144 protein-coding genes, 10 tRNA genes and 1 pseudogene are annotated in these 167,321 nt (G+C 58.4%); 41 read left to right on the top strand and 114 right to left on the bottom strand.

The features are described 5' to 3' along the window. Nucleotides 1-72 precede the first annotated feature (72 nt). On the bottom strand, nt 73-1,296 hold the full coding sequence (locus CUU80_RS05035) for a glycosyltransferase family 2 protein (protein WP_100496249.1): 1,224 nt from the start codon (nt 1,294-1,296) through the stop codon (nt 73-75). After that, the gene (locus CUU80_RS05040) at nt 1,296-2,843 is read right to left on the bottom strand and encodes an AI-2E family transporter (RefSeq protein WP_100496409.1); all 1,548 of its coding nucleotides are present in this window, start codon (nt 2,841-2,843) and stop codon (nt 1,296-1,298) included. The genes CUU80_RS05035 and CUU80_RS05040 overlap by 1 nt, the downstream gene beginning before the upstream one ends. 251 nt (nt 2,844-3,094) lie before the next feature. Here CUU80_RS05040 and CUU80_RS05045 point away from each other — a divergent pair, with 251 nt between their 5' ends. Further along, complete coding sequence (locus CUU80_RS05045) at nt 3,095-4,021, top strand: glycosyltransferase family 2 protein (RefSeq protein WP_100496410.1); 927 nt, start codon at nt 3,095-3,097, stop codon at nt 4,019-4,021. A gap of 202 nt (nt 4,022-4,223) precedes the next feature. On the opposite strand, the gene fucO is transcribed toward CUU80_RS05045, so the two are convergent. The 3 genes from fucO to CUU80_RS05060 all read right to left on the bottom strand — a co-directional run bounded on the left by fucO (nt 4,224) and on the right by CUU80_RS05060 (nt 6,029). Further along, complete coding sequence (gene fucO, locus CUU80_RS05050) at nt 4,224-5,375, bottom strand: lactaldehyde reductase (RefSeq protein ID WP_100496250.1); 1,152 nt, start codon at nt 5,373-5,375, stop codon at nt 4,224-4,226. Nucleotides 5,376-5,842: 467 nt separating this feature from the next. After that, nucleotides 5,843-5,918 (bottom strand) — tRNA-Phe (locus CUU80_RS05055). Between the two features lie 37 nt (nt 5,919-5,955). Beyond that, a tRNA-Asp gene (locus CUU80_RS05060) sits at nt 5,956-6,029 on the bottom strand. 334 nt (nt 6,030-6,363) lie between these two features. Between CUU80_RS05060 and CUU80_RS05065 the strand changes: the two genes are divergently transcribed. Together CUU80_RS05065 and CUU80_RS05070 are read left to right on the top strand one after the other, a co-directional pair. Next, a complete protein-coding gene (locus CUU80_RS05065) occupies nt 6,364-7,314 on the top strand; it encodes an AzlC family ABC transporter permease (RefSeq protein ID WP_243388647.1) in 951 nt (316 codons plus the stop codon). Beyond that, nucleotides 7,311-7,643 (top strand): branched-chain amino acid transporter permease, encoded by a 333-nt coding sequence (locus tag CUU80_RS05070; protein WP_100496251.1) that lies wholly within the window; start codon nt 7,311-7,313, stop codon nt 7,641-7,643. The genes CUU80_RS05065 and CUU80_RS05070 overlap by 4 nt, the downstream gene beginning before the upstream one ends. Before the next feature lie 104 nt (nt 7,644-7,747). On the opposite strand, the gene CUU80_RS05075 is transcribed toward CUU80_RS05070, so the two are convergent. The 3 genes from CUU80_RS05075 to CUU80_RS05085 all read right to left on the bottom strand — a co-directional run bounded on the left by CUU80_RS05075 (nt 7,748) and on the right by CUU80_RS05085 (nt 9,972). Then, nucleotides 7,748-8,272 carry a low molecular weight protein-tyrosine-phosphatase gene (locus tag CUU80_RS05075; RefSeq protein ID WP_100496252.1) on the bottom strand — a complete coding sequence of 175 codons (525 nt, stop codon included), beginning with the start codon at nt 8,270-8,272 and terminating at the stop codon, nt 7,748-7,750. A gap of 81 nt (nt 8,273-8,353) precedes the next feature. Beyond that, nucleotides 8,354-9,016, bottom strand: coding sequence for a dihydrofolate reductase (locus CUU80_RS05080; RefSeq protein WP_100496253.1), 663 nt, complete (start codon nt 9,014-9,016; stop codon nt 8,354-8,356). A gap of 155 nt (nt 9,017-9,171) precedes the next feature. Next, nucleotides 9,172-9,972, bottom strand: a complete 801-nt coding sequence (locus CUU80_RS05085; protein WP_207760089.1) for a thymidylate synthase — start codon at nt 9,970-9,972, stop codon at nt 9,172-9,174. 186 nt (nt 9,973-10,158) lie between these two features. On the opposite strand from CUU80_RS05085, the gene CUU80_RS05090 reads away from it, so the two are divergent. Next, the gene (locus CUU80_RS05090) at nt 10,159-10,572 is read left to right on the top strand and encodes an OsmC family protein (RefSeq protein WP_100496254.1); all 414 of its coding nucleotides are present in this window, start codon (nt 10,159-10,161) and stop codon (nt 10,570-10,572) included. A gap of 126 nt (nt 10,573-10,698) precedes the next feature. Here the strand turns inward: CUU80_RS05090 and CUU80_RS05095 are convergent, their stop codons facing one another. The 4 genes from CUU80_RS05095 to CUU80_RS05110 all read right to left on the bottom strand — a co-directional run bounded on the left by CUU80_RS05095 (nt 10,699) and on the right by CUU80_RS05110 (nt 14,747). Further along, entirely contained in the window at nt 10,699-11,736 is a 1,038-nt protein-coding gene (locus tag CUU80_RS05095; protein WP_100496255.1) for a universal stress protein, read from the bottom strand. A 155-nt stretch (nt 11,737-11,891) separates the two neighbouring features. Continuing rightward, nucleotides 11,892-12,623 (bottom strand): C40 family peptidase, encoded by a 732-nt coding sequence (locus CUU80_RS05100; protein ID WP_100496256.1) that lies wholly within the window; start codon nt 12,621-12,623, stop codon nt 11,892-11,894. Between the two features lie 199 nt (nt 12,624-12,822). Further along, a complete protein-coding gene (locus CUU80_RS05105; RefSeq protein ID WP_100496257.1) occupies nt 12,823-13,593 on the bottom strand; it encodes an NlpC/P60 family protein in 771 nt (256 codons plus the stop codon). 191 nt (nt 13,594-13,784) lie between these two features. Further along, nucleotides 13,785-14,747: a CHAP domain-containing protein gene (locus tag CUU80_RS05110; protein ID WP_100496258.1), complete on the bottom strand. Its 963-nt coding sequence runs from the start codon at nt 14,745-14,747 to the stop codon at nt 13,785-13,787. Between the two features lie 233 nt (nt 14,748-14,980). Here CUU80_RS05110 and serC point away from each other — a divergent pair, with 233 nt between their 5' ends. Further along, a complete protein-coding gene (serC, locus tag CUU80_RS05115; RefSeq protein WP_100496259.1) occupies nt 14,981-16,123 on the top strand; it encodes a phosphoserine transaminase in 1,143 nt (380 codons plus the stop codon). A gap of 134 nt (nt 16,124-16,257) precedes the next feature. Continuing rightward, the gene (locus CUU80_RS05120) at nt 16,258-16,512 is read left to right on the top strand and encodes a DUF2530 domain-containing protein (protein ID WP_100496260.1); all 255 of its coding nucleotides are present in this window, start codon (nt 16,258-16,260) and stop codon (nt 16,510-16,512) included. A gap of 77 nt (nt 16,513-16,589) precedes the next feature. On the opposite strand, the gene CUU80_RS05125 is transcribed toward CUU80_RS05120, so the two are convergent. After that, complete coding sequence (locus CUU80_RS05125; protein ID WP_100496413.1) at nt 16,590-17,783, bottom strand: sensor histidine kinase; 1,194 nt, start codon at nt 17,781-17,783, stop codon at nt 16,590-16,592. Between the two features lie 192 nt (nt 17,784-17,975). Here CUU80_RS05125 and phoU point away from each other — a divergent pair, with 192 nt between their 5' ends. Further along, entirely contained in the window at nt 17,976-18,650 is a 675-nt protein-coding gene (gene phoU, locus CUU80_RS05130; protein ID WP_100496261.1) for a phosphate signaling complex protein PhoU, read from the top strand. Between the two features lie 393 nt (nt 18,651-19,043). Here phoU and CUU80_RS05135 read toward each other — a convergent pair whose 3' ends face one another. From CUU80_RS05135 to lysS, 4 genes are all read right to left on the bottom strand, one after another. Then, nucleotides 19,044-19,784, bottom strand: a complete 741-nt coding sequence (locus CUU80_RS05135) for a phosphoglyceromutase (protein ID WP_100493512.1) — start codon at nt 19,782-19,784, stop codon at nt 19,044-19,046. A 195-nt stretch (nt 19,785-19,979) separates the two neighbouring features. Next, nucleotides 19,980-20,948, bottom strand: coding sequence for a 1,4-dihydroxy-2-naphthoate octaprenyltransferase (menA, locus tag CUU80_RS05140; RefSeq protein ID WP_100496414.1), 969 nt, complete (start codon nt 20,946-20,948; stop codon nt 19,980-19,982). A gap of 239 nt (nt 20,949-21,187) precedes the next feature. Beyond that, on the bottom strand, nt 21,188-22,411 hold the full coding sequence (locus CUU80_RS05145; protein WP_100496415.1) for an MFS transporter: 1,224 nt from the start codon (nt 22,409-22,411) through the stop codon (nt 21,188-21,190). Nucleotides 22,412-22,795: 384 nt separating this feature from the next. Beyond that, complete coding sequence (gene lysS, locus CUU80_RS05150) at nt 22,796-24,475, bottom strand: lysine--tRNA ligase (protein WP_100496262.1); 1,680 nt, start codon at nt 24,473-24,475, stop codon at nt 22,796-22,798. 259 nt (nt 24,476-24,734) lie between these two features. Between lysS and CUU80_RS05155 the strand changes: the two genes are divergently transcribed. The 4 genes from CUU80_RS05155 (at nt 24,735) to CUU80_RS05170 (ending at nt 29,419) form a co-directional block, all read left to right on the top strand. Next, a tRNA-Pro gene (locus CUU80_RS05155) sits at nt 24,735-24,808 on the top strand. 164 nt (nt 24,809-24,972) lie between these two features. Beyond that, on the top strand, nt 24,973-26,163 hold the full coding sequence (locus tag CUU80_RS05160) for an MFS transporter (RefSeq protein ID WP_100496263.1): 1,191 nt from the start codon (nt 24,973-24,975) through the stop codon (nt 26,161-26,163). Between the two features lie 219 nt (nt 26,164-26,382). Next, on the top strand, nt 26,383-28,545 hold the full coding sequence (locus CUU80_RS05165) for a DUF4037 domain-containing protein (RefSeq protein WP_100496264.1): 2,163 nt from the start codon (nt 26,383-26,385) through the stop codon (nt 28,543-28,545). Nucleotides 28,546-28,789: 244 nt separating this feature from the next. Beyond that, nucleotides 28,790-29,419 carry a DUF4125 family protein gene (locus CUU80_RS05170; RefSeq protein ID WP_100496265.1) on the top strand — a complete coding sequence of 210 codons (630 nt, stop codon included), beginning with the start codon at nt 28,790-28,792 and terminating at the stop codon, nt 29,417-29,419. Between the two features lie 72 nt (nt 29,420-29,491). On the opposite strand, the gene CUU80_RS05175 is transcribed toward CUU80_RS05170, so the two are convergent. The 3 genes from CUU80_RS05175 to CUU80_RS05185 form a co-directional block, all read right to left on the bottom strand. After that, on the bottom strand, nt 29,492-31,240 hold the full coding sequence (locus CUU80_RS05175) for an alpha/beta hydrolase family protein (RefSeq protein ID WP_100496266.1): 1,749 nt from the start codon (nt 31,238-31,240) through the stop codon (nt 29,492-29,494). A 100-nt stretch (nt 31,241-31,340) separates the two neighbouring features. Continuing rightward, on the bottom strand, nt 31,341-32,285 hold the full coding sequence (locus tag CUU80_RS05180) for a sodium/calcium exchanger protein (RefSeq protein ID WP_100496267.1): 945 nt from the start codon (nt 32,283-32,285) through the stop codon (nt 31,341-31,343). An 11-nt stretch (nt 32,286-32,296) separates the two neighbouring features. Continuing rightward, nucleotides 32,297-34,222 carry a PspC domain-containing protein gene (locus CUU80_RS05185; protein ID WP_165775835.1) on the bottom strand — a complete coding sequence of 642 codons (1,926 nt, stop codon included), beginning with the start codon at nt 34,220-34,222 and terminating at the stop codon, nt 32,297-32,299. A 350-nt stretch (nt 34,223-34,572) separates the two neighbouring features. Between CUU80_RS05185 and CUU80_RS05190 the strand changes: the two genes are divergently transcribed. Beyond that, a complete protein-coding gene (locus tag CUU80_RS05190; RefSeq protein ID WP_243388665.1) occupies nt 34,573-35,958 on the top strand; it encodes an ATP-binding protein in 1,386 nt (461 codons plus the stop codon). After that, nucleotides 35,955-36,653: a LuxR C-terminal-related transcriptional regulator gene (locus CUU80_RS05195; RefSeq protein ID WP_100496269.1), complete on the top strand. Its 699-nt coding sequence runs from the start codon at nt 35,955-35,957 to the stop codon at nt 36,651-36,653. The genes CUU80_RS05190 and CUU80_RS05195 overlap by 4 nt, the downstream gene beginning before the upstream one ends. A 166-nt stretch (nt 36,654-36,819) precedes the next feature. Here the strand turns inward: CUU80_RS05195 and galE are convergent, their stop codons facing one another. The 3 genes from galE to serS form a co-directional block, all read right to left on the bottom strand. Further along, nucleotides 36,820-37,845, bottom strand: a complete 1,026-nt coding sequence (galE, locus tag CUU80_RS05200; protein ID WP_100496270.1) for a UDP-glucose 4-epimerase GalE — start codon at nt 37,843-37,845, stop codon at nt 36,820-36,822. 225 nt (nt 37,846-38,070) lie between these two features. Further along, a tRNA-Ser gene (locus tag CUU80_RS05205) sits at nt 38,071-38,155 on the bottom strand. Between the two features lie 125 nt (nt 38,156-38,280). Next, the gene (gene serS, locus CUU80_RS05210) at nt 38,281-39,567 is read right to left on the bottom strand and encodes a serine--tRNA ligase (protein WP_100496271.1); all 1,287 of its coding nucleotides are present in this window, start codon (nt 39,565-39,567) and stop codon (nt 38,281-38,283) included. 150 nt (nt 39,568-39,717) lie between these two features. Here serS and CUU80_RS05215 point away from each other — a divergent pair, with 150 nt between their 5' ends. Beyond that, a complete protein-coding gene (locus CUU80_RS05215) occupies nt 39,718-40,893 on the top strand; it encodes a diacylglycerol/lipid kinase family protein (protein ID WP_165775836.1) in 1,176 nt (391 codons plus the stop codon). 24 nt (nt 40,894-40,917) lie between these two features. Here CUU80_RS05215 and CUU80_RS05220 read toward each other — a convergent pair whose 3' ends face one another. Further along, nucleotides 40,918-41,763, bottom strand: coding sequence for a PRD domain-containing protein (locus tag CUU80_RS05220; RefSeq protein WP_100496272.1), 846 nt, complete (start codon nt 41,761-41,763; stop codon nt 40,918-40,920). 79 nt (nt 41,764-41,842) lie between these two features. Beyond that, complete coding sequence (locus CUU80_RS05225; protein ID WP_100496418.1) at nt 41,843-43,954, bottom strand: glucose PTS transporter subunit IIA; 2,112 nt, start codon at nt 43,952-43,954, stop codon at nt 41,843-41,845. A gap of 552 nt (nt 43,955-44,506) precedes the next feature. Here CUU80_RS05225 and CUU80_RS05230 point away from each other — a divergent pair. Further along, the gene (locus CUU80_RS05230) at nt 44,507-46,000 is read left to right on the top strand and encodes a sugar porter family MFS transporter (protein WP_100496273.1); all 1,494 of its coding nucleotides are present in this window, start codon (nt 44,507-44,509) and stop codon (nt 45,998-46,000) included. Between the two features lie 272 nt (nt 46,001-46,272). Then, the gene (gene pgm, locus CUU80_RS05235) at nt 46,273-47,964 is read left to right on the top strand and encodes a phosphoglucomutase (alpha-D-glucose-1,6-bisphosphate-dependent) (RefSeq protein WP_100496274.1); all 1,692 of its coding nucleotides are present in this window, start codon (nt 46,273-46,275) and stop codon (nt 47,962-47,964) included. A 550-nt stretch (nt 47,965-48,514) separates the two neighbouring features. Here the strand turns inward: pgm and CUU80_RS05240 are convergent. Then, a pseudogene (locus CUU80_RS05240) lies at nt 48,515-49,587 on the bottom strand (putative endonuclease domain-containing protein). Nucleotides 49,588-50,145: 558 nt separating this feature from the next. Between CUU80_RS05240 and CUU80_RS05245 the strand changes: the two are divergent. Then, nucleotides 50,146-51,177, top strand: coding sequence for a ribonuclease H family protein (locus CUU80_RS05245; RefSeq protein WP_100496275.1), 1,032 nt, complete (start codon nt 50,146-50,148; stop codon nt 51,175-51,177). 132 nt (nt 51,178-51,309) lie between these two features. Continuing rightward, nucleotides 51,310-52,008, top strand: a complete 699-nt coding sequence (rpiA, locus tag CUU80_RS05250) for a ribose-5-phosphate isomerase RpiA (protein ID WP_100496276.1) — start codon at nt 51,310-51,312, stop codon at nt 52,006-52,008. A 173-nt stretch (nt 52,009-52,181) separates the two neighbouring features. On the opposite strand, the gene CUU80_RS05255 is transcribed toward rpiA, so the two are convergent. Both CUU80_RS05255 and CUU80_RS05260 read right to left on the bottom strand, forming a co-directional pair. Continuing rightward, nucleotides 52,182-52,271, bottom strand: coding sequence for a 30S ribosomal protein bS22 (locus CUU80_RS05255; protein WP_004268639.1), 90 nt, complete (start codon nt 52,269-52,271; stop codon nt 52,182-52,184). 152 nt (nt 52,272-52,423) lie between these two features. Further along, the gene (locus CUU80_RS05260; protein WP_165775837.1) at nt 52,424-53,062 is read right to left on the bottom strand and encodes a hypothetical protein; all 639 of its coding nucleotides are present in this window, start codon (nt 53,060-53,062) and stop codon (nt 52,424-52,426) included. Between the two features lie 239 nt (nt 53,063-53,301). Here CUU80_RS05260 and radA point away from each other — a divergent pair, with 239 nt between their 5' ends. The 7 genes from radA (at nt 53,302) to CUU80_RS05295 (ending at nt 61,151) form a co-directional block, all read left to right on the top strand. After that, nucleotides 53,302-54,738, top strand: coding sequence for a DNA repair protein RadA (radA, locus tag CUU80_RS05265; protein WP_100496277.1), 1,437 nt, complete (start codon nt 53,302-53,304; stop codon nt 54,736-54,738). Nucleotides 54,739-54,824: 86 nt separating this feature from the next. Continuing rightward, entirely contained in the window at nt 54,825-56,354 is a 1,530-nt protein-coding gene (locus tag CUU80_RS05270; RefSeq protein WP_100496278.1) for an adenosylhomocysteinase, read from the top strand. After that, complete coding sequence (locus CUU80_RS05275) at nt 56,351-57,736, top strand: amidohydrolase family protein (RefSeq protein ID WP_100496279.1); 1,386 nt, start codon at nt 56,351-56,353, stop codon at nt 57,734-57,736. Before CUU80_RS05270 ends, CUU80_RS05275 begins: the two co-directional genes overlap by 4 nt. Before the next feature lie 131 nt (nt 57,737-57,867). After that, on the top strand, nt 57,868-58,353 hold the full coding sequence (locus CUU80_RS05280) for a cupin domain-containing protein (protein WP_100496280.1): 486 nt from the start codon (nt 57,868-57,870) through the stop codon (nt 58,351-58,353). A gap of 137 nt (nt 58,354-58,490) precedes the next feature. After that, nucleotides 58,491-59,354, top strand: a complete 864-nt coding sequence (locus CUU80_RS05285; protein ID WP_100496281.1) for an ABC transporter substrate-binding protein — start codon at nt 58,491-58,493, stop codon at nt 59,352-59,354. Between the two features lie 142 nt (nt 59,355-59,496). Beyond that, nucleotides 59,497-60,357 (top strand): amino acid ABC transporter permease, encoded by an 861-nt coding sequence (locus CUU80_RS05290; protein WP_100496282.1) that lies wholly within the window; start codon nt 59,497-59,499, stop codon nt 60,355-60,357. 35 nt (nt 60,358-60,392) lie between these two features. Further along, on the top strand, nt 60,393-61,151 hold the full coding sequence (locus CUU80_RS05295) for an amino acid ABC transporter ATP-binding protein (RefSeq protein ID WP_243388667.1): 759 nt from the start codon (nt 60,393-60,395) through the stop codon (nt 61,149-61,151). 177 nt (nt 61,152-61,328) lie between these two features. On the opposite strand, the gene ribF is transcribed toward CUU80_RS05295, so the two are convergent. The 5 genes from ribF to nusA form a co-directional block, all read right to left on the bottom strand. Next, nucleotides 61,329-62,453 (bottom strand): bifunctional riboflavin kinase/FMN adenylyltransferase, encoded by a 1,125-nt coding sequence (gene ribF / locus CUU80_RS05300; RefSeq protein ID WP_100496284.1) that lies wholly within the window; start codon nt 62,451-62,453, stop codon nt 61,329-61,331. Nucleotides 62,454-62,582: 129 nt separating this feature from the next. Next, nucleotides 62,583-63,704, bottom strand: a complete 1,122-nt coding sequence (gene truB / locus CUU80_RS05305) for a tRNA pseudouridine(55) synthase TruB (protein WP_100496285.1) — start codon at nt 63,702-63,704, stop codon at nt 62,583-62,585. A 166-nt stretch (nt 63,705-63,870) separates the two neighbouring features. After that, nucleotides 63,871-64,380, bottom strand: a complete 510-nt coding sequence (gene rbfA, locus CUU80_RS05310; protein ID WP_100496286.1) for a 30S ribosome-binding factor RbfA — start codon at nt 64,378-64,380, stop codon at nt 63,871-63,873. A 194-nt stretch (nt 64,381-64,574) separates the two neighbouring features. Beyond that, the gene (gene infB, locus CUU80_RS05315; protein ID WP_100496287.1) at nt 64,575-67,460 is read right to left on the bottom strand and encodes a translation initiation factor IF-2; all 2,886 of its coding nucleotides are present in this window, start codon (nt 67,458-67,460) and stop codon (nt 64,575-64,577) included. Nucleotides 67,461-67,780: 320 nt separating this feature from the next. Further along, entirely contained in the window at nt 67,781-68,860 is a 1,080-nt protein-coding gene (gene nusA / locus CUU80_RS05320; protein WP_100496288.1) for a transcription termination factor NusA, read from the bottom strand. Nucleotides 68,861-69,066: 206 nt separating this feature from the next. Here nusA and CUU80_RS05325 point away from each other — a divergent pair, with 206 nt between their 5' ends. Next, nucleotides 69,067-69,795, top strand: a complete 729-nt coding sequence (locus CUU80_RS05325) for a hypothetical protein (RefSeq protein ID WP_100496420.1) — start codon at nt 69,067-69,069, stop codon at nt 69,793-69,795. Between the two features lie 72 nt (nt 69,796-69,867). On the opposite strand, the gene CUU80_RS05330 is transcribed toward CUU80_RS05325, so the two are convergent. Both CUU80_RS05330 and CUU80_RS05335 read right to left on the bottom strand, forming a co-directional pair. After that, nucleotides 69,868-69,955, bottom strand: a tRNA-Ser gene (locus CUU80_RS05330). A 128-nt stretch (nt 69,956-70,083) separates the two neighbouring features. Continuing rightward, entirely contained in the window at nt 70,084-71,040 is a 957-nt protein-coding gene (locus CUU80_RS05335) for an EamA family transporter (RefSeq protein WP_165775838.1), read from the bottom strand. 177 nt (nt 71,041-71,217) lie between these two features. Here CUU80_RS05335 and dinB point away from each other — a divergent pair, with 177 nt between their 5' ends. After that, the gene (dinB, locus tag CUU80_RS05340) at nt 71,218-72,519 is read left to right on the top strand and encodes a DNA polymerase IV (RefSeq protein WP_100496290.1); all 1,302 of its coding nucleotides are present in this window, start codon (nt 71,218-71,220) and stop codon (nt 72,517-72,519) included. Between the two features lie 54 nt (nt 72,520-72,573). Here dinB and CUU80_RS05345 read toward each other — a convergent pair. The 5 genes from CUU80_RS05345 to CUU80_RS05365 form a co-directional block, all read right to left on the bottom strand. After that, a tRNA-Glu gene (locus CUU80_RS05345) sits at nt 72,574-72,648 on the bottom strand. Nucleotides 72,649-72,792: 144 nt separating this feature from the next. Next, nucleotides 72,793-73,650, bottom strand: coding sequence for a tRNA (guanosine(46)-N7)-methyltransferase TrmB (gene trmB / locus CUU80_RS05350; RefSeq protein WP_100496291.1), 858 nt, complete (start codon nt 73,648-73,650; stop codon nt 72,793-72,795). A gap of 102 nt (nt 73,651-73,752) precedes the next feature. Continuing rightward, nucleotides 73,753-73,837 (bottom strand) — tRNA-Ser (locus CUU80_RS05355). A 116-nt stretch (nt 73,838-73,953) separates the two neighbouring features. Continuing rightward, nucleotides 73,954-74,754: a transglutaminase family protein gene (locus tag CUU80_RS05360; RefSeq protein WP_100496292.1), complete on the bottom strand. Its 801-nt coding sequence runs from the start codon at nt 74,752-74,754 to the stop codon at nt 73,954-73,956. 294 nt (nt 74,755-75,048) lie between these two features. Beyond that, on the bottom strand, nt 75,049-77,229 hold the full coding sequence (locus CUU80_RS05365; RefSeq protein ID WP_100496293.1) for a circularly permuted type 2 ATP-grasp protein: 2,181 nt from the start codon (nt 77,227-77,229) through the stop codon (nt 75,049-75,051). 273 nt (nt 77,230-77,502) lie between these two features. Here CUU80_RS05365 and CUU80_RS05370 point away from each other — a divergent pair, with 273 nt between their 5' ends. Further along, nucleotides 77,503-78,417 carry a tRNA pseudouridine synthase A gene (locus CUU80_RS05370; protein ID WP_100496421.1) on the top strand — a complete coding sequence of 305 codons (915 nt, stop codon included), beginning with the start codon at nt 77,503-77,505 and terminating at the stop codon, nt 78,415-78,417. Nucleotides 78,418-78,623: 206 nt separating this feature from the next. Here CUU80_RS05370 and rplQ read toward each other — a convergent pair whose 3' ends face one another. The 30 genes from rplQ to CUU80_RS05520 form a co-directional block, all read right to left on the bottom strand. Then, on the bottom strand, nt 78,624-79,118 hold the full coding sequence (rplQ, locus tag CUU80_RS05375) for a 50S ribosomal protein L17 (protein WP_100496294.1): 495 nt from the start codon (nt 79,116-79,118) through the stop codon (nt 78,624-78,626). A gap of 99 nt (nt 79,119-79,217) precedes the next feature. Continuing rightward, the gene (locus CUU80_RS05380) at nt 79,218-80,213 is read right to left on the bottom strand and encodes a DNA-directed RNA polymerase subunit alpha (RefSeq protein WP_100496295.1); all 996 of its coding nucleotides are present in this window, start codon (nt 80,211-80,213) and stop codon (nt 79,218-79,220) included. 80 nt (nt 80,214-80,293) lie between these two features. Next, nucleotides 80,294-80,692: a 30S ribosomal protein S11 gene (gene rpsK, locus CUU80_RS05385; RefSeq protein WP_003814580.1), complete on the bottom strand. Its 399-nt coding sequence runs from the start codon at nt 80,690-80,692 to the stop codon at nt 80,294-80,296. 87 nt (nt 80,693-80,779) lie between these two features. Beyond that, nucleotides 80,780-81,157, bottom strand: a complete 378-nt coding sequence (gene rpsM / locus CUU80_RS05390; RefSeq protein WP_100496296.1) for a 30S ribosomal protein S13 — start codon at nt 81,155-81,157, stop codon at nt 80,780-80,782. A 149-nt stretch (nt 81,158-81,306) separates the two neighbouring features. Further along, nucleotides 81,307-81,420, bottom strand: a complete 114-nt coding sequence (gene rpmJ / locus CUU80_RS05395; RefSeq protein WP_003842636.1) for a 50S ribosomal protein L36 — start codon at nt 81,418-81,420, stop codon at nt 81,307-81,309. 21 nt (nt 81,421-81,441) lie between these two features. Beyond that, nucleotides 81,442-81,660, bottom strand: coding sequence for a translation initiation factor IF-1 (infA, locus tag CUU80_RS05400; RefSeq protein ID WP_003808114.1), 219 nt, complete (start codon nt 81,658-81,660; stop codon nt 81,442-81,444). A gap of 152 nt (nt 81,661-81,812) precedes the next feature. Next, nucleotides 81,813-82,373, bottom strand: a complete 561-nt coding sequence (locus tag CUU80_RS05405) for an adenylate kinase (RefSeq protein WP_100496297.1) — start codon at nt 82,371-82,373, stop codon at nt 81,813-81,815. Nucleotides 82,374-82,505: 132 nt separating this feature from the next. Then, on the bottom strand, nt 82,506-83,843 hold the full coding sequence (secY, locus tag CUU80_RS05410; RefSeq protein WP_100496298.1) for a preprotein translocase subunit SecY: 1,338 nt from the start codon (nt 83,841-83,843) through the stop codon (nt 82,506-82,508). Nucleotides 83,844-84,033: 190 nt separating this feature from the next. Next, a complete protein-coding gene (rplO, locus tag CUU80_RS05415; RefSeq protein WP_100496299.1) occupies nt 84,034-84,486 on the bottom strand; it encodes a 50S ribosomal protein L15 in 453 nt (150 codons plus the stop codon). A 2-nt stretch (nt 84,487-84,488) separates the two neighbouring features. Then, nucleotides 84,489-84,674, bottom strand: a complete 186-nt coding sequence (rpmD, locus tag CUU80_RS05420; protein ID WP_100496300.1) for a 50S ribosomal protein L30 — start codon at nt 84,672-84,674, stop codon at nt 84,489-84,491. A gap of 5 nt (nt 84,675-84,679) precedes the next feature. Then, nucleotides 84,680-85,411 (bottom strand): 30S ribosomal protein S5, encoded by a 732-nt coding sequence (rpsE, locus tag CUU80_RS05425; RefSeq protein WP_100496301.1) that lies wholly within the window; start codon nt 85,409-85,411, stop codon nt 84,680-84,682. Further along, on the bottom strand, nt 85,408-85,779 hold the full coding sequence (gene rplR, locus CUU80_RS05430) for a 50S ribosomal protein L18 (protein WP_100496302.1): 372 nt from the start codon (nt 85,777-85,779) through the stop codon (nt 85,408-85,410). Before rplR ends, rpsE begins: the two co-directional genes overlap by 4 nt. Nucleotide 85,780: 1 nt before the next feature. Next, nucleotides 85,781-86,320 (bottom strand): 50S ribosomal protein L6, encoded by a 540-nt coding sequence (gene rplF / locus CUU80_RS05435; RefSeq protein ID WP_100496303.1) that lies wholly within the window; start codon nt 86,318-86,320, stop codon nt 85,781-85,783. 17 nt (nt 86,321-86,337) lie between these two features. Further along, nucleotides 86,338-86,736: a 30S ribosomal protein S8 gene (gene rpsH, locus CUU80_RS05440; RefSeq protein WP_100496304.1), complete on the bottom strand. Its 399-nt coding sequence runs from the start codon at nt 86,734-86,736 to the stop codon at nt 86,338-86,340. A gap of 92 nt (nt 86,737-86,828) precedes the next feature. Further along, the gene (locus CUU80_RS05445; protein WP_003814530.1) at nt 86,829-87,014 is read right to left on the bottom strand and encodes a type Z 30S ribosomal protein S14; all 186 of its coding nucleotides are present in this window, start codon (nt 87,012-87,014) and stop codon (nt 86,829-86,831) included. 1 nt (nt 87,015) lies between these two features. Further along, nucleotides 87,016-87,588, bottom strand: a complete 573-nt coding sequence (rplE, locus tag CUU80_RS05450; RefSeq protein WP_100496305.1) for a 50S ribosomal protein L5 — start codon at nt 87,586-87,588, stop codon at nt 87,016-87,018. Next, nucleotides 87,585-87,920 carry a 50S ribosomal protein L24 gene (gene rplX, locus CUU80_RS05455; protein ID WP_100496306.1) on the bottom strand — a complete coding sequence of 112 codons (336 nt, stop codon included), beginning with the start codon at nt 87,918-87,920 and terminating at the stop codon, nt 87,585-87,587. The genes rplE and rplX overlap by 4 nt, the downstream gene beginning before the upstream one ends. 1 nt (nt 87,921) lies before the next feature. Continuing rightward, nucleotides 87,922-88,290: a 50S ribosomal protein L14 gene (gene rplN, locus CUU80_RS05460; RefSeq protein ID WP_003829893.1), complete on the bottom strand. Its 369-nt coding sequence runs from the start codon at nt 88,288-88,290 to the stop codon at nt 87,922-87,924. A 112-nt stretch (nt 88,291-88,402) separates the two neighbouring features. Continuing rightward, nucleotides 88,403-88,663, bottom strand: a complete 261-nt coding sequence (rpsQ, locus tag CUU80_RS05465; RefSeq protein ID WP_007055338.1) for a 30S ribosomal protein S17 — start codon at nt 88,661-88,663, stop codon at nt 88,403-88,405. A 2-nt stretch (nt 88,664-88,665) separates the two neighbouring features. Then, nucleotides 88,666-88,917 carry a 50S ribosomal protein L29 gene (gene rpmC / locus CUU80_RS05470; protein WP_100496307.1) on the bottom strand — a complete coding sequence of 84 codons (252 nt, stop codon included), beginning with the start codon at nt 88,915-88,917 and terminating at the stop codon, nt 88,666-88,668. Then, nucleotides 88,917-89,336, bottom strand: a complete 420-nt coding sequence (gene rplP, locus CUU80_RS05475) for a 50S ribosomal protein L16 (RefSeq protein ID WP_100496308.1) — start codon at nt 89,334-89,336, stop codon at nt 88,917-88,919. The genes rpmC and rplP overlap by 1 nt, the downstream gene beginning before the upstream one ends. Before the next feature lie 6 nt (nt 89,337-89,342). After that, nucleotides 89,343-90,146, bottom strand: a complete 804-nt coding sequence (gene rpsC, locus CUU80_RS05480; RefSeq protein WP_100496309.1) for a 30S ribosomal protein S3 — start codon at nt 90,144-90,146, stop codon at nt 89,343-89,345. Nucleotides 90,147-90,148: 2 nt separating this feature from the next. Continuing rightward, nucleotides 90,149-90,508, bottom strand: coding sequence for a 50S ribosomal protein L22 (rplV, locus tag CUU80_RS05485; RefSeq protein ID WP_094666728.1), 360 nt, complete (start codon nt 90,506-90,508; stop codon nt 90,149-90,151). Between the two features lie 17 nt (nt 90,509-90,525). Further along, nucleotides 90,526-90,804 (bottom strand): 30S ribosomal protein S19, encoded by a 279-nt coding sequence (gene rpsS / locus CUU80_RS05490; protein ID WP_003814508.1) that lies wholly within the window; start codon nt 90,802-90,804, stop codon nt 90,526-90,528. 15 nt (nt 90,805-90,819) lie between these two features. Continuing rightward, nucleotides 90,820-91,650, bottom strand: a complete 831-nt coding sequence (gene rplB / locus CUU80_RS05495) for a 50S ribosomal protein L2 (protein ID WP_100496310.1) — start codon at nt 91,648-91,650, stop codon at nt 90,820-90,822. Between the two features lie 35 nt (nt 91,651-91,685). Continuing rightward, nucleotides 91,686-91,982 carry a 50S ribosomal protein L23 gene (rplW, locus tag CUU80_RS05500; RefSeq protein WP_100496311.1) on the bottom strand — a complete coding sequence of 99 codons (297 nt, stop codon included), beginning with the start codon at nt 91,980-91,982 and terminating at the stop codon, nt 91,686-91,688. A 5-nt stretch (nt 91,983-91,987) separates the two neighbouring features. Next, the gene (gene rplD, locus CUU80_RS05505; RefSeq protein WP_100496312.1) at nt 91,988-92,647 is read right to left on the bottom strand and encodes a 50S ribosomal protein L4; all 660 of its coding nucleotides are present in this window, start codon (nt 92,645-92,647) and stop codon (nt 91,988-91,990) included. A gap of 6 nt (nt 92,648-92,653) precedes the next feature. After that, complete coding sequence (rplC, locus tag CUU80_RS05510; protein WP_100496313.1) at nt 92,654-93,295, bottom strand: 50S ribosomal protein L3; 642 nt, start codon at nt 93,293-93,295, stop codon at nt 92,654-92,656. A gap of 16 nt (nt 93,296-93,311) precedes the next feature. Next, a complete protein-coding gene (gene rpsJ / locus CUU80_RS05515) occupies nt 93,312-93,620 on the bottom strand; it encodes a 30S ribosomal protein S10 (RefSeq protein WP_003808013.1) in 309 nt (102 codons plus the stop codon). A gap of 694 nt (nt 93,621-94,314) precedes the next feature. Beyond that, nucleotides 94,315-95,121, bottom strand: coding sequence for a hypothetical protein (locus tag CUU80_RS05520; protein ID WP_100496314.1), 807 nt, complete (start codon nt 95,119-95,121; stop codon nt 94,315-94,317). A gap of 428 nt (nt 95,122-95,549) precedes the next feature. On the opposite strand from CUU80_RS05520, the gene budA reads away from it, so the two are divergent. Beyond that, a complete protein-coding gene (gene budA / locus CUU80_RS05525) occupies nt 95,550-96,317 on the top strand; it encodes an acetolactate decarboxylase (RefSeq protein ID WP_100496422.1) in 768 nt (255 codons plus the stop codon). 66 nt (nt 96,318-96,383) lie between these two features. After that, on the top strand, nt 96,384-97,217 hold the full coding sequence (locus CUU80_RS05530) for a YwiC-like family protein (RefSeq protein ID WP_100496315.1): 834 nt from the start codon (nt 96,384-96,386) through the stop codon (nt 97,215-97,217). Between the two features lie 97 nt (nt 97,218-97,314). Here the strand turns inward: CUU80_RS05530 and adhE are convergent, their stop codons facing one another. Continuing rightward, nucleotides 97,315-100,044, bottom strand: coding sequence for a bifunctional acetaldehyde-CoA/alcohol dehydrogenase (adhE, locus tag CUU80_RS05535; protein WP_100496316.1), 2,730 nt, complete (start codon nt 100,042-100,044; stop codon nt 97,315-97,317). 457 nt (nt 100,045-100,501) lie between these two features. Between adhE and CUU80_RS05540 the strand changes: the two genes are divergently transcribed. Together CUU80_RS05540 and glgX are read left to right on the top strand one after the other, a co-directional pair. Then, on the top strand, nt 100,502-101,659 hold the full coding sequence (locus tag CUU80_RS05540; RefSeq protein WP_100496317.1) for an ROK family transcriptional regulator: 1,158 nt from the start codon (nt 100,502-100,504) through the stop codon (nt 101,657-101,659). Between the two features lie 89 nt (nt 101,660-101,748). Next, complete coding sequence (glgX, locus tag CUU80_RS05545) at nt 101,749-104,463, top strand: glycogen debranching protein GlgX (RefSeq protein ID WP_100496318.1); 2,715 nt, start codon at nt 101,749-101,751, stop codon at nt 104,461-104,463. A 183-nt stretch (nt 104,464-104,646) separates the two neighbouring features. On the opposite strand, the gene rpsI is transcribed toward glgX, so the two are convergent. The 15 genes from rpsI to CUU80_RS05620 all read right to left on the bottom strand — a co-directional run bounded on the left by rpsI (nt 104,647) and on the right by CUU80_RS05620 (nt 117,813). Beyond that, nucleotides 104,647-105,138, bottom strand: coding sequence for a 30S ribosomal protein S9 (rpsI, locus tag CUU80_RS05550; protein WP_100496319.1), 492 nt, complete (start codon nt 105,136-105,138; stop codon nt 104,647-104,649). Between the two features lie 22 nt (nt 105,139-105,160). Further along, entirely contained in the window at nt 105,161-105,610 is a 450-nt protein-coding gene (gene rplM / locus CUU80_RS05555) for a 50S ribosomal protein L13 (protein ID WP_100496320.1), read from the bottom strand. Between the two features lie 287 nt (nt 105,611-105,897). Then, nucleotides 105,898-108,063 (bottom strand): 4-alpha-glucanotransferase, encoded by a 2,166-nt coding sequence (gene malQ / locus CUU80_RS05560; protein ID WP_100496321.1) that lies wholly within the window; start codon nt 108,061-108,063, stop codon nt 105,898-105,900. 124 nt (nt 108,064-108,187) lie between these two features. Further along, nucleotides 108,188-108,868 (bottom strand): AbrB family transcriptional regulator, encoded by a 681-nt coding sequence (locus tag CUU80_RS05565; RefSeq protein WP_417852194.1) that lies wholly within the window; start codon nt 108,866-108,868, stop codon nt 108,188-108,190. A 65-nt stretch (nt 108,869-108,933) separates the two neighbouring features. Next, nucleotides 108,934-109,578, bottom strand: coding sequence for an IMPACT family protein (locus CUU80_RS05570; protein WP_100496323.1), 645 nt, complete (start codon nt 109,576-109,578; stop codon nt 108,934-108,936). Nucleotides 109,579-109,633: 55 nt separating this feature from the next. Next, nucleotides 109,634-110,644: a D-2-hydroxyacid dehydrogenase family protein gene (locus CUU80_RS05575; RefSeq protein ID WP_100496423.1), complete on the bottom strand. Its 1,011-nt coding sequence runs from the start codon at nt 110,642-110,644 to the stop codon at nt 109,634-109,636. 69 nt (nt 110,645-110,713) lie between these two features. After that, nucleotides 110,714-112,072, bottom strand: a complete 1,359-nt coding sequence (locus CUU80_RS05580) for a CapA family protein (protein ID WP_100496324.1) — start codon at nt 112,070-112,072, stop codon at nt 110,714-110,716. Between the two features lie 352 nt (nt 112,073-112,424). After that, nucleotides 112,425-113,600 (bottom strand): succinyldiaminopimelate transaminase, encoded by a 1,176-nt coding sequence (gene dapC, locus CUU80_RS05585; protein ID WP_100496325.1) that lies wholly within the window; start codon nt 113,598-113,600, stop codon nt 112,425-112,427. Nucleotides 113,601-113,703: 103 nt separating this feature from the next. Further along, nucleotides 113,704-114,024 carry a ferredoxin gene (fdxA, locus tag CUU80_RS05590; RefSeq protein ID WP_003807898.1) on the bottom strand — a complete coding sequence of 107 codons (321 nt, stop codon included), beginning with the start codon at nt 114,022-114,024 and terminating at the stop codon, nt 113,704-113,706. Between the two features lie 239 nt (nt 114,025-114,263). Further along, on the bottom strand, nt 114,264-115,790 hold the full coding sequence (locus CUU80_RS05595; protein ID WP_100496326.1) for an amino acid permease: 1,527 nt from the start codon (nt 115,788-115,790) through the stop codon (nt 114,264-114,266). 158 nt (nt 115,791-115,948) lie between these two features. Then, nucleotides 115,949-117,178 (bottom strand): UDP-N-acetylmuramate dehydrogenase, encoded by a 1,230-nt coding sequence (locus tag CUU80_RS05600; RefSeq protein WP_100496327.1) that lies wholly within the window; start codon nt 117,176-117,178, stop codon nt 115,949-115,951. A 172-nt stretch (nt 117,179-117,350) separates the two neighbouring features. After that, a complete protein-coding gene (rpmG, locus tag CUU80_RS05605; RefSeq protein ID WP_165775840.1) occupies nt 117,351-117,518 on the bottom strand; it encodes a 50S ribosomal protein L33 in 168 nt (55 codons plus the stop codon). A 62-nt stretch (nt 117,519-117,580) separates the two neighbouring features. Continuing rightward, nucleotides 117,581-117,654, bottom strand: a tRNA-Met gene (locus CUU80_RS05610). 4 nt (nt 117,655-117,658) lie between these two features. Next, nucleotides 117,659-117,730 (bottom strand) — tRNA-Thr (locus CUU80_RS05615). Between the two features lies 1 nt (nt 117,731). Next, a tRNA-Tyr gene (locus CUU80_RS05620) sits at nt 117,732-117,813 on the bottom strand. Between the two features lie 328 nt (nt 117,814-118,141). On the opposite strand from CUU80_RS05620, the gene CUU80_RS05625 reads away from it, so the two are divergent. Then, nucleotides 118,142-119,374 (top strand): trans-sulfuration enzyme family protein, encoded by a 1,233-nt coding sequence (locus CUU80_RS05625; protein WP_100496329.1) that lies wholly within the window; start codon nt 118,142-118,144, stop codon nt 119,372-119,374. Nucleotides 119,375-119,453: 79 nt separating this feature from the next. Here CUU80_RS05625 and CUU80_RS05630 read toward each other — a convergent pair whose 3' ends face one another. From CUU80_RS05630 to CUU80_RS05650, 5 genes are all read right to left on the bottom strand, one after another. Continuing rightward, the gene (locus CUU80_RS05630; RefSeq protein ID WP_100496330.1) at nt 119,454-123,827 is read right to left on the bottom strand and encodes a transglutaminaseTgpA domain-containing protein; all 4,374 of its coding nucleotides are present in this window, start codon (nt 123,825-123,827) and stop codon (nt 119,454-119,456) included. Nucleotides 123,828-123,829: 2 nt separating this feature from the next. Then, nucleotides 123,830-124,786, bottom strand: coding sequence for an AAA family ATPase (locus CUU80_RS05635; RefSeq protein WP_100496331.1), 957 nt, complete (start codon nt 124,784-124,786; stop codon nt 123,830-123,832). Nucleotides 124,787-124,951: 165 nt separating this feature from the next. Further along, a complete protein-coding gene (gene groES / locus CUU80_RS05640) occupies nt 124,952-125,245 on the bottom strand; it encodes a co-chaperone GroES (protein WP_100496332.1) in 294 nt (97 codons plus the stop codon). A 167-nt stretch (nt 125,246-125,412) separates the two neighbouring features. Then, nucleotides 125,413-126,807, bottom strand: a complete 1,395-nt coding sequence (locus CUU80_RS05645; protein WP_100496333.1) for a hypothetical protein — start codon at nt 126,805-126,807, stop codon at nt 125,413-125,415. Between the two features lie 82 nt (nt 126,808-126,889). Then, nucleotides 126,890-127,573: a GNAT family N-acetyltransferase gene (locus tag CUU80_RS05650; RefSeq protein ID WP_243388668.1), complete on the bottom strand. Its 684-nt coding sequence runs from the start codon at nt 127,571-127,573 to the stop codon at nt 126,890-126,892. Nucleotides 127,574-127,579: 6 nt separating this feature from the next. Between CUU80_RS05650 and CUU80_RS05655 the strand changes: the two genes are divergently transcribed. The 3 genes from CUU80_RS05655 to CUU80_RS05665 all read left to right on the top strand — a co-directional run bounded on the left by CUU80_RS05655 (nt 127,580) and on the right by CUU80_RS05665 (nt 129,445). Continuing rightward, nucleotides 127,580-128,320 (top strand): 5-formyltetrahydrofolate cyclo-ligase, encoded by a 741-nt coding sequence (locus tag CUU80_RS05655; protein ID WP_439329970.1) that lies wholly within the window; start codon nt 127,580-127,582, stop codon nt 128,318-128,320. A 121-nt stretch (nt 128,321-128,441) separates the two neighbouring features. Further along, the gene (locus CUU80_RS05660; RefSeq protein WP_100496336.1) at nt 128,442-128,627 is read left to right on the top strand and encodes an FmdB family zinc ribbon protein; all 186 of its coding nucleotides are present in this window, start codon (nt 128,442-128,444) and stop codon (nt 128,625-128,627) included. 152 nt (nt 128,628-128,779) lie between these two features. Further along, complete coding sequence (locus CUU80_RS05665; protein WP_243388650.1) at nt 128,780-129,445, top strand: SAF domain-containing protein; 666 nt, start codon at nt 128,780-128,782, stop codon at nt 129,443-129,445. A 29-nt stretch (nt 129,446-129,474) separates the two neighbouring features. Here CUU80_RS05665 and CUU80_RS05670 read toward each other — a convergent pair whose 3' ends face one another. The 6 genes from CUU80_RS05670 to CUU80_RS05700 all read right to left on the bottom strand — a co-directional run bounded on the left by CUU80_RS05670 (nt 129,475) and on the right by CUU80_RS05700 (nt 137,219). After that, nucleotides 129,475-129,675, bottom strand: a complete 201-nt coding sequence (locus tag CUU80_RS05670) for a hypothetical protein (RefSeq protein ID WP_100496338.1) — start codon at nt 129,673-129,675, stop codon at nt 129,475-129,477. 2 nt (nt 129,676-129,677) lie between these two features. Beyond that, a complete protein-coding gene (locus CUU80_RS05675; RefSeq protein ID WP_100496339.1) occupies nt 129,678-133,301 on the bottom strand; it encodes a PDDEXK-like endonuclease domain-containing protein in 3,624 nt (1,207 codons plus the stop codon). A gap of 8 nt (nt 133,302-133,309) precedes the next feature. Further along, on the bottom strand, nt 133,310-134,761 hold the full coding sequence (locus CUU80_RS05680; protein ID WP_165775841.1) for an FHA domain-containing protein: 1,452 nt from the start codon (nt 134,759-134,761) through the stop codon (nt 133,310-133,312). Between the two features lie 333 nt (nt 134,762-135,094). Beyond that, a complete protein-coding gene (gene rplL, locus CUU80_RS05685; protein ID WP_100496341.1) occupies nt 135,095-135,475 on the bottom strand; it encodes a 50S ribosomal protein L7/L12 in 381 nt (126 codons plus the stop codon). Between the two features lie 108 nt (nt 135,476-135,583). Beyond that, nucleotides 135,584-136,105, bottom strand: coding sequence for a 50S ribosomal protein L10 (gene rplJ / locus CUU80_RS05690; protein ID WP_100496342.1), 522 nt, complete (start codon nt 136,103-136,105; stop codon nt 135,584-135,586). Between the two features lie 397 nt (nt 136,106-136,502). Continuing rightward, nucleotides 136,503-137,219 (bottom strand): hypothetical protein, encoded by a 717-nt coding sequence (locus tag CUU80_RS05700; RefSeq protein ID WP_100496343.1) that lies wholly within the window; start codon nt 137,217-137,219, stop codon nt 136,503-136,505. Nucleotides 137,220-137,657: 438 nt separating this feature from the next. On the opposite strand from CUU80_RS05700, the gene CUU80_RS05705 reads away from it, so the two are divergent. Further along, nucleotides 137,658-139,052: an NCS2 family permease gene (locus tag CUU80_RS05705; protein WP_100496344.1), complete on the top strand. Its 1,395-nt coding sequence runs from the start codon at nt 137,658-137,660 to the stop codon at nt 139,050-139,052. Between the two features lie 596 nt (nt 139,053-139,648). Here CUU80_RS05705 and pstB read toward each other — a convergent pair. From pstB to CUU80_RS05775, 14 genes are all read right to left on the bottom strand, one after another. Beyond that, entirely contained in the window at nt 139,649-140,428 is a 780-nt protein-coding gene (gene pstB / locus CUU80_RS05710; protein WP_100496345.1) for a phosphate ABC transporter ATP-binding protein PstB, read from the bottom strand. Nucleotides 140,429-140,463: 35 nt separating this feature from the next. After that, a complete protein-coding gene (pstA, locus tag CUU80_RS05715; RefSeq protein WP_165775842.1) occupies nt 140,464-141,468 on the bottom strand; it encodes a phosphate ABC transporter permease PstA in 1,005 nt (334 codons plus the stop codon). Further along, on the bottom strand, nt 141,465-142,424 hold the full coding sequence (pstC, locus tag CUU80_RS05720; RefSeq protein WP_100496346.1) for a phosphate ABC transporter permease subunit PstC: 960 nt from the start codon (nt 142,422-142,424) through the stop codon (nt 141,465-141,467). Before pstC ends, pstA begins: the two co-directional genes overlap by 4 nt. 227 nt (nt 142,425-142,651) lie before the next feature. After that, the gene (gene pstS, locus CUU80_RS05725; RefSeq protein ID WP_100496347.1) at nt 142,652-143,782 is read right to left on the bottom strand and encodes a phosphate ABC transporter substrate-binding protein PstS; all 1,131 of its coding nucleotides are present in this window, start codon (nt 143,780-143,782) and stop codon (nt 142,652-142,654) included. A gap of 315 nt (nt 143,783-144,097) precedes the next feature. Beyond that, nucleotides 144,098-144,802: a response regulator transcription factor gene (locus CUU80_RS05730; protein ID WP_165775843.1), complete on the bottom strand. Its 705-nt coding sequence runs from the start codon at nt 144,800-144,802 to the stop codon at nt 144,098-144,100. A gap of 142 nt (nt 144,803-144,944) precedes the next feature. Then, entirely contained in the window at nt 144,945-146,315 is a 1,371-nt protein-coding gene (locus CUU80_RS05735) for a sensor histidine kinase (protein WP_100496349.1), read from the bottom strand. Between the two features lie 229 nt (nt 146,316-146,544). Further along, nucleotides 146,545-147,858 (bottom strand): MFS transporter, encoded by a 1,314-nt coding sequence (locus CUU80_RS05740; RefSeq protein WP_100496350.1) that lies wholly within the window; start codon nt 147,856-147,858, stop codon nt 146,545-146,547. A 232-nt stretch (nt 147,859-148,090) separates the two neighbouring features. Continuing rightward, complete coding sequence (mtnN, locus tag CUU80_RS05745) at nt 148,091-148,804, bottom strand: 5'-methylthioadenosine/S-adenosylhomocysteine nucleosidase (RefSeq protein ID WP_100496351.1); 714 nt, start codon at nt 148,802-148,804, stop codon at nt 148,091-148,093. Between the two features lie 71 nt (nt 148,805-148,875). Next, nucleotides 148,876-150,078: a 3-deoxy-7-phosphoheptulonate synthase gene (locus CUU80_RS05750; RefSeq protein WP_100496352.1), complete on the bottom strand. Its 1,203-nt coding sequence runs from the start codon at nt 150,076-150,078 to the stop codon at nt 148,876-148,878. A 131-nt stretch (nt 150,079-150,209) separates the two neighbouring features. After that, nucleotides 150,210-151,355 (bottom strand): 3-deoxy-7-phosphoheptulonate synthase, encoded by a 1,146-nt coding sequence (locus CUU80_RS05755; RefSeq protein ID WP_100496353.1) that lies wholly within the window; start codon nt 151,353-151,355, stop codon nt 150,210-150,212. A gap of 217 nt (nt 151,356-151,572) precedes the next feature. Continuing rightward, the gene (locus tag CUU80_RS05760) at nt 151,573-153,384 is read right to left on the bottom strand and encodes a DUF4012 domain-containing protein (RefSeq protein WP_243388651.1); all 1,812 of its coding nucleotides are present in this window, start codon (nt 153,382-153,384) and stop codon (nt 151,573-151,575) included. A gap of 149 nt (nt 153,385-153,533) precedes the next feature. Continuing rightward, complete coding sequence (locus CUU80_RS05765) at nt 153,534-155,048, bottom strand: hypothetical protein (protein ID WP_243388652.1); 1,515 nt, start codon at nt 155,046-155,048, stop codon at nt 153,534-153,536. Nucleotides 155,049-155,283: 235 nt separating this feature from the next. Next, nucleotides 155,284-155,889: an arsenate reductase/protein-tyrosine-phosphatase family protein gene (locus tag CUU80_RS05770; RefSeq protein ID WP_100496354.1), complete on the bottom strand. Its 606-nt coding sequence runs from the start codon at nt 155,887-155,889 to the stop codon at nt 155,284-155,286. A gap of 165 nt (nt 155,890-156,054) precedes the next feature. Further along, a complete protein-coding gene (locus tag CUU80_RS05775; RefSeq protein WP_100496355.1) occupies nt 156,055-157,665 on the bottom strand; it encodes a sugar transferase in 1,611 nt (536 codons plus the stop codon). A gap of 321 nt (nt 157,666-157,986) precedes the next feature. Between CUU80_RS05775 and CUU80_RS05780 the strand changes: the two genes are divergently transcribed. From CUU80_RS05780 to CUU80_RS05795, 4 genes are all read left to right on the top strand, one after another. Next, nucleotides 157,987-159,555 (top strand): MDR family MFS transporter, encoded by a 1,569-nt coding sequence (locus CUU80_RS05780; RefSeq protein ID WP_243388654.1) that lies wholly within the window; start codon nt 157,987-157,989, stop codon nt 159,553-159,555. Between the two features lie 135 nt (nt 159,556-159,690). Next, entirely contained in the window at nt 159,691-160,560 is an 870-nt protein-coding gene (locus CUU80_RS05785) for an aldo/keto reductase (protein ID WP_100496356.1), read from the top strand. Between the two features lie 44 nt (nt 160,561-160,604). Beyond that, nucleotides 160,605-161,354, top strand: coding sequence for an HNH endonuclease family protein (locus CUU80_RS05790; RefSeq protein ID WP_165775845.1), 750 nt, complete (start codon nt 160,605-160,607; stop codon nt 161,352-161,354). A gap of 169 nt (nt 161,355-161,523) precedes the next feature. Continuing rightward, complete coding sequence (locus tag CUU80_RS05795; protein WP_243388655.1) at nt 161,524-163,047, top strand: Nramp family divalent metal transporter; 1,524 nt, start codon at nt 161,524-161,526, stop codon at nt 163,045-163,047. 115 nt (nt 163,048-163,162) lie between these two features. Here the strand turns inward: CUU80_RS05795 and CUU80_RS05800 are convergent, their stop codons facing one another. The 3 genes from CUU80_RS05800 to CUU80_RS05810 all read right to left on the bottom strand — a co-directional run. Then, nucleotides 163,163-164,218, bottom strand: coding sequence for a LacI family DNA-binding transcriptional regulator (locus tag CUU80_RS05800; RefSeq protein WP_100496357.1), 1,056 nt, complete (start codon nt 164,216-164,218; stop codon nt 163,163-163,165). A gap of 284 nt (nt 164,219-164,502) precedes the next feature. After that, nucleotides 164,503-166,626, bottom strand: a complete 2,124-nt coding sequence (locus CUU80_RS05805; protein WP_100496358.1) for a beta-galactosidase — start codon at nt 166,624-166,626, stop codon at nt 164,503-164,505. A 234-nt stretch (nt 166,627-166,860) separates the two neighbouring features. Then, a partial coding sequence (locus CUU80_RS05810; protein ID WP_133119395.1) for a carbohydrate ABC transporter permease occupies nt 166,861-167,321 on the bottom strand: 461 nt, incomplete at its 5' end.

Consider the following 167,321-nt stretch of genomic DNA (forward strand, 5'->3'; position numbering starts at 1 on the left):
CCACCCTCGCTCGGCTACCGCCTCACTCAGGCTGAACCTACGGACAGTCCACTGGACTGTCCGCCTAACGGTTCAGCCCTTATGCGTAATGGGTTTCCATTGGGCTTTGGCGAAGATGGCTTGGAAGGAGATCGGCACGTAGCTGAGCATGTAGATCGGGAAGCTCAACACGTAGGCGAACAGTTCCTTATTGGTGGCACCGATCTGATCGCGTTCCACGATGATGGTCAGCGCAGCCAGAGCCATCAGACCCAGCACCGAAGTGACGATGCCACTGGACCATCCCGCCAACGACTGCACTTGACTTGCCCAGCTCACGAATCCGAACGCGGCGAACAACATGCCCAGCACCATGCGGATAATGCCCAGCACCGTGAACGGACACAGCATCAACGTGAAGTCAATGCAGGAGAAATCACGTTCACGAACCGCGCGCTTAAGCAACGCGGGACCGTAATAACGGAACACCTGCAGAAATCCCTTGCTCCAGCGCAATCTCTGACGCCAGCTCTGCGCGAACGTCACCGGCTGCTCGTCATACAGGATGGCGGTACCGCAATATCCCACGCGATCGCCATGCAGAATTGAATCCATCGTGAATTCGAGGTCTTCGGTAAGCAAATGGAATTTCCACCCCTTGTTACGCTTCATGACCTCGCGAGAGAACATGAATCCGGTGCCTCCCACGTGGCACGAGGAGCCGAGGATCATACGCGAGTTGGATAGGAACCTCGATTCACGAATGAACCACAGCGCCGAGCCGGAAGAAACCCAGTTGTCCGCCAGATTCACCGAATTGCGGTAGCTGGTCAGAATTCTGAACCCGGAGCAGAACGCCTTGTTCATCTCCTCGAAGTAATGCTTGTCCAGCTTGTTGTCCGCGTCGAATACAAAGTAGGCGTCATACCGGTCGGCCACACCGGTATCGAGCATATGCCCCAACAGATAGGTGAGCGCATACCCTTTACCGATCTGTTCGAGATTATGCCGTTCAAGCACATGGCATCCCCGCGCACGCACCACGTCAGCGGTATTGTCGGTGCAGTTATCGGCCACCAGCCAGATATCAATCAAATCGGCAGGATAAGTCTGGGCGTGAATCGAATCGATAAGATTGCCGATGACGTTCTCCTCGTTGCGGGCGGAGATCAACACGGCATAACGGTTCGTCATCGGCGCCTCGGGGAAACGCACCGGCTTGGCGAACAGGGACATCACGATGCACACGCCCTGATAGACGACGCCGGCACCGCCGACGATGACCAGCAGGATGTCAAGAACCGAGAGCAACGTCATCAGCGCCACCCCGCTCTCGGATTGTCGGACACCGAGGTAGGAGCGATGCGAGCGCTGGTTGCCGATGCGTCGTCATCATCATCGGCATCCCGCGTGTCCTGCACTCCCCTCAGCGCATTGATTCCCGTATTTCCGGCGCTTCCGGTACCGGAAGCATTGGCGGACAGCACATGCTGAGGAATCGCCACGGTTGCGGAATCATCAGCATCGGTCTCCCTGTGAGTTTCGGGAATGGCATACAACTGCTCCTGCAACAAGCGCAGCTCCTCATTCATCGGCACGCGGCTGGTCGTTCCCTTGGCCGCACGCGGCATATGCTCGCCGATAGGCTGCAGCACATGCTCGCCGAACGCTTCGGAAGCTTCCACAATCTTGGATTTCTTACCCGTAGGATCGTTCATCAGCGGCGAATCAACCAACTCATACCGTTTGGTGTACACACGGAAAATAGCCTGAATAGACGCCACCACCGGCAAGGCGAGGAACGCGCCCAAGGCACCGAACAGCGAGCCGAACGCCAACACCGCGAGGAATGCCACCGCAGCGTTGATATCCATGGTCCGCTGGGAAATCTTTGGCGAAAGAATCAGGTTCTCGATCTGCTGGTAGACGATGATGAACACCAACACGGCCACCGCATACATCCAGCCACGGCCACCCCAAGCGAACAGCACCGGCAACGCGCCGCCGATATAGGTACCCACCGTAGGAATGAACTGGGAGACAACGCCGCAGAACAACGCCAACGGCAGCCAGTAGGGCACTTGCAGCACTTCCAGGAAGATCGCGGTGCAAGCCGCGTTGATCAACGCCAAAATGGAGCGAGAGAACAGGAACGAGGATATCTGGCCTTGAGCCACGGTCCACACCAGCAGGAATCGGCGCTGCGTATTGGGCGCCAGCCACTGGCAGAAGGAACGCCGCAGTTTCGGACCGGCTGCGGAAATGTAGTACGTGGTCATTGCCACGGTCATCACGTTCAGCAGGAACGAGAACAGGCCTCCCACCGTGCTCATGGCGGTTCCGGCAAAATCCGTGACCCAAGAGGTTTGAATGTTATTGAAGATTTCCGTACCGAGGCTATTGATCTCGGGCAGCTGGAATGTGGCGTACTGATTGACGAGATCACGGATGTCGTCATACATGGCCGGCAATCCACGCACCATGGCGATCATCTGCTGGATGAACATGTTGCCGAACAACGTGAACAGCGCGCCGACGATCACTGCCAATCCCACCAAGGAGACCATCGAGGCAACGCCACGTTTCCAACCATGTTCAACCAGCTTGACCACCAACGGTTCGACGGCGAGCGCCAAGAACAGCGAGATGATGATGTCCAGCACCAGATAGGAGATGTCGCCCCATGAACGCCAGCAGAAGGTGAACGCCACAATGGCGATGGCCACATACAGCAGGGCGCGGCTGAACCATTCGGGAGGTCTGCGCGGGTCGCCTTTGGCTGGAAACAGGGTGCCGAAATCGATGCGGTTCTCATCCGATGTATCGTCTTGCCCGTAGCCGGCCGAGCCGCCTGTCATGCCCATGGCATTAATGGCTGCGGTTCCGCCGGACAGTCCCCCATGCATTCCTTCGGTATCTGCCGGTGCCGCAGTGTCCAAGGTGCCGAAATCCGTGGTAGTGGCAGTATTGAAATCAGCTGCTCCGGAGTCGATTGTTGTTCGCGCGCGTTCGCTCATGGCTCACCATTGTAGCGAGGCCGCTGAAGCTCATGCGGATTCGGCTATGCTCGCGGCATATATCCGCCGAGTACACCCGCATGCCTATTCTTATGGGTATGCTCACCGTTTCGATTATCATCCCGGCATGGAACGAGGCCGAACGTATTCGCGACTGTCTGCTGAACACCATTCGTCAGACTGTCATGCCACATGAGATTCTGGTGGTGGACAATCGTTCGACCGACAACACCTGCGCCATTGTCGAGCAATTCATTGTGGAACATCCCGAAGCTCCGGTGCGTCTGCTGCATCAGAACGAGGAACAAGGGCTGATTCCCACTCGCAATTATGGCTTGAACGCCGCAACCGGCGATATTCTGGGCCGTTTTGATGCCGACTGCATGATTCGCCCTGATTGGGTGGAAGTGGTTTCCGGCATCTTCACTGAGGATTCCGCAGCGATGGGTGCCACCGGACCGGTGATGTACTACGACATGCCTTCCCGTCACTTCGGTTTGAAGGGCGACAATTCCCTGCGCAAACGTATCTATAAGGCGGATGGCGGCCAGCCGCTGCTGTTCGGCTCGAATATGGCGCTGCGCGCCTCGGCATGGCGTCAGATTGCGAACGAGGTGTGCCGAGACAAAGCCGACGTGATGCATGAAGATATCGACATCTCGCTGCATCTGATGGGCAAAGGCTTGAAAACCGTGTATTCGCCCCGCATGATCGCCGCGATGAGCGCTCGACGCATGGATACTTCACTCAGCTCGTTCCTGAACTATATGCGTCGCTTCAAGAACACGTTCAACGCTCATCCGCAGCATAAGCGCAAGCATAAGCCGGAGATTCTGTTCACCGCCATGTATCCGGCCATGCACCTGTTCTATCCGGTGTGGCAGAAAGTGCTGAACTCAGCGGATATCAATCCTGCTGAAGCCGCTTGGATCAACGAACAGATGGAGTTGGCCGAGGCACAGGGCAAAAAACTGTATGACGAGACACCCACGGACGAGGAATACGACGAGAAGCACGAGAAATAAGCGTTCCTCTTCCCGCTTTTCATTCTCATCCCCATCTCTTCCCCTCCTCACATTGGTATCTACCATCGCGCGGTAGATCATCCATCATGTGGTCATACAAAATGGCTCTATTCCGCAGAAAGTACGGAATAGAGCCATTCTTATTTACTACACGGCGAGATGTTCACCACACCGTGAGAACAACTCGCTCAGAGAGATGAGATCACATCAGGCTCTCGTAGATGGCGAGAATGTCCTCCTCGGTGGCCTTACGCGGGTTGCCCGGGGTGCACACGTCGTTGAAGGCGTCGTGGGCCAGCGGAGCAAGGTCGGCTTCGGTGGCACCCACCTCGGAGATGGTGGTTGGGTTCTTCAGGTCCACGGTCAGCTTGTGGACGGCCTGCACGGCCTCCTCACGAACCTTCTCAAGGTCACCCGTGTAGGCGTCCTCAACACCGAAGGCATCGGCGATGTCACGGTACTTCTCACCGGTGAAGTCCTTGTTGTATTCCATAACCGGGGCCAGCAGGATACCGTTGGCAACGCCATGGGCCACGCCCAGACGGCCGCCCAGCGGGTGAGCCATACCGTGCACCAGGCCGAGGCCGACGTTGGAGTAGGCCATACCGGTGATGTAGGAGGCGTACGCCATCTGCTCGCCGGCCGGAATGTCACCGTCTGCAGACTTGGCCAGGTTCTTGGCAATCATGCGGATGGTCTGCATGGACAGGCAGTCAGACAGGCTCCACGCGCCCGGGGTGATGTAACCCTCGATGGCGTGGGTCAGGGCGTCCAGACCGGTGGCCACCTTCAGACCGCGCGGCATGGAGTCGGTCAGATCAGGATCGACGAAGGCGACGATCGGAATGTCATGCGGATCGACGGCCACGAACTTACGCTTGTTGGCGGTATCGGTAATCACATAGTTGATGGTGGTCTCGGATGCGGTACCTGCCGTGGTCGGCACGCCGAAGATCGGAACGGACGGGTTCTTGGTGTCTGCGACGCCCTCCAGGGAGAGCACGTCAGAGAACTCCGGGTTAGCGGTGATGATGCCGATGCCCTTGCAGGTATCCTGCGGAGAGCCGCCGCCCAGACCGATCAGGAAGTCGGCGCCGGAGGCAGCGAACTTCTCGACGCCGTCCTTGATGCACTCAACCGGCGGGTTCGGCTTGACGTTGGAGAAGACCTCGTATGGCAGACCGGCTTCGTCCAGCACCTTGGTGACCTTCTCAGCGGTGCCGGTTTCCAACAGCACCGGATCGGTGACGATGAAGGCCTTGGTGAAGCCGTGCTGCTTGGCGACAGCAGGAATTTCCTTGATAGCGCCACGGCCGAAGTATGCGGTCTGATTGAAAATCATGCGATAAACCATAGATGCTCTCCTTTTGAGCTCGTACCGTATCGGTATCCTTATGCCAACCGTTCATCCGTTGAACGGCCCAACGATTCACCAGTGTACCCCTGTTGTGAACGTTAACCTGAAAACACGCTGGAAGAATAACCTAAATTAAGTCATTCATTGAACTATGTCAGAGCAACCCGCGACTACGGAGGGAGGTCGTCACTGACATGTTATCGTCAAGTCACCACCCGCATAGGTCAACTACATACCAAGTCTCAAGGCATTGAATTGCCGACAAACATATCGGATGATGGGCTTACGCCAAGCCAGTGAAACACTGCGGTGACGCACCCGAATAAGATCCGCGTTTCTTTACTTAACCCCGCTTTGCTATTGAATGTGCAGAGTAAATGCAGAATCAGGCGTAAATGCAGACTAGTTCGCAGATATGCAAAAACCCCGCAGACCTTGGAATCATTGGTCTACGAGGTTTCTCATGGTGGCTCCGAACGGCGTCGATCCGTTGACCTAGCGATTTTCAGTCGCTCGCTCTACCAACTGAGCTACAGAGCCAGTGAACAGTAATCCCTTGCGAAATATACCATTCCAGCGACCCCGGCCGGACTTGAACCGGTGACCTCCGCCGTGACAGGGCGGCGCTCTAACCAACTGAGCTACGGGGCCGTGTGTTTCTCACTTGCGTGAGGCAACAGATGTATATATTACTCAATGCCATCGATTACGCAAATTACGGCGTGTCCATTGATTTTCCAACCTTTTCACCACCTTAGCTCTCCCCTAATCGAGACCATACCGCCATCATCATTTCATGAATCCCATCAATCCATATCGGTTATTGCCCTGGCATCCACGCTCTGCGATGTTGTGACTGCGCGGTACCGTATATCCGTTTGCGCCACGCTCGATACGTAGCCTTACCGGTGCCGGCCGATTCGGACATACATCGGAAAAGCATATCGAGCCGTGAACGGTAATGACGTACGGAAGGGAGATACGCATGGTGACGGGCCAGTCCCCAATCGACCAGTCAGGACGCACCCTGACCGGAAATCCGGTTCCCGATTCTCCAACCCACGCCGCTGACAGACGGATCGTTGCTGATACCTATGCCATCCCAAACGCGCCAAGTACCGCAGACGGCGGCCGCAGCACCGTACATCAATCGCATTCCGTCTGCTGGGCCGCGCTCAAGGCTGCTTTCCCCCTCACCATCCCCATCTGCCTTGGATTCCTGTTCCTCGGGGCCTCGTACGGCATTCTCATGGGAACCAAAGGATTCTCATTCATCTGGCCCATGTGCATGAGCGCCTTCATCTTCGCCGGCTCTATGGAATTCGTCACCGTGAATCTCCTGCTGTCCGCGTTCAATCCCGTCGCCGCGTTCCTGCTCGCTTTGATGGTCAATGCGCGTCATCTTTTTTACGGCCTGTCCATGCTGAAATCATTCAAAGGCCTTGGCTGGAAGCGTCCTTACCTGATTTTCGGCATGTGCGACGAAACCTTCGCCATCAATTCCACCGCCAAGATTCCCCAGGACATCGATCGAGGATGGTTCTATTGGTGGGTCACCGCGTGCAATCAAAGCTATTGGGTGGTCGGCGCTACAGTGGGCGGTCTGATCGGATCGCATCTGCCCTTCAACACGGATGGTTTGGAATTCGTGTTGACAGCGCTGTTTCTGGTCATTTTCCTCGATCAATGGCTCAGCAATGCTCATCGCGAGCATCTGGCGGCTATGATCGGCGTACTGTCTTCGCTGGCATGTCTGGTGATCTTTGGTGCAGATGATTTCATGATTCCGTCAATGGCCGTGATGCTGGTGGCGTTCATCGTACTTCGTCCTCATTTGGACATATTGAAGCCCAATACCGAAAGTGCAGCCAACGATGATGCCGTGAGCTCTTCTGACAACAACGAGATCAAGAATGAGAAGGAGACGAAGGCATGACCATGACGATATGGCAAGGCGTGATCACCATCGTGGCGGTGGTGATCGGCACCATGTTGACTCGTTTCCTTCCGTTCATCGTGTTTCCGGAATCCAAGCAGCCTCCACGCATCGTGGAATATCTCGGTGCCGTACTTCCCTATGCCATGACCGGTCTTCTAGTGGTCTATGCGCTGCGCAATACACCGATCACCACCGGATCGCATGGCGTGCCGGAGCTGGCCGCTTGTGCGGTACTCGTCGCACTGCACTGCTGGAAACGGAATATGCTCCTGTCGATTGCCGGCGGCACCATCGTCTATATGCTGCTGGTGCAACTGGTGTTCTGATCGGGGTTTGCACCTTCTGCACACACAAACAGATTCAAACCGAATACGACAAAGACCGGGCTTCTTGGAAACCCGGTCTTTGTCGTTGATATGCTATTCGCGTCTCAGTCCTGAAGCTGCTGTTCAACCCAGTCGACGATATATGGCGCGACTTCCTCGATCTGGTCGATAGCCACTTCGAACTCATGCTGGCCGCCGTACCATGGATCAACCAGATCGATCTGGCTCTCACGACCGGGCTTCGGCTTGGGCAGGTTCGGGTCGAAGCTACGATACATATGCACCTCGGCTCGCTTACCTGCAGGCAGCATGCGAAGCAACGCATGCATATGCGAGGCCGTCATCGGCAGGAACAGGTCGGTACGCTCGATTTCGTCACGCGAGATGCGGTGCGCGAAGTGATCGCGCGGGATCTCATCGCCATAGCCGCGTTCACGCAGCACACGCACGGCACGCGGGTCGATCGGATGGCTCCATTCTTCGTCGGAGACGCCACTGGACTCCACCTGCACACGGTTCTCCAGACCACGTTCGTTGAAGAAGTGGCGCAGGATGATCTCGCCCATAGGAGAACGGCAGATGTTGCCGGTGCAGACGGTCATTACGGTGTAGGGCTTGGTGGTACTCATATCGCCTTTCATCGATGTTGGCAGAACGTTGCTGTATCGGACGTTATGGAACGGACAACGGACGCTATGCGAGGTACCGCGTCACTTGGTCTTGGTCAGTAGCACGAATCGGTACGAATCGATGCCGCTCTTCGGATTGGCTGGTGTATGCCAAGCACCGACTTCGCTCTCCTGCCACAAACCGGATTCGACCAGTGCGTGCATATCCGGGGCATAGGTGTCGGCTTCAACGTTTGCGGCCAGCATCGTCACATACGCTTTGTCGGCGAAAGGCAGTGCTTCAGCGAACAGCTGGGCACCACCGATAATCCAGATCTCCGACCGGTCAAGGCCATCGTCCGGAATTGCTTCCTGACGAGCCAGATCAAGCGCGTCTTCAAGACTGGTCACCACTGTGGCTCCCGGAGCCCGATACATCGGATCATGCGAGACCACGATGTTGTCGCGGTTGGGCAGCGGACGGTACTTCATGTCCAGCGATTCCCACGTCTTGCGACCCATGATAACCGGATGCGAGACCGTGAGTTCCTTGAAATGCTTCATGTCTTCGGACAGATGCCAAGGCATACCGCCCTTAAGGCCGATGGCACCGGCGCGACCTTCCTTGTCGCGGGCTTCGGCCCAAATGAGATTCACCGAGAACGTCTTGGGGAAATCGTCACCCCAGTCCTCTTCGGTAACTTCAAGCCCGGCAGTCCCGGGCTCGGGTTCGTGATAGCCGCTACGGCTACTGTCATGCTCCATTTCGCTTACTCCTCCTGGATTTGCGGAACTGCACTTAGTGTAGTGGGTATGTCAGACGGCCGAGCCGTATAGCGGACAGTCCAGTGGACTGTCCGTAGGCGAGGTGAGGTCCCACACCACAAGTGGGACCGAAGGTTGCCGTTTGACGCGCAGCCTCAGACGGCAACAGGAGCCTTGATGGTGGGGTGATGCTGATACCCGACGATGGTGAAGTCATCGTATTGATAGTCGAACAGGGAATCGGCCTTACGGATGTCGATCGTCGGGTACGGATACGGGTCACGGGAAAGCTGTTCCAACACCTGATCGATGTGGTTGTCATAGACATGGCAGTCGCCGCCGGTCCATACGAACTCACCGGGCTGAAGACCGGCCTGCTGCGCCATCATCAACGTCAGCAGTGAATAGGAGGCGATATTGAACGGCACACCGAGGAACATGTCGCAGGAGCGCTGATACAGCTGGCAGCTTAACCGTCCGTCCGCCACATAGAACTGGAACAGAGCGTGGCATGGAGGCAGGGCCATCTGTTCCACCTCAGCCGGATTCCAAGCGGAAACGATCATGCGGCGTGAATCGGGGTGGTGTTTGATCAGATCCATCACATTGGCGATCTGGTCGATGGTGCGATTGGGATCTTCGGGGGTCGGCGCCGGCCACGAGCGCCACTGCACGCCGTACACCGGGCCAAGGTCACCGTTCTCATCTGCCCATTCATCCCAGATATGCACGTTATGTTCCTGTAGCCAGCGCACGTTGGACGAGCCTTTGAGGAACCAAAGCAGTTCGTAGGCCAATCCTTTGAAGAACACGGTTTTGGTGGTCAACAGCGGGAAGTATTCGGACAAGTCAAAGCGGATCTGCTGGCCGAACAGGGAAATGGTGCCGGTTCCGGTGCGATCGGACTTCAACGTGCCTTCGGTCAGGATTTTTCTGACCAAATCCTCGTAGGGCATCGGAATGGTCGTGTCCGGACGGGCCGGGATGCGAGTACGGATGTCAGCGAGTTGTTCTTCAGTCAAAGCCATGGGCACCATGGTGCGGCAGGGGCTCGACCGACGAACATACAGCTCCAAGCGGAACATGCTGGGGCATAATGGAGAAGTCAACACACGCCATGAGATGCCATAAGGAGGCACATTATGGGTAAGCGACTGTGGGTCGAGCGCAATAAGGACGGTTCGTGGGATGCGTTCAGCGATGACGGCGCTCATATCAAGTTCGGTAAGGATCGCGGTCAGTTTACGCCCGGCGATCTGATGAAGGTCGCTCTGGCAGGTTGTGCGGCGCTGTCCAGCCAATTCGCCATCGAGCACACTTTAGGCGAAGGAAAGGGCGCCAAGATCGTGGTGGATGGCTCCTACGATCCCGAAACCGACGCCTATACCGGCTTTGAGGAGCAGGTCGTGGTGGACGCCTCTGCCGCCGGTCTTTCGGATGAGGATGCGGAAAAGCTCAAGGAACGTGTTACGCGCCACATCGAGAAGGGCTGCACGGTGAAGCACACCTACGTGCAGGAGACCCCGGTCCGTATGAATGTGACTATCAAGCACTGATGTTGGACTCACGAGAAAAAGCTGCACTGACGGTTGCTCAGTGCAGCTTTTTCTCGAAATAAACCTGTTGCCCGAGATTTTTCCGCGCTGAGAAGAGGTCAGTGCGGGAAATTCTCGGGCATAGTCTTACTGGCGGTCGGGATCTATGGTCTTCTCGATCTCCTTGGCGACTTCCGGCTCGGCTTTATCCACCGGAATCTCCTCAACGCCGGCGATGTCCTCCAACGACTTGGTAGGCACTTCGGCCGGCGAGCTCGGCACGGTATCCAGACGGGATTCCGCAGCCTCAACATACTTGCGCGGCACCACATACACTGGGCCAACTGCATGCTGCAGCAGCCCCTGGCTGGTGGAGCCGAGCAGCAGGCCGGTGAAGCCGCCACGGCCACGAGAGCCGACGACTACGACATCATGATCGTAGCTGGCCTTAGTCAGTGCGTTCACAGCCGGACCAGACACGATACGCTTGTTGATCTTCAGGTTTGGATGCGATTCCTGCAATGGCTTGATGCGAACTTCCAGATCATCCTCATAGGACTTCATCACATCGTCTTCGCCATCCACGCCTTTCAGGTTCGGCACGGCGGAAAGCACGTCAAGTTCGGCATCCCAGCAGGCGGCAAAATCGGCGGCGATGTCCAGAGCCTTCAGACCCCACTTGGATTCGTCGGATCCGACGGCCACCTTGGTGATGGTGTTGTTCAAGTGCATCAGGTTACCATCATCATCGGTGTACGGCACCACCACGATCGGGCAGTATGCATAGGCAGGCAACGACGAGGACGTGGTGCCAAGCAACCGTTCGGCCAAACCGCCCTTACCACGGTTGCCGATGACGATCAGATTGTAATTGCGAGACAATTCGACGAACACCGATGCCGGATCACCGGTAACGATCAATGTGGCAGCTTCGACGCCCTGCTCATCAGCGATGGCCTTGGCCTTCGACAGAATCTCCTGGGCATCGGAATGCGCTGCGTTGTCATCCCCCATAGCGGTGTAGGTGGCATCGAACGAGACGGCTGCGTAGCTTGGCAGGGAATACGCGCAGACAATCTGCAGCGTGAGCCCGGCATGCTTCGCATAATTCGCGGCCCACCATGTTGCTTTATAACTGGCATGCGACCCGTCAACGCCGACGAGAATGGCCTTGTCGTTAATCATGACGACCTCCTTTGCAATTATCGCGGATACTTCCGCGCACGTTCCACAATACCCCGCGACACTCGGATATTTAGGTAGCACCAACGCGAAAATATGAAAAACGCGCCCCGAAGGACGCGTTTATCATATGCAAATCGTATATGCCGTTGGCTGAATTACATCACACGACGAATGGAATAGGCATTGCCTCCGAAGACGGACAGATCCGTGATCTGCGTGCCTTGATACGGGTTCAAGGCGTTGATGACCTGACCATTGCCAATGTAAATGGCGGCATGAATGCCGTTGGCGAGAATATCGCCCGGCTGAGCTTCGGCGATGCTGCCCACAGGGGTGCCGACAGTGGCCTGAGCACCAGAGGAGCGCGGCAACGAGATACCGAACTGAGCGAACACATACTGCACGAAGCCGGAGCAATCCCATCCGGAAGGAGTGTTGCCAGCAGCAACATACGGCGAGCCTTGGAACTGGGTGGCGTATTTGGCGAGCTCGGCACCGGAGCCGGTCATCTTGCCCAGATCGACCTGCGGAATGGCGGTACGCTGCTCGGAACGGCTGGCGGCTTCTTCAGCCGCGGTCTGAGCTGCGGCAGCCTCATCAGCTGCCTTCTGAGCCGCTTCCAGAGCAGCCTGCTTTTCGGCCGGGGACTCGGTCTGCGGCACATCAAGATTTTCGAGGCCACCCCAGTTGGAACCGTCATCAGTTGAGGTGGACGTGGATTCCGCGAGAAGATTCGTCTGGGAGGAACCGGCCTTCGGGAAGGAACGGGAAGACACCACCGTACCGCTCTGCGCAGAATCAGCGAAAGCGGCAGGAGCAACACATACACACATGGCACCGGCAGCCACTACAGCGGCCGATGTGGAAACGATCTGCTTAATATTCATCAAGACAGCACAGTAACACGGCAGGGGTATTTTCAGTGGCGAATGATCATCACAATGCCTGCGATGAGACCTATATCACAGCGAACATCGCGCGTACGAGAGCATAGAAACGACGACTGCACGAACGCGATATGCCTGTGCAACGGGGTGCAAATAACGCGAATAACCACGGATAATCAGGAAAACCGCGGATAACCGTTTACGGAATGCGGACCACGACGGTGATCTTTTCGGTCATCGCGGTAGCGAGGGCCACACTGTATCCGTTCCAACCGCCATGAACGGCCATTCCGTTGCCGACATACAGCGCCACATGATCATAATGGGCGCCACCGTTGTATCCACCGGTGTTCGCGTAGATAAGGATATCGCCCGGCTGAAGCGTACCGTCGGTGACCACCTGACCGCCGGGAACATTGACGTATTCCTCAGGCCAACCATGGAAATTGATGCCGCGGGCCGCAAGCGCCTGCGTAACCAGCGCGGTGCAATCCATGCTTTGACCGATCAGCGAATACGCGCGATCAATCGAAGCGGCGGCACCGGCGGTCACGGAGCCCGAGGCGTCGGCATAAGTGATGCTGGATCGAGAGGCACTACGGCTCGCAGCCTCAGAGCTTGCGGCCTCGGATTGAGCCTGCGTCTGAGCCTTGGCTTCCGCCTCAGCCTGGGCAGCCGCAGCCTCTTCAGCGGCCTTCTTGGCGGCAGCCGCCTCTTTCTCCGCCTGGGATTCGGTCTGAGGCACGTTCAGGTCTTCGAGGCCACCCCAGTCAGCATCGTCGTTCACATCCGTAGACACAGCTTCAGCGGTGAGATTCTTATACGCCTTGGTGTACGAGGGGAAAGACCTCGTCGAGGTGATGGTGCCCTCCTGCTCGGTCGAGGCAATGGCAGCAGGAGCAAACGCGAAGAAGCACATGGAGGCGGCAAGCACCGCAACACAGGAAGAAGCTACGGATTTGGTCTTCATAGAACTCACACCATACACGCCACACGTTAATTCGGCTTATGCGAAAGCTGCGAAACATGCTGGGGTCACTCGCATAAGACGGCGTGTCGTATTGCGGAACCGCAGAAAACCGTCCTCTAGCACACTGGCTTCAACGAGGTGGCATTGCAATGACGGTAATTAGCGCCAATCAGTGATCAGTGATATATCGATCAGAAATGCACGTACTGCAACTGACCGGCATCGGCAGCACTTAGGGTACGAGAAGAAATCACGCCGAGACCCTTCACATTGGATTCGGAAATCTCCACCGAACCGTCGGCATTGATTTTCTCCACTACGGCCACATGGCCATATGTCGCATCGGCATTCATCTGACCGGGAGTGAACACCACGGCATCACCAACGTGACGCGCCGTATTGTCCACCCAGTATCCCAGTGCAGCAGCAGAGGCAGCCCACTGACCACCATTACCGAAATTACCGCTGGTAGGTAGGCCCAACTCGGTTCGACGCAGATATGCATACCACGTGCACTGGCCCCAAGGATAGTTGTTGCCCGAGGTGCCAACCTCATGGTTGGCATTGAATCCGGCAGGCACGGCTGCACCATCCGCATCCAACAGTGCGGACACCACAGGATTGTTCGCCGTGTTACGGTTCATCAACTTGGCATCCAGAGAGGTATCGGAGTTGCTCAAGCCCCAGCCACCCTCGTTGGACTGACCAGTAGCGGCAGTAGTGGAAGAGGCTAGATCCTCTCGGGCCTCGGCGCGGGAAGCCGTGGACACATCGCTCACACGCTTGATCTGCGTGGTTGTAGTGGCCGGATCAGCCACAAAAGTATTGGTATTGTCATCGTTGTTACCGGCAAAGGCGACGACACCGGCTGCAGTGCCCACCAAAGCCGCCAGCGAGGCAGAAGCAAGAATATGGCTACGACGTTCGGCGGCGCGGGCAGCCTGACGAATGGAACGACGAGTCTGCGGGGCGATCTCGTTGATCTTCTCGGCGATGGCCGGATCAAGTCCCAACATAGCGGCATCGGCACCAGCGGACTGCGCTGCGCGCACGGCACGGATGGAATGGGAACCCTTGCCGGAGGAGAACAGCGCTTTCGCTAAGCTGAACTGCTGGCGCGAAACCTTGGTCGCTTTATGCGAAGCATGCTTCATAACTACTGATTACTCCTTGGATGGGCTCAGACAGCTCTCGGTATCTCATTTCCGGGAACCTCACATTACCGTCACAATGTTGTACTCTACAACGTACACACGTCAAGCACCACCCCGCCCATGAATCGCCCGGGCGTGTCAAACGATTTACGTCCTGCTCTATCCGACTCCGTTCGCCTAACAATCGAGCACATTCGAGCCGTATTCCGTCTCACAGACTACCCTTGGAGGCCATGACTACAACATTGCGCATTCCTGAATCCCTGAAGCCTGAGGACGGGCGCTTCGGCTCCGGCCCCAGCAAAATCCGTCCTGAACAGATCGCCGCAATTGACGCCGGTGCCACCACTCTGATGGGCACCTCGCATCGACAAGCTCCTATCAAACAGGTGGTGGGCTCGATTCGCGACGGTCTGCGAGAGTTCTTCCACCTGCCTGACGGCTATGAGGTGGCATTGGGCAACGGCGGTGCCAGCGCCTTCTGGGAGGTGGCTTGCGCCTCGTTGATCGCAAGACGAGCCGCCTTCGGCACCTACGGCTCTTTCAGCGCCAAATTTGCCGCATCCGCAGCAAACGCCCCCTTCCTGGAAACCCCGGTGATCTTCAAGGGCGAGCCGGGAACATTCCGTCTGCCTGAATTCACTGAGGATGTGGACACTTACTGCTGGGCTCATAACGAAACTTCCACCGGAGTCGCTGCGCCTATTCATCGCGTACCGGGCAGCCGCGAGGCAGGTGCCCTGACCGTGATCGACGGCACCAGTGCAGCCGGCGCATTGCCGATCGACATTGCTGAAACCGACGCCTACTACTTCTCCCCGCAGAAAGCTTTCGGATCCGACGGAGGTCTGTGGGTGGCGGTTCTCTCCCCTGCCGCCATCGAGCGCGCAGCCAGAGTGGAATCCAACGCGCATCTGGAAGGAGCCCGCCGCTGGGTGCCGCCTTTCCTGTCGCTGATCGAAGCGCTGAACAATTCCCGCAAGGATCAGACGCTCAACACCCCAGCTCTGGCCACGCTGATCATGATGGAGAACCAGATCCGTTGGCTCAATGGCAACGGCGGTCTCGCCTGGGCCAGCGCACGCTGCGCCAAGTCCGCATCCATCCTGTACTCGTGGGCAGAACGCAGCGAGTACGCCACGCCATTCGTCACTCAGGAAGATGCGCGATCCACCGCCGTCGTCACCATTGATCTGGACGAGCAGGTCCAGGCAAGCCAAGTGCTCGCCATACTGCGCGAGAACGGCATCGTGGACGCCGCCGGATACCGCAAGCTGGGTCGCAACCAGCTGAGAGTCGGCGTATTCCCATCCGTCGAGCCATCGGATGTCATCGCGTTCACCAAGTGCGTCGATTACGTGGTTGAGCACCTGTGATTCTGGGCTCGGCGTACGCCGAATCCCAACGAATTGCGATCATGCCCTTTGCCGGTGCCGAGTCATAGACAAACTGAGGTAAGTCTTAGGTCTCGGATCTGCAGAGGGCATACCTATTACTAGAGTGCGTAGATATGAAATTCGCGCCCATCATCGACCCAGCCGTCCGTAAGCCAGCGCCCAAGCCGGTGCGGGTGGATTTACGTAAGGTATTCGGCATCGGTACCGCGTTATGGGCAATGGCATTGGTGGCGGCGCTTATCGTAACGTTATTCGACGATCGTGCGGAATCCATGGTCATCATGTGTGCGTCCGGTGTGATCATCGGTCTGCTGATGTTGGTCTGGGAACATTTCGACCGGTGGGATTACCGGCGTCTGGGCCAGTAGAGCCGTAACGAAAACAAGCTCCAGCAGAGCCTCAGGCGAAGGCTCAGCAGTCTCAACATGCGCCGGCCCATCGGGCGTCAGCGGGCCACTGGCAGCATCAGGCTAAACGTGCTGCCTTGGCCGGGCACGCTCCACACAGTGACGTCGCCATGATGCGTCAGTGCCACATGCTTGACGATGGCGAGGCCCAACCCCACCCCGTCTCGCGTACGTTCGCTCTGTTCGGCTCCCCGATAGAATCGTTCGAAGATACGCCCCTGATCGCGTTTGTCAATGCCCACGCCTTGATCAACCACACGAATCACCACCTGCGTGCCGTCGGTGCTGCGCGACGCCGACACACTGACCACGCCTCCCTCTTTGGAATACCCGATGGCATTCTCGACGAGTTTGGTGAGTGCGCTGTCGATCTGGTCCTTGTCACCATTGATCACCAGATCGGCGTCTCCCTTGATGTTCAAGCGGACTCCATCTCGTTCCGCTTGCGGCTGCAAACGCTCAGCTACGGCCCTCACCTGGTCCATGACGTTCAACCGGTTCGCCGAAGACGGCGTAATCGGCTCCTGTGCACGAATCAACAGCAACAGGTCTGCAACCATATGGTTGAGCTTGTTACAGCTGGAACGCACCAGACGTGCGTCTTCGGTGACATGCTCACGATCGATTTCCTCAGATTCCAACGAATCGGCAAGCTTCGCCAATGCGGTAGTAGGTTCGAGCAGCTGTTCGGATACATTGGTAATAAAGGAATCGCGAATCTGCGCGAAACGAATCACCTCACTGACATCGGTGACCAGTACGACGACAAAACGTTCATTAATGCGTCCCACAGTGACCTTCAGCCAATTCGGCCGACGCACCGAACGCGTGTCCACATGATCGCCGCGGTCACGAGCATTGGCATAACGTTCCGGAGTCTCAGTGGTCAGGTCAAACTGGTGCCGTCCTCCTGCCCGCCGTGCCTCATGCACGGTAGTGAGCACCTGCTGCTGCACGATGGCATCATCTGACACCAGCCCCAATTGGTAAGCCTGAGGACTGCAGCGGACCACTTCATCGTTCGCGTCCACCACAATCGAAGTGCCCGGCAACAGCGATAGCAACGTAGTCGTTTCATCCGAAAGATCATCGGCGCTATCACTATCCGCCGCAGCACTGTGAATCCGAATCCGATGTGTGGCCAATCCTACAGCCATCACCACAATCAGCGCCACGAGCACCACCACGGCAACGACAAACGCAATCAACCAAGGCATCCGCATCACAGTCATAACGTCCATTCTTCCACATCGTGCATCGGCCATATAGCAAAACGGCACGCCGCGAACATGAATATCAGGTGAACAACCCAATGAACAATGAAACAACATGAGGTTGCGATTGGATGCGTGGAGATGCGCCGGGAGAACAGGAATAATACACTGGTATAGGTTGCAATACCGAAAGCATGAAAGGCTAGAGAAATGCGCGTTATTTTCAACGAGGAGATGAAGCAGGTAGCTGACGACCTCGACCACATGGCGCAGGATGTGCGTAAGGCGATCAACGGCGCCGGCGAAGCCCTGTTGAAGCAGGATGTCGAAGCCGCACAGACCGTTATCGACGGCGACATTGAAATCGACGCCCTGGAATCATCCATTATTGACCAGTGCGTCCACCTGCTGGCTAAGCAGACTCCGGTGGCCACCGACCTGCGCGTGGTGGTCTCTACCCTGCGTCTGGCTTCCACCTTCGAGCGTATGGGCGATTTGGCCCGTCATGTGGCTGAGGGTGCCCGTCGCACCTACCCGGCCTCTCCCCTGCCGGAATCCGCTCAGCCCGTGTTCGCCGAAATGATCGACTTCCTGAGCAACACGGCCGATCAGATGGTGGGTATGCTCGCCGATCGTGATGCCAAGACCGCCGAGCATGTGATTCTTGATGACGACAAGCTCGATGCACTGCATCATCAGACCTTCGAGCTGGCCCTCGCCGACGATATCACCCGTCAACAGACCGTGGATATCGTGCTGTTGGGCCGCTTCCTGGAGCGTCTCGGCGATCATGCCGTATCCGCCGCACGACGCGTGGTGTACATCGTCTCCGGCTTCGATCCGTCCAAGAAGCCGACGAGGGACGAAGGCACCGACATCGACTGATCGATAATTCAAGACCTATCCCCTAGGGGATGCACGAAAACGGCGTTCCGGTTACGACTGGGCGCCGTTTTTCTTTTTGCTTTCCGTACAGTGCCTGAGCACAACATTCATGATTCCGCGATTTTTTATTATTGTGCGCAAGCTTCATGAGCGCCCAGATGTATCAATAAGAACAAAATGGCTTATTTCCAACGATTCCAATCGCACTTCAATACACACGATATTCATTATTGAAGCTTTTCGCAGTTTTGTGCGCGCACAAACCCTTACTATTCCCTCAAAGAGGCAATTTGTGCGCAACATACGGCTCGCTGATACGCAGCTGCACACGAAAAAAGGGACTGCACATGATTTTGTGCAGTCCCTTGATGTCTTAAGCGCTAGCGCTTCAGATCACTTCTGACCCTGAGCGGCGACGGCGGCGGCACCGGCAGCAGCAGCTTCCGGATCCAGGTACTCGCCACGCGGCTTGATCGGCTTGAAGTTCTCGTCCAGCTCGTACAGCAGCGGGATAGCGGTCGGGATGTTGACCTTGGCGATCTCTTCCTCGGACAGGTTATCCAGCATCTTGACGATGGCGCGCAGGCTGTTGCCGTGAGCGGCGATCAGGACGGTCTTGCCAGCCTTCAGCTCCGGCTCAATCGCGGACTTGAAGTACGGCTCAACGCGCTTGACCACATCAGCCAGGCACTCAGCTTCCGGAACCGGGTCGCCCACGTAACGCGGATCGTGGTTCTGGGCGTACTCATCGTTCGGATCGATCTCGGGCGGCGGGGTGGCGTAGGAACGACGCCACAGCATGAACTTCTCATCGCCGTACTCTTCGCGGATCTCAGTCTTGTTCTTGCCCTGCAGAGCGCCGTAGTGACGCTCGTTGAGACGCCAGTTGCGCTCAACCGGAATCCACAGACGGTCTGCGGCATCCAGCGCAATGTTGGCGGTGTTGATGGCGCGACGCAGCAGGGAGGTGAACACGATATCCGGAAGGACGTTCTTCTCCTTGAGCAGCTCGCCACCGCGCTTGGCTTCGGCTTCACCCTGTTCGGTCAGCGGAACGTCGACCCAGCCGGTGAACTGGTTGGTTTTATTCCATGCGCTCTGTCCATGACGGAGCAGTACTAGTTTGTAAGACATACGGCCAGTCTACCGCCCGAATAGCCCAAACACGAGCATTCGTCTTGTCCACTGTGCACTTTTCGCGCGAATATTACGTAAACTCCCCCAAATACATGCCCCCTCCCGCACTTTTCGCGCGAATAATGCGTAGACCTCCCAAATACATGTCCGATCCCACACTTTTCGTGCGAATCGGATGCTGAGATTGGATATTCAAAGAACGGCGGCAACACCTACGGCTATGGCGAACAGCAGAGTCTGGCAACCGGCGGCGCCCAGCGCTGCGCGAAATTGGTGCCTGTATATGCTGAGCAACAGGCGAACGGATACCACTATGCCGGCGAACGGCAATATGCCGCCCCACGGCATCCATAGGGTCACGCAGACATACAGACCAAGCAGCCACGCAGCCACCAAGCAAGCGATGAACAGCATGACAGCACGGCGCTCCCCCAGCCGTACAGCCAGCGTGTATTTGCCATGCTGCTGATCCTCGGCTATGTCACGCAAATTGTTGACCATGAGCAGCATCGCGGCGTTCAGTCCGCAACAAACGGCTCCGCACACACCCAGCGCATCAACACTGCCGGTGAGCGCGTATTCGGTACCGAGCACTGCGGCGAGTCCGAAAAACAGGAACACGCCGACTTCACCGAAGCCGGCATATCCGTACGGGTGCTTGCCACCGGTATAGAACCATCCGGCGATCAGGCTCGCCGCGCCGACCGCGAACAGCCACCATCCTTGTGCGATAAGAATCGCTGCGACACCGGCGGCGCACGCGATTGCCGCAGCGATCACGGCGGCGGCCAATACATACTTGGCCGGAACACCGGATGCGACCAGACGTTGTGGTTTGTTGGCAATCGCCGACGCTTCATCCGTATCACGTCCCTCGTCAGTGCCGCGAATACCATCGGAATAATCATTGGCATAGTTGACGGCGATCTGCAGGAAGAGCGCGACGATCACACACAGAACGGCAACCGGCCAGAATCGATTTGTCAAGTCAGCCTGCAACGCTCGGCGCTCCAAGCATGCGGCCGGCACCGGATATATCTCGATACAGGTACCGAGCTGTTCGATACGCCGGACGGCCAGCGCCGCACCTACCAATACCGGCGCAATTGAGGCGGGCAAGGTTTTCGGGCGCAACCCGGTGAGCCATAAACGCAGATTCATGATTTCCACAGTAACCTTCACAGCGGCCCATCGTATGGACATCCATGGCATAACAACAACTCCCCGCAACGAACAACGAGGGTCGCCACGGGGAGCAGGTTCATAGGTTCATAGATTCATAGATTCATAGGTTCATAGATTGCAGGGGTGTATAGTCGGCGCTTTACCAGCACGACGCTGCCGAGAGTATTACTCCCGTGCAGCGCACAGATCATGCACCGTCAAATCCTCTCAGGCTCTCAGCGGGTAGAGCCGTAGGACTTGAAGAAGACGCTGAGCAACGCCACATAAGCCACACCGACGGTCATGACGAGAATGGCGCCAAGCTGCATGCCCATCGCATCGGAAGCCAGTCCCATCAGCGGCGGGAAGATCGCGCCACCGATCAGACCGATCATCATCAGGCCGGAAACCTCGTTCTGGCGCTCCGGCAAGTGCAGCAGACCGGTGGTGAGCATAATCGAGAACACGTTCGCGTTGCCCATGCCCACGAAAGCGAGGCCGGCATATGCCAGCCACACCGGCATGCCATCGAATCCGGCGAACAGGATAAAGCACACCGAGGAAAGCACCATAAGCGCGCCGCAACCGCGAAGAATCTGCTTACGAGTGAACCGCTGCAGCAGTACGGACCCGGACAGGCAGCTCAGGGTGCGGAATGCGAAATAGACGCTGGTGGCACCGCCAGCGACTTCAATGCCCATGGACGAATGCTCCATCAGGATCTTCGGCGCGGTGGCGTTGATGCCGACGTCTACGCCCACGTGGCACACGATGCCGAGGAAGCATAGCAGAATCACCGGGTTCTTGAGCAGCGCGAAGCAGCCGAGCACACTGGTCTTGCCGGAATCAGGAGCGTTCTCCTTGATATCGTCGAAGGCAAGCATGATGAACGCGAGAATCGCACATACCAGATAGATCGGGTACAACAGCCACCATTTGCCAAACGTGGTGGCGGCCCAACCGGCGATCAGCGGGGCGATGAACGAGGCGATGGCCTTGACGAACTGGCCGAAGGTGAGCATGCCGGCAAGTTTTTCGTCATGCGCCAGGTTGCCGACAAGCGGGTTGAGGGAGACCTGCATGAACGTATTGCCGATGCCCAACAGGCAGAACGAGGCGACGACGAAGACAAGCTGAACGGTTGCGGCCGGGATGAGATAGCCGACGATCGGCAGCAGACAGCCAAGCGCGGTGATCGCAATGGCAACGAGCACGGTCATACGGCGGCCGATACGGTTCATGAGCATGCCGGCCGGCACGGAGAGCACCAAGAACCAGAAGAAGGTCATGGTGGTGAAGATGTTGCTCACCGAGTCAGACAGCCCGAAGTCCGACTGCACGTAATTGGAAGCGGTGCCTACAAGGTCCACGAAGCCCATCACGAAGAAGGACATCATGACCGGCACGAGGACGGCGAAGGGGGCGCTGCCGAGTTTGTCGGCCTGAGCGTTCTGTGTCATCTCGTTCTGAGATGAGGCAGGCTTGAGGGTCATCGTTACTCCGATCTTGCTCTCTGGTTGCCAGGTACGCAAAAAAAGAACGACCTATCGACGAGTCGTTCTGCGGTCGGTAACGCCTCCGGAAAAACGGAGTAACGCCCTTTCTTTAACAAATCAATGATGGTAACGCCCTCTGTCGTCGCGACACGCGCGGCCACGAACCATGCCGACTGCCGCCGACTGCCTCGGCGCATGTTTCTTCAGAATAGATTTCACTTTTTAAGAGGATGCCAGAAGGACGTCAATACATGCAAAAAGGGCTCTACCATACGGCAGAACCCTTTGCGGACCTTGACTAAATCCGAAACCTCGCCAGAATCAGAAGGATCAGGAACAAAGCCCCATTCAGTTCAACGGCTTGACCAGCGGGAAGGTGATGGTCTCGCGGATCGTGGCACCGGTCAGCGCGATAAGCAGTCGATCAATGCCCATGCCCATGCCGCCGGCCGGTGGCATACCTACGCCGAGTGCCTCCAGGAAGTCCTCATCAATGTCGCAGGCCTCCTCGTCGCCCGCCAGCGCATCCTTGGCCTGAGCCACGAAGCGCTCACGCTGCACAACCGGATCGTTGAGCTCGGAGTAGCCGGTGGCCAGCTCGAAGCCGCGCACATAGAGATCCCACTTCTCCACCACGCCCGGCTTGTTGCGGTGGCCCTTGACCAAGGGGGAGGTTTCGACCGGGAAGTCGCGCACGAAGGTCGGCTCGTAGAGCTTGTCTTCATAGAAGTGCTCCCACAGGTGCTCGACGAGCTTGCCGTGGTTCTCCACATCGTCGCGTTCCACACCGAGCTTGTCGGCGATGGCGCCCAAGTGCTCCACAGAGGTGCCGGGATGCTCGGGGCCACCGTTCGGCACGATCTCCTCGCCAAGCGCCTCAGAGAGGGAGTCGTACATGCTGATCGTGCGCCATTCGCCACCGAAGTCGTATTCGGTGCCGTCCAGCAGCGTGACTTTATGAGAGCCGTACACGTCCATGGCGGTCTTCTGCACCAGCTCCTTGACCAGCTGGCCAATGGAATCGTAAGTGCCATACGCCTGATAGGCTTCGACCATCGTGAACTCGGGGGCATGCGTGGCGTCGACACCCTCGTTGCGGAAATCACGGTTGATCTCGAACACACGGTCGATGCCGCCGACCAGGCAACGCTTGAGGAACAGCTCGGGAGCGATACGCAGGTAGAGATCCAGATCGAAGGCGTTCATATGCGTGGTGAACGGACGGGCCGCCGCACCACCGTGCAGGGTCTGCAACATCGGAGTTTCGACCTCAAGGAAGCCGTGATCATCGAAAGTGCGACGCAGGGAAGCCACGGCCTTGGAACGGTTGCGCACCATGTTGCGGATCTTCTCGTCCGCAATCATACCGATGTACGGCTTGCGGGTACGAGTATCCTCGTTCAGGTCCTTATGCAGGGCCGGCAGCGGCTGCAATGCCTTGGACGCTATGGCCCACTCGGTAGCGAACACGGACAGCTCGCCGGTCTTGGAAGCGATCACACGACCCTTGAGATACAGATGGTCGCCAAGGTCCACCAGCTGCTTGAACTGCTTCAGGGAATCAGCGCCGATCTCCTTCTTGGAAATCATGCCCTGAATCTTGGTGCCGTCGCCAGCGGACAACTGCACGAAGCACAGGCCGCCAGCGTTGCGCAGGAACAGAACACGGCCGGCGATGCCGACCATATCTTCGGTTTCCTGACCGGCTTCGAGCTTGCCATCGTACTTGGCGCGCACCTCCTCGATGGTGCTGGTGACGTCCAAATGCACCGGGTAAGGGGCAATGCCGGCGTTCAGCATCATAGCGCGCTTGGCCACACGCATCTGCACCTGCTCGGGGTGCGCCAACGGACCGAATTCCTTATTGCTCGGGTCCACGGCCTCGTCCAGCGTGGCGCCAGCCTTGATCTTCTCGGTAATGGTGGCGTCCTGCTTGAGCAGCATTTCCGCACGCTCAACGGTGCTCATCTGCGGGACGGCCGGGGTTTCGTTCTCGGTATTCTCAGTATTTTCAACAACTTCAGCCATGGTTCTTCAGTGTACGCAAGACCGGCGAATTCTCTATGCAGCCAATACGACAAGCCAATATCGATACGCCGCACCCGCCGCACTGGACTTAATCGCCGAGCATAATCACCGATGCGCAACCGCCGCATAGTCACCCATTACAGAAAAAACCAATCGCAATACAGTGGGAATCAGCGTCACAATCGTTGCAATTTCAGGCGACACGCCGTAATTTGTACAATCAGACCCACATATCGTAAGCTGTACGACGTTGCCAAAACGGGCTGTAGCGCAGCTTGGTAGCGCGCTTCGTTCGGGACGAAGAGGCCGCGGGTTCAAATCCCGCCAGCCCGACAACCGAAAGGGACCTGCCGAAGAAATTCGGTAGGTCCCTTTCTCCATATTCCAACCGATGTTCCTAATACCCCGCTAAGAGCGGAGCACAAGAACCGGCAAAGGACAATCTTCCTCCGTCCACAGCCCACCCACCAGCCGAAGAGCAACCAGAAGAGAGAACCATGAAAAGAAGCTTGTTAGCGCTCGCTTCGGGCGCGTTCGTCCTCGGTGCCGCCGAGTTCGTAATGATGGGCATCCTTCCTCAGGCCGCGGCGGCGACCAACGTCGACATCCCCACCGCAGGCCACTATATTTCCGCATATGCCATCGGCGTGTGTATCGGCACGTTGATTCTGGTGTTTGGCCGCAAGGTGCCACCGAAAAATCTCATCGTGCTCTTTATGGCTATTGCATTGACGGGCAACCTGCTTTCCGCGGTTTCCGTCAACGGCCCCATGCTCATCGCCGCACGCTTTATCTCCGGGCTTCCGCATGGCGCCTTCTTCGGCACAGCCACGCTGATCGCCAAAACCCTTGCCGACAAAGGCAAGGAGGCGCAGTCCGTCGCGATGATGGTCACCGGGCAGACCGTAGCCAACATGCTCGGAGTGCCCGCCGGAACATTGATGGCAGAATTCCTCTCTTGGCGACTTGCGTTCGGCTTGCTGGCCGCATGGGCGGCAATGACGATTGTGCTGGCACTCGCTTGGATACCATATGTCGCTCCGATCAAGGACGCTGGCATCACCGGCCAGTTCCGGTTCCTTACGCGCCGTGGCCCTTGGGTGATTCTGGCCGCCGTGTTCACCGGCAACGCCGGCATATTCTGCTGGTGGAGCTACGTCTCCCCCTGGCTGCAGAAGTCCGGTAACTGGCCGTCCGGCCTGGTGCCGCTACTCATGATGCTTGCCGGCTTCGGCATGGTGGTCGGCGGACTGATCGGCGGGCATATCACCGATCGTTGGCGTCACGCCGGAACCGCTGCGCTTGGTCAGGCGATTTCCTGCTTCGGCCTGTTGATGGTGTTCCTGCTGCCCGGTAACCAGATGACGTCTGCGATGCTCACGTTCCTCATTGCATTCGGACTGTTCTTCGTCTCCGCTCCGCAACAGCTGCTGATGACCGAATCCGGACAGGGCGGCGGCGAACTTATCGCCGGTGCAGCGGTGCAGGTGGCGTTCAACTTCGGCAACGCGGTCGGCTCCATCGTGGGCGGTGCCATGCTTAATGCGTTCTCCATGCAGTACCGCTTCACCGGTCTGGGAGGTCTCCCGTTGGCCATTGTGGCCGTGGGACTGCTGGCATACTACTCGTGGCGTTGCGAGACGAACACCGACGCCATTCACCGCATGCACGAAGTCAAGGTGGATTGATTTCTACCGCTGACTACCGCTGACGGCATGCCCGCCCCCGCACCTTCCACATAGGGGAACTCGAAACATCAATGATGCTCCTCGCTTCCATAGCTCCCCTCAAACTCCGACAATCGCCTGCTGAGAGCAAACTCACAGGCGATTTGTTGTATGACGACGGCACCTTGCTCATAGACTTGCCCATAGACTGGTAGGAAAACGGGTTCAGGGAGGTACACCGTGGTTGACGAAGACGCACTGCTTCAACAATTCGCCGCACAATTCGAGCATGGCGCCGCGGATGTAGACGATACAGACGAAGACCAAGACACACCCGCCGATTTCGACGTCAACGACTTCCTTCAGGGACTGGACGACATCTTCAACCGTCACGCCGCCGCCCACGAGGCCGGCCCCTATCTGGAACAGGCGGCAGTAGACGCCGAAAACGCCGGCGACGAGGCCGGGTTGCTGACCGTACTCAACGAAACGATGGGATTCTACCGCTCGCAAGGGCGACACCAAGAGAACCAATGGATCGTGCAGCGCGCACTGGAACTGGCCGCCCGCATGGGACTGACCACCGGCACTTCCGAAGCGTGGGCCACCACACTGATCAATTGCGCTACAGCCATGCGCGCCGCCAAGCAATACGATCAGGCCGAAGACCTTTATCATCAGGCGCAGGATGTGTGCAGTCGCGCCTTCTCCCCCACCGATCGCAGACTCGCGGCGCTACACAACAATCTGTCGATGCTGTACAGCGAAACCGGACGTGCGGACCAAGCGGAGGCCGAACTACGCGAAGCCTTGCGTATCGTAGAGGAATCCAGCGTGAATCCGGAAGCGGACATCGATGTGGCCAGTTCACACACCAATCTGGCGTTGGCCCTGCTCTCCTCAGCCGGAGACGATCCCGTTAAGCTGAAAGACGCTCATCAGCATGCGGCCAAGGCACTGGACATCTACAAAACCGGACATCTGGAACATTCCGCGCACTATGCCTCAGCATTGGCTGGTTTCGCACAGGTATGCTTTGCTGAAAAACGGTACGCCGATGCGGTGGACGGGTATCGCCGGGCGTTGGCGGTTATCGAGGAATGCTACGGCAGAGACACCGATTATTGGCGCATTACCGAGGAGAACCTGCGCGAGGCCGAACGTCAGGCCGAGCAACACGTCAGCGATCTGCCTGTACCGCCCGCGCAGCAGCCTTCCGCGGATTCCGCAACTGCACCGTGCGACCACGAAAACGCTACGTCCGATCCGTCCGGCAATGCCCACAAGACTGCCGCCGGAGCCACACCTCACATAATCTGCCCGATATCCGGTCTGAAGCTGGCACGCGCCTTCTGGAAGCAGGTGGGCAAACCGATGATCGAGACGAAATATCCGCAGTATGCGAGCCGTATCGCCGCCGGTCTGGTGGGGCATGGTTCCGAATGCTATGGGTTTGACGACGCATACTCTCAGGATCATGATTTCGGCCCACGGTTCTGCCTGTGGCTTTCGGATGAGGATTATGCGGTGATCGGAGCACAACTGCAAGCCGATTACGAGTCGCTGCCTCGCAACTTCGTTGTGGATGAGCAGGGACAGATCACTTTTGTTTCAGCCGACGAGACGGACAGCAACGCCGACACACATGCCGGCGGCATGCCTTCTCCCACTACCCCGCGGGCGCAGGGAGCCAGACGACGTGATGGAGTGTTCCGCATCGGAGATTTCTTCACCGCCATTACCGGATATGCGGAGGCACCGGCTGCCGAGGCGACACATGAATGGCTGATGTTGGACGAGGCCACTCTGGCAACCGCCACCAACGGTGAGGTCTTTGCCGACCCAGTGGGATTGTTGTCCAAAACCCGTCAGGGATTCAAGAACATGCCCGAGGATGTGCGTCTGGCCTTGATTTCCAAGCGTCTCGGCATGATTGCACAAGCCGGACAATACAATCTGCCTCGATCGTTGCAGCGCACGGATGGCGCAGCGGCATGGTTGTCGATCAATGAGTTCGTGGAGGCCACGGCTTCGCTGGTGTTTCTGATCAATACCCCTATGGTGGCGGGATATATGCCGTATTACAAATGGCGGTTTGCGGCGTTGCGCAAGCTCTCCGGCTCGATATTCGCAAAGCTGCCCGATATTTGCTCCAAGTTGGAGGACGTGATGCGGCTCGCCTCGGCTGCCTGCTATGGCGGTGCCGGGTTCGGCGAGGGAGGCAAGGGCTCAGCACCGGCGGCGGCTCGCATCGAATCAATCGTGGAGCAGATCGCCGAGGACATCGTCAAGGAACTGCTGCGCGAACATCTGACCACGTCCGGCGAGACGTTCCTGGAATGGCAACGCCCGTATGTGGAGGAGCATATTCAGACCAGCAATCCGATATTGCACAGTCTATAACGAAAAGGATGTGTTTCTGCCTTGCAAGGGGTACTTCAGCTCATCTCAAAACCTTTATCTGTTTTACGAGGGGTATCACAACGGACATGCCTTACGTAAAACCGTTGAAATACCAACATGAATATATGGATTCATGCATGTCTGATACCCCTTGCACAGCAGATAGCATTTTGCAGTGGGATAAATGTACCCCTCGTAAAGCAGATAGCCGCAAGCTGATATTCAACGAGGAAAGGAATCAGCAATGAATACTCATGATAATGACGATGAGCTGCGCGAGACCATTGTGCGACATGAATGGGATCAATTTCAACGCACCAACAACGAGGGCGGAAGGGCTGCATGCCAAGGCAACTGGCCGGTGTTTCATCAGATGAGACTGGCCCAGTTCCTCACATGGGAGCGACCGTTGCTGGAATCGTATGCCGCCGACCTTGATGAGGCGGACCGCGTGGACCGCAATCTCGTCACCGAAAAATACGGTCGTATGATGGCTTCCACCGCACCGGCCGAGTATGCGGCGAATATCGAGCCGTATGTTCCCCGGCTGGATGCGGACCGCATAGCACGGCAGGAACAGATAATCGCCCAGCAAGTGTCATGGGCCGCTGATTTCCGTTCCCGATATCCCAAGTTGGGCGAGGCCATGCGCGTACTCACCACTGCGGAAGATACCGCGACCGTCACCTCGTTTGAAACCTATTTGCGCGGCGAACTGGGCACATACTCCCCTACCACATTCGGTCTGTATGAAACGATGATTCGCGAGCGCGCTGCCGCCGACCCCCAGCGCAATATTACGGAAGAGACGCTGCTCAACACGGTACGATTGGGAGGTTTTGACAGTTTGGATGAGGCCGAGGCCGCACAGTGACACGGTCGGTACAGTGACACGTGCAGTGCCGACTCAGTGCAGTGCCAGCCGAGCCGGCACTGCACTGAACGCCTAAAACTGGACCGGCAGTGTGAATAACCCCCAAAAAGCCATGGAGGTCAGCGACGTAAACGCGGCGATCGCCATGATGCCGCAGATGGCGTGGCGAGCGCCGGTGAGGCAACGGCGAGAGCGCCACCAGTATTCCAATTGCACGGCGTATGTGAGCACCAACAGTACAGTCAGCACCTGCAGTACCGCCCAGCAGACGCCGAACAGTCGCGGGAACGGCTGCATATATACCGATGCCAATCCCACGACAGTCAAGTAGCCATACACCAGCATCGTTGTTGTCGCAGATACGATGCCAAGCGACCAACATGGCCCGGCAATGCCCGGTGATGGTGTCGCGGAAGATAGTCCGGAAGCCGTATCCGATTGCGAGGTCGGAGCCTCGCTGACAGCTGCCGGACCACTCGGCCCGCTCGCAAACGGTCCTGCAACCGAATACATAAGGGGACGAACGTGCAAGGCTGCGCGCTTACCTTTGATGCGCACTCGCAAGCTGCGACGCCGTGACAAAGATGTCACTGCCACGCCAAGTCCCAGCACCATCGCGACAGCCAGCAGCACAGGACCAGCAGCCATAATGCCAACAAGTACACCAAGGGAGCCGATGATGCCGGAATCAGTGCGTTCAGGTGCCGCAAATCGCTGATGCGGTTGCACGCCGGCAATTTGCGGCGTAGTCCAAACTCCCGCCGCATTCCAAGATGCCGCATCCACGCTCGTATGGCTCACAGCGTCTTCCGCGTCCGCGCTGCCATTCCCACGTTCGGCCACTACACCGTTGATCCAGTTCTCCAACGCCTGCGTATACCCGTCTGCCAGCGGCAGGTTCGGCGTGAACAAGCCTTGTCCGGCACGCATTTGATGGTTGGCTGCATAATAGCGCACGGTGACATCACCATTACCCACCCGATGCGCGGCGGCCATGATGCGTTGCGCGCCTTGCTCAATAGGCATGGCCGTATCGTACGTACCGTAACTGACAAGCACCGGCATAGTCAGCGTTGACAGGTATCGGTCGGCATCGAAATCGGCATAGGCCAAGTCGAACGGCGCATAGTCGAGCGACATGAGCTTGGCCATATCTTTGATGACCGCTCGCGGTGCGCCCGCTTCTTTCGCGTATGCGCTGACGGCCATGGCCATCTGCTCGCGACCTTTGAATACGGGCGCAGAGGTCAACGCCGCAAAAGCTATGTCCTTGCGGGATGCGGCCAGAATCGTGGCGATCCAGGTACCTTCCGATTCGGCATATAGGCCGATGGCGTTCGGGTTCACACCGGCCGTGCCGCGCAGCACGTCCATCGCGCGGCTGTATTCGTTGGCGAATCGTGCATAATCGCGGTGCAGCACCGTGTAATCATCGTTACGCTTGGCGGGCACCAAAGTCACAATGCCAGCGGAAGCCATGGCGTTCGCGATATCGCCGAAATCCTCGGCCCCGCTGGTACCGGAACCGTGGATGAACAGGCAGGCGGGACGCAGCCCGGAAGCGTTCACCGGCTCACGCAACACGGCAGGCAGTTGTACTCCGCCGCCCATATTCACGGTGATATTGGTTTCGCGGGTCTGGTAACGCCCTTCATGCGGAATGCTGACGTTGGCGGGTTCAATGTCGGGATCGCTGGTGGCGACCGTGAGGTGATCGGTGTAAGGACGGATGTCCCAACGCGGCATCATCGCCCAGCCGAGTGTGGCGAACACCAGCAGCAGGGCCAGAGCAATCGCTATGATGCGCGCTATTCGTTTCATCCGCCCTCCCAGCTCAATAAGACTGATGTTGCGTCGGCATCAACAACCGACACGGTTGCAACATCAGTCCTCGTTCATGACCTCAACAGGTGTACTCGCATCACTGCCCAGCTGCATCCTTCCGCTGTTTTGCGGCTCCCATGATGGCCCAGACAATGGCCACGATCACCAGAATCACGCCGATGGCGCCACAAGCGACGGCCACTATCAGCTGTGGGTCCGCGGCGAACGTCGGAATCATCGTGTTCGGGAACACCAGGCCAAACACCAGCGCTGTCGCTCCGATGACAAGCCCCGATATGCCAAAGATGATCGTGAGCACACTTATTCCGCGCTTCGCTTCGGAGTTGACAGGAGTTCGCGGATACGTCTGCGAACGATTGTTGTTCGATGACGGCTGCGCAGGTGCGCCAGATGCTGACGGAGACATGGGATTGGCTTGTTTCACCTGCTCCATATGAGGTGCGGCAGATTCGGACTTGCCTTGATTGTTGTGTCCAGTCTCGTGATTCGGCTCGGCGGACGCTTCGCCGTACATCGGTATATCGTTCGCCGGAGCGATCGTCTCGTCGTGATATGGCAGCTCGCCGACGGGCAGGTTCTTGGGATCGGGCTCGTCTCCTGTGTGTGCTGGCATCGACTCGGCGTCCATAGATTCGACTGAATGGTCGACTGCGGTCTCGGTCCCGGAAGGTATGGGCTCGGTTTCGGCAGCATCGTGGGATCGATCAGCGAACGTATTATCAGCCGTTTCATCAACAAGATCAGCCACGGATTCCAAAGCAAGAGTTCGTGAATCTCCGTCATCGGGCACGGAAGCCAGCGATTCAACTACAGGAGGCAACGTTTCAGTTGCCGTACCATCCTGAACGGTAGGCAGCACTGCAGTTGCCACCGTATTGTCGGACACGGGCAATACCGCGGTATCGGATGGTTCCGTCACGGCCCCATCTACAGGAGCGATGGTTTCGGTATCGGCTACCGGTAGCGCCTTGGTTGCGGTCACGTCATCAACGCTATGGAACTGCTGGGTATCGCTGTTCATTGCTGTTCCTCCTACTTGTCCTGATCGAAGTCCTGAGAGTCGGACTTGTTTACGTGTACTGACGTTTCATCGATATCCGTCAAGGACTGCCGCTGCTGATCGCGGCTGACTTCGGTACCGTGCAGCTTTTCGAACTGCTGGAATGTATACCCTTCCCAATTCGAGACATACGTCACGTTCACCCGCGCCTCCAGAGCATAAGGCACGTCGATCAACAGTTCCGGACCGTCGAGCGGTGAGCTTTTGTAATTGTTGAGCCACTCGTATTCGGTTCCGCTCATACCCGACCCATAGGTGAGCGGAGAATCGGTCAGGAAGCCTGTTGATATTGACATGATGCTGTAGCTGCTGCTCGTGGCATCGTATTTGCCGCCGATGGCCTCGGCTATCTGATACCCGCCACGATAATTGCCGAACGCATACGAACAGCCATCCGGCAGGATGATGTGTATCTGCGAACGGTATGCGGATAAGGTGATGTTCCCGGCCGGGCAATACGATATGGTCTTCTTGCCATTCTGAAGTTCCAGCTCGTGCTCGGGATGCGTGTCGCTCCATGCGGACAGATCGAGTATGGCATGGCTGTCCTCATAACGGTCGCCCATGAACAGCACCCCACTCTTCAGTGCCGCGAACGTGTCATCGCTGGAATCCGCCACCAACATCCCAGCGGATTGCACTTCATCCATACCGTACGCGTTCTTTGAGTTGGTACCTGAGTCGAGGCTCACGGTTGCCGCATAGGTACCGGTGTCATGAGTCAGATCGTAGTAATACGAGGAGTAGGTGCCGGAGACGAAAATCATGGCCACGGCACATCCTCCTGCCACCAGTCCCAGCGGAATCAATCCGCCCGCGCGGCGACCGCGTACGCCGAGAATCACGACGATAACGCCCATCACGATACAAACCGCCGCACTCCAGATAGTGACCAGTTCGATAATGGGGCCGAGGCCAAAGCCGTTGGCCTCGATAGAGGCCATGACGCCGGCAAAGGACATGAACATCAGTCCCAGCACAATCAGCACCGTAACGGGGCCCGCCGGCTTGCGGCGTAACGATTTCGCGGGTGCCGCATCGGTCTGTGGTGCGGCGTATCGGCCGGCGGAAGCGGTAGCGCCGGCCGGACCCGGCGTAAACGGACCGGCGTATGCGTTCTGCGGAGCCGGGCCGGCAGCAAACTGTCCCATTGGCATGGATCCCAGTCCCGGGCTGTGCGAAACCGGCGGTATCGGCTGGCTATTGTTCGGCATCGGCGCAGGCGCGGCGAACGGACCGGCATAAGGTGAGGCATATACGGGAGCTCCCATCGGACCTGTGCCGGCGGCGTTCGGTGCTGCCGGCGCGGGACCAGCATACGGACTGTATGGGGCGGTCGGACCAGCCGGAGCGTACCCGGAGACCATCGGCCCCGCATACGGGGTCTGCCCACCGGCGTACGTACCAGTCGTGCCGGCAGGGCCAGTCATAGGCGGATTACCGCGCATGCCACGGGCACCGAACCCGTACCCCTCCTGCTGACGAATACCGCTTTTGGCGAGCGCCCACAGCGTGACCGCTGCAAGCACGATGCACACCCAACCGGCACCGGGAATCACCACCGCCACGGCCATGAACAGGAAGCAGCCGAGGCAGTTCCAGTTCCACTGTCCAGCGACGAGATCCTCACCAAGGATGTGCCCACCGCGCACATCCGGCAACAGGAACCAGCCTAGCGCGTACAATGCCGCGCCAAAACCGAAACACAACGTGGAAACGATCATCAGCGCACGGACCAAGGTGGGACTCCAGCCGAGCCGAGCCGCCAGACCGCTGCATACACCGCCGATCCAACGGTCGTCGCCGCGCATGATGCCGCTCGTCCTGATCCAAGCGAAGAAACGCCGCGAAACCTTGTTTGGCTGCGGCTCATAAGAATTCATAGTGGGATTGCTCATGGTTCCATTACAGCAATGATTTGTCTGCACATCTCCCCGGAAACACCCTGATTGTTCCCTGAACCTCGGTTGAAACCCCGGTATCAAAGCCCTGAACGCGGCACAATGGAACCATGACCTTTCCCATGCACACCGGTTCGCCCGGCCATGCACCCTATGGACAGGCCTCGCCATATACACAGCCGGGGCCTGCGGCGGCACCGTACGCGCCGTACGGTGCCACTTCCTCGCCTATTGCATCACCTACGATGTCGCCGAGTCCGATGCCGGTGCCGCCGAGGGCCGCGGACTCTCACGCAAACGCGCAGACGACGTCCTATTCGCAAACGACTTCGCGCCCATTGCCGCCGATGGCACCCGCACAACTGCCGTTGATGCGTCCGAAACATGGCCGCTGGCTGACCGGCGTATGCAAGGGCATCGCACTCCATTTGGGAGTGTCCGTCACGTGGGTGCGATTGGCGTTCGTTCTGCTGACCATGATGTATGGGGCCGGCATTATCGGATACCTATTTTTATGTATTTTCATGCCGTCTGGCGACCCGATTGCTGCGGCTGCAGCGGCCTCCGCAACGGTTCCGGTGGGACAGGCCCCGCTGTCACGCGGCAATGCAGGATCGGTCGGTAAAGCTGTAGATGGCAATGATGGCGATGCCGCGGCCACTCCGGAATCATTGGCAGATGCGGTCAGACGCGCCCCCAAACCGGCGCTGGTGGCGCTGAGCGGCGTACTGCTTATGGGCATCGGCCCGCTTTTGGTAAGCACCGGTGTAGACACTACGGTGATTCTGCCGCTGCTGTTCGGCATGGCCGGCATCGCGCTGGCATGGATGAACCTTTCGCCGCATGGCACGCAACTGCTTTCCATGCTGGGTGGCATTGCGTTGATCTTCTGCGGATGGGCGCTGTACGTGTCCAATGCAACATTCGTCATGGCCGCCGGATGGAGCACTTCGCCTCGGCGCATCATGCTTTCGGGGTTCATCATGCTGGTGGCAGTTGTGGTGGCGGTTTTGCCTTGGGCCAGCGCCATGCTGCAACAGTTTTCGCATGAGAAAGCACTCAAGGAACGCGAAGAGGAACGTGCGGATATGACCGCACATCTGCATGACGGCGTATTGCAGACGCTGGCGCTGATTCAGCTGCACAACCAAGAGCCGGACGTCATCTTCACGCTGGCCCGGGCTCAGGAGCGCGAATTGCGCGAATGGCTATATCAGGAGCGGTCCACTTCAGATCGCTCGGTCAGCGCCGGCTTGAAGAAAATCGCGGCGGAAGTAGAGGACGGGCACGGCAAACCCATCGAAGTGGTCATTGTGGGAGATGCTCGCCCCAGCGCCCAGACGGATGCGCTGCTGGACGCCACCCGGCAGGCGCTGGTCAACGCCGTGACACATGGCGGCGAGCCGATATCGCTGTATTGCGAGGCGGGGTCCACGCTGGTGGAGGCGTTTGTACGCGACCATGGTTCTGGTTTCGACATCGACACGATCCCGCCGGACCGGTTAGGCATTCGCGAGTCGATCATCGGCCGCATCAAACGGCGCGGCGGTACAGTGGAAATCGTGTCCAGACCCGGTTGGGGCACCGAAGTTCGAATGCATATGCCGATTGCGTTGCACGCTGCGTCGCAATCCACGGCGCAGTCTGCGGCACAGTCCGCAGCGCAACCTACAGCACAGCCCGTAGCACCACCTGCGGCACAGTCCGCAGCACCACAAGGAGAGACATCATGAGCGAAGAAAAGGCTACGAAGATTCGCGTGGCAGTAGTGGACGATCATGAGATGTTTCGCGCAGGCGTGATCGCCACATTGCGCGATTCCTTCGATATTGTCGGTCAGGCGGCGGATGTGCCAGGCTCGGTGGCGATGATTGCCCAGACCAAGCCGCAGGTGGTGTTGCTGGACGTGCATGTGCCCGGTGGTGAAGGTGGCGGCGGCGCTGAGATTCTGCTGAAATCTCGCCCTTACTCCCCTAATACGGTGTTCTTGGCGCTGTCCGTCTCGGATGCGCCACAGGACGTAGGCGCGGTGATTCGTGCCGGCGCACAAGGATACGTGACCAAAACGATCACCGGTGCGGACCTGATCTCCTCAATTAAGCAAGTACACGAAGGATATGCCGTATTCTCGCCGAAATTGGCCGGATTTGTGCTCTCAGCGTTCCAAGGTGCGGGTGCCGGTACCGGATTCGGGGTTGATGCCGATACCGGCGGTCCGGTGCACGATGAGGAATTGGACCGGCTCTCTGCACGCGAGCAGGAAGTGATGCGACTCATCGCCCGCGGATATACCTACAAGGAAGTGGCTGCCGAGCTGTTCATCTCCATCAAAACCGTGGAAACACATGTGAGTTCGGTGCTACGCAAGCTGCAGTTATCCAACCGCACCGAGTTGACACGTTGGGCCGCCGATCGACGCATCGTGTGACGATCAGTGGATTATTGTGCGCCGGCACACGGCCATGCGCCAGCAGCGGCAGCACTGTTCGGCTCCAATGGAACTTCCGGAAACAAATATCGCGAAAAAACATGTGGGCCTTCACCGCATCCATAGCGGCGAAGGCCCACATCGTATCAATGAGTGGGGTCACTCATCACTTCTCAGCGTCACGGAAACCGTTCGGGTTCTTGGTCTGCCAGTTCAGAGAAGAAGCAGCCATATCATCAATGGTCAGCTCGGCCTTCCAGTCGAGATCGTGCTCGGCCTTGGAGGCGTCGGCGTAGCAGGCAGCGATGTCGCCGGGGCGACGAGGCTTGATCACGTACGGAATTGCATGGCCAGCAGCCTTCTCGTAGGCCTTGATGACCTCAAGCACGGAGTAGCCGTGACCGGTGCCCAAATTGTAGGTGAACACACCGGGCTTCTCGATGTGGTCGATGACGGCCACATGGCCCTTGGCGAGGTCCACCACATGGATGTAGTCACGAACGCCGGTGCCATCCGGGGTGTCGTAATCGTCGCCGAAGACCTGCACGGCCTTGAGCTCGCCGATGGCGACCTTGGCCACATACGGGGTGAGGTTGGCCGGAATACCCTTCGGATCTTCGCCCAGCAGGCCGGACGCGTGAGCACCAACCGGGTTGAAGTAGCGCAGCAGCACGATGGTCCACTCCGGATCAGCCACATGCACGTCACGCAGGATCTGCTCCTGGAACAGCTTGGAGGTGCCGTACGGGTTGGTGGTGCCGCCGGTCGGGGTCGCTTCGGTGATCGGCAGTTCCTTCGGGTTGCCATACACGGTGGCGGAGGAGGAGAAGATGATCTTCTTGACGTTGTGGGCACGCATGACCTTGAGCAGCACCAGCGTGGAGTACAGGTTGTTGTCGTAGTACTCGATAGGCTTGGCTACGGACTCGCCTACGGCCTTCAGGCCAGCGAAGTGAATGACCCAGTCGATGGGGTTTTCGTCGAAGATCTTGTTCATCAGGGCTTCGTCGCGCACGTCGCCGTCGTAACGCTTGATCTTCTTACCGGTGATCTGCTCGACGCGGTCCAGCGCCACGGGAGACGAATTGCCGTAGTTGTCAACGGAGACGACGTCATATCCCTTTTCCAACAGTTCGACATCGGTATGGGTGGCAATGAAGCCGGCACCGCCCGTAACCAGAACAGTGGTCATGTTTCCTCCTTGAAGGATCTTGCCTGATCTTTATCTTCGGCTCTAATCCTACACCAAGAAGTCGCAAAAATGTGCGTTTTTGTCCGTTTTTGTGCGCGAATTTTCTGTTAATTCGAAACCGTACATTCGCGCTGTGCATATTTCACCGACCCAGCCAAGGATTGCACCCTTCAGCCACAGCATGCAAAAAGGGTTCCGCTCATCACGAACGGAACCCTTATTCGGCGGACAGAGCGAGATTCGAACTCGCGGAGGCTTGCACCTCAACGGTTTTCAAGACCGTCTCTTTAGACCACTCAGACATCTGTCCTTTTGTGCGCTTCGTTGAACCCACAAAGCGCACAATGTTCGATTATACAGGCGTGGGTCGAAAACCTCGCACGGTGTGGTCAAATTCGCACTGTGCGGCGAATCGCTCACAAGCCTGATGAAAAATCAGGCCTCCCACTTCGTCGGCTCGATGACTTCCTTGCCGCCCATGTAGGGACGCATGGCCTTCGGAATCTCGATGGAGCCGTCCTTCTGCTGGTGGTTCTCCAGAATGGCGACCAGCCAACGAGTGGTGGCCAGCGTGCCGTTGAGGGTGGAGACCGGACGGGTGTTGCCGTCCTCCATGCGCTCACGGATGTTCAGACGACGAGCCTGATACTCGGTGCAGTTGGAGGTGGAGGTCAGCTCACGGTAACGGCCCTGAGTCGGCACCCAAGCCTCGCAGTCGAACTTGCGGGCGGCGGAGGAGCCGAGATCGCCGGCGGCGGTATCGATGATGCGGTACGGCACCTCGACCTTGGCGAGCATCTCCTGCTCCATGGCCAGCAGGTGCTCATGCTCCTTGTAGGAGTCCTCCTGCTTGGCGTAGACGAACATCTCCACCTTGTCGAACTGGTGGACGCGGATGATGCCGGAAGTGTCCTTACCGGCAGCACCGGCCTCACGGCGGTAGCAGGAGCTCCAGCCGCAGTAGCGCAACGGGCCGTTGTCAAGGTCAAGAATCTCGTTCTCGTGCATACCGGCGAGAGCCACTTCGGAAGTGCCGACCAGATACTGGTCATCAGGCTCGCGCAGACGGTAGATCTCATCGGCATGGGAGTTCAGGAAGCCGGTGCCGCGCATCACTTCGGGGCGCACCAGCGTCGGGGTGATGGCCAGCACGAAACCGTGCTCTTCGGCCTGATCCACTGCCATGGTGAGCATGGCGATCTGCATACGGGCCACAGCGCCACGCAGGAAGTAGAAGCGGGAGCCGCCGACCTTCACGCCTCGACGCATGTCGATGCCGGCCACCTCGGTGCCGAGGGTCAGGTGGTCCTTCGGCTCGAAGCCTTCAGCCGCGAAATCGCGAATCTGACCGACCTTCTTGACGACTACGTAATCGTCCTCGCCGCCTTCCGGCGCTTCAGGCTCGACGATGTTGGAGAGCTTCCACATGGCGGTGGTGTATTCCTCGGCAGCGGAATCGGCCTTGGACTTGTACTCTGCCACCTTGGCGGCAAGCTCCTTGGTCTCGGCAATCAGCTTGGCCTTCTCGTCGGCCGGGGCTGCGGCAACCTTCTTGCCGATTTCCTTCTGCTGGGCGCGGGCCTCTTCAAAGGCCTTCAGCGCTTCACGACGCGTGGTATCGGAAGAGAGCACTTCATCGACGAGTTCAACGGACTCGCCACGCTTGCGCTGGGATTCCTTGACGATATCAGTGTGTTCACGGATGAATTGAATATCAAGCATGCGCCTAACACTACCGCCGCAAGCCGACACATCCTCCATGTCTCCCACATTCGACCGTCTCAGCAAACACCACCGCATAACGTGCGCAAATTGTTCATGTTCACGCAACTTTCATCGTTTGTTCCGCAGCACACGCTAACAATAGGAGTCATGCCTCAGTCAGTCATCACCGTGCTTATCTTCGCAGCCGTTCTTCTTGCGATCGCGGCCATCGTGATCTTGGTGCTTGTGCTACGCGCGCATCGACGCCACAAGCTGGCGCAATCATTGGAAAAGCGCAAGGACGACGAAGTGCAGTACGCGTTCGTCATCAATCCTTCCAAACCACAGGCTGAGGCACAACGACTGCATATCAAGGAGTTCTGCGAGGCCAAGGGCCTCAATCGCATTCGGTTCTATGACACCCAGCTCGATAAGGATGGTCGCGTCTGTGCCTTGGAAGCATTGCATGACGGTGCAGACGTGGTGATCGCGGTAGGTGGCGACGGCACCGTGCGTACAGTGGCGAGCGCTGTTTCCGGCACCGGCCACGCACTTGGCATCATCCCGATCGGCACCGGTAATCTGTTCGCCCGCAACATGGGCATCCCGGTGGACGATGTCGACGCCGCACTGACGGTGGCCACCTCTCACGGCTCACGTCTGGTGGATATGGGGCGTCTCACGCTGCTCGATCACCCTGAGGACGACCACGGCCACGCTTTCCTCATCATCGCCGGCGTGGGCTTCGACGCCGCCATGATCGACGACACCGACCCCGAGCTCAAGCGCAACATCAGCTGGCTGGCGTATTTCGCGGGAGGCATCAAGCATCTGTTCGCGCCGAAATTCCGCGGCGATCTGACCATCACCAGCGCCGACGGCTCGGCTCACACCATCAACAATCTGCGATTCCGCACTGTTATGGCCGGCAACTGCGGGCAGATTCCCGTGTTCTCGCTGATGCCGGCCGCCTCGTACGATGACGGCATACTCGATTTTGAAATCATCGACACCACCGGCGGCATTCTGGGATGGGCCAACCTGTTCGGCGACGTGGTGCATCAGACCTTGACCGGCAAGCCCGAGCAGAATCCGCTTTCCACGAATTCCACCATGGAACAGGTGCAGGGTGTTTCCGCGGAGATCAGGCTGGAGAAGCCCGCCAAGGCCCAAGTGGACGGTGACATGTTGCCGGAGACGAAGCATATCCGCTTCTCCGTGGATCGGAGGGCGCTTATCGTACGCGTGCCGGATACCTCCACGCTGAAGACCGCTCAGGTTGCCGCGGCGAATGCCACTTCTGACTTTGCCGTAACGACCAGCATTCTCGAACCGATAAAGTAGCGAAGCAACTGTTGCCGCCCCGAGTCACTGCTGCCGAGCGTCGGCGGTGACTCGGGCTACGTGCATGGCCAGATACGCCACCTCGTCTTCGCTCACGTCCGCGTCCAAGCGCAATTCCAGCAACCTGCCGATGGTGGAGGCACAGCGTAGCGCCTCCGGGTATGCATCTCGAATCGCGTTGATAATCGGTGCCGGCTCGTCGGCAAGCTGGCGATTCTGGTGAATGCGAATGAACAGATACCGCAGATGGGTGATGAATCGGCCTACGTTCACCGATTCCCGGTCAAGCGTCAACCCATATGTGTGCTCGATGATATCGAGCATTTGCTGAATCACACCGGTCATTGTATAGGTATAGGTCAAATCTCCCGTGGCGAATCCGGCGTTCACCAGATGCATGGCCAGCGACGTCTCTTCGCCGGCCGGCAGCGGTTCCGGCAATTTGCCGTTGATGGCCTGAAGCAGCGCACAGCCTTGCTCATATTCCTTGGGATACAGATTGCTGATCTCGCCGACCAGCGGGTATTCCACGACAATCCCGCGGCGTTGACGCTCAACGGCACCGGCGAGATGGTCCGACAACGCCATAACCAATGTGGTGCTTCCGGTCTCGCGCTCCCCCAACCCTGCCTGTTTCATGGCATCCACCACAATACGAATGATTTCGGGGTCGATATCCGAGAGCATTTGCGCCAGATGATCAGGGTCACGACCGTCCGAGGGAACGAAGGTCCGCACGATTTTTGAGGCATCCACACGCTGCCCGGGCTTGGCTTGGAATCCCAGTCCACGGCCGGTAAGTATCACTTCGCCGCCGTCGTCATCCTTGGCGAGTACCACGTTGTTGTTGAATACTCTGAGGATCTCCATTGCACTCCCCCCTTCCGTTCGTCGTGCCTTCACGTGAAATCTCACGTCTACAATCATCACCGCTTCAATGCGCGATCGGTTATCGTTCTACATCGATAATAGGGGTGCCGGCGGTCACTGTTCGCGAGATCCGACGCTCCGCGCTGTCCGGCCGATCGGCGATACCGGCCGGCAACGGCGTCACGGATGCCATTGCTGCAGTATTCACCACAGTCACCACCACTACCGCACTATGTCCGGCATGCCGTATCGCCGCACAATCCGCATGCAGTATCACATCGCCGGCCGAGACAACGTCGCCTTTGCGTTTTTGCAATGCAAAGCCTTCGCCGCTCATATCAGCCGTATCGAGGCCGATATGCACCAATACTTCAACGCCGTCATCCGTTTTGATGCCGAATGCATGACCGGTTTTGGCCACGGTTTTCAACGTGCCGGAGACCGGCGCGCACACAGCCATTGACTCTTGTGTTTCCGGCATCAATCCCACGCCTTCTCCTAACGCCTTGGACGCGAAAACAGGATCGTCAATCGCAGCAAGGTCCACAAGCTCACCGGAAACCGGCGCGAATACGGCATGAGGGGCGTCCGGATTCCAGAGGCGATCAGGACAGTCTGATTGCCGCGTTTGACTCATATGACCAGCTTGGTCCGCCCGATCAGTGCGGGCAGAGTCTCGCTCCGGTTCGACTTTTGATTGTTCGCACTGTTCAGACTGTTCAGACTGTTCAGACCGTTCCGACCGTTCAGACCGTACAGTTTGTCCCCCCTCTCCCTGAGACAGTCGATAATCGAACGCAACCGTCAATGTCATGGCCACGGCGAACGCAACAGCAATGGAAATCGCGTACACCCACGTACGATTGAACACCGGGATGGTCAGCAGCGAGGAGAACGCGAATGCCGTAGTCGTCACCCCTCGAATCACCTGACCGGACGCCAGCACCGACGGAAACAGCCAGCTCAACACCGCGCTGGTCAGCCCTCCCGCCGCACACCCGGAAAGCAGCCAACGATAAATACGACGATGTTGCAGATGGATACCGTACAGGCTCAGCTCCGAAATTCCACCCAGAAGCCCGGCCAACAAGGCACTCAACGACATTTGGCGCATCGCTGAATCCTTATCGCGCACAGCGAGCACAAGCACTCCGGCCGTAGCGCCGAAGCACGCGAAATTCCACACGCCCATCGGCCCCTGCACAAAGTCGTAGCCCAAGGTCTCAATGTTCATCAGCATCAGCGCATTCAACGGCCAGTGCAAACCAAGCGGCACCAAAAACGGGTATAGCAAGGGGATGCACAACGCGAACAGGAACGGCACACGCGTATTCATCCATGAGGTGATTTCCCCTAGCCCATCGCCGATCCATACGCCCATCGGACCGATGCACAGCACGGAAAGCACATACACTGCAACCAGCGAGAAAAACGGTACAAATACCAGCTGTATGCTGCCGGGAATCACTCGTTTCAGCCCGTGGTATACCACCGCAAGCACTGCGACCATGAGCAACGGCACGAACACGTTGCCGCCGTAATCATAAACTGGCATGCTCATGCCAAAAACGTTGATGCTTGCTCCCAGCCCACCCAGCCGAGGTGCCAACAGTGCAGCCATAATCGCGCCACCGAGCCAAGGATCCACGTTGAGTTTGTGCGAGGCATTCACGGCGATCATAATCGGCAGCATCACGAACATGCCTTCCCAAATCGCCTCAAGCACCCGCCAGCCATCTGCGACGTTGCCGTCCGGGCTGAAGCCAAGCGACACAATCACATTGGCCAAAGCGATGACTATCGAGGCCCCCAGCAGCACGCCAAGCAACGGACGGAAGGCATCAGAGACATAGTCCAGAACGGCGTTTGCCCAAGCTCGCGCGGTTTGTGGCGCGTGCAGGTTCACCGCGCGACCCACAATGGAGGCTTGCGGAATCGTCCCGGCAGCGGCTGCAATCAGACTCATCATGCGTTCATATACCGACCCTACGGCACCTCCGATGATGACCTGATAGCGTCCGCCCGCACGAGGAAACGCGCCAAGTACACCACGGACCGCTTCTATACGGGCCAAGTCGGCCTTGCTCTCGTCCACAAGCGTGACGTGCAGACGCGTGGCGCAATGCGTGAGTTCGCGAATATTGTCCGCACCGCCAAGCGCTTCGACGATTTGCCCGGCCATCTGCGACATGGCGAGAGATGAGGAGGCTGACTTGTCTTGCGCCGGTACCGTTTGTGATGTTGCTGTAGACGCCGCTGACGCAATCTCCATAAGCCTCTCCTCCCTCATTCCCATCACAGTGCAGTTCACGCTATAGCAACGTTCCGCCATACGGAAGTCAACGTCATTGTCTCGCATTGGCTCCCGCTTTGTCCATCTGTCGCGTTGGCCTGTCACGGTATCTCATTGCCTCGGCGGGACACGATATCTTCCGTGCCGAATCAACCTGTGCCAACGATTGCAAAATCCACGGATGCTCGGAGTGTCGCGAACGGAAAAGTCGTATCCTATTCTTCACACGTTGCGTAGCAGGGTTGTTACTTGGAAACGAGGCAAGACCTGGAGCGATGTGGAATCTGCATATCCATATGTTGTTGCGATATGCGTTTTCCACGTTGTTCCAGGTCTTTTTTGTTGTCAAGCGACTTCAAAGGCAAACGGAGCCTCACTGCATGCAGCATACGAGCCGCGAGAACAGACGCGGCTAGCCAATGGCTCAATGGCGACGAAAGGACCAAGGCAATGACGGCAACAACACCCGCATCGGTGCAGGCGGCTTCCCAGAACCATGAGGCGGATGTCGCAGACACGGTGGTAGCCGAAGCGGCAAACGCAATCGAATCCATCGAGGCAATGGAGAATCGCGGCTTCTCCTCACGATTCCCGCTGAACAGCTCGTTTATCTTCACATTCGGCGCGCTCGGCGGCATGCTGTTCGGTTTCGACACCGGCATCATTTCCGGCGCCTCCCCCCTGATCGAAACGGATTTCGGCCTGACCGTCTCCCAGACCGGCTTCATCACCTCCTCCGTGCTGATCGGCTCCTGCGTCGGCGCGCTGTCGATCGGCGCACTGTCCGATCGATTCGGACGCAAGAAGCTGCTGATCGTCTCCGCCCTGCTGTTCCTGCTCGGCTCGGGCATGTGCGCCACCGCAACCGGCTTCCTGATGATGGTTGCCGCACGTATTATTCTCGGCCTCGCCGTGGGCGCAGCTTCCGCCTTGACTCCGGCTTATCTGGCCGAGCTCGCCCCCAAGGAACGTCGTGGATCGCTCTCCACGCTGTTCCAGCTGATGATCACGTTCGGCATTCTGCTCGCCTACGCTTCCAACCTCGGTTTCCTCGGTCACAATCTGCTGGGAGTCCGCGACTGGCGCTGGATGCTCGGCTCGGCGCTCGTTCCCGCCGCTCTGCTGCTGATCGGCGGCATCCTGCTGCCGGAATCGCCGCGTTATCTGGTCAACAAGGGCGACGAACACAATGCCTTCAAGGTACTGACCCTGATTCGCAAGGACGTGGACCAGACGCAAGTGCAGCTTGAGCTCGACGAAATCAAGGCCGTGGCCGCTCAGGACACCAAGGGCGGCGTGCGCGAACTGTTCCGTATCGCTCGTCCGGCGCTGATCGCAGCCATAGGCATCATGCTGTTCCAGCAGCTGGTAGGCATCAATTCCGTGATCTACTTCCTGCCTCAGGTGTTCATCAAGGGCTTCGGCTTCCCTGAGGCGGACGCCATCTGGGTGTCCGTGGGCATCGGCGTGGTCAACTTCGTCTCCACCATCGTGGCCACCATGATCATGGACAAGTTCCCCCGCAAGGGCATGCTGATCTTCGGTTCCATTGTCATGACCGTGTCTCTCGCCGTTCTCGCCGTGATGAACTTTGTGGGCGATGTCGCCGTGCTCGCCGTGCCGACCATGATCCTGATCGCCTTCTACATCCTCGGCTTCGCCGTCTCCTGGGGCCCGATCGCCTGGGTGCTCATCGGCGAGATCTTCCCGCTGTCCGTGCGTGGCATCGGATCCTCCTTCGGTTCCGCCGCCAACTGGCTGGGCAACTTCATCGTCTCCCAGTTCTTCCTCGTGCTGCTGGATGCCTTCCACAACAACGTGGGCGGTCCGTTCGCCATCTTCGGCGTGTTCGCGGCACTGTCCATCCCGTTCGTGCTGCGGTTCGTGCCGGAGACCAAGGGCAAGTCCTTGGAAGAGATCGAACAGGAGATTTCCCGTCACTGATTATCGATTGCCATGTCTGCTTTGATGTGACAATCGCCATTGGTCTTGGGTCTTGGCCGGTATTGCGTTTTTCGAATAGTCCGAGAAGCGCAATACCGGCCTTTTGCTTGTTTGTTGCTTTGTATCCTGCTGTGTAGACTGTTTTATAGCGGGCTTTTCGACCGGCTCTTTGCCGCGTGTCGTCGCTTCTTTTTTCATCATTCGCACAAAAGTTGACAACTCTTAACATATCTGTACCCAAAGCGTTGAAATCCGTGGCACAATAGGGAAGCATGGTAGCAACAAATGCGGGCATGCCCGCCACCCCAGCAGATCTGATCAACGTCGATGAGGTCATCGGCAAGTACTATGACCTTATCCCCGACCCCTCTGTTCCGGAACAGCGCGTCATTTTCGGCACTTCCGGACACCGCGGCTCATCCCTGAAGACCTCGTTCAATGAGGCTCATATCATCGCCATTTCTCAGGCCATTGCCGAATACCGTAAGAAGGCCGGCGTCACCGGCCCGCTGTACCTCGGCTCCGACACCCACGCCCTGTCCGGCCCGGCCAAGAAGACCGCCATCGAAGTGCTCGTGGCCAACGGCGTGCATGTGCGCATCGACTCCCGTGACGACTTCGTACCCACCCCAGTGGTTTCTCAGGCCATTCTGACCCACAACCGCGCGGCCGACGGCACCCAGCGCTTCGAGGGCGAAGGCCTGGCTGACGGCATCGTCGTCACCCCGTCTCACAATCCGCCCACCGACGGCGGCTTCAAGTACGACCCGGTTACCGGCGGTCCGGCACCGGCCGATGTGACCAATGCCATCGCCGCCCGCGCCAACGAGCTGCTCGGCGACTTCAAGTCCATCAAGCGAGTGCCGTACGAGGAGGCCATTAAGTCCGAGTACGTCGAGGGCTTCGACTTCCGCGAGCATTACGTTGACGATCTGGCCAACGTGATCGACTTCGATGTGATCCGCAACTCCGGCGTGCGTCTGGGCATTGACCCGCTCGGCGGCGCTTCCGTGAACTACTGGCCGCTGATCAACGAGAAGTACGGCCTGAACATCGGCGTCGTGCGCCCCGAAGTCGACCCGACCTGGCGCTTCATGACCATCGACCACGACGGAAAGATCCGCATGGACCCCTCTTCCCCGTACGCCATGAAGGGCTTGGTTGATGAGCTCAATGCCGGCGCTTGGGACAAGTACGATCTGGTTGGCGGCACCGATCCGGATGCCGACCGTCACGGCATCGTCTGCCCGAACTGGGGAGTCATGAACCCGAACCACTACATCGCCGTGTGCGTGGAATACCTGTTCGGCGGCAACCGCCCGGGTTGGCCGGCAGGCGCAGCCGTGGGTAAGACGCTGGTCTCCTCCTCACTGATCGACCGTGTGGCTGCATCGATCGATGCCAAGGTTATTGAGGTTCCGGTTGGTTTCAAGTGGTTCGTTGACCCGCTGTTCAGCGGTGAAGTGGCCTTCGGCGGCGAAGAGAGCTCCGGCATGAGCTTCCTGCGCCGCGATGGTCGTGTGTGGACCACCGATAAGGATGGTCTGATTCCTGACCTGCTGGCTGCTGAAATCACCGCCAAGACCGGCAAGAACCCGGCCGAACTGCACAAGGATCAGGTGGCTCGTTTCGGCGAGTCTTGGTACAAGCGCGTGGACACGCCGACCACCCTTGAGCAGAAGCAGAAGTTTGCCAAGCTCACCGGCGATGACGTGACCGCCACTCAGCTGGCCGGTGAGGACATCACCGCCAAGCTCACCGAGGCTCCGGGCAACCACGCCAAGATCGGCGGTCTGAAGGTTACCACCAAGGACAACTGGTTCGCGGCCCGTCCTTCCGGCACCGAGAACATTTACAAGGTGTACGCCGAGTCCTTCGAGAGCCCCGAGGCCCTTGACAAGGTGCTTGACGAAGCCAAGCTCGTGGTCGATAAGGCCCTGAGCGAGCGATTCGCTGAACACTGAAATACTTCGGCATTCAGTGACTGAGTGTTAAACGGTAGGGGTGTTGAACCGCGATGTGTGGCTCAACACCCCTACCGTTTTAGTCGTGAAATAACACGCATGCTGCGGCTTACAGCCGGCGATGATCAATTAGCCTTGCACTCGCATCACTATGACATTGCGTATGCGTATGCGTATGTATATGCGTATGTATCAGCATGTCATAACGATGCGATTGTGATATCTGCTGGTGTACGAATATGTGGTCCACGAATATGTGATCCACGAACGTGTGATGCATAGACATGGTACGAACCGATAATGCAGCTCCTTTGCCGATGTCGTACCATTTCTCGTTGTCACAATCGCCCTGCACCCCTTCATTCTTAAAGTTGTGACAACGGGAACAGCCATTTTGCGTAAAGCACATCAATAAGTCATCGGCACAATGTCTCGATATCACCTAATCTGAACACACGTACCACGCGACCGTGCGCGACTGGCGCAACCGTGCGGTCGGCTTAGGAACTCGTCATCCCAGCACAACGCCCTCCCGATCGCACTGGATTCGTCATTGCGGCACAGCACACGCCAGCTGCTGCATAGTCTTAGGCAGCACCGAGAACGCAAACGCGGCTCCGCGCGACGCAAGCGCACGAGCTACATTAAACGCAAATTCAGCGCGTGCATCCGCATTGGCGAGACTGGCCGCCGTAGCGACAAACACAATCCACTGACGACCTCGCAGTTTGTCACGCTTCTCCTGGTCGCGCCGCCATTGCATCTTGTCCGTACGGTGATGATCGCCGTCATATTCAACTGCCACTTTTTGTTCGGGCCATGCCATATCCAGCGTTATAGCGACAGCCGATCTGAACGCGGCACCCGGAACTTCATAATTCAACACGGTTGCGGTATACCATGCGATCTCAGAGCAAGTCTTTCCTCGGACTCTTTGGGAGAATCCGAGCCCGGCATAATGAGCGTTAACGCACGTTGGCACGCCAAACGTCCCTTGAATCCCGCCAAGTCATCCACGAATCGTTTCAGATCACCATAAATCATAGATGCCGTACGCCCTCTAGCCAATAAAGGTTGCCGGGCGATTGCAGTGATTATCGAATCGCCGAGTACTATCAACGATTCCAAAGTCATGTGCGTGGCAAGTTGAGCCCATACATGAAACAAATCAAGAGCGTATACATTCTGATCCACCCTCACCTTTTCAGCTGTGGAGGCATGCTTCCAGATATGCGGATGAATTGATAATCCCCGGACTCGGACGCGTTGCTCACGCGCACTGGAGACCGTATGCAGCTCATACGAATCAAGATCGCAATCCATCGGAAGAGGAACAGATTGCAGTACTAGTGACGTGGTCATGCCGAACAGCAGCGTGGAGTTCAAGCGTTGGGCTGCTTCAGCGCAACGGCGTTGCATATCACGCTTACGCTGCTCAAGGTTCCCTCTCATAGCATCCGCATTCGCAGGTGAAGGTACAACATCACGCTGGGATCGAGAGGACCGCGCAGACTGCACTGACTGCGCGACGTAATCGTGCCGTGCCACGGGCCGGTCTTCATATCGGCCGAAAACTACCTCAGAGTCTTCCGGGGGTGGCTGTCTCATCTGGAAATTGTTCATGGCGCCACGATATCGATTTCGCACGTCGGCGCAAAGCTCATCCAAGACATGTGGTTCCAGCTTGTTGAGTTATCCACATAGAGCATGAGGAAATTACGCGGAATCAATGCCGTGCACTCATATGCGAACATGAACGCACGGAAGACGCGTCCGAATACATGTTTCCTGATTGTATCGATTGCCACGCCGCAGCCCAATGGCGGTTTGGGTGAAGTTGTACCACGGCACTTTGCCACAATAGCTTAAAACCGCGGGCTTCCGCAGTATCGTGGCAACAGAAACCGCCATTCTTCGGAAATGGCTCTTAAGTCTCGTGGTACGAAATCACGAAAAGAGCCAATTCATCAAGTCATGCCACAGGCGGAGCCCGCTACAGACCCCGCCCGCAGCACACGATAGGGTTAGATGCATGACGAATAATGTATCGACAGACGGATCCGCATTGGGCAATCCGAATGCTGAGCCGTCGCAGGGAAGGTCCAGCGGTCTTTCCATAAGCGTAATGAGCGGGACCACCCGCGAAGGGGCCGTTCGGACTGGCCGGAAAGGGAACGAAGCGTGACTATTACAGTATCGACAGACGGATCCGCATTGGGCAATCCGAACGGCCCAATGGGCTGGGCATGGGCCGATCATGCGAAGAACGCAGGTGGCACTCCCGGTCATGAGCATGACGGGCATGGCTACGACTCTGGCGGTGCCACGAACGGCACGAATCAGATCGGCGAACTTTGCGCGGTGTTGGAGGCCCTGCGCGCCCATCCCGGATCCGAACCACTGCTCATTGAGTCCGACTCGCAGTATGCCATCAACTGCTCAACCACATGGGTCAAGGGCTGGAAACGCAATGGATGGAAGAATTCACAGAAGAAACCGGTGAAAAACGTCGAGCTGATCAAGGCCATCGACGCGGAAATCTCCCGCCGTCCGGGACCGGTGAATTTCAAATGGGTCAAGGGACATGCCGGCAATGCAGGCAACGAACTGGTGGACGAGTTGGCTCGGACGTATGCGGGCGATTGCCGTTCGGGGGCGCGCGACGGATATTTGCCTATCGAAGGTTGGCAGTCGTTGTTGCATTCGGAATACGCGCATGGTACCGATGTGCCGCCGGATGTGCAACTGGTGTTGGACGGTCAGGCCGATGCGTCAAGCTTGCGTAAACCAGTCGAGTCCGGCAGTGTGGCAGCAAAGAAAACAAATGACTCCGCCGTCAAGGGCAGCGAAACACAATCGCTGGCTGATCTGTTGGCCGAGCCGGAAGGCGTGCCGGACTTTGATTTTGACATTCGCACAACCACCGCTCCTACGGATGAAGACGATAGCGATGATGCGCCGCAGAGCGCTATCGCCGACGCACAGACGCATGCTGCCATTCCAGTAGTCTCAACATCCTCAGCAATTCCGGCTGTCAACGCTCAACCGAGCGGACTGACGGTTTCCGGCACACTGGTCTTCTCCCCAGCTCCCAAAACCAGCCCATATTTCAACGGACAACCTATGCCGATTTCCGGCACCATCGCCATAGAAGGCTATGTAGATGGCGACGGTAACCTAATTATCGCCAACGCACCATTTATCCGCCGATAGTAACCAATATCACACAAACGCCTACCAAAAGCGGACACGACGGCACAACTTCGTTCATGCGCGTTAGGATAGGAATCGGACTTCACAACGCGAATACATTCGTGAAGTACGCAAGGCAAAGGAGATACGTAAATGGATAAGGCACAGCAGGATGCCCTCAAGAAGGCGGCCGGCATCGAAGCCGCCAAGCTTATCGAGAATGGCATGATCGCCGGCCTCGGCACCGGTTCCACCGTCCGTTTCCTGGTGGATGAGCTGGGTCGTCGAGTGCAGGAGGAAGGCCTTGAATTCACTGGCGTGACCACCTCCCGTCGCACTCAGGAGCAGGCCGAAAGCTACGGCATCAAGATCGTGGACATCGACGACGTGGATCACATCGACGTGACCATCGACGGTGCCGACGAGGTGGACAAGAACTTCAACGGCATCAAGGGCGGCGGCGCTGCCTTGCTGTGGGAGAAGATCGTGGCCACCAACTCCGACAAGATCGTGTGGATCGTGGACGAGTCCAAGGTGGTGGACACCATCGGCAAGTTCCCGCTGCCCGTCGAAGTGATCCCCTTCGGTGCCGGCCATGTGGTCAAGGAGTTCGAAGCCAAGGGTTATAAGCCTGTGCTGCGTCTGGACGCCGAGGGCAAGGAAGTGCGCACCGACGAGAATAACTTCGTGGTGGATCTGCATCTGGGCCGTATCGACCACCCGCAGGAGCTGGCCGAAGACCTGATCAACACCGTTGGCGTGGTGGAGCACGGACTGTTCCTCAACATGGTGGACAAGGTCATCGTCGGCGATCCGAACGGTCCGCGCGTCATGACCAACTCCAACAAGTGAGCTTTGCGAGTGTGACACTCGTACTCATTTCTCGGTAAGAGCGTAAAGAGCCGCATCTGCGTATTGCAGTATGCGGCTCTTCTTGGTTTACGGCTTGAGTCCGCAAACGAATAAAAAGAATCCCCGCAACCGCTGTGATTGCAGGGATTTCAATGCCTTTATCGCAGGTAAGACTACTTGCGCTGGTGGCGGGTCTTACGCAGCAGTTTGCGGTGCTTCTTCTTGCTCATCCGCTTGCGGCGCTTCTTGATGACAGAACCCATCTGAAGCCTCCATTCCGATTAATCGTAAAAGTTGCAACTCGCACCATACTACACGTCTTGCCCGACAGCACCAACACGTATGTTGCGAACGCCGCAGCCAGACGTATCAGGCATTGATGTCGGCGAACGCCGGACACCAAGTGCTACATGTGTCACATGGGGAATTGCTGGTAGAAGCGGTCAATCGCATCCGTGGAACCGGTGGCTTGGAACACAACAGTATCGTTCTGCCAGATGGCCACGGATTTCTTGGAATCGGAAGCGTCGGTCTTGACCACATAGGCACCGGTCACGTTGCCGGATACCTTCACGTTGCCCGAAGCGGACTCATCACCGGTCTGGGCCGCGACCAACGCATCATACTGCGTTTTGGCGCTGTCAGCGGTAGACCACTGCGCACTGATCAGCGTGATATCGTTGGTATCGGTACCGACGGCATAGGTTAGCGTGTACTCCTCAAGCGGCGATGCGGCGCTCCATGTCGCCGAAGCCTCTGCCTTGGTGCGAGCGTAGTTCAGTACGCTGTCCGGCATGGCCTTCAGCAGTTCGGTGGCATCGTCCGGCAAGGCGGTAGCTTTGATACTGGGCGTAGTAGGTTCGGCTTTAGCCGTCTGCTTCTTATCTCCGGTCTGAGTCGTGGTGTTGCCGGCATCGGCACCCTTGTTCAGGGCCCAGCCCGGCCAGACGAAAGCCGAAAGTACAGCCAGAATAATCACGACTGCAGCGGCGATAACCACCGCGATCAGCTTGCCGTGAGACTGTGTAGTCGAGGAGTTCTCAGTAGTAGTCATGCCCATGATTCTCTCACAGCCACGTGACGCTGTCGGCCTCCTAGACCGGTTCTCTCACCGTCTACGTGAATGTATCGTGCAATCCGGAAGAGCAATCCATACGACAACGGCGATGCGCCGGGGAACCAGCCAAGTCAGATCCCCTACGTTCAGTAACCATGGCAATCCTCATAACGGCTTGTTTTCGTAAGAGTCGGTAAAATTTTACCGAGATTGTGGATAGCGGTTACTGTGGAGCCATGGCGAAATCAACTGTGCAGTATATGTGTTCCGAATGCGGGTGGAGCACTGCGAAATGGGTAGGGCGATGCCCTGAATGCGGCCAATGGGGCACCGTTGAAGAGTTTCATGAAGCCCGTCCCACAACTGGAGTGCGTACTGCAGCGCCCGGGCGGACCTCACGCACGCAATCGGCATCGGTGTCTGATGTCGCACGGGCTGCCGCACGTCCTATCACCGAGATCGATACGGAAAGCGTGAAGCGACTGCCCACCGGGTTCAGTGAGTTCGACCGAGTGCTCGGCGGTGGCGTGGTGCCCGGTTCGGTGACGTTGATCGCCGGAGAGCCCGGCATAGGCAAATCGACACTGCTGCTGCAGACGGCCGGCAATGTGGCCAGGACTGTGGCAGCGAAAGGCACCTCGCAGGCCGGCGCAGTGCTCTATATTTCCGGCGAGGAATCACAGGCTCAGGTGCGATTGCGCGCTTCGCGCATCAATGCCGTGGAACCAAACCTACTGTTGGCTTCCACCACCGACCTGTCCACGGTGCTGGGGCTGATTGAGCAGACGAAGCCGGCACTGGCCATTGTGGATTCCGCGCAAACCATCGTTTCCCAAGAGGTCGATGGCATCTCCGGCGGATCCACGCAGGTGCGGGAAGTGGCGAGCGCACTGATCGACACCGCCAAAAGCATGGATATTCCCGTGTTCCTGGTGGGCCATGTAACCAAAGACGGCTCGATTGCCGGCCCTCGCACTTTGGAACATCTGGTTGATGTGGTGTGCCAGTTCGAGGGCGATAGCGAAACTGCGCTTCGCATGCTGCGCGCGATTAAGAACCGTTTCGGACCGACTGACGAGGTCGGATGCTTTGACATGAGCGGTGAAGGGATCGAAGAGGTCACGGACCCATCAGGGCTATTCCTCGGCAGTGACCCCAATGCCACCGACACGGCACCAGTGGAAGGTACGTGCGTGACGTTCACTTTGGATGGGCATCGCAGTCTACCGATCGAAGTACAGGCGTTGGTCACCAAATCCGTTCTGCCCACTCCCCGCCGTGCCGTCAATGGCGTCGACCCCAGTCGCATCGCTATGCTGACCGCCGTGCTGTACAGGCATAGCAAACTTAACCTGCTGGCCAATGACCTGTATGTCTCCACCATCGCCGGCGGCCAAGCTAAGGAACCCAGCTCGGATCTGGCGATCGTGGCGGCATTGGCGAGCGCCGCCACATCCAAGCCGATCGCTCGCTCCACGTGCGCGATCGGGGAGATCTCTTTGACTGGGCGGGTCCGGCCGGCGCCCCGCATGGAATACCGTCTGCGAGAAGCGGCACGTCTGGGCTTCGCAACCGCCGTTGTTCCACCGATGCGTAGACCGATTCATATCGACGGGCTACGTCTTGTAGAAGCCAGCACATTGGCCGATGCCCTGGAAACGCTCTTGAAATAACACATAGCGTGCACCAAACGGCTGTCGATTCATATGCAAACGAATGTTTTAGGATAGTTCCCATACTGCACAACAAGGGAGTGGAAATGACTCGAAACGACTCAGTTGGTTGTGACTTCGTTCCCTGGGCGGAGACGTTTTCACAACGCACCAATCGTTCACTGGCCGGCGCACGTCTGGTTATGACATCATCCAGCACGCAACCGGATCGTGTGTTCACGGCCCAACAATGGGGCATGACCGTCGAGCAACCTGATGCGATGCACGAAAGTACCGACGATTTTCGTTTTGACTCATCCCTGCCGATCGAGCAAATCCCAGACATGCGCAAAACCTCAGGTTTTGAGGCGATGGCCTACGCCGAAGAGCATATGCCGGTGTTGCGCGATGTCATGGACGGATTGCACGATCGAGGCATTGATTTTTCGGGAGTCCGCATCGCCGTCTGCTTGATTTTGGAGCCAAAAACCGCGATTCTGCTGCGAAAGCTGCATGCAGCGGGAGCGATCGTGGGTGTCTACTGCGGCCCGGACTCCACGGATCCGCGTGTTGCCGAACAGTTGAAGAGCGAAGGCATCATCGTGGAATCAAGCCGCGACTGGACACCGGAGCAGGCTCAGGAAGCGGCATTGCGTCTACTAGACACCATTCAGCCGAATATCATCATCGACGATGGTGCGAGTTTCGCTCGCCTGGCTTCTCTCGAACGCCCAGAACTCGCGGCAAACCTGATTGGAGTGGCCGAGGAGACGACCAGCGGCGTAAGGGCTTTCGCCGGCATGGAGGCGGCGGGAGCGCTCACCTATCCGGTGGTCGCGGTGAACGACAGCATCCTCAAAACCGGGTTCGACAACGCACATGGCACCGGTGAAACCTGCGTGACCACGATGCAACGCATTCTAGGCACCGATGCTTTCTCTGGTGCCCGAGTCACTGTGATCGGATACGGCCCAGTCGGCCGGGGATTCGCGCGGCGAGTACGGGCATTGGGCGCACGTGTGACGATCTGCGACATCGATGCCGTAGCCGCGCTCAAAGCCGTGTTCGACGGGTTTGAGGCCCGTGACATCACGGATGCGCTGCCCTCAGCTGATATCGTGATTTCCGCGACCGGTGTGCGTCATACGATCACGCTTGAACATATGCGACTGATGCGCGAAGGCACGGTATTGGCGGTGATTGGCGGCATCGCCAATGAGATCGCCTTGGATGAGGTGACTGATTTCACGCCCGCAGTGAATCGCGAGCGCTTCGATCTCAAGGTGCCGGAAGGCCCGACGCTCACGCTGCTGGCGGATGGGGATGGGGTGAACTATACCGTCGGCGGCGGCAATCCCATTGAGATCATGGATCTGAGTTTCGCCGTGCAGGCCAGTGCGGTCGCCTATCTGCTTGAGCATCAAGGTGCGCTCCCTCATCAGCTGATTCGGCTTGGCTCCGAAACGGACCGCCGTATAGCCGATGCGGCACTTAAAGCACGCGGATATCAGGCCAGCCACGCGGTGGCCGATAATGGCTACGACTGGCGATTGACGCGATTCGCGGAGAATGCGCGCGGCAACACCGCCACCAGACCGGCGCAAGCGAACACACTGACTTCCAAGGAGGACCGATGATTCCCACCGAAGCGGCAGTATGGCCCGGCAACGATCCGGAACTCGTTGACCAGGTGACGCTGTATTCAGCCAAACTGGTAATTCCTGTGACCGGTCCGGTGATTGTGGATGGCACAGTGGCCGTGCATGACAACCGTGTGATCCATGTAGGCAAGCGCCACTGGGTTATGGAGGCACTGAAGCAGGAGACTACGAAGAACGCCACGATTATCGAACATCACTGGGATGGCGTGCTGACTCCCGGCCTGATCAACGCGCATACCCACCTGCAGTACACTGGCATGGCAGAAGTGGGGCGCGGCACCTACGATCGCTTCCGCGCGTGGGAGCTGGCCTTCAACAAGGTATATGCCAAAGCGCAGCAAACGCAGCCTTGGAAGCAGTGGGCGGAGGATGGCGCACGCCAGATGGTCGAATCCGGCACCACTGCGGCAGCGGATATCGTGACCGATCTGGATGCCGCCGGGGCCCTTGCCTCACAAGGCATGCACGGCATCGCCTACTGGGAGGTTATGGGCTGGCATAACGACGAATGGCTCGCCAAGGGACGTACCGAGCTGAGTCGCCAGCTGCGCAAGATGAGCCAGGAACGGTTGCCGAATCTGGGCATCAGCCCGCACGCGCCCTACACGCTGGAATCCGAGCCATTCGTGGATCTGCCGGATATCGCACGACGGCTCAATATGCGCTTGCACATCCATTTGGCCGAAACCCCGCTTGAGGCTGGCACTTATCCGCCGGTGCTCACTACATACTCCGCCGCCGACTGGCGCGATCACGACTGGGTGAGTTACAAGCAGCTGAAAGAGGTCGGCAAAGGTGCATCCGCCATTCAGTTCGTCGATCAGCTTGGCTCTCTGGGGCCGGACGTGCATATCGCCCATGGCGTATGGGCCGATAAAGAAGATCGCAGAATCCTACGGCAGCGCGGTGTCGGCGTGGCATTGTGCCCACGTTCGAACCGCATTACCAACACCGGCAAGGACGCTCCGATCCGCGAATACCTTGAGGAAGGCAATCTGGTTGCAGTGGGCACCGACTCATTGTCGAGCACGCCAAGCCTCGATCTATTGGATGACGCCTCCATGCTGTACGACCTCGCACGCGAGCAGGGATATACGAGCGACGACCTGACGCACAGGTTGATTCGTATGCTCACGCTGGGCGGTGCCGCTTCGATGGGCATGCACGTGGGGGTCAACCGCATCGGGCAGATCAATGCGGGGGCGTTGGCCGATCTGGCGTTCTTCGACATTCCTGTCGACACGTCGTCGCCAGCCGGCATCGAAGAAACATTGGAGACGTTCATCCGCCACGGTGCAGGCACCAATCGAGCCACGGTGATTGCCGGGCGCGAGGCATACAACAACGGAGCGTGGTGAATGCTGTTGCTGTGCCGACACTGCGGCAGCACTGACACAGCAATAATGCGCCACGACGGCACGCAGCAATATTGCGGTGCCCGCGACAGCGACATAGCGACAACGTAACAACAACAAGCAAAGGAGCACATATGAGCGTGGCATTGGAGGATATGAGCGCATACGCGCGTTCGGTGGTGGAACGGCTTGGTCTTGAGGCACATCCGGAGGGCGGCTGGTATACACGCGATTGGCAAAGTCCGCATGAGGACGCCACAAGTAAACGCCCGTTGGCTTCCTTGATCTATTTCCTGCTGCCCGAGGGAGATGCCAGTGCTTGGCACAAGGTGGATGCGGACGAATTGTGGCTGTGGCATGGCCCGGCACCGGTGACGCTGGAATTGGGCGGCAACGGGGACTCCCCGCAAGAGGATGCCGGAAAACGCACGCAAATCACGTTGGGCAGCGGTATCGTCACCGATGACGCATCGGCTGGCGACGCCGCCGGTAGTCCCATTACAGGTCATGCCGTAGTACCGGCCGGCATCTGGCAGCGCACACTTCCCGGTACCGCAGATGCCTTGGTGTCCTGCGTGGTCAGCCCGGGATTTGTGTTCGAGGGGTTCACCCTCGAATAACCGGCTATAACCAACGGCAATAGGCATGCAGGCTTCACCGTAATGTAAACGTTCTAAAATTGGCGCGCATGCGCCAAACGATCGGCAATCAATATATTGCGGCGCGTATCCCATGCAGGAAGAGAGAGGATTCCACTATGTTCAACAATGAGAAAGGCTTCATCCGTGTAGCGGCCGCCACTGTGAGCGCGCTGGCCCTGGTGCTCACCGCCGCCTGCGGCTCCAGCCAGTCCAACAGTTCCACATCCGCTGATTCCAGCGACATTACGCAGCAGACCGTCACCCCGGGCAAGCTGACCATCGCCACAGGCGAGCCGGCATATGAGCCGTGGGTCATGAACGACAAGCCTGAGTCCGGTGAAGGTTACGAGGCCGCCGTGGCTTACGATGTCGCCGCAAAGCTCGGCTTCAAGAAGTCTGACGTGGTCTGGGTGCGCTCCACCTTCGACTCCGCCATCGCTCCGGGTGCCAAAGACTGGGATATGAACATCCAGCAGTTCGGCATCACCGACGCCCGCAAGAAGGCCGTGGACTTCTCCTCCAGCTACTACAACGACAGCCAAGCCGTCATCGTCAAGAAGGACGGCAAGTTCGCCAACGTCAAGTCCCTCGCTGATCTGAAGGACGCCACCATCGGCGTGATGGTCGGTACGCTGGCTTATGACTACGTCAAGAAGTCCATCAAGGACGATATCCAGACCTTCAACGATGACGCCGCATTGGCTCAGGCTCTTGACGCCGGCCAGATCGACGCACTGGTGACCAGCACCGTGGAATGCGTATACATGGTCCAGTCCGAACAGGTCAAGGACGCCACTGTGCTCGGCCGCATCGCTGGATCCGAGGACAAGAACGGCATGGGCATCGTGTTGCCCAAGGACTCCAAGCTCACCGCCGCGACTACCAAGGCCGTGGACGAGCTGAACTCCGACGGCACGCTGAAGAAGCTGCAGGACAAGTGGTTGGCCGAATACACCACTGATCTGACCGAACTGAAGTAACAAGATTCAGTGATCGTTGGCTTGGTCTGCAGTCACTTCATGGCTACAGACCAAGCCATTTTCCATTTCATGACATCACTGCATGCGATAATTCCCCTACCGCATGCATTTTCACAGCAGTTCAAGGAAGCGAGCGCCGCACATGCAATCACAGACGTCAGCGCATGAGGTCAGCCAAGTCGAGCTTGACCGCCGCCAATACCGTCTTCAGCAGCAAATCAAATCGGTTATCACCAGCCTTGTCAGCACGATTGTGTTCGTGGTGGTGATCGCCGTTGGATTGCATTTGTCCCCTGGCTGGCCACGAGTCAAGGAAACGTTCTTCTCCGGCGAATACTTCGTCAAATCCTTCCCTGACGTACTCAAAGGCCTATGGCTGAACGTCCAGGTGCTGTTGGTCGCATTGGTGGGCGTCGCGATCCTAAGCACGCTGATTGCGCTGATCCGCACCAGCCGCTCCCCCATTCTGTTCCCGTTGCGCATTCTCGCACTGATCTACACCACCGTGATGCGAGGAGTGCCCATCATCGTAGTGCTGTACTTGATCGGTTTCGGCATTCCCGGTCTCGGTCTGTTCGGCCGCATCGACCCCTCGATCCTGGGAACTATCGCCGTCATCATGGGCTATAGCGCCTATGTATCCGAAGTGCTGCGCGCCGGCTTCAACGACGTGCATCCCTCGCAACGCGCTTCGGCACGTTCCCTCGGTCTTACTGCGGGCCAGACCACCCGACTGGTCGTAATTCCACAGGCATTGCGCAAGGTCGCCCCTGCACTGATGAACGACTTCATCTCCATGCAGAAGGACGTCGGCTTGATCTCCGTACTAGGCGCAGTCGACGCCGTGCGCGCCGCACAGATCGATGTGGCCAGCACCTATAATTTCACCCCGTATGTGGTGGCCAGCCTGCTGTTCATTCTGATGAGCGTGCCATTTATTCTGCTCAACGATTGGTACACGGCACGGCTGCGCAAACGTGAGTTGAGTGCAGGCACGGTATGAGTAAAGCGATGACGATGGAAGACGCGGTGAGCACTATGAACGGAACACAAACGACAACCTCCAAGCCGGTGCTGCGGCTGGATGACGTACGCAAGTCCTTCGGTTCGACCCAGGTATTGCGCGGCATTTCCTTTGAGATCCAACCGCACGAAGTGGTCGCGCTGCTGGGCCCCTCCGGCTCCGGCAAATCAACGCTGATGAAATGCGTGAACCTGCTTGAGCAAGTGGATGACGGGCAGATCTGGCTTGGAGACACGGATATCACCGATCCGCGCGCGAATCAGGATCAGATCCGTTCGCGTATTGGCGTGGTGTTCCAGCAGTTCAACCTGTTCCCGCATATGTCGGTATTGAAGAATGTGACGTTGGCGGCTATCAAAGTCCATCATTGGGATAAGGACCGCGCCTACACGCGCGCGCTTGAGCTGCTGGATCGCATCGGCATGCGTAACAAGGCTGATGCCTACCCGGATCAGCTCTCCGGCGGTCAACAGCAGCGTGTGGCGATCGCCCGTGCGCTGATGACCGATCCGGAACTGCTGTTGCTTGACGAAATCACCTCGGCGCTGGATCCGATGCTGGTGGGCGAGGTACTCAATATGGTGGCCGAACTGAAATCCCAAGGCACCACGATTCTCATGGCCACGCACGAGATGAGTTTCGCCCATGAGGCGGCCGACCGCATCGTGCTGCTGCGCGGTGGTGTGATCGCCGAAAACGGCACACCTCGCCAAGTGATGGATGAGTCCGACGACCCGCAAACGCGCGAATTCTTCGCCTACTTCAGGCATTAACAAGCATGGGTGGCACACCGCATGTGGCGTGCCACCCATGCACACAGCAACAGATAATCCCCATCATTGGTTCGATGCCATAGGAACGAACCAATGATGGGGATTATCTAATTATCCTTATCTATATGCTCACATGGCGTGTGGGCACCCACACGCGCCCACGCGCCGTCCGCGCGCTCACGCAGTCAGTCGCTTGGTCTCCTCCACATTGCGTTTCAACTCAGCCACAAGCTCATCGGCGCTGCTGAATTTGACCTGCGGGCGCAGGAAACCGGTGAATTCCACACGCACCTTGTGTCCGTACAGGTCAATCCAATCATCGGTGATGCAATAGGATTCCACCACGCGTTCGTTGAGACCAGTTTTCTCGCTGAAGGTGGGCTTGGTGCCGATTGAGATGGCAGCAGGCCAACGTTTGTCTCCGTCCACGAGCCATCCGGCATAGACGCCATCGACCGGAATATAGCCTTCAATGTCCGTACCGAGGTTCGCGGTCGGGAACCCGATGGTGCGACCTCGCTCCTCACCATGTACCACTTCGCCTTCGATCGCATGCGGAGCGCCCAGAATGGCGTTGGCCTCTTGGATACGACCATGAGCGAGCAGATATCGTATATTGGTGGAACTCCACGCACGCATGGCCTTGGCCTGGTGCTTCTTGCTCCACGCACGACGTTCCGCTTTGCTGGCATTCGCCAACGGATCGGTGGGCTCACCCCATTCAGCAGGCATCTCCGGCTTGAAATCGCGCGGAATACGCACTTCACCTGGGCCGCGGTCATCCACTACGTCCAGTTCAAAAACACCGGTTGCAGCGGCCAGATTAGCCACATGATGTACGTCGCCTTCACGCCCCTTGCCAAAGGCGGCATCCTGGCCAAGCACCAATGTACGCATACCGAGTTTACCCGTAAGACGACCGAGGAAGAAGATGTACGACTTGGCAGCGAAGGCCAATATGTAATGAACGACAAGCACCTGATCCACGCCCAACGACTCGATACGGCGCAGTCGCTCCCGTACGCTGGTCAGAGCTTCGGCATCAATCTGCTCTTCACTAGGCTCCTGTCCTTCATGTTTGGCAGCCCAGCTATGCACAAAAGCAGGCCGAGGATCGAACAATATCACCACGGAGAAAGCATCATGCTGGTGAGCCAGCTCAACCACACGCTTGATCACGGCCTGATGTCCCAAATGCATGCCATCAAAAGCGCCAAGGGTTACCACAGCTTTTTTATCGTTGTCGAACGAGGGCCATTCAACTTCGCCTTGGGCGTCCGGAGTCAGATGCGTGATGTTCATCGTGTCGAATCCTGTCCTTTGCTATACGTGTAGCTGTTCATGTTCCTGAAAGTGTCTGCAAGTCTGAGCTATGCACTCGTGGCATCGCGTCGTGCGTCACAAGACGGCGCAATGCAAACCGCGTCTACTCTACTCGGCGGGGAATACGGTGGCGGGCTTGGCCTGATGTGAGTTCGCGCGTTCTACAATGGCCACTACATCATGCGTTTGCGGCACAATGGCCACGGTCGGCACATCGATGGACCGTGCAATACGACGGCCGAACCGCAGTTCAGCCGCTTCTCCCGGCGTAATATCCAGTGAGGGCATAGCTCCGCGCGCCGCCTGTTCCATACTCAGCGCACGATCGAGCAACCAAGCACGTCTCTCGTCACCGGACAATTCCGCAGGCGTGTCCAGCACACACTTGTTGCGAGTGACGGTTGCGCCTTCGCGATTGGTAAATGTCTTGGTTTCGCTATGGGCGCCGACCGTATGATCCCGAGTAACTGTCATGGCTTCATCGCCGATAAGACCACTGGTATCATCCGGCAAAGCAAACCGGCCGACCCTGGTACGTCTTAATCGAACCAGATGTCCACCAACACCCAGTTCCTTTCCCAAGTCACGTGCCAGAGCACGAATGTAGGTGCCGGATGAGCAACTGACGCGTACATCCACGTCCATCACCGGAACTGCTGAATCGGAATTCTGCAGTTGAGCCCAATCAGCCATCTGCAATGGTTCACCGGCGCATTCCCCAGCCACATACCCCTGACGGACAGCAAGTACGGCAAACTCACTGATATGCACCGGGCGGGCCTTCAGCTCCACGGCTTTACCTTCACGAGCCAAGTCGTAAGCACGCTTGCCGTTGATCTTGATTGCGGAAAAGGTATTGGGCACCTGTTCGATATCACCGGTGAAACGAGCCTCGATGACTTGTTGAATGGCGCTCTGCGTCATATCCGTAACGCTCCGGTCGTCGTGCCGGACATCGATGAGTTCGCCCTCGGCATCATCAGTGGTGGTGCCCATACCGAGACGAATCGTCGCCTCATAGGTTTTGTCATGTTCCACGATGGCATTCAGCAGCCGCGTGGCGTGGCCGAATGCAATGACCAGCGCGCCCGTGGCCATCGGATCAAGAGTGCCGGCATGACCAACTTTTTTGATATGCAATGCGCCACGCACCGCAGCCACCGCATCGAAACTGGTAATACCTTGCGGCTTGTCGATAACCAGTAGGCCATTGGGTTGATTCATTGTCATATCAGTACCTTGGGGTCATTACCTGTGACTCAATTTACCTGTGTCATCCATCAACGTACGTTTTCCCAGAGTAGTTCGCCCTTCATCTGGAAGAACGTACGCTGACTGTCGCTCAGCGTACGTTCTTCCAGATGACAGGTCCGGTAGCCCGGGAAAATGTACGCTCCTACTCGTTTTCGGAGTGATCCTCATCAGTCTCGTCGGACTCGGCTGCAAACTCGTCATCAGCCTCATCGTCAGGCTCGTCGTCGTGCTTGTACGGATCGGCGTCGCCGGCATACTGTGCGGTGGCGCGAGCCTTGGCCAGTTCCTCGTCACGCTTACGCGCCAAGGCCAGAATGTCTTCGATTTCGTGGGCCTCGCCGGGTACCTCGTCGAACACGAACTGCAGCTGCGGGGTCAGGCGCAAACCGGCCTTGCGACCGACAAGCGTGCGCAGATGTCCCTTGGCTTGGTCGAGAGCCTGCTGGGCGCGCTTACGTTCACCGGTTTCCTTGCCTTCATGGCCAAGCTGGGTCCAGTAGATCTTGGCGATCTGCAGATCGTTGGTCACACGCACTTCGGTGACGGTGATATTGGTCAGACGCTTGTCATGCAACTCACGTTCGATGGAGGAAGCGACAACGCGTTGAATCAAAGCCGCGATACGGGCGGCGCGGGGGTTGGTTCCTGCCATGGGCAGATTCCTTTCACAAATGACAACATATGACTCGGCTCCCCCGTCAAAGGGGAGCTGTCGTCGTAGACGGTCGAAAGCACGAATTCGGCTTGACGCCGAGACTCTTTCGAACTCACTTCGTTCGGCAGCTCCCCCTTGACGGGGGAGCCAGAAATATAGGTATCCGATTGATTATCGGATAAGGCGATGCACTACTTACGCTCGACCTCGCGCATCTCGAAGGTCTCGATGATGTCGCCGAGTTCGATGTCGTTGAAGGTTCCGAGGTTGATACCTGCCTCGTAGCCTTCCTTGACCGACTGGACATCGTCCTTGAAGCGACGCAGCGAGGAGATCTCCAGATCGTTGACCGTGGCCACACCGTTGCGCAGAATACGGCACTTCGTACCGCGCTTGACCTCGCCGTCCTGCACCATGACGCCGGCGATGTTGCCGAACTTGGAGGAGCGGAAGATCTCGCGGATCTCGGAGTGGGAGGTGACGACCTCTTCGTATTCCGGCTTGAGCATGCCCTTGAGGGATGCCTCGATATCCTCGATGGCACGGTAGATGACCGAGTAGTACTTGATCTCCACGCCCTCGCGCTCGGCAAGATCGGCGACCTGACGGTTCGGACGCACGTTGAAGCCGATGATGACGGCCTTGTCGACCGTAGCCAGGTTGACATCGTTCTGGGTAATCGCGCCGACGCCGCGGTGGATGACCTGAATGCCGACTTCGTCGGAGACCTCGATCTTCATCAAGGAGTCTTCCAGCGCCTCGACGGAGCCGGAGGAATCGCCCTTGATGACGATGTTGAGCATATCGATCTCGGACTCGGCGAACTTCTTCTTGAAGTCCTCCAGCGAGACGACCTTGCGGCGCTTGGCCAGCTGGGCGGCACGCTCGGTGGCCTGACGCTTTTCGGCGATCTGGCGGGCTGCACGATCATCGGAAGCCACGAGGAACAGGTCGCCGGCGGTAGGCACGGAGGTCAGGCCCAGCACCTGAACAGGTGTGGACGGACCGGCCGCATCCATGGTCTGGCCGTTCTCATCAAGCATGGCGCGCACGCGGCCGTAGGAGGTTCCAGCCACAATGGCGTCGCCCACGTGCAGGGTACCCTGCTGAACGAGCACGGTGGCCACGGCACCGCGGCCCTTATCGAGTCGGGCTTCGACGGTGGCACCACGGGCATCCATATTCGGGTTCGCGCGAAGATCAAGCTCAGCGTCAGCCGTCAGCAGTACGGCTTCGAGGAGCTTGTCCACGTTGATGTTCTGCTTGGCGGAAATGTCCACGAACATCGTGTCGCCGCCATATTCCTCGGGCACCAGTCCGAACTCGGTGAGCTGGCCGCGCACCTTGTCGGGGTTGGCACCGGGCACATCGATCTTGTTGACGGCCACGACGATCGGCACCTTGGCAGCCTGAGCGTGGTTGATGGCCTCAACGGTCTGGGGCATCACACCGTCGTCAGCGGCGACCACGAGAATCGCAACGTCCGTCAGCTCCGCGCCACGGGCACGCATAGCGGTGAAGGCCTCATGGCCCGGGGTATCGAGGAACGTGATCTTGCGCTGTTCGCCGTCAAGCTCCACGGTGACCTGATATGCACCAATACGCTGCGTAATGCCGCCAGCCTCACGTGCGATGACGTTGGTCTTGCGGATGGTATCGAGCAAGCGGGTCTTACCATGATCGACATGGCCCATAACGGTGACGACCGGCGGACGAGGCTGAAGATCCTCATCATCCTGCAGCTCTTCTTCATCGAGGTTGATGTCGAACTGCTGGAGCAGCTCCTTATCCTCCTCCTCGGCGGAAACAAGCTGGATGTTCCAGCCGATCTCCTCGCCCAGGATCTGGAAGGTGTCTTCATCGAGGGACTGGGTAGCCGTCGCCATCTGACCGAGGTGGAACAGAACGGTAACCAACGCAGCCTGATTGACGTTGATCTTCTCCGCCAGATCAGCCAAGGACGCACCCTGACGTAGACGGATAGTCTGACCATTGCCGTTGGGGATGCGCACACCGCCGATGGTCGGTGCTTTCAGCTCCTCATACTCATGACGCTTTGCCAGACGGTTCTTGCGTGCCTTCGAAGACTTACCGCCCTGACGACCGAATGCACCGGCTGCGCCGCCACGACCGCCGCGACCGCCGCCGCGTGCAGGACCGTTGGAGGGAGCGCCGCCGCCCTGGAAGTTATTGCCGCCCTGACCGCCGCGGAATCCACCGCGAGCGCCGCCCTGAGCGCCAGCGCCGCCGCCCTGACCCGGACGGTTATGGCCCCACTGGCCCGGACGCGGAGCACCCTGACCGCCGCCCTGGCCCGGACGGCCACGGAATCCACCACGGCCCTGACCATTCTGGCCCTGACCGGGACGACCCGGACGACCGCCACGACCGCCTTCCGCGGTCGGACGAGCCATCGGATGAGGACGCGGAATATCACCCGGAGTCGGGGTACGCATACCCTGCTTGCGGGAGAACGGGTTGTTGCCCGGACGCGGACCCGGCGTATGCGGGCGCGGAATAGCGTTTGATGCAGCACCGTTGGCATTGCCGCCATTGGCGTTGGATTGACCGGACGGGCGAGGAGTCGGCGCACCGCCGCGATTATCGCGGTTGTTCTGGCGCGGACCGGGCTGGGCACCGTTTGCACGGTTCTGGGAGGGACGACCACCGTTGTTCATACGGCCCTGACCGGGGCGTGCCGGACGGCCATTGGAATCACGGTTGTCGCGATGATCATGCTGTTCGTGACGCATCGGCGTCGGGGCAGCCGGACGGGCTGCATGTGCACGCGGCGTCGGAGCCGCCGGAGCAGGAGCCGCCGGAGCCGGGGAATCTGCCGCGGGCTTGTGCTGCTGAGGCATGGGCTTGGCAACAGGCTTCTGCGTGGACGGTGCCGGCTTAGCATCACCCTTGGCGTTGTCCTTTGCGAAAGCAGCGCGCAGACGACGCGCTACCGGAGGTTCAATGGTGGAGGAAGCGGACTTGACGAATTCCCCCATGTCCTTAAGCTTCTCAAGAACGGTCTTGCTATCGACGTTCAAATCTTTGGCCAGTTCGTATACGCGTGGTTTTCCCACTAATTACTCCTATTCTGTGACCACGCGACATGGGCGTGGTCAATTGGTGATGACGGCAAGCCTACCCTGTCTCATCGTTCGACCATGATCGTGTTACCTCGTCTCTGTGCGGGCGATTTTGCGCACACTGCGCCCACCCACATACGCCACTCAAGCATACTCATAGCGCTGGATAGCGGCATAACAGCGAGCCGCGCCCTCCATCAAAGGAAAACGCGGCTCGTGAAACGATGACGATATCAATCGGATTTCATTGTGCTGCTACCATTCGGTTGCGCTGTCCGACTGTCGCACGGTTGTGCAGTAGGCTCCCCTACTGTTTACTCGCCCTGCTCCGACTGCGCAGCGGCGGTCTGATGCTGTGCTTCCTGCGCGGCCTGTTCAGCAGCGACCTTCTTGGCATGCGCCTCAGCGGACTCGATACCGATCTTCCAACCGGTCAGCTTGGCAGCGAGACGAGCGTTCTGGCCTTCCTTGCCGATAGCGAGAGACAGCTGATCGTCATGAATGAACGCGATGGCGGTCTTGTTCTTCTCACTGATCACCTGCACACCAGTAGCCACAGCCGGGCTCAGCGCAGCGGCCACGAACTTCGCCGGATCATCGGAATAATCAACGATATCGATTTTCTCCGGGCCAAGGTTCTCCATAACAGCACGCACACGAGCACCACCGGGTCCAATCAAAGCGCCCTTCGGATTGACGCCCTCGGTGTTGGCCTTAACCGCAATCTTGGTGCGGGCACCAGCCTCACGGGCGATCGCCATAATGGACACCGCACCCGAAACCAACTCCGGCACTTCACGCTCAAACAGCTTACGCACGAGTTCGGGGTGGGAACGAGACACCACAATTTCCGGGCCGCGAACGCCACGGGCCACATTGACCACGTACACACGGATACGCTCGCCATGGCGATAGCGCTCTCCCGGCACCTGCTCACGACGCGGCAGAATAGCCTCCACGTCTCCCATGGCGACATGAACATTGGAGGAATCGGACACATCCTGCTGGATGACGCCGGTGATCAGCTTGCCCTTCTGACCGGAGAAAGCGCCGAACACCTTCTCGTCTTCCGCACGGCGGAACAGCTGAGTGATGACCTGACGTGCAGTGGCTGCGGCGAGGCGGCCGAAATCATGCGGCGTATCGTCATACTCCTCGCCCAGCTTAGGAGCAGGATGCGGATCGTCTTCAGTGGGCTCCACCGGAATCTCATCGGCCGCCCACACGGTAAAGCTGCCGGCACGTTCATCGAGTTCCACACGAGCATGCTTAGCTGCATGCGGAGTCTTGAGATAGGCGAGACGCAAGGCCTCGGCCAGCGCCTCATCCAAGGTTCCGGGGTCGATTCCTTGCTCAGCGGCAAGCTTGTGCATTCCTGTCAGGTCCAGTTCCATCGATCCGTACCTCCTATGAAGTTATGTGGCGCATGGCCTTGAATGGTCACAGTTAACTATTAGTGTAGATTTCCATGCAGACACATGCGCTTTGGTCCGAGTCAGCCCGCCGCATCGGGGCACTGGCATCCGCAGCGATACTGCTGTGTTCGTTCAGTGCATGTTCCGCTCCACGACTGTCCGGCAAAGCCGAAGCCGAACGGCAGATGAGCCCTTGCGAGCAAGCGCTCACGCTGGTGAACGGCGATTCTTGGAATGGCACCGGCACTCCAATGACAGTACGGTATGTCGCTGGTCAATCGGTACCGCTGGCATGGATTGACGTCGCCGCGTCCTGCCCCGGACGATTCGGCGAGGGGGTGCTTCGCAACGCCCAATCCAAAGCCAAGCTGGCTTCCTTGGCCCAACGACTGTCCGCTGTCGCTCCATCCTCGTCCCCCGCTCGTCTAGATGGAGTTACCGCCATGACGATGGACACCGATGTGCTCGATGCCATGGCATTGGCCGAAGACCGCGCCGGATTCGCTTTGGAAGTACTCGCCGCGCAAGGCCGGACCGCAGGGGCAACGCTTCAGCTCAGCGACTTGCACAAAAGCGCAGGGCAACAGCTGGTGTCTCTGGCGGATGGCAGCTGGAACAATGCTGGTGATACGGGATCCGGCACCCATGCCGATCCCAGACAAAAGATCTACGACATCAGTACGCTGCTGGCCAATCCGGTGACTATCAGCGACAAACCCAGCGGACAAACCGTACCGACGGCCGCCGCCATAGAAATGGATTGCGCACGCGCCGAAATCAAGGCCGTAACAGATTCGGACTCCCCGTCCGACACCACCACGTTGTCCATCCTCGCCGCACTTGCTGCCAAACATGCGTATACCGCATTCCAGCTCGGCTACCCCACCGCCGACGCCGATCTCTTCGAACAGTAACGCAGCACCACGCGGGTTATCTCACAGAAAACGAAAAAGGGTTTCCGAAAAAACTCCGGAAACCCTTGCCAGCGGAGACAGAGGGATTCGAACCCTCGAGCCGCGAAAAGCGACTAACACCTTAGCAGGGTGCCCCTATCGGCCACTCAGGCATGTCTCCACGTTGCCCAATCAAGCGCAACAGCAAAATACTGTACCACAACTTTCGGATATCGCGAACACTTCGAGGTGTTGCGCGTCCACCATCGACGTCACGTCACACAGACCATGTATGCAATCGGCTGATTATCAATCGTTTCCTGCCGGTGCCGCATCACCCGAAAACGTAACGATCACAGCGCAAATCACCAATGCGACGCCTACAATCTCACCGGCGCTCGGCACTTCGCCAAACAGCAGACCAATGGCAACAGCCATTGCGGGATTAATCGACTGCATCACGGAAAAAGCACCGGATGAAGTGCGCCGCAGCGTTATCTGCTCCACAACATAGGGAATAAACGATGCCATCAGCGAGATGACGAACAACAGCAACAGCAGTTTCAACGAACCGCCGGCGGCGAGCGCCCAAGTGGCATCCGGCTTGGGATGAAGCACATTCGCGATGGCAGGCGCGCCAAGGAATATCGACTGCACCAACCAGCCGATGGTCACGGCAATGCATAGATTGTCCAGCGAATTGCCGCCTGAAGCCACACGTCGTCCGGTGACGATGTATACGCCCCACATCGACCCGCCGATGAGAATGGCGATCAGACCAACCAGAAACGTACCTTTGCCGGAAGGATTCGCCAGTGAAATGCCGGCAAGCAACACCACGCCAGCCGCTGCGATACCGATGCCAAGTCGTTCACGCCAGCTGCGGCCGGTAATCACCGCCACCGAAAGCGGACCAAGGAATTCTATAGCCACGGCAATGCCCATGTCCATATTGCTGATGGCCACATAAAACATCGTGTTCATCAACACCAGCGAGCATCCAAGCAGCACGATCAAAGCCCATCCGCGTACGGATCGGTGGAAAAGTCGGTCACGTTTGCCCGCGCTCCACGGACGTCTCCACGCCAGCAACAGCACGGCCATGAATCCCACGCGATACCACACCGAGTACAACGGGTCAAGCTGCGTGAACGCCAGTTTGGCGACGGCAGTGGCCAGATAGATCACCAACGCCTCTCCAATGACGATCAATACAACTGGGACACGGTTGAGGAGATCGATTACCACCCGCTTCGTCTGACTCATCTGATGCATAGCACTCACGCTACTCGGCCCGTCGGGACAGCCGGCGCAGAACGTGGACACATCGAAAAAACACGGACAATGCTTTGGACAAAACCACTGGCTGACATGTTTTGGCATGCATCCGCTCGCGCCTCCGTTCGCACCTCCGCTCGCACGTCCGCTCGTACAATAAGAGGCATGAGCACCGCACCACGACTTGAGGCCGCCAAACGAGATTGGGGACATGACGAAAGCGGTTGCACAGTGCTGCATATCGACATGGACGCTTTCTATGCTTCGCTGGAGGTAGCTCGTCATCCGGAGTTGCGAGGTTTACCGGTAATCATCGGTACGGGTACGCGTTCAGTAGTATCTGCCGCAAGTTATGAAGCTCGTCGCTATGGCATCAATTCGGCTATGCCGACCGCACGGGCACGTCAATTATGCCCGGATGGCATATTCCTACCAGTCGATATGCGCTACTACCGCCATATGTCGCAACGGATCATGCATGAGGTGTTTCTAACCATCACCGATCGTTTCGAGCAGGTCTCCGTGGACGAAGGGTACATGGACGTCTCTGCGGCACTCCTGGCGTGGAAACGGCCAAGTGCCATCGGCGCATGGATCCGCACGCAGGTGGCCGAACGTTTTCATATCACTTGTTCGGTTGGCATCGCATGCAACAAACTGATTGCCAAAATGGCTTCGACTAACGCCAAACCGAATGGCATGCTGCTCATTCCCGCCGCCCGCTCGGCCGAGTTCGTACAAATGATGCCATTGCGAAGCGTCCCCGGCATCGGACCGTCGTTGGAGCAACGACTGAACGCCTGGGGTGTAATGTCTGTGGCCGATCTGGCACGGATGGATGAATCGTCGCTCGCCCGAGCCACCGGTTCCAAGGCAGCTGCGCGCGGATTATGGATGGCCTCACATGGATTGGATTCACGGTCGATCGAACCGGTACGCGAAGAGAAATCCATCGGATCAGAACGCACGTTGGCTTCGGACACGCGAAACATGCGCGTGGTGTGCAACCTTCTGCGCTCGGCATGCGATGAGGTGGCCGCAACATTGCGCCGCAAAGGATTGGTGGCACGCACCGTTACCGTCAAACTACGGTTCGCGGATCTGAGCTATCAAACACGCTCATTCACGATGGAACAGCCTACGAATACAGCCGGTGTCCTCTATCCAGAATGCGTGCGTCAGCTGCGCCTCATGATGGGAATGCCCTCCAGTCTCAAGCCCATAACGCCACCGCAGGATGCCGATTCGCTGCCGCCGCTGCCCAAATTGATCAGACTGGCGGGAATGAGCGTTTCATCATTGAGCGCGGCCGCCAACACGGCCGTGCAGCCTTCGCTGGATGACATGTTGGAAGAGGCTGACGACACTCAGGGACGAACCGCACAGGCGCGTCGGCATGACGCGGAAGCGGCGCTGGACGCTGTGCGCAAACGATTCGGGGCCGGTGCCGCGCAGTTCGGCGCATAGCATCGCCACATAACAAAAACCCCGGCACATGAATGTTCATGAACCGGAGCTCGTTGGTACCCCCAGAGAGAGTCGAACTCTCGTTGTCAGATTGAAAGTCTGGTGTCCTAACCGTTAGACGATGGGGGCGGACAACTCGTGTAACTATACGGGAGTGAACCACGGTACGCAAATCGACAGCCCTCTTCGGCGTGTCGCGCCGGAATGGTGCGGGACGAAACCGCAAAATCAGTTCATACGCTGTTCCATCCCGCCCCGCCCCAGCGTCGCCACTCAACCAAGCGCGACCGCCTGATAGGTGAAATCGTGAATCACTCGACCGGCGGCAAGCCCCTTCTTTTCGAAGTTCGTAAGCACGCGCCCCTCAAACCGCTCGCTCTCGACGAAATCCGCATGAGGCATATCGGCGGCCATATCGGCGTTGCCTTTGCCTACATGTTCAATCGGCAGGCTCACGGTCAAACGCCCAAGGTTGCGCCATCCCGCGAGATCATCCATCACCTCATGCACATGAAGCGCATAATCCTCGATGTCGGTAGCAATGCGCCAGACACCGTTCTGCGCCAAAGCGCGATGAATATCGGCGGCGAGCGCCTCCTGCACGATACGACGCTTGTGATGCTTCTTCTTCGGCCACGGATCCGGGAAGAAGGTCCACACTTCGCTGACCACGGCATCAGCCGTCACTTTGAAAAGCTCAGGCGCATTGACCTGGGCCACACGAAGATTGTCCAAGTCCTGCTTGCCGGCGAGCAGCAGCGTATGCGCCACGCCCGGATCGTACACTTCGAGCGCCAGGAAGTTGTATTCAGGATGTGCGGCCGCAGCAGCAGCCACGTTCTCCCCCTGACCGGTGCCTATTTCCACGATCAGCGGATTCTCATTGCCCCATACACGTGAGATGAAGTCTCGATCGAGGGTCACACCTTCGCGCACATCCAGAAGGTTGCCTTCCGTGATGTCCAGCAGATAACGGTCCGCATAGTTATCCCACGCACGCTGCAGACGATCGTCCAATCGGCCCGAGCGCCGCACAAAAGACAGCACCTTATGCATCGGATGCGGTGTCTGCTCCCCGCCTGCCGGAGCGTCGGCCGCGGCAACGTCGGAATCAAGTTCGCTATTGGTCATATCAGCCCTTCGTGTTTCGACGACAATCATTCGACGATAGTAATTCAACGATAAAGAAAAACCCGAAACCGTTGATATTTCAACGATTTCGGGTCATGCTCGCGGATAAGGCGAGATTCGAACTCGCGGAGGCTTTCACCTCACACGCTTTCGAGGCGTGCTCCTTAGACCGCTCGGACACTTATCCATATTGCAAAAAGCAACTTGTTTATTATGCCATAATCTTTCAATCTGGCAAATCGACGCAAACCGGTGTTTCGCAAAGCCCGTCAACACGGCCAGAGCAATGCGGACGCCGAGGCATCACGCGATCTGCTCATGGACGGAAGCGTTGACCCACTGGGTCTGTTCCACGTTGTACCCGGAGAAGATACCGATATCAAGCATGCAATCGCGGTAGTCACGACCATGGGCGATGGTGATGTAGTTGTCGTCGACCAGTCGGTTATGCGTGGGATCAAGTCCGATCCAACGTCCGTCCTGATAGACTTCCACCCAAGCGTGAGTCGCTCCCTCGCCTCCCAGCAATCCTGCGATATACCGGGCCGTAAGTCCCACATGGCGGCAGACGGACAGCATCACATGCGCATAGTCCTGGCACACTCCCTGACGTTGTGCGAGCGCCTGTTCGGCGGTGGTACGGATCGTCGTCGAACCTGGCGTATAGACGAACGCCTTGTATACCTCGTCCATCACCTCGCTGGCTCGTTGAATCGGCGTGGCCTCGTCCGGCAAACCGGCAAGTTGCCTGCCGCACAAGTCGATCATCGCCTCGATACACGGTCCGGGAATGGTCAGCGCCGAATCAAAGCGATACAGCGGCTTGTAGATCTCCTTCTTGATGTGTGCGTTGTCCACGAACGCGATGCCGGTCACCGAATAGTTGAAGACTTCGTGCGGCTCGGGAATGAAGCCGGTCATGACCACGGAATCAAACGAGTCGATGGTGGTTTCCAGCTCAACATCCGGCGTGAGTTTCACCTCCACGTCGATCACCTGCTGACGTGGACCTGTGGCGGGAATGCAACGCAACTGGAACCGGTGATCGGTAACTGGCGAGCTGAAGGTGAGCTTCATCTCATAGTCGAACACGAGTTTCTTCACAACGTCTCCTGATCTTCCGCAGAACCGGCTACCAATACTTTCTGGTACATATCATGTGGCATATGCCACCCAGCGACTTCAGACATTCGCGTACGGCCGGCGACGAATCCAACATATCGACGTACAACGGGCATACTCGAACGCCATTCGTGTGCTACTACCATACCATTGCCGTCCGTCAGCGGCGCTGTGGAGCAAAGAGAACAGGAAAACCGTTTCGGACAACCGCATACGGAACAAGCGCGTACGACAGTCGCTCGAAACAGTCACAGGGCAATCGAACAGCAAACGGCGTCAGGGGCGTTTGGCATCCATGTTCATCGAGCTCAACGATCCCATGTCCTTGATGGCCAATGCGCTGATACGACCGGAGTAGTCGTCGAGGTACTTTTTCAGCAGGTCGGCGACATTCTGGTATCCGCGTGAGGGCAGCTGGCCCACAAGCCAGCTCAACCCGTCGGCAAAGCAACTGGGCAACGGCATACCGTCAAGCACCATCGAATAGGAGGCCAGCTTCTTGAGCGGCGCCTCCATATCGGCCATCGTCAAGCCGAATCGCGTATACAGATCGATGCGCTCCAGATACTTGCCAATGAAGATGAAGGCCTTCAGCGTCGGATCGACCGACGAGTTCTCGATGCCTCCCCAGAAGGCGAGCATGTCATCAGCCAGATCGCGATGGTTGTAGAGATCCTCGGCGTTATCGGCCTTTCGCGCGGCATCGGTGATGTTCGTCATGGCGAGTTCCACATACTGCAGCAGACGCGAGCTTAATTCGGGGCGCAGAATCACGGCGTTGTTGAACGCCGCGGTCACGGCCGATCGCACCGAGTCGGGATTGGTGCCGTCATAGAGGAAGTTGCGGACGAACTCGTCGAAGTCTTCGAAATCTTCAGGCAGGTCGAGCGCATGCGCAAACGGACGGAAAGCATCCACATCCGTGTCCATCACGCGGTCATAGAACGGGAAGAATTGGTTCAACGTCGTGAACGCACGTTCGGTGTAGCGGCCAAGCCAGTACAGGTTATCGGCCTTGGACGCGGTGACCAGCGACAACGAGTGATGGCGGGACTGGCTGAGCAGGTTGGCCACCTGCACTTCGGCACCGAACTCATGCTCCACTCCGGTTTCGGGAGCCAGCACCCACGTATCCTTGAAGCCGCCGCCTTGCGAGGAGTTGACGATCATCTGCCCGGGCACCGACGAGTAGCGGGTCAGACCCGAATACCAGACGTGCGTGTTCTTGCCGGTGACCACGAAAGCACGCAAATCGCACTTGCGCGGCGACATCCGTCCGGTGGACGGGTCGAATACGTCGATGTCGCGGAACTGGATCACCTCTTGGGCGATGAAACGGCGAGGCTCGGCCTTGATACGGTCCGCCAGTTCCTCGCGGGCCTTGGCATCCAACGACGATCCGAACACCACGCCATAGCCGCCGGCTTCTGCCACGTCCTTGATCACCAGTTCGCCGAGCCGGTCGAGCACTTCCTTGCGATCGGCCTCGAACATCGGCATATAGGTCGGCGCATTGTGCAGAATCGGTTCTTCGCCGAGATAATACTTGATCATCTGTGGCACGAAGTAATAGATGGCTTTGTCATCGGCCGCACCGTTGCCAGGCGCATTCACGATGGCCACGTTGCCGGAACGGTATGCGGAAAGGATTCCCGGCACGCCGATCACCGAATCCGGGTTGAAGGCGAACGGATCCAAGTACTCGTCCGAAAGGCGACGGTACACCACGCCAACGCGATGGCGCTTGCCCGCATAGTCGAGGAAATAGACCTTGTTATCCACCACTTCGAGATCCTCCGGGAAGGCAAGCGCAGCCCCGGTTTTCTCGGCCAGATACGCGTGCTCGAAGAATGCGGAATTGTACCGGCCCGGGGTCAAGACCACGGCGATGCCCTCGGTGGACACGAAATCCATGGCTTTGCGCAACAGGCGAGGATATTCTCGATTGTCTCGAATATGCACGTCACGGAACAGTCGCGGCGAGATTCGACGCTCGATGTCACGTACGAACAGCGGATAGCTGGCGCCCGACGGAATACGCAGGTTGTCTTCCAGCACCCACCAGCGACCGTCTTCGCCTTGCACCAGATCCTCGCCGGCGATATGCGCGAAAATGCCTCCAGGAGGAGTGACACCATTGACTTGCGGGAAGTAACCGGCGGAGGTGTACACGTATTCCTCGGGAATCACGCCGTCATGGATGATGCTCTTGTCTGAATAGATGTCTTTCAGATAGGCGTTAAGGGCGTTGACGCGTTGCTTGAGGCCCTTTTCCAATTCGTCGAACTCATCCGATTCGATGATGCGCGGCACCGGATCGTAGGGGAACAGTCGATCGTGATACTCACCGTTCTTGTAGATGCCGAAACGCACGCCATTACGTGACAGCTCACGGTTGATGGCCTCGCGACGGTTCACCAGTTCATGCGCCAGCTTGTGTGCCGCTGATTCGATCATGCTGTCTGCTCCTTGCCTTTGCCGTGACTCGACCGGCCGTTTCGGGCCGTTCCATACGTCTGCTGCCACCCCCTTTCGGTAGATTCCGGCGACGCTTTGAGCGCGCTGACGCCAACCGCAAGGGGTCTTGTTGTCTGTAATCTATGCCGGGCCCGTTTCGGCAATCGCGCGGATATGTTACGGGCAGGTCACTTGGGTATGCGCGTGGGTGGGGCCCGAGTATGCACGTGGACATGATGCCTTCCGATGCCGATAGGATGGTGGGCTATGACGATGACACGACTTCGCCTTGATTTGGCTTACGACGGTGGTGGGTTTTTCGGTTGGGCACGCCAGCCTAAGTTGCGCACGGTGCAGGGGACGATTGAGAATTCCCTGCACAAGGTGCTGCGGGTGCCCGTCGATGATCCGGACGAGCCGTTGCGACTCACGGTTGCGGGCCGTACGGATACCGGCGTGCATGCGTCACATCAGGTGGCGCATCTCGACGTATCGCCGGAGGTGCTCGCCCGATGCCAGGGCCACATGGACGTGCCAGTCTGCGAGGCTTTGGCCCGCCGGCTCAAGGCCGTGCTGCCCGCGGACATCGTGATGCATCGGGTGTCCGTGGCGCCGGATGGGTTCGACGCCCGGTTCTCCGCGCTGGAACGCACGTACGTGTACCGTGTGGCCGACCGGTCGAGCGAGGTGGACCCACGGCTGCGCGGCTGTGTGCTGCGGGTTGATGAGGCCCTGGATGTGGATGTGATGAACAAGGCCGCATCTATGACCATTGGATTGCATGATTTCGGTTCGTTCGCGACGCCGAATCCCGGTGGCACCACGATTCGCGAGGTCAAAACCGCGTATTGGCGCCGGGTACCGGCCGCTCCCCTGGTTCCGGAAGGACTGGCCATGGGCGAGGCCTATCGGACGCCGTCATTGGAGTCCGGACTGCTGGTGTTCACGATCGTGGCGGACGCCTTCGCCCGCAACATGGTGCGTTCCCTGGTCGGCTCGTGCGTGAAGGTGGGATCGGGACGCAAGTCCTTGGATTGGTTCGCCGGGAAAATGGCCGAACCCGTGCGTGAGGGTTCAAGCGGGCCGATTGCGCCGCAGGGGCTGACGCTGGAGCACATCGCATATCCCCCGGACGACCAGCTGGCCTCCCGAGCCGAGGCGATTCGCGCTGTACGCACACTTCCCTAAATCCCATGGCATCCGCATGGCGTTCAAACACCCCCGTATCACAGTTCGCCCGGTTAACCGTACCGTGCGAAATATGCCGCACGCCGTGAGGGAGTGAATATCGCCGGATATGAAATTTGAGATTTGCAAGATATGAAAAGAGGGTTGGAATCGCTTGGATTCCAACCCTCCAAAATGAGCGCTGTAGAGCGGTTAACTCAGTGAGCTCACTCAGCGTTCTCGGCAGGAGCCTCGGCAGCGGCAGTCTCTTCGGCCGGAGCTTCGGTGGCCTCGGCAACCGGAGCTTCAGTCTCGGCGACCTTGGTGGCAGCTTCAGCTTCCTTCACGACAGCCTTCTTGGCAACCGGCTCAGTGACGAGCTCGATGATGGCAGCCGGAGCGGCATCGCCGACGCGCGGAGCGATCTTGACGATACGGGTGTAGCCACCCTCACGCTGCTCCATCTGCTCGGCAATCTGGGTGAACAGCACGTGCACCACGGACTTGTTGCGAATGACGCGCATCACGCGACGGCGGGAGTGCAGGTCACCACGCTTAGCGAGGGTGATCAGGCGCTCAGCCAGCGGACGAAGACGCTTGGCCTTCGGCAGCGTAGTGGTGATACGGCCGTTCTGGAACAGGCTGGTCGCCATGTTTGCCAGCATGAGGCGCTCGTGCGCGGGGCTGGAAGCCAGACGCGGGCCCTTCTTAGGTGTAGGCATTGGGTTTACTCCTTATATGTTCGCAACGCCAGGCAAGCAGGTGGGCAGATGCCCGAACATCCGCTTGCCTAGTAGCGAACGATTATTCAAAGAGGCAGGTCACTCGTCTTCCGGCGAGAAGAACGTGCCACCTTCGAGGTTGTTGGTATCGAAAGCCATCGGCGAGGACTTGAGGCTCAGACCCAGGGTCTGCAGCTTCTCCTTGACCTCATCGATCGACTTCATACCGAAATTGCGGATGTCGAGCAGGTCCTGCTCGGTGTGGGAGACAAGCTCGCCGATGGTGTGGATGCCCTCACGCTTGAGGCAGTTGTACGAACGCTGCGTCAGGTTGAGGTCCTCGATCGGGACTGCCATCTCGGGGTTGGTCTCCTCGGCTACCGGAGCCGGGCCAACCTCTACGCCCTCCGCCTGAACGTTGAGTTCACGGCACAGGCCGAAGAGCTCAACCAGGGTCGAGCCGGCGGAAGCCACCGCATCACGCGGAGAGATGGCGGGCTTGGTCTCCACGTCCAGAATGAGCTTGTCGAAGTCCGTGCGCTGTTCCACACGGGTGGCCTCGACCTTGTAGCTCACCTTGAGTACCGGGGAGTAGATGGAATCGACCGGGATACGACCGATCTCATCATTGTCCTGCTTGTTCATCTGGGCCGGTACATAGCCACGGCCGCGCTCGACGGTGAACTCGATTTCGAGTTCGCCATCTTCCGCGAGGGTGGCGATATGCTGATCCGGGTTGGCAATGGTGACGCCGGCCGGCGGGGTGATGTCCCCGGCGACAGCCTCGCCCTTGCCGCTCTTGCGCAGATACATGACCACAGGCTCGTCATATTCGCTGGTGAGCACGATGCCCTTGATGTTCAGCAGGATCTCGGTAACGTCTTCCTGAACGCCGGGCAGAGTGGTGAACTCATGCAGGGCGCCGGAAATACGCACGGAAGTCACGGCTGCACCCGGGATGGAGCTCAGCAGCGTGCGACGCAGCGAGTTGCCGAGCGTGTAGCCGAAGCCAGGCTCAAGCGGCTCGATGGTGAAGCGGGAGCGCTGCGGATTCAGAGATTCCTCGGTAAGAGTCGGACGCTGTGCAATAAGCACTGTGGTTATCCTTTCAGCTTGAACTCGGTGGTGCACTCACCGGTCAGGCGGTTTTGGATGGATTTGGTATTGCTGAGTGCTCAGACGCGACGACGCTTCGGAGGACGAACGCCGTTGTGGGCTTGCGGGGTGACGTCGGTGATGGAACCAACCTCAAGACCCGCGGACTGCAGGGAACGGATGGCGGTTTCACGACCGGAACCCGGGCCCTTGACGAACACGTCGACCTTCTTGACACCGTGCTCCATCGCCTTGCGGGCGGCGGACTCGGCAGCCATACCAGCGGCGTACGGCGTGGACTTACGGGAGCCCTTGAAGCCGACATCGCCACCGGAGGCCCAGGACACCACGGCGCCGGACGGATCGGTGATCGAAATGATCGTGTTGTTGAAAGTGGACTTGATGTGAGCCTGGCCGACCGGGATCGACTTACGATCGCGACGACGGGGCTTACGAGCGGCTTGCTTAGGCGCTGCCATTGACCCTCGTTTCCTAGTAACGAACTTATTTGTTGGTGTCCGAGCGATGGTCTGTATACATTGCCGTGGCTCGGATCGTGCCACCTATTACTTGGTGGCCTTCTTCTTTCCGGCGACCGTACGCTTCGGGCCCTTGCGGGTGCGGGCGTTGGTCTTGGTGCGCTGGCCGCGCACAGGAAGTCCCTTACGGTGACGCTGGCCTTGGTAGCAGTTGATCTGAATCTTGCGACGAATATCCGCATCGATTTCACGACGCAGATCACCCTCGATCTTGTAGTTGGCTTCGAGGTAGTCACGCAGCGTAATCAGCTGCTCGTCGGTGAGATCCTTGACGCGGATGTCCGGGTTGATACCGGTCGTGGCAAGCGTTTCCTTGGCACGAGTGCGACCCACACCGAAAATGTAGGTGAGGGCGATCTCGATGCGCTTCTCATTGGGGATGTCGACTCCGGCAAGACGTGCCATTGCGATTCCTTCTTGTTTCCGTAGGTCTTGCACCCACTCGCCCGGTTTCCCGGCACGGGCCTACGTACCCGTGGTTCAGTGTCGTTCCCTTGCGGGGAAGCACTGTGAGGGAGTGCCTTGTTTTACTGGTGCCGCTGGAGAATCTGCTCTCAGCCCTGACGCTGCTTGTGGCGCGGGTTGATGCAGATCACCATGACGCGGCCGTGACGGCGGATCACGCGGCAGTTTTCGCAGATCCTCTTCACGCTAGGGCTGACCTTCATGGTTATCCTTTACTTTGTACCTTACTTATAACGGTACGTAATGCGTCCGCGGTTGAGATCATAAGGGCTCATCTCTAGCACCACACGATCCTGAGGCAGAATGCGAATGTAGTTCTTACGCATCTTGCCGGAAATCGTTGCGAGCACGATATGCTTGTTTTCGAGTTCAACGCGGAACATCGCGTTCGGCAATGCTTCCACTACCTGACCTTCGACTTCAATCACACCGTCTTTTGCCATGCGCCTCTGGTTCCTATCCCTTGGACGAATTACTTAAGATATGTCCGAAGACACACCAACTTATAACTATATACGCAGGATGCCCGTATGCAGCACTCGGCGTGTCGCATACGGGCATCTCGTGATAAATGTGATATTCGCTTTCCGACGGCTCAGCTCAGCGCGGCGATAATCGTCTTGCTGATCTCGGCGATTTCGCCTACACCATTGACAGCGACCAGCAGACCGCGGGACTTGTAGGTGTCCAGCAGCGGAGCGGTCTCCTTCTCATAGGTTTCCAGACGCTTGGCGATGGCCTCAGGAGTGTCGTCGGCACGGCCCTGTTCGGCGGCGCGCTTCTTCATACGCTCCAGCAGCACCTCACGATCGGCGTCCAGAGCCACGACGTGATCCAGCGGGGTGCCGAGCTCGGCCAGCATCTCGTCGAGAGCCTCGACCTGTGCGGCGTTGCGCGGATAGCCGTCGAGAATCCAGCCGTTCGCGCAATCCTCCTTGGCCAGACGATCCTTGACGATCTTGTTGGTCAAGGAATCCGGAACCAGCTCGCCCTTATCGGTGTAGCTCATGGCTTCAAGACCAAGCTCGGTCTTGTTCTTGATGTTGTAGCGGAAGATATCACCAGTGGAAATCGTGGGGATGTTGAAGTGTTCGGCGAGCAGGGCAGCCTGAGTGCCCTTGCCGACGCCCTGAGGGCCCATGATGAGCAGACGCATGGTGGTCTCCTTATGTATTGGTTATTGATACGGTTGTGGCTCCCCGGTGAAGGGGAGCCATTGAATTTTGGCAAACGGACCACGAACAAGAAAGAACTGATGGTTCGTCATCCGACGTCCGTCAAGAGGGCGTCAGCCTTCCTTATGATCCACGTTCTCCAGCAGGAAGCCGGTGTACTGGAACTGCTCGGTCTGAGCCTTCGCCTGACGCAACGTATCCAGTCCCACGCCGGCGATAATCAGAATCGTGGTGCCGCCGAACGGCAACTGAGCGTTGAGGCCCAGGCTCATGATCAGCACGGTAGGAATCAGAGCCACGAACAGCAGGTACACGGCACCGACCGTGTTCAGGCGATTCATGACGTAAGTCAGGTAACGGCTCGTGGCGTTGCCGGCACGGATACCCGGAATGAAGCCACCGTACTGCTTCATGTTGTCGGCGGTCTCGTCCGGGTTGAACGTGATCGAGGTGTAGAAGAAGCAGAAGAACACGATCATCAGGGCGTACAGCGCGATGTACCACACGGAAGTGGTGTTCGCCAGATTGGAGTTTATCCACTTGACCCAAGACTGATCATCATTGCCGAACTGGGCGATCAGCGTCGGGATGGCGAGAATCGAGGACGCAAAGATCGGAGGAATCACACCGGACATGTTGATCTTCAGCGGCAGGTATGTGGAGGAACCGCCGTACATCTTGCGGCCGATCATACGACGGGTGTACTGCACCGGAACACGACGCTGGCACAGCTCGACGAAGTCCACGAAGATGAGAATGACCACCAGCACGCTGACCACGATGCCGAACTTGATCCAGTCGCCATCAGTGCCGTTGGTACCATAGCCGATCTCCCACAGCTGCGGCAGGAAGCCGGAGCAGATGGACATGAAGATCAAGATGGACATGCCCTGGCCGATGCCCTTATCGGTGACGAGCTCTGCCATCCACATGATCAAACCGGTGCCGCCGGTCATGATAAGCACCATGACCACCAGGTTCCATACGGAACCGTCGGGAATCACCTGATCGCACATGTTGTTGAACAGCGCGCCGGAACGGGCAGTGACCAGAATGGTAGTGGACTGCAGGACCGCCAGACCGATGGTCAGATAACGGGTGTACTGGGTGAGTTTCGCCTCACCGGACTGGCCTTCCTTATGCAAAGCCTCAAAGCGCGGAATAACCACACGCAACAGCTGTACCACGATGGATGCGGTGATGTATGGCATAACGCCCAGCGCAAAGATGGACAGCTGGAGCATAGCGCCACCGGAGAAGAGGTTCACCAGACCGATGAAGTTCTCCTGAGAGGTGTTGCCAAGCTTGGCCATGCAGTCGTTCACCACGTTGTAATCGACACCCGGAGTCGGAATAAACGACCCGATGCGATAGACGATGATGATGAACAGTACGAAAAGGATCTTCTTCCGCAGTTCCTTGGTCTTCAGGGCCTGGATTAATGTCCTCACCTGGGTTTCCTCCCTATAGCGTGCCCAACGCACGCGAGAATACACAAACTATCGAACGAGCATAGTCTAACGTGCCTACTTAAGACACCCTTATCTCAAGATGCTCGCCCGAATATATTGAATAACCCCTTCCACCATCTTGATGGAAGGGGTTATTCATTGAGCTGTAATAAGGCGCTCAGAGAACGAATCAGTCCTCGGAGACGGAGCCGCCAGCAGCTTCGATCTTGGACTTGGCGGAAGCCGAAGCCTTAACACCCTTCAGGGTGAATGCCACGGTGGTCTCGCCTTCGCCCAGAACCTTGACCGGAGCGTTGTTGCGAACAGCGCCCTTGGCCACCAGATCGGCCACGGTCACTTCGCCACCCTCGGGGAAGATCTCCACGAGACGGGCGATGTTGATGACCTGGAACTCGACCTTGAACGGGTTCTTGAAGCCACGAAGCTTCGGCAGGCGCATGTACAGCGGCAGCTGGCCGCCTTCAAAGCCAGGACGCACGTGATTGCGCTTGGTCTGGCCCTTAGCGCCACGACCGGAGGTCTTGCCCTTGGAGCCTTCACCACGGCCAACGCGGATGCGATCCTTGTTGGCACCCGGGGCGGGCTTCAGGTCGTGCATCTGCAGGATTTCGTTATCTGCCATAATCAGTCAACCTCCTCAACGGTGACCAGGTGACGCACGGCGTTCACCAGACCACGGTTGGCCGGGGTGTCCTCACGGACCACGGTCTTGCCGATCTTGTTGAGGCCGAGGGTCTTGATGGTGGCGCGCTGAGCCGGAGTACGGTTCACGATGCCGTGGTGCAGGGTAATCTTCAGGTTCTTAGCCATGATTCTCACTCACCATCCTTCTCATCAGCGGCGGCCTTGGCAGCAGCCTCTTCACGGGCCTTGCGAGCCTCGGCGATGCCGGCGGCACGGGCACGCAGCAGAGCGTCGGGAGCGACCTCGTTGAGGGCCAGACCACGACGGGCGGCGATCTCCTCGGGCTCCTCAAGCTGCTTGAGGGCATCCACGGTGGCGCGCACCACGTTGACCGCGGTGGCGGAGCCCATGGACTTGGACAGCACGTCGGTAATGCCTGCGCACTCCATGACGGCGCGCACAGAACCACCGGCGATTACACCGGTACCCGGGGCGGCCGGACGCAGCAGCACAGTGCCGGCGGCGTCGTGACCCTGAACCGGGTGGGTGATGGTGCCGCGGACGCGAGGCACAGTGAACATGTGCTTCTTGGCGTCAAGCTGGCCCTTGGCGATGGCGGCCGGGACCTCACGGGACTTGCCGTAGCCGACACCCACGGTGCCGTTGCCGTCGCCGACAACAACCAGAGCGGCGAAGCTGAAGGTACGGCCGCCCTTGTGGGTCTTGGACACACGGTTGATGGTCACCACGCGATCGAGCATCTCGTCGCCGCGGTTCTCCTCGCGACGGTTGCGACGCTCGCCACGGCGGCCTTCACCGCGCTGGCCACGACGACCCTTGCGGTCCTCGTTGTTGGATTCGGTCGCCACAGTGTTCTGAGTCTCTTCAGCCACTTGGGTTTCCTTCGTTTCGTTGTCGCTCACAGTGCAAGACCTCCCTCGCGGGCGCCTTCAGCAACGGCTGCGACGCGACCGGTGTACTTGTTGCCACCGCGGTCGAAAACGACCTCGGTGATGCCAGCGGCCTTGGCCTTCTCGGCGATCAGCTGGCCAACCTTCTTGGCGGCTTCGGACTTGGTGCCCTGGAAGCCGGCGAAATCAGCCTGCAGGGTGGAAGCAGAGACCAGGGTGATGCCCTTGGTATCGTCTACCACCTGAGCAACCATGTGACGGTTGGAACGGGTGACCACCAGGCGCGGACGCTCGGGGGTGCCGGAGATGCGCTTGCGGATACGTGCGTGACGACGCTTGAGAGCAGTCTTCTTGCCTTTTCCGAGAATAGCGACGCTCATATCACTTACCAGCCTTTCCAGCCTTGCGCAGGATGCGCTCATCGGCGTACTTGACGCCCTTGCCCTTGTAGGGTTCCGGAGCGCGCAGCTTGCGGATGTTGGCGGCAACCTGGCCCACGGCCTGCTTGTCGATACCCTTGACGATCACCTGGTTGGCGTTCGGCACCTCGAAGGTGATGCCTTCGGGCGGGTTGACAGTGATGGTGTGGGAGTAGCCGAGGAAGAACTCGATGCCCTTGCCCTTGGCGACGGCGCGGTAACCGGTGCCGACGATCTCAAGGGTCTTGGAGTAGCCATCGTGCACGCCCTTGACCATGCCGGCCATGATGGAACGGGCCAGACCGTGCTTGGCACGGGTCGGGCGCAGATCATCAGCCGGGGTGAGGACGATCTCGTTGTTCTCCACAACAGCGGTGATGCCTTCCGGAATCACGTAGGAATCAGAACCCTTAGCGCCCTTGGCGGTGAAGTTCTGGCCCTCGATAGTGACTTCGACGCCAGCAGGAATGGCGATAGGGAGCTTACCAATATGCGATGCCATGTTTCAGCTCTCCTTTCTCACCACACGAAGGCGACAATCTCGCCGCCAATGCCTCGGTCGAGGCATTCCTTCTGAGTCAACAGTCCCGAGGAGGTCGAGATGATGGCGATACCCAGGCCACCGAGCGGCATCGGCAGGGAGTCGGACTTGGCGTAGCGACGCAGGCCCGGCTTGGAGATGCGCTTGATGCCCTGAATGGAACGCTCACCGTTCGGACCGTACTTGAGGGTGACCTCAAGAGTCTGGCCGACCTTGGCTTCCTTAGCGGTGAAGTCCTTGATAAAGCCTTCGCGCTTCAGGATCTCGGCGATGTTCGCCTTGAACTTGGAGTACGGCATATCCACGGTTTCGTGCTTGGCCGCGCTCGCGTTACGCAGACGAGTCAGCATGTCTGCGATCGGATCTGTCATTGTCATTTGGGCTAATTGCCCTTTCTCGCTATGGTTTCCGCCGCCCTCGCGTCTGCATTATGCAAGACGTTCGGGCCGCGGACCTTCAGCGTCGATGTTTACCAACTGGACTTCGTAACTCCGGGCAGCTCGCCGCGATGGGCCTTCTCACGAAGGCAGATGCGGCACAGGCCGAACTTGCGGTAGACGGAGTGGGGACGACCGCAGACCTGGCAGCGCGTGTAAGCGCGGACCTTGAACTTCGGCTTGCCGGCCGCCTTGTTCTTCAGAGCGGTTTTTGCCATATCAGTTCTCCTTGAAGGGGAAGCCGAGGTGCTTCAAGAGCGCGTAAGCTTCCGTGTCGTCCTTGGTGGAGGTCACCACAGTGATGTCCATACCGCGCACGTGATCGATCGAATCCGGATCGATCTCGTGGAACATGGACTGCTCGGTGAGACCAAAGTTGTAGTTGCCCTGACCATCGAACTGGTGGCCGTTGATGCCGCGGAAGTCGCGGATACGAGGCAGAGCCAGGGTCAGCAGACGGTCCAGGAACTCCCACATACGATCGCCGCGCAGGGTGACGTATGCGCCAATGGCCTGGCCTTCGCGCAGGTGGAACTGAGCAACGGACTTCTTGGCCTTGGTGATCTTCGGCTTCTGACCGGTGATCAGGGTGAGGTCCTTGACAGCGCCTTCGATGAGCTTGGAGTCGCGAGCGGCGGCACCGACACCCATGGAGACGACAACCTTCTGCACACGAGCGACCTGCATCGGGTTGGAGTACTTGAACTCCTTCTCCAGCTCAGGAATGATCTGCTCGTTGTACTTGACCTTCAAGCGCGGGGTGGCCGGCGCTTCGACGATAGTATCGGTCATGCCAGCTCCTTTCCGGACTTCTTGGCAACGCGCACACGCACGGTCTTGACCTTGCCGTCACGCGCTTCTTCCTTGACGATGATGCCAACACGGGTCGGCTGCTTGGTCTCCGGGTCGATCAGCATCACGTTGGAGCGATGGATCGGAGCCTCGGTGGAGACGATGCCGGCCTGCTGGCCCTGCTGCGTGGCGCGCACGTGCTTCTTGACGATCTGCACACCCTCGACGATCAGTCGATCGTTCGGCAGCACCTGCTTAACGGTGCCTTCCTTGCCGCGGTCCTTACCGCGGATGACCTTGACCAGGTCGCCGCTCTTGATCTTGGCTGCCATGTCAGATCACCTCCGGGGCGAGGGACACGATCTTCATGAACTTGTGCTCACGCAGTTCACGACCAACCGGTCCGAAGATACGAGTGCCCTTCGGTTCGCGGCCGGAGCCGAGAATAACGGCGGCGTTCTCGTCGAACTTGATGTAGGAACCGTCTGCACGACGGGATTCCTTGACAGTACGGACGACGACGGCCTTCACCACGTCACCCTTCTTGACCGACCCGCCAGGAATGGCGTCCTTGACGGAGGCGACGATCACGTCGCCGATGCCGGCATAGCGTCGCTTCGATCCGCCGAGCACTCGGATGGCGAGGAGTTCCTTCGCACCCGTGTTGTCGGCGACATGAAGCCGCGTTTCCTGCTGAATCATTGATTCTCCTTAGCCGAGCTGGTTCTCCCCGCACACCGGGCGCGGTCGGATAAACGCACAGAACATCTATCTAACCGCGCCCGGTGGACGGCGAGCCTTGCCGAACTTGTTTTTACTTGGCGCGCTCGATAATGGATTCGAGACGCCAGCGCTTGGTCTTGCTCAGAGGCCGAGTCTCCATAATACTCACGAGGTCGCCAATGTGGGCGTCGTTGTGTTCATCATGGGCCTTGACCTTGCTGGTGGAACGAACGACCTTGCCGTACAGCGGGTGGGTCGAACGCTGCTCGAGCTCGACGGTAATCGTCTTGTCCATCTTGTCGGACACGACGTAGCCGCGGCGAACCTTACGGAAGTTACGCTCTTCAGCCATAATCACTGCTCCTTGGATTCGGTAGCGGCCGGCTCCTGGCTGATGCCAAGCTCACGTTCGCGCAGCACAGTGTACATACGAGCGATATCGTGCTTGACGGCCTTGAGACGGGCGGTGTTCTCGAGCTGACCAGTGGCGTGCTGGAAGCGCAGGTTGAACAGCTCTTCCTTGGACTTCTTCAGGAAGCCCTCGATCTCCGCGTTGGTCTTCTCGTTGAGGTTCTTGATGGAGTACTCAGCGGTACCGATTGCCATCAGATATCACCACCTTCACGTGCGATAATACGGCACTTCATCGGGAGCTTGTCGACAGCGCGGCGCAGAGCCTCGCGGGCGACATCCTCGGAAACGCCACCGATCTCGAACATCACGCGGCCGGGACGCACGTTGGCGATCCAGAACTCCGGGGCACCCTTACCGGAACCCATTCGGGCGCCGAGCGGGTGCTTGGTCAGCGGGCGATCCGGGAAGATCGTGATCCACACACGGCCACCACGCTTGATGTAACGGGTCATGGCGATACGAGCAGCCTCGATCTGGCGGTTGGTCACATAGGCCGGAGCCAGAGCCTGGATACCGAAATCACCGAAGTTGATCTCGTTGCCGCCCTTGGACATGCCAGAACGCACGGGACGGTGCTGCTTGCGGTACTTAGTCCTCTTGGGGATAAGCATTCTTGCTCACTCCTTCGTTTCTGCAGCCGGAGCGGCCTCAGCAGCGGCCTCGGCCTTGGGGGCTTCGGCGGCCTGCGGGGCGGCAGAACGGTTGCCACGGCGCGGACGACGATCGCCACGACGACCCGGACGGTTGTTGTTCTGCTGAGCCTGCTGCTCTTCGAACTCGGATTCGGTCATGTCGCCCTTGTAGATCCACACCTTGACGCCGATGCGGCCATAGGTGGTCTTGGCCTCGAAGAAGCCGTAATCGATGAGGGCGCGGAGGGTCTGCAGCGGAACGCGGCCCTCACGGTAGAACTCGGAACGGCTCATTTCCGCACCGCCGAGGCGGCCGGAGAGCTTGATGCGGATACCCTTGGCACCGGCGCGCATGGCGTCCTGCTGGGCCTTGCGCATGGCACGACGGAAGGTGACACGGTTGGTCAGCTGCTCAGCGATGCCCTGAGCGACGAGCTGGGCATCCAGCGCGGCGTTCTTGACCTCGAAGATGTTGAGCTGGACCTGCTTGCCGGTCAGCTTCTCAAGCTTGGCGCGGACCTTCTCGGCCTCGGCACCACGACGACCGATCACGATGCCCGGACGAGCGGTGTGAATGTCGACGCGGACGCGATCGCGAGTACGCTCGATGACGATGCGGGACACACCGGCGCGCTCAAGATCCTTGTTCATCTCCTTGCGGATCAGATCGTCCTCAAGCACGAAGTCACGGTAGCGTTCGCCGGCCTTGTTGGAGTCAGAGAACCACTTGGAACGGTGGTTCTCGGTGATGCCCAGACGGTAGCCAAACGGATTGATCTTCTGACCCATCTTTAGCGGGCTCCTTCCTTGTTAGCCACGACGACCGTGATGTGGGAGGTGCGCTTGTTGATACGAGCGGCACGGCCCTGGGCACGAGCGCGGAAGCGCTTGAGGGTCACGCCTTCGTCAACGAAGGTCTCCTTGATGTACAGGTCGTTCTCGCGGAACGGCTCGCCGGCCTTGTCGGCCTTCACACGAGCGTTAGCGATGGCGCTCTCCAGGGTCTTGCGGACCGGCAGGGCCGCAGCCTGAGGGGCGAACTTCAAAATGGTAACGGCGTCGGTCGCCTTCTTGCCGCGGATGAGGTCGACCATGCGGCGAGCCTTGCGCGGCGTCACGCGGACGTGACGAGCGATTGCTTTAGCTTCCATGTTCTATTCCTTATCCTTTAGCGGCGGGCCTTCTTGTCGTCCTTCACGTGACCCTTGAAGGTCTTCGTGGGGGCGAACTCACCCAGCTTGTGACCAACCATGGCCTCGGTGACGAACACCGGGACATGCTTGCGACCATCGTGAACGGCGAAGGTGTGTCCGATGAAGTCAGGAGTGATCATCGAACGACGGGACCACGTCTTGATGACGTTCTTGGTGCCCTTCTCGTTCTGCTCGTCGACTTTCTTCTGCAAGTGGGCGTCGACGAAGGGGCCCTTCTTGATGCTACGAGTCATCTTCTCGATACTCCCTTACTTGCGGTTCTTGCCAGACGGACGACGACGAACAATCATCTTGTTCGAAGCCTTCTTCGGACGACGAGTACGAACCTCGCCCTTGCCCCACGGGGAGACCGGCGGCTTGCCACCGCGGGTACGACCGCCGTGCGGGTGGTCAACCGGGTTCATGGACTCACCACGGGTGATCGGGCGCTTGCCCATCCAACGAGCACGACCAGCCTTACCGAGCTGGATGTTGGCGTGGTCCTCGTTGCCGACCTCGCCGACGGTAGCGCGGCAGCGTGCGTCGACGTTGCGGATTTCGCCGGAAGGCATACGCAGCTGAGCGTAAGCGCCATCCTTGGCGACGAGCTGGACGGAGGCACCGGCGGAACGAGCGATCTTAGCGCCACCGAGCGGCTTGAGCTCGATGTTGTGGACCACGGTACCGGTCGGGATGTTGGCCAGCGGCAGGTTGTTGCCCGGCTTGATATCAGCCTGGGCACCGGTCTCGATGACGTCACCCTGCTTGATGCCCTTCGGAGCGATGATGTAACGCTTCTCACCATCGGCGAAGTGCAGGAGGGCGATACGAGCGGAACGGTTCGGATCGTACTCGATCTCAGCAACCTTGGCGGGCACGCCGTCCTTATCCCAACGACGGAAGTCGATGAGACGGTACTGGCGCTTGTGACCGCCGCCGCGATGACGGGAGGTGATACGGCCGTAGGAGTTACGACCGCCGGTCTTGGACTTCTTGCGAACCAGCGACTTCTCAGGCGTGGAGCGCGTCAGATCGGAGAAGTCCGAGACGGACGCGTTGCGACGGCCTGCGGTCGTCGGCTTGTAAACGCGGATAGCCATAATCTAGTCTTCCTTTAACTTTTCTCGGCTAGCCTTCAGTTGCCGAAGATGTCGATCGTCTGGCCCTCGGCCACGGTCACGATCGCACGCTTCTGGGAAGCGCGCTGGCCGAAACCGGTGCGGGTGCGCTGCTTCTTGCCAGCGCGGTTCAGGGTGTTGACGTTCGTCACCTTGACCTTGAAGATCTCTTCGATTGCCTGCTTGATCTGCACCTTGTTCGCATCCTTGGCCACCACGAAGGTGTACTGGCCGCGGTCGGAACCGGCGTAGCTCTTCTCGGAGACGACGGGCTTAAGAATGACGTCGTGAGCGGGCTTGTGAATAGCGACCATCTAAATCAGGCCTCCTTCGGCTCGGTCTTGGCAGCCACGAAAGCCTCGAAAGCTTCCTTGGTGAAGACCACGTACTGAGCGGTGACCACATCGTACGTGTTGAGCTGATCGACGAAAATCGGATGAACGTTCGGCAGGTTGCGCACGGAAAGCCACTCGTTGATGTTCTCACGAGTGAAGACGATCGTGGCGAACTTGTCCGAAATGACCGGGTTCAGAGCGGCGACAGCAGCCTTGGTGGACGGAGTATCGGTGATGCCGAAGTCCACAACGGCGATGCGGCCGGCGTTGGCGCGGTCAGACAGGATGTAGCGCAGGGCTGCAGCCTTCATCTTCTTGGGGGTGCGCTGGGAGTAGTCGCGCGGCTGAGGACCGAACACGGTGCCGCCGTGGTACCACTGCGGAGCGCGGATGGAGCCCTGACGAGCACGACCGGTGCCCTTCTGTTTCCACGGCTTCTTGCCGCCGCCGGAAACCATGCCACGAGTCTTGGTGGCGTGGGTGCCCTGACGAGCAGCAGCGAGCTGAGCCACGACAACCTGGTGGATCAGCGGGATGTGGGCCTGCACGTCCTCGGCGGAGAAGCCGAAGATCTCAGCAGGGGCCTCGACGGTGCCGGTGGCCTGGCCCTTGGCGTCAGTGACGTTCAGAGTAACGTTTGCCATGGTTTATCAGGCTCCCTTCACTGCGGAACGGACGAGAACGATGCCGCCCTTGGGGCCGGGAAGGGCACCCTTGATGGCGATGACGCCGTTCTCGACGTCAGCGGAGACTACGGTGAGGTTCAGCGCGGTGGAGGTCACATGACCCATGCGACCGGCCATACGCTTGCCCTTGAGAATACGGCTCGGGGTAGCGCATGCGCCCACAGAACCGGGACGACGCTCGTTCTTGTGAGAGCCGTGAGAACGACGGTAGGACTTGAAGCCCCAACGCTTGATGGTACCGGCGAAGCCCTTGCCCTTGGTGGTGCCGGTCACGTCGACCAGAGCGCCCTCCTCGAACAGATCGGCGGCCAGTTCCTGACCAGCCTCGAACTCCTCGACGTTGTCGGTGCGCACCTCAACGAGGTGACGACGCGGGGTGACACCAGCCTTGGCAAAGTGGCCAGCCAGCGGCTTGGTCACCTTGGTCGGGTCGATGGCGCCGTAGCCGAGCTGGACGGCCTTGTAGCCATCGGACTCCTCGGTCTTCACGGCGGTCACCACGTTGGTGGACACGTCGACAAGAGTGACGGGCACGAAGAAGCCGTTCTCATCCCACACCTGGGACATGCCGAGCTTCTTGCCCAGCAGAGCCTTGCGATTAGACATAATGCTTCCTCCTCCCTTACAGCTTGATCTCGATGTTGACGTCTGCAGGCAGATCGATGTGCATCAGAGAATCCACGGCCTTGGGGGTCGGGTCCACGATGTCAATGAGGCGCTTATGAGTGCGCATCTCGAAGTGCTCGCGAGAATCCTTGTACTTGTGAGGAGAACGAATAACAACAAAGACGTTCTTCTCGGTCGGCAGCGGAACGGGGCCAACAACAGTTGCGCCCGCGTTCGTCACCGTTTCGACGATCTTCTTCGCCGATTGGTCGATGACCTCGTGGTCATAGGACTTAAGCCTGATGCGGATTTTCTGTCCCGCCATTGCCGTCCGCCCTTTCTAGCGATGTTCGTTGTACTTTACCAACCTGCTTCTAGGGCACCGGCGCGTAATGCCCCCCCATTGGACATAAGTCCACTGGCGGTCATCCACATCAGTGCGCAGTCTCCGGCATCCGCTCCCTTCGAAGCGCTCCGGCCTGCGCTCGCTTTTTTAATTCCAATTTGCGAGCCCAAATCAGGCAACTTGTTTATTCAAACATTGGGGCGGGACTAAACAGCTCAGTAAGGAATCCGGGCGTGTCGTCACTCAAATACCACCACCAACAGGCCCTCATTCCCTGTTCTGGGCATTTACGTATCTTGAAACCGTCATTTTTTGCTTCTACATGGTCGGTAAATGCCCAGAATATGCTTTATCGCGCGGAAAGACCCAGAATAAATGGTGGGGATATGTCCAGAACGGTAATCTGCCGGTTCTCCTGGCTCCTATGCCCCTCCCCCGATTCCCCTGATCAATCAATCAATCAATCAATCAATCAGTGTCAACCGACCGGCCAACCGACCGGCCAACCGGCCACATCTGCTTACTTAGGCTGTTATGATCCAATAGGTCATTCGCCTATGGCATTGGATCAATTCGCTGGCCCCGCTTCCATTCACCCGGCACCATGAATCGATTTCCATTAGCCAAAACCAATCGAAAATGATCCATCAGCGCTCATACACACCTATTGGCCCTATCCGCGACGCGGCACTCCAACGGACTCAAGCTTATGTACCAAAGGCGCTCTATCCAATGCCTCCCGGAACGAGAAGCGGACCATATCATCTACCACCAGACGGATACGTTCCTCTCGTTCCTTTTCTGCGATGATCGTCTCCGAAAGACTCCCGTTGCGGAACATTGAACGATCCGTATATTTCACACGACCATCAAGTTCGGCCACAATTAATCCACCAGCATCATTGCGCCAAGCGAAATCGACTCTATACACCGTATAGGCATCGTATGGATCCACAATTGATTCCTGTAGCAATGGCATTGCGAATCGTTCCTCCAATATGACGCCCAACGAATACGCTTCACCGCCGTTCTCGGTATGGCCGGTAGCCGGTTTCAATGCCGCCAACGCCGCTTTTCTATGCCAGCCGGGCAAGGATTCGAAGCATCGTTCAAGCTTGTCCTTATTCATCATCCGGTTACGCAGCACAGCCTCAATAACCGCAAGCGCATCAGGAAACGATTGTCCGCGAGCGCAATCGAATACCGTTCGCGCCAACGGGGTGACGCGAATACCATCGACTATCTCATAATGTTCTTCGCGTATGTAATGATGCCGCACCTTACCGTAATCATGTACGTGTTTGTCATCTACGGTACGGATATGGATAAGGTCCATATGACGGGTTGAAGTATTGACACCATACACGGCGGCAGCCGTCATATCACAGAAAATCCATCCGGGATGCATCTGCGACAGAGACCGCACGATGTGAAGATACCTGCTCCGCGCATCCAACGACAGCCAGTAATCCGGGCGCATATACAATCCTTGATAAACGCGGAGGATCGCTCCCGCTTTTTCGCGACGAACAAGCATCCTGCATTGTGAATCCGATTCACCCCACAGACACGTCTGCCGCCGTTGGGCCGCATCCAATCTTCGATCAAGTTCTTTATTCCTTCTCATAATGCGACGCTACGGGATGGCAGACGAACTGTACAGCAGATTCGGCTTATGTGGTTCCAGCTTGCATAGTTATCCACATTGGCTTCCTCGCTCGTAGGCAGCGGCACTCTCATGGCATCGACTTCGACTTGTTCAGCCGCATTGCAAGCGAGCCGAACGCACCTAGCCATGTGGGATTCGGTGGGATCCAGGACGGTTCTCATGGTTGCGTGGCGAAAGTCACGTCCGGCATCGAGCGCGAGTGATTGTGCAGCCCGATGGAGACGATTACCGTGGCTAATGTGACACAATCACTGGCCAAGAACATTCATCCGATTACCGCGCATGACGCCAATGTGCTGTACCAGCATGGCACGTTGGCGCTGTTAGTGCCGGGTCTGCTGGAAGGCACCACTACCATCGGCGAGTTGCTCAAGCACGGCGATACCGGCATAGGCACCGGTGAGGGGCTGGATGGTGAGCTCATCATCCTTGATGGCGTCGCCTATAAGATCGGCCAGTCCGGTGTCGCCGAGCAAGTCCCCTCGGATTTCACCATGCCTTTCGCCAACTCACATCGAGCGGCGTTCCAGTATCAATGCTCGCGTGAAGACATTGGCCTGGAAGCACTCAACGAACGTATCGTCGAGGCCAACGGACGTGCCAACACCTTCTTTTCAGTAAAGGTGCACGGCACGTTTAGCTTCATGAAAACCCGTGCCGTGATTAAACAGCAGGCACCGTATCCCACACTGTTGGAAGTCGCCGATCGTCAGGCCATCTTTCTGCGCCATGATGTGACCGGCACCATGCTCGGCTACTTTTCTCCCGTAATGTTCCATGGTGCCGCTGTAGCCGGATTCCACGAACATTTCCTCTCCGATGACCATACTTTCGGCGGTCATGTGCTGGATGCGGTACTCAGCCATGGTGAAATCTATAGTCAGGTATTCGATACGCTGGTCACCCATCTGCCGGTAGACGATCCCGAATACCGCAATCACGATTTCAGTCAGGACAATATCGCCGAGGCAATCACCAGCGCTGAGGGTGATACGCACGCGAATTGATACCTTATATATATGAGCGAGCAATCTTTCCCGCACAGTCAGCAACGGCCACAGCGACAGCCCGATATGCTACGCAACGTCGCACGGAATCCCCAGCCCCGACGCACCACTGCGCGCGACTGGATTCCCGATCAGCCCGGCGCTTGGGTCATGGCACTGGCACCTGCGCTCGCCGGCGCGGTCTGCGGCTCGGTATGGTCGGTCACCGAACCTGATGCCACTGCGAATGCCGGCGGATGGTGGGTGCTCTTATGCTGGGCACTGTGCTACTGCGTGGAATTCACTGCCGCACGCTGGCTGAAGTCCCATTGTGCTTCACGATATCTGCCGCCAGTGGTCGGCTATGCAATCGCCCTTGTTTGCGCTGGCATACCATTCTTAATTATGCACTTCGATGTGCTGGTATGGGCGCCGTTATATATGGTGTTGGCGACGGTTGCATTCGCAGGTGCATGGTTCCGTCGCGAACGGTCGCTATGGGCTAATGCCGCGGCGGTGATCGCTGCCAGCGTGATGGCGATGATTGCGCTTCATTATGCTGCGAACTCCCCCAGTATTCCGCAGGTTTCGCTCCCGGGCTTGGTGTTGGCGCTTTGCTTTGCCGCAACCCAGTTCGGTTCGGTGCTGTTTGTCAAGACGATGATTCGGGAACGTGGTAGACGCTCCTATGTTGCCGCCTCATGGATTTGGCATATCGCTCTGTTGACTTGGTGGATTGCAGCCGCAGGTCGCAGCTGGTATCTGGTGCTGCTTGGTGTGATTCTGCTTGTTCGCGCTGTTGCATTGCCGATGATTGCTCGATGCCGTACGATGAAACCGATGATTGTAGGCATTACGGAATGCTGCACCAGCCTGATGGCGTTCGGCTGCATCCTTGGCAACGTGCTGGTATCACTGTAGTACCCAAGGCATGCCCCCCATATATGGCAACAGAAAAGCCCGTCCTCATTGGACGGGCTTTCTTATAGCCGATAGGCGGTCAGTGCGCTCTTATGACTCAGACGCGCTCGGAGGCTTCCTCCGTGGCGGCCTCGCCTTCGCGCTCGACACGTAGCTTGTGACCTTCCGCCTGGGAGACACCGTAGTAGGCACCCACGGCGATGTCCTTCATGTCGTTGATCAGCGGGATGCGCGGGTTGGCCGGAGTGCACTGGTCCTCGTAAGCGCGCATGCCGATCTGGTCGAGCACGCTCCAGAAGTAGTCCTCGTCCACACCGCAATCCTTGAAGCTCTTGTTCATGCCGAGCTTGTTGTCACGGTAGTCCTCAACGGCCTTCGCCAGGTTTTCGACGGCCTCGGCCGGGGTCTTGCCCGGGTCGATGCCGAGGTTGATGGCGATGTCGCGGTAGCGCTCGTCGGCGATGTACTTGTTGTACTTCGGCCACGAGGTCGGCTCCTCCGGAACCTGACCGTTGTAACGGATCACGTACGGCAGCAGGATGGAGTTGGTACGACCGTGGGCGATGTGGCACAGAGCGCCAATGGTGTGGGCCATGCCGTGGCACATGCCGAGGAACGCGGAGCCGAAGGCCATACCGGCCATGGTGGCGGCGTTGTGCATCTTCTCCTGGGCGTTGGTCTTGGCGAGGCCCGGCTCACCGTTGACGGACTCAGCCAGGTTGTCCCAGATGAGCTTGGCGGCGTGCAGAGCCATGCCATCCGTGAAGTCGTTGGCATACACGGACACATAGGCCTCGAAGGAGTGGGTCAGGGCGTCGAAGCCGGCGTCGGAGGCCAGCTTGCGCGGCTGGGTACGGGCCAGCACCGGATCGACGATGGCCACGGACGGGGTCAGGGCGTAGTCGGTGATCGGGTACTTGTAGCCGGTCTTGTGATCGGTGATCACAGCGAACGGCGTAACCTCGGAGCCGGTGCCGGAGGAGGTCGGGATGCACACGAGCTTGGCCTTCTTGCCCAGCGGCGGAATCTTGAAGGCGCGCTTGCGGATATCGAAGAACTTCTCACGCACATCGGAGAAGGAGATTTCCGGGTGCTCGTAAAGCAGCCACATGATCTTCGCGGCGTCCATCGGGGAACCACCACCGACGGCGATGATGGTGTCCGGCTCGAACTCCTCGCGCATCATCTCGGCGCCCTTTTCGACGGTCTCGACGGAAGGCTCCGGCTCGACGTAGTCGATGATGCGGAAGGTGACATTGTTGGCGCGAGCACGCAGCTGGTCGATGATCTTATCGACGATGCCGAGCTGCTCCATGACCTTGTCGCACACGATGACGGCCTTTTCGATGCCGTACATGTCGCGCAGGTACTTGACGGCGTTCGGTTCGAAGTAGGTCTTGGCCGGGATCTTGAACCACTGCATGTTGTTGTTCCTCCGAGCGATGCGCTTGATGTTGACGAGGTTCACGGCCTGCACATTGCCGGACACCGAGTTACCGCCGTAAGAGCCGCAGCCCAGAGTCAACGACGGGGCGATCGCGTTGTAGATATCGCCGATGCCGCCAAGGGAGGACGGCTGGTTCCAGATGATGCGGCAGGCGTGCATGCGCAGACCGTACTCGCGCACCAGATCCTGGTTGTTGGTGTGGATGGCGGCGGTGTGGCCGGCACCCAGCTTGAGCATCTGCTCGCACATTTCGAAGGCCTGTTCCTTGGAATCGGCCTTGAGAACGGCATGCACCGGGGCGAGCTTCTCGTGGGTCAGCGGCTCGTTGTCGGAGACTTCCTTGCACTCGGCCGCGATAATGGTGGCGTCAGCCGGGATCTCGAAGCCGGCGGCCTTGGCGATGAACTGCGGGGACTTGCCCGGCACCACGGAGTTGAGCTTCGGGGTCTGGCCCGAGCCGGCGGTGCAGCCGAACATGTACTGCTCCAGCTTGGCCTTCTCCTCGGCGTTCACGAAATATGCCTTGCGACGCTTGAGCTCCTTGACCAGCGGTGCGTAAACGTCCTTATGGGCGATGATGGCCTGCTCGGTGGCGCAGATCATGCCATAGTCGAAGTGCTTGGACAGAATCAGATCGTTGGCGGCACGCACGATGTCCACATCGGAATCGACGTAGGCCGGGGCGTTGCCGGCGCCCACGCCGAGGGCGGGCTTACCGGAAGAGTAGGCGGCCTTGACCATGCCCGGGCCACCGGTGGCAAGAATCGTGGCGATACCCGGGTGCTTCATCAAAGCACCGGTGGCTTCGATGGACGGGTGCTCGATCCACTGAATACAGTTGGCCGGGGCACCGGCTTCGATGGCGGCGTCGCGCACGATGCGGGCAGCCTCGGCAGAGCACTTCTGGGCGAACGGGTGGAAACCGAACACGATCGGGCAACGGGTCTTCAGTGCGATCAGGGACTTGAAGATGGCGGTGGAAGTGGGGTTGGTGACCGGAGTCACACCGGCGACCACGCCAACCGGCTCGGCCACTTCGTCAATACCCATGACGTCGTCTTCACGAATGATGCCGACGGTCTTCTGACCGGCGAGGTAGTTGGTGATGTGCTCGCAAGCGAAGATGTTCTTGGTGGCCTTATCTTCCACGAGGCCACGGCCGGTCTCGTCCACGGCCATCTTCGCCAGTACCAGATGCTTGTTCAGGGCGGCGACGGATGCCTTAGCCACGATGTGGTCCACCTGCTTCTGGTCCAGCTTCTCGAACTCGGCCAATGCCTTCTGGGCCTTGACGACCAGAGCATTCACCTCGGCTTCGGCCACTGCCTTCTTATCTTCGGGGGTCGGCTGGGGAATCTCGACCTTCTTTGCTTCTGCCACTTGGGGTCCTCCTCGATCTTCTTGGGGTATATGGCAAAGTTCCCGGCGCAGCACCGCACCTTGCGCAACGTAAGGGACGTACCCTACCGTCCGACAAGATATTTGACTGCGTGCGCTTGTCACATCATCCTGTGACCTGAGTCACAATATACCGAAGGTCTTTCAGCCCCGCATACGCACAAAATCAACGGCGTTTCATGTTAGATATTGATCAGTATTTGTTTTATTTAGCGCGTTTTATCTAACAAAATATAACTTTTCACTCTTTTTTGACGTATTTTGTTCGATTTTTGACGAATATCACATTCAATACATCGCACACCAACGTCATCTTCTATAAGATGACTTTATAAAAGTAATCACATTCTTCGCAAATAATAAAAACATCTTTATAAAAGTTAAGCTTCAAGCAAGTACACTGATATGTGCATGCTCATCGTCTCACAAAGGGGTAGTCATGAGAGCGACGCCATCCACCGCGGTGAAACAACACAACCGCAACGCCATGACTCGATATCTGTATACCCATCATCACGTCACCAAGCAGGAACTCGAACACGGACTTGGATTAAGCCTGCCCACCATCACACAGAACCTTCGTATGCTGGAAGAAAACGGACTCATCCGCAAAGGCAAGTTCCACGAATCCACCGGCGGACGCAAGGCCCGGAACTATGAGTTCAATCCCAACCATCGAACGGCAATCGGCGTGGTGATGCGCGCCACCGGCGTACGCATGTGCGCCATCGATCTGTACGGCAAGGTGATCGAGCAGCGTCAGGATGCCCTTCCCTATCGCAATGCCAACGTTTACTACCAGCGGATCGGCGGCATCATCAACAATTTTGCAGCGGATATCGAGAATAAGCACGGCAAGGTGCTTGGCGTATCGTTCGCCGTCCAGGGCATCCTCTCCCCCGATGCCTCGACCATTACCTTCGGCACCATCATGGGCAATACCGGCTTGACAATCGACACCATCAGCCAATCCGTGCATTACCCATGCATGATGATTCACGACTCCGATGCCTCCGCCATGGCGGAACTCTGGGCCGATCCGAGTCTTACCGACGCGATTTGTGTGTATCTCGAACGCCGACCGAGCGGCGCAGTGATCGTCGGCGGCAAACTGTACCAAGGCCCCAATCATTGCAACGGCACCATCGAACATATGACACTGGTACCCGGCGGACGCGAATGCTACTGCGGTCAGCGCGGCTGCATGGACACCTATTGTTCCCCGGAAACGCTTCCCGAGGATTACGAGAGCATTCCCGGTTTCTTCAGTGTGCTCGAACAAGGCGAACGCCATCACCGCGAGCGCATGAACGAATGGCTGGACTATGTGGCGCAGGCCATCGTCAACGCACGTTCCATCATCGCCGGTGACGTTATCGTCGGCGGCGAGGCAGCACAACATCTCACACAAGACGACATCGACGCCCTCCGACATCGAGTTGTGCAACGTTCCCCATTCGGCACCATCAATTTCACACTGCGGAAAAGCTACTGCGGCGAAGACCAAAACATCATCGGCGCAGCATTGCGGTATGTGGAAGACTATGCGAACGAAATATGCGGCGTAGGCGAACATGCCTCACGGGCCGGCCGCTAGACAATCAATGCCCAAACGCCATGCAGACAAAGGTTCCCTCCCAAATCAAGAATTCCGCCGCTTAACGGCAACACGTCTACAATGGAGTCATGAGAAATCCAGCGTTGCATCGCTATGCCACTCGACCGGGGTTCTATTTCACCGAAGATGGGGGCGCGGACGTCGTAGTCCGTTCGGAAACCGCCGATCAGGTCTGGCTGTGCGTCCTTGAGTCCATTGATCAGCCCAGCGCGTTCTTCCAGGACTCCATACGCCTGTTCAACGATCCGAACGTATCGTTCCTGCAGCAAATACATGAGTTTCCGGTCTGCACACGCATCATCGAGCACCTGTACGTGCGCGAAACCTTGTTCCGTATGACCGGACCGAATTACGGTCTATGGTACGTGCACCTGCCCAAGGCATGGGACGGGATGAAATACGGATACCGTGTGGATGGCGCTTGGGACCCGAAACACGGCGTGCGATTCAATCCATATAAATTCCTGCTCGACCCATATGGCAAAGGCATCGACGGCTCAATGGAACTCGCACCGTCCGCGTTCTCCTATGAGTGCGAGGTAGTGGACGGCAAGGTGCTCGGCTCCGCTTACGGCGACATGAGCACCGTGGATTCACTCGGTCATGTGCCGGTCTCCGTGGCCATCGATGATCGCGACGTCCATAAACATGAAGGCGACCCAGAGCACCCGCATGTGCCCTGGCGTAAAACCGTAATCTACGAAATGCATGTCAAAGGCTTCACCGCCAACGCACCTTGGCTGCCCGAAGCGTTGCGCGGCACTTATGCCGGACTCGCACATCCCACCACACTTGCCTATCTGCAGAATCTGGGCGTCACTTCCATTGAACTGCTGCCCATCCAAGCCAAGCAGGACGAGCTGTTCCTGCAGGAGCATGGACGAGGCAACTATTGGGGTTATTCCACGCTGAGTTACTTCTCTCCCGAGCCTTCCTACGCCACCAAGGCCGCTCAGGAAAAGGGTGCCACAGCGGTACGGCAAGAGGTTATCGACATGGTACGCGCCTTACATGAGGCCGGCTTCGAGGTCATCATGGATGTGGTCTACAACCACACCTGCGAGGGCGGCGTGGAAGGCCCTACCGTCTGCTGGCGAGGATTGGACGATCTAGCCTACTACCGTCATCAAAAATCGAATCCCGGACGTCTGGAAGACACCACCGGCTGCGGCAACACGCTTGACTTTACGAATACACACGTCGTCACCTTTGCCGTCGATTCGTTGCGCTACTGGGCCAAACGCATCGGCATCGACGGCTTCCGTTTCGATCTGGGTGTGACCCTTGCACGCCTGGAAGGTGAATTCACCCATCATCATCCCTTCCTGTATGCGCTGCGTTCCGACCTGCTGCTCGGCAATCTGAAGCTCATCATGGAGCCTTGGGATCTGGGGAACTTCGGTTGGCGCACCGGGCAGTTCGGCATCCCCTTTGCCGAGTGGAACGATCGTTTCCGCGACACGATCCGTACATTCTGGCTGGAGGATGTGGACGGCAGCAGCGATTTCGGTCGTACCCAATTACAGGAGATCGCCACCAGACTGTGCGGCTCGGCGGACCTGTTCGCCACTGACCCCGGACGCGGCGCCACCGCTTCCATCAATTTCGTCACCTGCCATGACGGCTTCACGCTCACCGATCTGACTCGTTACCGCACCAAACACAACGAGGCCAACGGAGAACACAACAATGACGGCTCTTCGGTAAATCACTCCGCCAATTTCGGCGTGGAAGGCGTTACTGATGATTTGGATGTGATCACGGCTCGCGAGCAGGCCGCCATGAACATGATGGGGACACTGCTACTCTCGTTGGGCACACCGATGATGCTGGCAGGCGACGAATTCCGCAATACGCAGGATGGCAACAACAATGCCTACTGCCAGGACAACGACATCACCTGGCTCAACTGGGACTGGCTGTATTCGCCGCAGAAGACGCGCGAGATGCGTCGTCTGGAGACCGTGTCCCATCTGGTTGCGCTGCGCAAATCCTTGGATCTGTACCATCACGAGGATTTCTTCACCCGCCTGACGCAGATCGGCCTGTTCAAGCCATCAGACCGCGTCAAATGGTTCCTGCCCAACGGCAATGCCCCCGCCGAACGGGATTGGTTCGATCTGTCCACGAGAAGCTTCACCATGCGATTGCTCTCCAATAGTGAAGTGGACGTGTGCATCGTGGTCAATGGTGTGGACGAAGACCGGCAGTTCACCCTGCCTTCAGACAGCACATGGGTGCCGAAATGGTGTTCCGCTGAGATCAATGGCAGATGGCCGGGGCATGGCGGCGTCGTGAAGCCAAACGACGACGATGACATCAGCGTGTGGATGCAGCATGTGCAGAACGCCAGCGAAACCGTGCGCCGTCTTGCCGAAGAGGCCACGGCGCGCATGAAAGCCGAGGGCATGTCCGATGTGGATGCGGCCACGTTCGCCATGCTGCAGGAATCCCGGTCCGCTCCTACCGCTGAATTCGCTAAGGTGACGCGGCGGCGTACCGCCGACAGCCCGGAGGGCGGCAAAGAACAGCAAACGCAACAACGCGGTCAGGTCCGTCCAACTACCGCGCAAACGGTTGAGGTTGACGGCCCGCATGCCGAGTCGTCAGCGACTGTGCATGGAGGCGGCGCATCAGCTTCGGCAGAGGGCACCGTCTCCGCCGATAAGGCCCCGGTCGACAAGGCCCCGACGGCCGATGTAGTAGCGGAGTCGGCCACCAAGCCATCGCCACATGTGTGGACCATGCCGGCACTAAGCATCACGCTGATGAAGCAGGTGTGATATTCCCTAGGTTCGAGGCCTTGCGGCTTGAGTCGTGAGGCCTGAACCGTACGACTGCCTGAGCCTGGGCAAAGGCAACAGGCCACGCATACAGACCATGCATAGATGTTGGTATAGCAAAGAACCCTTCGCGGACGCATCCACGAAGGGTTCTTTGATGCTCGGTACAGTCCGAAAGCGAAATTAACGCTTGGAGAACTGCGGGGCGCGACGAGCCTTGTGCAGACCAGCCTTCTTGCGCTCCACGACGCGGGCGTCGCGGGTCAGGAAGCCGGCCTTCTTCAGGGCGGCGCGGTTGGCGTCACGATCGATGGCGTTCAGGGCGCGGGCCACGCCGAGACGGATGGCACCGGCCTGACCGGTGGTGCCGCCGCCGTCAACGAGGACGATCACGTCGAACTTGCCTTCGAGCTTGAGCAGGACGATCGGGGAGTTGACCTCACGCTGCTGCAGCTTGGAGGGGAAGTACTCCTCCAGAGTGCGGCCGTTGACGGTCCACTTGCCGGAACCCGGAACCAGACGGACACGGGCCACAGCTTCCTTACGACGACCGGTGCCGTAGCCCGGCTCGATCGCGGAGGTGCCGGTGCCAGCGCCAGCGTTGGTCTCGGTGGTGTAGTTGGTGAGCTCCTCTTCGGTCTCGACAACCTGGGAGTCGTTGGTGTTTTCAGCCATGATTCTTATCTCCTCTCAGGTTTCACTTAGCCTGCTGCGAGACCTGAGCGATCTCGAAGACCTGGGGCTTCTGCGGGGTGTGCGGGTGCTCGGCGCCGCGGAAGATGCGGAGACGGTCGAGCTGTGCCTTGGACAGACGGTTCTTCGGCAGCATGCCCTTGATGGCGGACTTGATGATGCGCTCGGGGTTCTTCTCAAGCAGCTCGGCGTAGGAATCGCGACGCAGGCCACCGGGACGACCGGAGTGTGCGTACAGTTCCTTGCCCATCTTGTTGCCGGTCAGAGCAATCTTGTCGGCGTTGATGATGATCACGTGGTTGCCGGAATCGGCGTGAGGAGCGAAGGTCGGCTTGTTCTTGCCGCGCAGCAGAATAGCAGCCTGGGAGGCAAGACGGCCGAGCACCACGTCGGTGGCGTCGATGACATACCAGTCGTGAGTCAGATCAGCTGGCTTCGGAGTGAAAGTTTTCACTGCATTACCTTTTCTATTCATTGTGTTCCGGGCTCTCGGCTGCCTGGCGTGGCTTGGTCAGGGCCGCATCCAGAAGGCGTCGAACCTCATTATCCGTGGGCTCCCTGAAAGTCCTCGATGGCGAGTGGGATAGCGCTTTGAAGGACCCCTTAGGGAAACACAACAATCCACTAGTATATCGCCGGTCTTGACATTGTCACGGGGACATCGGCGCGGCGAAAATATGAGAGGGCGGGCCGACCCATTCACACCGGGTCAACCCGCCCTTTCAACGCGTTTTCGACGCCTCAGCTGTTGAAAATCTGGGCGAAACGTTGCGCGCCAGGAGTTTCGAACAACGTTTCCAGCGGTACGACATCTCCCTTGGCGTCGGCCAGAGGCACTCGCCAATTCGGATATTCATTATTCGTACCCGGCTGGTTCTGCGCACGCTTCTCCCCCACCGCGTCAGTGATCGAAGCAGCAAGCAGCTTGCACGGAGAGCCCTTGAGCGCACGGTACAAAGCGTCAATGATATCCGCCTCATGTTCATCGCGATGCTCGGCGAACTCCGGGTCGAGGTATCCCTCCTGCACAAGCATGGCCAGCATGGCGTTTTGCTCGGCGGTGGCCGAGGCTTGGAACTCTTCGGCGGAGCCGGTCAGCAATCCCAGACGCTCGCGGATCTTGACATGCTCGTACTCCAGATATCCCGCCGCCGGCGGCATATCGTGGGTGTTGACGGAGGCCAATGCATACGGGCGCCACTGCGAGGGAGCCCGGAATACACCGTCGCGCTGCTCGAACCATTCCACAGCGCAGCCGAGGATGCCGTGGCCAGAGAGCGAATCAGCCACATATTCAGGCACTACGCCAAGGTCTTCTCCCACTACCACGCCATGCGCGCGCGAAGCCTCAATGGCCAGGATTCCCAGCATGATATCGGCGTCGTAATACACATACGTGCCATCCATGGCGCTGTGATGCGAAGGAATCCACCACAGACGGAACAGGCCGAGAATATGGTCGATGCGTACGGCACCGGCGCGGGCGAACATGCCGTGGACCATATTGCGGTACGTCTCATATCCCGTAGCTTCCAGATCCAGAGGGCTCAGCGGCGGCTGGCTCCAGTCCTGGCCCTGCTGGTTGAACATGTCCGGCGGAGCGCCGACCGTGGCTCCCTTGGCGAATCGCTCAGGATTCCACCATACATCGGCACCGAGGGGGTGGACACCCACTGCCATATCCGACATAACGCCGATATGCATACCGGCATCTTTGGCGGCCTGTTGCGCAGCGGCAAGCTGATCGGAGGCAACCCACTCAAGCCAGCGGTAGAAATCAAGCGTGTCGGGGAACTGTTGCTTGAGATCGGCGATCTCCTGAGAGTCTCGGTTGAATCGACGAATCCAGCTTTCGTCATTGTCTTCGGGAGCGCCCCACTTGTCATAGCACAGGCACCACGTCGCATATGCTTCCAGATCAGAGCCGCATTCCTGCTTGAATACGTCGAATTGCGCCTGACGCTCGGCCTTACGTCCCGCCTTGAAGATAATCCACAACGCATGCATCTTGCTGCGCCACATGGAATCACGATCAATGATCTGCGAGTCGCCGTTGAGCGGTTCGGTTTCGGCATGCAGCTCATCGACGTCATGCTTGGCCTGAGCATCCAGCAATGCATACTCGGGTACCGACTCCGGACGAATGTACGTGAAGTTCACCAATCGACGACTGACCGGAAGATAAGGCGACGGCGTCAGTGGTGAAACCGGTTCGGCGGCATGCACCGGGTTGATCAGCACGAAATCCGCACCGGTCTGGCCTTTGGCATTCACCAGCATGGTCTTCAGGTCTTCGAAATCGCCGATGCCCCAGGAGCCGGCGGAACGAATCGAATACAGCTGCGCCATCCAGCCCCATAGGCTACCGGATTTCATGGGGTCAAGCAGCTCCACATGATCAGGCGCGCTAATCAACGTAGCGTCTTGCGTGCGCCCGGCAACAGTGACATGCAACGTGTGATAGCCGGCAGGGATGTCGGAGGGAATGATCAGCGCCGCCGTGGAGACAAAGGAGCTTCCGAGATCAAACGCCTGAGAACCGTCTCCCGGCCCCACTTCGATATTGCCTTCATAGTCCTCGCCGTTTTCCAGCGTGATGGTGGCCGACGGCACGTCAAGAATGCCGGTGTTCACCAGCACCTTGTCTTCCTTGCCTACCGTATGCAATACGGTAGGCTCCACCAGACGGCTGTACCGTTCCTTCAGGATACGTCGGATGGAGGCATCCTGGGCGTCCTCGTCCTTGGCGTCAATGCCCAGAGCCGCCAGCACGGCGATGAGTACGTCGTCGGCTATCTCGTGATAGTCGTGGCTCATGCCTACGTAGCTGGTGCCGACGCCGACCAACTTGGCGAGTCGAATCAGCGGACGCGCCAGTCGTTCTTCATTCTCGGTATTCTCGCTCATAGCCCCCAGTCTAACGCCCGAAAACAGCGCCACACCGTACGACAAGCGCTACGACACCCGTCTTTGCGGTAAAATTATGACCACATGATGGTATGTGAACGCTCACATACCGATGAGAGCCACATCAGCGTCGTTGCTCGGCAGCGTGACGTACCTCAGCTGAAGGGTCTGAGGCCAACACCTCCAGCATCCGGGCGGACGTATTGGGATTCAGCGCCACTGCACGACGCACCATCGAAGACAGCACCGTCGGGGCGCCCTCCTCACGCGTAGTTCCAAGCTCCCCCAGAAAATCCAGAGTCTCACTGTCCACTTCAGGATTCTGCGCCCCCTCCAGACGCATCTTCCAACTGGTGCGCTTGTTCTTCAAAGCTGTGTCGCGCACCTGCGGCACCGGATCTTTGGTCAGTCTTCCCACCAGCCAGTTTTTGCTGTCCTCATTGGCGGCCACCGCTTGCCTCACCGACGCATCAGGGTCCTCGGAAAGCTTGACCAGCACATTCGGGAACGGCATCTCAGTGCCGAGGAACACACGATCGGCCACCGGCGTATTGGGATTGCCCGCCACGGCTTCCAACAATGCGGTGGCACGGGAGAACGCCGCCTGATCGGCACGGTCAGGCAATGGACGACGAGCAAACTCGGACAGTTCCGCGGCGTCGGTGGAATGACGCAGATGCTCATAGGTGACAGTCAACGGCTCAAAGTCGGATTGCGGCTCGGCGCTCTCGTGTTCGGGCACTGGTACATCGGTTGCTGCATTGGTCGCTGCGTTGTCCTCGGTCATGGTCTCCAGCTTAGTCAGATACGGATTGGATAAGAATGGTTATGCGAGATATAAGCCTGACAGCATGAGATCCCTGTATGCTCTCACTGGCCAATCGGCACGGGAATATTGACCATCGCCCCCGGCTCAGGCACCACGGCGGCATTGAACATCTCACGAACACGTTCCTCGAACCGATCGCATTGGTCGGCAGGCACCACGGCGGTCAGCTGCACGTTCATCGTATACGATTCATTCTCCTGAGTGGCGCCGAGCTGGCCCAGCAGCTGCTGGAATCGAGCCAACTGCGGATATTCGAGATGCACCAGATATTGGCGGGCCGTCATGATGCGTGCCACTTGCGCCGATTTCAGCGCCAGTGACGCCGCCGACGAATAGGCGCGCACCAAACCACCCGATCCCAGCAGGATACCGCCGAAATACCGGGTGACAGCGACCACGCAATCGGTGGTGCCGGACTGTTTGAGCACATCGAGAATCGGCTTGCCTGCCGTACCGGACGGCTCGCCGTCATCACTCATGCGTTCCGACAGCCGTCCATCGGCACCGCCGCACACCGCAGCATAGGCCACATGACGGGCTTTGGGATGCTGCTCACGAATCGAGGCGACGAACGCAAGCGCTTCATCCAGATCATCGACGTGGGCGGCGTCACCGATGAACTCGGACTTCTTCTCGACCAGCGCATCGTGCGCGGGAGCGGAAGGCGAGTTGAGAATCGTCTGCATAGTTCACATCCTTGATGAGTTCCGCGAGTTGGTTCGATGAGCCCCGTGCGGCAGTTCAGCGCTCGGAGACGACGACGTTATAGTCCTCTCCGGCGAAATACGCCTTCAGACATGCGATCATCTGGCGGGTGAGCTCCTTGAATGCACCGTCCGTACGCCAGCCGACATGCGGCGTGAGCACGATGCCAGGTATATGGCAGACCGGATCCGAGGCCTTCAACGGCTCATGGTCAAACACGTCAAGGGCGGCGGGGATATCGCCGCGCTGCAACCTTGCGAGCAACGCGCCGGATGCGATGACTTCGGAACGCGCGGTGTTCACGAACAATGTGCCGGGGCGCAGATGATCGAGATTGTCGGCGGTGATGATGCCACGTGTGGCGTCATTGAGCGGCAGATGAACGGAAACCACATCGCTGGTTTCGATGAGCTCGTTGAGATCGTTCACCGGCGTGGCACCTGATCGTGCGAAATGTTCGGCAGGCACGTGCGAATTCCATGCGGACACCTCCATGCCGAAGGCCCGTGCGATGGAGGCCACGGTGGCACCGATGCCGCCCAATCCGATGATGCCCATACGACGGCCGGCCAATTGCAGACCGTCTCCACCAGCCCATGCCCAGTTGCCGTCCTTGACATCCTTATCCAACGTGCCAGTGCGGCGAATCAGTTCGAACAGCAGAGCGAATGTATGCTCCGCCACCGCATGATCGCCGTAATGTTCCGCATTGCATACACGAACCTTGAGTTCGCGTGCCAGATCGAGATTGATGTAGCTGGCCACTCCGGTACCGCAGAACACGATGCATTTGACATGGCCGGCGATGGCACGCAACATGCCATCCGAAATATGGTAGCCGCCTACCAGCAGGGCATCAGCTTCAGCGAGCCGCTCGATGAGTACGGTCTCATCCGAAGTGAACTCCTCGAACATGCGTACACGGGCTACATCCTTGAGCACAGGAAATTGCGCCTTGATGGGATCGATCATCGCCCCGAGTACGGCAGGCATGACCACCAGTGGCAAATCGGTGCGCTCGGGTTGGGTTTCGTAAATCTCGGTCATGGGCACCACCATAGGCCGGCGGTGGGAGAATCGCGGCGTGGTCATCTGCGACGCTCCTCGCCGCCCCACTTACTGCGCGGATTTGGCGGACTGCTCCTGAGTGATGTTCCATTCACGTACTACGTTCTGGTCGGCACCCATCGAATAGATGACATCCCAGATGCGCTGACGAATCTGCGCATCATACGATTCATCCCAACATGCGCCGATCGGGTGATCGGACGAGATCGGACACCACTGATACTTCCCCTGATGCACATTGGCGGTAGGCACCCAGTCGATGCGGTTCACCCGCCAGGAACCCTTGACGCCCTTTTTGCCGGCGAACTGGATACGCGCGGTGACGCCCTGATTGTTCACCAGTGTCTCCGGCGTATTCGCGGATTCGGTGACGGTATTGCCCAGACCGTAGACGATCCAAGTGCCGTTGTAATTTTCAATCGGCTGCGCGCAATGGCATCCCGCGCCATAGATCACGTCGAATGCACCGGTATCGGCCAGCTCGTGGGCCTCGGAAATCTGCCAGGAATCAGCGTAATCCAGATACTCCTGCACCGAATGCATGGCGATGGCCACGACGTCGGCTCCTTGTTCGCGAGCCTTGTTCGCCTTGTCCACCGCACGTTGGATGTCGCTGTCATGATTGGGATCGCCGGCCTCGCGCAGACGATCCACCTGCCAATCCTCATCGGCGGTCATGCCGTTGAGCGATACGGTTCCGGTGACCAGTCCCAGCTTGCCGCCACCGGTTGGCGAATCGATCACCAACGGTTCGGTGGATTCCGCCTCGGTTTTGTATGAACCGGTTTGAGCGATGCCGTCCGCCTCAAGCGTATCCCACAAGCGGGCGATGCCTTCCGCCCCCTGATCCCACGAATGGTTCGTGGCATGGGTGCAGGCGGTATAGCCTACGTTCTTGACCGCATCCGCGACCTCCGGAGGAATGTTGAAAATCGGATATGCGGCATAAGGACCTCCACGTTGGGCAATGGGGGTTTCAAACTCACATACGGCGATGTCGGAAGCCTGAATGTACTGCTTCATCGGTTCGAATAAGGGATCGAAATTGAAGGCGGTGCCATCCGTGGCATTGGGGTTGGGCCCTTGGAACTGGCTCCACAATCCTTCGTGGAACAGCAGATCGCCATTGACCAGCATGGCGATGCAGTCTGTATCCGGGCAGTCCGGTGAATTGCCGTGGTGTTCGACCACCGGCTTCGGGGCGGCCTGTTGTTTGTGCAATGCACTGTTCGACGCCATGCCACCGTCAGATTGCCGTGTATCGCCACTGCCGATGGGATGCGCGGCAAGCCACACTCCAGCGCCCAGACATACGGCAAGCGCAAGAATGAACACGGCAAGCAACGTCACACGACTGGTTCGCGTGGACATGGTCCGATGCTGCCCTTGACCGGAAATATGACTCATCGTTGACGCCCCTCTATCCTTACGGACTTTTGCCGAATGCTTTCGGCACCACTCTCTTCCAGTTAAGGATACCGCCCAACGGCAGATTCGCACCAATAGGCTGACCCATACATGCTGCCGGTACCGTGATGCGCCGTGGCGACGCGACATGACGATGCGCCGTGACAAACGCATCAGACCGCTGGACCTCAGCGAATTTATGCGTTATGCATCGACGTGGCGGAAATAATATCCCAGTAGAATCGTTGACTGGAGGCGGACGGACAATGGCGTACCTCCGGCTCCGTTACTTCACGCCATATCTATCGCTATCGACGCGACTATCACGATGAATCCCTTCATCTATGCACATCTATGCGGCAAGACGCCGGCAGACAAGGTCAATGCTCTCGTCCGTAGCCGTGGACGAGAATCGCAGATATGCCGGAGCACCATAGAATTCGCCTGGACTGGGCACAATACCGAGTTCGGCAAGTGCAGCCATATCGGTCCAGCAATCACCGGATTTGGCCTTCACCCACACATACAATGCGCCGGAGGGCATTGCGGCCTGATATCCGTAAGCGTTCAGCGCATCAACCAGACGAGACAGTCGTCTGCGGTAACGAATCCGCTGGTCACGCACCTGAGCCACATCCCTCAAGGCGGCAGCCATCGCCGCCTGAACCGGGCCGGGAATAATCTGACCGATCTGCTTACGGTATTCGGCCATTTCGCTCACCAGTCGATAATCGCCGGCGATCACTGCCGTACGATAACCAGCCATATTGGACTGCTTGGACAGTGAATACAGCGCCAGAATCCCATCGGCCGATCCTTCACATACCTGAGGACTCAACGCACTGGGTGCAGCGGTAAGGCTGAACGCCTGGCTACCGGCGGCCGGTTCGTTGGATTCCACCGAGGCGGCACTGGCGCGCCAGTCCATCAACGCATAGCATTCGTCCGACAACACCACCGCTCCGATGCTGCGCGCCGCGGCGACGATGCCGGCCAGCCAGTCTGCGGTGATGATATCGCCAGTGGGATTGCACGGGGAATTCACCCACACGGCCCTGACTCCTGGCACGTGGACCCATGATTCCACATCAGCCACATCATCGACTTTCAGCACAGTGGCACCGGCCAGCTGCGTACCGATCTCGTACGTCGGATAGGAGATGCGTGGCTGGACCACCACATCCCCCTCGCCGAGATGCAACAGCGAGGCCATCAGAGAGACGCCCTCCTTGGAGCCGACAGTAGGCACCACAGCGGCGTTGATGGACTTCAGATCCACGCCGCGCAGGTCACGGAACCAGTCGTTCATCGCCTTCTTCAGTTCGGCGGTGCCGACAGTCACCGGATAGCCGTGAGCATTCGACGCATCCGACGCAGAGGCCAGCGCTTCACGAACCGAATCCGGAACCGGGTCCACCGGGGAGCCGGCGGACAGGTCCACCATGCCACCGGGCACTGCTTGAGCCGTCGCTTTGAATCCGGCGATACGCGACCAGTCGTACGGGGAGGAATATGCGTGGAAACCCATGGAAGCCCTTTCTTGTTCAACTCGTTCTTAAGATACGACAAACCCCCGGCCATACCGGCTCGGGGGTTCGATAGTGAGATAGCGGCGAGATGGCCGAGGGAGATCACTGATTCTGCGGAGGCAGCGCAGCGACCTGTTCAGGGTCCTTGCCGATCGGGCCGGCTGCGGACGCACCGCCAAGATCACCTACCTCTGCGAAGAAGCTGACAGCAGCATCCTTGTACCAAGCCCACTCGTCCGGCAAATCATCCTCATAGAAGATGGCCTCGGTGGGGCACACCGGCTCGCATGCACCGCAGTCCACGCACTCATTCGGATTGATATACAGGGAGCGGGAGCCCTCGTAGATGCAGTCGACAGGGCACTCGTCCACACAGGCCTTATCCTTGACATCCACGCAAGGCTGAGCAACAACGTATGGCATGGAATCCTCCTTGAAAGTAACGCTGTGTCAATTCTAGGCCCGTGACCGGACGCCGTCTGCGTGTCCTCTGCGTGTACGAGCACACGGGACGCACATGCGTACTTTTCGCGCGAATCGCACAGAAACATGCTCATATGAGGCCCGATAACGTACTTTTCGCGCGAAAAGTACGCCGAGAGGCCCAATTTCGGGGACTTTGCGTATCAATCGCGCGAAAAGTACGCCAGGCGGCTGGCAGATCAGCCGTTGATGGCCTGATCTGTTTCCGCAGAGAGCTCTTCAGTCAGGTCTCCGGTGCCGAGACGGGCATGACGATAGCCGTAGCCGAAGTAAATAGCGAAGCCGACGACCAGCCACACCACGAAACGAATCCAAGTGAGCACAGTGAGGTTCAGCATGAGCCACAGGTTGGCCAAGCCGATCAGAATCGGCACCCACGGATTGCCGGGAATCTTGAACGCGCGTGGCAGGTCAGGACGCCTCTTACGCATGATCGGGATGGAGATGGCCACCAACGTGAACGCGGAAAGCGTACCGATGTTGACCATATCGGAAAGCACGCCGATATCGAACAGGGCGGCGACCAGAGCCACCACGACGCCCACGGCGATCTGCAAGACTGCCGGAGTGCCATGCTTGCCGGTCTTGGACAGGCTGCGCGGCAGCAGACCGTCACGGCTCATGGCGAAAACGATACGGGTCAGGCCCAGCAACAGCACCATCACCACGGTGGCAAGACCCAATACAATACCGAAGCTGATGATCTTCGCCGCCCAATTGGCGCCTACCAGCTCAAATGCGGTAGCCAAAGACGGACTGTCTTGCTGCGCCAACTCCTTATAGGAGACCATGCCGGTAGTCACGATGGCCACGAGCATGTACATCACGATGATCAGGGCCATGCCCACGCCGATGCCGAGCGGCACATTCTTATGTGGGTCTTTGGTTTCCTCGGATGCGGTGGCCACCACGTCAAAGCCGATGAAGGCGAAGAACACGAGCGCCGCGCCGGAGAGAATGCCCGGAATGCCATAGATGGAAGGCACCATGCCGGTGGCCCACTGCCACAACGGCTGACCCATTGCGCCAGAGACAGCCGTGGAGCTCTGCACGCTGGATGCCGGTTCCGCAGGCGGAATGAACGGCGTGAAGTTGGAGGCCTTGACGTAGAAGAAACCGACGATCACCACGAAGAACACGATGGCGATTTTCAGCACGGTCATCGCACCATCCACACGGGCGCCGATCTTGGTGCCGAAGACGAGCAATGTGGTGAAGAACGCCACGATGATAATCGGGGCAATATCGATATGGAAGGAGCCGAACGTTAGGTTTGTGTTGGCATTCCATCCCATCAAGCGCATGAAGTCGTTGAGGTACACGCCCCAATACTTGGAAATCACGGAACCGGCCATCAGCATCTCAAGAATGAGATCCCAGCCGATGATCCACGCCATGATCTCGCCTACCGTGGTGTATGTGAAGGTGTAGGCGGAGCCGGCCACCGGAATCATCGAGGCGAACTCGGCATAGCACATCACAGCAGCCCCGCACACCACGCCTGCGATCAGGAAGCTGATGATGACCGCCGGACCGGCGTGGAAGGCGGCGGCCTGCGCGCCGACCGAGAAGATGCCGGCGCCCACGGCTACGGCCACGCCCATGATGGATAAATCCCACCATGTCAGGTTGCGCTTGAGCTTGCGCCCTTCCTCACCTGTTTCGGCGATGGTCTGTTCGACGGATTTCGTGCGGAACAGTTGCATAAAGCCTTCTCTTTTCTCTCAAGCGCGCCCAGGCACGCACAAAACATCGAGAAACGAGTATAGAAGAGGCCGTATGACTTGTCTATTACCTATCGGTAACCGCACTTTATCGCCGTCTATGTGCCGGCAGAGGATATGAGTCCGAAAGTTTTCCGGCTTTAGCGCTCCAGAACGTTGACACAGACCGGCTCGGGTACCAAATCGATACCGAACGCGTCATGCACACGTTGCTGCACCGCACGGGCCAACTGTTCGATGTCCGCAGCCGTAGCTCCTCCACGATTGGTCAATGCCAGTGTGTGCTGAGTAGACAGGCTTGCCGCCGCACCATCATCGGCTTTGAAGCCCTTATGGCAACCGGCGTGGTCGATCAGCCATGCAGCAGAGGTCTTGACACCCGGCGTGCCATCTGGCAGTTCGGCCGCAAAACGAGGGGCGTCCTCAGGCAGACGAGTAGTCTGGTCGGCAGGCAGAATCGGATTCATGAAGAACGAACCGCAACTGTGACGATTGTAGTCAGGGGCAGGCAAGCCGTTCGGCTCAGGAGCGATGTTCGCGGTCTCATTGAGCGCAGACAGGCGCTTGAGGTCCTTAAGAATGTTCTCTTCACGCTTGGTGCCGGCCATCGCATCCAATGTGTAGCGTGTAGGATCCTCCAGCATGCCTTTGGCGGCACGTACCTTGAGTACCGCATCGCGAATCGTCGCGGTATCCATACGGTCCCCAACCTCAACGCCAAGCGCCTTGGCGAGCTGCCCATAGCCCACTGTGCCTTGCTGCGAATGAGTCAAGACGAAGGTGACCGACAGCACCACGTAACGCGGAGTCGGGAAGAACTCATCGGCCGGCTGGCCGGGGGCCTGATACATACTGGATTTCAATGCGGAGGAACGGTATCCGAACTGCAGATCAGCCGCCGTCATCTCGCTGGTGGTCTTTGTTTTCCGATCCCACACTTCCACCGACTCCACCGATGTGGCCACTTCCTGCCCATACGCGCCGATGTTCTGCACCACCGAGGCGCCGACTGTGCCCGGAATGCCCGAAAGCCCTTCGATGCCCTCCAGACCGAGCTCAACGGTGAACGCCACAAGATCATCCCAATTCACGCCGGCTTCGGCACAGACATGCACGGTACGGTCCTCACCCTCGACCGGGGCGGCCTCATCCGGCACGGTGATTTGGCGGCGCGCGTCACGCACCACCACACCGGCGAAGGGCTCGTCGGCAATCAGCATGTTCGAGCCGCCGCCGATCACTATAAGAGGCAGACCTTTGGAGTCGGCATCTTCCACAGCTTCGATAAGCCCGACACGCGTGGTCGGTTCGATGAAGTGGGCGATGGGTCCGCCGACGCCCATGGTGGTGATATCTGCAAAGCTGGTCATGATGTTTATCCTACTGGTGTTCTAGACCATCATTGGGGGTTGACGCGTGGGTTCTTGGTAGGTGTTGTGCGACCGTAGGAATCATATAGAAGTGGCACGGCTTTGAGATGGAAGCGGAAAAACAAAAAACCCGACCATCCGGTCGGGTTTTTTGAAGCTTGATGCTCTGCGATCAACGGGTCTCGCGATGCAGGGTCTGCTTGCCGCAACGAGCGCAGAACTTCTTGAGCTCGAGACGATCGGGCGTGTTACGACGATTCTTCGTCGTGATGTAGTTACGCTCCTTGCACTCGGTGCAGGCCAGCGTAATGCCCGGACGGATGTCGGCGCTCTTAGCCATTGTCATTCACCTCTGTGTTCTAGGTCTAATGGGCGCGCCCACCATATGGCGGGCGCAATTTGTAGCGAGGAAGAGGCTCGAACTCTTGACCTTACGATTATGAGTCGTACGCTCTAGCCAGCTGAGCTACCCCGCCAGAGAGCCCCGAGTGAGAATTGGACTCACGACCTCTTCCTTACCAAGGAAGTGCTCTACCACTGAGCTATCGGGGCGTGGCGGATAGTGGATTCGAACCACTGAAGCACGAAGCGGCTGATTTACAGTCAGCTCCCTTTGACCGCTTGGGAAATCCGCCAGTCTGTCTCCCGCCTTGGTCTCACCACTTGGCTTGACCTCGTCAGGCAACTTGGCTATCTAAACATAGATTTTCCACTAATGCAAATCAACACCGCGAAATCATCTATAAACCGTTGCAATAACAGCGTTTTTACGGCGTGTCGTTTCCATTGCGCAAAGCACTGACTCCCAGCATCCATTGCTGACCTGCTAGCGCCAGCCCCTGCCGACACCCCACACGAGGGCTTTCGCGTTTCTTATAAGCGGCTCTTAAATCCTGCAATCATGCGGTTTGTCAGCATTTCGTACGGCTTGCGCAACGTAACCGGTAACGGCATGCTTAAGTCATGACTTCAGATCTTGTACATCATGGACAATCCTTCGATGATCAGCCGCTCGGCTTCGGCACACTTGCCATTCATCTCGGCAACGGCATCGACGCGGAGACCGGCGCGATTCGTCGCCCGATCACACTAGCCAATGCCTATGCCCTGCCTTACGACCCATCCGATATCAACTGGTCAAGTTCGGATGTGAATCTCTACACCCGCAACGGGCACCCGAACCAACGGTATCTGGAAGAAAAACTCGCCCGTCTCGAAGGGGCCGAGGACGCGGTGGTACTCGCTTCCGGAGTCGCAGCCCTTGCTGCTACATTCACTACGTTCCTCAATCGCGGCGATCATGCGATCTTCTCGGATACCACCTATATCGCCGCCTACCGTCTGCTTAACCAGATCCTGCCGGAGAAGTACGGCATCGAGACCTCGATCGTGGACACTTCCGACCCGGAAAACGTGCGCGCCGCCCTCCAGCCCAACACCAAGCTCGTACATATCGAAACGCCGGCGAATCCCACACTTAAGGTTTCGGATATCCGCGCCATCGCGCAAATCGCACACGAGGCGAATCCGGATATCTTGGTCTCGGTGGACAACACATTCAACTCGCCGTACAACGTACGGCCGCTTGATCTGGGCGCGGATATCGTCATCGAGTCGCTTACCAAATACATCAACGGCCACGGCGACGCGCTTGGCGGCGTGATCGCCACCACCAAAGCGCGTACCGACGAGATTCGATTCACCGCACAGGTGAACTTCGGTGGCATCATCTCGCCGTTCAACGCTTGGCTCATCAATCGAGGATCAGTAACGCTCCCCTTACGTATCCGTCAGCACAACGCTTCCGCTCTGGCGATCGCTGAACATCTGGAGCGAATTCCGTCCGTGAGGTTCGTCTCATATCCGGGTCTTCAATCGCATCCGCACCATGACGTCGCCGTCCATCAACTGGCGCTCCCGGATTCCGGATTCGGCGGCGTGCTGGCGTTCGGTTTGGACACCGACCACGAGGGCCACAATAGATTCGTCTCCAAGCTCAATGTCATCACGTCGGCCGTTTCTTTGGGCCATGATGAAAGCCTCATCGTGTTCCTTGGCGAGGACGACGAGCGCCAATACCTGTATCCGCCGGAATTCCACCGCGGTTTCTTCCGGCTGGCCGTAGGGCTTGAAGATACCGACGACCTCATTCGTGATATCGACCACGCGCTCGTCGCGGCCGGGTTCGAGGTGTAACTCCTCTCCCCAAAAGCGATACTGACGCCGCTGGCGCTTCTGTTGCCAAGACAGGAGCGCCTTTGTCGCGTCGCACTCGTTATTGCAAAAAGGCCCTGAACCGACTCGCCAGACCCTGCACTGAATCGGTGGTACCGCGGAAGGCGGCGGCAGTGGCGTTACGGGCCGTCAGCAGTATGAAATCGGACTGTTCGGGGCATCGCTCGGCAAGGATGCGGGCAATATCCATGTCGGTCTGGCTTGGCTGAAATATGAGACTGGACTTTGCCTGAGTTTTCCCCGGAGACTTTGCTCTGGCCCGTGCATGTCTTTTCGCCCTGACTCGCGCAGTCAAAACCACCTCGCGCCACGTCATGCGCCAAGCTCTGGCAGACAAATCGCCGTCATCCCGATGCGCTTGAGCCTGCGCGATAGCCGCCAGCACACGACGCCTACGCATACGACGACATAATCGCGGCACGCCCAAACACAGACCGACCAGCGCAACGGCCGCAAGCAACCCGAGCAATATGCCGCGTGCCACCAACCGCGCATCGAGATTCGATATCCACCACAGCATCCATCCGTCACCATTACCAGCGTTGCCGGCGGCATTGTTCGTATTCCGACGCGAGGCGAAACTACGGGTATCAGACGCATCAGACTGGTCAGCGGCATCACCAGAGCTATCGGCTGAATCATCGGCGGATGCATCCGGCGTCGCGGTGACGTCGGTGCCATCGCCGGAATCACTGGTGTTATCGGACGTGCTATCGGTACCGGCGGAAGCAGCATCGGACGCGGCCGATCCGTTTTCTGCGGTGGCGGGCGTCACGTCAAACGGCACCCAACCCACACCGTTGAGATACGCTTCGGTCCATGCGTGGAGCTGCTTGGACTGCACTACGAAGAAGCCGTTCTTATCACGATTGGATACGCCGGCGTTATAGCCGAGCACAATACGCGTTGGAACACCAAGAGAGCGGCCAAGTACGGCGAGCGCGGAAGCATAATGCTGACAATAGCCCGCATGTCCGTTGTCCGGATCCAAAAAATCATCAAGTACATCGAGATTGTCTCGCCCGTCGCCATCCGGCGCATCGAGCGAGTAGGTGAACGCGTTGTCCGGATTGGTGAAATAGTCCACAAGCCAGCGCATGGCACGCACCTGATCGTCATAGGTTCTTCCCTTGATGGGAATACCAGCGGCTTGCGCCTGATCGATCACGGATTGCACGTTGGCGGGCAGTTTCTCAGGCAACGAAGTGTAACGGTTCTCATGGGCACGCCTGTCGCTGGCGTCCACATACCACTGCATGCGGGCGATCGACTGATTGGCCCGTGGAATACTGCCGTTGACCACGGTGTAGACGGACAGGCTGGTGTTCTTATGCAGGAAGGAGAACACGCGGTTGGCCCATGCATCGATATCGCGAGACGAGCTCGCAGCGCCGGGAGCCCCCGACTGCGCGTCCGCATCAACGCTGGACATCGAAGCATCCAGCGGGGTTACGATTACCATGCTGCCGCCCGAGCCAAAGCCGAGTATGTAATTGTCCTTACCGAAGCCCAGCTGTTTCACAATCGTATCGTCGAATACCACGCTGGACGGCGTGGGCGCGGACGTACTATCCAGGAAGGTCGCCGTTTCGCCTTGGAAACTGCCGGCTCCCAGCCGCCATCCGTTCGCCCCCGTCACGCTGCCATCGCTATTGATCGTTGCCCTGATGACGAGGAAGTCACCGGCCGTATCGCGATGGACTTCGGCAAGACCTGTATCTGCCAGATCACGACGGGCCTGATACCAGCGCTGCAGGTCGTCATCGGTGACGTCCGTGTCACCTAACAGGACACTCTGCGCGCTTGTGATCTGGGATAGTTGACTGAAACCGGACGCTGTGGTGATGGGGTCGATGGCATTGCCGTCTGCACCATATTCGAGGTCCGACGAGGTACCGGTGGTGCGATTGTACACTGTACCGTCCTGATAGAGCAGCCAGTCGCCACCTACACCATTATCGAGGTACGTGACGTTACCAGGCACAGGCAGGAAGCGTGATTTGAGGGTGTCGATGCGAATGTCGGCGTTGACCATGAATCGTTCGAGTGAACTCGGGTCAGTCACCGCAACGTCATATCCGGTATAACCGAGCGCCGCCATGTAGGCGCCCAACGGGTTCATCATCATACGGTCGTAACGGGAAAGCTCATCTTCGCTGTTGCGACCGAGTTGGATGCCCGAGCCATAGAGCCCGGCGTCAAGCGCGAATTGACGGTCGTATCCCCATGTGTCGCCGTCGAAATTGTCGAGTGTGGTCAGGCGTAGGTAAAGACGCTTGTAGGACCGGTATGTCAGCACCGTGTCGTCCGAACCGGCGGCAATGTTGCGCTTGAGGTCGATCATCGGATTGACGGTGTTCGAGGTGAACATGCCGCCACCTTCTCCGATGGACAGGGGCACTCGGTACGCCAGTAGCGCGGCAGGACCGCTCAGAGGCAGAGTGATGGCGGCGGCGAGCACGGCAACGATAAACGGAGTGGCGGTGAGCGTCCGACCGGCATTGGTGCTGGCTGTACGGATGGTTCCGGACCGCTTCGACGAGACACGAGGCCTTCCCAGCCGCAAAACAGGGTATGACCGACCCGGATGGGCAGCGAACAAGACAAGAGGGAAGGCCGCAACGGTCAAACCGATGGCCCACAGCGGTGCCAGATGCCCCACCAACGCATAATCGGCGGCGAGCACCGCCACCGGCAGCACGACCATGGCAGGAATCAACGGCCGGAAGACGAGGAGGCATCGCACCGCGACGGCGAGCGCCGCCACCGCCAAGATGAGGAACAGGTCACTGGCTTCAGAGACCTTGAGCGGCGGCAGTTGGATGTTGAGCTGGTCGAATCCGGTGTTGATGACGTCGCCGAACAACTTCCATCGAGAGGAGGAACCGGAAGCAAGATCTGACGCAATGCCGTATTGCGTGGCCCGCGAAGTCTCTTCCTCGACGACCTGGGCGTGCGCGGCGGCGGCGATCTGCCGGAAACGTACCACAGCCAGTGCTGCTGTGGCGATCAGCACGAACATCGTATAGGCCACGAATCGCAATATGGAACGCATGCGCGTGGTGGACTGTACGGCGGTTCCCAACGCAGCCAATCCCAACAACGCAGCCGCGAACCATATCCACATGCCGTCAGGGGAGATAAGCCCGGAAAGGCCTGTGAGCGCCACGCCGAAGAATGTCGTCAGCGCGGCAGCGCCCGCGAAATGAGGCAGGAGCTGATACACCAGTCGTGGCAGTCGAACACGGCCGGCGTTGTTGGAGAACGTCCGTTGCTCGGGAATCTTGTCGAGGCCCATTCGCATCGTACGGTCGGCGGGTGAAACCGTCTGCACATCGATATGCCGATATGCAGACGTTGCAGACGGCTCTGTATCGGCCGGGTCAAGTACCGTAAGCTTGTCGGCGATCGGACTGTGCCGTAACGCCGTGGCAAGCGCTTGACTGTCGGTGCCGTCGCAGATCAGCACTTGCACCGCTCCCTGTCCGTTCGTGGCCGTTCGCACGATGGCTGATGCGCGTTCGGGAACACTTGGCAGCTCGGGCTTCTTCACACTGCTCGCGTGCGAGGGTCGCCGGTCTCCGGACGCAGACGATGCCGCCGGCATAGCGTACGGCTGCACGGCCGCGAAAAATCGTTCGAGATTTTCGCTCCCCTCGAACGTCTGCATGCCATCGGTGACAATGAGACGCTCCGTACGACCGGTATCTCGTAAAACCTGTACGTACGGCAGCAGCGCGGCGACCTCGGCATCAAGCTCTTCGACGGTCACGCCGCCCGTGTTAAGCGCCAACACAATGGTGGCGGGCACGTCTCGACTGGATTCGCGGGTCATCAATTCGCCGCGATGGGCGGTATGCCGCCAGGAGATAAGCTTCAGCGGATCGCCTGGCGCGTAGGCGCGCACACCGCCTGAATGCGCGGACTGGTCGGAGCCTACCTGTCGTGTGTTCACCACGGACGCGTCGTTCGCAGTATGTTCATCCACGGCCGGCACAATCAACGTCTGTCCTCCACCAGGGACAACCTTGCGAGCCGCAATCAAGCCCAACGGCGACGTCCACCGCACTACAGTGCTCACGGTGACGTACCAGCCGCGACGTTCGGGAAGATCTCCCACCACTCGGCTCACCACAGTACCGTAGCTGTCTCGTTGTTCGATCTGATTGGAAAGAATAGATTGGCCGATGGCGATCACACCGCACCATTGCAGTACCACCAGTACCAATGCACATACGAACACCACTACGAACGCGATGCTGGCATCCATCAGCGTGCGTTCGTCAAGCAACAGTCCGCCGAAACAGCATCCGCCTGCCGCCACAAGCAGCAATGCCCCTCCCCATGTGGGACGAATCAGACCGTGCCGCACCAGTCGGCGAGCAGTCAATCCGTGACGGCTTACGCGGCTCATAGTCACACCTTGGGCACAGAGGCGGCGGATACGATGTCGGCGATGATGTCTCGGGCCCGGTCAAGTGACCCCGAACCGAAGCCAGCGTCCCTCAACACCAGACGATGGGCAAGCACCGGTACGGCCAACGATCGCACATCATCCGGCAACACAAAATCCCGTCCATCGATAAACGCATAGGCGCGGGCCATAGCCGCCAAATGCAGGCTGGCACGAGGAGAGGCACCGTAACGGATATCTTCACGCGATCGAGTGGCTTGGATGATGGCCACCAGATAATCGGCTACGGCATCGCAGAGCGCAACCCTACGTACGGCGGCGCGAATGGCGATTGCTTCGTCTGCGGTGCATATCTGATGCACTCGGTCAAGAGGCCGCGACCAGTCCGAGGAGACGAGCATCGCAGCTTCGGCTTGTGCGGACGGATAGCCGAAGCTGGCACAGGTCATGAAACGGTCAAGTTGTGCCTCGGGAAGCGGGTACGTCCCCTCAAGCTCGATAGGATTTTGCGTGGCGATAACGAAATACGGGTCTGGCAGCACATGGGTGATGCCGTCCACGCTGATCTGGCTTTCGTTCATAGCCTCCAGCATGGCGGATTGGGTTTTGGGATTCGCACGGTTGATCTCGTCGGCAATGACGATGTTGGCGAACAACGGCCCTGGATGGAACGCAAAGTCGCGCGAGTCCTGCGAATAGATGCTTACACCGGTCAGGTCGCTGGGCAGAAGGTCAGGAGTGAACTGGATCCGGTTCGTCTCGCCGCCGATGGCCCGGCCCATGGCCCGGGCGAGCGTGGTCTTGCCGACTCCCGGCACATCTTCAAGCAGCAGGTGGCCGCCGGCCGCGAACGTGGTGACCACCAGGTCGATGACCTCGCGCGAGCAGGACAGCGAGCGTTCGAGGGTATCAGCGAGATCGGTCAGCGTGGATGGATGGGTGGCGGGCGCGTCGATCATGACAGCCTCTTTCATAGCGACTTTGGTCCGCTATCCAGTGTACGTGCGGCGCGCCCGCGGCCTCAAATACGCCAAGCGCTAAGTCCGTCATGCGCGGCGGACATAGAGGATACGAAAAGACCCCGGTCACCGGACCGGGGTCTTGGAAAGCGTGTGGCGCGTTACTCAGCCAAGAATGGCCAGAACGTCGCGGGCACCGATGATGAGGTAGTCCTCACCCTCGTAGTGCACCTCGGTGCCGCCGTACTTGGAGTACAGGACCTTGTCGCCGACCTTGACGTCCATCGGGATACGCTCACCCTTGTCGTCGCGGCGGCCCGGGCCAACGGCCAGGACTTCACCCTGCTGCGGCTTCTCCTTGGCGTTGTCCGGAATGTACAGACCGGACGCGGTCTGGGTCTGGGCCTCGGCCTGCTTGACGATGATCTTGTCTTCCAACGGTGTGAGATTAATCGACACTGTGGGTCACCTCGTATCTGCTTGTAGTTCAGTTCGATAATGCCGCGCCAGAACGCCTCAAGAGGCTGACGATCACTTGCGTTGTCCCTTTGCGCTAGGACACATGGTAGCGCGATTGTTAGCACTCTGCCAACTTGAGTGCTAACGCTGTGAGAGAAAACGACCGCTCAGTTGCCACGGCGGGCCAGAATGGAATCCAATCCCATGCCCAAGGAATCAGCTGCGGCCTGTGGCGCGTCGACGTCCGCCTGTTCCTCGGTCTTGTGGAAGGCTGCACGATCTGCACCGTCGGCGGCCTCGATGTTCACCGCCGTTCCGCTCGCCGCATTCGCCGTATCATCGGATTCGGCAGCCTGCGCGGCGGATGCCTGGGCATCGTCGGCAGCCTTGACGGCACGTGCCTCGTCGACCAAACGCTCCACGACCTCAGGCTCGGCCGGCGTGGCCTTAGACACCTGACGAGTTGACTTAATCTCCAAGCTTTCCGGAGCATGACCGGACTGGCCGCCCTTATGTTGCTCGCCACCCAAGGTGAAGGAGATGAGATCCTGCGATGTGGCCATATCGAACACATCCAGCGCACGGGAGGGGTGCACCGAAGCCAATTCAGACGTTGCATCCGACTGTGCCTGATCACGTTCGTCCCGCACGGTCAGGGATGCAGCGGAAACAGCGGCCCTTGCCGCCGATTCACCTTGGTCGGAAGCGCTAGAGGCGCCGGAAGCGTTGGACGCGCGATGTTCCGCCGCCTCAGTAGGCATTGATGCGGCGACCGTTTCGCCAGACTTGTCCGAGAGGGCAGAGTCATCGTCTGATGTTGTGGAACGGCCGGCTGCGGCTTTGCGCATTGCCTTGGCCTTGGCTTGCTCCTGTTCGGCCTGCCGCAGGGCACGACGAATCTCACGCTGCTCCATCACTTCGGTCGATGTGCCGGACGCAGGTGTCTCGTTGTGTGTGGCCGCGTCCGACGAGGCCTCGTTACGAGAGGTCTGCGGTATGGCATCGCTAGCTTGCGCATGAGCCTGGGCGATCTTCGCCGCCTCGACGCGCGCCTGATTCATAGTCTTTTTCTGTGCCGCACGCCTATGCTCATACCGCGATACCCGACGTTCCCAAAGACGGGCATGGCGGGCCGCATTGGCTCCCAGCGCCAGCACACCCGCCAGCAATGCTAGAGGAACCAGCGCGAACCAAGGACTGAACTTCAGCGGAAAGGCGGAGACAAACACCAACACCGTCACGGCAAGCAGGCCGGCCGCCAACATTCTGCGACGACGAATGGAGGCACGACGCAGCTCACGCACATGAGCGATATGCTCAGGTGTCAGCCTTGCTGACGGTGTTGATGCTGGCATTGCTGCCCCTTTCGCCTTGTGCGGCTTGATATCCCCGAACCGCTCGCCGTTTTCGGCCTCAACAATATGCAGGGACGGCGAATATCGATCCTGCCGGTGCTCGTCCACACGCTTCATGCCATTGGCCGTGCGCACAGGCAACCATACGACGATGATAATCGTCACAATCACCAGCACGATGACAGTGCTTAGTGACTCATAACCCATAGTGTCAAGAATAGGAGAGGTACCGACGAACTTGAACCTTCCATCCGGGCGTGTCGGATTCAGACCGCGTCCCGCACGGACATCAGCTTCGTCCTCCGGCGAGTCGCGAGGCGAATCCCGAACCTATATCTTCGGCGAACAGGGCGAACGTCACATGGTCACGCCACCGACCATTCACATACATATATCGTTCGCGCAGCCCCTCATGATGCGCACCGACTTTACGCACCACGGCCAGCGAGCGCGCATTGTCCGGCAATATGGCAATCTCCAGCCGGTGCAGGGCCGGTCCGAAAGGATCCCCTAACGCCCAATCGGCAAGCATGGCCAAAGCCATCGGCGCGAACCCGTGCCCTGCATAGCGCTGGTCCACCCAATAGCCCACCACACCGGTGCGCATGGCCCCATACGATATGGCGCCCAAGGAAATCTGGCCGACGATATGCATCTGGTATTCCATGGCGAACAGGGCACCTTCGCCATGCTGCTCGTTGAACCGCTGACGCTGAATCCATTGATTGAACGTGATGGAGTCAGAATGCATGGGGTCGCCCGATTCCCATGGGGCAAGCCAGTCATTGTTCCGCCAGCGCACCTCGTTCCAGTCCTCTTCATCGTCCATAGTCAACGGGCGCAATGTGATCGGAAAGGCCGGGTAGGTCAGGCGAGGCATCCGAATCTGATGTGCCGGATGAAACGCCTGCTTCAGAGACTGGTTGATGGACTGGAAAACTGACACGGCCCTTATTGTAGCCACCGGCAACATGCTAGGTTGTGCCATATGAGTGCGCATGAGCAAAACAACCGGAACGGGTCGGCTGATACAACCGCAGCGACGATTGACACGGCCTCCGTCGACAACGATCGGCCCAGTAAAACCGTGCTGCGGCATAGGGCGCTTGCACGACGGAAATTGACCACGCCTGAAGAGCGTCGCGAAGCCGGCGAACAATTGGTTCGCCATCTGTCGGGGGAATTGGCATCGGTTTCATCTCATGGCGCACCGTTGACCGTGGCCGCCTATGTATCCATGGGAACGGAAGTGGAGACGCGTCCTCTGCTGCGATGGCTGCTGGAACACGGGTGCACGGTATTGGTACCGAGGCTGGGCAGCGGCTTGGAGATCGGCTGGAGCACGCTGACCTCGGTGGATACGTTGCTGACTGTGCCGGGCAAACCTGCGGCAGACGGGGCACATACGACGCATCTTCGCCCCGATGAGCCTGCGGGAGCCGTGCTGCCGCCGGAGGCGTTGCGCGAGGCCGATGTTGTGATAGCCCCGGCACTGGGAGTTGACCCGCAGGGCTACCGTCTGGGACGCGGTGCCGGCTGGTATGATCGCGCGCTGACCTTGCGCCGGCAGGGATGTCCTTTGATTGCCGTGTGCTGGTCGTGGGAGGTCATGGACCGGTTACTGCCTACTGAACCGCATGATGTGCCGGCCGATGCAGTGCTGACCCCCGACGGCTATCGTCAGCTGCGAGACGCGCATCGGTCCGGTTCTGGTATCTAGGCCTGATAATCCATCGGCGAAGTGTCATGGCGACGACTAGGATGTGAACGGTTGTACGGCACGGCGCTATCGCGCCTCATGCCCGGCAAATATATGACTTCAACACTTGTGGAGGAATCCGATGCCTACTTATCATTACCGCTGCAAGAACTGCGGCTACGATTTCACCGAACAGCAGTCGTTCACCGACGATCCGATTACCGTATGCCCCAAGTGTGATCAGGAGCAGGTGCGCAAGGTGTTCTCGGCTGTGCCGATCGAGTTCAAGGGCCACGGCTTCTATCGCACGGATAAGTCGTCCAAGTAATCGGTCAAGTAGTCAGCCAGAGCAACAATCGCTCCGTGCCGCGCCGCTGTTCGATACGCATCGAACAGGCATTGTGGATAACTCGGGAAGCTGGAACCACATAGGTCCGTTTGGCTTGCGCTGGCATGAACACCTAGGTCACCATGGTTTACATGGTGACCTTTTCTGTACTCGGTTCCGCACTTGGCACGAACCGCATGAAACGTTCGCAGGGCTCGTTGCGGCAACGCCGTGCGCTTCGTGCCCTGCGACGATTAACTGCAGCCATGTGCGTGGGATTCGGCCTGCTGTTCGGGCTTGAAGCCGTGCTGGCCGCAGTGCAGACCGCACCTGTGGTCGTCGCTGTCGAAGACATAGCGCGAGGTGAGACGATTCAACGCACCGATGTGAGGCTGGTGCATGTCGCACAGACCGCCGCCGGGGTATCGATGGCGTCGGATTGCACACAGGTGATCGGAAAGATCGCACAAATCGAGATTCACGCTCAAGACCCCATCTCCACGCATATGGCTCGCGATGCGCCGGTAGCGCCGGCCGGGTCCACTGTTATCGACGTACGGCTGGCCAGCAGCATTCACGGGCTGATCGCGGGCGATTGCGTCGATCTCGTCTCTGCCACAAGTTGCGATAGCGACGAATGCATACTCGCCGAGAACGCGATGGTGATTCAGGTAGGCGGGGAGGCATCACAAGACGCCATGTCGGATGATGTGTTCGGCGAAGCCACTCGTCATGCAACGATGGCGATGACGCCGGAGTACGCAAGCAACGTGATGCACTGGCAGCACAACGGTGCGGTTATCGCAGTGATGCGATAACCGCGGGACGCAGCAGACGCGCAGGGCAATCATTGCTTTTCGCTGAAGATGCCCCAATGTGGCGGCAGCTCGCCGAGAATGCGCTGATCATCCTCGGCCTGACGCTGCTGGGCGGTTTGCATGTCTCCAGGTTCAAGTTTCACGCCGTCCGCATCGAAACGTTCGGTTCCTTTCATCACCACGCGTTTATGCGTGCGTGGGGTACGACGGGTAGGGCTGTACTCCGCCATGATCACTTAACCTCACCGTAGATTTCACCGATGCGAGCCACGATGCGGTCCACTTCCTTGTCCGGATTCACGAACGCGGCGACGCTCCATACCGTCATCACGTTCCAGCCGAGGGAGACCAAATCCTGGGCGGAGAGACGATGACGACGACGTGTGGACTGTACGGACATGAAGTTCGCATCATCAGTCTGAACGGCCAGCGCGAATGGCCTGTCTTTCACACTGACCACCAGCGGAATGCGGATACCCTTATCGAATCCGTACTCCACTGCGGCCTGCAGACCGCGAGCGCGCAAGCGTTCAGCGATATCACGGAACAGCACATTGTCTCCGGCGGCATCACGCAACGGCAATACCGGCCTATCGTCGAGCTGTTCGGCCCAGCTCAGCATGGTTTTGAGGAATTTGGGGCCCGACTGGTGCAATCGCTCGGCATCAAGCTCATCTGAGCCAAAGGCCGAAACGATATCGAGATGGCGATCGGCCAATGCCAGCGCATCCAGCAGCAGCTCACGACCACCATCATGCTCCAGTACACCGAATTGCTGGAGCAGACGACCGTGGGAGGTTTTCGCGTAGCACAACGACAGAATCACATCGGTGGCGCGCAGACCGGCGACGTCACGCAAGCAGATCAGACGCACATGGCGAAGGAACCGTCCCATCGCAGCGGATTTAGCGGCCAACGACTTCAGTTCGGCACCCAGACGAGTACGGAACACATCGGTCAGGCAGACCACAGCCAAACGGTAGCTGGACGGCACTACGGCGAATCCGGAGGCGCGCTGCGTAATCAGACGGATAACCTCATCGATCTCCTGCTGGCTCGATTCCACTAATCCGGAAGACATCACCGGCACGCCGTTGGCCTCAATACGGTGGAACCGCACCTCGCCACCGGACGATCCGGCGGTCACATCATATTGGACATGACCGTATCCTTCGGATTCCAGGAATGCGGCCAGGCGAGGAGCCCGGCGCGACGGCGAGGACGTCACCTCGACCTTGGGCAGCATGCCGATCAGGCGTTTGATGCTTTCGCTGGTCACCGTGGCGCAATGCGCGATCACCACGACCTGACGGGCACGACCGAGCACGGAGAGCAATTCAATGGCGGGGATATGAGCGCAGGCGTCCAGAATCGCCACATCCGCAAGCGGCGACGGCTCGGTCAGCGAGGCCAGCGTACCGGCGGAAGCCACCAGAATGGGCTTGGCCGCCGCCAGAATTTCGGGATGGTCGCGACGAATACGACTCAACGGCACATTGGCGCGTCCGGCGAGCACCGTATGCAGCTGGTTGGCTTCCTGCGTGCGCGAGAACAGCATGTCGCACAGGCGGCGCATCGATTCCTGAGCCACCATCGGACCGATGGAACGCACATGTTCCACATCGACTTGAGCGAATCGGTCGGAGGCGGTCTGCAACACGGACCCATCCTGATTGGAGATGATGGCGGAAGCCCGCACGATGTCCTCGAACACGGTGGTCCACCATGCGAGTTGGACCTCGCCACGTACCTGCTCGACGCTCACGCGGCGAGTGCGCAGATCATCAACCAGTTCATTCAGACCAGCGGCAGCGAACTCCTGTTCCAGCCGGCAACGTTCCGGCAACGTGTCCAGTGCTTTACGGTCATCCAACAGCGACTTGAGTCTGGCCTCCACGACGTTGAAATCCTCGGACTCAAGATTGCCGCCGCCCGGCGTAGTCGTGAGCACCGCGTTCAGCGCGGTCATGTTGCTCACCAAGGCTTCCTGGGTGGCAATGATCTCATCCAATTTGACAGGCAGCACCGGCCACCCGCCGTGAGGCACGAACTGATGCCACTGCTCTCCCTGCTTGGCCACCACTTTGAGCGCCTCATGCAGGTCTTCAACTTGTGCGCCTACACGGAGCAGAGCCTTGGCTTCCTTGACATGGCGACGGCGTTCCCAAAAGCCCATCGAAGTGCCTTCGGCCTTGCGCTGTGCCTTGGGTTTGGTCGCCTCGATCATCGAATCGATGTCACGCTCGAAAATCTCCGGCTGGAACACGTCCAGTACGCGCCTGAGATTCTTCAGCACTGTGACCTGACGTTCCCATTCACGCGTGGTTGGCGGCACCGGGAAACCACATTCCCGCACCGTGCGCGCCACCTGTTCGCGGGTGGCCGGCAAGAAACGACGCAGCAGATCATCGACACGCTGGTAGGCGTCCACAGCTTGCTCTTCGGTGGTCAAAGAGGCCTTGTACCAAGCGGTGTCGTCCGGACCGATAGTGAATTCGCCGAGTTCGCCGGCACGCTCCAGCTTGCCGATCCACGATTCAATGGAGCTGGCGATGCCCAAAGCACTCTGTTCACTCAGCCGCACGTGTGTAGCCGGATGCGTAGGCAATGTGGAGATACGAGCCAGATTCTGAATGGTCTCGTACGCCGACACGCCCCACTTATCGTTGCCGCCATGCAGATCACCCAGATAGCGAGTCAGGCGCGAGCGGACCCCCACCAATTCGTCGGCCAGTTGATCGAACCGTTGCGTGGCGACTCCCGGCTGGAAGCCGACCGCCGCGATCAGCTGCTTATCGATGGCGGCATTGACATGTTCATCAGCCACATCGAGCACCTGAGCCTTCAGCTCGTTGGCACCGGCAGCCTGCATAAAGGCTCGCTTCTGCTCAGCGGTACCCGGCACATACAGCACAGAACGACCACTCATCACGCAGCGCGAGGCCACGGCCAGCGCTTGTTCGGCAGTACCCTTCGGGAAAGTGCCGTCCATCACCACGCTGCGGCCGGATGCGGCCAACGATGCAACGTAACGCACCGTATTATCGACATCCCCCACCTCGTATTCGGCGTGCGGGTCCACATCAAAGGGACTGTATTGCGGCGCATCGGCGTCGTTCAACGCCGCCTGTGAGGTCTCGCTGCCTGCAAGAGCATCAAGCAGCACATTGCCGGTGGGACCGTTCTCCAACTGGTCGATAAAGCGACGGCTTTCGCTGATCATTTGCGAGGAAGGATCCATGAAGCAACCGAGCACGATCTGGCGCTCGATGTTGAAATCTGCGATGCGCTCACTCGCCTCGGCGGAGATTCTGGCGAACATGGCCGAAGTCTCCGGTGTACCGCTCTCATAGCTGGAGCCATCGAACAGGGCATCCTCATCAAGGAACACCCCCTGTTCACGCAACGCATTGACAAACGCCGTATTCAGCGCGACTCGTCCGGTGAACTGAATCAGCATGGACGGATTGTCAGCGGAGGAACTCACATCCACCGGATACAGCAGCACCGGCAACGCATTGCCCTTCCAGGTGGCCACGCCCACTACCAAAGAGAGCTCCGCCACGCCGGAGACACGACGTTTGGCGCTCTGATCATCGAGCACACGACCAACGTGACGCTCGGCCGCTTTCAGCACACCACTATCGCGGAACAGCGAATCAAGACGCACGTGGCCTGAAGCGAACAGCTGGGCGATGCCCGAAGGGTGGGCATGGGTCATTTCCAGTTTCGCCGCCAATTGATTGACATCTTCCAGCGGAGATGGCGGCTGCATGCTGCGATACTGGTCACGCCAACGGCGGATACGGTTCAGGCCGTCCGTGAGATTTGTGTTCTGGGGCTGACTTTGGGTCATTGCTCGGCTCACTTTCCAACCGCTTCACGGTATTCGCGATAACCTTGGTTATGCTCCAAGGCCTCATCGATGTCGGCCTCGCCGCGGGCTGCGAGCCAGGCATACATATCGTCATACAAATAAGGATTCATGGCGAGGAAGGCCATCAGCTCGGGGTGACGGGCGGCTTCGAACTGCACATTGAAATCCTGGGTGGTACGTGCCTCGTCAGAGGTGATGCCGGCAACTTCAATCACCGGCTCGGCGGCTTTCAATTCACCTTTGGCCACACGCTCGAACACGGATCCCGGTTCGAATGCCGGCGTATAGGTACCGGTCGTGTCGGTTTCGTCTGCTGCGGCAACGGGACGGTATGCGTCATCCGATGCGTGGTCGGGCATTGCCGCATCGCCATTCGGTGCATCCTGCGCATTTCGCGACGGCTCGTCCGACGGTTGAGCAGCCTCTGCCGAAGCATCGTCGGCTTCCTGCGCGGCTGCTTCCACCGTTGCAGTAGTAGGTTCATGCGCGTCATCGGCTGGCGCAACACCTTCAGTCACAACCATCTCAGGCTGCACTGATTGGGCACTCTGTTCGACATGTGCATCGGTGTGCGACGTCTCGTCACCCTCCTTGGACGAAACCTCGGCCTCGGTATCTGGCACAGACGGCTGAGCCAGAGCGACGGAATCGGGTATATGACGTACCACGGGATGGGCAATGGCATCTACCGGCACCACGCCAGAAATGGTCACCGGACGTGCATGCGACGGCTGTGCAGATGCCGGCTTCTGTTCCGCCGGCGTCGCATCATGAGAATCCTTGTTCTCCGCAGGTTTCGGCGTTTCCTGAGCATTCGCATCATCAAGATTCTGGGCCAACGCATCGGCAAACAGGTCACGTGGCAGGGCTGGCTCCTCGGGCTTCACCAGCGGTTGAGTGACGGTAAGTCCTTCCAGAGAGAGCTCCCCCACCTTGCGCTTGACATTCTCAGCGCTGAAAATCGCGGTCGGCTCACCGGCGCGCAAATCCAGGATGTCATCCACGGACATATCGGCGGCATCCGGTTCCTGAGGTGCCTCCCCAACGGCGTACCCAAACAGATTCGGTACCGAATCGGGTTCCTGCGGCACATGTTCGAGCTCAATGAAATCGGCAGGCACATCACCGAACTGCATACGCATCGGCGAAGATGGCAATATGAACTCGGCGTGGGGTGGCAAACGCAGCAGATCACCATTGTCTCGCACCACGTACGATCCATTGGTAGAACCAAGGTCACGGATGGATGCCGTACCGTCCTCTTTCACCTCCAGCACGGCGTGACGTTTGGACATCGACTTGGTTCGATCGGCAACATCGAGACGGGTGTTGCCGTCACTGGCAAGGGGACGTAACGGTTTACGACCGATTTCCAGACGCTCGCCCGGCTTGACATTCGCCTGGTCCACACCGTTGATCCTCACCGTCCACTCACTCACCGTGGCTGCCTCCCTCAACACGCTCCGGGCCAACATGACATAGGCCAAGTCAATACACTATGAGCCATTGTGTCATCTTTTACCGGCTTTCGGCGTATTACCGAATACGGAATCAACAACTTCCACTCATTGTCTGACGGCGATGCGTCCGGCAATTGCTTATGTTCCTTCAGTCTACTCAGTGATATCTACGCTGTGGTGCGCATATACGCATCACATAGACTCCGCATGTTGGTTCATGGAACTCACGGAAAATGCGAGAGACCCCGCAACCTGCATATACAGGTGCGGGGTCTCTCGAAAGCTGATGATTCGCGGCTGATGCCGCACAAATCACTTGAGCTCGACGGTGGCGCCAGCCTCTTCCAGCTGGGACTTGGCCTTCTCGGCGTCTTCCTTCTTGGCCTTCTCCAGAACAGCCTTCGGAGCGCCGTCGACGAGAGCCTTGGCCTCAGCCAGGCCCAGGTTGGTGATGGCGCGGACGGCCTTGATGACCTGGATCTTCTTGTCGCCGACGGCGGAGAGGATGACGTCGAACTCATCCTTCTCTTCCTCAGCAGCGGCAGCAGCCGGAGCAGCGGCAACGGCAACAGCGGCCGGGGCAGCAGCCTCGACGTCGAACTTCTCCTCGAAGGCCTTCACGAACTCGGAGAGCTCGACCAGGGTCATCTCGCCGAAGGCTTCCAGCAGCTCATCGTTGGTGTACTTAGCCATTATGGCTTCCTTTCAAATCTTGGCAGTGGACGAAGTGGAGATCCACCGCCTAATAAACCTTGTGTATTGAATTATCGAAGCATCTGATTCAAGCCGCGATGGCGAAAATCAGGCAGCCTTCTCCTGCTTTTCGCGCAGGGCGTCGATCGTACGCACAGCCTTGGTCGGCAGAGCGTTGAACAGGTACGCGGCCTTGGCCATCGTAGCCTTGACGTCGCCGGCGAACTCGGCGAGCAGCTGCGGGCGGGACTTGAGGTCCGCCAGCTTCTTGGCACCCTCAGCATCGTAGACAGTGCCGTCAGCGGCAGCACCCTTGATGATGAGAGCCTTGTTATCCTTGGCGAAGTCACGGATGACCTTCGCAGCCTCAATGAAGTCGCCCTTCACGAAAGTGATGGCGGTCGGGCCGGACAGGATCTCATCGAGACCCTCGATACCCGCTTCCTTGGCGGCGATGCGAGCCAGCGTGTTCTTAGCCACAGTGTAGGAAGTATCGCGGCCTAGCTTTTCACGCAAATCGGAGATCTGCGGAACGGTAAGCCCGCGGTACTCGGTCAGGTAGACAGCGTCAGCGTTACGGAACTGTTCCGTAAGCTGGGCGACCACCACTTCCTTTTCGGGCCTCTTCATGGCGTTCCTTCCTTAGTCGGCCGTTGACTTTTCGGGTTCGGAACGTGCTGCCGGGCAATAAAAAAGCCCTGCGCACAGGCAGAGCAACATAAGCTCGCGAAGCGAACTTGTCAGCCCTTAACGGGCTTACATCTCTCAACCTGCGCTGGCTTGGCGAACCAAACTTCGGAACTGCGCTTACGCACACTTCAACCAACGGTCTGTGGTTTACGGTCTGCTAATTTACGTGCGGCAGACGACAACAACATCCTTCGGCGTGTCGCCTCGTACAACGTCCCCGTACCCGTACGCCGTCATCACGCCAAACATCCCTCACCGTACGTTTTTCCAGACAGGACGGATTTTTCTCTGGAAAAACGTACGCTAACTCTGCCGACTCTACGCTAACTCTGCCGACTCATAGTGTGGCGGCGTACTGCGCCACCGAAGCGGTGACTTCCTTGAGATAGTCCAGCGAGCGACGCCAATGCCCAGGCACCTCGATGGAATGATTGGCGTCCGGATATTCGTGCACATGCGGGGTCAAGGCGTTGGCACGGATACGATCGAAGAACGGGTCGGCGGTGCCGGCGCAGATCAGTGGGGCGGTACCTGCGTACCGTGAACCACGCGCATGCGAGTCCCCGGCATGTTCCGAACGAATCACCTGAGCCGCATCGTCTACGCTCGGCGCTTCATCCTCGCCCACAATGTCATCGCCCACAGCCGGCACCGGAATTACGCGAGCAGACGGATCGAAATCAGCGTGATGCAGCACAGGAGTCAGCAGCACAAACGGCAACCCATAGTGCGAAGCCACATGCGGATAGGTCATCGTAGTCAACGACTTGCCGATCAGCAGCAGTCGCTCGGCTTTCACCGACGCAACCCAACCATCAATGGCGTCGTTCAACACGGGAATAACGGTGGACAGATCATCCGAAGCATTGCGCACATTCATGCGATCGATGCGCCATCCGGACTCCGCCAAAGCTTGAGCAGCCCAATACAGCAGCGGACGATCACAGTTGTATCCGGTACCTGGCATCAGCAGCACGCGCCCATGCTCCTGCCCTGCCTTGACCGTGTTCTTACGCCACGAAGTAATACTGACTTCCACCGGTGTTTTCGTCATCTTCCGCCTCGTATTCCAATCCCCTGTGTTCTATTCGCACGAAAAGTACGCAAAACGGCCTCATTTCACCTATTTCGCGCACTATTCGCACGAAAAGTACGCAGAGCGGCTCATATGCACATGCTTCCCGCACTTTTCGCGCGAAAACGCAATAGATGGATTTCAGTGTAGCTCGGCTTTTCGCACTGCGGTTTCACGATATGCACACAGGCTATAATCGGCGATGGTTCTGATTGGGTGGCTGCGCCGCACGCGCGCAGACAGGTCGATCAGGGCGAGTCGCAATTCTCGCCGGGGCAACCCACGTCCAGCACCACCCACGCAGTATCCAAGCGGTCGAATAACCATCGGCGTAACAGCACGATTTCATAGATCGGCCTCTGCGTGCCGTGCCCGCTTCTCGCGCGGACCCCGCACAACCCAAGGAAGTAGAGAGCAATGGAGAAGTTCTTCCATTTGAAGGAGAACAACACGACGGTCTCGACCGAAATTCTGGCCGGCCTGACCACGTTCTTCGCGATGGCGTACATCATCGTCGTCAACCCGCTGATCCTGTCCCAGACCGGCATGCCCTGGGGCGGCGTGTTCCTCGCCACCATCATCGCGGCCATCATCGGCACCCTGGTCATGGGCCTGTTCGCCAACGTGCCATATGCACAGGCTGCCGGCATGGGCCTCAACGCATTCTTCACCTACACGGTGTGCTTCGGCCTGGGCTTCACTTGGCAGCAGACCATGTGCATGGTGTTCCTGTGCGGTCTGATCAACATCATCATCACCGTCACCAAGATCCGTAAGATGATCATCATGGCCATCCCCGAGGTGCTGCAGCAGGCCATCGGCGGCGGCATCGGCCTGTTCGTGGCGTACGTGGGCATGCTGAACGTCGGCCTCATCAAGTTCACCCCGGGTGATCCGAAGGCCGCCGCCAAGGGCGGCGCCGTGGCCGCGACCCCGGGTCTCGCCACGTTCAACGACAAGGTGCTGTGGGTCTTCCTCATCGGTCTGGTGCTGGCCATCGTGTTCACTGTGATGAAGGTCAAGGGCGGTCTGCTGCTGGCCATCGCCATCACCACCGTGATCGGCATCCCGTTCGGCGTGACCAACTTCGGCTCCTCCGTCTCCATCTCCGAAACCTTCTCTCAGCTGCCGCAGACCTTCGGCGCCATCTTCAGCGCCGACGGCTTCCCGGCCCTGTTCTCCGACCCGGCCAAGCTGCCGCTGGTCATCGTGACCATCTTCGCCTTCTCGATGTCCGATACGTTCGACACCCTAGGCACCTTCATCGGCACCGGCCGCCGCACCGGCATCTTCTCCGCAGCAGATGAAGCGGCTCTGGAGAATGGCCACGGCTTCTCCTCCAAGATGGATAAGGCGCTGTTCGCCGACTCCATCGCCACCTCCATCGGCGCTATCTGCGGTACCTCCAACACCACGACCTACGTGGAGTCCTCCGCCGGTATTGCCGCAGGTGGCCGCACTGGTCTGACCTCTGTGGTCGTGGCCGTCTGCTTCGCGCTGTCCGCATTCCTGGCCCCGCTGATCTCCGCTGTGCCGTCCGCCGCCACCGCAGGCGTGCTGGTGATCGTGGGCTGCATGATGGCCGCTTCTCTGAAGGAAATCGATTGGGCCAACATCGATGACGCGATTCCGGCGTTCTTCGCAGCCGTGTTCATGGCCTTCTCCTACTCCATCTCCTACGGCATCGCCGGTGGCTTCATCATGTACTGCATCGTGAAGACCTGCAAGGGCAAGGCCAAGGAAGTGCACCCGATCCTGTGGATCGTCTCCGCACTGTTCATCCTGGACTTTGTATGCATGGCGATTCTGTGATGTTCATGGTCGCGAATCACTAACGATTCGCGCTACGGACTGCTACACGGCTGGGCTCCTCAATGAGTCCAGCCTTTTTTGATGCGCAAGAGGTGATTTGAAGGGTTCTGTGTAATTCTGGACTGCCGAGACCGTCAATCCCTGTCTCAGCAGTAACGGCAAACGATTGATTCTGGGATCGGGACAATACGTTGTGCCACAACACCAGTTTTGGACGATTCTGGCGAGTTGTGGCAATGCCCCTCCAACTACGGCAACCATTTTCCGCCGTTGTACTTGCCACAACAGCCATGATTAGGCTGAATGAATCGATTGTGGCAAAAAGAATTGTCACAACCTTGCCAAGCATAGGAAATCCGTAAGTTGTACCACAGCATATTGCCATAACAGCAACATCGAACGATTGATTCCAAGGTTGTGCCAGAGACTGCGCCAAACCGTTGAATCTTCGCACCAACAAACCTCGGAGAGGGACCGCTTGCGAATAAAAGCGACTACCTGCGAATACGGGAAGGTCCCGCATGGAATAACCATACGGGACCTTCTATAGCGATGAACCTTCGAGTTGCACAATTCATGCCGCCCGAAGGAACGGATCAGCCAAAGCGGCCGGAGATGTAGCGCTCGGCTTCGTCGTTCTGCGGGTTGTTGAACATCGTGGTGGTGTCCGCGAAGTACTCAAGGTGACCGGGCTGGCCCACGGCCTTCAGGTTGAAGAAGGCGGTGTAGTCGGCGATACGGGCGGCCTGCTGCATGTTGTGGGTCACGATCACGATGGTGTAATCGCTCTTGAGCTCGTTGATCAGATCTTCGACGGCCAGCGTGGAGATCGGGTCGAGAGCGGAGCACGGCTCATCCATCAGCACGACCTGCGGGTGCACGGCCACAGCGCGTGCAATGCACAGACGCTGCTGCTGACCACCGGAAAGACCGATGCCCGGGTTGTCCAGACGGTCCTTGACCTCGTTCCACAGGTTGGCACCACGCAGGGCCCACTCGACCAGATCGTCGGCGTCGGACTTGCTGATGTGCTTGTTGTTCAGGCGAACACCGGCGAGCACGTTCTCGCGGATGGACATGGTCGGGAACGGGTTCGGGCGCTGGAAAACCATGCCGACGTCACGACGCACGGATACCGGATCCACGTCCTTGTCGTACAGGTTCTTGCCTTCGAGCAGCACCTCACCTTCTACACGAGCACCGGGAATAAGCTCGTGCATACGGTCGAGCGTGCGCAACACGGTGGACTTGCCGCAACCGGATGGACCGATGAAGGCGGTGACCTTGTTGGCCTCGATGTTGATGTTCACATCCTCTACAGCAAGGAAGTCGCCGTAGTAGATGTTCTCGTGGTTGACGTCAATACGTTGTCCCATGATGATTCCTTATTTCTTTGTCTTACGGTTACGGCTTAACGCTCGGTCTTGACGGCGAAGACCTTCGCCACCAGACGGCCGATGAGGTTGAGCACCAGAACCACGATGATCAGCACCAGAGCGGCGGCCCACGCGCGTTCCATCGGAATGGTGGTCACGCAGGTGGCGTCCGCGTTGGCCGGGCAGTTCGCGGAAAGCTTGGAGTACTCCTGATAGACATACACCGGCAGCGTGGTCATCTGCCCGGAGAACAGATTGACGTTCGTGCTGGCGATGAAGCCTGCGGTCATCAGCAACGGTGCGGTTTCGCCAATCACACGCGCGATGGCAAGAATGCAGCCGGAAACGATGCCGGGCAGGGCCGTACGCAACACGATCTTGGTGATGGTGCGCTGCTTGGTGACGCCCAGAGCCAACGACGCCTCACGCAGGTCGTTCGGCACGATTTTCAGCATCTCTTCGCAGGACTTGACCACAGTCGGCAGCATCAGCAGCGAGAGTGCCACGGAACCCTCAAAACCGTTGATGGTACCGGGACCGAACGCGATGGTGAACATCGAGAACGCGAACAGACCTGCGACGATGGATGGAATACCACTCATCACATCGACCAGCAGGGAGATGGTCATGGCCAGCTTGCCGCCATGCGCATATTCGACCAGATACACGGCGCACATCACACCGATCGGAATGGAGATCAGCATGGCGCCACCCGTGATCTCCAATGTGCCGATGATGGCGTGGAGCACGCCGCCGTAACCGCCGGACGGGGTCTGGTTGCCACCGATCACGCCGGTCATGTTGTAGGTCAGGAAATTGAGGTTGAGTCGCTTGATGCCGTTTTTGATGGTGGTATACAGTACGGAGATCAGCGGAAGGCAGGCGATGACGAAGGCCAGGGCGATCAGTCCTGCCATGAACAGGTCCTTGGCCTTACGACGCTTTTCGGTGCTGGGCTTGACACGGAACTTGTCGAAGTCGATAACGGGCGCACCGTCCAGATTGCTCTTTGGCGCTTGAGCTTGTGCTTCAGTCATCATGCACTCGCTTTCTCGGTGATCTTACGGGCGACGAAGTTCACGACGAAGGTGATGAGGAACAGGATCAAACCGGTTCCGATCAGCACGGATACGCCGAGGTCGTCAGCTTCCGGATACTGCGCGGCGATGTTGGACGCAATGGCGTTGCTCTGCGAAGCCTGCAGAATCTTGAAGGAGTAGCCGGTGACGCTCGGGGAGAGAATCATCAAGACAGCCATCGTCTCGCCCAACGCACGGCCCAAAGCCAGCATGGAAGCGGAAACGATGCCGGACTTACCGAACGGCAGTACGGCAAGCTTGATCATCTCCCATTTGGTGGCACCCAATCCATAGGCGGCTTCCTGCTGCAGGGACGGAGTCTGCAGGAAGATGTCGCGGGACATGGAGGTGATGATCGGCAAGACCATCACGGCCAGCACCACGGCCACGGTAGCTACCGTACGCTGCGGGTTGGCGGCCGGGCCGGCGAACAGCGGGAACCAGCCGAGGTGGTTGGCCACCCAGTTCCAGAACGGGTAAATGGCCGGCACCAGAATCAGACCGCCCCACAGACCGTAGATTACGGAAGGGATGGCGGCGAGCAGATCGATGACGTAGCTTAGCGCAGTGGCGACCTTCTTCGGCGCGTAGTGCGAGATGAACAGTGCGATGCCGATGGATACGAAGAAAGCGATAAGCAACGCCAGCACGGAAATCAGTACCGTACCGAACAGCAACGGCAGCACGTAGCCCCAGAAGCTGGAAACCTTGCCACCGGTGAAGCTGGAGATGGTGGCACTGTTGGCGGCCTGATCGCCACCGATAAGCGGCCATGCGCGGAAGAAGAGGAAGAGGAACACGGCGGCCAGTACGACCAGGATCAGGATGCCACAGGCATAAGCAATGCCTTTGAACACCTTATCCGCCGTTTTGCCGCCGGCCGGCGCCATAACCGCCGGTGTATCTTGCGAACTCACGGATTCTCCTTAGAGGTTGGAACAAGCAACAGTCTGTAGTGGAGCGACACACGCCGTACAAACCATCATGCGTGGCCTCCCGTAGGGCGCATATGCCCTGACCCGCTTTGAGCCGCAGCCGTTATGCTGACGACTGCGGCTCAAAGACTGGCTGCAGAAATCTCCACAGCCGGATATTCAGTTATCGATCACGAGGTCAGGGCCTTGCAGCTATTGCGCCCTCACGCTCACTTGGTCTTGATGGCCTCGATGGACTTGGTGACCTTCTCGGTCAGGCTGGACGGCAGCGGAGCGGAGCCGGCGGCGTCCTGAGCAGCCTTCTGGCCCTCAGCGGAAGTGACGTAGGTCAGCCAAGCCTTGGCGAACGCACCCTGCTTGGCGTCCTTGTAGGCCGGGCACACGATGTCGTAGGAGACCAGCACGATCGGGTAAGCACCGTCGGCAGTGGTGGAGTGGTTGATCTTGACAACCACGCGGTTGTCGCCCTTGGCGGAGTCATCCAGCGGGGAATCCTCGATAACCTTGGAGCCGCCCTCAGCGGAAATCTCGTTGTACTTGTCGCCGACCTTGATGGCGGCGGTGCCGAGATCACCAACCTGGGAGAAGTCAGCGTAACCGATGGTGCCATCGGCCTGCTTGACGGTGGAGATCACGCCGGAAGTGCCCTTGGCGCCCTGACCGACCTCGTTCGGCCAGTTCTCAGACAGGTCGTAGGTCCATGCGTCCGGAGCCGCATCCTTGAAGTAGGAGACGAAGTTCTGAGTGGTGCCGGACTTATCGGAACGGTGCACCACAGTGATGGCGGTATCCGGAAGGGTCAGATCCTTGTTCTGATCGGCGATGGCCGGATCGTTCCACTTGGTGATCTTGCCGTCGAAGATCTTGGCGGCGGTAGCGGCATCGAGGTTGATGTGCTTGCCGGCGTCAGACACACCCTTCAGGTTGAAGACGATGGCGATCGGGGAAATGTACACCGGCACGTCGAAGGCCTCGCCCTCGGCGCAAACGGCCTTGGACTTGGCCAGATCATCGTCGGATAGGGCCTTGTCCGAGCCTGCCCAAGCGGTAGCGCCAGTCAGGAAGGTAGTCACGCCTGCACCGGAACCAGTGGGGTTGTAAGCGATCTTGGCGCCATCGTTGGCGGCTTCGAAGCCGGCGATCCATGCTTCGGTGGCAGCCTGCTGGGAGGTGGCACCGGCACCCTGATAGTTGCCAGTGACCGGAGCGGTCTTGGAGGCGTCGGTGGAAGTGGAAGAGCTGGAAGTGGAGGCAGTGTTGTCGCCGCAGGCAGCGACAGTGGCGAGCATCGCGATGCCGGACAGAGCGGCAAGGGAGCGAACGAAAATGTTCTTCTGCATGATTGTTTCTTATTCCCTCTATCAATTAAACACGGGCTAGATTATGAAGCCCGGTCAACTCATGACATCTACAAGCGTATGGGCGATTGAACGGACTGAGAGACGAAATCAGTAAACGGAAGATGAACACTTGCTAATGAATACGACTACGTCCGCACTACGTAGTTTGGGAGACGGTCGATCCAGCTGTCGTAACGCTTGTCCGGCCGCGCTCGCCGTATTCATCTGGATTCGCCGAAGGAAGGAACGACGACAAAGGGCGGCCCACCAGGGCCGCCCTCGCATTGTCCTATTTGTCCTATATCGCGTCCGATTTCACTCGGCAGGCGTATCGATTTTGTATCCAAGGCCGCGCACGGTGGTCAGATACTTGGGATGCGCCGGATCCTCCTCGATTTTGGAGCGCACGCGCTTGACGTGTACGTCGAGGGTTTTGGTGTCGCCCACATAATCGGAGCCCCAGATGCGGTCGATCAGCTGGTGTCGGGTCATGACACGGCCCTTGTTCTGCATCAGGTATTCCAACAGCTCGAATTCCTTCAGCGGGAAGAACACGGTTTCACCTCGCACGGTGACCTGATGCTGACCCACCTGCATGGAGATATCGCCACACACCAATGGAATATCGTCGTCCACCGAACCAGGTGCTTCTGCGGAAGCCTGATTGCGGCGCATTACCGCACGAATGCGGGCGAGCAGCTCACGGAACGAGTACGGCTTGGTCACGTAATCGTCCGCACCGATCTCCAGACCCACCACCTTGTCGATTTCAGCGGATTTCGCCGTAAGCATGATGATCGGCACACGGCTCTGTTCACGAATACGACGGCACAAGGCAGTGCCATCGATGCCGGGCAGCATCAAATCGAGCAGCACCAAGTCGATACCGCCCTTGGTGAACAGCTCCAATCCTTCTTCGCCGGTAGCCGCAGCAGACACGTCATACCCCTCACGTGTAAGCTGGTATACCAACGGTTCACGATAGGATTCCTCGTCTTCCACGATGAGAATACGTGTCATGCTGGCCTTTCTTGGGTATGTGCCCGTACGCGACAATACAAAATTTCCTGAATCCATCGTAATCATCCGTTTCCCGTTCGCCTGTTGTTTGCCTGAAGTTGCCTGAAGTACGTAATTTCTTTGCTTCGACTACACAGGTAGGTTATGGCCGAGGCGAGATTGAATCAGTCGGTTCAGCAGTGTCGCCCGTGTCATCACTTGCGTTACCGCCGGCGTCTGTCGGTGCCTGAGGCATCTCGATGGTGAACGTGGACCCCTCCCCTTCACGGGACCATACCGAAATCCGTCCACCGTTCTCCTGTACGCAGTGCTTGGTAATGGCCAATCCCAGACCTGAACCGCCGGTGGCACGAGAACGGGCCGGATCAACGCGGTAGAACCGTTCGAAAATACGATCGAGGGACTTTTCCGGGATGCCGATGCCTTGATCGACTACACGAATAATCACCTTGCCATCGTGTTCGCTGACGCCAACAGCCACCGTGGTGTGTTCAGGAGAGTAATGGATGGCGTTCTCCACCAGATTCTTGACGGCGGTACGCATCGCCTCGCGGTCAGCCATGATCATCGGCTCAGACTTGACCGACTCGTTTCCGCCTTTACCTTCTGTGGTCGGAGTTTCAGGCTGTTCCTCATCATCCTCGGATGCCGACACCGGCCGGCCGTTAACGCTCAACCGAATATCCACATGCCGCGCTTCGGCCTGCACATGATTTTCGGCGATGGCGGCACGCGCCACGTCCACCGCGGACAAGCGTTCAACATCCATCACCCCCTGCGAGGCCTGCGCACGCTGCAAATCGATGAGGTGTTGCACCAATTCGGTCAATCGCTTGGATTCCTTGGTCACACGGCCGGCGAAATACCGCACGGCATCCGGATCGTCGGCCGCATCTCCGATGGTTTCGGCAAGCAGGGCAATGGCCCCGGCCGGAGTCTTCAGCTCGTGCGACACATTCGTGACGAAATCACGGCGCACAGCCTCGAAACGACGCTGCTCAGACACATCGGCAATAAGGATGACATACAGATCGTCGCCGATATCGCCTATGCGCACGCGCAAATACAGCGTATTTGAGGGCAACGATTGCCCGGCTTCAATGCCTTTGCCGTCAAGCGGAGGAAAGATGCTGCGCTTCAACGGCAGCTGGACCTCACGCTCACGTACGCCGCCGTCGGCCGCAGCCTGGGTAAGAATATCCTCGATCTCCCGGGAATTGAGGCGTCCGCCCGATATCAACCCCAGTTGCACCGAACCTGGACTGGCATAATGAACCTGCCCGTTGCGATCGGTGACGATCACCGCCTGAGGCATCACCTCAATCAATCGCTGTTCAGTAGGCCGCACAGGCACGTCGTCGCCGAACAGCGAACGTGTGTCTTGATTCTCGGCCGCCATCTCCTGAGCAGCCGTCCGCCCGGCTGCGCGGCCCTTGTTGTAGGCGATGAGCGCGGCCCACGCCACAACAAGCACGGCGAGCGCCGTCAATACCACGATCTTCCAGATACTCATGATTCTCAAGAGTAGAACGCGGAGTATGTAGCATCACTGTGGAACTACGTAAGTTCGCCTATTGTTCATTTTTGCCTGACGCTCATTGCTCATATACGACGAATGGCCCTCCTCGGGTGAGGAGAGCCATTCGACTGTGTCAAGTTATCAAGTCGCGCCTTATCAATCGCGCATCGCTGACAACTCTATGCTCTATGCCTTGCGTTCGGCTGAGAGCTCGCGGATCGCATCACAGCTCGTAATCCTTGTCCTTGCTTTCCTTGATCAGGAACAGCGCAAGCAGGGCGAGGGCGGCCATGATGGCCATGTACCAGCCCACACCGGCCACGCCGAACTTGGAGGAAACCAGGGCCTGGGCGATGGTCGGGGCGAATGCGCCACCGAAGATGGCGGCGAGGTTGTAGCTCAAGCCAGCGCCGGAGTAGCGCACGTGCACCGGGAAGAGCTCAGGCAGGTAGGCGCCGCATGGTCCGAACAGACCGCCCATGAGCACGAAGCCGACGCACAGGAAGATCATGATGTGCGCTGCGGAATGCACGAGCAGCAGCGGGGTGAAGAAGCTGAAGATCAACGTGCCGGCGGTCACCAGCATGAGCACCTTCTTACGGCCCACCTTGTCGGCGTAGACGCAGGAGACGATAATGAAGATGGCGAAGAAGACCACGGAGGTCATCTGCATGAGCAGGTACTCGCCCTGGGTGAACTTCAGGCCCTTGACGCCGTATGCGAGGGACCAAGTGCCGAGCACGTAGAACAGCGTGTAGGTGATGCCCATGGCAACAGTGCCGAGGATGACTTCCTTGGTGTACGGCAGCAGGTCACGCAGCGGGTGCTTGGAGGTGCGCTTCTCCTCGGAGGCCTTGCGGAACACCGGGGTCTCGGACATGCGGGCACGCACGTACAGGCCGATGATCACCAGCACGGCGGAGCACAGGAACGGGATGCGCCAACCGAAAGCCACCATCTGCTCCTGGCTCAAGTTGGATTCGAGCAGCAGGTTCAGGCCGTAGGCGCAGAAGAAGCCGATCGGAGCGCCGAGGTTCGGGAAGGAACCGTAGAGAGCACGCTTGTCGGCCGGAGCGTTCTCGGTGGCGACCAGTGCGGCGCCGGACCATTCGCCGGCGAGACCCACGCCCTGGCAGGCGCGGCAGATGCACAGGATCACCACGGACCAAGCACCGATCTGGTCATAGCCCGGCAGGCAGCCGACCAGGAAGGTGGCGATGCCCATGGTCATCAGGGCGATCACCAGGGTCTTCTTACGGCCCATCTTGTCACCGAAGTGGCCGAACAGCATAGAGCCGAACGGACGGGCCAGGAAGGAGACGGCGAAGGTGACGAATGCCATCAGTGTGGCCAGCGCCTGATTGGACTTGGCGACTTCGATGAAGAACACCATACCGAAGTAGCTGGCGGCTGCGATGGAGTAGCAGTAGTTATCGTAGAATTCGATGGCCGTACCGACCATGGAGGCGGCGATGATCTCAGGAACCGAATCCTTCTTCACCGTTTTCGTCATCGCCGCAGTTGCGCTTGCAGACATGTTCTTTCTTCCCCTCATGCTGCGCGTATTCCGCCTCATTCATGCGGAAATCCGTATTCATTGAAAAAATGAAGCACAACGACCGGCATGCAGAGGAAGGGTGGTATGGCTTGTGGCCCCAGCGACATCCCCCACACATCGCTGTGCCTGACGCATGAGTATGGCGCAAGCGACGGTGGAGGTGGCGGGAACGCTCACATAGTGAACATCGCATCTATGAAACGGACAGTAGCTACAGCCGCTTCACGATATCCACGGCCAGACAGGCGGCGGTATCGGCGTACTCGGAAATATCGAACTCCTTGAACACCTCATAGTCGGTGTCTGCGTTGTCGGAAAGCGCACGGATCACCAAGACCGGCACTTCGTTGCGAGCGGCCACCTGAGCCACCGCAGCACCTTCCATCTCCACGGCATCCGCGCCGGTCAAGCGAATAACCTCTTCGACCTTTTCCCGAGTGTCTACGAAATAGTTACCCGAGGCGATAATGCCGGTGATATGGGTGATGCCGGCGGCGGAAAGCGCCTGATCGGCCACGTCGAGCAGTCGGTCGTCGGAGTGGAATTCAGTGACGGGCTCTTGGGCAGTACCCGGCTTCCACTGCCCCACCAGACGCATATCGGTGTCGAGATAGCGCAGCGTGCCGCCGAGCACCACATCGTTGATATGCAGGTGGGTGTTGAGGTTACCGGCGATGCCGGAGAAAATCACGGCATCCGGAGCGAACTCGCTGATCAGCAGCTGCGTGGTTGCGGCCGCGTTCACCAATCCCATGCCGCCCACAGTGGCGACCACCTTGATCACATGAGCGCCAAAGGAATCCACCGTGCCGGAGACGATGTCGAGACTGCCTTTGGCGATGTGGGTGACATGTGTGAGCGAACCGGCGATCAACGCCACTTCCTCATCCAGCGCGCCGATGATCGCAACGGTTTTCATACCCATAATGGTTCCTTTCGCGAAAGAGGTAGCAGATGTCCCGCCGTCCAATCCGGCAGGGGCATCGCTGAAATCGTTTACTTCCAGCGGCGAGTGGCCACAGCTTCGGCAAGCTCGCGCAACAACGACTCAGTGTCGGGCCAAGAGATGCATTTGTCGGTAATGGACTTGCCGTAGACCAGCTGATCGAGCGGCGCGGCCTTTTGATTGCCTCCCTCGATGAAGCTTTCCATCATCACACCGGTGATCCCCTGCTCCCCCGATGCGATACGCGCGGCGATGTCGCGCACCACCTCGGCCTGACGATGCTCATCCTTGCCGGAGTTGCCGTGCGAACAATCCACGATCAATCCATGGGCGGCAGCGGATTCCTGCGGCATCAGCGTACGGATCGTCTCCAGCGCTTCACTGACCGAAGCGGCGTCATAGTTCGGGCCATGGCTCGAACCACGCAGGACCACATGACAGTCCGGGTTACCGAGCGTTTTGACCACGGCGGCACGACCCATGTGGTCGATGCCGAAGAACGTATGCTGCTGGGCGGCGGCAAAACAGGAGTCGGTCGGCGCCTTGATGGAGCCGTCGGTGGCGTTTTTGAAACCGATCGGCATCGACAGGCCGCTGGCCAGCTGACGATGCACCTGACTTTCGGTGTTGCGCGCACCGATGGCGCCCCAGCTCACCGCGTCGGCGATGAACTGCGGACTGGTGGGTTCCAGGAATTCGGTGGCGGCAGCCAAACCGGTACCCAGTACATCAAGCAACGTCTTGCGGGCCAACAGCAGACCCTTCTTGATATTGCAGGAGCCGTCGATATCCGGGTCGTTGATCAGACCCTTCCAGCCGACCGTAGTACGCGGCTTTTCGAAATAGACACGCATGACGATCAGCAGTTCACCGCCGAGCTCATCCTTCAGCTTGGCGAGACGACGGGCATAGTCCAGTGCCGCTTTCGGATCATGGACCGAGCAGGGGCCGACGATCACCAGCAGGCGATCATCCTGGCCGTACAGGCAAGCGCGAATCTCATCGCGTGAATAAGCCACGATCTCCTGTGCTTCAGGCGTCAGCGGCTGATCAGCCAACACCTGTGCCGGGGTGGGCAGTACCTCGAATTCCAGCACACGACGATTGACGATGCGACTGATACCGACCTGATCCTCCCAGCGCGGCACATCCGTGGCGATAAGCGGGTTCTTGCCCTCTTCCATCGCCTCACGAATAGCCTTGAGGTCCTCCGGGCGGTTCAGCGGCCGCATGTGGGCGTCCTGTTGTTGCATGGTTTGCTCTCCTTGGGAATACTGCTCCCCAAGAATACCCAACAGTGACGGCAAGCGGCACCGACATGCACGATGGCATCCGCCTATGCAGTGTGCAAGCGACTAACGGATGCCGTGCGTCAGACGTCGTATCAGGAACGATTCTCGCCTAGCGCACGACGAGTGGCGACGGCGTCGGCGAGCGTGTGCAACAGCTCGTTGGTACGCTCCCACGGCACGCAGGCGTCGGTCACGGACTGACCATAGACCAGCTGATCGAGCGGTGCCGGCTTTTGATGACCGCCCTTCAGGAAGCTTTCCATCATCACACCGGTGATACCAGGCTCGCCCGCAGCCAAGCGAGCGGCAATCTCCTCGACGACCTCAGCCTCACGGTTCTCATCCTTGCCGCAGTTGCCGTGCGCGGCATCGATGACCAAGCCATGCTCGCTCGGACCGGACGCTTTGGAGGCTCGCAAGGCTTCCAGCGCTTCGCGAACGGATTCGGCATCGTAGTTCGGGCCCGAACTGGAGCCTCGCAGTACCAGATGGCAGTCCGGGTTGCCTTTGGTTTCGGCGGAAATCACACGACCGTCCAGATTGATGGACAGGAAGTGGTGCTCGAAAGCGGACGTATAGCAGGAGTCCGCGGCGGCCTTGATGGAGCCGTCGGTGGAGTTCTTGAAGCCCACCGGCATCGACAGGCCGCTGGCCAGCTCGCGGTGCACCTGGCTTTCGGTGTTGCGCGCACCGATGGCACCCCAGCTGATGGCATCGCAAATGTACTGCGGCGTGATCGGATCAAGCCATTCGGTAGCAGCGGGCAGGCCGAGGCTCAGCACATCGGTCAGCACCTTACGGGCCAGCCACATGCCTTTGCGGATGTTGAAGCGGCCATCGAGATCGGGATCGTTGATCAGGCCCTTCCAACCGATCGTGGTGCGTGGCTTTTCGAAGTAGACGCGCATGACGATGACCAGACGGTCTTCCAGTTCGCGCTTGACGGCAGCCAGCTTTTCGGCATACTCATGCGCGGCTTTCGGATCGTGAATCGAGCAGGGGCCTACGATTACCAGCAGTCGGTCATCGCGACCGTTGAGCACGTCGCGAATCTCCTGACGCGAGTGGAGCACCAGTTCACTCATCGCATCGGTCAGCGGCTGCTCTTTCAGGAACGCGCGCGGCGCAGGAATCGGGTCAAGCTGACGGATGTTGATATCGACCGTCTCCGGAAAGACGGCCTGCTCCCCCAAACGACGTTCGTCCTCGGAACTATCCGGACCACGAAGTGCTGCCATGCCGACTCTCCTCTCTTGCCTTGACGTATCGGTACGCATACAAAGGCGATAGTTTACCTATGGATAGCGGGATATGGAAACCACCCGGCCGTTTTGTGGACGCCCTCGCGGGTGGGTAATGGGTGCCAGCCGGAAGCAATGTTGACTGACTATGGATGAGTCATGTCAACCATTAACGATAGCGGTAATACCGCCGTAAAACTAACTTGTGAGAAGATTACTTTCCAATAGAGCAGGCGGTGGTGTCGGTAGTGATACCAGAATCGGCCCAGCCCATCGGCGTCTGGTCGATGGTCAGGTCGGAGACGGCCTTGGTGGAGGTGGTCACATCGAAGGAGTAGGTGACGGACTCGCCGGGGGCTATGTTGGCGATGCTGGCATACACTGTCTTGCCATTCAGACTTTCCTGACGGCTGTCGGTCACCGAACCGCCGGAAGTTTGCAAATTTGTTAGGCTACCGCCGGCTGGGGCATAGATGAGCGTCTTTTCCACGCCTTTGCCATATTGATCCTGATTTACACCACGAATGTAATTGGGAAGCGACCAAACCTGATCATCGGTCAGCACATTGGTCATCGTGTATTCCACATGGTAGGTCTGCGAGCCATCACCATTGCAATTGGAACGCGTGATTTTGGAAGTACGGTGGATATACCAACCCATCTTTGATGGACTCTGCTCCGTGATATACACGCCCACTTGCGGATGTTCCTCACTGCTTGGTGTCTGCGCGGTGAATCCGGCATCATTGATGGTTTTCTGCACCGTCTCATCGAACGAGTACATCGAGAAATGCCGCCCTTGGGCCATGCTGCCCATGAGTTGGGCCACCTTGGTCAGACGGGTCAGATCAATGTTGGAGAACATGCTGCCTACCGTCTGCTCGGCCACCTGCTGGAAATAGTAGTCCGTCACCGTAGAATCATAATCGATATACACCGTATTCAACAGGAACTCGGCGGTGTTGCTACCATCCAGTACACGCCCATCAGTCAGGGTGATGTTGCCGCTGATATTGGTGAGCTCTTGCAGGAACACCGGATCCACCAACAGCACACCATCCAGCTGAGTCTCGGCACCCCACGGCGTGCGTTGCCAGATGGCGCGCATGCCTTCGGCAGTGCGGGAGGTGTCCGGATAGGCAGCCAAATCACGCACGTCGAAGGACATATGCAGCGGTCCCCATGTGGTGAAAATACGACTCTCGTCACTGGTGGGATCACCTGAGCCATATGGCACGTATTCAGTGTTAGATCGGAAGTCGCCAATGCTGATCTTGCCGTTATCCGTAGTGACCAGTCCCACAGAACCGATCAGACCACCGGAGGAACGTTCCTCAGACGTGGTCATGGCCATCAGCGCATAGTGACGAGGTTCGCCGGAACCGAGGAAGTCCGGCAGAATCTGGAAGGTTTTGGACATCTGATCGATGGCATCCGCCATCTCGGTAAGTTTCGTGTTGCCTTGCTCATAGGCGCTCTTCACCATATCAATGTGAGCCGTAGGCAGGTCGCGGTAGCGCTGTACCTGCTTCTGGAGCGACGTATTCGCCGCCGTGATGTTCTTCTGCGCTTCGAGAATGGGCTGCAGGTTGAGCTGTCCGTCGCCGGAGGTCAGCTGCGAGTTCTTCAACGTGTTCAGCGTGTCCATGAACTGTGGCACCGAATCGCTGACCAGTGAATCCACCACGGAGGTCATGCCCTGTACGGTGGTGATGTCGTCGCCATATACCGGCAGCTTCGACGCCAGATTCCAGAGGCTGCCATGCGTGATATCGTTCGCGGCGGAAGTCTCAACTTGCGCCTTAGTAACCTGCTGGCTGACCGCGTCGATGTTGTTGAGATTACTCAGATCGGATACCTGCCCGAGCAGCTGCATCGCCTGTTCTTCATGCGCCTTGACCTGCTTGGCCTCGTTGTAGAGCTTCCAGCCGCAGCCACCGACCACAGCCAGCACCAGCACGAGCAGCGCCAGAATCGATACCACCCACGGCCATACACGATGCCTGTTGTGTCGTACCACCGCCATATGACTTGCCCTACGTCTGCTCATATTTCGTCCTCGTTCCCGGAACCGCTGTTTTCCTTCATATCGCTATCAATGCGCGACCACGATTCGCGGCCGCATTTACCGCCTACGTAAAACCTACGTACTCTCCCCGGCACACCAATCGCCTATTATGCCCCGAGCGGCTGAACGGATACATGCTGCTCGCTACTTCTGCACATATTCGGAACCAACCCGGCACCCGCCGCCCACACGAACATCGGAAGCGCGTAGAACGCATATCCCTCGAACTGCACATACAGGTAGATCACCAGCACAAGCCAGCACACCATGGTTTTATTCCATGCACGATTACGACCCACATGCCACAACACCATCACCACCAGCACCAGCGAAGCCAGCGCCCCGAATTCCACGAAGAAACTGGTATAAGCGCTCATAGTGAACATATTGGTAGGCGTCACCTGCGCATACCACCCTTTGGGAGCCGACGCATTGAGACCCAACCGCTCCAGCGCATGCACTGCGGCGTTGGCGCCTTCATGTGTGGCATCGGAAAGATTGCCGGCACCATACCCGAACAGAAGCCGCATCGGATGCTTCAGTACGCCGGCCGCCGGCCCCAGAGACTGCCACAGACGGGCATAGAACGAACCATCTCCGTCAAACCCAAGCTCGGCAATCGAGCTCAACCGATGATTCATGGATACGCTGAGTGCGCCCAGCACTGCCGTACCGATCAGCTCGGCACAAGCCATAAGACGTCCATGCCACGTACGCCAGGCGTTCACCTCGATAATCACAATCATCAACGCGATAATCGAATCCAGAATGATCCGTACGCCAGCGCCCATCAGTACCGAGCCTACGGCGAATACCATCACCAGAATACGCAGACGGTTCGCACGTACACGATCACGCCCGCGCAACAGCCAAATCAGCGGCAGCAGAATGCCGAACAGATGCATGCCGATATAGCTGGGCTCGGCAAACAGGAATTGTGGGCGGCCTCCTCCCCACTGCGAGGCATCCGTCAAATACTGCCGGCTCATCAGACGCACGAAGAAATCACGCACGTAAGTCCAGTCGAACATAATCGACAGCCGCTGCAATACACCCACGGCGAACGCGAACCAGTAGACGATAACCAGCAGATCCACCATGCGACGCCAAGACAGTCGCTTGATGCGCAACGCAATATCAAGCGAAATCAGGCAGGCCAGCGCACCGATCACACCGGAGAACGAGATGATCACCGGAAGCCGGTGGAAAGTCACCTGACTCCAGTCGAATACGGACAATCCGACCAGCAACAGTGGAAACAGGAAGAACCCGCGGAATCTATGCCAGACCTGCGGCAAGCGACGCCAATTAGCCACCGCATATGCCAGAAACAGCCATGGGGAAAGCGGCGTCCAGAACGGCATATACGGCCCGGCCACCGTGCCATCGATCGGCAAAGCCGCCAGAGCGGCATAGAACAGGAAGTCGGAGGCGTCGGTCAGCACCGGCTCACGATCAAGCGAGACACCGGCACGGCTGAAATCGGCTTCGACAAGGTCAGTATTGCGGGTATCCACACCATGGTTCGCTGCGGATTGTGGTGTGACCTGCGTTTCGTGTTGTGTTGCGGTTCGCAGTTCAGTACTGGTCACTGTAGTCACCGATCGATTCCCATCATTCATCGCTTGTTCTCGCCCGTTCATCAATATTCAGCATCAGCATTCGGCGATATTGCGATACCTTCATTCGTTTCATCCACGGATACTGTAGTCGAACAGTATCGGGCAGAAGGTAAAGCCATGTGAATATGGTGCGAGGATACGGTGAAAACATAAAACAGGCCCGCATCATGCATTTATCGATGTTGCGGGTCTGTCCTTCGGCCGTCGCTACTTCAGTAATGTCCAGCCAGTACCCTCAGACGGTGTACGCGTACTGGCTGGTAATCTGAGGGCGGACGGGCGCCTCTTCCACACGATAATGTTTGCGCATACTGGTGAGAATGGTACGCAACGCCTTGTTGGTCTGCTCGGCGGCAATACGAAACTTGCCATACTCCTTGCCGTGCGGATCCTCGATATCCGCAGGTTCGGGAAGCATCGGACGAATGATGGAAGAAGCGTCAATCACCGACTGCAGACGCTCCTGAATGGTCAGCCCTTTGACCAGACCGTTGCGAGCGCAATACTCACACATATTGGCAAAGTCGCCCAGTAGGAATGTATAGCGCACCGCAGTCGGAGCCAAGGTGACAATATCCTTGCGCTGATCTTTCTCAAAGCACAGAATCAGGTCTGCGGAGCGAGCCATATCCTGCGTCAGTCGGCGGGACCGAAAGCCGCTCGGCTCTATGCCCACGCTTTGCATCAGCGTGGCGCTCGAAGGATCCATCTGATGCATCGGCAGACCGTGAGTGCCAGCGCTGGAAACGCGAATCGTGGTGCCGGCCAGATATTTGGTGAGCAAGAGTTCGCCCATAGGAGAACGACATATATTGCCGGTGCAGACGAACATAATGTGCATGGGCGTAGTCTTTCTCTTCGTGTTCTGGGGCAGTAGCGCCTGCAACGCGCTACATTGCGGCCTGCGTGCAAACCACTAGCAGCTCATTCTACTCATAATCTGGAGAACATCACACCGTAACGGCAACAATATCTCTTGATCTCTTGAGCGGACTCGGAATACACCTCAGTACGCGCCACGATGGCTGAGTACTGCACCGACTGTGCGGAACAGCAGCACAACGTCTCCGGTGATCGACCAGTTCTGCACATAAGCCACGTCCAATGCCTCGCTCTCCTCCTCGGACAAGTCGGAGCGTCCTGAAACCTGCCAGGGACCTGTAATGCCGGGCTTGGTGAGCATACGCGTGGCGTACAGCTTGTTATAACGCGCATATTCCTCGGGCAGCGGTGGACGCGGCCCCACTACGGACATGTCTCCCAGCCACACATTGAGGAACTGCGGCAATTCGTCGATGGAGAACCGGCGGATGAAATGACCGACCTTGGTAATGCGCGGATCATTCTTCATCTTGAAGATGAAACGATCGGTCTGACCGCTCTCCTCAGCCAGCTTGGCCTTGAGTTCGTCGGCGTTGACCACCATCGAACGGAACTTGTACATCTGGAACGGCTTGCCACGTAGGCCCAGACGGGTCTGCTTGTAGAACACCGGGCCGCCGTCGGTCACCTTGATGGCGATGGCCACCGGAATCGTGACGATCAGAGAAACAAGAATGGCCAAGGACGAAACCACAAGGTCAAACAAACGCTTGGCCAGGCGACGAGCCGGAGTGTATTGGGCCAGCCGCTGGGTCACGACCGTAACGCCCTGCAGATATCGAATCTGGAGCTCATGGTTCGTGGTGTCCGCAGCGGAAGTCACCGTGGCGATCTCCAGGCCCATCGATTCCATACGCACGGAGAAAATGTTGTAGTTGTCGGAATAACGGTGCAATTCGTCGGCAACCATTACGGTCTGGGCATTCATGTTCACGATGTTCTGCGTCAGATGATGATCGCTGTATTCCAATACCGGCAGATAGGAGCCCCACTCCTTACGAATCGCACGCTGCAGGGCCTCAACGTCCTCCACCGATTCAATGGCATCAGTCACGGTATTCAGATGGATCGGACATACGGCCACCGGTCGATAGCTGAGCTGCTGCCGGGGAGCCAGGAACTTAAGCGTGCGAATGATGCCTTCAGGCGATCCCACGATCACCGTGCCATACGCATATTCGCCTTTGCGACGCCCCCTCGTGATCATCATGCGGGTGATCACACGCTCGATCATGGTCAGCAGCCATCCGGCAATCACCATCAGGCACAGCGAGGTGAGCGTCAGATCGAAGTTGAAGAAGTAGTTAAAGGCGCACTGCACCACCCAGCACACCACCATGCCTTTGACCAGCAGCACATTGATCTGATACCCATCGCCCATAATGTGACGGTGATATATGCCCACCGCCCGGAGCGAATACACCCAGATGAACGCGGTGATGATCAGATACACCGTGGTGTTGAGCGTGAAATCAAAGCGCGGAGTGTAAAACGGCTGCGCCTCGTCACGGATGCCGAGCACTGCAGCACTGGCGATCATGAACATGGCTGCATCGCATAGCATCAGCGCCAGATTGATGAAGAATCGCCAATACAGGACGTGAGAGATCTGCTCCTGAGGGATGTCACCGAGTTGGCCGCCGGACCGCGCGCCAGTGGTTTTGCTCCTCGAGCTAGATCGTTTGACGGAGGAGGCTTCGGTACCTCTCGCTGTTGACGACGTCTCTTCAGACATCTGCTCTTCCTTTTTTACTGCTCTCTCAACTGCTTTGCATGTAGCCGTTCGCCTTGCGAATCCCGATGAACATCATATACGTCGATACTCGGTACCGCCACAGCCCAAGTAACCAAACCTCGGTATCCGACAGCACGATAAGCATCGTGACGCTCCACGAAACCACTGGGAGGACAACACTCCTCAGCATCCTACAAGCTGCCCCCCGACGTTTTTCCATTCGCACGATGCGGACGTGCACGCCTCGCTGGTGGCATTAAACGCATGGCAACCCGGCGACGATGGCATGCTCGTGGGCACCCCTGGGCGTAGGGTATTGGCGTGAATTTTCAGGAATTGCGGCGGGACTTACCCCGAGAAGAAGCATATGTTGATGGCAAGCTGACCCATGCAGCGTTCATCTCAATCGCGATTCTCACGTTCATTACCTTCGTCGGCAACTTCACGCAACTGCAGCTGAGTTCCGCACTGCCCATCATCGTCGCCGAATTCGGCATATCCGTGACTACAGGCCAGTGGCTCACCTCTATCTTCCAGCTGGTTATGGGCGTAATGGTGCCACTGACCGCGTTCCTGACACGACGATTCTCCACTCGCGAAATCGTGATCTGCTCGATGGCCGTCTTCACGGCAGGCTCTGTTCTGGCATGGTTGGGGCCGAATTTCGTATGGGTGCTGGCCGGCCGCGTGCTGGAAGCGGCAGGTACCGGCGTGATGTGGCCGGTGCTGCAGATCACTGTATTCTCCATCTATCCGTTGGCGCGACGTGGCTTCGCCATGGGCACCGTAGGCATGGCGATGAGCGTGGCACCGGCGATCGGACCCACGCTGGGAGGTTGGCAAACCGACGCGAACGGGTGGCGCTCGATTTTCCTGACCATGACCGTAATAGGCGTGATCTCGCTGTTGGCCGCCGTGTTCAGGCTGCACAACTTCGGCTCGCATGATGCCACCGCACGTGCCGACTTCTTCTCGGTGGCGCTGTCGGTCATCGGCTTCGGCGGACTGATGTTCGGATTCACCAATTCGGAAGGCTACGGATTCGTCGCTGCGGTGACATGGGTTCCTATGGTTGTCGGACTGATGGGCATCGTGTGGTTCGTGGTGCGTAACGTGCGTCGTGGCAGGACTTACCGCGCTGCGAAGGCAGCGCAGACAGACTCTTCCGGCACACTTCCCCAGCCGCCGCTGCTGGACTTGGCCGTGCTGAAGAACCGCTCGTTCACGATTGGCACCATCACCGCATCGCTGGCGTTCTTCGCCTTCAGCTCGATTCTGGTGATCATGCCGCTCTACATTCAGACCGACCGAGGCTACACGGCCACGATGAGCGGATTGATCATGCTGCCTGGCGCGATCGGACAATGCGTGTCGCAGTTCTTCGGCGGACGTGCGATGGATCGGTTCGGCGCGCGTCCTGTTGCCTTGTTCGGTTCAATCGTGCTCACCATAGGCACGCTGGGTATGTCGTTGGTGGCCATGAATACGTGGATCTGGTGGGTGTCGATCTGCCAGTTCGTGCGACAGATCGGTATGGGATTCCTGTTGATGCCCATCACCACATGGTCGCTGAATTGTCTTGACGGTCCGGACGAAGTGTCGGCAGGCTCGTCGGTGACGAATACGGCACGTCAGATCGCCGGTGCCGTAGGCGCACCGGTGCTGGTGATTCTGATGGAGACGTTCGCCATGTGGAATCGACAAAGCGGTACCTCGTCGGTCGCAGCCTCGATTTTCGGCATCCAGTGGGCATTGCGTGTCTCCGCACTGTTGTGTTTCGCGATGGTGCTGATGGTGGCGTTCGGCGTTCGTGGAGATGGTGCCGGACGAGCTCGCGACGCTGTCTCCCTGACCGCACTGCGCCGTCGATTGCATACCGCCCGCCGATAATTACTTGACGAACGCTCAGCAGACGTTTGCCAAAGCGCGATGTACCGCACATTCTTCTGCCCATCAGCCAACCAACCGTGTACAGTGACGTGTAGTCATAGCAAGAAGAGCAGCAGCGCAGAAAGGAGCGAGATCATGACCAACGGCCATATCAATCCCGCCAACGTACCGGACATCGCCTTGAAGGACGGTCATTCCATTCCACAGATCGGCTTGGGCGTGCTGCGCATCGACGACGAAGGCGTGAGCCCCGTCGTCGAATCCGCTCTGGAGGCCGGCTACCGTCATATCGATGGCGCAGCAGGCTACAACAACGAAGCCGGCGTCGGACGCGCTCTTGCCGCAACCGGCTACAACAAAGGCGCACAACGTGAAACCTTGTGGGTCACCACCAAATTGCGCGACTCCCAGCAAGGGTACGATTCCGCGCTACGCGCCTTCGAGGACTCCCTGTCCAAGCTTCAGCTCGACTATGTGGACATGTACATGATTCACTGGCCCACCCCGTTCGATTGGCGCAGCACCGACACATGGAAGGCGTTCGTCAAGCTGCGCGACGAACGCTTCGCCCGTACGCTTGGCGTGTGCAACTTCATGCCCTCCGATCTTCAGCGTCTGTACGAGGAGACCGGCTCGTGGCCGGCCGTCAACCAGATCGAGCTGCATCCCACTTGGCAGCAGCGCGAAGTGGTGGCGTTCTGCAAAGAGCATGGCATTGCAGTGGAAGCGTATTCGCCGATGGCACGCGGTGCCGACCTCAACGCCGGCAATGGCACGATCGAACGCATTGCCGCTGCGCATGGCGTCAGTCCTGCACAGGTAATTCTGCGTTGGCATGTCGAAAACGGTACGATTATCATTCCCAAGTCCGTCCACGCCGAACGCCAGCGGGAGAATCTGGATCTGTTCGGTTTCGCACTGACGGCCGACGAGCATCAGGCCATCGACGCCCTTGACGGTCCCACCCGTGCAGGCCATGATCCGGCTACCTTCACATACGCCTGATCGCGTCGCTTTCGTTTTCGCGATCCATTCACCCACCCTGATCGATGACTCGACGCAGATCTTCCGTTCACTTTCGCAGCCGGCGTTTCAACGCGTCCGGTCCGCTTGAACGCATACTGATTCTCGCCGTTCTAGCATTGGCCATAGGCGTGACCATCGGCCTTTTGCTGCCTGAGGTCAGTTCCGATACCGCTCGTGCGGTCGGCCGATACACCGCCACCGGGTCCGCGGCAGACACACTCGCCGCCCTTACCGTCGACGACAATCAAAACTCGGCGGGCTATGATCGCAATGCGTTCGGTTTCCGTGAAACCGATACGGACGGCAATGGATGCGACGTGCGAGAAGACGTGCTTGCCCGCGACTTGACCGACATCACCTATAAAACCAGCGGCAGCTGTGTGGTGCAGTCGGGGACTCTCGCTGATCCATACACCGGCAAAACCATCAATTTCACGCGAGGACGTACTACGTCCTCCGCAGTGCAGATCGATCATGTCGTGGCATTGGAAAATGCATGGCAGTCCGGTGCACGCGACTGGGACAGCGCTCGGCGTCGCGAATTCGGTAACGACCCATACAACCTGCTGGCTGTTGATGGTCCCGCCAATCAGGATAAAGGGTCCGCCTCAGCCGCCTACTGGCTGCCCACCAACAGTGGATACCGGTGCGCGTACGTGGCACGGCAAATTGGCGTCAAGGATAAGTATGGCTTATCAGTCACCTCCGCCGAAAAGGATGCGATGCTCGCCGTCCTGCATTCCTGCCCGGGACAGGCCGTACCGGAAGACTGAGGGAAACGGTTAACGCACGCAGCCAATGCAGCCGGTACAGGTGAAGAACAGGTAGCACGATTCAGACGGGAAACATCGATCCGATATCAGCGAATACCCCGGTAGCAAAAGTAACAATCGAACGCTATACCTTATCTCTGGAACAAGGTGAAGGTAGAAACGCAAGATCATGAGCGCGAACAGCAACGACACGAATCAAGAAACACGCAACAATCAAGATCACACATCAGCCAATCAGACATTTGCCGGTAGCCCGACCATAGCCAATGGCAATCGTCACGGTCGCGGCTACGGGCGAATGCACACCATAGACAAGCGCCGAACCATTCATCCCGAGGCCACACGGCTGGGGCTCGATCACCCGGATATCAATCTGCTGGACGCCGAAGCAGTGGCACAACGGGATCGCGGCGAAGCCGAAATCGACAAGGAGCGGCGTGCAGCCTCCGTCAACGCTGCCGGCTCCAAGAAAACCGCCCAACATGGGCATGCGCTGGCCGGTATCCTCGGACCGGCATTCGTAGCTGCCGTAGCCTATGTGGATCCCGGCAATGTGGCCGCCAATATCACCTCTGGCGCACGGTACGGGTACCTTCTGGTGTGGGTACTGGTACTCGCCAATGCGATGAGCGTGCTTATCCAGTACCAGTCCGCAAAGCTGGGCATCGTGACCGGCAAATCCCTGCCCCAATTGTTGGGCGAGCGTATGGGGGACGCCGGTCGATTCATGTTCTTCGCCCAAGCTGAGGTCATCGCCATTGCCACCGATCTCGCCGAGCTGATCGGCGGTGCCATCGCATTGAATTTGCTCTTCGGCCTGCCGTTGTTCATCGGCGGCTGCATTATCGGCGCGGTTTCCACCGTATTGTTGCTGTTCGAAGGCGGCAAAACGCACCGCATGTTCGAGAAAATCGTTATCGCGCTGCTGCTGGTGATTACTTTCGGTTTTATCGCGGGACTGTTCATCGCTCCGCCGAACCCATCCGATGTGGCAGGCGGCCTTATTCCACGCTTCACCACCACGGACTCGGTGCTGATGGCATCCTCGATGCTAGGTGCCACGGTGATGCCCCATGCCATCTACTTGCATTCCACGCTGGTCAACGATCATTACGCCGGCGGCCAGGCAAAGCCTACGATCAAGCGACTGCTGGACGGCTCCAAAATAGATGTGGTGTGGGCATTGCTGCTGGCCGGTACGGTGAACCTGAGCCTACTGATTTTGGCCGCCAACTCGCTGTACGGCATGAACGGCACTGACTCCATCGAGGGCGCGCAACACGCGATCGTTTCGGTGCTTGGGCCGGTAATCGGCACGATTTTCTCCATCGGCCTGCTGGCCTCCTCCCTGAGCTCGACTTCAGTGGGAACATATGCCGGCTCCGAGATCATGCACGGTCTGCTGCGCATCAAGGCACCAATGTGGGCTTGCCGCGTGGTCACACTGGTACCTGGACTGATCGTGTTGTGGTTTGCACCGAATCCTACAGAGGCCTTGGTTATTGGTCAGGTAATTCTTTCAGTGGGTATTCCATTCGCCATCATTCCGCTAATGCGGTATACGCACAGTAAGGAACTCATGGGTCAGTGGGTGGATGGCCCGGTCAAGCATGTGTTGTTCATCGCAGTGGCTGTGCTGATCATTGCCCTGAACGTGCTGCTCATCGTGCTCACATTTCTGGGCAAGGCGTAAAGATCAGTGTGCGTTGCCGCTGAAACGTAAGCGGCGTCGCGTATGCGCCAACGCGTTGTATGTATTGCTGCGCACCTTATGCACCTTATGCAGCACATGAGTCTTTGCCGGATGCTCAACGAGTTGTGGCGCGCGCGATCACTTGGGATGTGGTGGTCAACAGCTCCGGCGCGGTGATGCTTCCCCGGATACGTCCCAAAATACGCCCGACCGCAGTCGGAGCGGTCCAATCCAAACGGGAATCCATAGTAGTGAGCGGAATCTGAAGATACGGAGCCTCTTCATTGTTGTCGAATCCGATAACCTGCACCTGATCAGGCACCACATAGCCCGATGTACGCAGAGCGGTAAGCGCGCCGATGGCCAACTGGTCGTTCAACGCCACCGCACCATCGAACGGCACTCCCGAATCGATAAGCTGCTGGGTCACACGAGCGCCCGCACCGATTGTCCAATCCTGATCGGTGGATCCGATCAACCGGGGGTCAATCGCAAGCCCGCGACGATGCGTTTCCTCGATCACGCCCCGCAAGCGCAATTGGGCATTGCCCTCCACCGCCGCAAGCAACGCGGATTCGTCATAGGCGTTGCGGGCACCTACTACAGCAAGACGTGAAGAACCATGATCGTAGAGATATCCGGCTGCGCTCGCCGCAGCGGATACATCGTCGGGAGTCACATGGTCTGCAATGCCCCACGTGGTACGGGCCCCGACCACAACCAATGGAAAATCAACGTTTAGGTCTTCGGGCGTGATGTCCTCGATCTCGCTCATCGATAGGATCATGCCGTCAGACACAGTGGAGTTGAATGTCTTCAATACGTCGCGAGCGCCTTTGGCGGATCCTTCCGCATAGGTGGTGACGTATACGGAATAATCCTGTTGACGGGCGGCATCGATAATGCGATTCGCCAGTTCAGCCAGATATGGCGGCGTAAGAGAAGGCACGGCAAGAGTGATGAATCCGGTATGGTTGCGGTTCAGATTGCGCGCAGCCACATTGACCTGATAGCCGAGATCCTTGATGACTTGCTCGACCTTGGCACGAGTCTCATCGGTCATTCGGCCGGATCCGTTGATCACATTCGAAGCGGTTTTGAGTGAAACTCCGGCGGCCTGAGCCACATCACGTAACGTGACACGTCTCTTGATGGTATTCGCGCCGCTCATTTCCACTCCGTTCCTCCGACTGCGTTCGGTATCTCCCTTATAAGGGGCACTTCGGCACCTTCGGGGAGATCTATCTGCGTTACAAGGGGCTCATCAGTGACATTCCGCCAAGTATCAGCGTTGCAATTGTACGGCTGATACTTGTCACATTCCCGCTAAAGTGCCCCTTGTAACGCAGATAGATGTTTCCCGAAGTGGAAATCGACCCCTTGTAACGCAAGTACCCTGCATCCGCATACAACTCCCCGCGGAATACAGCTGAACGGCGGCCGGCACCTCCTTACTTAGCGTTCACTGCGCATAATGAGAACACCGTTGCGCATGATGGCATAAGTCCCTTTGGCAACCGACTCGCAACGATACGCGACAACCGGTTCGCCATGGATGCCCGTAATCTCCACCGGCTGCTTGGAACGGTTGAGGTAGCAATCGAATCGCACGGCACCATCAGTGGATCGACGAACAGTGTGCAGAATACGTGCATCGCACGTCTGAGATGAATCAGCGGCTGTCTGATCGCTGGGTAACGGCAACGCGTCAGACAACAGGCCAACCAGGTGAGCGATGTCTTGGCGGTCCAGATCACACCCGATGTAGATGGCCTTTCCTGCACCGTATGAGTGAGTGGTAATGGCGGGGGTGCCGTCGAGTTCCCAGTCTGCGGCCGCGGGCCCCTGATACGTGGTGATGATCTGGGTATCCGGAGCGGTGGAGGTCACATCGTTTTGCCAGAGGCGGGTGGTCATTCCATTGGACAAGGTGATTCCAGCGGGCTCGTCTTCCGCCTCAGAGCCAAGGACGTTGAATTCCTCGGAACGAATGCCGAGCATCTGGCGTAACAGTCCGTTGCCAGCACCGGGATAGCCGCCAAGTCCGACATGGAAACGCTCATCGACGAGACCGGTGGCATAGCCGATAATCACGGTGCCGCCGGTTTGAGCGAAGTCGGCGATACGACGCGTATCCACGTCGGGCAGCGCCAGCACGGTAGGCAGGATAATGATCTTATACTGCGACCAGTCGTAGGCGAGCGGCACAACATCGGCACGGCGTCCGACATCCAAAAGTCCGCGGTACCAGTCACGCACGTCATGCCAGTGGCTGAGCTTCATGCTTGGCAGGGTCTGGCAACGTGTAGCCCATTCAGATTCGGCGCTGAACAGAATAGCCGTATCCGCATGTTCCAGTTCCGTGCCCTGCAATCCCGCATCGGACAGCGCCTCCAAAACAGCGCCAAGCTCGCATACGCCTCGGAACACCTTCGAATCCTCACCGGCATGAGGCACCATAGCGGAGTGGAATGCCTCCGCGCCCGAGGAGGACTGTCGCCACTGGAAGAAGTTGATGGCATCCGCTCCCATGGCCACATGGGCCAACGCGTCGCGGACAAGCTCGCCGTGGCGTTTGCGCATGTTCAACGGTTTCCATTGGACGGCCGATGTGGAGTGCTCCATCACGTACCATGGTTTGCCAAGCGCCAGCGAATCCATAAGTGCATCCGAACAGGCGAGCTCGTCCAAATGGGATTCACCCTCGTGGAAATAGTGGTCGTTGGACACGAAATCCACCTCGTTCGCCCACTTGGCATAGTCCATCGCGCATTGATCGGTGGAGACCATGAAATTGGTGGTGAACGGTTTGCCGGGGCAGATCTTTTCGATAGCATCGCGTTCGGCCTTATAGAAATCGAGCAGCATATCGTTGCCGAATCGCTCGTAGTCGAGTTGCTGGGCTGGGTTGACCATCGCGTCACCACCCATATGGCGAGGCAACAGGACTTCCTCGAAACTGTTCACGTGCTGGGACCAAAACGCGGTGCCCCACGCGTCATTCAACTGCTCGATCGTGCCGTACTTGTCTTTGCACCATGACCGGAACGCATGAAGGGCGTTGTCGGAGTAATCGTAGCGGTTGTTCCATCCGTACTCGTTACCCATATGCCAAGCGGTCACGTACGAATTGTTTGCGTAACGTTCAGCCATTGCGCGGCATAGGCGGAGCGCATACTCCTTGAACACCGGACTCGTCGGCTGCCAGGACTGTCGGGAGCCGGCGTTGACGATATGCCCATATCGATCTACCGGCAGTACTTCAGGATGTTTGTCATATAGCCAGATCGGCGCGGTGGCCGTAGCTGAGGCAAGGTCCACTGCGATGCCAGCTGCTCCGAGCTTGTCGATGACCATGTCCAGCCAATCGAACGTGAATTCGCCTTCGCGGGGCTCGATCCTGTCCCAACTAAAGATAGCGAGGGCAACGGTATTGACATGCGCCTCACGCATGAGACGAATGTCGTCGTCAATGACCTCATCCGGCCACTGGTCCGGGTTGTAGTCCCCGCCGAAGGCGATGCCGCGACCGGTCGAGGTCAGCAGTGCCGGCCACTTGAACGATCTTCGCTCAGTCATGGTTCTTCATTTCCTTATGTTGTCAAGCTTTTGCCTATTATCGATGGAACGAAACGACGCGATTCCCCCGGCATCTCCTGTCCTCTGCAGCCGGCCCTCGCCAGCGCTCCTCCCCCCTCCACCCCTCCTCCCGCGAAAATGGCTCACTGACGACAAGTCACAGAGACATATTCGCGAGAGGGGCTACGAGAGGGGCGAGGGGCTACGGGGGAGCCACTCACTTCCCGGGACCGGTCATTCCTTGACGGCGCCGGCGGCCAGGCCGGACTGCCAGTACTTCTGCAAGCACAGGAACGCGATCACCAACGGGACGATCGTGATCAGGGAACCCGTGATCACCAGGTTCTGGATCGCCTGACCACCGGCCGTGGACGCCTGGTCCTTCCACTGGTTCAAACCGATCGTCAACGGATACCAGTCCGCGTCCTTCAACATGATCAACGGCAGGAAATAATTGTTCCACGTCGCCACGATCGTGAACAAAGCCGTCGTCACGATACCCGGCGCCAACAGGGGCAGGCTGATCGTCCAGAACGTACGGAACTCGCTCGCGCCATCCACACGCGCCGCCTCCAACAACTCGGTCGGCACGGCCTGCTCACTGAAGATCCACATCAAATACAGGCCGAACGGGCTGATCAACGACGGGATGATCATGGCCCACGGCGTGTTCGTCAACCCCAGCTTGGCGAACA

The sequence above is a fragment of the Bifidobacterium scaligerum genome (genome assembly GCF_002802865.1).
Lineage (GTDB): Bacteria > Actinomycetota > Actinomycetes > Actinomycetales > Bifidobacteriaceae > Bifidobacterium > Bifidobacterium scaligerum.

What these genes read in the sequence shown, in the direction of transcription:
- CUU80_RS05035 (WP_100496249.1), bottom strand. Translation starts at nt 1,296, where the DNA reads ATGACGTTGCTCTCGGTTCTTGACATCCTGCTGGTCATCGTCGGCGGT.
- CUU80_RS05040 (WP_100496409.1), bottom strand. Translation starts at nt 2,843, where the DNA reads ATGGGCATGACAGGCGGCTCGGCCGGCTACGGGCAAGACGATACATCG.
- CUU80_RS05045 (WP_100496410.1), top strand. Translation starts at nt 3,095, where the DNA reads ATGCTCACCGTTTCGATTATCATCCCGGCATGGAACGAGGCCGAACGT.
- fucO (WP_100496250.1), bottom strand. Translation starts at nt 5,375, where the DNA reads ATGGTTTATCGCATGATTTTCAATCAGACCGCATACTTCGGCCGTGGC.
- CUU80_RS05065 (WP_243388647.1), top strand. Translation starts at nt 6,364, where the DNA reads ATGGTGACGGGCCAGTCCCCAATCGACCAGTCAGGACGCACCCTGACC.
- CUU80_RS05070 (WP_100496251.1), top strand. Translation starts at nt 7,311, where the DNA reads ATGACCATGACGATATGGCAAGGCGTGATCACCATCGTGGCGGTGGTG.
- CUU80_RS05075 (WP_100496252.1), bottom strand. Translation starts at nt 8,272, where the DNA reads ATGAGTACCACCAAGCCCTACACCGTAATGACCGTCTGCACCGGCAAC.
- CUU80_RS05080 (WP_100496253.1), bottom strand. Translation starts at nt 9,016, where the DNA reads ATGGAGCATGACAGTAGCCGTAGCGGCTATCACGAACCCGAGCCCGGG.
- CUU80_RS05085 (WP_207760089.1), bottom strand. Translation starts at nt 9,972, where the DNA reads ATGCCCTACGAGGATTTGGTCAGAAAAATCCTGACCGAAGGCACGTTG.
- CUU80_RS05090 (WP_100496254.1), top strand. Translation starts at nt 10,159, where the DNA reads ATGGGTAAGCGACTGTGGGTCGAGCGCAATAAGGACGGTTCGTGGGAT.
- CUU80_RS05095 (WP_100496255.1), bottom strand. Translation starts at nt 11,736, where the DNA reads ATGATTAACGACAAGGCCATTCTCGTCGGCGTTGACGGGTCGCATGCC.
- CUU80_RS05100 (WP_100496256.1), bottom strand. Translation starts at nt 12,623, where the DNA reads ATGAATATTAAGCAGATCGTTTCCACATCGGCCGCTGTAGTGGCTGCC.
- CUU80_RS05105 (WP_100496257.1), bottom strand. Translation starts at nt 13,593, where the DNA reads ATGAAGACCAAATCCGTAGCTTCTTCCTGTGTTGCGGTGCTTGCCGCC.
- CUU80_RS05110 (WP_100496258.1), bottom strand. Translation starts at nt 14,747, where the DNA reads ATGAAGCATGCTTCGCATAAAGCGACCAAGGTTTCGCGCCAGCAGTTC.
- serC (WP_100496259.1), top strand. Translation starts at nt 14,981, where the DNA reads ATGACTACAACATTGCGCATTCCTGAATCCCTGAAGCCTGAGGACGGG.
- CUU80_RS05120 (WP_100496260.1), top strand. Translation starts at nt 16,258, where the DNA reads ATGAAATTCGCGCCCATCATCGACCCAGCCGTCCGTAAGCCAGCGCCC.
- CUU80_RS05125 (WP_100496413.1), bottom strand. Translation starts at nt 17,783, where the DNA reads ATGACTGTGATGCGGATGCCTTGGTTGATTGCGTTTGTCGTTGCCGTG.
- phoU (WP_100496261.1), top strand. Translation starts at nt 17,976, where the DNA reads ATGCGCGTTATTTTCAACGAGGAGATGAAGCAGGTAGCTGACGACCTC.
- CUU80_RS05135 (WP_100493512.1), bottom strand. Translation starts at nt 19,784, where the DNA reads ATGTCTTACAAACTAGTACTGCTCCGTCATGGACAGAGCGCATGGAAT.
- menA (WP_100496414.1), bottom strand. Translation starts at nt 20,948, where the DNA reads ATGAATCTGCGTTTATGGCTCACCGGGTTGCGCCCGAAAACCTTGCCC.
- CUU80_RS05145 (WP_100496415.1), bottom strand. Translation starts at nt 22,411, where the DNA reads ATGACACAGAACGCTCAGGCCGACAAACTCGGCAGCGCCCCCTTCGCC.
- lysS (WP_100496262.1), bottom strand. Translation starts at nt 24,475, where the DNA reads ATGGCTGAAGTTGTTGAAAATACTGAGAATACCGAGAACGAAACCCCG.
- CUU80_RS05160 (WP_100496263.1), top strand. Translation starts at nt 24,973, where the DNA reads ATGAAAAGAAGCTTGTTAGCGCTCGCTTCGGGCGCGTTCGTCCTCGGT.
- CUU80_RS05170 (WP_100496265.1), top strand. Translation starts at nt 28,790, where the DNA reads ATGAATACTCATGATAATGACGATGAGCTGCGCGAGACCATTGTGCGA.
- CUU80_RS05175 (WP_100496266.1), bottom strand. Translation starts at nt 31,240, where the DNA reads ATGAAACGAATAGCGCGCATCATAGCGATTGCTCTGGCCCTGCTGCTG.
- CUU80_RS05180 (WP_100496267.1), bottom strand. Translation starts at nt 32,285, where the DNA reads ATGAACAGCGATACCCAGCAGTTCCATAGCGTTGATGACGTGACCGCA.
- CUU80_RS05185 (WP_165775835.1), bottom strand. Translation starts at nt 34,222, where the DNA reads ATGAGCAATCCCACTATGAATTCTTATGAGCCGCAGCCAAACAAGGTT.
- CUU80_RS05190 (WP_243388665.1), top strand. Translation starts at nt 34,573, where the DNA reads ATGGCACCCGCACAACTGCCGTTGATGCGTCCGAAACATGGCCGCTGG.
- CUU80_RS05195 (WP_100496269.1), top strand. Translation starts at nt 35,955, where the DNA reads ATGAGCGAAGAAAAGGCTACGAAGATTCGCGTGGCAGTAGTGGACGAT.
- galE (WP_100496270.1), bottom strand. Translation starts at nt 37,845, where the DNA reads ATGACCACTGTTCTGGTTACGGGCGGTGCCGGCTTCATTGCCACCCAT.
- serS (WP_100496271.1), bottom strand. Translation starts at nt 39,567, where the DNA reads ATGCTTGATATTCAATTCATCCGTGAACACACTGATATCGTCAAGGAA.
- CUU80_RS05215 (WP_165775836.1), top strand. Translation starts at nt 39,718, where the DNA reads ATGCCTCAGTCAGTCATCACCGTGCTTATCTTCGCAGCCGTTCTTCTT.
- CUU80_RS05220 (WP_100496272.1), bottom strand. Translation starts at nt 41,763, where the DNA reads ATGGAGATCCTCAGAGTATTCAACAACAACGTGGTACTCGCCAAGGAT.
- CUU80_RS05225 (WP_100496418.1), bottom strand. Translation starts at nt 43,954, where the DNA reads ATGTCGCAGATGGCCGGGCAAATCGTCGAAGCGCTTGGCGGTGCGGAC.
- CUU80_RS05230 (WP_100496273.1), top strand. Translation starts at nt 44,507, where the DNA reads ATGACGGCAACAACACCCGCATCGGTGCAGGCGGCTTCCCAGAACCAT.
- pgm (WP_100496274.1), top strand. Translation starts at nt 46,273, where the DNA reads ATGGTAGCAACAAATGCGGGCATGCCCGCCACCCCAGCAGATCTGATC.
- rpiA (WP_100496276.1), top strand. Translation starts at nt 51,310, where the DNA reads ATGGATAAGGCACAGCAGGATGCCCTCAAGAAGGCGGCCGGCATCGAA.
- CUU80_RS05255 (WP_004268639.1), bottom strand. Translation starts at nt 52,271, where the DNA reads ATGGGTTCTGTCATCAAGAAGCGCCGCAAGCGGATGAGCAAGAAGAAG.
- CUU80_RS05260 (WP_165775837.1), bottom strand. Translation starts at nt 53,062, where the DNA reads ATGACTACTACTGAGAACTCCTCGACTACACAGTCTCACGGCAAGCTG.
- radA (WP_100496277.1), top strand. Translation starts at nt 53,302, where the DNA reads ATGGCGAAATCAACTGTGCAGTATATGTGTTCCGAATGCGGGTGGAGC.
- CUU80_RS05270 (WP_100496278.1), top strand. Translation starts at nt 54,825, where the DNA reads ATGACTCGAAACGACTCAGTTGGTTGTGACTTCGTTCCCTGGGCGGAG.
- CUU80_RS05275 (WP_100496279.1), top strand. Translation starts at nt 56,351, where the DNA reads ATGATTCCCACCGAAGCGGCAGTATGGCCCGGCAACGATCCGGAACTC.
- CUU80_RS05280 (WP_100496280.1), top strand. Translation starts at nt 57,868, where the DNA reads ATGAGCGTGGCATTGGAGGATATGAGCGCATACGCGCGTTCGGTGGTG.
- CUU80_RS05285 (WP_100496281.1), top strand. Translation starts at nt 58,491, where the DNA reads ATGTTCAACAATGAGAAAGGCTTCATCCGTGTAGCGGCCGCCACTGTG.
- CUU80_RS05290 (WP_100496282.1), top strand. Translation starts at nt 59,497, where the DNA reads ATGCAATCACAGACGTCAGCGCATGAGGTCAGCCAAGTCGAGCTTGAC.
- CUU80_RS05295 (WP_243388667.1), top strand. Translation starts at nt 60,393, where the DNA reads ATGAACGGAACACAAACGACAACCTCCAAGCCGGTGCTGCGGCTGGAT.
- ribF (WP_100496284.1), bottom strand. Translation starts at nt 62,453, where the DNA reads ATGAACATCACGCATCTGACTCCGGACGCCCAAGGCGAAGTTGAATGG.
- truB (WP_100496285.1), bottom strand. Translation starts at nt 63,704, where the DNA reads ATGACAATGAATCAACCCAATGGCCTACTGGTTATCGACAAGCCGCAA.
- rbfA (WP_100496286.1), bottom strand. Translation starts at nt 64,380, where the DNA reads ATGGCAGGAACCAACCCCCGCGCCGCCCGTATCGCGGCTTTGATTCAA.
- nusA (WP_100496288.1), bottom strand. Translation starts at nt 68,860, where the DNA reads ATGGAACTGGACCTGACAGGAATGCACAAGCTTGCCGCTGAGCAAGGA.
- CUU80_RS05325 (WP_100496420.1), top strand. Translation starts at nt 69,067, where the DNA reads ATGAGCCCTTGCGAGCAAGCGCTCACGCTGGTGAACGGCGATTCTTGG.
- CUU80_RS05335 (WP_165775838.1), bottom strand. Translation starts at nt 71,040, where the DNA reads ATGAGTCAGACGAAGCGGGTGGTAATCGATCTCCTCAACCGTGTCCCA.
- dinB (WP_100496290.1), top strand. Translation starts at nt 71,218, where the DNA reads ATGAGCACCGCACCACGACTTGAGGCCGCCAAACGAGATTGGGGACAT.
- trmB (WP_100496291.1), bottom strand. Translation starts at nt 73,650, where the DNA reads ATGACCAATAGCGAACTTGATTCCGACGTTGCCGCGGCCGACGCTCCG.
- CUU80_RS05365 (WP_100496293.1), bottom strand. Translation starts at nt 77,229, where the DNA reads ATGATCGAATCAGCGGCACACAAGCTGGCGCATGAACTGGTGAACCGT.
- CUU80_RS05370 (WP_100496421.1), top strand. Translation starts at nt 77,503, where the DNA reads ATGACACGACTTCGCCTTGATTTGGCTTACGACGGTGGTGGGTTTTTC.
- rplQ (WP_100496294.1), bottom strand. Translation starts at nt 79,118, where the DNA reads ATGCCTACACCTAAGAAGGGCCCGCGTCTGGCTTCCAGCCCCGCGCAC.
- rpsK (WP_003814580.1), bottom strand. Translation starts at nt 80,692, where the DNA reads ATGGCAGCGCCTAAGCAAGCCGCTCGTAAGCCCCGTCGTCGCGATCGT.
- rpsM (WP_100496296.1), bottom strand. Translation starts at nt 81,157, where the DNA reads ATGGCACGTCTTGCCGGAGTCGACATCCCCAATGAGAAGCGCATCGAG.
- rpmJ (WP_003842636.1), bottom strand. Translation starts at nt 81,420, where the DNA reads ATGAAGGTCAGCCCTAGCGTGAAGAGGATCTGCGAAAACTGCCGCGTG.
- infA (WP_003808114.1), bottom strand. Translation starts at nt 81,660, where the DNA reads ATGGCAAAAGACGGTGTGATTGAAGTCGAAGGTCAGGTAGTGGAAGCA.
- CUU80_RS05405 (WP_100496297.1), bottom strand. Translation starts at nt 82,373, where the DNA reads ATGCGTCTGCTCATCATGGGCCCTCAGGGCGTCGGCAAGGGCACTCAG.
- rplO (WP_100496299.1), bottom strand. Translation starts at nt 84,486, where the DNA reads ATGGCAGATAACGAAATCCTGCAGATGCACGACCTGAAGCCCGCCCCG.
- rpmD (WP_100496300.1), bottom strand. Translation starts at nt 84,674, where the DNA reads ATGGCTAAGAACCTGAAGATTACCCTGCACCACGGCATCGTGAACCGT.
- rplR (WP_100496302.1), bottom strand. Translation starts at nt 85,779, where the DNA reads ATGAGCGTCGCTATTCTCGGAAAAGGCAAGAAGACTGCTCTCAAGCGT.
- rplF (WP_100496303.1), bottom strand. Translation starts at nt 86,320, where the DNA reads ATGGCATCGCATATTGGTAAGCTCCCTATCGCCATTCCTGCTGGCGTC.
- rpsH (WP_100496304.1), bottom strand. Translation starts at nt 86,736, where the DNA reads ATGACAATGACAGATCCGATCGCAGACATGCTGACTCGTCTGCGTAAC.
- CUU80_RS05445 (WP_003814530.1), bottom strand. Translation starts at nt 87,014, where the DNA reads ATGGCAAAAACCGCTCTGAAGAACAAGGCGGCCGGCAAGCCGAAGTTC.
- rplE (WP_100496305.1), bottom strand. Translation starts at nt 87,588, where the DNA reads ATGACCGATACTATCGTCGAAGCGCCGGCCACCCCGCGCTTGAAGGTC.
- rplX (WP_100496306.1), bottom strand. Translation starts at nt 87,920, where the DNA reads ATGGCAGCCAAGATCAAGAGCGGCGACCTGGTCAAGGTCATCCGCGGT.
- rplN (WP_003829893.1), bottom strand. Translation starts at nt 88,290, where the DNA reads ATGATTCAGCAGGAAACGCGGCTTCATGTCGCCGACAACACGGGTGCG.
- rpsQ (WP_007055338.1), bottom strand. Translation starts at nt 88,663, where the DNA reads ATGGCTGAAGAGCGTAACTTCCGTAAGGTTCGCCGCGGCTACGTCGTG.
- rpmC (WP_100496307.1), bottom strand. Translation starts at nt 88,917, where the DNA reads ATGGCAATCGGTACCGCTGAGTACTCCATCAAGAACCTCAACGAGAAG.
- rplP (WP_100496308.1), bottom strand. Translation starts at nt 89,336, where the DNA reads ATGCTTATCCCCAAGAGGACTAAGTACCGCAAGCAGCACCGTCCCGTG.
- rpsC (WP_100496309.1), bottom strand. Translation starts at nt 90,146, where the DNA reads ATGGGTCAGAAGATCAATCCGTTTGGCTACCGTCTGGGCATCACCGAG.
- rplV (WP_094666728.1), bottom strand. Translation starts at nt 90,508, where the DNA reads ATGGAAGCTAAAGCAATCGCTCGTCACGTCCGCGTGACGCCGCGCAAG.
- rpsS (WP_003814508.1), bottom strand. Translation starts at nt 90,804, where the DNA reads ATGACTCGTAGCATCAAGAAGGGCCCCTTCGTCGACGCCCACTTGCAG.
- rplB (WP_100496310.1), bottom strand. Translation starts at nt 91,650, where the DNA reads ATGGCTATCCGCGTTTACAAGCCGACGACCGCAGGCCGTCGCAACGCG.
- rplW (WP_100496311.1), bottom strand. Translation starts at nt 91,982, where the DNA reads ATGGTCGCTATTCACAAGCCCGCTCACGACGTCATTCTTAAGCCCGTC.
- rplD (WP_100496312.1), bottom strand. Translation starts at nt 92,647, where the DNA reads ATGGCAAACGTTACTCTGAACGTCACTGACGCCAAGGGCCAGGCCACC.
- rplC (WP_100496313.1), bottom strand. Translation starts at nt 93,295, where the DNA reads ATGTCTAATCGCAAGGCTCTGCTGGGCAAGAAGCTCGGCATGTCCCAG.
- rpsJ (WP_003808013.1), bottom strand. Translation starts at nt 93,620, where the DNA reads ATGGCGGGACAGAAAATCCGCATCAGGCTTAAGTCCTATGACCACGAG.
- CUU80_RS05520 (WP_100496314.1), bottom strand. Translation starts at nt 95,121, where the DNA reads ATGCGCCCGGATTACTGGCTGTCGTTGGATGCGCGGAGCAGGTATCTT.
- CUU80_RS05530 (WP_100496315.1), top strand. Translation starts at nt 96,384, where the DNA reads ATGCTACGCAACGTCGCACGGAATCCCCAGCCCCGACGCACCACTGCG.
- CUU80_RS05540 (WP_100496317.1), top strand. Translation starts at nt 100,502, where the DNA reads ATGAGAGCGACGCCATCCACCGCGGTGAAACAACACAACCGCAACGCC.
- glgX (WP_100496318.1), top strand. Translation starts at nt 101,749, where the DNA reads ATGAGAAATCCAGCGTTGCATCGCTATGCCACTCGACCGGGGTTCTAT.
- rpsI (WP_100496319.1), bottom strand. Translation starts at nt 105,138, where the DNA reads ATGGCTGAAAACACCAACGACTCCCAGGTTGTCGAGACCGAAGAGGAG.
- malQ (WP_100496321.1), bottom strand. Translation starts at nt 108,063, where the DNA reads ATGAGCGAGAATACCGAGAATGAAGAACGACTGGCGCGTCCGCTGATT.
- CUU80_RS05570 (WP_100496323.1), bottom strand. Translation starts at nt 109,578, where the DNA reads ATGCAGACGATTCTCAACTCGCCTTCCGCTCCCGCGCACGATGCGCTG.
- CUU80_RS05575 (WP_100496423.1), bottom strand. Translation starts at nt 110,644, where the DNA reads ATGACCGAGATTTACGAAACCCAACCCGAGCGCACCGATTTGCCACTG.
- CUU80_RS05580 (WP_100496324.1), bottom strand. Translation starts at nt 112,072, where the DNA reads ATGAGTCATATTTCCGGTCAAGGGCAGCATCGGACCATGTCCACGCGA.
- dapC (WP_100496325.1), bottom strand. Translation starts at nt 113,600, where the DNA reads ATGGGTTTCCACGCATATTCCTCCCCGTACGACTGGTCGCGTATCGCC.
- fdxA (WP_003807898.1), bottom strand. Translation starts at nt 114,024, where the DNA reads ATGCCATACGTTGTTGCTCAGCCTTGCGTGGATGTCAAGGATAAGGCC.
- CUU80_RS05595 (WP_100496326.1), bottom strand. Translation starts at nt 115,790, where the DNA reads ATGCAACTGTTCCGCACGAAATCCGTCGAACAGACCATCGCCGAAACA.
- CUU80_RS05600 (WP_100496327.1), bottom strand. Translation starts at nt 117,178, where the DNA reads ATGACCAGCTTTGCAGATATCACCACCATGGGCGTCGGCGGACCCATC.
- rpmG (WP_165775840.1), bottom strand. Translation starts at nt 117,518, where the DNA reads ATGGCTAAGAGCGCCGACATCCGTCCGGGCATTACGCTGGCCTGCACC.
- CUU80_RS05625 (WP_100496329.1), top strand. Translation starts at nt 118,142, where the DNA reads ATGACTTCAGATCTTGTACATCATGGACAATCCTTCGATGATCAGCCG.
- CUU80_RS05630 (WP_100496330.1), bottom strand. Translation starts at nt 123,827, where the DNA reads ATGAGCCGCGTAAGCCGTCACGGATTGACTGCTCGCCGACTGGTGCGG.
- CUU80_RS05635 (WP_100496331.1), bottom strand. Translation starts at nt 124,786, where the DNA reads ATGATCGACGCGCCCGCCACCCATCCATCCACGCTGACCGATCTCGCT.
- CUU80_RS05645 (WP_100496333.1), bottom strand. Translation starts at nt 126,807, where the DNA reads ATGGGTTATGAGTCACTAAGCACTGTCATCGTGCTGGTGATTGTGACG.
- CUU80_RS05650 (WP_243388668.1), bottom strand. Translation starts at nt 127,573, where the DNA reads ATGTTGCCGGTGGCTACAATAAGGGCCGTGTCAGTTTTCCAGTCCATC.
- CUU80_RS05660 (WP_100496336.1), top strand. Translation starts at nt 128,442, where the DNA reads ATGCCTACTTATCATTACCGCTGCAAGAACTGCGGCTACGATTTCACC.
- CUU80_RS05665 (WP_243388650.1), top strand. Translation starts at nt 128,780, where the DNA reads ATGGTGACCTTTTCTGTACTCGGTTCCGCACTTGGCACGAACCGCATG.
- CUU80_RS05670 (WP_100496338.1), bottom strand. Translation starts at nt 129,675, where the DNA reads ATGGCGGAGTACAGCCCTACCCGTCGTACCCCACGCACGCATAAACGC.
- CUU80_RS05675 (WP_100496339.1), bottom strand. Translation starts at nt 133,301, where the DNA reads ATGACCCAAAGTCAGCCCCAGAACACAAATCTCACGGACGGCCTGAAC.
- rplL (WP_100496341.1), bottom strand. Translation starts at nt 135,475, where the DNA reads ATGGCTAAGTACACCAACGATGAGCTGCTGGAAGCCTTCGGCGAGATG.
- rplJ (WP_100496342.1), bottom strand. Translation starts at nt 136,105, where the DNA reads ATGAAGAGGCCCGAAAAGGAAGTGGTGGTCGCCCAGCTTACGGAACAG.
- CUU80_RS05700 (WP_100496343.1), bottom strand. Translation starts at nt 137,219, where the DNA reads ATGACGAAAACACCGGTGGAAGTCAGTATTACTTCGTGGCGTAAGAAC.
- CUU80_RS05705 (WP_100496344.1), top strand. Translation starts at nt 137,658, where the DNA reads ATGGAGAAGTTCTTCCATTTGAAGGAGAACAACACGACGGTCTCGACC.
- pstB (WP_100496345.1), bottom strand. Translation starts at nt 140,428, where the DNA reads ATGGGACAACGTATTGACGTCAACCACGAGAACATCTACTACGGCGAC.
- pstA (WP_165775842.1), bottom strand. Translation starts at nt 141,468, where the DNA reads ATGATGACTGAAGCACAAGCTCAAGCGCCAAAGAGCAATCTGGACGGT.
- pstS (WP_100496347.1), bottom strand. Translation starts at nt 143,782, where the DNA reads ATGCAGAAGAACATTTTCGTTCGCTCCCTTGCCGCTCTGTCCGGCATC.
- CUU80_RS05730 (WP_165775843.1), bottom strand. Translation starts at nt 144,802, where the DNA reads ATGACACGTATTCTCATCGTGGAAGACGAGGAATCCTATCGTGAACCG.
- CUU80_RS05735 (WP_100496349.1), bottom strand. Translation starts at nt 146,315, where the DNA reads ATGAGTATCTGGAAGATCGTGGTATTGACGGCGCTCGCCGTGCTTGTT.
- CUU80_RS05740 (WP_100496350.1), bottom strand. Translation starts at nt 147,858, where the DNA reads ATGTCTGCAAGCGCAACTGCGGCGATGACGAAAACGGTGAAGAAGGAT.
- mtnN (WP_100496351.1), bottom strand. Translation starts at nt 148,804, where the DNA reads ATGGGTATGAAAACCGTTGCGATCATCGGCGCGCTGGATGAGGAAGTG.
- CUU80_RS05750 (WP_100496352.1), bottom strand. Translation starts at nt 150,078, where the DNA reads ATGCAACAACAGGACGCCCACATGCGGCCGCTGAACCGCCCGGAGGAC.
- CUU80_RS05755 (WP_100496353.1), bottom strand. Translation starts at nt 151,355, where the DNA reads ATGGCAGCACTTCGTGGTCCGGATAGTTCCGAGGACGAACGTCGTTTG.
- CUU80_RS05760 (WP_243388651.1), bottom strand. Translation starts at nt 153,384, where the DNA reads ATGGCGGTGGTACGACACAACAGGCATCGTGTATGGCCGTGGGTGGTA.
- CUU80_RS05765 (WP_243388652.1), bottom strand. Translation starts at nt 155,048, where the DNA reads ATGAATGATGGGAATCGATCGGTGACTACAGTGACCAGTACTGAACTG.
- CUU80_RS05770 (WP_100496354.1), bottom strand. Translation starts at nt 155,889, where the DNA reads ATGCACATTATGTTCGTCTGCACCGGCAATATATGTCGTTCTCCTATG.
- CUU80_RS05775 (WP_100496355.1), bottom strand. Translation starts at nt 157,665, where the DNA reads ATGTCTGAAGAGACGTCGTCAACAGCGAGAGGTACCGAAGCCTCCTCC.
- CUU80_RS05785 (WP_100496356.1), top strand. Translation starts at nt 159,691, where the DNA reads ATGACCAACGGCCATATCAATCCCGCCAACGTACCGGACATCGCCTTG.
- CUU80_RS05790 (WP_165775845.1), top strand. Translation starts at nt 160,605, where the DNA reads ATGACTCGACGCAGATCTTCCGTTCACTTTCGCAGCCGGCGTTTCAAC.
- CUU80_RS05795 (WP_243388655.1), top strand. Translation starts at nt 161,524, where the DNA reads ATGAGCGCGAACAGCAACGACACGAATCAAGAAACACGCAACAATCAA.
- CUU80_RS05800 (WP_100496357.1), bottom strand. Translation starts at nt 164,218, where the DNA reads ATGAGCGGCGCGAATACCATCAAGAGACGTGTCACGTTACGTGATGTG.
- CUU80_RS05805 (WP_100496358.1), bottom strand. Translation starts at nt 166,626, where the DNA reads ATGACTGAGCGAAGATCGTTCAAGTGGCCGGCACTGCTGACCTCGACC.